The 230,686-nt window shown below is 52.4% G+C and carries 175 protein-coding genes, 27 pseudogenes and 1 riboswitch (2 of these 203 only partly in view); of the genes and pseudogenes, 98 read left to right on the top strand and 104 right to left on the bottom strand.

The genetic code is table 11. The annotated features are described in order from the left end of the window. The 6 genes and pseudogenes from ACQ86O_RS19700 to ACQ86O_RS19675 all read left to right on the top strand — a co-directional run. On the top strand, positions 1-901 hold the 3' portion of the coding sequence (locus ACQ86O_RS19700; RefSeq protein WP_431222513.1) for an arabinose ABC transporter substrate-binding protein. It extends 83 nt beyond the left edge of the window; the window shows 901 of its 984 coding nt (coding positions 84-984); its start codon lies off the left edge, out of view; the stop codon is at positions 899-901. A 59-nt stretch (positions 902-960) separates the two neighbouring features. After that, entirely contained in the window at positions 961-2,484 is a 1,524-nt protein-coding gene (araG, locus tag ACQ86O_RS19695; protein WP_431222512.1) for an L-arabinose ABC transporter ATP-binding protein AraG, read from the top strand. Between the two features lie 26 nt (positions 2,485-2,510). Next, positions 2,511-3,484 (top strand): annotated as a pseudogene (gene araH / locus ACQ86O_RS19690) (L-arabinose ABC transporter permease AraH). A 228-nt stretch (positions 3,485-3,712) separates the two neighbouring features. Further along, positions 3,713-4,629 (top strand): annotated as a pseudogene (gene araC, locus ACQ86O_RS19685) (arabinose operon transcriptional regulator AraC). Positions 4,630-4,790: 161 nt separating this feature from the next. Beyond that, a complete protein-coding gene (locus tag ACQ86O_RS19680; protein ID WP_431222511.1) occupies positions 4,791-5,831 on the top strand; it encodes an oxidoreductase in 1,041 nt (346 codons plus the stop codon). A gap of 76 nt (positions 5,832-5,907) precedes the next feature. Then, the gene (locus ACQ86O_RS19675; protein WP_431222510.1) at positions 5,908-6,909 is read left to right on the top strand and encodes a bile acid:sodium symporter family protein; all 1,002 of its coding nucleotides are present in this window, start codon (positions 5,908-5,910) and stop codon (positions 6,907-6,909) included. Between the two features lie 70 nt (positions 6,910-6,979). Here the strand turns inward: ACQ86O_RS19675 and ACQ86O_RS19670 are convergent, their stop codons facing one another. From ACQ86O_RS19670 to malX, 9 genes and pseudogenes are all read right to left on the bottom strand, one after another. Further along, positions 6,980-8,956, bottom strand: coding sequence for a TonB-dependent receptor domain-containing protein (locus ACQ86O_RS19670; protein ID WP_431222509.1), 1,977 nt, complete (start codon positions 8,954-8,956; stop codon positions 6,980-6,982). Positions 8,957-9,030: 74 nt separating this feature from the next. After that, the gene (modD, locus tag ACQ86O_RS19665) at positions 9,031-9,879 is read right to left on the bottom strand and encodes a ModD protein (protein ID WP_431222508.1); all 849 of its coding nucleotides are present in this window, start codon (positions 9,877-9,879) and stop codon (positions 9,031-9,033) included. Next, entirely contained in the window at positions 9,876-10,688 is an 813-nt protein-coding gene (locus tag ACQ86O_RS19660) for a class I SAM-dependent methyltransferase (RefSeq protein ID WP_431222507.1), read from the bottom strand. Before ACQ86O_RS19660 ends, modD begins: the two co-directional genes overlap by 4 nt. Position 10,689: 1 nt before the next feature. Further along, positions 10,690-11,460, bottom strand: coding sequence for an ABC transporter ATP-binding protein (locus ACQ86O_RS19655; RefSeq protein WP_431222506.1), 771 nt, complete (start codon positions 11,458-11,460; stop codon positions 10,690-10,692). Next, on the bottom strand, positions 11,460-12,449 hold the full coding sequence (locus ACQ86O_RS19650) for a FecCD family ABC transporter permease (protein WP_431222505.1): 990 nt from the start codon (positions 12,447-12,449) through the stop codon (positions 11,460-11,462). The genes ACQ86O_RS19655 and ACQ86O_RS19650 overlap by 1 nt, the downstream gene beginning before the upstream one ends. Beyond that, complete coding sequence (locus tag ACQ86O_RS19645; protein ID WP_431222504.1) at positions 12,446-13,477, bottom strand: ABC transporter substrate-binding protein; 1,032 nt, start codon at positions 13,475-13,477, stop codon at positions 12,446-12,448. The genes ACQ86O_RS19650 and ACQ86O_RS19645 overlap by 4 nt, the downstream gene beginning before the upstream one ends. A 227-nt stretch (positions 13,478-13,704) precedes the next feature. Next, a complete protein-coding gene (add, locus tag ACQ86O_RS19640) occupies positions 13,705-14,703 on the bottom strand; it encodes an adenosine deaminase (protein WP_431222503.1) in 999 nt (332 codons plus the stop codon). Positions 14,704-14,879: 176 nt separating this feature from the next. Further along, a pseudogene (locus tag ACQ86O_RS19635) lies at positions 14,880-16,060 on the bottom strand (MalY/PatB family protein). Between the two features lie 45 nt (positions 16,061-16,105). Beyond that, positions 16,106-17,689 carry a maltose/glucose-specific PTS transporter subunit IIBC gene (gene malX / locus ACQ86O_RS19630; protein ID WP_431222502.1) on the bottom strand — a complete coding sequence of 528 codons (1,584 nt, stop codon included), beginning with the start codon at positions 17,687-17,689 and terminating at the stop codon, positions 16,106-16,108. A gap of 223 nt (positions 17,690-17,912) precedes the next feature. On the opposite strand from malX, the gene ACQ86O_RS19625 reads away from it, so the two are divergent. Then, positions 17,913-18,944, top strand: coding sequence for a Mal regulon transcriptional regulator MalI (locus ACQ86O_RS19625; protein WP_431222501.1), 1,032 nt, complete (start codon positions 17,913-17,915; stop codon positions 18,942-18,944). 323 nt (positions 18,945-19,267) lie between these two features. Then, complete coding sequence (gene ampC, locus ACQ86O_RS19620) at positions 19,268-20,431, top strand: class C beta-lactamase (RefSeq protein ID WP_431222500.1); 1,164 nt, start codon at positions 19,268-19,270, stop codon at positions 20,429-20,431. Positions 20,432-20,476: 45 nt separating this feature from the next. Here the strand turns inward: ampC and ACQ86O_RS19615 are convergent, their stop codons facing one another. Then, entirely contained in the window at positions 20,477-22,027 is a 1,551-nt protein-coding gene (locus ACQ86O_RS19615) for a YdgA family protein (RefSeq protein WP_431222499.1), read from the bottom strand. Between the two features lie 142 nt (positions 22,028-22,169). Beyond that, complete coding sequence (manA, locus tag ACQ86O_RS19610) at positions 22,170-23,348, bottom strand: mannose-6-phosphate isomerase (RefSeq protein WP_431222498.1); 1,179 nt, start codon at positions 23,346-23,348, stop codon at positions 22,170-22,172. Positions 23,349-23,551: 203 nt separating this feature from the next. On the opposite strand from manA, the gene fumC reads away from it, so the two are divergent. From fumC to ACQ86O_RS19585, 5 genes are all read left to right on the top strand, one after another. Then, positions 23,552-24,949 carry a class II fumarate hydratase gene (gene fumC, locus ACQ86O_RS19605; RefSeq protein WP_431222497.1) on the top strand — a complete coding sequence of 466 codons (1,398 nt, stop codon included), beginning with the start codon at positions 23,552-23,554 and terminating at the stop codon, positions 24,947-24,949. 140 nt (positions 24,950-25,089) lie between these two features. Further along, complete coding sequence (locus tag ACQ86O_RS19600; protein ID WP_431222496.1) at positions 25,090-25,776, top strand: helix-turn-helix transcriptional regulator; 687 nt, start codon at positions 25,090-25,092, stop codon at positions 25,774-25,776. 88 nt (positions 25,777-25,864) lie between these two features. After that, entirely contained in the window at positions 25,865-26,245 is a 381-nt protein-coding gene (locus ACQ86O_RS19595) for a VOC family protein (protein ID WP_431222495.1), read from the top strand. Positions 26,246-26,669: 424 nt separating this feature from the next. After that, a complete protein-coding gene (locus tag ACQ86O_RS19590) occupies positions 26,670-27,278 on the top strand; it encodes a hypothetical protein (RefSeq protein ID WP_431222494.1) in 609 nt (202 codons plus the stop codon). A 35-nt stretch (positions 27,279-27,313) separates the two neighbouring features. Next, positions 27,314-27,547 carry a hypothetical protein gene (locus tag ACQ86O_RS19585; RefSeq protein WP_431222493.1) on the top strand — a complete coding sequence of 78 codons (234 nt, stop codon included), beginning with the start codon at positions 27,314-27,316 and terminating at the stop codon, positions 27,545-27,547. A gap of 11 nt (positions 27,548-27,558) precedes the next feature. On the opposite strand, the gene tus is transcribed toward ACQ86O_RS19585, so the two are convergent. Both tus and ACQ86O_RS19575 read right to left on the bottom strand, forming a co-directional pair. Next, a complete protein-coding gene (gene tus / locus ACQ86O_RS19580) occupies positions 27,559-28,488 on the bottom strand; it encodes a DNA replication terminus site-binding protein (protein WP_431222492.1) in 930 nt (309 codons plus the stop codon). Between the two features lie 147 nt (positions 28,489-28,635). Further along, positions 28,636-29,931 carry an MFS transporter gene (locus tag ACQ86O_RS19575; RefSeq protein ID WP_431222491.1) on the bottom strand — a complete coding sequence of 432 codons (1,296 nt, stop codon included), beginning with the start codon at positions 29,929-29,931 and terminating at the stop codon, positions 28,636-28,638. 113 nt (positions 29,932-30,044) lie between these two features. On the opposite strand from ACQ86O_RS19575, the gene ACQ86O_RS19570 reads away from it, so the two are divergent. The 3 genes from ACQ86O_RS19570 to bioD all read left to right on the top strand — a co-directional run bounded on the left by ACQ86O_RS19570 (position 30,045) and on the right by bioD (position 33,163). Then, positions 30,045-30,941, top strand: coding sequence for a LysR substrate-binding domain-containing protein (locus tag ACQ86O_RS19570; protein ID WP_431222490.1), 897 nt, complete (start codon positions 30,045-30,047; stop codon positions 30,939-30,941). Positions 30,942-31,105: 164 nt separating this feature from the next. Then, a complete protein-coding gene (gene mlc, locus ACQ86O_RS19565; RefSeq protein WP_431222489.1) occupies positions 31,106-32,323 on the top strand; it encodes a sugar metabolism global transcriptional regulator Mlc in 1,218 nt (405 codons plus the stop codon). Between the two features lie 168 nt (positions 32,324-32,491). Beyond that, entirely contained in the window at positions 32,492-33,163 is a 672-nt protein-coding gene (gene bioD / locus ACQ86O_RS19560) for a dethiobiotin synthase (protein ID WP_431222488.1), read from the top strand. Here the strand turns inward: bioD and clcB are convergent. Together clcB and ACQ86O_RS19550 are read right to left on the bottom strand one after the other, a co-directional pair. Beyond that, positions 33,160-34,439: pseudogene (clcB, locus tag ACQ86O_RS19555) on the bottom strand (voltage-gated ClC-type chloride channel ClcB). The gene bioD and the pseudogene clcB overlap by 4 nt on opposite strands. A 109-nt stretch (positions 34,440-34,548) precedes the next feature. Beyond that, entirely contained in the window at positions 34,549-35,919 is a 1,371-nt protein-coding gene (locus ACQ86O_RS19550; protein ID WP_431225780.1) for a cytochrome c peroxidase, read from the bottom strand. 381 nt (positions 35,920-36,300) lie between these two features. On the opposite strand from ACQ86O_RS19550, the gene ACQ86O_RS19545 reads away from it, so the two are divergent. Next, entirely contained in the window at positions 36,301-36,540 is a 240-nt protein-coding gene (locus ACQ86O_RS19545) for a hypothetical protein (protein WP_431222487.1), read from the top strand. Next, positions 36,483-37,810, top strand: a pseudogene (locus ACQ86O_RS19540) (MFS transporter). Before ACQ86O_RS19545 ends, ACQ86O_RS19540 begins: the two are co-directional and overlap by 58 nt. A 46-nt stretch (positions 37,811-37,856) precedes the next feature. Here the strand turns inward: ACQ86O_RS19540 and ACQ86O_RS19535 are convergent. Next, on the bottom strand, positions 37,857-38,156 hold the full coding sequence (locus ACQ86O_RS19535; RefSeq protein ID WP_431222486.1) for a DUF1161 domain-containing protein: 300 nt from the start codon (positions 38,154-38,156) through the stop codon (positions 37,857-37,859). 81 nt (positions 38,157-38,237) lie between these two features. Continuing rightward, entirely contained in the window at positions 38,238-38,606 is a 369-nt protein-coding gene (locus ACQ86O_RS19530; protein WP_431222485.1) for a DUF1283 family protein, read from the bottom strand. Positions 38,607-38,786: 180 nt separating this feature from the next. Here ACQ86O_RS19530 and ACQ86O_RS19525 point away from each other — a divergent pair, with 180 nt between their 5' ends. Beyond that, entirely contained in the window at positions 38,787-39,113 is a 327-nt protein-coding gene (locus ACQ86O_RS19525; protein ID WP_431222484.1) for a YnfA family protein, read from the top strand. Between the two features lie 37 nt (positions 39,114-39,150). Here the strand turns inward: ACQ86O_RS19525 and ydfG are convergent, their stop codons facing one another. From ydfG to ACQ86O_RS19500, 5 genes and pseudogenes are all read right to left on the bottom strand, one after another. After that, positions 39,151-39,900 (bottom strand): bifunctional NADP-dependent 3-hydroxy acid dehydrogenase/3-hydroxypropionate dehydrogenase YdfG, encoded by a 750-nt coding sequence (gene ydfG / locus ACQ86O_RS19520; protein ID WP_431222483.1) that lies wholly within the window; start codon positions 39,898-39,900, stop codon positions 39,151-39,153. 55 nt (positions 39,901-39,955) lie between these two features. Then, positions 39,956-40,478, bottom strand: a pseudogene (locus ACQ86O_RS19515) (GNAT family N-acetyltransferase). Positions 40,479-40,577: 99 nt separating this feature from the next. Next, positions 40,578-41,635, bottom strand: a pseudogene (locus ACQ86O_RS19510) (aldo/keto reductase). Between the two features lie 3 nt (positions 41,636-41,638). Then, positions 41,639-41,959: a hypothetical protein gene (locus ACQ86O_RS19505; protein ID WP_431222482.1), complete on the bottom strand. Its 321-nt coding sequence runs from the start codon at positions 41,957-41,959 to the stop codon at positions 41,639-41,641. Between the two features lie 209 nt (positions 41,960-42,168). Then, the gene (locus tag ACQ86O_RS19500; RefSeq protein WP_431222481.1) at positions 42,169-42,810 is read right to left on the bottom strand and encodes an HAD-IA family hydrolase; all 642 of its coding nucleotides are present in this window, start codon (positions 42,808-42,810) and stop codon (positions 42,169-42,171) included. Between the two features lie 161 nt (positions 42,811-42,971). On the opposite strand from ACQ86O_RS19500, the pseudogene dcp reads away from it, so the two are divergent. Together dcp and uilS are read left to right on the top strand one after the other, a co-directional pair. Next, positions 42,972-45,172 (top strand): annotated as a pseudogene (dcp, locus tag ACQ86O_RS19495) (peptidyl-dipeptidase Dcp). Between the two features lie 246 nt (positions 45,173-45,418). Continuing rightward, entirely contained in the window at positions 45,419-46,279 is an 861-nt protein-coding gene (gene uilS, locus ACQ86O_RS19490; protein ID WP_431222480.1) for a UilS family quorum-quenching N-acyl-homoserine lactonase, read from the top strand. 60 nt (positions 46,280-46,339) lie between these two features. Here uilS and nudI read toward each other — a convergent pair whose 3' ends face one another. Further along, positions 46,340-46,768 carry a nucleoside triphosphatase NudI gene (gene nudI / locus ACQ86O_RS19485; RefSeq protein WP_431222479.1) on the bottom strand — a complete coding sequence of 143 codons (429 nt, stop codon included), beginning with the start codon at positions 46,766-46,768 and terminating at the stop codon, positions 46,340-46,342. 187 nt (positions 46,769-46,955) lie between these two features. Here nudI and ACQ86O_RS19480 point away from each other — a divergent pair, with 187 nt between their 5' ends. Continuing rightward, complete coding sequence (locus ACQ86O_RS19480) at positions 46,956-47,504, top strand: hypothetical protein (RefSeq protein WP_431225779.1); 549 nt, start codon at positions 46,956-46,958, stop codon at positions 47,502-47,504. Positions 47,505-47,545: 41 nt separating this feature from the next. Here ACQ86O_RS19480 and ACQ86O_RS19475 read toward each other — a convergent pair whose 3' ends face one another. The 3 genes and pseudogenes from ACQ86O_RS19475 to norR all read right to left on the bottom strand — a co-directional run bounded on the left by ACQ86O_RS19475 (position 47,546) and on the right by norR (position 50,193). Further along, positions 47,546-48,079, bottom strand: a complete 534-nt coding sequence (locus ACQ86O_RS19475) for an SRPBCC family protein (protein WP_431222478.1) — start codon at positions 48,077-48,079, stop codon at positions 47,546-47,548. A gap of 3 nt (positions 48,080-48,082) precedes the next feature. Then, the gene (locus tag ACQ86O_RS19470) at positions 48,083-48,430 is read right to left on the bottom strand and encodes an ArsR/SmtB family transcription factor (RefSeq protein WP_431222477.1); all 348 of its coding nucleotides are present in this window, start codon (positions 48,428-48,430) and stop codon (positions 48,083-48,085) included. A gap of 244 nt (positions 48,431-48,674) precedes the next feature. Next, positions 48,675-50,193: pseudogene (gene norR, locus ACQ86O_RS19465) on the bottom strand (nitric oxide reductase transcriptional regulator NorR). Positions 50,194-50,365: 172 nt separating this feature from the next. Here norR and norV point away from each other — a divergent pair. The 4 genes from norV to ACQ86O_RS19445 all read left to right on the top strand — a co-directional run bounded on the left by norV (position 50,366) and on the right by ACQ86O_RS19445 (position 54,522). Further along, entirely contained in the window at positions 50,366-51,865 is a 1,500-nt protein-coding gene (gene norV / locus ACQ86O_RS19460) for an anaerobic nitric oxide reductase flavorubredoxin (RefSeq protein ID WP_431222476.1), read from the top strand. Next, positions 51,862-52,995 carry an NADH:flavorubredoxin reductase NorW gene (gene norW / locus ACQ86O_RS19455; protein ID WP_431222475.1) on the top strand — a complete coding sequence of 378 codons (1,134 nt, stop codon included), beginning with the start codon at positions 51,862-51,864 and terminating at the stop codon, positions 52,993-52,995. The genes norV and norW overlap by 4 nt, the downstream gene beginning before the upstream one ends. Before the next feature lie 49 nt (positions 52,996-53,044). After that, a complete protein-coding gene (locus ACQ86O_RS19450; RefSeq protein WP_431222474.1) occupies positions 53,045-53,398 on the top strand; it encodes a DUF1971 domain-containing protein in 354 nt (117 codons plus the stop codon). 158 nt (positions 53,399-53,556) lie between these two features. Beyond that, a complete protein-coding gene (locus ACQ86O_RS19445) occupies positions 53,557-54,522 on the top strand; it encodes a DMT family transporter (RefSeq protein WP_431222473.1) in 966 nt (321 codons plus the stop codon). A 33-nt stretch (positions 54,523-54,555) separates the two neighbouring features. Here ACQ86O_RS19445 and fusA read toward each other — a convergent pair whose 3' ends face one another. Beyond that, positions 54,556-56,661, bottom strand: a complete 2,106-nt coding sequence (gene fusA / locus ACQ86O_RS19440) for an elongation factor G (RefSeq protein WP_431222472.1) — start codon at positions 56,659-56,661, stop codon at positions 54,556-54,558. Between the two features lie 518 nt (positions 56,662-57,179). Here fusA and cho point away from each other — a divergent pair. The 3 genes from cho to crcB (ACQ86O_RS19425) all read left to right on the top strand — a co-directional run bounded on the left by cho (position 57,180) and on the right by crcB (ACQ86O_RS19425) (position 59,032). Next, positions 57,180-58,052, top strand: a complete 873-nt coding sequence (gene cho, locus ACQ86O_RS19435) for an excinuclease Cho (RefSeq protein ID WP_431222471.1) — start codon at positions 57,180-57,182, stop codon at positions 58,050-58,052. Between the two features lie 185 nt (positions 58,053-58,237). Further along, positions 58,238-58,621, top strand: coding sequence for a fluoride efflux transporter CrcB (gene crcB / locus ACQ86O_RS19430; RefSeq protein WP_431222470.1), 384 nt, complete (start codon positions 58,238-58,240; stop codon positions 58,619-58,621). A gap of 12 nt (positions 58,622-58,633) precedes the next feature. Next, on the top strand, positions 58,634-59,032 hold the full coding sequence (crcB, locus tag ACQ86O_RS19425) for a fluoride efflux transporter CrcB (RefSeq protein WP_431222469.1): 399 nt from the start codon (positions 58,634-58,636) through the stop codon (positions 59,030-59,032). A gap of 92 nt (positions 59,033-59,124) precedes the next feature. Here crcB (ACQ86O_RS19425) and ACQ86O_RS19420 read toward each other — a convergent pair whose 3' ends face one another. Further along, positions 59,125-59,301, bottom strand: a complete 177-nt coding sequence (locus tag ACQ86O_RS19420; protein ID WP_431222468.1) for a hypothetical protein — start codon at positions 59,299-59,301, stop codon at positions 59,125-59,127. Positions 59,302-59,594: 293 nt separating this feature from the next. Then, a riboswitch (M-box (ykoK) riboswitch) is annotated at positions 59,595-59,767 on the top strand. Positions 59,768-59,840: 73 nt separating this feature from the next. On the opposite strand from ACQ86O_RS19420, the pseudogene ACQ86O_RS19415 reads away from it, so the two are divergent. From ACQ86O_RS19415 to ACQ86O_RS19395, 5 genes and pseudogenes are all read left to right on the top strand, one after another. After that, positions 59,841-60,862 (top strand): annotated as a pseudogene (locus tag ACQ86O_RS19415) (magnesium transporter). Between the two features lie 126 nt (positions 60,863-60,988). Further along, the gene (gene mgtS, locus ACQ86O_RS19410; protein ID WP_142012566.1) at positions 60,989-61,081 is read left to right on the top strand and encodes a protein MgtS; all 93 of its coding nucleotides are present in this window, start codon (positions 60,989-60,991) and stop codon (positions 61,079-61,081) included. 316 nt (positions 61,082-61,397) lie between these two features. After that, the gene (locus ACQ86O_RS19405; protein WP_431222467.1) at positions 61,398-62,762 is read left to right on the top strand and encodes a cation-efflux pump; all 1,365 of its coding nucleotides are present in this window, start codon (positions 61,398-61,400) and stop codon (positions 62,760-62,762) included. A 243-nt stretch (positions 62,763-63,005) separates the two neighbouring features. Continuing rightward, positions 63,006-65,426 carry a DUF3772 domain-containing protein gene (locus ACQ86O_RS19400; protein WP_431222466.1) on the top strand — a complete coding sequence of 807 codons (2,421 nt, stop codon included), beginning with the start codon at positions 63,006-63,008 and terminating at the stop codon, positions 65,424-65,426. A 24-nt stretch (positions 65,427-65,450) separates the two neighbouring features. Beyond that, a pseudogene (locus ACQ86O_RS19395) lies at positions 65,451-66,058 on the top strand (class I SAM-dependent DNA methyltransferase). Positions 66,059-66,112: 54 nt separating this feature from the next. Here ACQ86O_RS19395 and ACQ86O_RS19390 read toward each other — a convergent pair. The 7 genes from ACQ86O_RS19390 to ACQ86O_RS19360 form a co-directional block, all read right to left on the bottom strand. After that, entirely contained in the window at positions 66,113-67,759 is a 1,647-nt protein-coding gene (locus ACQ86O_RS19390) for a UbiD family decarboxylase domain-containing protein (protein WP_431222465.1), read from the bottom strand. Then, on the bottom strand, positions 67,756-69,333 hold the full coding sequence (locus ACQ86O_RS19385) for a GMC oxidoreductase (RefSeq protein WP_431222464.1): 1,578 nt from the start codon (positions 69,331-69,333) through the stop codon (positions 67,756-67,758). The genes ACQ86O_RS19390 and ACQ86O_RS19385 overlap by 4 nt, the downstream gene beginning before the upstream one ends. 69 nt (positions 69,334-69,402) lie before the next feature. Further along, on the bottom strand, positions 69,403-70,281 hold the full coding sequence (locus tag ACQ86O_RS19380; RefSeq protein ID WP_431222463.1) for a hypothetical protein: 879 nt from the start codon (positions 70,279-70,281) through the stop codon (positions 69,403-69,405). Positions 70,282-70,292: 11 nt separating this feature from the next. Next, a complete protein-coding gene (locus ACQ86O_RS19375; protein WP_431222462.1) occupies positions 70,293-71,927 on the bottom strand; it encodes a ferritin-like domain-containing protein in 1,635 nt (544 codons plus the stop codon). Between the two features lies 1 nt (position 71,928). Then, positions 71,929-73,713, bottom strand: coding sequence for a GMC family oxidoreductase (locus tag ACQ86O_RS19370; RefSeq protein WP_431222461.1), 1,785 nt, complete (start codon positions 73,711-73,713; stop codon positions 71,929-71,931). Continuing rightward, a complete protein-coding gene (locus ACQ86O_RS19365) occupies positions 73,700-75,535 on the bottom strand; it encodes a GMC family oxidoreductase (RefSeq protein ID WP_431222460.1) in 1,836 nt (611 codons plus the stop codon). The genes ACQ86O_RS19370 and ACQ86O_RS19365 overlap by 14 nt, the downstream gene beginning before the upstream one ends. Continuing rightward, on the bottom strand, positions 75,532-75,990 hold the full coding sequence (locus ACQ86O_RS19360; protein ID WP_431222459.1) for a sugar dehydrogenase complex small subunit: 459 nt from the start codon (positions 75,988-75,990) through the stop codon (positions 75,532-75,534). The genes ACQ86O_RS19365 and ACQ86O_RS19360 overlap by 4 nt, the downstream gene beginning before the upstream one ends. A gap of 1,168 nt (positions 75,991-77,158) precedes the next feature. On the opposite strand from ACQ86O_RS19360, the gene ACQ86O_RS19355 reads away from it, so the two are divergent. Beyond that, positions 77,159-77,671, top strand: a complete 513-nt coding sequence (locus ACQ86O_RS19355; protein ID WP_431222458.1) for a hypothetical protein — start codon at positions 77,159-77,161, stop codon at positions 77,669-77,671. A 749-nt stretch (positions 77,672-78,420) separates the two neighbouring features. Here the strand turns inward: ACQ86O_RS19355 and ACQ86O_RS19350 are convergent. Beyond that, positions 78,421-78,924: a cupin domain-containing protein gene (locus tag ACQ86O_RS19350; RefSeq protein WP_431222457.1), complete on the bottom strand. Its 504-nt coding sequence runs from the start codon at positions 78,922-78,924 to the stop codon at positions 78,421-78,423. Positions 78,925-79,296: 372 nt separating this feature from the next. Between ACQ86O_RS19350 and katE the strand changes: the two are divergent. The 6 genes and pseudogenes from katE (at position 79,297) to ACQ86O_RS19320 (ending at position 86,750) form a co-directional block, all read left to right on the top strand. Continuing rightward, positions 79,297-81,572: pseudogene (gene katE / locus ACQ86O_RS19345) on the top strand (catalase HPII). Positions 81,573-81,766: 194 nt separating this feature from the next. After that, entirely contained in the window at positions 81,767-82,621 is an 855-nt protein-coding gene (locus ACQ86O_RS19340; RefSeq protein ID WP_431222456.1) for an SDR family oxidoreductase, read from the top strand. Between the two features lie 332 nt (positions 82,622-82,953). Continuing rightward, positions 82,954-84,000 carry a LacI family DNA-binding transcriptional regulator gene (locus tag ACQ86O_RS19335; protein WP_431222455.1) on the top strand — a complete coding sequence of 349 codons (1,047 nt, stop codon included), beginning with the start codon at positions 82,954-82,956 and terminating at the stop codon, positions 83,998-84,000. A 175-nt stretch (positions 84,001-84,175) separates the two neighbouring features. Then, a complete protein-coding gene (locus tag ACQ86O_RS19330) occupies positions 84,176-85,483 on the top strand; it encodes an MFS transporter (RefSeq protein WP_431225778.1) in 1,308 nt (435 codons plus the stop codon). Between the two features lie 35 nt (positions 85,484-85,518). Beyond that, positions 85,519-86,283, top strand: a complete 765-nt coding sequence (locus tag ACQ86O_RS19325; protein WP_431222454.1) for an SDR family NAD(P)-dependent oxidoreductase — start codon at positions 85,519-85,521, stop codon at positions 86,281-86,283. A 50-nt stretch (positions 86,284-86,333) separates the two neighbouring features. Beyond that, the gene (locus ACQ86O_RS19320; protein WP_431222453.1) at positions 86,334-86,750 is read left to right on the top strand and encodes an RbsD/FucU domain-containing protein; all 417 of its coding nucleotides are present in this window, start codon (positions 86,334-86,336) and stop codon (positions 86,748-86,750) included. 170 nt (positions 86,751-86,920) lie between these two features. On the opposite strand, the gene ACQ86O_RS19315 is transcribed toward ACQ86O_RS19320, so the two are convergent. The 6 genes and pseudogenes from ACQ86O_RS19315 to ACQ86O_RS19290 form a co-directional block, all read right to left on the bottom strand. After that, on the bottom strand, positions 86,921-87,127 hold the full coding sequence (locus tag ACQ86O_RS19315) for a hypothetical protein (RefSeq protein WP_431222452.1): 207 nt from the start codon (positions 87,125-87,127) through the stop codon (positions 86,921-86,923). Positions 87,128-87,138: 11 nt separating this feature from the next. Then, positions 87,139-88,236, bottom strand: coding sequence for a ferredoxin reductase family protein (locus ACQ86O_RS19310; RefSeq protein WP_431222451.1), 1,098 nt, complete (start codon positions 88,234-88,236; stop codon positions 87,139-87,141). A gap of 110 nt (positions 88,237-88,346) precedes the next feature. Further along, positions 88,347-89,234 carry a YghX family hydrolase gene (gene yghX, locus ACQ86O_RS19305; RefSeq protein WP_431222450.1) on the bottom strand — a complete coding sequence of 296 codons (888 nt, stop codon included), beginning with the start codon at positions 89,232-89,234 and terminating at the stop codon, positions 88,347-88,349. Positions 89,235-89,586: 352 nt separating this feature from the next. Next, positions 89,587-90,722: pseudogene (locus tag ACQ86O_RS19300) on the bottom strand (HlyD family secretion protein). A 5-nt stretch (positions 90,723-90,727) separates the two neighbouring features. Beyond that, entirely contained in the window at positions 90,728-91,051 is a 324-nt protein-coding gene (locus ACQ86O_RS19295) for a DUF3302 domain-containing protein (RefSeq protein ID WP_431222449.1), read from the bottom strand. Positions 91,052-91,221: 170 nt separating this feature from the next. Continuing rightward, positions 91,222-92,604 carry an MFS transporter gene (locus ACQ86O_RS19290; protein ID WP_431222448.1) on the bottom strand — a complete coding sequence of 461 codons (1,383 nt, stop codon included), beginning with the start codon at positions 92,602-92,604 and terminating at the stop codon, positions 91,222-91,224. Between the two features lie 306 nt (positions 92,605-92,910). On the opposite strand from ACQ86O_RS19290, the gene ACQ86O_RS19285 reads away from it, so the two are divergent. From ACQ86O_RS19285 to ACQ86O_RS19270, 4 genes are all read left to right on the top strand, one after another. Next, positions 92,911-94,272: an MFS transporter gene (locus ACQ86O_RS19285; protein ID WP_431222447.1), complete on the top strand. Its 1,362-nt coding sequence runs from the start codon at positions 92,911-92,913 to the stop codon at positions 94,270-94,272. Positions 94,273-94,289: 17 nt separating this feature from the next. Further along, on the top strand, positions 94,290-96,638 hold the full coding sequence (locus ACQ86O_RS19280; RefSeq protein ID WP_431222446.1) for a beta-glucosidase family protein: 2,349 nt from the start codon (positions 94,290-94,292) through the stop codon (positions 96,636-96,638). Between the two features lie 119 nt (positions 96,639-96,757). After that, positions 96,758-97,807, top strand: coding sequence for an AraC family transcriptional regulator (locus ACQ86O_RS19275; protein WP_431222445.1), 1,050 nt, complete (start codon positions 96,758-96,760; stop codon positions 97,805-97,807). Positions 97,808-97,843: 36 nt separating this feature from the next. After that, on the top strand, positions 97,844-99,412 hold the full coding sequence (locus ACQ86O_RS19270; protein WP_431222444.1) for a Na+/H+ antiporter NhaC family protein: 1,569 nt from the start codon (positions 97,844-97,846) through the stop codon (positions 99,410-99,412). On the opposite strand, the gene ACQ86O_RS19265 is transcribed toward ACQ86O_RS19270, so the two are convergent. Next, positions 99,374-99,811, bottom strand: a complete 438-nt coding sequence (locus ACQ86O_RS19265; protein WP_431225777.1) for an acyltransferase family protein — start codon at positions 99,809-99,811, stop codon at positions 99,374-99,376. The two genes, ACQ86O_RS19270 and ACQ86O_RS19265, sit on opposite strands and share 39 nt — an antisense overlap. Next, a complete protein-coding gene (locus ACQ86O_RS19260) occupies positions 99,708-100,340 on the bottom strand; it encodes a hypothetical protein (RefSeq protein ID WP_431225843.1) in 633 nt (210 codons plus the stop codon). Before ACQ86O_RS19260 ends, ACQ86O_RS19265 begins: the two co-directional genes overlap by 104 nt. A 556-nt stretch (positions 100,341-100,896) precedes the next feature. On the opposite strand from ACQ86O_RS19260, the gene ACQ86O_RS19255 reads away from it, so the two are divergent. Together ACQ86O_RS19255 and ACQ86O_RS19250 are read left to right on the top strand one after the other, a co-directional pair. Next, positions 100,897-102,414 (top strand): amino acid permease, encoded by a 1,518-nt coding sequence (locus tag ACQ86O_RS19255; protein ID WP_431222443.1) that lies wholly within the window; start codon positions 100,897-100,899, stop codon positions 102,412-102,414. Positions 102,415-102,497: 83 nt separating this feature from the next. After that, positions 102,498-103,702: pseudogene (locus ACQ86O_RS19250) on the top strand (arginine deiminase). Positions 103,703-103,736: 34 nt separating this feature from the next. Here ACQ86O_RS19250 and ACQ86O_RS19245 read toward each other — a convergent pair. Further along, positions 103,737-104,705 carry a sensor domain-containing diguanylate cyclase gene (locus tag ACQ86O_RS19245; protein ID WP_431222442.1) on the bottom strand — a complete coding sequence of 323 codons (969 nt, stop codon included), beginning with the start codon at positions 104,703-104,705 and terminating at the stop codon, positions 103,737-103,739. 197 nt (positions 104,706-104,902) lie between these two features. Here ACQ86O_RS19245 and ACQ86O_RS19240 point away from each other — a divergent pair, with 197 nt between their 5' ends. The 4 genes and pseudogenes from ACQ86O_RS19240 (at position 104,903) to ACQ86O_RS19225 (ending at position 111,228) form a co-directional block, all read left to right on the top strand. Further along, the gene (locus tag ACQ86O_RS19240; RefSeq protein WP_431222441.1) at positions 104,903-105,622 is read left to right on the top strand and encodes an SrfA family protein; all 720 of its coding nucleotides are present in this window, start codon (positions 104,903-104,905) and stop codon (positions 105,620-105,622) included. After that, positions 105,550-106,095: an SrfA family protein gene (locus ACQ86O_RS19235; protein ID WP_431225776.1), complete on the top strand. Its 546-nt coding sequence runs from the start codon at positions 105,550-105,552 to the stop codon at positions 106,093-106,095. The genes ACQ86O_RS19240 and ACQ86O_RS19235 overlap by 73 nt, the downstream gene beginning before the upstream one ends. Then, a pseudogene (locus ACQ86O_RS19230) lies at positions 106,095-109,009 on the top strand (virulence factor SrfB). Before ACQ86O_RS19235 ends, ACQ86O_RS19230 begins: the two are co-directional and overlap by 1 nt. Further along, positions 109,006-111,228 (top strand): virulence factor SrfC family protein, encoded by a 2,223-nt coding sequence (locus tag ACQ86O_RS19225; RefSeq protein WP_431222440.1) that lies wholly within the window; start codon positions 109,006-109,008, stop codon positions 111,226-111,228. The pseudogene ACQ86O_RS19230 and the gene ACQ86O_RS19225 overlap by 4 nt, the downstream one beginning before the upstream one ends. A 72-nt stretch (positions 111,229-111,300) precedes the next feature. Here the strand turns inward: ACQ86O_RS19225 and ACQ86O_RS19220 are convergent, their stop codons facing one another. From ACQ86O_RS19220 to acpS, 19 genes and pseudogenes are all read right to left on the bottom strand, one after another. Further along, entirely contained in the window at positions 111,301-111,906 is a 606-nt protein-coding gene (locus ACQ86O_RS19220) for a nitroreductase family protein (protein WP_431222439.1), read from the bottom strand. A 210-nt stretch (positions 111,907-112,116) separates the two neighbouring features. Next, positions 112,117-113,124, bottom strand: coding sequence for a hypothetical protein (locus tag ACQ86O_RS19215; protein ID WP_431222438.1), 1,008 nt, complete (start codon positions 113,122-113,124; stop codon positions 112,117-112,119). Between the two features lie 44 nt (positions 113,125-113,168). Beyond that, a complete protein-coding gene (locus tag ACQ86O_RS19210; protein WP_431222437.1) occupies positions 113,169-114,152 on the bottom strand; it encodes an ACP S-malonyltransferase in 984 nt (327 codons plus the stop codon). Further along, the gene (locus tag ACQ86O_RS19205) at positions 114,127-115,536 is read right to left on the bottom strand and encodes a hypothetical protein (RefSeq protein WP_431222436.1); all 1,410 of its coding nucleotides are present in this window, start codon (positions 115,534-115,536) and stop codon (positions 114,127-114,129) included. Before ACQ86O_RS19205 ends, ACQ86O_RS19210 begins: the two co-directional genes overlap by 26 nt. Further along, a complete protein-coding gene (locus tag ACQ86O_RS19200) occupies positions 115,533-116,363 on the bottom strand; it encodes an outer membrane lipoprotein-sorting protein (protein ID WP_431222435.1) in 831 nt (276 codons plus the stop codon). The genes ACQ86O_RS19205 and ACQ86O_RS19200 overlap by 4 nt, the downstream gene beginning before the upstream one ends. A gap of 24 nt (positions 116,364-116,387) precedes the next feature. After that, on the bottom strand, positions 116,388-117,140 hold the full coding sequence (locus ACQ86O_RS19195) for an SDR family oxidoreductase (protein ID WP_431222434.1): 753 nt from the start codon (positions 117,138-117,140) through the stop codon (positions 116,388-116,390). A gap of 20 nt (positions 117,141-117,160) precedes the next feature. After that, positions 117,161-118,486, bottom strand: coding sequence for an ABC transporter permease (locus tag ACQ86O_RS19190; RefSeq protein WP_431222433.1), 1,326 nt, complete (start codon positions 118,484-118,486; stop codon positions 117,161-117,163). Continuing rightward, complete coding sequence (locus tag ACQ86O_RS19185; RefSeq protein ID WP_431222432.1) at positions 118,483-118,767, bottom strand: hypothetical protein; 285 nt, start codon at positions 118,765-118,767, stop codon at positions 118,483-118,485. Before ACQ86O_RS19185 ends, ACQ86O_RS19190 begins: the two co-directional genes overlap by 4 nt. Next, positions 118,731-119,162: a hypothetical protein gene (locus ACQ86O_RS19180; protein WP_431222431.1), complete on the bottom strand. Its 432-nt coding sequence runs from the start codon at positions 119,160-119,162 to the stop codon at positions 118,731-118,733. Before ACQ86O_RS19180 ends, ACQ86O_RS19185 begins: the two co-directional genes overlap by 37 nt. Further along, positions 119,143-119,850 carry an ABC transporter ATP-binding protein gene (locus ACQ86O_RS19175; protein WP_431225775.1) on the bottom strand — a complete coding sequence of 236 codons (708 nt, stop codon included), beginning with the start codon at positions 119,848-119,850 and terminating at the stop codon, positions 119,143-119,145. Before ACQ86O_RS19175 ends, ACQ86O_RS19180 begins: the two co-directional genes overlap by 20 nt. A 2-nt stretch (positions 119,851-119,852) precedes the next feature. Further along, on the bottom strand, positions 119,853-120,590 hold the full coding sequence (locus ACQ86O_RS19170; protein ID WP_431222430.1) for a hypothetical protein: 738 nt from the start codon (positions 120,588-120,590) through the stop codon (positions 119,853-119,855). Beyond that, on the bottom strand, positions 120,587-121,531 hold the full coding sequence (locus tag ACQ86O_RS19165) for an ATP-binding protein (protein WP_431222429.1): 945 nt from the start codon (positions 121,529-121,531) through the stop codon (positions 120,587-120,589). The genes ACQ86O_RS19170 and ACQ86O_RS19165 overlap by 4 nt, the downstream gene beginning before the upstream one ends. 93 nt (positions 121,532-121,624) lie before the next feature. Further along, positions 121,625-122,860 (bottom strand): beta-ketoacyl synthase N-terminal-like domain-containing protein, encoded by a 1,236-nt coding sequence (locus ACQ86O_RS19160; protein WP_431222428.1) that lies wholly within the window; start codon positions 122,858-122,860, stop codon positions 121,625-121,627. Continuing rightward, positions 122,857-125,414, bottom strand: a pseudogene (locus ACQ86O_RS19155) (beta-ketoacyl synthase N-terminal-like domain-containing protein). Before ACQ86O_RS19155 ends, ACQ86O_RS19160 begins: the two are co-directional and overlap by 4 nt. 69 nt (positions 125,415-125,483) lie before the next feature. Further along, positions 125,484-126,746 carry an aminomethyltransferase family protein gene (locus ACQ86O_RS19150; RefSeq protein ID WP_431222427.1) on the bottom strand — a complete coding sequence of 421 codons (1,263 nt, stop codon included), beginning with the start codon at positions 126,744-126,746 and terminating at the stop codon, positions 125,484-125,486. Further along, positions 126,743-127,075 (bottom strand): acyl carrier protein, encoded by a 333-nt coding sequence (locus tag ACQ86O_RS19145; protein WP_431222426.1) that lies wholly within the window; start codon positions 127,073-127,075, stop codon positions 126,743-126,745. Before ACQ86O_RS19145 ends, ACQ86O_RS19150 begins: the two co-directional genes overlap by 4 nt. Before the next feature lie 17 nt (positions 127,076-127,092). Then, positions 127,093-127,608, bottom strand: coding sequence for a 3-hydroxyacyl-ACP dehydratase FabZ family protein (locus tag ACQ86O_RS19140; RefSeq protein ID WP_431222425.1), 516 nt, complete (start codon positions 127,606-127,608; stop codon positions 127,093-127,095). 91 nt (positions 127,609-127,699) lie between these two features. After that, positions 127,700-128,455 (bottom strand): SDR family oxidoreductase, encoded by a 756-nt coding sequence (locus tag ACQ86O_RS19135; protein ID WP_431222424.1) that lies wholly within the window; start codon positions 128,453-128,455, stop codon positions 127,700-127,702. A gap of 87 nt (positions 128,456-128,542) precedes the next feature. After that, positions 128,543-128,845 (bottom strand): holo-ACP synthase, encoded by a 303-nt coding sequence (gene acpS / locus ACQ86O_RS19130; protein ID WP_431222423.1) that lies wholly within the window; start codon positions 128,843-128,845, stop codon positions 128,543-128,545. A 668-nt stretch (positions 128,846-129,513) separates the two neighbouring features. Here acpS and osmB point away from each other — a divergent pair. Together osmB and ACQ86O_RS19120 are read left to right on the top strand one after the other, a co-directional pair. Continuing rightward, on the top strand, positions 129,514-129,726 hold the full coding sequence (osmB, locus tag ACQ86O_RS19125) for an osmotically-inducible lipoprotein OsmB (protein ID WP_431222422.1): 213 nt from the start codon (positions 129,514-129,516) through the stop codon (positions 129,724-129,726). A 268-nt stretch (positions 129,727-129,994) separates the two neighbouring features. Beyond that, positions 129,995-131,125 (top strand): OmpA family protein, encoded by a 1,131-nt coding sequence (locus tag ACQ86O_RS19120; protein WP_431222421.1) that lies wholly within the window; start codon positions 129,995-129,997, stop codon positions 131,123-131,125. 155 nt (positions 131,126-131,280) lie between these two features. On the opposite strand, the gene ACQ86O_RS19115 is transcribed toward ACQ86O_RS19120, so the two are convergent. Further along, positions 131,281-132,999: a penicillin-binding transpeptidase domain-containing protein gene (locus ACQ86O_RS19115; protein WP_431222420.1), complete on the bottom strand. Its 1,719-nt coding sequence runs from the start codon at positions 132,997-132,999 to the stop codon at positions 131,281-131,283. A 718-nt stretch (positions 133,000-133,717) separates the two neighbouring features. On the opposite strand from ACQ86O_RS19115, the gene ACQ86O_RS19110 reads away from it, so the two are divergent. The 4 genes from ACQ86O_RS19110 (at position 133,718) to ACQ86O_RS19095 (ending at position 142,969) form a co-directional block, all read left to right on the top strand. Continuing rightward, positions 133,718-134,374, top strand: coding sequence for a condensation domain-containing protein (locus ACQ86O_RS19110; RefSeq protein WP_431222419.1), 657 nt, complete (start codon positions 133,718-133,720; stop codon positions 134,372-134,374). After that, on the top strand, positions 134,323-141,645 hold the full coding sequence (locus ACQ86O_RS19105) for an amino acid adenylation domain-containing protein (RefSeq protein ID WP_431225774.1): 7,323 nt from the start codon (positions 134,323-134,325) through the stop codon (positions 141,643-141,645). Before ACQ86O_RS19110 ends, ACQ86O_RS19105 begins: the two co-directional genes overlap by 52 nt. After that, positions 141,569-142,336: an SDR family oxidoreductase gene (locus ACQ86O_RS19100; RefSeq protein WP_431222418.1), complete on the top strand. Its 768-nt coding sequence runs from the start codon at positions 141,569-141,571 to the stop codon at positions 142,334-142,336. Before ACQ86O_RS19105 ends, ACQ86O_RS19100 begins: the two co-directional genes overlap by 77 nt. Positions 142,337-142,687: 351 nt before the next feature. Continuing rightward, positions 142,688-142,969: a YjcB family protein gene (locus ACQ86O_RS19095; RefSeq protein ID WP_431222417.1), complete on the top strand. Its 282-nt coding sequence runs from the start codon at positions 142,688-142,690 to the stop codon at positions 142,967-142,969. 12 nt (positions 142,970-142,981) lie between these two features. Here ACQ86O_RS19095 and ACQ86O_RS19090 read toward each other — a convergent pair whose 3' ends face one another. Continuing rightward, entirely contained in the window at positions 142,982-143,419 is a 438-nt protein-coding gene (locus ACQ86O_RS19090) for a VOC family protein (protein ID WP_431222416.1), read from the bottom strand. Between the two features lie 20 nt (positions 143,420-143,439). After that, positions 143,440-144,309, bottom strand: a complete 870-nt coding sequence (locus ACQ86O_RS19085) for a helix-turn-helix domain-containing protein (protein ID WP_431222415.1) — start codon at positions 144,307-144,309, stop codon at positions 143,440-143,442. A gap of 297 nt (positions 144,310-144,606) precedes the next feature. On the opposite strand from ACQ86O_RS19085, the gene ACQ86O_RS19080 reads away from it, so the two are divergent. The 10 genes and pseudogenes from ACQ86O_RS19080 (at position 144,607) to ACQ86O_RS19035 (ending at position 154,964) form a co-directional block, all read left to right on the top strand. After that, the gene (locus ACQ86O_RS19080) at positions 144,607-145,512 is read left to right on the top strand and encodes a DMT family transporter (RefSeq protein WP_431222414.1); all 906 of its coding nucleotides are present in this window, start codon (positions 144,607-144,609) and stop codon (positions 145,510-145,512) included. 131 nt (positions 145,513-145,643) lie between these two features. Further along, positions 145,644-146,543, top strand: a complete 900-nt coding sequence (locus ACQ86O_RS19075) for a LysR family transcriptional regulator (protein WP_431222413.1) — start codon at positions 145,644-145,646, stop codon at positions 146,541-146,543. Positions 146,544-146,793: 250 nt separating this feature from the next. Then, entirely contained in the window at positions 146,794-147,219 is a 426-nt protein-coding gene (locus tag ACQ86O_RS19070) for an amidohydrolase family protein (RefSeq protein ID WP_431222412.1), read from the top strand. Between the two features lie 5 nt (positions 147,220-147,224). Further along, positions 147,225-147,674, top strand: a complete 450-nt coding sequence (locus ACQ86O_RS19065) for an amidohydrolase family protein (protein ID WP_431222411.1) — start codon at positions 147,225-147,227, stop codon at positions 147,672-147,674. 100 nt (positions 147,675-147,774) lie between these two features. Further along, on the top strand, positions 147,775-149,037 hold the full coding sequence (dctA, locus tag ACQ86O_RS19060; RefSeq protein WP_431222410.1) for a C4-dicarboxylate transporter DctA: 1,263 nt from the start codon (positions 147,775-147,777) through the stop codon (positions 149,035-149,037). 145 nt (positions 149,038-149,182) lie between these two features. Beyond that, positions 149,183-149,862: pseudogene (locus ACQ86O_RS19055) on the top strand (oligogalacturonate-specific porin KdgM family protein). A 380-nt stretch (positions 149,863-150,242) separates the two neighbouring features. Next, on the top strand, positions 150,243-152,624 hold the full coding sequence (locus ACQ86O_RS19050; RefSeq protein WP_431222409.1) for a DMSO/selenate family reductase complex A subunit: 2,382 nt from the start codon (positions 150,243-150,245) through the stop codon (positions 152,622-152,624). Further along, positions 152,621-153,241: a DMSO/selenate family reductase complex B subunit gene (locus tag ACQ86O_RS19045; RefSeq protein WP_431222408.1), complete on the top strand. Its 621-nt coding sequence runs from the start codon at positions 152,621-152,623 to the stop codon at positions 153,239-153,241. The genes ACQ86O_RS19050 and ACQ86O_RS19045 overlap by 4 nt, the downstream gene beginning before the upstream one ends. A 2-nt stretch (positions 153,242-153,243) precedes the next feature. Beyond that, positions 153,244-154,092, top strand: coding sequence for a dimethyl sulfoxide reductase anchor subunit family protein (locus ACQ86O_RS19040; RefSeq protein WP_431222407.1), 849 nt, complete (start codon positions 153,244-153,246; stop codon positions 154,090-154,092). Further along, positions 154,092-154,964: a 4Fe-4S binding protein gene (locus ACQ86O_RS19035; RefSeq protein ID WP_431222406.1), complete on the top strand. Its 873-nt coding sequence runs from the start codon at positions 154,092-154,094 to the stop codon at positions 154,962-154,964. Before ACQ86O_RS19040 ends, ACQ86O_RS19035 begins: the two co-directional genes overlap by 1 nt. 156 nt (positions 154,965-155,120) lie before the next feature. Here the strand turns inward: ACQ86O_RS19035 and ACQ86O_RS19030 are convergent, their stop codons facing one another. The 3 genes from ACQ86O_RS19030 to ACQ86O_RS19020 are packed head-to-tail and all read right to left on the bottom strand — an operon-like array spanning position 155,121 to position 157,149. Then, positions 155,121-155,642, bottom strand: coding sequence for a chromate transporter (locus ACQ86O_RS19030; protein ID WP_431222405.1), 522 nt, complete (start codon positions 155,640-155,642; stop codon positions 155,121-155,123). Continuing rightward, the gene (locus tag ACQ86O_RS19025) at positions 155,639-156,208 is read right to left on the bottom strand and encodes a chromate transporter (RefSeq protein WP_431222404.1); all 570 of its coding nucleotides are present in this window, start codon (positions 156,206-156,208) and stop codon (positions 155,639-155,641) included. Before ACQ86O_RS19025 ends, ACQ86O_RS19030 begins: the two co-directional genes overlap by 4 nt. 17 nt (positions 156,209-156,225) lie before the next feature. Continuing rightward, positions 156,226-157,149: a LysR family transcriptional regulator gene (locus tag ACQ86O_RS19020; RefSeq protein ID WP_431222403.1), complete on the bottom strand. Its 924-nt coding sequence runs from the start codon at positions 157,147-157,149 to the stop codon at positions 156,226-156,228. Positions 157,150-157,451: 302 nt separating this feature from the next. Here ACQ86O_RS19020 and ACQ86O_RS19015 point away from each other — a divergent pair. Then, positions 157,452-158,290, top strand: a pseudogene (locus ACQ86O_RS19015) (PfkB family carbohydrate kinase). A gap of 39 nt (positions 158,291-158,329) precedes the next feature. On the opposite strand, the gene ACQ86O_RS19010 reads toward ACQ86O_RS19015, so the two are convergent. From ACQ86O_RS19010 to ACQ86O_RS19000, 3 genes and pseudogenes are all read right to left on the bottom strand, one after another. Continuing rightward, positions 158,330-159,040: a flagellar brake protein gene (locus ACQ86O_RS19010; protein WP_431222402.1), complete on the bottom strand. Its 711-nt coding sequence runs from the start codon at positions 159,038-159,040 to the stop codon at positions 158,330-158,332. Between the two features lie 75 nt (positions 159,041-159,115). Beyond that, complete coding sequence (locus ACQ86O_RS19005) at positions 159,116-159,898, bottom strand: N-formylglutamate amidohydrolase (RefSeq protein WP_431222401.1); 783 nt, start codon at positions 159,896-159,898, stop codon at positions 159,116-159,118. Positions 159,899-159,975: 77 nt separating this feature from the next. Then, a pseudogene (locus ACQ86O_RS19000) lies at positions 159,976-161,693 on the bottom strand (lysophospholipid acyltransferase family protein). A gap of 497 nt (positions 161,694-162,190) precedes the next feature. Between ACQ86O_RS19000 and ACQ86O_RS18995 the strand changes: the two are divergent. The 5 genes and pseudogenes from ACQ86O_RS18995 (at position 162,191) to ogt (ending at position 166,059) form a co-directional block, all read left to right on the top strand. After that, a complete protein-coding gene (locus ACQ86O_RS18995; protein ID WP_431222400.1) occupies positions 162,191-162,319 on the top strand; it encodes a hypothetical protein in 129 nt (42 codons plus the stop codon). A 145-nt stretch (positions 162,320-162,464) separates the two neighbouring features. Next, positions 162,465-163,624: pseudogene (locus ACQ86O_RS18990) on the top strand (SIS domain-containing protein). Positions 163,625-163,633: 9 nt separating this feature from the next. Beyond that, entirely contained in the window at positions 163,634-164,488 is an 855-nt protein-coding gene (locus tag ACQ86O_RS18985) for a tagatose bisphosphate family class II aldolase (RefSeq protein WP_431222399.1), read from the top strand. 376 nt (positions 164,489-164,864) lie between these two features. After that, positions 164,865-165,179 carry a hypothetical protein gene (locus ACQ86O_RS18980; RefSeq protein ID WP_431222398.1) on the top strand — a complete coding sequence of 105 codons (315 nt, stop codon included), beginning with the start codon at positions 164,865-164,867 and terminating at the stop codon, positions 165,177-165,179. Positions 165,180-165,534: 355 nt separating this feature from the next. Beyond that, positions 165,535-166,059: a methylated-DNA--[protein]-cysteine S-methyltransferase gene (ogt, locus tag ACQ86O_RS18975; protein ID WP_431222397.1), complete on the top strand. Its 525-nt coding sequence runs from the start codon at positions 165,535-165,537 to the stop codon at positions 166,057-166,059. On the opposite strand, the gene ACQ86O_RS18970 is transcribed toward ogt, so the two are convergent. Next, positions 166,056-167,003: a sugar-binding transcriptional regulator gene (locus ACQ86O_RS18970; RefSeq protein WP_431222396.1), complete on the bottom strand. Its 948-nt coding sequence runs from the start codon at positions 167,001-167,003 to the stop codon at positions 166,056-166,058. The genes ogt and ACQ86O_RS18970 overlap by 4 nt on opposite strands. Before the next feature lie 188 nt (positions 167,004-167,191). On the opposite strand from ACQ86O_RS18970, the gene dalD reads away from it, so the two are divergent. The 5 genes from dalD to uspE all read left to right on the top strand — a co-directional run bounded on the left by dalD (position 167,192) and on the right by uspE (position 173,581). After that, positions 167,192-168,577: a D-arabinitol 4-dehydrogenase gene (dalD, locus tag ACQ86O_RS18965; RefSeq protein ID WP_431222395.1), complete on the top strand. Its 1,386-nt coding sequence runs from the start codon at positions 167,192-167,194 to the stop codon at positions 168,575-168,577. A gap of 12 nt (positions 168,578-168,589) precedes the next feature. Beyond that, positions 168,590-170,053 carry a xylulokinase gene (xylB, locus tag ACQ86O_RS18960; RefSeq protein WP_431222394.1) on the top strand — a complete coding sequence of 488 codons (1,464 nt, stop codon included), beginning with the start codon at positions 168,590-168,592 and terminating at the stop codon, positions 170,051-170,053. A 55-nt stretch (positions 170,054-170,108) separates the two neighbouring features. Next, positions 170,109-171,401, top strand: a complete 1,293-nt coding sequence (locus tag ACQ86O_RS18955; protein WP_431222393.1) for an MFS transporter — start codon at positions 170,109-170,111, stop codon at positions 171,399-171,401. Between the two features lie 336 nt (positions 171,402-171,737). Beyond that, positions 171,738-172,502 (top strand): FNR family transcription factor, encoded by a 765-nt coding sequence (locus tag ACQ86O_RS18950; RefSeq protein ID WP_431222392.1) that lies wholly within the window; start codon positions 171,738-171,740, stop codon positions 172,500-172,502. 116 nt (positions 172,503-172,618) lie between these two features. Then, the gene (gene uspE, locus ACQ86O_RS18945; RefSeq protein ID WP_431222391.1) at positions 172,619-173,581 is read left to right on the top strand and encodes a universal stress protein UspE; all 963 of its coding nucleotides are present in this window, start codon (positions 172,619-172,621) and stop codon (positions 173,579-173,581) included. A gap of 65 nt (positions 173,582-173,646) precedes the next feature. Here the strand turns inward: uspE and fabV are convergent, their stop codons facing one another. The 3 genes from fabV to pntA form a co-directional block, all read right to left on the bottom strand. Further along, complete coding sequence (gene fabV, locus ACQ86O_RS18940; protein ID WP_431222390.1) at positions 173,647-174,840, bottom strand: enoyl-ACP reductase FabV; 1,194 nt, start codon at positions 174,838-174,840, stop codon at positions 173,647-173,649. Between the two features lie 301 nt (positions 174,841-175,141). Next, positions 175,142-176,533 (bottom strand): Re/Si-specific NAD(P)(+) transhydrogenase subunit beta, encoded by a 1,392-nt coding sequence (gene pntB, locus ACQ86O_RS18935; protein ID WP_431222389.1) that lies wholly within the window; start codon positions 176,531-176,533, stop codon positions 175,142-175,144. Between the two features lie 13 nt (positions 176,534-176,546). After that, positions 176,547-178,073: a Re/Si-specific NAD(P)(+) transhydrogenase subunit alpha gene (gene pntA / locus ACQ86O_RS18930; RefSeq protein ID WP_431222388.1), complete on the bottom strand. Its 1,527-nt coding sequence runs from the start codon at positions 178,071-178,073 to the stop codon at positions 176,547-176,549. Between the two features lie 529 nt (positions 178,074-178,602). On the opposite strand from pntA, the gene ydgH reads away from it, so the two are divergent. Together ydgH and ACQ86O_RS18920 are read left to right on the top strand one after the other, a co-directional pair. Beyond that, positions 178,603-179,553, top strand: a complete 951-nt coding sequence (ydgH, locus tag ACQ86O_RS18925; RefSeq protein WP_431222387.1) for a DUF1471 family protein YdgH — start codon at positions 178,603-178,605, stop codon at positions 179,551-179,553. A 215-nt stretch (positions 179,554-179,768) separates the two neighbouring features. Then, entirely contained in the window at positions 179,769-181,160 is a 1,392-nt protein-coding gene (locus ACQ86O_RS18920; protein ID WP_431225773.1) for an amino acid permease, read from the top strand. A 29-nt stretch (positions 181,161-181,189) separates the two neighbouring features. Here the strand turns inward: ACQ86O_RS18920 and ACQ86O_RS18915 are convergent, their stop codons facing one another. Further along, the gene (locus tag ACQ86O_RS18915) at positions 181,190-181,606 is read right to left on the bottom strand and encodes a hypothetical protein (protein WP_431222386.1); all 417 of its coding nucleotides are present in this window, start codon (positions 181,604-181,606) and stop codon (positions 181,190-181,192) included. A gap of 169 nt (positions 181,607-181,775) precedes the next feature. Here ACQ86O_RS18915 and folM point away from each other — a divergent pair, with 169 nt between their 5' ends. The 6 genes from folM (at position 181,776) to ACQ86O_RS18885 (ending at position 187,583) form a co-directional block, all read left to right on the top strand. Further along, positions 181,776-182,498: a dihydromonapterin reductase gene (folM, locus tag ACQ86O_RS18910; RefSeq protein WP_431222385.1), complete on the top strand. Its 723-nt coding sequence runs from the start codon at positions 181,776-181,778 to the stop codon at positions 182,496-182,498. Positions 182,499-182,567: 69 nt separating this feature from the next. Next, entirely contained in the window at positions 182,568-183,293 is a 726-nt protein-coding gene (gene rstA, locus ACQ86O_RS18905; protein WP_431222384.1) for a two-component system response regulator RstA, read from the top strand. Next, positions 183,290-184,594 carry a two-component system sensor histidine kinase RstB gene (gene rstB, locus ACQ86O_RS18900; protein WP_431222383.1) on the top strand — a complete coding sequence of 435 codons (1,305 nt, stop codon included), beginning with the start codon at positions 183,290-183,292 and terminating at the stop codon, positions 184,592-184,594. The genes rstA and rstB overlap by 4 nt, the downstream gene beginning before the upstream one ends. A 55-nt stretch (positions 184,595-184,649) precedes the next feature. Further along, positions 184,650-186,146 carry a carboxypeptidase M32 gene (locus ACQ86O_RS18895; RefSeq protein ID WP_431222382.1) on the top strand — a complete coding sequence of 499 codons (1,497 nt, stop codon included), beginning with the start codon at positions 184,650-184,652 and terminating at the stop codon, positions 186,144-186,146. Positions 186,147-186,318: 172 nt separating this feature from the next. Then, positions 186,319-187,119, top strand: a complete 801-nt coding sequence (locus tag ACQ86O_RS18890) for an MBL fold metallo-hydrolase (protein WP_431222381.1) — start codon at positions 186,319-186,321, stop codon at positions 187,117-187,119. Positions 187,120-187,244: 125 nt separating this feature from the next. After that, positions 187,245-187,583 carry a colicin E1 family microcin immunity protein gene (locus ACQ86O_RS18885; protein WP_431222380.1) on the top strand — a complete coding sequence of 113 codons (339 nt, stop codon included), beginning with the start codon at positions 187,245-187,247 and terminating at the stop codon, positions 187,581-187,583. A gap of 11 nt (positions 187,584-187,594) precedes the next feature. Here the strand turns inward: ACQ86O_RS18885 and ACQ86O_RS18880 are convergent, their stop codons facing one another. Beyond that, positions 187,595-189,373, bottom strand: a complete 1,779-nt coding sequence (locus ACQ86O_RS18880; protein ID WP_431222379.1) for a colicin-like pore-forming protein — start codon at positions 189,371-189,373, stop codon at positions 187,595-187,597. Between the two features lie 488 nt (positions 189,374-189,861). On the opposite strand from ACQ86O_RS18880, the gene asr reads away from it, so the two are divergent. Beyond that, positions 189,862-190,158, top strand: coding sequence for an acid resistance repetitive basic protein Asr (gene asr / locus ACQ86O_RS18875; protein WP_431222378.1), 297 nt, complete (start codon positions 189,862-189,864; stop codon positions 190,156-190,158). 295 nt (positions 190,159-190,453) lie between these two features. Then, positions 190,454-191,275, top strand: a complete 822-nt coding sequence (locus tag ACQ86O_RS18870; protein WP_431222377.1) for a trypsin-like serine peptidase — start codon at positions 190,454-190,456, stop codon at positions 191,273-191,275. Here ACQ86O_RS18870 and ACQ86O_RS18865 read toward each other — a convergent pair. The 6 genes and pseudogenes from ACQ86O_RS18865 to hrpA all read right to left on the bottom strand — a co-directional run bounded on the left by ACQ86O_RS18865 (position 191,225) and on the right by hrpA (position 200,137). Continuing rightward, positions 191,225-191,983: a nucleoside/nucleotide kinase family protein gene (locus ACQ86O_RS18865; RefSeq protein ID WP_431222376.1), complete on the bottom strand. Its 759-nt coding sequence runs from the start codon at positions 191,981-191,983 to the stop codon at positions 191,225-191,227. The genes ACQ86O_RS18870 and ACQ86O_RS18865 overlap by 51 nt on opposite strands. Further along, positions 191,961-192,488, bottom strand: a complete 528-nt coding sequence (locus tag ACQ86O_RS18860) for an MltR family transcriptional regulator (protein ID WP_431222375.1) — start codon at positions 192,486-192,488, stop codon at positions 191,961-191,963. Before ACQ86O_RS18860 ends, ACQ86O_RS18865 begins: the two co-directional genes overlap by 23 nt. Before the next feature lie 143 nt (positions 192,489-192,631). Further along, positions 192,632-193,899, bottom strand: a pseudogene (locus ACQ86O_RS18855) (zinc-binding dehydrogenase). Further along, on the bottom strand, positions 193,896-195,290 hold the full coding sequence (locus ACQ86O_RS18850; protein ID WP_431222374.1) for a PTS mannitol transporter subunit IICB: 1,395 nt from the start codon (positions 195,288-195,290) through the stop codon (positions 193,896-193,898). The pseudogene ACQ86O_RS18855 and the gene ACQ86O_RS18850 overlap by 4 nt, the downstream one beginning before the upstream one ends. 26 nt (positions 195,291-195,316) lie before the next feature. Further along, positions 195,317-195,763 carry a PTS sugar transporter subunit IIA gene (locus ACQ86O_RS18845; protein WP_431222373.1) on the bottom strand — a complete coding sequence of 149 codons (447 nt, stop codon included), beginning with the start codon at positions 195,761-195,763 and terminating at the stop codon, positions 195,317-195,319. Positions 195,764-196,250: 487 nt separating this feature from the next. Continuing rightward, positions 196,251-200,137, bottom strand: a pseudogene (gene hrpA / locus ACQ86O_RS18840) (ATP-dependent RNA helicase HrpA). Between the two features lie 422 nt (positions 200,138-200,559). On the opposite strand from hrpA, the gene azoR reads away from it, so the two are divergent. Beyond that, the gene (gene azoR, locus ACQ86O_RS18835; RefSeq protein WP_431222372.1) at positions 200,560-201,165 is read left to right on the top strand and encodes an FMN-dependent NADH-azoreductase; all 606 of its coding nucleotides are present in this window, start codon (positions 200,560-200,562) and stop codon (positions 201,163-201,165) included. Positions 201,166-201,293: 128 nt separating this feature from the next. On the opposite strand, the gene ACQ86O_RS18830 is transcribed toward azoR, so the two are convergent. From ACQ86O_RS18830 to ACQ86O_RS18820, 3 genes and pseudogenes are all read right to left on the bottom strand, one after another. Next, a complete protein-coding gene (locus ACQ86O_RS18830) occupies positions 201,294-201,617 on the bottom strand; it encodes a YdbL family protein (RefSeq protein ID WP_431222371.1) in 324 nt (107 codons plus the stop codon). Positions 201,618-201,625: 8 nt separating this feature from the next. Further along, on the bottom strand, positions 201,626-201,823 hold the full coding sequence (locus ACQ86O_RS18825) for a YnbE family lipoprotein (protein WP_431222370.1): 198 nt from the start codon (positions 201,821-201,823) through the stop codon (positions 201,626-201,628). Then, positions 201,820-204,431 (bottom strand): annotated as a pseudogene (locus ACQ86O_RS18820) (YdbH family protein). The gene ACQ86O_RS18825 and the pseudogene ACQ86O_RS18820 overlap by 4 nt, the downstream one beginning before the upstream one ends. A gap of 277 nt (positions 204,432-204,708) precedes the next feature. On the opposite strand from ACQ86O_RS18820, the gene ACQ86O_RS18815 reads away from it, so the two are divergent. Then, positions 204,709-205,701, top strand: a complete 993-nt coding sequence (locus ACQ86O_RS18815) for a 2-hydroxyacid dehydrogenase (protein ID WP_431222369.1) — start codon at positions 204,709-204,711, stop codon at positions 205,699-205,701. Between the two features lie 67 nt (positions 205,702-205,768). Continuing rightward, positions 205,769-206,206 (top strand): heat shock protein HslJ, encoded by a 438-nt coding sequence (gene hslJ / locus ACQ86O_RS18810; RefSeq protein WP_431222368.1) that lies wholly within the window; start codon positions 205,769-205,771, stop codon positions 206,204-206,206. 48 nt (positions 206,207-206,254) lie between these two features. On the opposite strand, the gene ACQ86O_RS18805 is transcribed toward hslJ, so the two are convergent. Together ACQ86O_RS18805 and ACQ86O_RS18800 are read right to left on the bottom strand one after the other, a co-directional pair. Further along, complete coding sequence (locus ACQ86O_RS18805; RefSeq protein WP_431222367.1) at positions 206,255-206,515, bottom strand: putative hemolysin; 261 nt, start codon at positions 206,513-206,515, stop codon at positions 206,255-206,257. A gap of 555 nt (positions 206,516-207,070) precedes the next feature. Beyond that, on the bottom strand, positions 207,071-207,403 hold the full coding sequence (locus ACQ86O_RS18800) for an SMR family transporter (RefSeq protein ID WP_431222366.1): 333 nt from the start codon (positions 207,401-207,403) through the stop codon (positions 207,071-207,073). 250 nt (positions 207,404-207,653) lie between these two features. On the opposite strand from ACQ86O_RS18800, the gene nifJ reads away from it, so the two are divergent. From nifJ to ACQ86O_RS18785, 3 genes are all read left to right on the top strand, one after another. Then, on the top strand, positions 207,654-211,187 hold the full coding sequence (gene nifJ, locus ACQ86O_RS18795) for a pyruvate:ferredoxin (flavodoxin) oxidoreductase (RefSeq protein ID WP_431222365.1): 3,534 nt from the start codon (positions 207,654-207,656) through the stop codon (positions 211,185-211,187). Positions 211,188-211,321: 134 nt separating this feature from the next. After that, the gene (gene ttcA / locus ACQ86O_RS18790; protein WP_431222364.1) at positions 211,322-212,263 is read left to right on the top strand and encodes a tRNA 2-thiocytidine(32) synthetase TtcA; all 942 of its coding nucleotides are present in this window, start codon (positions 211,322-211,324) and stop codon (positions 212,261-212,263) included. Positions 212,264-212,398: 135 nt separating this feature from the next. Continuing rightward, entirely contained in the window at positions 212,399-212,797 is a 399-nt protein-coding gene (locus ACQ86O_RS18785; RefSeq protein ID WP_431222363.1) for a VOC family protein, read from the top strand. Positions 212,798-213,265: 468 nt separating this feature from the next. Here ACQ86O_RS18785 and zntB read toward each other — a convergent pair whose 3' ends face one another. From zntB to ACQ86O_RS18770, 3 genes are all read right to left on the bottom strand, one after another. Further along, a complete protein-coding gene (zntB, locus tag ACQ86O_RS18780) occupies positions 213,266-214,249 on the bottom strand; it encodes a zinc transporter ZntB (RefSeq protein WP_431222362.1) in 984 nt (327 codons plus the stop codon). 139 nt (positions 214,250-214,388) lie between these two features. After that, complete coding sequence (locus ACQ86O_RS18775) at positions 214,389-216,023, bottom strand: peptide ABC transporter substrate-binding protein (RefSeq protein WP_431222361.1); 1,635 nt, start codon at positions 216,021-216,023, stop codon at positions 214,389-214,391. Positions 216,024-216,183: 160 nt separating this feature from the next. Beyond that, on the bottom strand, positions 216,184-216,534 hold the full coding sequence (locus tag ACQ86O_RS18770; protein ID WP_431222360.1) for a hypothetical protein: 351 nt from the start codon (positions 216,532-216,534) through the stop codon (positions 216,184-216,186). 148 nt (positions 216,535-216,682) lie between these two features. On the opposite strand from ACQ86O_RS18770, the gene mpaA reads away from it, so the two are divergent. Continuing rightward, a complete protein-coding gene (mpaA, locus tag ACQ86O_RS18765; protein ID WP_431222359.1) occupies positions 216,683-217,390 on the top strand; it encodes a murein tripeptide amidase MpaA in 708 nt (235 codons plus the stop codon). A 22-nt stretch (positions 217,391-217,412) separates the two neighbouring features. On the opposite strand, the gene ycjG is transcribed toward mpaA, so the two are convergent. Next, positions 217,413-218,378 (bottom strand): L-Ala-D/L-Glu epimerase, encoded by a 966-nt coding sequence (gene ycjG / locus ACQ86O_RS18760; protein WP_431222358.1) that lies wholly within the window; start codon positions 218,376-218,378, stop codon positions 217,413-217,415. Between the two features lie 187 nt (positions 218,379-218,565). On the opposite strand from ycjG, the gene tpx reads away from it, so the two are divergent. After that, positions 218,566-219,069: a thiol peroxidase gene (gene tpx / locus ACQ86O_RS18755; RefSeq protein WP_431222357.1), complete on the top strand. Its 504-nt coding sequence runs from the start codon at positions 218,566-218,568 to the stop codon at positions 219,067-219,069. Positions 219,070-219,136: 67 nt separating this feature from the next. Here the strand turns inward: tpx and tyrR are convergent. From tyrR to pspA, 9 genes and pseudogenes are all read right to left on the bottom strand, one after another. Continuing rightward, positions 219,137-220,707, bottom strand: a pseudogene (gene tyrR, locus ACQ86O_RS18750) (transcriptional regulator TyrR). A 411-nt stretch (positions 220,708-221,118) separates the two neighbouring features. Continuing rightward, positions 221,119-222,402, bottom strand: coding sequence for an MFS transporter (locus ACQ86O_RS18745; RefSeq protein WP_431222356.1), 1,284 nt, complete (start codon positions 222,400-222,402; stop codon positions 221,119-221,121). Between the two features lie 239 nt (positions 222,403-222,641). Then, positions 222,642-223,822 (bottom strand): annotated as a pseudogene (locus ACQ86O_RS18740) (M20 aminoacylase family protein). A gap of 330 nt (positions 223,823-224,152) precedes the next feature. Continuing rightward, positions 224,153-225,193, bottom strand: a pseudogene (locus tag ACQ86O_RS18735) (TIGR01620 family protein); the annotation flags it as partial. After that, the gene (locus ACQ86O_RS18730; protein WP_431222355.1) at positions 225,190-226,587 is read right to left on the bottom strand and encodes a YcjX family protein; all 1,398 of its coding nucleotides are present in this window, start codon (positions 226,585-226,587) and stop codon (positions 225,190-225,192) included. The pseudogene ACQ86O_RS18735 and the gene ACQ86O_RS18730, both read right to left, overlap by 4 nt. Further along, positions 226,568-226,834 carry a phage shock protein PspD gene (pspD, locus tag ACQ86O_RS18725; protein ID WP_431222354.1) on the bottom strand — a complete coding sequence of 89 codons (267 nt, stop codon included), beginning with the start codon at positions 226,832-226,834 and terminating at the stop codon, positions 226,568-226,570. Before pspD ends, ACQ86O_RS18730 begins: the two co-directional genes overlap by 20 nt. A 92-nt stretch (positions 226,835-226,926) precedes the next feature. After that, positions 226,927-227,274: an envelope stress response membrane protein PspC gene (pspC, locus tag ACQ86O_RS18720; protein ID WP_431225772.1), complete on the bottom strand. Its 348-nt coding sequence runs from the start codon at positions 227,272-227,274 to the stop codon at positions 226,927-226,929. Between the two features lie 101 nt (positions 227,275-227,375). Beyond that, the gene (gene pspB, locus ACQ86O_RS18715; RefSeq protein WP_431222353.1) at positions 227,376-227,603 is read right to left on the bottom strand and encodes an envelope stress response membrane protein PspB; all 228 of its coding nucleotides are present in this window, start codon (positions 227,601-227,603) and stop codon (positions 227,376-227,378) included. Between the two features lie 58 nt (positions 227,604-227,661). Further along, positions 227,662-228,326, bottom strand: a pseudogene (gene pspA, locus ACQ86O_RS18710) (phage shock protein PspA). A gap of 184 nt (positions 228,327-228,510) precedes the next feature. Between pspA and pspF the strand changes: the two are divergent. Continuing rightward, positions 228,511-229,509 carry a phage shock protein operon transcriptional activator gene (pspF, locus tag ACQ86O_RS18705; protein ID WP_431222352.1) on the top strand — a complete coding sequence of 333 codons (999 nt, stop codon included), beginning with the start codon at positions 228,511-228,513 and terminating at the stop codon, positions 229,507-229,509. 6 nt (positions 229,510-229,515) lie between these two features. On the opposite strand, the gene ACQ86O_RS18700 is transcribed toward pspF, so the two are convergent. Further along, a complete protein-coding gene (locus ACQ86O_RS18700; protein WP_431222351.1) occupies positions 229,516-230,409 on the bottom strand; it encodes a LysR family transcriptional regulator in 894 nt (297 codons plus the stop codon). Between the two features lie 88 nt (positions 230,410-230,497). Here ACQ86O_RS18700 and ACQ86O_RS18695 point away from each other — a divergent pair, with 88 nt between their 5' ends. Further along, positions 230,498-230,686: the 5' end (the start) of an NAD(P)H-dependent oxidoreductase gene (locus tag ACQ86O_RS18695; protein WP_431222350.1), read on the top strand. 588 nt of this gene lie beyond the right edge of the window; the window shows 189 of its 777 coding nt (coding positions 1-189); its start codon is at positions 230,498-230,500; its stop codon lies beyond the right edge, outside the window.

The raw sequence follows: 230,686 nt of genomic DNA, 5'->3' as shown, positions 1-230,686 counted from the left end.
GGGCTTTTTAGTTAAACAACCAGAAGAACCCTGGTTCCAGACCGAATGGAAGTTTGCCGATAAGGCTGGGAAAGACCTCGGTTTTGAAGTGATCAAAATTGCAGTACCTGACGGTGAGAAAACCCTGAATGCCATCGACAGCCTGGCGGCCAGCGGGGCCAAAGGCTTTGTTATCTGTACCCCGGATCCCAAACTCGGCTCGGCGATCGTAGCCAAGGCGCGCAGTTACGATCTGAAAGTGATCGCGGTTGACGATCAGTTCGTCAACGCCAAAGGCAAACCAATGGACAGCGTGCCGTTGGTGATGATGGCGGCCACCAAGATTGGCGAGCGCCAAGGCCAGGAACTGTGGAAAGAGATGAACAAGCGCGGTTGGCAAGTGGCTGAGACCGGCGTGATGGCGATCACCTCTGATGAGTTGGATACCGCACGCCGCCGCACTGGCGGCTCAATGGAAGCGCTGAAATCCGCAGGCTTCCCGGAAAAGCAGATTTACAAGGTTCCAACCAAATCCAACGATATTCCTGGGGCGTTCGATGCCGCCAACTCGATGTTGGTACAGCATCCTGAAGTGAAAAACTGGCTGATCGTTGGCATGAACGACAATACCGTGCTGGGCGGCGTACGCGCCACCGAAGGGCAAGGTTTTAAGGCTCCTAGCGTGATCGGCATTGGCATCAACGGCGTTGATGCGGTGAGTGAACTTTCCAAGGCGCAGGCTACCGGCTTCTACGGTTCGCTGCTGCCAAGCCCGGATGTCCATGGCTACAAAAGTATCCAGATGCTGCACGATTGGGTCGAGAAAGGGGTTGAACCGCAGAAATTTACCGAAGTGACTGATGTGGTGCTGATCACCCGCGATAACTTCAAGGTCGAACTGCAGAAAAAAGGCCTGATGTAAGGGTTATGCCGCCTGCATTACGCAGGCGGCTTTTTAACGAACAGCATGAGGAACGCATTATGACTGCCGTTACGCCCTATTTGGCTTTTAAAGGCATCGGTAAAATCTTCCCGGGCGTCAAGGCGCTGGATGATATCAGCTTCACCTGCCAGGCCGGGCAGATCCACGCGTTGATGGGGGAGAATGGGGCGGGGAAATCGACGCTGCTGAAAATCCTCAGCGGCAATTACGCCCCGAGCCAGGGCGAAATTTATCTTCAGGGGCAAGCGGTGCAGTTTGCCAACACCACCGAAGCGTTGGACGCCGGGGTGGCGATTATCTATCAGGAACTGCACCTGGTACCGGAAATGACAGTGGCCGAGAATATCTATCTGGGTCAGTTGCCCACCAGATTCGGGATGGTGGATCGCAAACTGCTGCGTTATGAGGCGGGGTTACAGCTGGAACATCTTGGCCTGGATATCGACCCCGATACGCCGCTGAAATATCTGTCGATTGGCCAGTGGCAAATGGTGGAGATTGCCAAGGCGCTGGCACGCAATGCCAAGGTGATCGCGTTTGATGAACCGACCAGTTCACTGTCGGCCCGTGAAATCGAGCAACTGTTCAGGGTGATCCGCGAGCTGCGCGCCGAAGGGCGGGTGATTTTGTATGTCTCTCACCGCATGGAAGAGATCTTTGCGCTCAGTGACGCCATTACCGTGTTTAAAGATGGCCGCTATGTGCGCACCTTCGACAACATGCAGCAAGTCAACAATGAAGCGCTGGTTCAGGCAATGGTTGGCCGCGATCTTGGCGACGTATACGGCTATCAGCCACGTGAACTGGGGGCGGTGCGGTTGCAGATCGCGCAATTGCAGGCCGCTGGCGTGAAAACCCCTATCAGCCTCAACGTGCGTGCCGGCGAAATTGTCGGTCTGTTTGGCCTGGTCGGGGCCGGGCGTAGTGAATTGATGAAGGGCATTTTTGGTGCAACGCGTGTGGCCGGTGGGCATTTGCTGCTGGATGGCAACGCGCTTGCTATCCGCTCACCGATAGACGCTATCCGCGCAGGCATCATGCTGTGCCCGGAAGACCGCAAGGCAGACGGCATCATCCCGGTGCACTCGGTGCGCGATAACATCAACATCAGCGCACGGCGTAAAAGCATCAAGGCGGGTTGCCTGATTGATAACACCTGGGAAGCCAGCAATGCCGATCACCACATTCGTGCGTTGAATATCAAAACCCCAAGTGCCGAGCAATTGATTATGAACCTCTCGGGCGGTAACCAGCAAAAAGCGATCCTTGGCCGCTGGCTGTCGGAAGAGATGAAAGTGATCCTGCTCGATGAACCGACACGCGGCATCGACGTCGGGGCCAAACATGAAATCTACCATGTGATCTATCAATTGGCGCAGCAGGGCATCGCGGTGCTGTTCGCCTCCAGTGATTTACCCGAAGTGCTGGGGCTGGCGGATCGCATCATCGTGATGCGTGAAGGGGCGATTTCCGGTGAGTTATCCCATGTTGAAGCCACTGAGGAAAAAGCCCTCAGCCTGGCGATGTTAAGTACCCCCGAATACGCTGCGGCGGTGGCCTGATTGTGAAGGAGAAAGAGATGTCGTCCATGACAACCAATTCTGTGAAAAACCGTGGCAGCCTTGGGCTGGCGCGTATCTGGGACAGTTACGGCATGCTGGTGGTGTTCGCAGTGCTGTTTATTGGCTGTGTGCTGTTTGTGCCGAATTTTGGCAGTTTTATCAATATGAAAGGCCTGGGTCTGGCGATCTCCATGTCCGGCATGGTGGCATGCGGCATGCTGTTCTGCCTGGCTTCCGGTGATTTTGACCTTTCGGTTGCTTCGGTCATTGCCTGCGCCGGGGTGACTACCGCAGTGGTGATCAACATGACCGAAAGCCTGTGGATTGGCGTAGCGGCCGGTTTACTGCTCGGTGTGCTTTCTGGCTTGATTAATGGCTTTGTGATCGCCCGCCTGAAGATCAATGCCTTGATCACCACCCTGGCTACCATGCAGATATTCCGTGGCCTGGCTTATATCATTTCTGATGGTAAAGCGGTGGGTATCGAAGATGAGCGTTTCTTTGCCCTGGGTTATGCCAACTGGTTTGGGCTGCCCGCGCCGATCTGGATCACCGTGGCCTGCCTGATCCTGTTTGGCTTCTTGCTGAATAAAACCACCTTTGGCCGTAACACCCTGGCTATTGGCGGCAACGAAGAGGCGGCCCGTCTGGCTGGGGTGCCGGTGGTTCGCACCAAGATCATTATCTTTATCCTTTCCGGGCTGGTGTCCGCCGCTGCTGGCATTATTCTGGCTTCGCGCATGACCAGCGGCCAGCCGATGACCTCTATCGGCTATGAGCTGATTGTCATTTCCGCCTGCGTACTGGGAGGCGTTTCGCTCAAGGGGGCATCGGCAAGATTTCCTATGTTATCGCCGGGATCCTGATCCTGGGGACGGTGGAGAATGCCATGAACCTGCTGAATATTTCGCCGTTCTCACAGTATGTGGTGCGCGGTGTGATCCTGCTGGCGGCGGTGATCTTTGACCGCTACAAGCAGAAAGCGAAGCGCACGGCTTAACGCAATACATCACAGTTTTGAGATTGCGGTGAGCAGCATCCTGCTGGCTTGATAAACTTGATTTAGAGAAATACAGGGATAGATGTACGCAATGCTTGCCGTTTAAGCAATAACATGCCCAATAATTTATCTCTATGCTTGTGGTGACGCCCTCTCCCCTTTGGGCGAGGGGGCAGGAAGGCCTAACTGACAAGTACGAGGCAGATGTAAGACACCTTTGGAGGCCAGATGTATCATCGCATGGTTCAGGAACCCCAACCGAACCCGCTGTTGCCGGGTTACACCTTTAACGCCTACCTGGTTGCCGGGCTGACGCCGATCATGGCGGATGGACCGCTGGATTTCTTTATCGATCGTCCTGGCGGGATGAAGGGCTATATCCTCAATCTGACCATTAAAGGCCAGGGTAAAGTGTTTGATGGTGAGGATACCTTTTACTGTAATCCTGGCGATCTGTTGCTGTTTCCCCCAAGGCGGCGCATTACTATGGCCGATCGCCAGATAGCGACTGCTGGTATCATCGCTGGGTCTATTTCCGCCCGCGCGCTTATTGGGCCGATTGGCTCGAATGGCACAGTAAAACGCATCAGGTGGGCCGCCTGACGCTGCCCAATAATACCTTGCTGCTGGAGTTTGACCGGCTGTTTGCCAACATTGAGCAGACCCAGCGTTCTGGCCGTCGCTTTGCTGAAGAGATGGGGATGAACCTGTTGGAGCGGCTCTTGCTGCGTTCGATGGAAGAAGATCCGCTCAGCCCGCAGAAGATAATGGATCCCCGGGTGATGGAAGCCTGCCAGTTTATTACCGGCAACCTGGCCGGAGAACTGCGTATTGATGAGGTGGCGCGCCATGTTTGCCTTTCGCCTTCGAGGCTGGCGCATCTGTTCCGTGAACAGGTCGGGATCAATATTCTGCGCTGGCGTGAGGATCAACGGGTGATCCGTGCCAAACTGCTGTTGCAGACCACCCAGGAGTCGATAGCCACCATTGGCCGCGTAGTCGGTTATGACGATCAGCTCTATTTCTCGCGGGTGTTCCGCAAGCGAGTTGGTGTCAGCCCGAGTGATTTTCGCCGCCGTAGTCTGGAGATCAACTATCCAGTGAGCAATTTCCATCAACGGGCGCTGGCTGCTGTCTCCAGTTAACCTAAAATTTACTGCTTGTTCCCGCCCGCGTCATGGTGTCAAATCGGATAATTCCAGATCCCACAGCTTCGAGCGGCAGCATTTCAGGGGCGGTTTTTTCGCCCCGATCCACTTGCCTGCCTGACATTCATTTGGATTACCGCCCTGTATGAGGAAACAAGATGACTGAAAAAATCCGTGTTGGTCTGATAGGTTATGGCTACGCCAGCAAGACGTTTCATGCTCCGTTGATTGTAGGAACCCCTGGCATGGAATTGGCCGCCGTTTCCAGCAGCGATGCCGGTAAAGTCCATGCCGATTGGCCTTCGATGACGGTGGTGAGTGATCCGCAGGCGCTGTTTGATGATCCTTCGATCGACCTGATTGTTATTCCTACCCCTAACGATACCCATTTCCCGCTGGCGCAACAGGCGATGGCGGCAGGCAAGCATGTGGTGGTGGATAAACCGTTTACCGTGACGTTGTCACAAGCGCAGCAGTTGCAGCAACAGGCGGATCAGAGCGGGCTGTTGCTTTCGGTGTTCCATAACCGCCGCTGGGACAGCGATTTTCTGACGCTGAAAACGCTGCTAAAAGAGGGAACCTTGGGTGAAGTGGTCTATTTTGAATCCCATTTCGACCGCTTCCGCCCGGAGGTACGCCAGCGCTGGCGCGAACAAGGCGGGGCTGGTAGCGGCATTTGGTACGATCTGGGGCCACATCTGATCGACCAGGCTTTGCAGCTGTTTGGTATGCCGCAAACGCTGTTTGTCGATCTCGGTGAATTGCGCCCAGGCTCGCAATCGGTGGATTATTTCCATGCGGTACTTAATTATGGCCATCACCGCGTGGTGCTGCACGGCACGGTGTTGGCGGCGGCAGAAACTGCGCGCTACATTGTGCATGGTACGCAGGGCAGCTTTATCAAATATGGCCTTGATCCCCAGGAAGACCGACTGAAAGCCGGTGATCGCCTGCCGCAGGCCGATTGGGGTTATGATATGCGTGACGGAGTTGTGACATTGTCACGTGATGGCATCATGGCGGAAAAGCCGTTGTTGACCCTTCCCGGTAATTATCCAGCCTACTATGCAGCCATCCGTGATGCCGTCAACGGTGATGGTGCCAACCCGGTGCCGGCCAGCGAAGCCATCAAGGTGATGGAGATGATCGAACTGGGTATCGAATCAGCCAAACAGCAAAAAGCGCTGCCGGTAGTTTGATTCGACGAGTGGCAACAGGGTTCAGATTTTGCACTGAACCCTTTTTTTACGATTTAATTTCAGGGGATCCTGTTTAATGTCCTGGTTGCAGCGTTTACGCATCGATAAGTTTTTGCTGGTCCTGTTGGTGGTGGTCCTTCTGGCCTCACTTTTCCCCTGTGAAGGCGTCTGGCAGACCTTCTTTGAACATCTGACCACGGCCGCGATTGCCTTACTGTTCTTTATGCATGGGGCCAAGCTCTCCCGCGAGGCAATCGTTGCCGGAATGAGCCACTGGAAGCTGCATCTGGTGGTGTTCCTCAGTACCTTTGCCCTGTTCCCGTTATTGGGGCTGTCGATGAACCTCCTGGTACCTGGCGTGCTGACGCCGACCGTCTACCTGGGCTTTCTCTATCTGTGTGCCTTACCGGCTACGGTTCAGTCGGCAATTGCCTTTACCTCCGCCGCCGGGGGCAATGTGGCGGCGGCGATTTGCAGCGCGTCTGCATCCAGCATCCTAGGGGTGTTTTTGTCACCGTTGCTGGTGGGGGCGTTGATGCATACCCAGGGCGGCAATACTGATGTGCTGCACGCGATTGGCGCCATTATCCTGCAACTGATGGTGCCGTTTGTTATCGGCCATCTGGCGCGGCCGTTGATTGGCAAATGGATCGATCGCCACCGCAAACTGATTAACCTCACCGATCGCTCGTCGATATTGCTGGTGGTGTATACCGCGTTCAGCGCGGCGGTGGTCGAGGGGATTTGGCACACTATTGATGGCTGGTCATTGCTGATGATCCTGGTGATGTCGCTGGTGCTGTTGACGGTGGTGCTGATCGTCAACACCTACGCGGCGCGCTGGCTGGGTTTTAATACCGCAGATGAGATAACCATTGTGTTCTGCGGTTCGAAAAAGAGCCTGGCCAACGGCATTCCAATGGCCAACGTGCTGTTCCCGGCCGCAGCGGTTGGTGCGATGGTGCTGCCGTTAATGATCTTCCACCAGGTGCAATTGATGGTGTGCGCGATACTGGCACAGCGCTACGCACGTAAAACTGCCCAGCAGCGGGAAGCTACCGCGGCCAGGAGAGGTTGAGTCGTTTCAACCAGTTGCTTTCATACGCCAGAAACTGCTTCCCGATTGGCCGGGAAGCAGATGTTAAAGGCTAGTATTTATACTCGATGCCAGTCCAGAAGTTACGGCCTTGTTCCACAAAACCCTCGGAATAAGCATATGCGGTGTCGAACAGGTTATTAACCGAGGCATTGACGCTTAGCCCTTTGACAATCTGATAGTCCGCCCGCAGGTTGGTTACCGCAAATCCCGCCGCCCGTTGGCTGCCGTCCGTGTTGCTGTAGCTTGATGAGCGGGCCTCTTCAGACAGGGTCAGGCTCAATGGTGTCCACGGGGTGTAAGTGATCCAGCCGATAACCGATTGAGTTGGCAGACCGGTGATTTTACCCACTTCCTTGTCCTTTACATCGCTGTGGATCAGGCTGTAGCTGAAGCCGATTCTCACTTCTTCGAAGATCTGCCCTTTGATACCCAGATCGAAACCGGTGTAGTCTACGCGCCCGCTATTACGGTTCTGCACCGTATTGGCATCGATATTTTGTGCCAGAATCGCATCGCTGACGCGGTTATAATAGACGCTCGCTTCGTATCCCCAGTTATCGCTCAGGTAGCCGTTATAAGTTAAATCTATGCTGTGCGCCCGTTCAGCCTTGAGATTGGGGTTCACCAAAGCAACCTGACCATAAGCCGGTCGGGAAGTGGTATAGCGCTCTTTCAGCGTGGGGAAACGGCTGCGATCGGAAAATGACAGGGCGATATCATCACGGTTGTCGAAGTGGTATTTCGCCATTGCCTGCCAGTTGAAAACGCGTTGACTGTTGTCGTCGTAACGGGTGGTGGTGCCATTGTTTTCGTGTTTCATTGCTTCCAGGCTGTCGCGCCAGTCGTAACTGATACCAGCAACAACGTCCCATGCGTCATTAACGGCCCATTGATATTCGCTCGAAAGTGACCAGGTACGGTCTTTATAACGATCGTAGGGCGCATTTTCGGCGCCTTTCTCGCGGTGAACGTCTTCCTTCCAGTGGGCTGCAAAAGCGAGCCGATCCCGCTCACGCATATCGGCGGATAATTGCAGGCCTGCACCATCGGTATAATCATCGTAATGGCTATAGTTGCCTTTGCCTTGCTTGAGATCGCTTAGCGAGTTGTACATAAGCAGGGTATTTTTAAAGGTGTCATGGTAAGCGCGGCTTTTCAGAGTAAATATATCGCCAAACCGGGTGATCCCCTGGTAGTAATAGCTCTCTTTGTCATATTCCGGCCATTGCCAATAGCGAGGCATCTGGCTGCTGTTGCCCATATAGGGTGGATTCTGTTTTTCCCCATCCTGTTTGATATAGGTGAAGGTATATTCGTCATTTTCCCGTGGGGTAAAACCAACTTTCACAATACCGCGTTTGTCATCAGACGCCGAGTTGGTGCGTCGGCCATCTTCGCCAGCGGTAGGGTTGTCAATGCTGTGCGGTAAACCAACAAATCTCTGCTTCAGTTGGCTACCACTGACTTGCAGATAACCGATATCGTTTTTTATTCCCAGTGAAGCATCGGCATCGAAGGCGTTGTCGCTACCACGACTCCACCCTTGCCGGTAACCCAAGCTGGCTTCCAATGGCTCTTTGGGCTTACTGGTTGTCAGGTTGATTGAGCCGCCCATCTGGTTTGGTCCTTGCAGTAATGAGGTATAGCCTTTAGAGACCTCCAGCGAAGACAGGTTGGAGGTCAGGAAACGCCCCAGATCCAGGTTGCCGTCATAAGGAATATAAATTGGCACTCCGTCATAAAACACCGGAACCTGGCGGTTATCAAACCCGCGCACCCGCACCTGCTGTTCATTCCTAGCGCCGGATTTTTGTAACGTTACCCCGGGCACGATGCCTAGTGCCTCAGCTACGTTGCGTTTGTCCAGCTTGTTAACCGTATCTGGCGTGATAATCGTACTGGTATTGGCCACAGGGCTACCCCAAACGGTCATGGTGTTTTCGCTCGCCTGCGTATTCCCTGCGATAAAATTCCCCGTTATAAGAAGGGAGAGTGTGGTGCATAAAGTTGTTTTTTTCATTTTCACTGTTTCCCAGAATCGTTATGTATATATTTATATAGCGATAGTTGTGTCAAAGAGACGCGCCCATTCTGAACGCGTTAATCCGTCGGGATGAGTCTTACTTTGATGTCAGAGGGCGAAGCATGATAAGGCGCGGAAGTGACTAACAGGGCAACGCCGGTACGTGCGTACTCTTCTATCGTATCAAGGTTAATGCCACCCGCTACCGAGAGGCGGCAGCCTGGCGCGATGGTTTCAGCGTAACTTTTCAGGAGGAGAATATCTGGCGCAGAAAACTTGTCCAGTTGCACAATATCCGGCTGTGCCTGTATGGCCAACCTGGCTTCATCCACCGTATCGGCTTCCACGATAATGGCTTTTTCCGGTGCCTGTTGGCGGAGTGTGGTCACCATGCTTTGCCAATCATCGGGGCAGGAACAGAATTTGCGGTGATTGGCAAACAGCAGCAGGGTTTCACTGCAACCGGTGCGGTGGATAATACCGCCAGCGGCAATCACCGCCTGCAGGGCTAACAGATGAGTACCAGGAACGGTCTTTCGGGTGCAGGCAATTTTGCCATTGGGTGAATACTGTTGCAGGATTTGGCGCATACGGTAGAGATAATCAGATACGCCACAACTCCACTCCAGTAAATTCTGTACCGCCTTCCAGCCTTGATGAAGCGCATCCGCACGGCCTTTGGCCGTGAGCAGAACCTGGCCAGCAAGCGCCACATCCCCGTCGTCAAGATATTGTTCAACTTCAAGCCCAAGGCGCATCAGCATGCGCTGCGCAGTATTCTGGCCGCTGACGCATCCTCCGTGACGATGGTGAAAACTCATCACCCCCTGGCGTGATCCAATCCCCAGGGCACGCGTGGTGAGATCGCCGCCCTGGATATCATCCATCAACCATTGATCCAGAAGGCTGTCAGGAATGAAAATCATGCGACCCCCTGGTGCTTATCCCAATAAACCAAGGCCCAGTCGCGGGTTGGCGAGGTCAACTGATGACCAAGCTTTCGCTGCTGAGTGAAGTAATCAAACAGCCGCTGTTGCTCGTCGTCGTTCAGGGTTCCGATCGACCAACTGACGCTTTCGACGAAACGTTCATAAGTATCGATATTTCCCTGGCAGTTAGGGCCACGGATAAAATCGACACGGGCCTGGATCCCCATTTGATACAGGATATTGATTGCATAGATGTAATTCGGGAGCTCAACGACGGGGCGTCCAATAGCCCGCTGCACGGCCACATCGACGAAAGAAGAGCTGACCGTATGAGTGGTGTAGACCCTTAATCGAGCCGCAGCGTTGATTTTTTGCATGGCGCTATGCAGATCGCCAACCAAAGTAGAGCGGGAAGCGACTGCGATATCGCATATCGGCAAGTCATCCCAGCTTTCTTCCCACGCACGGCGTTTAAACGTGACGTTATCAAGCTGCATGGCATGCGCTCGCCTGACGGCCACATCCAGCATGCCGGCGCTATAATCAATACCGTAAACCTGATCCAGCTTATCCGCTACGTTCAGACCCACGGAGCCGGGCCCACAACCGACATCCAGTAAGGTTTTGGCCTCAGAGAAATCTATTTTGGCAATCAATTGGGTCAGATAAGGATCTTGCGGATTGGCGCAGGTCACTGACATTTTCTCGGCCCGTTTATCCCAGTGTTCCGGGGCCTTTTCCGTGCGTTTTGCCAGCGCTAGCTGCTGTTGGTAGAGTGCAGAAAAGTCTATTTCATCTATCAGCATATTATCTCCTTGTTTCAGTCGTTGTTATTCCCAGGTAGGTTTCAATTTCTTGCTCACTGACGTGATAAAGACCAGACAGTGAGGCACTGCTGAGCATCTCTTCTGGTGTTCCCTGTTTAGCGCCTTCCTCTGGGCGAAGCGTGATGACCCGGTCCGCAATGGCTTTGGCATGCATTGGATGATGGGTAGACATCAACAATGTCATGCCCGCAACCTTGAGTTGGCGAATACGATTGAGCAGGGTTATCTGATGACCAAAATCGAGGCTGGCGGCAGGTTCATCCATCACCAGGACCCTCGGTTGTTGTACTAATGCCCGTGCGATCAGCACCAGTTGCCGCTCGCCGCCGCTAAGCGTAGGGAATAAGCGTTGTTCAAGATGAGCAATGCCTAACGTTTCCAGGGTGTCTCGTGCCAACTGGCGGTCCCGTTTCGCCGGGGAGGAAAATAACCCAAGGTGAGCGCTGCGCCCGAGAGTAATCATGTCCAGGACGCTGAAGGCAAAAGGGCCATCGTGAGCCTGAGGGACATAAGCCACTCTTTGCGCCAGCGCTGAGGCAGACCATTGGACAAGAGGCTTGCCGTAGAGCAGGATCTCGCCGGAAATAGCAGGCATCAGCCCAAGCAAGGTTCGCAGCAGCGTAGTTTTACCGCTGCCGTTGACACCCAGCAAGCAACAGATTTCCCCTTGCTGCAACCCGAAACTGATATTTTGCAACACCGGATGTCGATGATATCCCAAAGCCACATTGCTGAAAGACACTATGCTCATCAGCGTCCTCCACGCAGCAATAAGAACAGAAAGAACGGGGCGCCAATCAGTGCGGTCAGAATACCTAAAGGTAATTCAGTGGGAAAAAGGCTGCGAGCCAGGGTATCGGTAAGTAACAGCAGGAGAGCGCCAACCAGCATGCAGGCAGGGAAAAGACGTTGATAATTATCCCCGGTCATCAACCGACAGATATGAGGTACCACCAGACCAATCCAGCCAATGATCCCGGCAACCGAGACGGCGCAGGCAGTAAGCAAAGTTGCGCAGATAATAAACGTGAGGCGCAAGCGCTTGACATTAACGCCCATGGAGCGAACTTCATCATCCGGCAGACTCAACAGATTCATGCGCCAACGAAATAACAGCAGCGGTAGCATTCCCACCAGCAAGGCTGGTGCCGTGCTGTAAAGATCGCCCTGGGTGATGGTCGACAAACCACCTAAAAGCCAGAAAGTGATCGATGGGAGTTGAGTATAGGGATCGGCAAGGATCTTGAAGAGAGAAATCACCGCGCCGCACAGTGTCCCTATCGCGATCCCAACCAGCACCAAGGACAATACGGGATCGTGGCGTTTAGCCATTTGCGCAATCAAATAGGTCAGCGCCATAGCTAACATTCCGCCCATAAAGGCGAAAAACTGAATGATTAGCATCGGCATACCTAACCAAATGGCAACACATGCTCCCATGCCAGCACCAGAGGAAACGCCGAGAATATCCGGCGACACCAATGGGTTGCGGAACATACCCTGATAAGCTGCGCCAGCGGCGGAAAGCGCGGCGCCAATCATTAAGGCGGCCAGGATGCGCGGTAGCCGGATCTGCCAAAATACAATACCGGCGTGAGGATTTGCCAATTTGTTATCTGTTATGGTGAGTAACGCCAGTATGTCGCCAGGCATTAATGGGTATTTGCCCATCATCAGCGCCAATAAGGCTGCAAGCAGGAGACTTACAGCAGAAATACCAAGCTTTATGGTCAGACTCATTGGCCCTCCAACAGCGGTTGGAGTTGTGCTTGAGTTAAATCTGAATGATAAAACAGTTTAAAAAACGTTTGCAGGTCATGGGCCCAACGGGTCTGAATTCGGAGGTCGAAGTGACTCTGTAGTTTGCGCAGGCCCAGCAGACGATTAACACCGGGTGGGGAATCCAGCCAGCCAAAGGGTAATCCCGAGAACAATAACACCTGGTTTTCACGCACGGCTTTCAGGTGATGCCACATCGGGTCCTGAATGATGTGCTGATAGGTTTTGGTATCCTGGGTCAAAATAATGTCTGGCTCCCACAACAGCAGTTGCTCAAATGAAACCAGGGCCAGGCCGTGGCGCTGTGGCTCGCTGGCTACATTGATCAGCCCCAGCAATTCTGCGGCTTCGGTATGCAGCGAACCCTGTAGCCCGGTTTCCAACCCGACGGCTCCGCGAGCGGAATAAAACCGTGGTTTCTTTGAATCTTGCTGGGAGAAGCGCCTGGCATCTTGTAGAAAAAGCTCGGCGAGTTTGGCCTGTTCCTCTGCCCGCTCAGATACGCCAAGCAATTGACCTACCTCGCGCAATTGGCGGGCTGAATCCTGCAGGTTTCCCTCCACCAAAATATACGGGATACCCGTTTGCACCGCCGTTCGTTGAGCCAACGAACGGAAATATTCATCCGCGTTGCCGCAATCAATAATGATGTCAGGATTTAACGCTAATAGTTTCTCCAGCGACAGGGTGCTCGCACGTCCTGAGAGGCGCCCCAGACGGGGCAATCTTTTTAGAGCAGGGGAAAGAAAATCTCCGCCAGTAACCGAAAGATCAAATGATGATAGGCCTGGCAGCATTTCAGGTGCCAGTGCCAGTAACAGGAGATCCGCTGGGGCGCCAGCGCTGAGGACACGAAGTGTTCGCCGCGGGGTGGGCACGTTACCAAACGGGATTATCAGCGCGCTATCTGCCAAGGCAGAAAAGGATAAAGTTGAAAGTACGGGACTGGAGAGCAGATATCCGAGCAACCTACGGCGGGTGAAGTCCATATCAATACCAAATAAAATACCGCTATATATTTAGTTATATAATGAAAGGGTAAAAATGAAGAGTCAAGCCAATGCGGTGGCCTGCATAAAGAGGTGTGATCTGTGTTGCTTTCCTGCGGTCAGGGCGGCACTTGGATAGCTTCAGGATAAAAGAGGGAAATGTTAGGCAATGGCCACGTTTGAAAAGGGCTCGGCGACCCAACGCCACCGAGCCTGGATTGTGCAGATTAACCAAGCACTTTCTGGCGTAATGCCTGCTTTTCCTGCTCGCTGAGGAACGCCATTTTCAGGCCGTTTTCCTGTGCGGTGCGGATTTCTTGCGTTGTCAGCCCGGCCTGTGGAGCCGCCACACAGTATTCGTGTTCAATTTCAATACCCTGAACGGCCGGATCGTCGGTGTTGATCGAGGCCAACACGCCATGGCGCAGGAAGGTGGCCAGCGGATGCTGAGCCAGCGAAGCCACGGTGCTGGTTTGGATATTCGACGTCAGGCAGGATTCGATCCCAATCGCGTGCTGTGCCAGGTAATCCATCAGTGCCGGATCCTCCACAGCCTTAACGCCATGGCCGATACGCTCCGCCCCCAATTCCCGAATCGCCTGCCAGATACTTTCCGGGCCAGCGGCTTCACCGGCATGTACGGTAATGCGCAAACCTGCGTCACGGGCACGGTTGAAATGGCTGAGGAACAACCCACCAGGGAAGCTCAGCTCATCTCCGGCCAAATCCAGTGCGGTGATCCCATCGCGGTGGGCCAGCAAACCCTCCAGCTCTTGCAGGCAGGCCTGTTCACCGAAGGTGCGGCTCATGATACCGATCAGCCGGATATCAATAGCCCAATCGCGGCAGCCTGAGCGGATCCCGTCAATCACCGCCTCGACTACCCCAGCCACCGGCAATTGGTGTTTCATCGCCATATAGTAAGGGGAAAAGCGCAGTTCAGCGTAGTGCAGGCCTGCCTTGGCTGCATCTTCTACGTTTTCATATGCCACGCGGCGGCAGGCTTCCAGATCACCCAATACGGCAACCCCCCAATCCAGCTTTTGCAAAAAGCTCACCAGATCGGGTTCGGTATGGGTGATCTGCACATGTGGACGCAGGGCGGCCAACTCGTTGGCGGGTAGCGTGAGATTAAACTGGCGGCCCAGTTCCAGAATGGTCTGCGCACGGATGTTGCCGTCCAGATGGCGGTGGATATCGGTCAGGGGTAAACGGGAGTCAATCATGATATGCACTCATTATTTTAGTTTGGGTAAAGTGCAGAGCAGTATAAAAACAAATGAATGAAAATAGCCATCGAGTTGCATTAAAAAGTGACTTTGATCACATTAAATTTAGTGGCTGTTTTGAAGGAGGGGGCGGTTGATAGCGGTAACCAGGGGCAGCGCCCCTGGGGGGTAGATTATTCTTCGTCCAGGACGAATTTCAAAGCTGCAATCAACTTATCCATCCCGGCTTCCACTTTACTGCGTGGGCAGCCGACATTCAGGCGCAGAAAACCGCGGCCCTCTTCACCATAGGTAAAGCCTGGCATGATGGCCACTTTCTCACGCTCAATCAGCACTTCCTGCAATTGGTGGTCATCAACAGCCAACGGGCGTAAATCTATCCATGCCAGGTAAGTTGCCTGGGGGGTTGCCAGTTCAGCTGTGGGAAAGCCCGATTAAGCCGTTGCGCCACATAGGTCAGGTTATCTTGCAGGTAGTCTCGCAGTGCATCCAACCAGGGCTCGCCGTGGCGATAGGCGGCAATATGGGCGGCAACTGCCAGCACGGCTGGGGAAGAAAGCCCGTCACGGGCCTTTAACGCCTGAGTATAGCTTTCCCGTGCGCTGGTATCGCTGATAAGGCCGTAAGCACCGGTGAGCGCCGGAATATTGAAGGTTTTAGAGCCGGAGGTCAGCAGCGCCCAAGGGGTGGCCGCCACTTGGCTCCATGGGGTGTGGTGATGTTGACCCCAAACCATATCCATATGGATCTCATCGCTGATCACCTTCACATCATGGCGTTCGCACAGTTCTGCCATGTGCGCCAATTCCTGCTGGCGCCACACCTTGCCGGTTGGGTTATGGGGGCTACACAGCAACAGGATCTTGGTTTGCGGCCGGGCCAGCAGTGCTTCCAGATGGGCCATATCGCATTGCCAGTCGTTATCCACGTTATGCAGTGGGCAGGGCAACAACTGGCGTTGGTTCCCCAGGATCACCTTATAAAATGCGTCATAGGCCGGCGTATGGGCGACCACAAATTCACCGGGTGCCGACCAGATACGCACCAACTGCGCCACCATATAAATCACCGAAGGACCATACACCGCCATTGAGGTGTCGATAGGGGCGTTAAAGCGTTGCTGATACCAATGACGTACCGCGCCGAGAAAATCTTCGTGCTGCCAACGGCTGTAACCCAATACGCCATGTTGCAAGCGTTGTTGCAATGCGTCGAGAATGCACGGGGCGGTAGCGAAATCCATATCGGAGATGGTGAAAGGCAGCAGGTCGGCGCTGCCAAACCGGTCGGCAATGTAGTCCCACTGGGTACACCAGGTTCCATGACGGTCAACCGGGGTAGAAAAATCAAACATGAGAAACTCCGTACAAGGGCGCAGCAGGCTGCGCCCGGGAGGGAATTAGGCGGTAGCTATCAATGAGTCTAATTCATCTTTCACCGATTGTACTTGCGGGCCGATCACCACTTGCAGGTTGTGATCGTTAAGATGAACCACCCCGATGGCCCGGTTGGCTTTCAACACCGCATCGTCCACTTTGCTCATATCGTTTACCGACAGGCGCAGACGGGTAATGCAATTATCCAACGAAATAATATTTTCTTTACCGCCCAGTGCCGCCAGGATAGCTGGCACGTTATAACCGGATTTGCCAATGCTACCCACGGTGGCGCTTTGCGTTGCGGCGGTTTCATTCTCGCGGCCCGGCGTTTTGATGTTAAAGCGCTGGATGGAGAAGCGGAAGATAGCGTAGTAAACGGCAAACCAGATAGCTGCCACCACCGGCACCAGATACCATTTGGTTGCCGTACCGTGCAGGATACCGAAGACCACGAAATCGATGATATTGCCGTCGGTGTTACCGATGGTCACGCCCAGCACGGCCATTATGGTGAAGCCGAGGCCGGTCAGGATCGCGTGGATCAGATACAGGAACGGGGCCACAAACAAGAACAGGAACTCGATCGGCTCCGTTGTGCCGCCAACCACACAGGCCACTACGCCGGAAATCAACAGCCCTTTGATCTTGTGACGGTTCTCGGGTTTGGCACAGTGATACATCGCCAACGCAGCACCCGGCAGGCCGCCAAGGAAGGCTGGCATTTTACCCTGCGACAGGAAGCGGGTAGCGCTTTCAGCAAAGCCGTGGGTGGTTGGGCAGGAGAGCTGAGCCTGGAAAATAGTCAGCGCACCGCTCACCTCGCGGCCACAGACATCCAGCGTACCGCCAGCTTCAGTAAAGCGGATCAAGGCCACGAGAATATGATGCAGGCCGAATGGCAACAGCAGACGTTCGCCGGAACCGAAAATCATGGGTCCGAACACGCCAGCACCATTAATCATGCGGCCCAGGCCGTTAATACCGGCGGCGAACCAAGGCCAGATCAATGGGATCACCAGACCACATAGCCCTAATACTACGGTGGTGACGATCGGCACAAAGCGAGTACCGCCAAAGAACGCCAGCGCATCCGGCAGACGGATGGTGTTGAAGCGTTCATGCAGCAGATAAACGATAATACCGACGATCACCGCACCGAGGATCCCGGTATCAATCGACTGAATACCCAGGATATTCTGGATGTTGTTGGCCTTCAGCGCCAAGGGATCATCGGTTGGCAGGATCCCGGTGGTCGTCAGGTAGAAGTTGGTTGCCAGGTTCAGCACCGCAAAACCGACAAAACCAGAGAAGGCAGCGACGCCTTTGTTTTCGCGGGCCATACCCAGCGGGATGGCGATGGCGAACATCACCGGCAGGAAGCTGAAGGCAAAGGAACCGATCTTGCTCATCCAGGTGAACAGCAGTTGGAAGGCTGGATGACCGATAAAGGGTAGCAGGGTAATAACATCACGGCTGCTCAGTGAACTGCCGATCCCCAGCATGATGCCGCAGAATGAAAGCAAGGCGACGGGCAGCATAAATGTCTTGCCCAAACTCTGGAAAAATTCCCAAAGCGTAATTTTTTGTTTTTTAGACGCTGGCATAACCGACGACTCCTGGAGGAAAAACGTGCAATGTTGTGTGTACCCGATTAGGTAAAAATAAGATAAAACGTTTTACCTAGTAAAAATGCGCCGCTAATCACAATTCCGTGTCGCCATTTACGGCGACAATATTAAAGTCAGTAAATCGTTTTACTGCATAAAGAAATTCGGTATACCATTTGTCATCGGGATGGGGTCATCCCGATATAGTTTTACAGGGGCTATGGCCATCAAAAAGATCACTATTACTGACGTCGCACAATTGGCAGGCGTATCTGTTACCACCGTCTCGCTGGTGCTGAGCGGTAAAGGGCGTATTTCTCCCACCACCATGACCCGTGTGAATCAGGCGATCGAACAGCTTGGCTATGTCCGCAACCGGCAGGCGGCCACGCTGCGCGGGGGAGCGTCGGGTGTGGTGGGGCTGATCCTGCGGGATATCTGCGAGCCGTTTTATGCCGAGATGACTGCCGGGCTAAGCGAAGTGCTGGAAGCCAACGGCAAAGTCTTGTTTCTTACCCAAAGCGGGCGTGATGGCAAAGGACTGATGCGCTGTTTTGATACGCTGCTGGAACATGGCGTGGACGGCATGGTGCTGGCAGGTGGGGTGCGCAGTGCCAACGGCCTGAAAGAAAAGGCCGAAGAGCAGGGCGTTCCGCTGGTTTGTGCCGCTCGCTCCAATGGCTTGGAGGGGGTGGACGTAATAAGGCCGGACAATATGCAGGCGGCAAAAATGGCCACCGAATTCCTGATAAAACGCGGTCATAGCCAGATAGCGTACCTGGGCGGGCAAAGTGATTCCCTGACGCGTGCCGAACGCCTGGGGGGATTTTGTGCCACCCTGGTGCAATACGGGCTGCCGTTTCGTGCCGAATGGATCGTTGAATGCGATTGTCATCAACAAGCGTCAGCAGAAGCTGCCGAGAACCTGCTGCGTAAATACCCGAACATCAGTGCGCTGGTCTGTCATAAAGCGTCGGTGGCGCTGGGGGCTTATTTCGGCATTGTGCGCAGTGGCCGCACCATCGGTTCCGAAGGGATCGACACTTTCCTGGGGCAGCAGGTGGCGCTGATTGGTTTTGGCGATGTGCCGGAAGCCGAGCTCACCGAACCGCCGCTGACTTTTATTTCCAGTTCTGCCCGGGAGGTTGGCCGCAGCGCCGCTTCCCGTTTGCTGCAACGCATTACTGACGATCGGCTGGCGCCCCAAAGTGTGATCCTGCAACCCACGTTGATCAGGCGCGGATCGGCCTGATCTGCTGCCCGCAGGGAAATAGATAAAAATCCTGGGGCCTGGGGAGCAAAGCTTTGCAGAACCTCTTGCCGTTGCCCGCTCTGCAACTCCTGAGCCCTATCTTTTTGCAGCATCTGATGCATGCGGATGCCGCGTCAAAATTATCCCACACCAGGCCGGTAAAGCGATCGTCGGTAAAAGAGTTAACGGATACGCATTCGGCTGGTGGGTCATCGCTGCCAATGTGAAAATATAATCAGTTGCGATGCCGAGGGAATTCTCCCAGACTAGGCAGCGCAAAAACCTGCGTTTATTATTGACCCGCTTATGGAAACCCCCTCACGATGAAAAAAACCGCCATCAATGTACTGGTCTTTACCACCCTTGCTGCCACATCGTTTTATACCTCGGCACAACCCTCCCAACAGGAACAGCAGATTGCGACTCTCGTTAATCAAACCCTGACGCCGCTGATAAAAGAGCAGGGTATTCCCGGCATGTCCGTGGTGGTGTTTTATGATGGGAAACCGCACTTTTTCAACTATGGCGCGGCGGATATTAAAAACCAGCGGCCGGTAACTGAGAACACGCTGTTTGAACTGGGCTCAGTCAGTAAAACCTTTACCGGGGTTGCCGGGGGTTACGCGATGCAAACCGGGATCGTGAACCTCAACGATCCGGTGGCGAATTACGCCCCTGAGCTGACAGGCCCTCAGTGGAAGAACATCAAAATGCTGCATCTGGCGACTTATACTGCCGGGGGCTTACCTCTTCAACTGCCGGATTCGGTCACCGACCCGAAGTCATTGTGGCAGTATTATCAGCAGTGGCAGCCAACGTCGGCTCCAGGAACGATGCGCAACTATTCCAACGCCAGCATCGGTTTATTCGGTGCCCTGGCGGTTAAGAAAAGCCAGTTAACCTTTGAATCCTTTATGGAGAAGAATATTTTCCAGCCGCTCAAACTGACGCACACTTTTATTACCGTTCCCCCATCAATGCAGGCGGATTATGCGTGGGGATATAAGAAGGGTTTACCGATGCGCGTCACGCCGGGTATGTTGGATGCAGAGGCTTACGGGGTAAAATCCACCACCAAAGATATGGCGAAATTTATGCAGGCCAATATCGACCCTGGCCACCTGCCTGCCGACAACAATATCTTACAGCAAGCCATCGCCAATTCTCAGGCGCGCTATTTCCGTGTGGGGAGCTTGTTCCAGGGGTTGGGTTGGGAAATGTATGATTTGCCCATCAACTCACAGGCGGTGATCGCCGCCAGCGGGAATGATATCGCCCTGCAACCCCAGAAGGCCGAGGTTTTGACGCCACCGAGTTTGGCCAAACCGGCAACCTGGGTGCACAAAACCGGCAGTACCAACGGTTTTGGCGCTTATATTGCGTTTATTCCAGAGAAAAAGGTGGGGATCGTGATGCTGGCCAACAAGAACTACCCAAACCCGGTGCGCGTAGCAGCGGCTTATCATATTCTTCAGGCTTTGCCTTGAGAGTGTAGAGAATAGGGCCCAGTATGCCGGGCCCTGATATTGGGGTTATTGAGGCTGAACCGGTTGTTCCAGTGCCGGTGCAGCATCTGGTTGGGCCGGTTCTGGAGCGCTTTCTTCCTCAGCCGGGCCACCCATCAAACCGAACAGGCCAACAAACTCCTGCAGCGACATTTTATTGCCGTTCAGTTCAACCTGATTATCGGCATAACGGAAACTGCTGCTAATCACATCGTCTTTCAACGTAGTCAGTTTGAACATTTGACCCATCGCGGCCAGACCCTGCACTTGTTGCTGGGCCAGTTTCTGCGCTTCTTCCGCGCTGTAACCCTGCAGTTTTGCCGTTTGCATGGTGGTTTCTGTTGCCATCGCCATCGGGATGGTCAGGTTGGCATCCAGCTTTTTAACCGAACGGGCCAACTGCTGGTCTGGTGATTCTGCTGCGCCACCGGCCTTGGCAGGATCCAGTAGATCAACACTCAGCGTGAAAGTACTTTCACCCTTGCTGTTTTTCCAGCTCAGCGGGGCAATGCTGATGGTCGGGTTCCCTTTCAACAACAGCGGCAGGTTCTGTACCAGCATATCTGCTGTTTGCTGCTGATAGGCTTCTGGCGACAGCGTTTCTGCCTGTTGCAGCAGCACCATCGCCTGCTGATTGTAACGATCGGCGAACTCTTTCAGCCCTTTACCGTCCAGATTATCGATTTTCAGCAGCAGTTTACCGGAACCAAAATCATTCCCCTGTACCTTCAACGCCGCCATGGTGTAATCGAGTTGGCCATTAAGGCTGGTGCCTTTCTCCCCGAACTTGCTTGCCAGGTTGAAGCCTTCCAGTAACACGGTGTCTTTGCCATCAACAGCGACCGTCAGTTGTTTAAGCCCCAGCGTTTGCTCACCCAGGCTGAGATCAAATTGGCCTTTGTGGGTATCACCTTTCAGCGTAAGGCCTTGCAGGGTAACTTGCTCCAGTTGGCCGAACTGGTTCGGGCCGCTGATGCTGGTGCTGTCACTGCTGGCGTCCAGCGAGACGGTGCTCATGTCTTTGCCGATATCAGCGGCAATTTTTGCTCCGCTGAATTTCAGCGAAGATTTGTCTTTCTGGTATTCCACCGGGATCACATCGATCGCCGTTGAGGTATCACCGCTATAAGCAATACGTGAATCGGCGGTAAACAGCGATTGGCCTTTGGTTATCTCAAACAGCGTTTTGACTTTCGGCGTGTTTTCCAGCTCGGTATGGACCGAGGCCATGCTTGGGATCAGATTGAGTTTTTTCAACTGGGCCAGCGGGAAGGGGCCGTGATCGACGGTTTCAAGAAACGCGATTTCATCACCCGGCTTGAGCAATGCATCATCGGTAGTGATGCTGCCATCGGCGCGCAATACATAACGGATCTGGCTGCTGAACACGCCACGCTGATAGTTTTCGTAGCTCAGCTTGACCCCACCCTTCGGCAGATAGGTTTTCAGTTGGCTGTTGGCGTTATCAACCATTTCACCCATCCGCTGCTCGATAAGCTTGCCGGTGTACCAGGAAGCCCCGGTCCATGCTGCGCCAAGAACCACAATAACGCTGACAGCGACTAACGATTTTTTCATAGTTCTGTTCATCCTTTCATAAGCCACCTAATCGAAGTAGGTGGATGGGCAAATTGGGCCTGCAAAAAAACGCCCGCGGGCGTTTTTATTGTGAAGGTAACCTAATCATCTTAGCAACTAATTTGCCTGAGTTTACCGATTATTAGGACAAGATATTATAAACACGGGCAATCCGGCCACTGCCGGTTACGTTAACTGGCGACTCAAAGGCGCCGATAAAACAGGATTCGCCCGGCTTTAATGTCACCTGCTGCCCCTGTTTTTGCAGTTTAGCTTCCCCTTCTACGCAAAACACGATGGCAGCGCTGTTTTGCGCCAATGGCTGTGCAACAGGTGAGAGATCGTGCAGCGAGAAAGCAAAATCCTCAACCGGAATAGGGAAAAATAGCTCATTAGCGCGCTTTTCTGGTTGAGTGAGCAAGCCAGAGGCTGGTTGTGGGCGGAACTGAAGATTGGCCAGCAATTCAGGAATATCGATAAATTTTGGCGTCAGACCGGCGCGTAACACGTTGTCGGAATTGGCCATCACCTCCAGCGCCACGCCATTCAGATAGGCATGCGGCGTTTCGGCATACAGGAACATGGCTTCGCCCGGGGCCAGTTTGACCACGTTGAGCAGCAGCGGAGAGAACAACCCGCTGTCGTCTGGATAAAAACCGGCGATAAAGCGAATGCTGTCCCAAGGCTCGCCCTGTTGGTTGTTCAAGGCGGCCTTCAGCACGCCCAGCGCCAGCGCTTTCTGTTCACCGCTCATGCCCAGCAGGCTGGCAAACAGGGTAGCCAGATGAGTTGTGTCGGGTTGTTGCAGGAAGGCGGCGATGTCGTGGTGCGCAGCGGAGATGGGCTGCAACAGAGCAACGATGTCGTTTAATTCACGAAAACCGTTCATTGCCAGGAACGGCGTCAGGGCAAAGACCAATTCAGGCTTGTGATTGGGATCTTTATAATTGCGTTCAGCTGCATCCAGCGGAATACCGGCGGCATTTTCTTTGGCAAAGCCGATTTCGGCTGCAGCCTTGCTTGGGTGAACCTGGATCGACAGCGGTTGATCGGCGCACAGGACTTTAAACAGGAACGGTAACTCGCCAAAACGTTGGGCCACTGCTGCACCCAGTTGCTTAGGCTGGTCTGCATCAATCACCTCGCGCAACGCGTGCAGGTTGCCTGAGGCATCCTCCACTTGTGAGCTGCTTTTCGGGTGCGCGCCCATCCACAGCTCTGCCATTGGTTTGCCCGCCGGGTTGGCGATGCCATACAGCCGGGTTAACGCATCTGCGCTGCCCCAGGCATAGTTTTGGATCGCATTGGTCATTTTTTGCATGATTACGTCCTGCTTTCTCAAGAAAATTGCGCTAAGTAAACAATGTGGAGAAGGCGCATGCAAGCCGAGATATCTAAAAATGCTCTTCGTCCAGAGTGTTAATGCGAATAGTTATTATCTCACTATACTGAGGAGGCACGCCGACGGATTCAATTCGTCGACATTAACTCTTCACTTTTAGGAATTGTGCTAAGGAGACCGTGATGGCAGGCGTTCGTATAGAGAAAGACTCCATGGGCCCGATTGACGTTCCAGCCGACAGGCTTTGGGGAGCGCAGACTCAACGTTCACTGGAGCATTTCCGCATTTCTTCCGAGAAGATGCCCCCGGAGTTGATTCATGCGCTGGCGATGACCAAACGTGCCGCAGCCAGCGTCAATATGGATTTAGGGCTGCTGCCCGCCGACCGGGGCAACGCGATTATCCAGGCTGCCGATGAAGTGCTGGCAGAGCAACATTCTGATGAATTCCCATTGTCGATCTGGCAAACCGGTTCCGGTACCCAGACCAACATGAATATGAACGAAGTGCTGGCCAACCGCGCCAGTGAACTGTTGGGCGGTGAGCGCGGTGAGGGGAGAAAGGTACACCCTAACGATGACGTTAACAAAAGCCAGAGTTCGAACGACGTTTTCCCAACCGCGATGCACGTTGCGGCGGTGATCGCGGTACGCGAGCATCTGATCCCTGAACTTCAAGTGTTGCAAAAGACGCTGCAGGCGAAGGCCGAGGCTTTCCGCGATATTGTCAAAATCGGCCGCACACACCTGCAGGATGCAACGCCCTTAACGCTAGGCCAGGAAATTTCCGGCTGGGCGGTGATGCTGGAGCATAACCTCAAACATATCGAAGCGAGTGTGCCACATATCTGTGAATTGGCACTGGGGGGCACGGCGGTCGGCACCGGGCTGAATACCCATCCAGAATATGCGGTACGGGTTGCAAAAGCCTTGGCCGAGCTGACCGGGCAGCCTTTCATTACCGCCCCAAACAAGTTCGAAGCCTTGGCCACCTGTGATGCGCTGGTTCATGGCCATGGGGCGTTGAAAGGGCTGGCGGCTTCCTTGATGAAGATCGCCAACGACGTGCGCTGGCTGGCTTCTGGCCCACGCTGCGGGATTGGTGAACTGACCATTCCAGAGAATGAACCGGGCAGTTCAATCATGCCGGGTAAGGTCAACCCGACGCAGTGTGAAGCCATGACCATGCTTTGTGCTCAGGTGCTGGGTAACGATGTGGCAGTCAATATTGGCGGTGCCTCCGGTAACTTTGAGCTGAACGTATTCCGCCCGATGGTCATCCATAATTACCTGCAATCCATCCGCCTGCTGGCAGACGGCATGAGCGGTTTCAATGAGCACTGTGCCGTCGGCATTGAGCCAAACCGGGACCGCATCAGCCAGTTGCTGAATGAATCGCTGATGCTGGTTACCGCTCTGAACACCCATATTGGCTATGACAAGGCAGCGGAAATTGCCAAACAGGCGCATAAAGAAGGGCTGACACTGAAGGCTTCTGCGCTGAAACTGGGCTATCTCACCGAACAGCAGTTTGACGAGTGGGTAAGGCCGGAGGATATGGTTGGCAGCATGAAAAAATAATCTCTCTGAAGCTATAAAACGATAGAGGCCGATATTTCAATCGTTGAAGTATCGGCACTCACGTTATGTATAATCCCTGCGGCTATTTTATTTTGGTCTATACCGATTTTATTCATCCACAGCTGTAACGGGAGACATCCATGTCCCGCACTCAACGCCTGCTCGATCTGATGCAGATCCTGCGTCGTCACCGTTACCCGGTCGCCGGGCACACTCTGGCGGATGAACTGGGGATCAGCATGCGCACCTTATACCGCGATATCGCCACCTTGCAGCAGCAGGGGGCGGATATTGCTGGCGAGGTGGGTGTTGGCTATGTTCTCCGGCCGGGTTTTATGTTGCCGCCGCTGATGTTTTCACAACATGAAATAGAAGCGTTGGTATTAGGGATGCGTTGGGTAGAGCGCCGGGGGGACAGCCAACTGACCGGGGCGGCGACCAATGCGTTAGCGAAAATTGCCTCGGTACTGCCCGCCGAGTTACGTGAAGAACTGGATGCCAATACGTTACTGATTGGCCCGGTGCCTACCACCTTTGTGGCCGATGACCTGCTGGTGACGATCCGTGAAGCGATTCGCTATGAACGTAAAGTCCTGGTGGAGTATCGCGATTATGCCGGCAACGGCAGTGAACGTACGTTGTGGCCCTTTGCCATGGGCTATTTCGAACAGGTACAAATCCTGATGGCCTGGTGCGAACTACGCGGTTCGATTCGCCATTTCCGGCTCGATCGCATTGGCCGGTTGACACCCTTGGCGCAACGTTATCCCGGTGGCCGCCGGGCATTGATGAAAACGTGGCGGGAAAGCGAAGGGATTGCCAGCTAGCCGGAATACTGCTGCCAGAAACTGACAGTGGGACGAACTAGACTGATGTTATCAGGAGCCAGCCGGCTCTTATTATGAGGATAACGTTATGTCTACCCCAAGCATGATCATCATTTATGTCGATAACCCGCAAAAAAGCGCTGATTTTTATCGCCAGCTATTAGGCGCCGAACCGGTAGAACACTCACCGACCTTTGCCTTGTTCGTGCTGAACAACGGGTTCAAGCTGGCCATGTGGTCCAGACATACGGTAGAACCGGCCGCCAGGGCAACCGGCGGTGGTGCAGAGATTTGCTTTCTGTGCGAACAGCCGGAACAGGTAGACGCCCTTTATCAGCAATGGCTGGGCAAAGGTTTGACCATCGCTCAGCATCCGGTAGCGATGGACTTTGGCTACACCTTTGTTGCCGAAGACCTGGATGGCCACCGCCTGCGGGTTTATAAGCTTAACGAAGAGTCATCGGTTTAACGCTCACGTCGCCATGCAGGGGCTGCCGGCTGTTGCGCCCCTGCAGATAACCACTCAATAACGCTTAAATTTCACAAGGTTGAAACATTTCCGCCCGGCAAATATTAATAATACTTTGCCCGATAAACCGATCTACTTCCCACCGTATTTGACGGTCTGTTACCACGACCATTGTACATGCCGGGGTGTGAGCGCAGACTTTATCGACGGGTTAAATGGGAGAACGTGAAAGTGGCATTTTACGAATATCAGGAAGAATTCGCAGGCTATAAAGTTGTCGCCTGGGTACCGGGGAAACCGTTAGAAAATCTGCACAACACCGCCTATCGTAGGTCGCCCGCAACGTAATGAGAAAGTCTTCCGGTCACTTGATGCCATTCGCGAAGCAGGTATTCCGATACTGAATATCGACCTGATTTACGGATTGGCGTTTCAAACGCCGCAAAGCTGGCTGTTCACGCTGAAAACCGCGCTGAAATTCGCCCCTGAAGAGCTGTTTCTTTATCCACTCTATGTCAGACCGCTGACCGGTATCGGCTTATCAGGTAAGTCATGGGATGATGAGCGCGCCGAACTTTATCAGCTCGGGCGTGATTATCTGCTGGCGCAGGGCTATGAGCAGATTAGCATGCGGATGTTCCGTCGCGGCAATACCTATCAGCGTGCGTTGGTGGAACTAAGCCATGTTGACCATGTGGAAAAAGTGGTTTTTCAAACCAATCTCAGTTGCCGGTTAGATTTCCTCCAGCAGGCGCAGACGGACAAAATTGCCCTGTGGGTGACTTATCATCCAGACGAGGTGGCGCTGAGCGATTTTATCGGGCAATGCAACTCTCTGATTGACCAGCAGGTGCGCTTTAGCGTTGGGGGGTGGGAAAACCTTCACACTTTGCGGCCATCACCGCATTGCGTGCGGCACTGGCACCAGAAGTCTACCTATGGGTCAATGCCTACCGCAAGGGCTCCAGACTGTATCCCTATACTGGCGAACAGCGCCGTTTTCTCAGCCAGATCGATCCTTTGTTCAGCCTGAATGCGCGCGATTATCCGAGTCGTGGAAAAGCCTGTATGACCGGGGAGCAGGTGATCAGTGTCGACCAGGACGGTGCGATCCAGCGCTGCCATTTTGTCGGCCAGATAATCGGCAATATTTATCAGGCAGATTTCCAGCAGGCGTTAATCAGCCGCCTATGTCCCCGCTCACGTTGTTATTGCCATATCGGCTATGTTCATAGGCCGGAGTTGGCGTTATATCAGGTCTTTCAGGGCGGGATCCTGGAGAGGAACCCTGGCAAGCTTTAGCGGCCGGTGCCTCAGGCGTCGGTATACAGATGCAGACGTTTTACCAGTAGGCGCAAGGGTTTGGCATCCGGCTTGTATTTGTGCTTCACCGCGGTGGCATCGTAATTGAGTAATTCGCCAATTTTTGGCACCTGCGCGCCAAGCTCTTGCTGGCAAAGCGCAATCAACGGCAGCGGGCAGGGGTGTTGCACCTGTTTTTGCTGCTGCTGATACCAGACACGGGCGATCGGTTGCACCTTCACCGGGCGTTTGATTTTCAATACCGCGTTTTGCGGCAAACGGGCAACGTCGTCAATTTCTCGGCTGACCAGTTCGGCCCACTGTTCGCGATTGAATGGCGGCACGGCGCGCCCGGCCTTCAGGCTTTTTTCCAACTGGGCAAGGATATCGTCGCGCTTCACATTCTTGATAATGTGCTTGTTGGCCCAGCCGAAACGCACCGAATCCGGATTGGTCAGCAGGGTAATTGAGCGGTAAGCGCTGAGGGTGATCAAACCATGCAAGTGGGTATGAACAAAATCAAAGCGTTGCTCTGGAGCCAGGCCCGCTTCAACGGTAATGATATGTTCAAGCTCTGCTTTAAGGCGGTTGATCAACGTAATTTGCTGCTTAAGCGCCAGATAGTCTGCCTGCTCAACGGACAGGCAAATCACGCCAGGTAACCGCACCGCCGCTTTGCTGCTGATATGTTGCCGATTATGGTGGATAAACAGCCGTTGATAATGCGCCAGCGCCAAATCGCGTGCCGCCTGGCCCACATGTTGCTCTACGCTGATCTGCTCCACGGCAGTGTGTTCTTTACCTTTTTCTATTTCCGGCAGGCTGAACACCCGCGCAGCCAGTAACCGCAATGGCAGGATTTGCTGGTGGAGTAAAGCCAACGCCTGTTCTAATTCGGTAAAACGCGCATTCATTCGGCAGATTAGATCGTATTTATCCATTTTACCTCTCATTTTAGTTACAACATCCATTGTAGGGTAGAGCAACCAAAGGGGCAACATCAGCCTCGAGACAATCGGAAATATTGAGTGGACCAGGTCTGACAGGGAGGAATAGGCGGCCCTCTGCGGTGCCAAGAGGGCCAGGCGTTAAATGCTGGTCGCTTCCGGCAGCTTTTTCAGCCGATAACCAACCAACAAGGCGATTAACAGCATCAGGCTGATAAAGGCCACCACGCCGCTCCAACCAAAGCTGTGCCAGAACACGCCACCCAGCGTACCGGCAATACTGGAGCCAACGTAATAGCAAAACAGATACAACGAAGAGGCTTGCCCTTTGGCGCGGCGAGCGCGGCGGCCAATCCAACTGCTGGCAACCGAGTGGGCGGCGAAGAAGCCTGTGGTGAACAGCATCATCCCGATAAAGATTATCGTGATTGGCGCCAGGGCGGTGATCAGTACCCCGAACAGCATAATTACAATGGAAACCAGCAGCACCGGCCCCCGACCAAAACGGGAGGTGAGGGCGCCGGCTTTGGGGGAACTGTATGACCCGGTGAGATAAACCACCGACAAAAAGCCAACCACTGCCTGGCTGAGATGGTAAGGGTCGCTGAGCAGGCGATAGCCGATATAGTTAAACAAGGTCACGAAGCTGCCCATCAGCAGAAAGCCCTCGGCAAACAACAGCGGTAACCCTTTGTCATGCCAGTGCAGTTTGAAGTTGACCAACAGCGTATGGGGGCGTAACGAGCTGGCACGAAAATGTTTGGAGGCAGGCAGAATACGCCAGAACATACAGGCGGCAGCCAGCGCAAACACCCCAATCACCGCCAGCGAAATGCGCCACGAGAAGAAATCGGTGAGCACCCCGCTAATCAGGCGCCCGCTCATACCGCCGATGGAGTTGCCGCTGATATACAGCCCCATGGATAAGGCCACGAAACTGGGGTGGATCTCCTCGCTTAAATAGGTCATGCCGACAGCAGCAACACCGCTAAGCGAAAGGCCAATCAGTGCGCGCATCAGCAAAATACCGTGCCAACTGGTCATAAAAGAGCAGATCAACGTGCAGATCGCCGCCAGAAACAAAGCAACTACCATCACCGATTTGCGCCCAATGGCGTCAGATAACGGGCCGGTGAACATCAGGCCAACGGCCAGTAAGCCGGTTGAAAAAGAGAGCGAAAGGCTGCTTTCGGCAGGGGAAATACCAAAGTCCTGGGAAAGTACCGGCAAGATCGGTTGCACACAATAAAGCAGCGCAAAGGTTGCCAGCCCGGCGGAGAATAATGCCAGCGTTACACGCATAAACTGCGGCGTTCCCCGTTCAATATAAGGGAGTTTATTCAGCGTGGAGCGTTTGGTTTTTGACGCAATCGTGGCGTCTTCATTAGCAGGCAGCGTTAACGGCAGACTAGCCGCAGAACGCAAAGGGGTTGTCACAGCATTTCCTTACCGGGCTCGGGAGATAAAAAACTGTCTTACTTCACAAAATGATAGGGAGAGGCCAGTTTTTTGTCTAATATATTAATCATTAAAATTAAGACATTTAAAGTATGAATATAGAACTTAGACATCTACGCTATTTTGTCGCCGTCGCGGAGGAATTGCACTTTGGCAGGGCGGCGGAGCGGTTGCGGATCTCTCAGCCGCCGCTAAGCCAACAGATCCAGGCCCTGGAGGAGATGGTCGGTGCACGTCTGCTGGCAAGGAATAACCGCAATGTCAGCCTCACGCAGGCCGGGGAAATGTTCCTGAAAGAGGCCTATCAGGTGCTGGACCAGGTCAACCGCGCAGCAGAAAAGGCCGCGCGGCTCGAACGGGGTGAGATAGGCGAACTGACAATCGGTTTTACCTCTTCAGCCCCCTTTATCAGTGTCGTTTCCCGCAGTCTGCGCACGTTTCGCCAGTTGTCACCGGACGTGCATATCAAAATGCGCGAGGTTAACACCAAACAACAGCTGGAACCTTTGCTTAATGGCGATCTGGATCTGGGGGTGATGCGTAACACCCGTTTGCCAGATGCGCTCCAGCATCAGTTGTTATTGCGCGAACCTCTGCTCGCCGTGGTACCCAATGGTCATCCGTTAACGCTCAGGGCGGCCGGTACGCTGCGGTTTGCCGATTTGGCGCAGGAACCTTTTGTGTTCTTCTCCAGAGAGGTTGGCACCGCGCTCTACGACGAAATTCTGGCGCTGTTAGCCAATGCCGGGATCGCGCCTTACATTACGCAAGAAGTGGGCGAGGCAATGACGATTATTGGCCTGGTGGCGGCCGGGTTGGGGATTTCTATCTTACCTACCTCATTTGGCCGCGTGAAGATCGACGGCGTGACCTATCTGCCATTAGCCGAGCCAGAGGCAATGACGGAAGTCTGGCTGGTACATCACCGCAACAGGCCGTTGACGGCCGCCGCTAAAACATTGATGGCCCTGATGCTGAAACCCGCGTGATTCAACTGCGACACTGCATAAATAAAAGGCAATTCCCGGCAGAACCACCGGGAATTTGTGCTGTTAATCACATAACGAATCAAATAGTTGACGCTGAATTCCAAAAGCCCCACCATAGCCAGTAGTCTTTATTTAGAAGCGCGAAAAATAGTAGGAGCAGGTTTGTGATTGCGGATGGGCAGCCTGGGCATATTGATCAAATCAAGCAAACAAATGCAGGGGCAGTTTACCGGTTGATAGATCAACTGGGTCCGATTTCGCGTATCGAATTGTCCAAGCGTGCACAACTTGCACCTGCCAGTATTACCAAGATCGTGCGCGAACTGCTTGAAGCGCATCTGGTGAAAGAAACCGAATATCAGGAAATCGGCAGCCGTGGCCGCCCGGCCGTTGGGCTGGTGTTAGATACCGAAGCCTGGCATTACCTCTCCGCACGTATCAACCGTGGCACCATTACTCTGGCGCTGCGCGATCTCAGTAGCAAGATGGTGGTAGAAGAGCTGCTGCCGTTAAAGGCAGAGCATCAGGAACCGCTGTTACAACGCATCGTCAGCGAAATCGACAGCTTCTTTATCCGCCACCAAAGCAAACTGGAACGCTTAACGGCGATCGCTATCACGTTGCCCGGCATGATTGATACTGCTTCTGGCATTGTCCACCGTATGCCGTTTTATGATGTCAACGAGATGGCGCTCGGCCCGGCGCTGGAAAAACTGACCGGTCTGCCAGTTTATCTGCAGCATGATATCTGTGCCTGGACTATGGCGGAGGCGCTGTACGGGGCCTCGCGCGGTAGCATGAATGTTATTCAGGTCGTGATCGATCACAACGTCGGGGCAGGGATTATCACCAACGGGCGCGTGCTGCATGCTGGCAGCCGCAGCGTGGTCGAAATTGGCCATACCCAGGTCGATCCTTATGGCAAACGCTGCTATTGCGGTAACCACGGTTGCCTGGAAACGGTGGCCAGCATCGAGAACATGCTGGAGATTGCCCAGCAGCGACTGGGAGGATCGATGTCCTCAATGCTGCATGGGAAGCCGTTAACCGTAGAATCACTGTGTGATGCGGCTCTGGCAGGGGATCAGTTGGCAAAAGATATTATTCTTGGCGTAGGCCATAGCGTCGGTCGGATTGTTGCCATCATGGTCAATCTGTTCAATCCGGAAAAAATCCTGGTAGGTTCACCGCTGAATCGGGCCGCAGAGATCCTCCATCCGGCAATCGCTTCCTGTATTCGCCAGCAATCTCTGCCTGCGTACAGCGAGCATGTTCAGGTTGAATCTACACAATTTTTCAACCAAGGCACGATGCCAGGAGCCGCGCTGGTAAAAGAGGCGATGTATAACGGCTCGCTGTTGGTGAAATTGCTGCAAGGCTAAAGATTGATGTAAGTTATTCTTATCAGAACTTCTTATTGTTTACCGCAAAAAGATTGAGCTACCTCAAGCTTCCGTTGGCTTTCATCCCCTAGACTTTTCTGCGTCAGGCTACTTTCGCCATTCTTCATGGCGGTCCATTTTTGCGGAGCATTTCAGGGCAATCTATTCATGTTAAAGCGTTTATTTGTTACAGGCACGGATACCGACGTTGGTAAGACCGTGGTTTCCCGCGGATTGTTGCAAGCCTTTGCCGCACAGGGCCGAACGGCGGTGGGATATAAACCCATCGCCTCACGTTGCCAGGAAACCAGCGAAGGCATTCGCAATAAAGACGCTTTGGTTCTGCAGGCATCTTCCTCCATGCCACTGTCATATGAAGAAATTAATCCGATCACCTGCCTGGATGAGGTTTTTCACGCCCATGCCACTCAGGATATAGATTACGGAGCGATGAGCCGCGGGTTACAGCATCTTACGGCCAAGGCCGATACCGTGGTTGTGGAAGGCAGTGGCGGTTGGCGCGTATTGATGAATGACCTGCGCCCTTATGCTGAATGGGTGGTGCAGGAGCAACTGCCAGTGATTCTGGTGGTAGGGATTAAAATGGGTTGTGTCAGTCACGCGCTGCTAACCGCGCAATCAATTCTTAACGATGGCTTACCATTGCTGGGCTGGGTGGCTAACAGAATTAACCCGGGTATGGCCCACTATGCAGAGACAATCGACGCATTGCAGCAACGTATACCGGCACCGTTATTGGGTGAGATCCCCTATCTCCCGCGTGCCGAACAACGTGAGCTGGCGCAATATCTGGATATTTCCAGCCTGATAAACCGCTAGACATTGTGATAAACCGACTGCGGGCGTAACCCGCGTGCGATAGTCGTGGCGATAACGCAAGCCAACAGGATACCGGGTAGCAGGGTATATTCCCCGGTCATCTCAAACACCATCAGGGCTGCCATGATTGGCGCATGTGTGGTGGCAGCCAGCAGCGTCGCCATACCGGTCAGGGCCATCAGGATCGGCACATCAGCGCCCAGTTCCGGCCAGATGCCAAACAGTTGACCTACCAACGATCCCAGCGCAGCCCCTACAAACAATGTCGGGGTGAACACGCCGCCTGGGGCTCCCGAACCGCTACTGGCCAATACTGCCAACAGCTTGCATATCAGAATAGCCCCTACCAGCAAAATACCCGGTGGCGCAGAGAGCAATGATTGCACCACGCTAAAACCATTCCCCCAGACCTCAGGAAACAGCAGTGAGAGCAACCCGACGATCAACCCGCCCAGTGCCAGTTGTAAGGGGGCTTAAGGTTCAGTGAGCGGAATGCCCGGCCGCTGGCTGCCATTGCCCACAGGAATAATGGCCCGCAAACCCCCGCCAATAGCCCCAGCAATGCCATCAACAGATATTGCACCGGCCAGGGGGCGCTGAGCGGTTCCACGATATATAGCGGCGCCTGCCCACCGTTTAACAGGTTGGTCATCAACAATGCGGTAACGGCGGCAATCACTACCGGGCCAAGCGAGGCCAACATCAGGGAACCAAACAGGATCTCCGCGATAAACAGGCTGCCAGCCAGTGGTGCGTGATAGGCACTGGCCATCCCGGCCGCCGCGCCACAAGCTACCCACAGCTTCCATTCGCGAGCATGGGTAAAACGCTGAGCGAATACGGAACCCACCAGTGCAGCAAGCAGTATCATGGCTCCTTCGCGGCCAATGGCGCTGCCGCTGGAAACGACCAACAGCGAGGCCAGGCTTTTCACCAGGCTGGCGCTGACATCCAGCCGCCCGTCTCCGGTTTCAATCGCTTCCATATAATCGGTAGGGGCTCCCGGGCGTTGATGCTGGTAATGCTGGTAAATCCACAGCAATAAACCGGCTGCCAATCCCCCCAATGCGGGTGTTAATGCTCTACGCCAGCCGGGCAGCGCCGCCGCAGCGGCCACCAGGCTGCCACTTTCATGATCCAGTAATAGCCATTCAAGCCCCAGCATGCCCCGGTGGAACAGCCAGACGGCCAATGCAGCAGAAATGCCGAGGAAAATGGCGATAAACAGGCGGCGCAACAGGGCGCGATAGTGGTGCAAATAGACCAATCGTTTCATGCGTCGGCAAATTGTGAGAAAAATGAAAGGTTCAGGTGGGCATTGTGCTTGTCTGCCCACCTGAAAACCAGCGAATCTTTACCGATCCGCTGGCATAGGGGCTAAACAATTAACCTGCAGGTGGGGTGGCAGGCTCGTATTTACCGGTCATGCTTTCCAGCAGTGCGACCAAATCCTTGACGTCGCTTTCTGGCAGTTTGACGCCTACCTGATAGGTCAGCATATCCTTAACCGCTTGATCCAGTGTGGTAACGCTACCGTCATGGAAATAAGGCGCGGTTAAACTGACGTTACGCAGTGTCGGGGTTTTGAAGCGGTGGCGGTCGGCTTCATTTTGGGTGACGTTGTAACGCCCAAGATCGACTTCGGTCGGCGTACCACGCGCAGCCATGTAGTCCGCTTTCAGCCCCATGACTTCATACGATTGACCACCCAGATTAATCCCGGTGTGACAGGTGCCGCATTTGTTTTGCTGGAACAGCTGATAACCGTGCTTTTGTTGTGCAGTCAAAGCATTGTGATCACCTTTCAGGTAGCGGTCAAATGGGCTGTCGGGGGTGATCAACGTTTTTTCAAACTCGGCAATGGCATCGGTGATGTTATCGCCGCTAAAACCGTTGGCATACACGCGCTTGAAGTCGGCCTTCAGTATTGCATCCTGATCCAGTTTCGCGATGATTTCATCCCAGGACTCAGACGCCATTTCGATCGGGTTCATCGGTGGGCCACCGGCCTGTGCCTGTAAATCACCAGCGCGACCATCCCAGAATTGCGCCATGTTGAAGGCGGCATTGAACACCGTTGGTGCGTTGATTGGCCCTTCCTGGTCATTTACCCCAAGCGAAGATACACGACCATCTACGCCACCGGCCCCCAGGTTGTGGCAATGTGCGCAGGAGATGCTGTCGTCTTTAGACAGGCGAGGGTCGTTGAACAGCCGGAATCCCAGAGCCACCTTTTGTGGATCGGTAGGCAGCGAGGCGGGGATCGGCTGCAAAGCCGCGCCACGTAGCGCAGTTGGAGTATCCGCAGTGGTGTAGAACTGTTCGCGTTGTTGGCGGATCCAGCTTAGCAATTCATCGCGATCGCTGTCACTGACGTTACCTGACCAGTGCGCCAGTTTATACAATTGAGGAGGCATATCCTGATTTTGCAAAACCGCCTCCAGCTTGGCCAGATCGACTTGCGGAACGGCGGTTTTCTGTTGTAGAGCGGTTCTGGTGGCATCTATGTTGAAGTGCCGATTGCCGTTGAGAATATCACTTTCCATCAGTTGTTTGGCAATAGGCAGCTTGGCATAGAAAGGAAGATCAGCAGAGTTGGTGTGGCAATAGTCGCAGCCGTAACGGGTTAACAGAGTATCGACCCGGTTATCGGCTACGGCGGGTGCTCGTTGTTGGTCATAATGATAGATATAGCCGACGAACCCCAAATATCCGACGACGGCGGTAACAGCACATCCCAAAATAATTTTTTTAATCATAATCTCGCTCCATTGAGTTTACTTCCAGGTTGCCCTACATCTGAAAAAGCGGATGAAAAAACGGACATTGAGATTGTCATGGCTAGGGGATGGGGAGAACTTGATTGAAATCAATGGCTATCATTGGCATTAACTATCGTTTGAATAGGCTCTGACGATGAGCCTGATGTGGCGTGGCTCTCAGCGCCGCTTCTAAGAAATGACCTATTATTCAATGAACTGGCGTTTTAGCGGCTCAATGTGACGGGGTTGGCATTTTATCGGCGGAATGGCGAGGTAAAAAAATGTTTAAATAATGCTCTCTGACGTGATAAAGCCAAAGAAGCGCTCATGACAAGCCACACAATGGCGCCTGGCTGATATACTCCGTGAAAACAAATGCCTGGAACCCTCGATAAACTGATGACCTCTAACGCTGCTGATGCACCGGTTGCTCACCGTCCCCTGATCCTGATCGCCTGCATGCTGGCGATGTTTATGTCTGCCATTGAGGCCACTATCGTCGCTACGGCCATGCCAACCATTATTGGCGATCTGGGGGCTTTTCGCTGTTGGGATGGGTGTTTTCCGTTTATCTGCTGGCACAGGCCATCACTATTCCGATCTATGGCCGCTTAGCGGATCTGTATGGGCGTAAAAGGATCTTCTTTTTGGCGCTACGCTATTTCTGCTGGGGTCAATTTTGTGTGGTTTCTCACCCAATATGTATTGGCTGATTGGTTTTCGGCTGCTGCAAGGGTTAGGCGCTGGCGCCATCATGCCGACCGCGACCACCATTATCGGCGATGTATATAGCGCCACCGAACGGCCAAAAGTGATGGGCTATATCTCCAGCGTGTGGGGGATTTCGGCCATTATTGGCCCGCTGCTAGGGGCATTTATCGTGCAGCATCTACCTTGGGCATTGGTGTTCTGGGTGAATTTGCCGATTGGTTTGCTGGCGATGTTCTTCTTGGGGCGTTACTTGCCTGCTCGTCAACAGGTTCGCCAACATACGTTGGATCTGGCAGGGACGGCCTGGTTGACGGTATTCGTCACCGCCTTGCTGCTGGCGTTGCTACAGGCAGAAATGCTGGGTTGGTGGGTGATGCCGTTGCTTTTTCTGGCGGCGGTTGCCCTGATGCTGCTGGTTCGCCAGGAGCGCCGAGCTCCTGAGCCGTTGTTCCCCCTTGCCTTGTGGCAAAGCCGGGTGATTGTGGCCGGTAACATCGGCGGTATCGCGATAGGTGCTGCCATGATGGGCATCAGCGCCTTCCTGCCAACCTTTATTCAGGGGGTTAAAGGCGGAACCCCGCTGGAGGCAGGGACCACGTTAGCGTTGATGTCGATTGGCTGGCCGTTGGCCAGCGCGCTGAGTGGGCGTTTGATGCTATTGACTTCTTATCGCACCACGGCATTGCTCGGAGCGCTGTTGCTGGCTGCCGGTGGTTTGATCCTGCTGCTGTTACAACCTGCCGGAGGCTTGTTATGGGGCCGTGTGGCGGCGTTTATGGTGGGAGCGGGGATGGGGCTTTGTAACACCACGTTTTTGGTTTCGGTGCAGAATGCGGCACATTTCAGCATCCGTGGCATTGCTACAGCCTGCACGGTATTTACCAGAATGGTAGGGTCGGCCATCGGCACCGCGATTCTCGGCGCTACGCTTAATATCAATCTGCAACTACGGTTGCCGCAAACGGCCGATCCGTTACAGCAGTTGATGGAGCCAACCGTACGTAATGCCATGCAACCGGACGTATTGGCCGGGTTGACCGCGCAGGTTGCGGCCTCGCTGCATTGGGTCTTTTTGATCTCGGCGTTGATATCGCTGTTTGCGCTGGGCGCGGCGATGCTGATCCCGGCACGGCATCGGCCACAACGTGAAGGGGAAGAGGCGGAGCAGACATAGTTAATATCGAGGAGAAGGGCGCAGCAAGCTGCGCCTGGGAGCAGATTTACTGCGGTGCTTTGGTATCCTGGCTGGTACCCGTTTGCGCCGCGTCACCGCTGTCTTCACCGTTATTCAAACGGGTATAAACAATTTTTTGTGTGTCCTGGCCACAATGACCGACAACCTGCCCACCGGCCTGGTTAGCCTGATCGTTGGGCACGATCTCCAGCTTGAAGCTGGACTCAGGGACGCCGTTGTTCACTATCTTCTGTGCAATATCCGCCTTCACGCTCTCACATGAGGCAAAAGCGGCCAGTGGAGCGGTGGCTAGCAATAATGCACCTACTACAAGCGCTTTTTTCATCATTCAGTCCTTATTATTCGAGAATGAATTTCTTTATCAGGATAGCAGCATCAGGTTGAATAGTTTAACCTTCCTGACCGATTACGGAGTTATCTGACGGCCAGTCTTGCGATCCAGACACTTACGGGTTGAAGGTTCCCAATAGGCATTAACATTGTAGCTGTTATCACAGCGATCCTGGTCGTCAATGGCACGGTCCACCTTGTCAAACTCCTTCTCTACGCGGGTGTTAACCTTGCCACGCAGGGATTTGGTTTCATTCCACTGCTCTTTGCTTTGGCGTGCTTCTTCATTGCTCATTGCCACTCCACCACTACCATCAACGGTGACGCAGGTACTGCCTTGGGTACAGGAGGCAGCGAGCGCAGGAGCTTGCCAGGCACCGGCCAGCATTAACATGGCGACCGGCAGCATCCCGCGCATCAGTCGTTGAAAGGAAAGTGGTTTCATCGTTTCATCCTTATAAATTAGCTTACCCGGTGTCTTTCAAGTTGCACTTGAAATCAATAGGGTATGTATTGCGTCTTACAGCAACACCGGTTGTTGCATCAGGTAAATATATCATCGCGCTCTTGTATTGCACCAGCCTGCAGTCCTGGTTCGTTTAATTTACAGAGAGAAAAGCCAGCAATGCTCAAAACCACCTTACTGTTTTTTGCTACCGCTCTGGCCGAGATCATCGGCTGCTTCTTGCCCTATTTATGGCTAAAGAAAAACGCCAGCGCCTGGTTATTACTGCCAGCCGCTGTCAGTCTGATGCTGTTTGTCTGGTTACTGACCTTGCATCCGGCTGCGAGTGGGCGAGTGTATGCCGCTTACGGCGGGGTTTATGTGGCAACTGCGCTATTGTGGTTGCGTGTAGTGGATGGGGTAAAACTCTCGGCAATGGATTGGCTGGGGGCGGGTGTGGCAATGATTGGGATGCTGATTATTGTCTCTGGATGGCGTACGGCATAAAGAATGGATGGCAGGGTAACCCCTGCCACCAGATACATCAGGACTCGCGGTGGATGCTCAGACCGGCGAAAGACTGGCTGACGGGCATCATTTCCAGCGTATTGATGTTAACGCGGGCGGGTAACGTAGCCACCCAGAATACCGATTCGGCAATGTCTTCCGGCGTCAGGGCATCAACCCCGGCATAGGTTTTATCCACACGGCCATCATCTCCTTTGAAACGCACATTAGAGAATTCGGTACCGCCTACCATGCCCGGTTCAATATCGGTAACGCGCACGCGGGTCCCATGCAGATCGGCACGCAGACCTAGGCTGAACTGTTTCACGAAGGCTTTGGTGGCACCGTAGACATTACCCCCGGCATAGGGCCAGTTGGCGGCGGTAGAACCAATGTTGATCACATGGCCGATATTGCGCTCCACCATCGCTGGCAGTAATGCGCGGGTCATGTTCACCAGCCCTTTGGTATTGGTGTCGATCATGGTTTCCCAATCGTCCGCATTGGCCTTGTGTGCAGGCTCCAGGCCTAACGCCAAACCGGCGTTATTGACCAGGACATCGATATCACGCAGCGCCGCCGGTAACTCATCAATAACTTGTTGAATAGCCGCACGATTACGTACATCCAGGCGCACAATATGCAGTGCTTCGCCCAATTCTTCCTGCAAGGATTCCAGACGTTCGACCCGGCGGCCCGCGGCGATCACCTGGTGGCCTTCATGCACAAACTTACGGGCGATAGCTTCACCAAATCCAGAGGTGGCACCCGTGACAAAAATGATCATGTTACTGTTCCTCAACTGTTTTTTACCCTGTGTGCGCCGTATTATACTCGCATATTTAACCGTTAATAGTCGGTAGGTGGTAAACCACACAGTCGTATTTTATATTTTCGCGACGTCCTTGCACGGTGCCGCCCAGCGATTCGGCAATACGGCGGCTCGGGGTATTCTGCTCGGCGACTGGGTAGATAAAATAGGGGGTGATAGCGCTCGCTTGCCCATCGCACCATGGCCTGCACAATCTCGCGGCCATAACCGTTGCCGTGCAGGCTTTCTTTCACCCAGATACCCAGTTCTGGCGTCTGATTATGCAGATTATGCACGCCAGCCAAGCCAACGAATTGCTTACTGTCACGCAGCCGTGCCACAAAGATGGCTTCTTCACCTTCACGGATCAGCGGCAGCCAGCCTTCCCAGATGTTGGCAAACGCCTCAGGAGACTTCTCTGGTTCAAAAGTTAGAAAACGCGTCAGCGTAGGGGTTATCGCCTGGTAAACATCGTCGGCATCTGCTGCGGTAAAAGGGGCAATCAACAACCGTTCGGTGTTCACGCGGCACTGAGTAAGGTCACTGTAAATCATTATTATTACCTCGCTTTTCAGGCCTAAAAACAGCAAAAATCCGCCCCCGTTAAAATGGGGCGGATCATCGATATTACGTTGATTAGCGCCAGATGCGACTTATTTTTTCGAGAGGTGCGGCTCGATAAGCAAACGATCTGCCGCCGAGAGTCGATCGGGCGCGGTTGAGGCCTGATGCCAGTAAGGGTAAATCAGCGGTGGGCGGCTTACTTCCTCTAAACGTCGCAGTTCCTCTTCATTGAGGATCAGGTTGGCAGCATGCAGGTTGTCTTTAAGCTGCTCACCGTTACGTGCCCCGATAACCACTGAGGTGATCGTTGGCCGAGCCAACAGCCAGGCCAAGGCAATCTGGGCGGCGGAGATACCCCGAGAGTGGGCGATATCAACCAGCACATCGACAATATCAAACAGCTTTTCCCGATCGCGTACCGGTGGTTCCCCCAGTTGGCCAAATGGCGGGTGCCCGCCGGCGTGGGTTGATTGCGGCGATATTTGCCGGAAAGCAGGCCACCAGCCAGCGGGCTCCAGACCAGCACACCAAGCCCTTGATCCTCTGCGATAGGCAGCAGTTCATATTCTGCTTCACGCGCCTGCAAGGTGTAGTGGATTTGCTGGCTGACCGGGCGTACCAACCCAAGCCTTTCAGCGCTGCCCAAATGTTTCATCAGGTGCCAGCCGGAGAAGTTGGACAAACCGGTGTAACGCACTTTGCCGCTGCTCACCAAATGCTCCAACGCGCGTAAGGTTTCTTCCACCGGAGTGATGCCGTCCCACTCATGTAACTGGTAGAGATCAAGGTAGTCGGTATTCAGGCGTTTCAGGCTGGCTTCGCAGGCGCGGATCAGGTGATGGCGTGACAACCCTGCGTCGTTAGGGCCGTTGCCCATAGGGAAGCGAGCCTTGCTGGCCACGAGTACTTCATGGCGTTTGCTGCCCAACGCCTGGCCGAGGATATCTTCCGATTGGCCAGCTGAATAGACATCAGCGGTATCGAACAGGTTAATCCCGGCATCGATACACATGGCGAGCTGATTGCGTGCTTCATTAACATCGGTCGTGCCAGTTTTGGCGAATTTGCCTTGTCCTCCAAAGGTCATGGTGCCCAAACTTAGCACCGAAACCTTCAGGCCGGAATGGCCCAGTTGACGGTATTCCATCGTTTAACTCCTTACCTTGGTTGCCATAGATTTTTCAGACGGCGTCGGGGCGCTTTTCTTCAGGCGGAATTCATCTCCCGCCTCTGCCCTTAGCCTAAAGCTGTCCAGAACCGCCAACAGGGCGATCACGCCGATGACGATAAATGCCAACGGCAAGTCGGCCAGCGGCACGACGTTGTTTTGCTGCGGCAAAAGCGGCGCCAGAGCACCGATGGCAATGCGCAACAGGGGTAACGCAAAATCGTGACGGTGTAACTTTTTATCACAGATCCGCTTGCGGTGTTTAGCGTGGCACACCGCTAACCCCAGGAGCCAGGTTGCCAATAAGATAGCCTAGTGGTACCCGCCAGAAAAACCAGCTCATCGACGGTGCCTGACGGGGCAAAGTAAAAGCGCAGACATAACAGAAATCCTGTTTCAAAAATCGCATCGTCGGCTGGGTTTTTGAGCATAGCGCATCACGAGGAGGTTAAGAAGAGGTTAGGCGGGTGATTATTAGCGAGCACAGGGAAAGTGCCCGCAACGTCATAAAATTACCAGGATAAATGGATTATCCCATCGACAAATTCGGCCTTAAACCCCGTAAGGTCAGCCACGGTTGCCTTGATTTGCTGCGAGGCGATAGGCACGCCTTCACCCACAACGATCACTTGCCCACCCGCGGCAAGGGCCGATTTAACGCCGGACTCCGCATCTTCGAAAATCACGCATTTCTGTACCGGCAGGCCGAAATTGGCCGCCGCCATCAGATAGGGCTCCGGGTGGGGTTTGCCATGCACGATATCTTCTGAGGTGATCATCATTTCCGGGTGTGGAATGCCAGCGCTGTTAACGCTTTGCATCGAGACCTTTTTAGCGCCGGACGTCACAATTGCCCAACACTCGGGCGGCAGTTGCCTCACAAAATCGACGGCACCGCCAATGGCGGAAACCTGGCTCAGTGCCTCGATCGCCAGAGTTTTAACTTCATCAACGCAGTGCTGATTGGCGAAATAAGGTGAAATGAGTTTCAGCGTTTCTTCAATGGTGCGCCCATGGATATTTGCCAGAACATAATCCACGTTCAGATGATGCCTGATTGCCCATTCCGTCCATAGTTTTTCTATACAGGCTGCGGAATCAACCAGAGTGCCGTCCAAATCAAACAGTACTGCTTTGCATGCAATGGCGTTCATAATTCCCTTATGATTTCTGTTGTCTTATTCCCCATAAGAACAGAGAGACAAAGAAAGGTTGTTGACGAATATCAAGTGATTGGACGCCATTTGTTTTTGCTCAAATGGCCAACTGTGCCTAAGCTAGGCTATTCAATAGGACATGGAGGAGTTTGGATTTGATGCGTTTATCTACACTGGTACTGGCGATCGGCGTCGCATTGAGCACGCCAGCGCTGGCAGAAGAGAGCACGTTGCAGTCAGATAACACCGCCGTGCCGAGTGGCCAGATCAAGGAGGCGAATGTGACCGGAGAAGCCAATCAACATAATAATCCGAAGGGTGAAAACCCTTTCTTTTATGCCAGCAGGTTGCCTTTCCAGGCTCCGCCGTTCGATGTAATCAAAGAGAGCGATTATGCGCCGGCCATTGCCGCAGGCATTCAACAGAAACTGATGGAAGTGGAGAAGATCGCCAATAATCCCACAGAGCCAACCTTTGAAAATACGTTTGTGGCGTTAGAAAAGGCCGGGTCACTGCTGACGCGTACCATGAATGTGTTTGGTGCCATGACCTCAGCCAATACCAGCGATGCCTTGCAAAAGCTGGATGAAGAGACTTCCCCAAGCTGGCGGCGTTAAATGATGCCATTATGCTTAACAGCAAACTGTTTGCGCGCATCAAGGCCATTTATGACCAGCGTGATGCCTTGAACCTGGATGCCGAATCCCGCCGATTGGTGGAAGTGATCTACCAGAACTCTGTCCTGGCAGGGGCCAATCTTTCTGAGAAGGATAAAACCCAGTTAAAAGCGCTGAATCAGGAAGCTGCGTCGCTGAGTACCCAGTTCACCAATAAACTGTTGGCGGCCAGCAAAAACGGTGCCCTGGCAATCCGTGAGCAACCCCAGTTGGCAGGGCTTTCGGCAGGGGAATTGGCGGCGGCGGCTCAGGCTGCCAGTGAGCGAAAGCTGGATAAACAGTGGTTATTGGTGTTGCAGAACACCACCCAGCAACCCGATCTGCAAAACCTGAAAGATCGCAACACGCGCCAGGCGTTGTTTGAGGCTTCCATCAACCGTGCAGAGAAAGGTGATGCCAACGATACCCGTCAAACCCTGGCTCGATTGGCGAAAGTACGTGCGGAGCAGGCAAAGCTGTTGGGTTTCCCCAATTATGCTGCCTGGAAGTTGCAGAATCAGATGGCTAAAACCCCGGATGCTGCGCTGGCGTTTATGCGCAATATCGTGCCAGCCGCCACGGCCCGGGCTGAACGCGAAGCCAAAGATATACAGGCGGTTATTGACCAGCAAAACGGCAGTTTCAAGTTGGCCGCCTGGGACTGGCTGTTCTACGCCGAACAGGTGCGTAAAGCCAAGTACGATCTGGATGAATCCCAGATCAAACCTTACTTTGAGCTGAATAACGTGCTGCATAACGGTGTGTTCTACGCCGCTAATCTGTTGTATGGCATCAGTTTTAAAGAGCGCAAGGATCTCCCGATCTACCAGCCAGACGTGCGGGTGTATGAAGTATTTGATAAAGACGGCCAATCTTTGGCGCTGTTCTACACAGATTTCTTTAAGCGTGATAACAAGGGCGGTGGTGCCTGGATGAGCAACTTCGTTGAGCAATCCAAGCTAAACGGCACCAAGCCGGTGATCTATAACGTCGCCAACTTTACCAAACCCGCAGCGGGCCAACCGGCGTTATTGTCTTATGACGATGTGATCACCCTGTTCCACGAGTTTGGCCACGCATTGCATGGAATGTTCGCCGAGCAGGAATATGCAAGCCTTTCAGGCACCAATACCGCACGCGATTTTGTCGAATTCCCGTCACAGTTTAATGAGCACTGGGCCAGCGATCCGCAGGTGTTTGCCCACTTTGCCAAGCATTACCAGACGGGTGACGCCATGCCGAAGGCGTTGGTGGATAAAATCAACAAGGCCGACAAATTCAACAAAGGCTACGCCATGACCGAGCTGTTATCCGCAGCGTTGCTGGATATGCATTGGCACATGCTGGCCGCCGATCAACCCCAGCAGGACGTCGACACATTCGAAACCGCGTCACTGCAGCAGGACAAGATAGACCTCAGCTATGTGCCGCCACGCTATCGTTCAAGCTATTTCCAACATATTTGGGGCAACGGCTATGCCGCCGGTTATTACGCCTATCTGTGGACACAAATGCTGGCGGATGACGCTTTCCAAGGGTTCAGCGAGCACGGTGGGTTGACCGCAGAGAACGGCCAGCGCTTCCGCGATAAGGTACTGTCCCGTGGCAACAGCCAGGATCTCGAAAAACAGTACGTTGACTGGCGTGGGCAGGAGCCGAGTATTGAGCCCATGCTGCTCAATCGTGGGCTGAAAGATCAATAAGGCACTAAAAAAGCGGCCAGGGTAAGGGGAAGACTCCCTTACCCAAGCCTCCGTGAGGTTGCGACGCCATAGGACGAAAAATGGAGTCACTAGAGGGTAAAACCACCGGTCAGCGGGGGCCATGAAGACAATATCTGCGCGGAACAGTTTAACTATATTACTGTTAATGTGGCTTTATTAACTCCCTGAACGGCAGCATTTAATGGTAAGCTCCTGCCTGATTACATGGAAAAACAAGGAGTTTATATGCACATGACCACACATCAGCTGCCCGGCGAGATAGCCGTTACCTTGCGCAAAACTGAACAGAGTGGCGAACTGCCGGTGATAATTCTCTGCCATGGTTTTTGCGGTATTCAGGATATTTTACTGCCGGCATTTGCCGAGGCTTTCGCAAACGCTGGCTATTTGGCGATAACTTTCGACTATCGTGGCTTCGGCGCCAGTGGTGGGGAACGTGGGCGTTTAGTCCCGGCGATGCAGATCGACGATATTCACACTGTGGTCGCTTGGGCGAAAACGCAACCGCATGCAGATAGCCAGCGCATTGGATTGTGGGGGACTTCGTTTGGGGGTTGCCATGTCTTGGGCGCTGCGGCAGGCAATCCGGATGTTAAAGCTGTGGCCAGTCAATTGGCGTTTGCCGATGGTGAAGAGATCGTCACCGGCAAAATGTCAGCCGAAGAGAAGCAGGATTTTATCGCCACACTGAATAAAATGGCGGATAAAAAGCAGGCCACCGGCAAAGAAATGTTGGTTGCTATTACCCGGGTGCTGAATGATCCGGAATCGAAGGCCTTTTTTGAGAATAACAAGGCCAGATATCCGGCGATGGACATCAAGATCCCATTCCTGACCGTGCGTGAAACGCTGCTTTACAAACCGAAGGATAACGCGGCCAAGGTGACATGTCCGGTATTAGTGACGGTGGCCGGGGCGGATTCCGTCAATCCGCCGCAACAGGGTGTGGCATTGTACGAGTCGGTAGGATCTCAGCAGAAAACATTGCATGTGGAAGAGGGGGCCAGGCATTACGATATGTATAGCGGCCCTCATTTTGACAGCATCATTACACGTCAAATCGACTGGTTTAAACGCGTCCTCTAATCACGTTGATGTTTACACCACTGGGCTGATGGTCGTGGCTGCCCAGTGGTGTAACCGATATCAAGCCAGTAATCCCCGCTGTTGCAGCGTTAATCTGGTGGCTTCGTTCAGGTCATAACTGGCCAAATCTTCTTGCTTCACCCAAGCATAATCTTCAAATTCATCGTTAATCGTAACGGCGCGGTTGGCGGCGTGGCAGTCAAAAATCAGGTAAATCATATAGATTTGTTCCTGGCTGCCATCTTCATAGGTTTTCATCCGCACATCGTCGCGAAACGTCCAGGGTTGAATGCGATCCAGCACCAAGGCGCCGCCCAACTCCTCATTGACTTCGCGGCGCAAGGCTTCTTCGATGGTTTCCCCCGGCTCTGTTCCCCCGCCTGAAAGGGCCCACTGACCAGGGAATACCCCTTTGTGGGCAGCCATTTTGCAAAGCAGGTAGGCGTTGTCATTTTCAATCAGCGGGCAAACAATAATACGTTGACGCATAGTCACTCCGTTTTCCAAGGGCATCGGGGCTGAAAAACGCATTATACGTCAGACGGGATCACGAAGTTTTTAATTATTATTTTCTGGGAAGACATTAGAATGGAGACGATATAACAAAATCAGCCAGTTATCTAAGAGGGAGTTTATGAATTATCAGATGGCGCCTTTTTGGTTTTATTCAGGAAAGGTGGTTTTGTTGGTACTGCTGGCGGTGGGATTAGCGTTTTTTGGTATAACGGCCCCCATATTCTATGGCTTGCTGGCCGGATTAGTCATGCCGGTGGTTGTCTCCATGCGTTTGCATCAATTAGCCGAAAAAAGCCTCGTGGTGATCCCGAAGCAACTTACCCATTGGACGGTGTATGTGCAGGGTATTCCGGTGCAGGAAACCCGCAACTCGTTAACTAACCCATGTTTTGCCATTGGCGATCAATTGCAAACCTTCTTCTGGCGGGCATTTTTCCTTAAATTTGTGATACAGGCAGGTGCATTGCTGATGCTGTTGTTGCAGCTATGGCCGTTTAGCGATATTTGGGTCGTCCTGGGAGGTGGCTTGTTGGTTGGCATTTGGCTGTGGGTTAAGTGCGTGGATACCGGGAAAACCCTGGCTTCAGTGAAGAACCAAACCTGGGTGGTGGAAGAGGTGCGTAGCGCAATGGATTCGCTCTGGTATCGGGCCGACTTCAGCAGACAAGGGCAGCGGATAGCTGCCCTGGAAAAGCTGCTGGCGCTTTAAACCGGGCAGGGACGAGAAACCGCTTTCTCATCCCGCCTGATTTACAACTTTGCCCGGTATTCGTCTTCCAGGCGGCTGATTGCCGCCCAGAATGGGCGCGGGGCGCGCTCTTGCAGGTGATCGACCAGCAGATCCAGATGTGCGTGCCAGCCGCTGGCGACGCTGAGCATGGTGTCGCGGTTGGCCAAACGCCGATGGGTGACAGTCAGCAGCACATTGCTCCCTTGTTCGGTCAGCTCAAAAGTGACTTCAGAAGGTCGTTCTTCGCCTTTCTCTGCCCAGGTAAAGCTGAGTACGTGTGGCGGAAGCAGACAGGTGATATGACCGATGTTGGTTATCTCACCCGCACAGGACTTGTATTTCGCTGGCGGTGTTTCATCTTCACCGGCCAGCTCGGCATTGCAAAATAGCAATTCGATCTTGGCTCCTACCTGCATTGGCATCTCGCCTGCGGCCAGCCAACTGGCGCGTTTGTCTGATTCCGTCAGATATGCCCAGACCCGCTCGAGTGGGCCAGGCAATAAGCGCTGGATGCGCAGCGTACCCGTTTCAATGATCATACCGTAATCGTTCATGGTTCACTCCGTAGGAGGATGCGAGTCAGCTTGCCGCAGCGCTTGCTCCAGCACGTCCAGCCGCTCATTCCAGAAATGTTCATAGGTTTGCAGCCATTGCATGGCCTGCGCCATCGGCTCGGGAGCGAGCCGGCAGATATGGTTTCTTCCCTGCACGGTGCGTTGCACCAGCCCGGCTTGCTCCAGTGCTTTGATATGTTTGGACGCACCGGCAAACGACATCTCGAAAGGCGCCGCCAGCTCACCAATACTGTGTTCGCCTTCGGCTAAGGTACGCAAAATGGCTCGTCTTGTAGGATCGGCCAGTGCGTGAAAGATAGCGTCCAGTCGTGAGGAACATAATTTAACCATCTGGTTAAAGATAGAACGACATGGGCAATATTCAACCATTTTGTTGAATATTTTTTAGCTTTGTCACATAAAAAATGGGGATAAGGCAATGTCGCTCGGGGTTATCCGACACCAAAAGAATGATTATTACCGTTTTTTCTCAACGGATCCGGCTGACGCCACCGCGTGCCTGAAGGGATAACCGATGCAAAAACGCCGCAAAGCGCCAGACAATGGATCCGAATTCCAGAGAGATCCTTTAGCCTTATTTTAAGCCAAGACGTTTAGCAAGCCGATGCAAGTTACCGCTGTCGAGGTTCAGTTGACGTGCAGCGGCAGCCCAATTCATTTCACACTCGGCCAGGGTTTTCTGGATCATGCGGCGTTGGAAATGCTGCGTCATGGTAGCGAGATCGGCTTGAAGTAACGGCTCAGACAGGGCATCGTCGGCCACTTCGGCGATGGTCTGAGCAGGTAAATTAAAATGAACCGGCAACAGTTCCAGCTCGGCGGTATTTTGTGTGGCGCGGGCCAAAATAGCCGCTCGATAAAGGGTATGTTCCAGCTCGCGAATATTTCCTGGCCACGCATAGTGTTCCAGCGTCGATAATGCTGCGCCACTAAGGGTTAGCTGTGACAGGGCAAACTTAACCCGGCAACGTTCGCAAAAGAAACCGGCAAGCAGTGCAATATCGCCAATACGCTCGCGTAGGGGGGACGGCTATGGGGAACACGCTCAGTCGGTGATATAAGTCCACACGAAATAGGCCATCAACCACAGCCTGTTTCAGATCGCGATTGGTAGCGGCAAGAATACGGACGTTCACCCGTTTAATCGAATCATCCCCGACGCGTTGAAGATCGCCATATTGAATCACGCGCAGCAGTTTCGCCTGTAATGACAACGAAAGCTCTCCGACTTCATCCAGGAACAGCGTGCCATTATCAGCCAATTCAAATTTGCCAATGCGGTGCTGGATAGCGCCGGTAAATGCCCCTTTAACGTGACCAAACAGTTCGCTTTCTGCGACGTTTTCCGGCAGTGCGGCGCAGTTGAGATACACCAGCGGATTTGAGGCACGTGACGAACCCTGGTGAATGGCGCGTGCGACCAACTCCTTGCCCACTCCTGTTTCACCGGTAATGAGCACGTTGAGGTCGGAGCCGGCGACAATGTCAATTTCCTGCTTTAGCTGCTGCATTAACGGTGAGAGCCCAATCATCTCTTCTGGCTCTCTGGCAGCATTGACTCCAGGTGGTGCCAGCGGTGTCAGTGACTGCTTCTCCAACATTTCAACCAGCAATGCGTTATTCAGCGCGCCAGCCGCCAATGCGCCGATCAGTCGCAGCTCTTCATCGCTGAAGCGATCAAATTGCAGAGGATTCAGACTGTCGAAGGTCAATGCGCCGATCAAATCCTGTTCGGCAAACAGCGGCAGGCCGATGCAGGCGTGAACTTTCAAGTGGTCGTGGCCGGGGATCAGACCGTCATAAGGATCGGGCAGGTCGCTATCTGCGGGAAAACGCACCACGTTGCCGGCCCGGGCAATCGCTTCCAGGCGAGGATGGGCGTCTAGCGCGAAGCGGCGGCCCAGTACGTCTTGCGTCAATCCATCAATGGCTAACGGGCGAAACTGCTGCCCTTCAAAACGCAGCAAAGCAGAGGCGTCACAGCGCAGCAAGTGGCGCAGACTATTGATTAAACGTTGGAAACGATCGCGCTGGCTAAGCCCACTTTGCAGATCGATAGCGATGGCCGCCAGGGAGTGGATGGAGAGTGGCATAATTGTCATTCCGACAGTTGATTGTCATAAAGACAATATTACGCTGATGTCATTTTGACATCAAATTTTTAAAATATGTTTAAAAACAACAAAATAAAAATGGCACGCCCTTTGCTATATAGACGCCATGAGCAACTTTTGAAACGTGATGTTTAACAGTAAGGGCATTAGCATGGCAATCCAGGTAAAAAACAACATCCAATGGGTCGGGCAACGTGATTGGGAAGTACGCGATTTTCATGGCACAGAATACAAAACGCTGAAGGGCAGCAGCTATAACAGCTATTTGATTCGCGAAGAAAAAACGGTGTTGATTGATACGGTGGATCATAAATTCAGCCGTGAGTTCGTGCAGAATCTGGCGGCAGAAATCGATCTTGCCACGCTGGACTACATCATTATCAATCACGCGGAAGAAGACCACGCGGGTGCCTTGACTGAGTTGATGGCGCGCATCCCGCATACGCCAATTTACTGTACCGAAAACGGCATTGACTCCATCAACGGTCACCACCACCACCCCGAATGGAATTTCCATGTGGTACACACCGGAGACAGTCTGGATATCGGTAACGGCAAGCAACTGATTTTTGTCGAAACACCGATGTTGCACTGGCCTGACAGCATGATGACCTACATGACAGGCGATGCGGTGTTATTCAGCAACGACGCGTTTGGTCAACATTATTGCGATGAGCATCTGTTTAACGATGAGGTCGATCAGAATGAGCTATTTGAACAGTGCCAACGCTATTACGCCAATATTCTGACACCGTTCAGCCGGTTGGTGGCGCCAAAAATCAATGAAATCCTTGGGTTCAATCTGCCCGTGGACATGATTGCAACTTCGCACGGCGTGGTGTGGCGCGATAATCCAACCCAAATTGTACAGCGTTATCTGGAGTGGGCGGCGGACTATCAGGAAGATCGCATCACCATTTTCTATGACACGATGTCCAACAATACCCGCATGATGGCAGACGCCATTGCACAGGGCATCAACGAAACCGATCCTCGCGTGGCGGTGAAAATCTTTAATGTGGCACGCCATGATAAAAACGAAATACTTACCCATGTGTTCCGCTCAAAAGGCGTCCTGGTGGGCTCATCGACCATGAATAACGTCATGATGCCAAAGGTTGCCGGCCTGTTGGAGGAAATGACCGGCTTGCGTTTTCGCAACAAGAAAGCGTCGGCGTTCGGCAGCTATGGCTGGAACGGTGGGGCGGTTGATCGTATTCAAACGCGTTTGATGGATTGTGGTTTTGAAACCACGCTGGCGCTAAAGGCTAAATGGCGCCCCGATCTGGATACGGTGGAAATATGCCGTCAACATGGTCGTGAGATCGCCCGCCAATGGGCGTTGACCAGCCCGGTCAACCGCCAGCTGACGGGCGAAACTGTGGTGCAACCGCTGCCGGTAATCGCCGCACAGCCAGCAGGCAAACCGCAGACTCAGCCGATCGCCTGCGGAGCGGGTCAGGCAGACGACAGCCTGGGCCCACGCATGCAGTGCAGCGTTTGCCTGTGGATTTACGATCCGCAAGAGGGTGAGCCGATGCAGGATGTCGCACCCGCTACCGCCTGGCAAGACGTCCCGGAAGACTTCCTGTGTCCGGAATGTTCGATGGGCAAAGACGTGTTCGACCCCATGGCGACGGAGGCTAAATGAAACACGGCATTGTTATCATCGGCTCGGGCTTTGCCGCGCGCCAGTTAGTGAAAAATTTGCGCAAACAGCATGGCGAGGTGCCGATTCGGCTGATTGCCGCAGACAGTTGCGATGAGTACAACAAACCGGAACTGAGCCATGTGATTAGCCAGAACCACTCTGCCGCATCGCTGACGCGGCAAGCCTCGGGCAGCTTTGCCGAACAGTACCAACTGGCGCTGCACCCGAATACGCACATTATCGCCATCGACACGCAGAATAAAACGCTGCACAGCGCGCAGCAACGTTGGCAATACGACAAGCTGGTGCTGGCGGTAGGCGCAACGGCCATCGTGCCGCCAGTGCCAGGCCGCCAACATATGTTGACGCTCAACAGTCAACAAGAATACCGCGAATGTGAAACCACACTGCTGCGAGCGCAGCGGGTGCTGATTCTTGGCGGAGGCCTGATTGGCTGTGAGCTGGCGATGGATATGTGCCGCGCCGGTAAACAGGTCACGGTGGTGGACAAATCATGCAGCCTGCTGTCGGCGTTGATGCCGGCTGAGGCCAGTAGTCGCTTACAGCATCGGTTGCTGCAAATGGGCGTTGAGCTGGTATTCAATCAACAGTTGGCTGCGTTGACGCCGCAGGATGACGGCCTGTTGGTGACACTGAGCAATGATCGCCGTCAGCAGGTGGATGCGGTGATTTCGTCTATCGGTCTGCGACCGAACGTTGCGCTGGCGCAGCAGGCGAATTTGCAGGTGAATCGGGGTATCCAGGTTGACGAACGTTTACAGACCTCCGTTGCGGATGTTTACGCACTGGGCGACTGCGCTGAAATTGATGGCAAGCTGCTGCCATTCCTGCAGCCTATCCAGTTCAGTGCCATGACCCTGGCGAAAAACTTGCTCGGTGCAGACGAAGAGCTGAAGTTGCCTGCGATGCTGGTCAAGGTAAAAACCCCCGATCTGCCGATGCATCTGGCGGGTGAAACCCAACGTACCGATTTGCAATGGACGATAACCACCGAGCCGCAGGGCATGGTTGCCAAAGGTTTCGATCGGCAACAGCAACTGCGCGCGTTTATCGTCAGTGAAGCGCATATGAAACAGGCATTCAGCTTGCTGAAAGCGTTAAATCGTTAACCGAGGCCGCAGAAATGCGGCGTTACCCAGCATTCCGGGAGAGTTAATCATGAGATACCGTATTCCAGCCGATTATAAACATACCCGCTCCACGCCATTCTGGGATCAGAACACGGTTCCCAAGGCGCTGTTAACGCATCACAATACCAAGAAAGGGGTCTATGGGCGGCTTTCGGTGATGCGCGGTGCGGTGAAATACATGGGGTTTAACGCCGAACATGAAGCTATGCCTGAGTGGGAGGTGACTATCTCAGCCGGCCAGTTTGGCGTCAGTCCGCCGGAATATTGGCACCGCATCGAATTATTGACGGCGGACACCTATTTCAATCTGGATTTCTTTGCTGCGCCGGGGAGTGAACGGGAAGAAGAGAGGGGCGCTCAGCGAGTTAACAGCCCGCGCTAAATGCTGGGGTTGTTTGTCAGGGCGCGTGGCGCTGAATGGATGATTCCCTGTTGTCGATTTTAGTGCGAATGTAGAACCCCCGCTCACTAGCGTGAAAATGGTATAAAACTTTCAAATTGCCGCCTATCCTGATGTCACTTGTTCATGATGGAGTCATTATGTTTGTCGGGATGTTATTCGCCTTGGCTGCCGGGTTGATGTGGGGCTTGATTTTTGTTGGCCCACTGTTGGTGCCTGATTATCCGGCAGCGCTGCAATCCACCGGGCGTTATCTGGCTTTTGGGCTGATCGCTATGCCGCTGGCTTGGCTGGATCGTCGGCGATTGCGCCAGTTACTGGCCAAAGACTGGTTGGAGGCACTGAAACTTACCGCAATCGGCAACCTGCTGTATTACCTGTGCCTGGCCAGTGCTATTCAGCGTACTGGCGCACCGGTATCAACCATGATCATTGGTACGTTGCCGGTGGTGATTTCGGTAACCGCCAATCTGTTTTATGGCCATCACGACGGCAGACTTTCCTGGCGCAAACTGGCTCCGGCTTTGCTATTGATAACTTTCGGTCTGGTATTGGTGAATGTGGCGGAACTGCGCGGAAATAGCGGGCCGATCGACGTCTGGCGTTATTCCAGCGGGTTAGCGCTGGCATTAATGGCGGTGGCTTGCTGGACCTGGTTCCCACTGCGTAATGCCCGCTGGCTGCGTGAAAACCCAGGCAAGCGGCCCGCTACCTGGGCAACGGCACAGGGAGTTGTCACCTTGCCGCTGGCGTTGGTGGGGTATCTGTTGGCTTGCGGGCAACTGGCGCTGACCCAGCCGCAGTTCACTCTGCCTTTTGGTCCCAGACCGGAGGTATTCATCCCACTGATGATTACCATCGGTGTACTGTGTTCCTGGTTGGGGGCGATGTGCTGGAATGAGGCGAGCCAACGTTTGCCAACGGTGCTGGTTGGGCCGCTGATTGTGTTCGAGATCCTGGCCGGGTTGGCTTATACCTTTATGCTGCGTCAAGCTTGGCCGCCGTTATTGACGTTTGGCGGTATTGGCTGTTTGATGGCCGGGGTGATTTACGCTATGCGTATCAAACCCAAGCCGGTGATCTTGGCGTTGGATGAGTCGCACTAAAACGGCTACGGGTTTCCCCGTAGCCGCTATCCGTTAACGTTTACTGCGTTGAATAATCTCTTCGGCCACATTGCGTGGCGCTTCTGCATAGTGGCTGAATTCCATGGTGTAAGTTGCGCGACCTTGCGACATCGAACGCAGGGTCGTGGAATAGCCGAACATCTCAGACAGCGGAACCTTGGCATGGATCACTTTACCGCCGCCGCCCGGAATATCCTCCATTCCCTGAACCATACCGCGTCGTGACGAAAGATCGCCCATCACGTTGCCCGCGTAGTCTTCCGGCGTTTCAACTTCTACCGCCATGATTGGCTCCAGGATCACCGGGCTGGCCTGGCGGCAGGCTTCTTTAAAGCCAAAAATGGCCGCCATCCGGAAGGCCTGCTCCGAGGAGTCGACATCGTGGTAAGAGCCATACGTCAGATGTACTTTGACATCCACCATCTGATAACCCGCAAGCACGCCATTATTCAGCGCTTCCAACACGCCTTTTTTCACCGCTGGAATATATTCACCGGGGATCACACCCCCTTTGATCTCATCGAAGAACTCAAAGCCCTTACCGGCCTCATTGGGTTCCACCGTCAGCACCACATGGCCGTACTGACCTTTACCACCGGACTGCCGTACAAATTTTCCTTCAACGTCGGCCACTTTCTGACGAATAGTTTCACGGTAAGAAACCTGTGGCTTACCGGTATTGGTTTCGACGCCAAATTCGCGCCGCATACGGTCGACAATAATCTCCAGGTGCAATTCGCCCATGCCGTAAATAATGGTCTGGCCGGAGTCTTCGTCGGTGCGCACGCGCAGCGAAGGATCTTCCGACGTCAGGCGCTGCAAGGCAATCCCCATCTTCTCCTGATCAGCCTTGGTTTTCGGCTCGATGGCCTGTGCGATAACCGGTTCCGGGAACACCATACGCTCCAGGGTAATAATGGCATTGGGATCGCAAAGCGTATCGCCTGTGGTGACATCTTTCAGGCCCACGCAGGCGGCGATATCCCCAGCATGCAGCTCATCTACCTCTTTGCGGTCGTTGGCATGCATCTGCACGATACGCCCAATGCGCTCTTTTTTACCCTTGATCGGGTTATAGACGCTGTCGCCCTTGGCCAGAATCCCCGAGTAGACGCGGACAAAGGTCAATTGACCCACAAACGGATCGGTCATCAGTTTGAAGGCCAGTGCCGAGAACTTTTCGTTATCGTCCGCCTTGCGCGTAACTATCAGATCCTGTTCGTCATGGCCCTCCATCGGGGGGACGTCCAGCGGTGAAGGCATCAGTTCGATCACCGCATCCAGCATGCGTTGGATACCTTTATTACGAAACGCCGAACCACACAGCATGGGCTGGATCTCACCGGCGATGGTGCGGGTACGCAATCCTTGGACGATCTCGTCATTGGTCAGTTCAACCTGATTGAGATACTTATCCATCAGCGTTTCAGAAGCTTCCGCAGCGGCTTCGATCATCTTGTCGCGCCATTCTTTGGCGCTTGCCTGCATTTCTGCCGGGATCGCTTCAAAGCGGAAGTTCATGCCCTGTGAGGCTTCGTCCCAGAAAATGGCCTGCATACGGATCAGGTCCACCACGCCAGCAAAATGATCCTCTGCACCTATCGGGATCACGACTGGCACCGGGTTGGCTTTCAGGCGTTCGATCATCATATTACGCACGCGGAAAAAGTCTGCGCCAATACGGTCCATTTTGTTAACAAAGGCCAGACGCGGCACCCGGTATTTATTGGCCTGACGCCACACGGTTTCTGATTGTGGTTGCACGCCACCTACCGAGTCATACACCATCACCGCACCGTCCAGCACGCGCATGGAACGCTCCACCTCAATGGTGAAATCCACGTGCCCTGGGGTATCGATGATATTGATCCGGTGCTGGGGATAATTGTGCTCCATTCCGTTCCAGAAACAGGTAGTCGCTGCAGAGGTAATGGTGATGCCGCGCTCTTGCTCTTGCGCCATCCAATCCATGGTTGCAGCGCCGTCGTGGACTTCACCCAGCTTGTGACTGACCCCGGTGTAAAACAGAATCCGCTCGGTCGTCGTAGTCTTGCCGGCATCAATGTGCGCCGAGATGCCGATATTGCGGTAACGTTCGATGGGGGTAGTGCGTGCCATAATCAACCTTTCTTAGCCTTGTGGCGTACGGCTTTAACAGTTAAAAATAATGATATTCCTCAATGGATTATCAGCTAGCCCAAAGCATAATAATGCGTTAGGCATTAGAACAATCCTAGTCGATGGTATTGAATTTATTAACCTATGACTGTGATAGGTCATATAAAAATAAAACATTTTAAATCACAGGGTTAAAACAGACAGGTCATTTTAGGTCATAATTAATCTGCACAATCACCCATTTCTCACGGCATTCGTCATGATTTTTCAGGTGACTTATGCCCTGATAAGCTCGTATTCCTTGCTTTCTTCTGTAGCGGCTCAGCGTGCTGTCTGGCTGTGCGGTCGTTTTATCCATTAAGGACGATGACGGAAAACGATCATGAGGCGCCAGAAAGCCGCGGGAAACGGGCTCCAGGTGAAACACCGGTACCTATTGAGGAACCCGGGGAGTCACCAAAGAGGTCGGGAGAAATCCCGGCAATCCGCTATAAAACAGCAATTATTGGAGTGCCTTCTTGGCCAGACGTTATGCCGCACCACGGCTCGAATTCGAAGCAGAAGCGATTTATCAGTATCCGGAACACCTGCGCCAATGGCTGGAAGGGTTGCCCACGTTACCTGGGGTGTACCAGTTTCATGGTGAAAGCGAAACTATGCCGCTCTACATAGGAAAAAGTGTGAATATCCGCAGCCGGGTACTTTCGCATTTACGCACACCAAACGAAGCCACCCTGTTGCATCAGGCCCGGCGGATAACCTTTACCCGCACCGCCGGAGAAGTGGGTGCCTTGTTGCTGGAAGCTCAATTGATCAAGCAGCAACAGCCTCTGTTCAACAAACGTCTGCGCCGCAACAAGCAGCTTTGCGCATTACAGATTCGCAATAATAAGCCCGAGGTGGTTTACGCTAAAGAGATCGATTTTGCCCGCCAATCGGGCTTATTTGGGCTTTTTGCCAACCGCCGTGCGGCGCTGCAGGCACTCCAAGCCCTCGCAGACCAGCATCAACTCTGTTATGGGCTATTGGGGTTAGAATCATTGAGCCGCGGGCGCCCGTGTTTTAGATCGGCACTGAAACGTTGTGCTGGAGCCTGCTGTGGCAAAGAAAGCCAGGATGCCCATCACCAACGTTTGGTTGCCGCTTTGGAACAAAGCCGGGTGGTATGCTGGCCATGGCGTGGTGCGATTGCTCTGCGAGAACAGGGGGTTGATATGGTCCAATACCATATTATCCACCACTGGCTATGGCTCGGCGCCGTGAGCCATCTGGATCAGGTTCATGAGCTGATAATTGCCGCGCCGTGTTTTGATAGTGATGGTTACAAAATCTTGTGTAAGCCCATTATTTGTGGCGAATATGATATCACTGACTTGAGTGAAAATAGGTGATTGGCAGGGCGGCTCGGTAAATACCCTGCTTAAGATTTCAGACGGTCTCAATACCAAGAGTATGGCTGAGAGTTATATATACTTTCACATTATTTCATTTGCGACACTTCCTACCCGAGAACGTCGATAAATCGCTGCTATAGTTTAGTTCAAACCAATACCGGTCAGCATTGAAAGGTATTCTGATGAACGCAATTGATATTATGTGGGTAGGGTTGGGGGGCGGAATAGGTTCGTTGCTGCGTTGGTGGGCAGGGCTTGCTGTGGCCAAGGCCTATAAAGGGCCATTTCCTCTCGGCACCTTTTTAATCAATATAAGTGGTGCATTTATTATTGGCTATCTCAGCATTTTATTCAGTGTTGATTGGCGCGACCGCTATGGGGATTGGCTCAGTGCCGCGGTATTGACCGGGGTACTTGGCGGGTTTACTACCTTCAGCAGCATGCAGTTGGATGCCGCAAAATTGGCTGATTCGCACCAGCGGCGCGTCGCCGCAGGATATCTGATTGTCTCGGTTGCAGTCGGCTTGGTGGCTGCTGCCTGTGGTGCCTGGTTAGCCAACCCATAAGGGGAGAATAGGATGCTGAATTTTATTATTTTGATCTTTGTTGGCGGCGCTTTTGGCGCAGTGTGCCGCGAGATACTTATGCTGGCAGTGCCCCGCCTGAGTGATGGTTTTCCCGTGGATATCTTCATTGCAAATATCGTTGCCGCCTTTCTTCTTGGCTTGGTCACATCGATGTTCAAACAAAATAGAATTAATCAATACGTACATGTAATGGTTGCAACCGGCATCATGGGAGGGTTATCCACCTTCTCCAGCATGGTGTTCAGCGCTGTGGAAATGATGAAGGATCCTGCCAGCATCCTGATTGCCATCAGTTACCTGATCATCAGCCTGGCTGCCGGCTTTTTGGCGGTCGAACTGGGGCTGGGGTTGGGGGCCAAAGTTAAACCTGGAGTTCAAACTACGCCCTGACCGCGGCGTAGGGTTGTTTTATTTCGACTATAAAAACTGCCTCCAAATAGATATTCGGCAGAAAATTATACAACAATAATTAATTGTGGGGATTATGCTGAGTGTTTGGTCGGAATACAGATTTTCCCGTTAATGATATGGGCATCATGCTGGATCCATTCATTAACTTTACACACGCTGGTTTTATACAATTGCGCGAAGTAGGTTATGTCACCACCATATTGTTTTAAGATAAATTCTTCAACGCTGGTTAATGCACGGTTTTTCATTGGATTACCTTTTCCTTGGCTATTGTCCATGTTTCATCGTAAATTACTAAGAATAATCTAATGCAACTTTATTTTTATTGCTGCATTCTAGCATATTGATCCCAGTGCAGGAATTATATTTTCTTTCCAGGAGTGTAAGGTTAGGTCGCTATTTGATTAGAGTGGCTTAAGGTGAAAAGCCAATTTAAATAAAATAACTTAATACAGATATTTCTTAAATATAGCCTAAACAAGTTGCAGGTTATCAAGCGAAATCTGTTCCGACAGGCCTATAATCACCGGGTAGTAAATTTGCAGTATCTCGTTTGGCGAGGCTCCTATACAAACACAGGTTACTGATCTGACGACATCGAGAGATGCCCAAGGTTAAGACAGGCTTTATCGGATTAAGGTTTAGCCCAAAGTAACTTCTGAATTTTTTTCAGATACGTTGTATAGTGCTAAAACCTGGACGCGGAGATAGGCTGTCTGCACTCCCTCTTTGGTTAACGCCCCTATGCGATTCACTGTTGAAGTTTAAACAGAAATAGGGACTAACAATGATTAAATCACTTCCATATTCACCCGCGCTGGCGATCACCCCGTCGGCAACACACGACGAATCGTCAATTGCCAGCTACATGAGCCCGGATTTCATTACCGTATCCGCCTCCATGACGGTAGACGAAGCGAAAGACTATTTCCTTTCACAACTGCAAACCGATGAAATTCCGACACAATTGTTTATCACCGAAGATGGTTATCGCCTTCGGGGTATGTTGTCGGTAAAGAAACTGCTGCAGTGCCACACAGGCGAAAAGACGTTGGGCTCAATGATGAACCCTACCTATTTTCATGTCTCACCAGATGATGACAGGAACGATGTAGCACATTTATTGGGTAAGGGCGGGTTGGACGTCGTGCCGGTGGTGGCCAATAAAATGCTGGTAGGTGTATTGGGCGAAAGGGAGATTGCCCGCCTGATTGAGGACGAAAATACTGAGGACGCACAACGCCAGGGGCGAGCTTGCCCCTGGATAAGCCTTATCTGGAAACCAGCCCTTGGGCATTGTGGCGCAAACGTGTGGTCTGGTTGTTGCTGCTGTTTGTGGCGGAAGCCTATACCGGTAACGTGATCAAAGCCTTTGAGGAGCAATTGGAAGCGGCTATTGCTCTGGCATTCTTTATCCCATTACTGATAGGGACCGGCGGGAATAGCGGTACGCAAATCACCTCAACCTTGGTGCGTGCGATGGCGTTGGGAGAGGTCAGCCTGCGTAACCTGGGTGCGGTGATCGGTAAGGAGGTAAGCACTTCGTTGCTGATAGCCCTCACCATCGGCTTTGCTGCCTGGGTTCGGGCCTGGATAATGGGCGTCGGTATGGACGTGACGATAGTGGTCAGCCTGACGTTGGTGGCAATCACCATCTGGAGTGCGATCGTTTCCTCTATTATTCCGCTAATGCTGAAAAAGGCGGGTATCGATCCGGCGGTGGTGTCCGCCCCCTTTATTGCCACGCTGATTGATGGCACCGGCCTGATTATTTACTTCAAAATTGCCCAGGCTGTTCTGGGTATTTAAGGCAATGACCGGCTCCTGCCAATGCAGGGGCCGATAACTACGGAGGTATGTCAAAGCAATGGACAACGTTTCGAAAACATTTTTAACCACTGAGGTCGTTATCGATTAGTTTACGAGGATAGAGTTATGGGAAATATGATGATTTTTATGGGTTTCTTGGGTTTTGTCAGTGCGCTGGGGCTGATTGCTGCCTATATGAGCACGAGATGGGATGACTGATGAGCGAAAAAGATCCACCTAGGTTCATCCTCCCCGTAATGACCAAAACCACTGCGGGGAGGATGATATAAACGCAAACAACCGGCGGTGTTAACCGCGTGTGACGAACATGACCGTTTTTATTCTTGGATTTCTTTATGCCGTTTTAATGGTTGCTGTTGGTATTAATGAGATTTTTCTCAATTCAACCGGTAAATCTGAATTCCTTTCCTGTTTGATGCTGACATTTTCCGTCAGCCTGTTGCTCGTCGTTTTTGTCTGGCAATTTTCTGCCAAAATAAATAAATGAGTTTTTACTTAGAACATGGGCAGTGTTATGCAAAATGAAAAGCAAGCCGTGGCTAGAAATTCAATGATTGCCAGTGGGCTATTAGCGTTGGGTAAATTTGTTGCGGGTATCTTTACCGGCAGTATTGGCCTGATTTCTGAAGGGATCCATTCCTTCACCGATTTTATTGCCACCAGCATTACCTGGTGGGCAGTGCGTGTCAGTGACAAACCCGCTGATGACGATCATCATTTTGGCCATGGCAAAGTAGAAAATCTGGCTGCGATGTTTGAGGTGTTGCTTCTGGTGGCTGCTGCCGGTTGGATTATCTATGAGGCAGTCAACAGCCTGATGGGTGAAGCACACCAGATTGTTGCCGCACCGGTGGTGATTGCGGTGTTGCTGATATCGATTGTTATCGATTACTTGCGCGTCAAAGCGTTGAACCGCGTGGCCAAGGCCACCGATAGCGCAGCCCTTGAAGCCGATGCGTTGCATTTCTTCTCCGATATGCTGTCTTCAGGCGTCGTGCTGCTGGGGATGGTCTTCGTTCTGTTTGGCTTTGCCCGTGCAGACGCATTGGCCGCATTGGTCGTGGCCTGTTTTATTCTGTTTGCTGCTTTAAAACTGGGAAAACGCTCGTTTGACTCATTGATTGATACCGCGCCAGCCGGAACACGGGAAGATATCGCTACGTTGCTGCATAATTTCCCCGCAGTCTTGGCGGTGGAAAATATTCGCCTACGCAATGCGGGGGCCACGCTGTTTATTGAAGTGAGTGTCGGGGTATGCCGCACCTTACCGCTCGAGCGGATCACCGCACTCAAGCAAAATATTGCCGCCAGGTTGGTACAGCAATTTGGCAACGCAGAGGTGAGGGTGATTGCCATTCCCCAAGCCAGAAGTGATGAGGATATCGCCACGCGTATTCGCATTCTGGCCGCCAATCATGGCGCAGTGGTGCAAAATCTCTCACTGCAGCAATTATCAGATCATATGGCGATCGGTATGGATCTGCTGGTTCCGGCCAATGCCAGTGTAGAACAGGCGCATGATATTGCCAGCACGGTGGAAGATGCATTACGCCAGGCGTTAGGGGATAACAGCGAGATTGAAACCCACCTGGAGCCTCAAACACCGGATTGGTTAACCAGCCAGGATATCCCCACCGATGAGTTGGCGAAGATCCAACAGGTGCTGACGGTATCTGCTGAACAGGAGGGGCTGGTGCAGGATATACATGATATCCGAGCCCGCGAAACGACGCAGGGCGTGATTGTGAATTTTCATTGTCGGGTGCTGCCTTCCCTGTCGATCTCGGCAGCGCATCAGGCGGTAGACCGTATCGAGCGGCAATTGAGAGTACAATTTCCGGCGATTTCGCGGGTGGTGGGGCACGTTGAACCTTTGTGAGCCGCATGGGGATGAATATACGGGCGCATCTGCTGCTGCGTCAGTACGCCCAATGTTGCTGCAGATCATTTCTGAGCAGGTGCTATGCGTTATTCAAGATTTCTGCCAACCTTCCAGAATGATTACTCTTTTGCACTGAGCCGGTTGTTATTATACTCAGTGCCTATTGTTAATCAGGCGGAGCAATGTTCATTGCTCCGCCTGTTGCGTCTATCGCCAACCCTATTCTGAGCACTTATGGCTATGATGAAGTCATTACAGATTTTCCTGTTCACCTTTTTGCTGTTTGGTTTGCCGCTGGTTCCATTAGCTAATGCAGCCCAGCAGGGCAACCCAGCGGAGCTCAGTCCACAGGACATTGCGACCGCTCTGAAAAACCACCAAAAACAGCTGGATACCATTAAACAGCAGGTTTCCAAAGCTGACACCGATGGCCAGTTGAATAAACTGTTTATCGCCACCCAGGCGCTGGCCGCTGCGACAGAAAAGCTGAGCACAGATCTACAACCAGCCCAAGAGAAGCTGCAGGCACAGTTGGATGTGCTCGGCCCACAGCCGGAGCCGGGGGTAATGACCGAAACTGCCAGCGTGGTGCAACAGCGTAACGCGCTTAATAACGCCAAGAAACAGCTGGATGATGCCGTAAAACGTTCTCACGCGCTCAGAACCGGCGCGACAGATTTGGGGCAGCAAATTACCGATCTGCGCCGCGTGGCATTCAAGTCTCAACTGGCGCTGAATACCGGCAGCATTCTCAGTGCGCAATTCTGGTCACCAGAAACCGATTCGCAGATTGAGGATTTGGCTCGCCTCAATGATTTTAAACAACAATTGCAGCAAACCTGGGATGCCAGTTGGCAGGATGAATGGCGTTACGGAACCTTAGGTCTGTTGATTCTGGCCGTTACCGTCTGGTCACTTGGGCGTTATTTGATTGAGCAGGTTTTTGCCTGGTTTAGCATCCATTATTTACCTGATGGCCGCTTGCGCCGCAGTTTTATGGCGCTGAGTACCGTTCTGATTACGTTGTTGACCACCGCACTGGCGTTGAATCTGCTTCTCTACGCATTTTCCAGGACTCAAGAGCTGAGCTCCCAGATCAAAGATTTTACCGATGGATTTATGCTATTGGGGATTTTCTGCGCGCTGATCGCCGGGTTAGGCAGGGCTTATCTTTCCCTGAGCCGCCCATCATGGCGTCTGGCGCAGATGGATGATGCGATTGCGACAGGTATGCGCTTCTTGACACCATTATTGGCCGGATTAGCCATGGCCTTTGGGGTCGTGGAATTGGTTAATAACGTGATTGGTGCCAGCCTCAGTAGTACGGTATTAGGTAATGGGCTTGCTACCGCGTTAATGGCATTGATCTTGCTGGCGATACCGCTGCGCGCACGGCGTATTCGCCATGATATTGAGCAACAAGGCGTTCTTCTTGAGAAACGTTCATCCATTGCCGGGATAGCGCATATCGTTATTCTGCTGGCAGCCATAGTGATCCTGTTTTCATTGCTGATTGGCTATGTGGCTTTCGCCCGTTTTCTGACCTACCAACTGATTTGGGTTGCGCTGGTCCTGCTGTCGTTCTATTTCATGGTGGCGTTTGCCACTGACTTCTGTGCCGCCATCTTCTCACCACACACGGCCAGCGGCAGGGCGCTGAAGAAATCACTGAATGTCAAAGACCGCCATCTGGAACAACTGACCATTATCTTCACCGCAATTTCCAAATGTTCGTTGCTATTGCTGATGATTGTCGCACTGATCAACGGTTCATTTGGCACCACTACACCCAGTTCTTTACTGCAGAAGATCGTGGCCATTCTTAACGGCGAAGGGCTGAAAAGCCTGAATATTGTGCCGGGTAATCTGTTGAATGCGCTGATTTGCCTGGTGATTGGTATCTATGTTCTGCGGGTGACGCAGCGCTGGTTAAGCCACGAATTACTGCCAAAAACTATCAGCGATATTGGTATCCGTGCTTCATTGGTAACGCTTTTCAGCAATGTCGGTTACGTGTTGCTGATCCTTATCACGCTGGCGACGTTGGGGATCCAGTGGAACAACTTGGCGTGGATCGTCAGTGCGCTTTCGGTCGGTATCGGTTTTGGTCTGCAGGAAATCGTGAAGAACTTTATCTCCGGCCTGATCCTGCTGACTGAGCGCCCGGTTAAAGTCGGAGATATGATTGGTATCAGTGGGGTTGAAGGGGATGTACGGCGCATTAACGTGCGAGCGACAGAAATCCAGCTTAGCGATCGTTCAACCATGATTGTGCCCAACTCACAGTTGATCTCACAAAACGTGCGCAACGCCACCATGGGCAACGCCCAAGGGGTGGTGACCATTGCGTTGACGTTCCCGATCGATATCGATCCCGAGCAGGTACGTAACGTTTTGCTGAGTGCCTACCAGGAGCATGAAGCCATTCTTGAAGCGCCAACTCCGTATGTTCGCTTTAGTCAACTTGGCCCGGATGGGATTATCCTGAGCGTAACCGGGTATGTCGCCAGCCCAAGGATGGTGGGTTCCACCAAAAGTGATCTCCTGTTCAACATCCTCAAACTGCTACGTGCAGAGCGCGTGGATCTTTCTAAACCGAAAGAAGTGGTATTTATGAAGCAGGCAGACCACGTGATCAATGAAGAAGAGCAGTCTTCCTGATGATTCAAGCAGATCGGAGGATTAATGACTCACCCGCTGGCAGATAACATCATTGGCATCTATGAGCGGTACGCCGAGGCTTTTGAGCAGCAACGGTCAACCGCTCTGTTTGAGCAGCCCTGGTTGGACAGGTTCCTGAACTTGCTGCCCGCGAATGGAAATATTCTGGATATTGGTTGCGGTTATGGTATGCCGATCGCTGGCTATTTTGTCGGCCGAGGTTTTCAAGTCACTGGCGTGGATAGCTCAAAACCGATGATCGAACGCTGCCTGCAGCGATTCCCCAGCAGCGCTGGGCGTTGGCAGATATGCGAACCCTGGCGTTGCCGGTCAAGTTTGATGGGTTAATTGCCTGGGACAGTTTTTTTCATCTCACCCGTGAAGATCAGCGTCAAATGTTTGAAATCTTCCGCCAACATGCGAATTGCCGAGCGGCGTTGATGTTTACCAGCGGCCCCAGCAATGGGGAAGCGATTGGGACATTTGAAGGTGAAGCGCTTTATCACGCCAGCCTGGCACCGGCCGAATACCAGCAGTTATTGCAGCAGCAGGGGTTTAGCGTCGTGAAATGGGTGGCAGAAGACGCCGAATGCTGCGGGCGGACCGTTTGGCTGGCTCAGCTTAACGATTAAACCGCTTCATTAAAGCCCATGCCGAGCTTGGCATGGGCCTGACCAAATCAGATCTTAGTTATCAAACCCCCATTCAGACCACTTGCTCTTGATTTTCTCCTGCAGCGGTAGCGGATAATTAGTGGTAAAACTCAAAACCTGCTCCAACGGCTGGTTGACCTGCTGCTGGATCTGCAGGCAGCTGTAAGCCACCAGTCCACCGCGCCCACGCAATTTGGTGGCAACATCCAGGTAAATTTGTAAGCCAGTACCGTCCGAGTCGTACTGCGGATAATGGAACACGCCCTGAACCGGGTTATTGCGCGTCGCCAATGCCCAGGTCACTTTGTTGCTGTCATCAGGGGGAATATCTTCGCCCACGATGATCAGTTTGGCGGTAGTTTTGCCGATATGGTTGGTCCAAAACACCTCGGCAATTTTGTCGATAAAGGCTTTTACCGTCATGCCGGTGATTTTATGCCAGTCATCCCGCACCCGGATCACCAACCAGTGGGAAGAGGCTTCCAGCGGGCTGAAACAGTCGATCACCGGCAGACCGGATTTTTCAAAATAAACCCTGGCAGTGGCGGATAGACAGAAGCAACCGAGCATCAGCGTAGAGTCGATCGGAATACCCGGAATACAGATCGGCAAAATGGCTTCATCACGGAAGGTGATACAGGTAATTTTCGCCAGAGGCTTCAGGCTGGACTGGTTGGAAAGGTAGCCAGGGAACTCGCCAAACGGGCCTTCTGCCACAGACTTGTCGGCGCTGACATAGCCTTCGATGATAATTTCACATTCGGCAGGCACCAACACATCGCAGGTTTCCGCTTTCACCATCTCGATACCGTGGCCAAGGAATGAAGAAGCATAGTTGTATTCATCGTGCCAGGCTGGCGGAGCGGCAGAAAGCAGCATGGTCACCGCCGGGGGGACACCCAGGGCGATCACGAAAGGGCAGTCCTTACCCTGTGCCGTCCACATATTGTAGATCATACCGTTATGCTGGAACGGTAGCCACAGGCCGACAATATTGTTCTTCGAGTAGTGCGGACCATTACCGTGCGCCACGCCAACTGAACTGGCGTGCGGTGGTTTTGGCGTTGGGTTATTTTGTGGGCGAGAACCGGCGATCATCGCCCGGCTGAATGACCAGTTGGTCCAGGCGTCTTTATCTACCGTATAAGCATCCTCCGGCACTGGTTCACCTGGCGGCGTGCGAACCATGATGGCTCCGGCAGTCTGGAAGTAACGGCCACCATCTCCGTCGTGCAGGATAGGCGCCGGGATCTTGGTCATATCGATCTGATCGCCCACCCATTTGTTCTGCTTGCACGGGGCGGTCGCCGGGTCGACCATCACTGGCGGATGCGGTTCCTGACCAATGGCGTCCAGAAAGGCATCCTGGATCTCAAGTAACTGGGCATCGTCTGGTAACCCGAGCATCAGCGCCAAACGTTGCCAGCGTTTGCCCGGTTCACGGCTGACCGTGGGGCCCATTTCCGCCGCACGAAAACCAGGTGCGCCTTTGACTTTGCTAAATAGCGGCATCGGGCTTTCCGTTTCGCAGGCATGGCGCAGAATGGCTCCCATCTCCAGATACCAATCCACCTCATCGGCAATCGCCACGACTTCGCCCTTGCTGGCAAGCAGATCCAGATAGGCTCGATAAGATTTAGGCACTTTTTGGGCATCAATTTTCAGTTTGCGTCGCTTCATTTGCCTTCATCCTGATGTGGGCCACAGAGTTCGTCAGCCAGTGCGAAAGACTGGGCTACGCCGGTCAACGTTGGGTTCCACGAACCGGGCCGTGGGAACAACATGCTGCCCAGGCCATAAACGTTCGGGTAGCGGTGCATCTGGCCATTGATGGCGGTGACCGAACTGACAGGATCGTCACCCATCCACAAGGTGCCCGCTTCGTGAACCAGCCCCTGATTGCGGATATTGTCCGGTGGCGAACTTTCCCAGGTAAAACTGCCGTCCCGGTTGTTGTGCTGATATTCAAGCGGGGCATCGCCAGCGATGGCGTACATCACGTCATAGGTGGTTTTATCCATTGCATCCCAGAATTTACGATCCGTTTCCTTCATCTGGATATACACCTCGGCTTCTCCCTGGGCGTTGGTCGTGACGTAATTCCATGAGTCTGCCGAGCGTTCCCCGAGGAATTCCCCCATGGAATGCAGCATGAACACCACATAGTCTGGATCCTGATAGGTTGCGACGGCTTCCGGGGAAGAGGCGTCTGGCAGGATGCGATACAGCACGTCGTAGCTTTCTGCCGGTTGTGGGTTATGTACCACGCTGATATGGGTATGCATCAGTCGGTTGGTCGTTTTATCAATGCCTGGCAGATAATAGGCTACGGTTTGCAATTGGTTGGTCAGCACCGGCAGGCTACTGGCGGGAATACGGGCGGCCAACCAGGACCGGATATGGCCACATAGATTTTTACCCACCAGTTGATCATCCGGGAAAGAGCGGGTGAGGATAAAACCGGCTTCCAGGGTATTACATGCCAGTATCACCTTGGCATTGCCCACGTTCAGGGAACCCTCTTTGGTCAGGATTTCAGTGACAATGTCACGTTGCGCGATCAATTTCTCCACTTCGGCATTGACAACCACCTTCAGCGAATTCGGATACGCCTGCACATCATTCACCAGAACCGAAACCGGTGAGAACTTGGCCCAGTCCTCTGGCGCGACACCTTGGCCAGTTGCCATCGCCGAGTCGAGCGCGCTCGGGCTTGGCTGCGGTTTGGCTCCGCTGATATTGGCCAATTGTGAAAACAGACGTTCACCCATAAAGCGGTTCAGCGACTGATTGAGGTTGCCGGGGATCTCCAGAGAATAACGCCGCCCCATAAATTCGCCGGTGGGATACCACTGGCTATCAAGGCGATCGATAGCCTGTTCAGGCCAGTCCGGCATTTCGCTGTTATCTGGCTGTGGTGTCCAGGCATTCCAGAACAGGGCACGGCCGCCTACATAGGGGATCTGTGGCATAAAGTTGAGGCTAAGCTTCATGTCGGCGGAGCCATGATACTTCCAGGGCCGGATGCCTACGCTGGTGTTGAGCTTGATATAGGCCGGGGGAATATTTTGGATATGGTCGGGGATCAGATAGTCACCTTTCTCCAGCACCAGGATACGCGCCTGCGGATTATGTTGCAGTACCCGGTGGGCAAAACTGGTGCCATAGGCTCCGCCGCCAATCACGATATAGTCGAAGGATTGCCCCTTGATCTGATCAAATTTTGAAAAGTAGATATTGTCGACTTCACTCATAGTTTGCTCCCGAAATGTGCGATGCGAAGGAAATCATCCCCGCCGCCCCTCAGGCGGCGGGGCAATCGGCTATGGGTAATAAGCCCGGCTTTGAATGGCTGCCGGCGCCGAGTTGAGGGTTTGCACGGCCACAGGTGCGCAGCCACCAATCAACGTCTCCAAATCCTTACGCATTGGATGGTTGCTGGTACCCAGCACCAGTTTCACCGCTTCGCCGTGACCAGCGCCGAGGAAATAGGTATCCATCGCCTGCAGGATGTTCCAGCGGCAACCGATTAGTCTGCCATCGTGGACGCCGTATTCGGTGATCGGCGAGATGTTGCCTGGTATTGATTTGATGCCCAACGTGTTGACAATGCAGGTGAAAATCGCCGTATTGGCATCCTGCGGGTCGTCCACTCGGAAGCCCCAGGTTTCTACCCATTCCGGCTGGTAGACGCTGGAATGGGTTCGTACCGGGTTTTGCGAGGCCAGATTGACCTTGAAGCTGGTCTGGAATTTAGGCTCACCAAACAGCTGTTCACCCGCGGCGATGGCGATAGGCGCATCACAAGGCACCCATACGCGGTGGTTGCCGTACAGCTTGGTTTGATCCCCATCTTGGATAAATTCCTGATAACCGACAGGGGCCAACTGATCTTTGCGATGCTCAGGATAGGCCACAATGTTGAGTTCCAATTCCTGCGTGATCGCCGCGCCACTGCTGCCCCATTGTTCCGGCGGGGTATCGAGGCCGGAAGCAAATTGCCCGGCATACAGCTGGAAGTTAAAGCTGACCATCGCTTTATCGCCAAACAGAGCCGGGCAGAGGCCGGTTCCTTTCAAATAAGGTTCCACGCGGCTCAACGGCACCAGGTAATACACGCCGACGTTGGTTAATGAGGCATAGTAGAACGGCATGGTGAACGGCGTTGGGATGCTGGGTAAATCATTCTGCTGATTAGACATGAGCGTGGTTCCTACTGTTGTGAGGATTGAGGTTTGGCCGAGTGCGGGCAAGCCGCCGGTGCCGGATACGGCGCGGCTTTCAGCGCCGAAAGGATATTCAGTGGGTTGAAATACTGACGCATCAGAGTGATTTGATGCTGTTCATTGAATTGGTAGCGGATCGCCCAGTCGTAGCGATAGGGCACTCGGCCAGATTGGGTCGTGCCCTGTTCGCCGCCGTAGGACATCGCCTGATCGCCGCTGAAGAACGATTTTTCGATACCGGCGCTGCCAAACTTCACCGTATCGCCCAGTAGCGTCCAAAATCGACTGAAACCTTCGTGGCCGTAAAACACGCCCAGATAGGGGCATTCGCTGGGGCCAGAGATATCCCAGATCACGTCGTCAGTCATACAACTGAGCGCCAATTCCAAATTACCGGTTGAGTAGGCTTGCTGTAACCGATCCAGCGTGGCCTCATTGCTGGCAACGCTGGCAACGCTGGCAACGCTGGCAACGCTGGCAACGCTGGCTGTCGGGGCGGCCATCACGGCCTGTTTACCCAGGGTTTTGCGGTTGGCAACGCTGTATTCAAAAGTGGGGGCGCAGTGGAACAGTTCATTGCCCGGGAAAGGGTTGGCGGTGATAGCCCGGAAGTCATTGCGCAGGGCGCACATCGCCACCACGGCCGCCATCAATTTATCGGGTGAACCGGTAAACGCCACCTGCAGGTTACCGAGTAGCTCACAATAACGCTGGTTAAACCTGATGATAGCGTCACGAACTTCCCCCGCAGGGTAGTCACTGACCTTGGCATCGCTATCGATTATTACGCTTTTGTTCCAGGGGATAGGGAATTCGGGGCCGGTGGGACCAGTGGCGACGTTATCGCCTTCCTTGTACAGCTTCTCATTGTATATCTGGCTGAAACGGAAATAGTGGGCCAGCTCATCTTCATCCACGACCCAGATGTTGTTTTCAGTGCCTTCCCCTTGATCGGTAATCAGATCCATGGCGGCCAGCGCGCTTTTGAGGTCGGTTACTTGCAGAACATTGCCGCCACCGCCGTAGTAGAAGGCGTCCGGTGGGATCTGGCGCAGTGGGTCGCCACAGAAAATGGCCTGTTCCCCATGAGCCTCCACTGCTGCCCGCAGCCGTGATTCGACGTAAATATAAAATTCACCGATGGTCATTTTACTGGGGACTTCGTTGACGATGGCTTTAGGGCGGGCATCACTTGGATGCTCGATCACCATTCCCTGGAAGATGCCATTCTTCGAAAAGCCATACAGATGAATTTCAATATCATCAATATCGTAAGGCAGACGTGTCGGGTAGTTTGGCAGAAAGTCCGGCGAGTCCACCTCGGGGGTTCCCCCGATGGCGTTGAGCAGGTTGGCCGTCAGGGTAAAGTGCAGCATTTCTTCTACCACTACCGAACGCAGAGATTCGATAATGCGCCAGTCAACATCGTCATTCAGGGTATAGAGCATCGTCAAATAAGGGGGAATAGTGGCGTGCTCCAGCCGCATGGCGTTCTGCAACAGGTCGCGCAGTTCTTTCAGATCCTGTTGCAGGCTTTTGTCATCGATAAACTTCACATAGCCCAGTTCGGCAAATGAGGTTTCAGCAAGCTGGATTTGCATGGCTTTTGCGGTCATGTTCATATCAATGTTTCCGTCCGAGTATGTGGTCGGCAGTGGCGAAGGTCAGGGCCGTCATGGTCAGCGTGGGGTTTGAGGTGCCCAGCGTTGGCATGCTGCCGCAGCCAATGACGTATAGGTTGGGGTGATCCCAGCTTTGCTGGTGCCGGTTGACTACCGAGTTGTCTGGCTTGGTTCCCATGCGATGGGTTCCTGCCACATGGCCAACGCCAGCCCAGATATAGCCTGCGCCTTGCCAAGTGAAATAGCCGGGGTTGTCGGATTGATAATGGGTGAAATCTTTGATACCCAGTTGGCTGAACAGACTGCTGGCCACTTCACGGCCAAACACCATGCCACTCTGGCTGTAGTCATCCACGTTGTAGTGGATCACCGGGCGGTAGTTGCCCAGCGGATCACGCCAGCGATCGTCGATAGTGACGCGGTTGGCAGCATCCGGCAGTTGCTCGGTCATCATGTCGACACGGATTTGCCGGGGCAGATCCTGGCCAAGCCTCTGGCGTAATGCTTTGCCATACAGCCGCTCGTCATCCACCAGATCCAGCGTACTGTCCACCGGTTCGTTACGCGGCCAGCTCCATCCCCAGTTACCGATCTCCAGCACAAAGGCGGCGCGATCCCGGCGGAATGCACCGCCCCGATAGTTAACCAGCGTTGAGGTCAAGCCTGGGCCCCGGAATGCGCCAATGGCTTCTGGTGCCAATCCCCAAGACAAGATGGCGGGGTGATCCATCAGGTTGCAGCCCAACTCCCCGCTGGACTGGCAGGCTTGTGACGCCAGCAATAACACGGCATTTTCGATGGCATTGGCCGCCAGAATAAACAGCTCGCTTTGCAGCGTGATCGGTACATATTCATGGGTGCTGTCGTTCAGCCACACTTTGCAGTCCAGGGCATTGATATGGCCCGTCTCCGGGTCAATATGCAGGCGCGAAGCAACGGCTTGGATCAGCAAATCGGCATCGGTTTCCACCAGGGTTTTCAACGCGTTGTAACGTGCCTGGATCGGGCAGATCGGGATACAACTTGAATTACCCATACAGCGGTGGCCCACCGCCGGGTTACCCACCGCGCCACGCGGCGTATAACCGCCATTAGGCACGCTGTTTCTGCCCTGTGGTATGGAGCGGATCTGCGCCGTCTCATCAGTGCCGGGTAAGTCCGCCTGTGCCAACCCGGCGATCATCCAGCGATCCAGATAACTCTGCGGGATTTTCTGCATCGGATACTGATAGCCCGGCTCAAAGTGGATGCCGTGATATTGCTGATCCTGCACATCGGCTGAAACCCCGATCTCCCGTTCCGCCCGTTGGTAATACGGCAGTAATTCTTCATACGTCAATGGCCAGTCCACCCCACGATCAAACAGCGTGGCCATGGCAAAATCCTCTGGTAACATTCGCGGGCAACTGCCGAACCAGTGCAATGAAGTGCCGCCAAGCCGACGGGCGTAGTTGCTTTCAAAGGGATAAGGGCCCATCTGCACGAAATACCCTTTGTGTGAGGGTTTACCGGGTGTAATGGGCTCAACATCGGTGACTTCTGGCTGTGGGGCGTTGGGGGAGTCCGGGTAAGGGGAGTTTGGCGTTTTCGCCAGGGCCTCCATAAAGGTTTGCACGTGATCCAGGTGCTGGCCAAAACTGGCATCGCCAGTACCGGCTTCAACAATCAGCACCCGGCGGCCTGCGCGGGTCAACTGTTTGGCCATGATACAACCGGCAAAACCTGAACCGACGATCACCGCGTCATAGCGCTGTGCGGTAGCTTTTTGCCAATCAATCTGTCGCATGGTGCGCTCCATTCAGATCCTGCAGGATATTGTGCGCAGCCCAACAGGTGAGCGCCGACATGGTCAGCGTTGGGTTTGAGGTGCCCATGTTGACCATGTTGCCGCAGCCCACCAGGTACAGATTGCGATGTTCCCAGGTGCGCTGGTCTTTGTTGACCACGGAGTCGTCTGGTGAACGCCCCATGCAATGAGTCCCGGCAAAGTGCCCGGCACCGTTAAAGGTGAGCGTTCTGCCGTCGGGACAAGTGAAAGCACCGGCGTCTTTTTCCGAATATTTTGAATGGTTATGAATATCGGCCTGCTCAAAGATTTTCATCGACATGTCGTAAGCGCTGGCAAAACCGGCACGGGTATAGGGTGACAAATCGTAGTGAATGACCGGGCGATAGTTGCCCAGCACATCTTTGTAATTAGGATCGATAGTGACGCGGTTGTCGTATTCCGGCAGTTGTTCTACCAGGATGCCGAAGCGGAACTGCCGTGAAACACGGTCTTTGAGCTGTTGACGCAATGCCTTGCCGTACAACTGTTCATCATCCACCAGGGTGATTACATCTTTCGAAGGAGCCTGATCTGGCCATAGCCAACCGTCGTTACCCATTTCGAAGCGGTACGGTGCATGGTGTTTGCGGAAACTGCCACCGCGCAAATCTTCAATACCGGACGTTGCCAATGGGCCACGTAGCGGCCAGAGTGGCGTATTTTTTGTCAGCCCCCAGGTGAGCAGTTCCGGGTGATCCATCAGATGGCGCCCAACCAGATCGTTACCTTTACAGGCACCGGAAGCCAGTAACAGCACCGCGTTGGCGACAGCGTGGGCGGCGAGAACATAACGTTTGCCCCTCACCGTATGCAGACTGTGGGAAGGATCATCTGGTTGCCGATAATGCTTGAGCTGAACGCCGGTGATCTCCTTGTTGCCAGGGTCGATCACTAATTGGTAGGCCACGCTCTGTACAATAATATCCAGCTTGTCGTGGTTGGCCGTATCCAGGGTTTTCAGCGCGTTGTATTTGGCCTGGATCGGGCAGATGGGTACGCAACTGGAGTTTCCCATACAGCGGTGACCAACTTTGTTGTTACCCACGGCACCTTTTGGGGTATAGCCCCGGCCTTGATCATAAGCGTTATTGGGCACGCTGTTACGTGAAGCGGGGGTGCCGCGCACTTGCAGGGTATAAAGCTTGCCGTCATCTTTAACCTGCATGCCATCGATCCGGCTGGCTATCTGCTTATCGCTCCAGCTTGCTGGCAGACCGTGCATTGGGTAGACATAGCCAGGCGGGAAGGTGACACCGAGGTAAGACTGCTCCTGGACGTTGGCAGAAACCCCGAGCTCCAGCTCTGCTTTCCGATACCAGGGCTCCAGTTCTTGATAATTGATAGGCCAATCAATACCCACGTTATAAAGTGACCGCAGACTAAAATCTTCCGGCAGCATACGTAGCGAGGTTCCCAGCCAGTGCAGGGTGGTACCACCCAGATAGCGGGTATAGGTTGAACTGAAAGGCAGTGGCCCACATTGGACAAAGTAACCTTTATCGCTGGGCGTTTTGGTGACTTCTGTTTCCAGCGGTTCCGGGGCATTTGGGTTGACCGGGTAGGGAGCATTAGGGATTTTAATGGTGGCGGTGTAATAGGTATTGAGGTAGTCCAGATAGCCCTGGTAATCCATGCCAAGTCCGGTACCTGCCTCTACAATCAGGCAGCGTTTGCCTGCCTGTGTCAGGGTTTTTGCCACAATAGCACCGGAGATCCCACCGCCGACAATCACCACGTCGTAATCGGTTATCTCTGCGTGTTCGGGAGTGATCATATTCATAATTTCACCACTGTGGTGTCGGTAACAGGTGGTTCAGACCAGGCTCCAAAACCTTGTTGCTTGGCCGCCTGGGGATGGGCATGTATCGCATCCCATACCAATCCCTGCTGATAGCTGTTGGCGCTGGGGATCTGCGTCTGGTTCGGGTCATCTGGCGAGTACCATTGGCCCAGATACCACAGCTTGATGATGCTCCGCACCAGCGCGGACAGCTTTTCTGAACCTATAAGGTGGGCCTCAATAAAAGGCTGATGCTGTGAGGTTTCTGCGGGTAGTTCGCTGTAGGTCGAAAGCAACGTCGGGAGGTGTTCTGCCGCGTGAGTTTGCACCCACTCGTAATAAAAGGCTGCCTGGCCAGTACCTAGCAACTCAAAGCGGTCGAAACCGGTTAATAAAGTGGAGAGTTCAATAAATTGTTGTAGTGCCGCATCGGATGCAAGTTGTTCATCGCTCATAATGTGCTACCTGTATAGGAATTTTATTGTGGCAGCCTTTCACTGCCGCCGGGAATAGCCATTAAAACAGGATGCATTAATAGATTTTTTAGATTGCTATGGATTAATTGCGGGTATATTAAGCCCTAAGCCTCCAATAATGTGGACGTTCATGATTTTTTTGTTTTTTAAGCGCGCAGAAACACACGCTATTGTAAAAACAACAACGATGATTTAACTCATTTTTTAACCTGTTGATTTATTGCGATTAGTGCGAATTCTGACGCAAGCATGGCTGCCTATGGCAGGCATAGCTTACGGCGCTTTCGCAAGTGGTTACTTCCCAGGATAATTATAAAAACGTTGAACATTGCTGTGCTAAATAAAATGAAACACACATAGCGAGCTAGCATTGCGCAGGCACGAGGTATCTCATTAAACTAAATACTCATTCCGAATGTCGTTTAGGCTTCCTGACTAAGCTTTATTGTTTTGCTTAATTCTTTGCATTCTTCAGAGTGTACTAAATATGGTATCTGAGACCATATTCCGCAAGCTTAAGCATTAATAAAGTATTTTATTGTATATAAACCGGAGGCTATCAAGATGTTTTGCTGTAACAGGTAGTAGTAAAGGATAATATTCTGATTGTTAATTTTTTTACAGGTAAGACAGGTGGATGCTTCATCTCAATGCATCCGGGTAGAGAAAACCACTACAAGGCTGGGTGGAGGGGGAGGTTAGCATTGAGTCAGCAGCGCTGTAGTTATGGAAAGGATTGGCACAGATCCTTAGTTGGCTTATTATCGCAGATACTGTATTTTGATGTGGCTTGAGATTGCTTAGGCAATGTGCTGCCAATAAATAAGTGGCATACTCATAAGATGATATGACGCTATAAATCTGACAATAATCTATCTTATAGGTGGTTTAGGCTTATTCTCTTAAATAGGGGATCTCCAGAGGCAGGTTATTTACCCCAACGATTATTTTAATCGAAACCAGGCCAATGAGGCATTTGAGCAGGCGTTTAATTGTGCGTTATTGGTATCGTCAAAATGATTGCGGTCAGTTCCGTCTTATTAAGAGTGGTGATGACAGGTTTCTGATATCAAGGAGTGGCCTGTTGAATCTTTTGAGCAGATATTTTAGATTAGTGAGCAAAATACCGAGATAAAAGGTGTCTTAAATGATTGAGTTTGTATATACCATGATGATCAAAACTCCCGTGTGGGCTTATGTGCTTTTCGTTTTTCTGCTGGTTAGAGGGCTTAACGCCCGTAAACCCGCCACTGTTTCTCTCGAAAAACTTGCTATCATCCCGGCCATTTTTCTTCTTTGGGATATTTATGATCTTGTGATCCGCCATCAACTGACCGTTGTCACCATTTTGATGTGGTGTGCCGGACTGATGATCGGGGGGTTAATCGGTTACAAGTTGGTAAACCCGGCACAAATCGAAGTAACCACTAAGCCGCGATCGATCAAGCGGCCAGCTGACTTTTCGGTTTTACCTCTGATGATGATCGCGTTTATGACCAAGTATGTTCTTGCCGTGACCGCCGCGATATCACCAGCTACCTTGCAGCAACCAAGCTACAGTGTTTTTGCGACCGTTTCTGGTGGGTTGTTTGCTGGCGTCTTCGTCGGCAAGTTTCTTCATTATTTGCGTTGTTATTTCTTGGACGTTAACCAGGTTTGAAAAAGAGACTATAAGAGACGTTATTGCCTTTTTTGCCGGAAAAGAAAAAGGGGTCGGATTATAAGAATCGTTGCCGTCAGCACCGTGAATAAATGACAATTCAACTTCTGTTAAGGCTCTCATTTAAGTTCCTTCTTGCGAGAGGTGATATACAAAACAAGCCGCTGTGGTCATCGCTCTTGGATTTAATGAATTTTTGTCCACCGACCGCAAGGCTGGTTATGGATCGGTTTTTGCTGATGGTCACCAGCTTCAACTTGATTTGTGTCAGCACTGTATGGCGGCAGTTCTGGGGGAATGGATGCGTGTCGGGGATAGGAGCAGCTCCTGAGAACTGACTGCTTAGAAGCATTGTTGCATTAGGACAATCATGGGCGCAAAACCTCAGATTTCACGTACCGCCACCTTGGTGCGTATAATGTATATTATGTTAAATTGAATATGAATCACATATGACGGTAAACAACCCCATAATCATCCGCCTCACTCCAATAAATCAATGCGTTAGCAATTTCTGACTTCCCTCTCATCCTCGTTTGTTGGACGTTGTTCAAGAGGCACTTGTCAGAAAATTGGGCTGCTATTCGATACCGTATTCTTTATCGTCCACTAATTTCATGAGTATAAAAAATCTGTTGCGGTAAGTTCACCTTCCGGGATTTTTCCAGGCGATCATTCATCACCTGGTTATCGGCTGACGCTTCGATTCCCAAAGCCAAACGCAACCTGTTGGTCGTGTGTTTTGGGTCTTACTTTAAATCACTCTCCAAACCATAATGAACCGCCAACCAAACTGTTGGCCCGTCAGGATCGGTCCAATCCACACGATGCTGGCATTGTGCAGGAATATTGACAAAGTCACCGGTATTCAAGATTCGAGCCTCAGGTTCATTCTTGAACCGCAAACCTGCGGAGCCCTGCAAAACAACGACCCACTCACTTTGCTGTTGGCAATACCAGAAATCAGGTGGGCTTGATTGCCCGGTAGAAATGATACGTTCAATTTGCACATTGGGCTGGGATAATAATGTCTCGAAGGTCTCTGCTTCCCCCTTCAGCGCAACGTCAGGAAATTGTTTGAACATATTTATCGTCATTCGGTTGTTTGTCCTTAGTAGATGTTTCAAGAATATTAATCCTGAAGAGGCTTGGCTCCATAGTAAGAAATATGTTCGACGGGCACCAGTAAATTTAACATGATTCTGATGGTATTGGATTTTCTCATCCCGGACTGTGTCGTGGTTCGGCGTCATTGACTCTCCGTTTCAGATAAGACTCAAGATAATGTAAAATCTTTATGGCTATAATAAATATTAGGATATATCCAATTTACTAATCCCACTCCTAAGTACGTAGCGTAGCCACCTGTTTTAAAACGGTTTTTCCTCCCTGCTTTTCATTTTTTATTTTGCTTCCCTATTTAACCAAGAAAAATGCCCTTGAAAGGTATCAATATTTTCTGTGTCATTGGCAATTTTCTTTATTCCATTGACTGGTTTAGAAAAACCAACCAAAAAACAGCAACCTGGCCGGATTATTGGCAATGAATATTATCTGGTCTAAGCTTTATCCTATTGGCAATTATTTGCTGGATAATCATTGTGAAATAATATGAGGTGGTATTGATGGTTAACAAAAATAAACAACCAAAGAATCAAGGTGCAACTGACTCACTACCAAAGGAAAATGCAAAGTTATTAAACAATGGTTTGCATCTGAATGACACGGCACCGGCGGATAATTCGCACATACCAGAAAGCAACCCTACTCCTCCAGGTAAACAACCCACTGCGCCGGGTAGTTTGAAAAAACGGGGTACCGCGAGTGAGAAAATCCGCCAACTGGAACATCACCGTAAATATGATGAAAATCAGCCTCTAACCACCAATCAGGGAACCAAGGTTTCTGACGATCAAAACTCCCTAAAACTGGGCGCCAGAGGGCCCACATTACTCGAAGATTTTATAATGCGTGAGAAGATTACGCATTTCGATCATGAACGTATCCCTGAACGTATCGTTCATGCTCGTGGTTCGGCAGCTCACGGCTATTTTGAGCTTTATAAAAGTCTGGCCTCGGTTACGAAGGCAGACTTTTTGCAGCATAAGGGCCAGAAAACGCCTGTCTTTGTCCGTTTCTCTACCGTGCAGGGGTCCCGTGGCTCAGCCGATACGGTACGTGATATTCGCGGATGGGCGACCAAGTTTTATACCGATGAAGGTATTTTTGATTTGGTTGGCAACAACACGCCTGTATTTTTTATTCAGGATGCGCTCAAATTTCCTGATTTTGTTCATGCGGTTAAACCAGAGCCTCACAACGAGATCCCCCAAGGGGCAAGTGCTCACGACAGTTTCTGGGACTATGTATCTTTGCAACCGGAGACGTTACACAACGTCATGTGGGCGATGTCCGATCGTGGGATCCCACGCAGTTATCGGACTATGGAAGGCTTTGGCATTCATACCTTCCGCTTAATCAACGCCCAGGGGAAAGCCACTTTTGTGCGCTTCCATTGGAAACCGGTCGCCGGGAAAGCTTCGCTGTTGTGGGATGAGGCGCAAAAATTATCGGGTAAAGATGCCGATTTCCATCGGCGCGATCTGTGGGAGTCGATTGAGGCCGGTGATTACCCTGAATACCAACTTGGCCTGCAACTGATACCCGAAGAAGATGAGTTTAAATTCGACTTTGATCTTCTGGATGCCACCAAGCTCATCCCGGAAGAGTTGGTGCCAGTGCAGCTTGTGGGAAAAATGGTGTTAAATCGCAATCCCGACAATTTCTTTGCCGAAACTGAGCAGGCTGCGTTTCACCCTGGGCATATTGTCCCTGGCATCGATTTCTCCAACGATCCGCTACTGCAAGGGCGCCTTTTTTCGTATACCGATACGCAAATCAGCCGGCTAGGCGGTCCTAACTTCCATGAGATCCCGATTAACCGCCCAACCTGCCCTTACCACAATCTTCAGCGTGATGGCATGCACCGTATGGAAATTGATACCAACCCGGCTAATTACAGCCCCAATTCCCTCAACAATAACTGGCCCAGAGAAACGCCATCGGCCGCAAGTGGAGGTGGTTTCTCCAGCTATGCCCAACGGATTGACTCCCATAAGGTCCGCGAAAGAAGCCAATCTTTCATTGAATATTACTCACAACCCAGGCTGTTCTGGCTCAGCCAAACGCAGGTGGAGCAAACGCATATTGTCGATGCTTTCTCATTCGAGCTAGGCAAGGTGACCCGCCCTTACATCCGCCAGCGCGTTGTAGAGCAGTTAGCTCATATTGATACCACTCTGGCAGGACAGGTCGCCTCCAACCTTGGAATTACCCTGTCCTCTGAGGTATTGAATACGCCTCCACCCAAACCGGTTAATGGGCTGGAACGCGATCCCAGCCTGAGCCTGTACGCCCAGCCCAGCGGCAACGCTAAAGGCCGTATCGTCGCCGTCCTGCTGGCTGACAATGTTTTGTCTGCAGACCTATTGGCGATACTGGAAGGTCTCAAAAAACGTGGTATTCACGCCAAACTCCTCGCCCAAACCCAGGCCCATATCACAGGAAGCGACGGTTCGGCGATAACGATAGACGCCACCTTCTCCGGCTCGCCATCGATAACGCTTGATGCGGTCATCATCCCTGACGGCGTGGCTGATGCCCTCTTGCGCAGCGGCGAAGCCAAGCATTATCTGTTGGAAGCCTACAAACATTTAAAGGTGATTGGGCTCAGCGGTGATGCGAGTCGTTTAAAAACGCTGTGGCAGGAGGGATCCATCGCCGAAGAAGGGATCATCGAGGCGCCCAGAGTTAAAAAACCATGCTGGAGCAGTTTACCAATGCTTTGGCTGGTCACCGTATTTGGAGTCGCACCGAGAAAGCCGCAGCCGTTCCGGCTTAGGTCGATTATCTGGTTTCCCATCATTGTAAATTCCCGGATAAATCCTTTTATCCGGGGCTATAAATGAGGTTGCCGGTTATTACCCAGGCGTATTCAAGTAAAAATTTTCTGTAACCAATGCCGATATACCTTCTCAACCACAAAAGTAAATCGGCCATTCCCCATACGTGAAGCTAATTCTGAAGGGAGGGATCATGGAACAAACACCACAACCTGCACAGCATCAAGATCGACAACCTGGATTGGAAAGCGATATGGCGCCCAAACCTAAATACGACGATCCGCTTTATCGGCCTGGGGGCAAACTCGCGGGCAAGGTAGCCATTGTCACTGGAGGAGATAGTGGGATTGGCCGGGCTGTGGTCATTGCGTACGTTAAAGAAGGCGCTAAAGTCGTGGTGGTTTATCTGGACGAGGATAATGATGCCAAAGAGACCCAGCAACAGGCCAAAAAATATGGCGGTGATGTACTGTTGCTGAAAGGTGATTTACGTGACAGTGACTTTATCCGTGAAATCATTAATAAAACGGTGGAGAAATTTGGGCACCTGGACATTCTGGTCAATAATGCAGCGGAACAGCATCCGGTTGATGAACCCGAAATGATTACCGAAGAGCAACTGGAAAAAACCTTCCAAACCAATTTCTTCAGCCTGGTTTCGCTCACACTGGCGGCATTAGAATATTTGCCTGCTGAGGGCGCCATCATTAATACTTCATCGGTCACCGCCTATCACGGAAATGAGACCTTGATTGATTATTCTTCCACCAAGGGTGCCATCACGTCATTTACCCGCTCCTTAGCCCTGAAACTTAGCGAACGGCAAATTCGGGTTAACGCTGTAGCCCCCGGCCCCATCTGGACGCCGTTGATCCCTTCTACGTTCAGCGCCGAGAAAGTCGCCAAGTTCGGCCAGAACACTCCCATGAAACGGCCTGGGCAACCTTGTGAACTTGCACCAGCCTATGTTTATCTGGCATGTAATGATTCATCCTATATGACCGGGCAAACGCTACATATCAATGGCGGTATCATTGTAAATGGGTAGTTTCAACTAGGGCCTGGTGAAATTTTTTAGCAGGCCTCCTCAAAACCTATATTTTAAAGCGATAAACACGTTAACTCCGGTTTATAAACCTCAGCTTCATTAATGCCCCCTGGCATATTCCTGTTTGAATCACTCTTTGTTTAGTAAACAACCAACCCTGCTCATGACTGTTTTCACAAAAGCCGTATCTGCCCCTTACGGGTGCTTGCTTGCGGCATTTTTCCCTTATAGATTGCTAAATACCGGCAGGCCAAGACACAGATAAAATGCGTTGGCCTGCGCGTTTTGACGCTAGCGGGTAATAGCCAGCAAACACAAAGGGTATAGAGAAGATGGCAAATATTCGTGATGTTGCTCGGCTGGCTGGAGTTTCCATTAGCAGCGTCTCAAATGTGCTGAATCATCGAATCAGCCAGATGAGCGAAGAGACGCGATCCAGGATAGAACAGGCCATGGTTGAACTCAATTATCAGCCAACCAGAACGATCACGATACCCGAAAACAGGCAAGCCAAAATTATAGGTCTACTGGTGCCGTCTATTGTTAACCCAAGTTTTTCTGCGCTGGCTCATGAAGTCGATCTGGCAGCCAGGGCATACCGTTATCGTGTTTTACTCGGTAATTCTTATCGTCAGGAAGACGAAGAGTGTTCGTTTATCGAAGATATGCAATCACATGGCGTGCGTGGAGTCATTGTGGCAGCAAGTGATATCCGCAAAACTCACTTTGTTCGTGCTGCTGAACAAGGGATGATGATTGTCAGCTACGATAATCGGTTCTCGGAGAGCATAAGTTCTGATACCCGGATATTTGACAGTGTATCAATGGACAACGTAAAAGCGGGGAGCCTGGCCGCTCAGCACCTCATTGAGCGCGGCTGCCAATCTATTGTTTTTGCAACCGAAACAGCACTGACTTTAAGCCGCAGCCATAAGATTGATGGCTTCCTTACCCTGCTGAAAACCCACCGTTTATCGCTGCATGAGCGGATAATCGAAGGCAAAGCCAGCAGTGAGTATGGCGATACGGAAATGTTCGAGTTGGGCATGATCCTGGCAGCCAAAATATGCGCACTATCGCCCCGCCCGGACGGCATCGTGGCCATTAACGACGCGCTGGGTATCGGTTTGATAGTGGGATTGCGTAAGGCCGGCGTGAGCGTTCCGGAAGATATCTCCATCGTTGGCATCGACAATATTTCTTTATCTGGGTTCGCCGAACCCGGTCTGACTTCAGTGATGCCTCCGCTGGCAGAAATGGCTCACGTCATGGTTGAACGCCTGATACGCCGTATCAATAATCCTGGGTTACCCGCTGGTGAGTTTTTATTTCCTCCCACGTTAGTCTGCCGGGAGTCGGTTAAAAGCGGTAAGCATTAATGCCAGGCTCACTATTTAATTAGTATTAAATTTCCACTATCAACGGGAGCTATTAATCACTCTTAGAGCAAGTTGTCATGGGGTTTATTTATCAACAACACTCGCTTATTTGAAACTCGGCTTTCTGGTTATTTGGGTATTTATTATTCCGATGCCACTATTGGAAAAGACTATTATGAACAAAAGAACACCACAGGACATTGAACGCAGCGCAATAAGAAAGCTCACGTTGCATATTGTCCCCTTAATGATTTTATTATACTTTTTAGCTTTCCTTGATCGGAATAATATGGCTTATGCCGCAATGGCTTTGGAAGATAGCCTGGGGTTAACCGCCTCTGCCTTCGGGTTTGCATCGGGCATCTTCTTTATCGGGTATTTCATGTTTGAAATACCCAGTAATGCAGGAACTATTAAGTTTGGCCCACGAGTCTGGTTTGCCCGAATATTAATTACATGGGGGATATTTGCAACCCTGCTCGGTTTTGTCAGAACGCCAACGGAGTTGTATATCTGCCGGTTTATGCTCGGCGTATGTGAAGCTGGCTTCTTTCCTTCCGTTATTTATTATTTTACGGTTTTCTTTCCGGAAAAATACCGAACTAAAATCCTGGGAATGTTTATTATTGTACAACCGCTGTCTAATGCCATCGGCTCCCCTATTTCCGGTTTTATTCTAAATATTGAACCCGGCTGGTTCGGGTTTGAACCCTGGCAGCTATTATTTATTATTGAAGGCGTTCCGCCGATTATCATTGGTATCTTGCTGCCGTTTATCATCAAAAATTCACCAAAAGAAGTCGGGTATCTCGATGTTGAAGAAAAAGCCTGGCTGATGAACAGCACTGACCGCTCTAAATCTGGATCTAAAATAAAACTGGTCGACTTTTTCAACGGTATTAAAAACAAAAAATACCTTCTCTACGCAATGCTCAACTTTGGCATGGTGTGCGGGATCTATGGTTTTGGTATGTGGCTGCCTTCCATCATCACCTCAATTTCCGGTGACAATATATTCAGGGTGAGCCTGCTGGCGCTTATTCCTTATGGCCTGGCTGCCCTGCTGGTTTATCCGTGGAGCCTTTGGGCCAGTAAGACCAAAAAAATCGCCATCTTTGCCGGCATCAGCATGATCGTAGCGGCCTTTGGTCTGATCGGTGCGGTGATCTTCTTTAAATACAACGTGTTTGTCTCTCTTTCTTTTTTATGTATCGCCGCCATCGGGATCTACACCGCTGTTCCACCCTTTTTATCCATGCCTGCCAATATTTCGGCGGGGGCGGCGGCGGCAGCCGGGCTGGCGGTGGTGAGCAGTATTGGCAACATCGGTGGCTTTTTCGCCCCGTTCGTCGTGGGGTTGCTGAACGATATGACTCACAGCAGTACTCCGGGGCTGATCTTCCTGTCTTTATGCTTACTGGTAACCGGCCTGATATGCATTTTCTATTGCGCCAGACAGCATGAAGGGGTCATCAAGCCTTAACAACTTTTCAGAAAATAACCATAGAGGAATAAATTATGGGTAATCTAACGGGTAAAAAAGTATTTATCACCGGGGCCGAACAGGGCATTGGCCGGGCGGCTGCGGAGCAATTAATCAAGGCAGGTTGCGATATTTATATTCATTATCACAGCGGAGAGGAAGGCCCGAAAGCGCTGGTCGAACTGGCGCATTCCCTGGGGCAAAAAGCGGCTTATGGCTACGCTGATTTAATTGCGGAAGAAGAAGTTGAGCATCTTGTCCGCTCAGGAGCTGAATTTCTTGGGGGGATTGATATCCTGATTAATAACGTCGGCGGTATTGTGGGCCGTAAGTGGTTAGGTGAGATCGACCGCCTGTTCTGGCAAACCGTTATCGATGTAAATATGACCACCATGCTCAATGTGACGCAGAGTGTACTGCCGCTGTTAAAAGCGGCGCCGGAGGGAGCCAGTATCGTAAACCTGGCCTCATTGGCCGGCCGCTCCGGTGGCCATTCCGGCTCTCTGGTCTACTCCACGACCAAAGGTGCGGTTCTTACCTGGACACGCTCGCTGGCCGCGGAACTGGGGGAACATGGCATCCGGGTCAATGCAGTGGCTCCTGGGCTTATCCTTGGTACTCGTTTTCATCATCGTCATACCACAAAAGAATCTGCAGAAGAGACTATCCACGCCATTCCATTGGGCAGAGCCGGAACGCCGGAGGATGTTGCACGGGTGATCACCTTCCTTGCGGCGGAATACGATGGTTTTGTCTCCGGTGCCACCATTGATGTCAACGGCGGTATTTATCGCATGTAAATCGGACGCAGACAGCCCTCCTCAGCTGTCTGCACGCTAAGAGAATCAATATGATTAAATCAGACATCATCCATCCTGAATTATTATGCGCGTTGGCAAAATGTGGGCATAAAACCCAAATATTAGTCGCAGACAGCAATTACGCTTTCGTCACCAACGCGCCAAAAGATGCCACGATCATTTATTTGAACCTGGCGCCAGGAACTCTCTGCAGCCCGATTATTCTGGAGAAGATACTGGCTTGTATCAACGTGGAGAAAGCCACCCTGATGGCGTATCCGCCAGACTTTACCAACACAATCGAGCCTGAGTACCGGCAATTGTTGCCAGCAGGCTGCCCCATTGAATTTCTTTCGCGGGAGGATTTTTATATCCAGGTTAAATCAGATCAGACATTACTGGTTATTGCCTCTGGAGAGGTGCGCCGCTTCGCCAATTTGCTCTTGACGGTCGCACCCGTGATATAGGGGCTATAAAAAGATGGCATCGTGATAACGTGGCTATCCTCTGCGTGGGGGGCCCCGCCGCTACGCTTAACCCATGCGCAGGTAAGCAAACAGCAGGGCCAGCAAAATCACAATGACTGTAGTCACAATCGCCAGGCGATCGGCAAAATGACGGCGCATAAAGTTTCTCCTTATGCAAAGTTATAACGCTCAGAATGATACTGGGACATCGGCACATTCAGTTCGTCCAGTGTCTTCTCTATGGCATCCATCATCACGTTCGGCCCACAGATGAAGTACTCATGATCGGCGTACACCGGTGGCAGATGGCGTTTAAACAGATCTGCATTGATAAACCCCCGTTCGCCAGTCCAGTTTTCCGGTGGCTGAGTCAACACATGGACAACGGTCAGGTTGACTCTTTTTCCAGGGCCGCCAGCTCTTCACGAAAGGTAATCGATTCCCAGTCTTTGCTGCCATAAATCAGGATCACGGGTTGGCGATCGCCGCGATCGGCAAGTGTGCGGATCATGCTGATCATCGGGGTGATCCCTACGCCACCAGCAATCAGTACGCGCATATCAGAGTGCTGGCCAAGTGTGAACGCGCCATAAGGGCCATCAAGATACACCCGCTGCCCAACCTGCAGTGAGGCTACGCTGCTGGTGAAATCACCCAGGTTCCGTATAGACATCTCGACGCGGCCATCAGGCGCCTCGGCGCTGGAGGAAAATGAGAATGGATGGCCAGTGATACTGAACGGGCTGCCCCAGACAGTCAGCCAGCCAAACTGGCCCGGAGAAAACCGAAAGCCATCATGCCCTTGCGGTTCCATCACCAGCGTGGTGGTCTCCCCACGCTCCTGGCGAACTTGCGCAATCCGGTAAGGTTTTCTGAGCATAAACAGCGGCTTGACAACGCGTACATACAGCAACAGGCCAAGCCAGAAAACGCTCAGCATAATCCACAAGCCGCGTTTCCAAGGGTCGCCCAGATAGAAGCTCCAGCCCACCATATGCAGGATCCCCGCCACCAGCGCGGTCACTGCCAGGATGATATGGGTGAGGTGCCAGGTTTCATAACGGATTTTCAACTGGACTCGCCAGAGGGCCATGATCACTAGCGCGATCAGTGAATAGGTTGAGAGCGCGGCAAAGCGGGCACGCCACGGAGCTTCGATAAAATTGAGTAGCGCCAGCAGTTCCGGGCGCACGACAAACAGGATGATGGGATGGGCGACGACCAATCCCACGGCGATCAGCGATATCTGGCGGTGAAAATGGTAGATGACGTCTTCGCCCAAGGGTTCGGTCACATAGCGGAAACGAGCGGTTAGGCCGACTTGCAACCCCATCATGGCCAGCCCGGCATAGCCCAAAGCCACCGAAAACTCGGTCCAAAAATCTCGGGCTGGCGGCATTGCCCCCAGAATGAGAGCGAACAACGGAGCAAGAATAAAAAGCAGATAAATCAGGAGCCAACCAGCGCTGCGTAATGGGTAATTCATTGCCTCATCCTGTGCTGAATATACTGATCTCAGTATAATTCAGCATCGGGTATTTGCTATTTGATAGGCAAAGTTAGGCCTTTCCCAGTGGTGCTGGGGTCGATACTGACCTATTTGAGATAACGCTGGAACCAATCGATGGTCCGGTCCCAGGCCAGCTTGGCCGCTGCCTCGTCGTAACGTGGGGTCGAATCATTGTGAAAACCGTGATTCACCCCCGGATAGATATAAGCCTGGTAGTTTTTGTTATTGGCTTTGAGTGCTGCTTCATAAGCGGGCCAACCTTCGTTAATGCGGGTATCCAGTTCGGCATAATGGATTAATAGCGGGGCTTTAATGCGCGGCACGTCCTCTGCTTTGGGCTGCCTGCCATAGAATGGCACGGCGGCGCCTAACTCCGGATAAGCGACGGCCGCCGCATTGGCTACACCGCCACCATAACAAAAACCGGTAATGCCCACCTTGCCGGTGGTAGTTTGGTGTTGCATCAGGAATTCGATGGCGGCGAAGAAATCATTCATCAGCTTTTCGGGGTCAACCTGCTGTTGCAACTCCCTCCCCTTATCATCATTACCTGGGTAGCCACCAACTGAGCTAAGGCCGTCGGGAGCCAACGCCACAAACCCGGCTTTAGCCACACGACGGGCGACATCTTCAATATATGGGTTCAATCCACGGTTTTCATGAACCACAACGACACCGGGAACGGGCTTTGTTGCCTTCGCGGGCAATACCAGATAGCCGCGTACCTCCCCATGACCGTTTGGCGAGGGATAAGTAATATATTGCGCAAAGATGTCTGGATCGGTGAACTCCACCTGTTGCGCCAGGGCATAATCAGGCAGCAGAGATCCGACAAGCGTCGCTACGGCCATGCCACCAACGGCATATCGGGCGGCACGCTCGATAAACTCACGTCTTGAAATGATGCCATGTGCGTAATAATCGTAGAGTTCTAGCAATTCTGGAGGGAAATCCTTTGCGGTGAGACGACTCATTTGTTCCTCCTGCCCTATTCGCCAATAATATGGAGCCGATGCCGCGCACAGCCGTTGGCTTTATGGCAGCAATGAAACAAAAAATAGCATATCTTCCCCTGATTACCCTCATAACTTAAGGTATTGAATCTGTATCAAGTCACCGTTTGTTCCAACTTATTCAGTCTCCTCCTATTGTTCATCGCTAACAGGGTCTGACCTGATGGATGAATACTTTAAAAAGGAGGATCGGATTAAACGGGTGGGAATACCTGGAGTAATGGGACAAATTTATAAATGAACGGCTAAAGCGGCCAATGGAGGTGGCTACCGGGCGTTATCCAGGCGCTCAGCAGCCGTTGAGCCAGATAAATCAGTGGTCCAGGTAAAGATAATGCATCCAACTGGTCATGCGTAACAGCACCTTACGCATCACTGAAACATGGGTAAAGTGATCGGAGTAAACCGCGGCCTGGGCAAAGATGCCGTCTGGCAGTGAGTCAATTTCATTATTTGGCGCAAGTTCAATAACTGCCAGGACACCGTCGGTACCGGGAACAATATTCAGTGATTGCAACGTTCCCTGCGCCTGATAGGTCCCTCCTGGCACCACGGGCAGTATGTTGGTCAGCCTCCCGCTAAACACTTCGCCAGGTAAGGCATTGAAAACGACTTCGGCTTCATCGCCTGATTTAAGCCGCAGCAACGAGTTCTGCCGGAACTGGGCAATAATCTGCCGTTTCTGCTCTGGGATAAAAACCATTACCGGGCGCAAAGGTATTGCCGCAGCAAAGGTCCCAGGGCGGATCAGTACCTGGGTCACATAGCCGTTACTTGGCGCACGTACCACGGTTTGGTCAAGGTTATATTTGGCTTCGCTGAGTTGGGCTCGGAGGCTGACAATTTGAGATTGTTCGCCGTTCATTACGCTGTTTAACTGGCTTTTTATTTGCGACTGTTCGGCGATAGAGGCTTTTACCAACGCATCTTGCGCCAGATAATTTTGCCTGGCGTTGTCAATATCGCTTTCGGAAAACGGGTTTACCTTCGCCTGGCTACCTTTGATATAACGTTGATAATCTTTATATAAGCGATCGCGCTCGGCAATAACACGAGAAGTATTGGCTATAGCCTCATCGAGTTGCCCTTTAAGCACCTGCGTGTTATTAATCGCCGTGACCAAATCGGCCTGAAGCCGGTTAACGCGAGCCTGGTAGCGGGTAGGATCTAATTTAAAAAGCACCTCACCTTTCTTAACTAATGTATTAGTTTTATCAGTTACTTCGCTAACTATCCCCGTCACCTGCGGTGTAATAGGAATAGAAATAACCGCTTTCTGCGCCAGTGACGTATAGGGATGGTTGTAATTCATCAGCAGAATTAACGCGCCAATTAAAAAACACCCCCTAATGCGGCAGTGGGAACCGTCCATTTATTAACCGGGATTTTAAAGATTTTAAATATAGACCAGGCAAAGGCAACATAAGTCAGGATAATGAGTAAATCCATGATGGCTACTCCAACGGGGGCGTTTTAACATCAGACAATTTCAACTCAAGCTCCGCTACACGCTGCTGTAACTGCGTAAACGAGGCTTCCTGACCCTGCATGCCCCAACCCCGCTCTGGGCGGTACAAAGTAGCCCATATCCATAAAAATGGCCAGATGACATGCAAAGTAAATAAACTTACCCAACCCGCAACATGGATTGCATCGGCATGCGGATGATTACGCGCTTTTGCAATGAGATAGGGAATATCATGGAGAATAATAATCCCATAAAAAATAATGAGGAATACAAGGATAAGCACGCCCAGCGCAAAATAATTTAGAAACATAACGGCCTCTGATCTACAGTTCAGGAGTTCATTGGTAAAGATAGTCGCAATTTATTTTCTTTGTAAAAAATGAGTTAAGTTTATGACGCTGGCAACATCAGCGGCTTTTCAGACTGGGGCAGTTAAAAAAAGAACGGTTATTGTAATAGAGGACTGTGGTTTTTATCCTGCTAATCGATAGGTTCGAAAGCGCGTGGCTTTATCCAAACTTGATTTATTAGCGTAATCAGCAAACCCATACCCGCCAGCAGTGCAGCAATCAGATAGGTGATCTGCATGCCTTTGGACGTGTCGGCGGATGCCGAAACCCGTGCAAATAGCGCGCCCATGGCGCAAGCCCCAGTGATAAACCCAAGATTACGCGAAAGGTTGAGCAAACCGGAAACCACGCCACGCCGATCGGCAGGAACAGAGTTAATCACCGCCGTATTGTTGGCCGCCTGGAACAAGGCATAGCCCGCAGTGAGCAGGCAAACCGGCAATACGTAACCCCACACGCCCTGCAGCGATGATATTATCGTTAGTACACCGGCCCCGGCGCTGACCCCCGCCAAGCCTGCGGCAATCATCTTTTGCGCCCCCAAACGATCCACCAGATACCCCGCAGGTATGCCAGCCAACGCCGCCACCAATGGCCCAACCGATAGCGCAAAACCTACCTGCTGCGGCGCCAACCCTAAGGCATGCGAGAGATAGAATGGCCCGACCACCATCGTCGTCATCATGACGGTGGTAACCAGCATATTGCTCAACAGGCGGGTACCCAAGGTGGGTTGGCGCAGCATCGCTATCTGAATCAACGGGAAAGGCGCCCTTTTCTCAATCCACACAAACAACCCGGCCCCGGCTATCGCGCAAAGCAACAAGGTGATATCCAGGGTCTGGCCTTGCATCACGGCAAGTGCATACAGCGCCAGAGACAAACCAAGGACTATCATGCCTTTATGATCAAACCCCGTCTTGTTGGTGTTGCGTTGTGGGCCAGTCATCGGTAGGTAACGATAGATAAACAACAGCGCAATGCCTCCCAAAGGGAGATTGAGAAGGAAGATAGCCTGCCAGCCGAACCCGGCAATCAACGTACCGCCAAGTGTTGGGCCTAGTGCCGTTCCTACCGCAGAAAGCGTGCCAAGCAACCCCATGGTTCGGCCGGTTCTCTCGTTACCTATAGTTTCCCCCACCAACGCCATCGTAATGCTCATCATGACGGCCGCTCCCAATCCCTGCAAGGCGCGGGCTGCTATCAGTAACCCGATGGTGGGCGCGAGAGCACCACAAAGCGAAGCTATGATAAACAGGCCAACGCCGGCCATTAACAACCGCCCTTTGCTAACAATATCCCCTAACCGGCCCACGGCAATGATCGACGTGGTGATGGCCAGCAAATAAGCCAGCACCACCCATTGCACATCTTGAAACGAAGCGCCGAACGCCTGCATCAAGGTAGGTAAACTGACGTTGGTAATGCTGGTTGCCAATGAAGAAAGCAGCGTGGGTATCGCCAGGCTAACCAACTTGCCCCATAAGCTGCCCTGTCTGGTATCGATGTTCATGGTTTACTGACTCCTGAATTAACCTGTCAGTAAGCCTATTGCATTGTCATATAGGGCGGAAGACGCATAAGGTTCAGTTAATAAGTGCACCAAACGCCATGTACCATACCCGTCGTAGCGTGGTTACCTGCACTAACGCGGCTTGAAATTCATTGGATCGGCAGCCTGCTCTGTGAGCCCACTCACAACTTCTTCACAAAGCCGGAACAGAGCAAAAAATGGGAACGGTTTAAACAAAGGCTGGCAAGCCGCAGCTTGCCCCCTCGGTATACTCAGGACGAAGCCAATCTGAATGAGTGAGCAACAATGAAAACAATAGAAATCGCCTCTGACAGTTACGTAAAGGTCAGCGTTCGGGAAAAAATAGGTTATGGATTCGGCGATCTGGCCTCCAACCTGTCATTTGGGTTTGTCTCCCTGTTCTTACTGTTTTTCTACACCAATATTTATGGCATTACCGCGGTTCAGGCGAGTTTGATCTTTGTGATTGCCCGTGTGCTGGATGCGGTATTTAACATTTTTGTCGGTTACTTTATCGATAAAACCCATACCCGCTACGGCAAGCTGCGCCCTTATCTGTTATTTGGCGCGGTGCCGCTGGGGATCTTGACGATCCTGTGCTTCAGCACTTTCGACAGCGACTTCAAGTTTTACTACGCACTGATTTCCTACACTATCTACTGCCTGGCCTACACTGCGGTGAATACCCCCTATTCTGCCATGACCAATATGCTGACTCAGCATGAAGGTTCGCGGGCTTCGCTGTCGGTCTACCGTTTTGTCTTTGCGATTGTCGGTTACCTGATTGTTTCCACCAGCGCTGATTTATTGATTTCACAGTTTACCGACCAGAAAATGGGTTATGTTTTTGCCGTCAGTTGTTTCAGTCTGCTGGCCACTTTCTTCTTTCTGGCCTGCTTTGGTATGACTAAAGAACGGGTCATCAGCTTGCCGGACCAGAAGCCGCCAACGCTGAAAGAGATGATCACCGCAGTGTCCGGTAATCTGCCGTTAATCAACCTCTCGCTCTTCACCGTGTTCTTCTATATCGCCTATACGGTATGGATGGCCATTGCGATTTACTTCATCAAATACTCCCTGGGCGATGAAGCCTTTACCGCCAAATTCTTCGCCATTCAATCTGCGGCCTACGTGGCAGGCACTGTGGTGTCAGAAAAGCTCATCAGCATGATGGGTAAAAAGAAGATGGTGCAACTGGGGTTACTGATCGGGATTGCTGGCGTGATGTTCCAGTATTTCCTGGCGGGTGATAACAGCTACCTGATAATGACCGGCGTTTGTCTGTTCAGCATCACCTTGGGGATGGGATTTGTCGCGATGTGGTCGATGATTGCCGACACCGTAGAGTTTGCCGAATGGAAACATGGCGTGCGCACCGAAGGGGCTATTTACGGCTTCTTTAACTTTATCACCAAGATTGCCATGGCGATTGGCGGCGGCTGCGCCGGAATGATGCTGGACTACTTTGATTACTCTTCCGACCTGATCAGCGTCAACGCGTTAAACGGCATCAATCTGATGATGACCCTGTTCCCTGGCCTGATGTTTGCTCTGGGGATGGTGTTTATTTTCTTCTACACCCTGGATGAGAACACTTACCGCAATATCATCAAAGACATTGAATCGCGCAAGCTCAACGCGCTGTAACACTGCAGGTAATTAAGATGAAAAAAGATTTCCAAGCCATAATTGCGGCCATGACCGCCGAAGAGAAAGTTGCCCTGCTCAGCGGCAGTGGCCTGTGGCGCACGACCAGCTTCCCGCAGCATGGTATAGACGATATCGTCATGACGGATGGCACCTATGGCGTCCGCTACAGCACCAGCCAGATTGAACAAGGGGAAAACTGGAACATTACCGATTTTCTCGCAGTGATTGGTCAAAGTGCCGGCGAGGTAGAGCAGGAACAACAGAAAGGCGGTTCCGAGGCGCTGTTCAGCAAATCCAAACCGGCAACCTGCTTCCCCAATGGTTCCACCCTGGCCTGTAGCTGGGACCGCGAGTTGGTGTACCAAATGGGCGCAGCTCTGGCCGAAGAGTGCCAGGAAATGGGCGTAGGTATTCTGCTCGGGCCTGGCATCAATATTCGCCGCACTCCTTTGGCTGGCCGTGGATATGAGTATTACTCGGAAGATCCGGTCGTCAGTGGTGATATCGCTGCCGCGTTGATCAACGGCCTGCAAGACGGTGGCGTCGGTGCCAGCCTGAAGCATTTTGCCGCCAATAATTCGGAATTTCGGCGGACCGAAATGGATTCGGTAGTTGAGGAACGGGCGCTGCGTGAGATTTACCTCGCCGGTTTCAGACGCGCTATCGATAAATCCAATCCCTGGACGATAATGTCCTCTTATAACCGTCTCAATGGCGTGCAGACCTCGCAAGATCCCTGGTTGCTGACCGAAGTGTTACGTAATGAATGGCAATATGATGGGCTGGTGATGTCGGATTGGTATGGCATCAAGGATCGCCCAGCGTCCTTACTGGCGGGAAACGATCTGGCGATGCCGGAAACCCAACACGACAAGCAGGAACTGTTACAGGCCAACAACCGGGGTGAAATTCCGTCAGATATTATGGATACCGCCTGCCTGCGTATGCTGACCCTGCTCGATAAAGTGCAGCAACACCGTAAACCGGGCACCAAGGCAGATTACCAACAGCACCACCAGTTGGCGCAGCGGCTGGCCGCAGAATCCATTGTTCTGCTAAAAAACGAGGACGATATTCTGCCCTTGCTGCCAGGCAGACAACGTACCGTCGCGGTGCTGGGTAAACCGGCGCAGGAACCGGTGATCCAAGGCTCAGGCTGTGCGACTACCGTGCCTTATATGCTCGATCGCCCACTTGATGAGATTTTTGAGGTTGCTGGCAACGATTTCAATATCGAATATGCCATTGGTACACCGGAAGATAACGTTATTGATGAACAAGCTCAGGCGCAGGCGGTGGAAGTGGCGAAAAAAGCCGACGTTGCCGTGGTGTTCGTCAGTACCGCTATTGGGGAGGACGGTGAAAATGGCGATCGCAAAGATTTGAATATCTTGCCCAGTCACGAAGCATTGATCCGCGCCGTAGCCAGGCAGCAACCTAACCTGGTAGTGGTGCTGGCCAACAGTGATGCGGTGGTGATGCCTTGGCTATCCGACAGCAAGGCCCTGCTGGAAACCTTCTTTGCTGGCCAAGGCATGGGGCGTGCGGTAGCGGATATTCTGTTTGGCCGGGCCAACCCTTGTGGCAAGCTGACGGTGACTGTGCCAAATACGTTGGAAGAGACACCGGCCTGGCTCAGCTACCCAGGAGAAAACCTGCGTCATCATTATAATGAGGGGCTGTTTGTTGGTTATCGCTATTACGACCGGCGCAAGCTCACGCCGCAATTCCCGTTTGGTTTTGGTCTGAGCTATACCACGTTCAGCTATGCCAATCTGACAACATCGGTCGCACAGCTTGAAGACGGTAATGCATTAACCGTCAGTGTTGAGGTCACCAACAGCGGTAAAATGGCCGGTAAAGAAGTGGTTCAGCTCTATATTTCTGCACCGGCTGGCGAACTGGCGCGTGAGGTGCGGGCCTTGAAAGCCTTTGCCAAGGTCTATCTTGAGGTGGGCGAAACCAAAACCCTGAGCATGGTGCTTAACTGGCAGGATTTTGCCTGTTTCCATCCGGGTGTTGCTGATTGGGTGGTGGACGCCGGTGAGTATCAACTGCACATTGCGCGTTCTTCGCGAGATACGGCGCTCAGCACGGTGATTAATCTCTGTGCCACGCCTTATTATCCGCCGCTGCAAGCCGATAACTCGTTACAGCAGCTAATCAACAACCCGCCAGCGTTTGATCGAGTGGTGAAATTACTGGTCAGCAAAAACAGCTTGCCTGAAACTTTGGTAAGGGAAAAACTGATTACGATTGCCCCCGATCTGTTTTGCGGCTTGTTTATCGCCTTGACGGAGTTCCTGGCCATCGATATTACGCGGCAGGAGTTGGCGGCAGCCTTGCAAGGCCCTCAGGGGTAGGTTATCTCTCCTTTTGGGATGAGGGCCGGGGTGAGGGTTTTTGGCATTGTGGCAAAGTGCTCTTCCCTCATCCTAACCCAAGCCAAGGGCACCTATTTCTTAACTGGCGAGGTAAGCCGATGTTTCCTTTTTCAGTCACCCAGCAGCCAAGGCTTAAATCGCAGCGGCAAGCAACCGCGCCGATCCATGCGGGCAGTGGCTATGAACTGATCTCCTTTGATGCTGAAAAACTGAACGTGTTTGCCGCCGAGGTCTATTACTGTGAACCTCATTGGCACTCGGCTCCCGAGTTAATCTGCATCCTGTCAGGGGAGTTTTCCGTTACTCTGGGCCACGCCACCTCGCTGGTTACTGCTGGCAGCATGTTATATATCAACCCGGATGAAATTCACTCGTTAGAGGCCCGCAGCCCGCATAGCCAACTGCTGACGATCCAGTTCGCCCCCAACCTGTTTGATGAAATTCACCCGGCACCGCAGATGGATTATGCCCTGAACGCCAGCCAAGCGGATCGCAGCGTTGATCGGCAGATCAGAAACAGCGTACTGGCCCTGGTGGAACATCTGGTGGATGCCCAACCCTCGTTTACCCGCATAGCCCTGGCTTACCAACTGTTGGGAGCGCTTGCTGCGGCAGGAGAAAACCAGGCGGATCGGCAGCAGATGACCGTCAGAAAGAAAGATCAGCAATGGGTCAAATACGGCATTGAGTATATTAATCAGCATTTTGATGACGAACTCAATCTGACCACCATTGCCGAAAACGCCGGGGCCAGCTATCACCACTTCTCGCGCACCTTCAAGAAGATCAGCGGCTATAACTTTAAAGAATACCTGACCATGATCAGGATTAATAAAGCCAAACAGTTGTTGAAAGACACCAATATTCCCATTACCGACATCAGCTATGCCTGTGGTTTCAGCGGTCATAAGCAACTGATTTTCGCCTTCAACAAATACTGCCGCATGACCCCGACAGAATTCAGAAAGAACTATCTCACCGCCATCAATTCTGCGGCTGAAATGCAAATCATGACCGATTTTCGCTGCCTGCCTCTGGATCAGCAGATCGTCAAACGCCTGCAGAGTTTCAACTCCCCCTCCCATGAAGCCATTTTGCCCAAGGTTCCATTTATTCGCGTAATAATGAAAATAATCATTGCGATATAGCCCCGCCGACTATACTTACCGCAGTAGCTACCACAGGTGTCGCAATTCCGGGATGTGAAATTCGGGCAATCATTTTGTCTTAACTGTCTGTGGAGTGCATATGGCCAATGTTGCAAAACCCCTCGCCCTATAAAAGCCCCCAGCTATCTGGATGCCATCTTCCCGGTATTCACGTTGATCTTGCTGGTTGGTTCTTCCGTGGCTCTGTTTGGCCTTGATGCGGTAAATGGCCCGCTGCAGGTGGCGATCATTCTCAGCACCATGGTCACTGCGGTGATCGTCTTGAAAAACGGCCACAGCTGGGAAGCGGTTTCCGAATCTGGTCGTAAAGGGATCTCCACCGTCTCCGGGGCAATTTTTATTCTTTTTTCCGTTGGGGCATTGATCGGTACCTGGAATATGTCCGGCACCATTCCTACCATGGTGTATTACGGCATTATCATGATCACGCCGAACTGGTTTTATCCCATTGCCTTTCTGGTGTGCGCCGGGGTGTCTTTGAGTATCGGCAGCTCATGGACTACCGCAGGGACACTGGGCGTCGGCCTGGTCGGGTTGGCCAATATGCTTGGCATATCACCGGAAATCACGGCGGGCGCGGTAATTTCTGGCGCTTATGTGGGGGATAAAATTTCACCGCTGTCTGAAAGCACCGTGCTGGCCGCCCAATTAAATGGCGTTGAGCTGTACAAGCATATCCGCACTCAACTCTGGACGACCGTGCCGGCAGCGATCCTCGCCCTGTTCGCGTTTATTCTGTTAGGGCTTAACCAGCACAGCGCTTTTGACTCGACCATCACCAATAATGAGCTGACCCGTTTTAACGAGTTATTCCACATTACGCCGTGGAATCTGTTACCTCTGGTTTTTCTCTTGGTGTTATCGGTGTGCAAGGTTCCAGCATCACTGGCCATCATGTGTTCCGCGATATTAGCGGGTGCCATGACCTCTTTTATGCAACCGCAGGTTATTGACCGTTTTATTGCCGAACCGGATATGGCCACACCGCTGCAGGCTATTAAAGCGGTATGGGTGGCAATGGCGACCGGTTTTCAGGAAAATTCAGGCATTGCACAGATTGACGCCCTGCTTTCCCGTGGCGGGATGGACAGCATGTTACTGACCATCTGGTTGATCATTGGGGCGGTGACGTTTGGCATTATGGTGGATGATTTTGGTTTGCTTAACAAACTGGTGACACCACTATTGTTGCGTGCCAGAACCGTGGGCCGCCTTTTTACCTCCGTGGTGGCCACTGCCATCGGGCTTAACATCGCTGCAGGCGATCAGTATATCGCGCTGCTGCTGCCGACCCGTCTGTACCGGGCCGAATTCGCCAAGCGGGGATTAGCCCCAGAGAACCTTTCCCGTATCGTTTCTGACGCCGGTATTGTCACCTCGCCGCTGATCCCCTGGAACTCTTGCGGTGCTTATATGGCAGCGGTACTGGGGGTTTCAACCATGGCTTACATGCCGTTTGCGGTGTTTAACATTGCTGCGCCGTTGATCACGCTGGCGCTGGGGATAACAGGTTTTAACATTCGCCACATCCCCATTGCCACGGAGTTAAAAGGAAATGATCCTGGCGGTAAACCGGTTCAGTAATAACAGCCGGCAAACCAGGACCGAGGCAATAAACACCAGGACCAGCAAAGTGAACTTTAACGTAGCATCATTGAAGTCATACAGCGTGGTAATAAAATAGAACACGCTGTAGTGAACGATATAGACGCCAACCATCGCCGGGCTGATAAATTCCACAGCCCCGGTGATCAGGCGATTTTTGATATTGATATTGTCAAACAGAATAAACAGCGCCAGGCTCATTGCCAGCAGGTGCAGATGCTCTAAAACAAACCAACCGGCAACGCTGATTTGCGTGTGGGTTGATAAATAGCGTTCATAGAAATACATGGATACCCCGATGGGGATCACCAGGATTTTGGCCGCCAGAAGTACGCTGGCTTTTTTGGTAAACTGGCGGCCAGGAGCCTCCCCTAGCACATGGCCGAAAATGTAATACCCCCCATATCCAGATAAACGAATAACTGGAGATAAACAAGGGATCATCTTTGGCATCCAGCGGGCTGAAAATGTCCAGTACGGCGATAATGGCAACCAACCCAATGAACACCGAAGCGGTTATCTTTAAATGTTGAATGCCTTTAAGGATGATCGGGTAGATCAAATAAATGACCCCCATACTGACCAATATTCCATTCTGTAAAATATAACCTTGCTGAATGTATTGGGTTTTGATCAGGGAAAGAACGATATTCCAAAAAATCATTATCATGATAATGGATTTTATTTTTATGATAATCTCCATCCGGGACAGTTTCTCCACTTCATCCATATAGCCAATAATTATGAAAAACAATGGCTTGGCTATTATTGAAACAAAGTAAAGCACACTCATACTATTGGCATTAAGAAAGCACTCATAGGCACACATCTGGCTGGTTGAGAAGAAGGTTACGGCCGCAAAGCAACTCAAGCTTTTTAAAGCATGTTGGCTGACATTTTGAATCATTGTGCTACCACCCTTCGTCGAGCCAAATGGCATTCAGATTACTGTTTTTTATATAAATAACCTTACTACACTAACCGGGACTCTACAATATGAAATCTTTACGCTTCAGTTGGAGGGGAATGTATTATCATTGAATATTATTATATTTTTAGTGACAGGCTAACGTCGGTTAACTACCCTACTTGTTATTAGGCCACCCTTGCTTTAACACTCGATTTGTTAGTGTATTGAATTAAAACAAAAAAACATCTTCCTGCCTGGTCTCGTGGCCATTAAGATGACACTCCCCCAATCTTCCCCCTCAAAATTCGCGGCATAAAATTTATTTTTACTAAATTAAAGTGTTGTATTTCGAGAAAATTCTTATCCGTGGTTTTTTATTCTAGTTAGCAAGAGTGTTTTGCCACATAAAAAATCAACCGTGCTGATAATGATAACAAAATTTTTTTAACGACAGGAAAAATCCGGGGTTATAGCTATGATCTAATCGTCAGTGTACGGCTAGCGTTATCCTTTAAAAACAAACTTAATTGACTCGGTGTCAGTAAGGAAAACCATGACGAGCTCAACAACGAATAAATTGTCCCTATGGTCGCTCACCGCTTTGGTGGTGGGCTCCATGATAGGTGCCGGGATATTTTCCTTGCCGGCTACCTTTGGACGTGCAACGGGAGGGTTTGGCGCCATCATCGCCTGGTGTATTGCAGGCGGTGGCATGTTAATGCTGGCTTTTGTATTCCAGACTCTGGCTCAACGAAAACCCGACCTCGACTCTGGCGTTTTTATCTATGCCAAAGCCGGGTTTGGTGATTATCTCGGGTTTGCCTCTGCACTCGGGTTCTGGGCTGGGACCTGTATTGGTAACGTTTCTTATTTTGTGTTGATCAAATCCACATTGGGAGCCTTCTTCCCCATCTTTGGTGATGGCAACACCATTCCGGCGGTGCTGGTGGCCTCGGTCATCTTGTGGGGGTTCCATATTCTGGTGCTGCGCGGGGTGAAAAGTGCCGCGACCATCAACACCATTGCCACCATCGCTAAAATCCTGCCGATCATCATCTTTGTCATCGTGCTGATCTTCGCCTTCAAGAGCGACGTGTTCATGCTCAACTTCTGGGGTACGCCAGAGGCAGCCTCATTAGCCAGCGTAGGTGATTTATCCCATCTTAATGATTACGGCTATGTAGGCCATGCGGCAGCCGCCATCGTGCCAACCGCAGAGCCTGAATCGCTGTTCAGTCAGGTGCGCAGCACCATGTTGGTGACGGTATTCGTGTTCCTGGGGATTGAAGGCGCCAGCGTTTATTCCCGCTATGCCAAAGAACGCAGCCACGTAGGGATTGCTACGGTGCTGGGTTTTATCGGGGTGCTGTGCCTGTTAGTGCTGATCACCATGCTCTCTTACGGTGTGCTGCTACGTCCTGATCTGGCCGCGCTGCGCCAACCTTCCATGGCCGGGGTGTTGGAAGCCATCGTCGGGCGCTGGGGGGCTATCTTTATCAGCGTGGGGTTAATCGTTTCGGTATTGGGGGCTTATCTCTCCTGGTCATTGCTGGCGGCAGAAGTGCTGTTTTCCGCCGCGAAGAGCAAGAGTATGCCCAAGGTGTTTGCCACCGAAAACAGCAACGCCGTGCCCTCTTCAGCCGTTTGGCTGACCAACGTCACCATTCAGGTGTTTTTGATCCTGACGCTGTTCAGTGATTACGCTTTCCAACTGGCGCTTGAGTTAACCAGTTCGCTGACGCTGATCCCGTATCTGTTGGTAGGGGCTTATGGGCTGAAACTGGCCTGGACTGGGGAAACCTACGAAACCGATAAAACCGACCACAAAAAGGATCTGATATTCGCCATTATCGCCACCTTCTACGCCCTGCTGATGCTGTACGCCGGGGGTATGAAATATCTGCTGCTCTCCGCCATTATCTATGGCCCAGGTACGCTGTTGTACATTATGGCTAAACGTGAACAGCAGGCAAAACTGTTCACCCCGGCTGAAATGGTGCTCTTTGTAATCGTTATGGTCGCTGCAATTGTTGCAATTTACAGTATTGCAACGGGCGTTATCACAATCTGATCGAGGCAAGTCATTATGTCGACTAAAAAAAGGCACAGACCAAGTTTGGTGTTCATTCTGAAGTAGGGAAATTGCATAAAGTGATGGTGTGCGCCCCTGGCAAGGCGCATAACCGGCTGACACCAAGTAATTGTGATGAGTTGCTGTTTGATGACGTGTTGTGGGTTGAGCGCGCCAAACGTGACCATTTTGACTTTATGACCAAAATGCGTGAACGTGGCGTGGATGTGGTTGAGATGCACAACCTGCTGGCCGAAACCCTGGCATTGCCGGAAGCCAGAAAGTGGATCCTGGATCAACAGATTGTGCCTAATGAAGTGTCGTTGGGGATCCTGAATGAAACCCGCAGCTTCCTTGACGGGTTAACCCCGCGAGTGCTGGCCGAAGTACTGATTGGCGGCCTCTCGACCACCGAACTGGCGAAGGAAGGCTATGCCGATCACGAAGAACTGAAGCTGATCCGCGAAGCGGTGGGCATCACCGAATATCTGCTGCCGCCACTGCCAAACACCTTGTATACCCGTGATACCACCTGCTGGATCTATGGCGGCGTGACGCTTAACCCGCTGTACTGGCCAGCCCGCCATGAAGAAACCATTCTGACAACCGCCATCTACAAATTCCACCCAGACTTTGGCTCTGCCAATGTCAACGTCTGGTGGGGGATCCGACCGTGCACCACGGCACCGCCACGCTGGAAGGCGGTGATGTGATGCCGATTGGCAATAAAACGGTGCTGATCGGTATGAGTGAGCGCACTTCGCACCAGGCGATCACCCAGTTGGCCGCTGCGCTGTTTGCCAACAAGCAATCCGGGGTTGAACGGGTCATGATCGCGGCCATGCCAAAACTGCGTGCTGCCATGCATCTGGATACGGTGTTTACCTTCTGCGATCGTGACGTTGTCACTCTCTATCCGGCAATCGTCGACCAGATCAAAACCTTCTCACTGCGTCCAGATGACGGCCCAACCGGGATGAAACTGAGCCGTGATAAAGGCACCTTTGTAGAAGCGATCGCCGGAGCTTTGAACCTGAAGAAACTGCGGGTAGTGGAAACCGAAGGCAATGATTACGATACCGAACGCCAGCAATGGGACAGCGGCAACAACATGGTCGCGCTGTCTCCAGGAGTGGTACTGGCCTACGATCGCAACACCAAAACCAATACCCAACTGCGTAAAGAAGGCGTTGAGGTGATTGAGATTGTCGGGAGTGAGCTGGGCCGTGGACGCGGCGGCGGCCACTGTATGACCTGCCCGATTATCCGCGATGCCATCGATTACTAACCCTTAACCAGTATGCCGGCCGGATAAAGTTGATTTATCCGGCTTTTTTTGACTTTTTAATCCGGTACATAATGGCATCCCCGGCGGCGAGCAATTCATCCAGCTTATGGGGCGTAGCAGGATCGAACTCGACTATGCCAAAAGAAAATGCCAGTTCGTAAGGGGTGATCTGCGAAGCGTTATGTTCATTCACCCGCACTTGCAGGGCATCAATTTCCTTCTCTGCTTCACTTTTTATCCTGCCACTCATCAGCGCGACAAATTCATCGCCACCCAGACGGGCAATAGCATCAAAACCACCGAAAGTGCGTTTCATCAGTTCGGCAAAGTAGACCAGCGCCCTGTCTCCTTCCCCGTGGCCATAACTGTCGTTAATCATTTTGAATTTATCGAGGTCGATAAACACCAGGCTGGCATTAACCCCTTTCGTTTGACAGTAATGCAGCGTGTGGTTGGCCAGGCAGCTAAAGCCACGCCGGTTGGAGATTTGCGTCAGTTCGTCCGAGGTGGAAGCTTGGAAAGACCTGAGTTCATCCTCGACCATCGAAGCCAGGTCGCGCAATGCGACCGCATCGTCGGCATCAAAACCCCGGGGTTTATCGTCGATCAGGCATAAGGTACCCATTTTAAGCGTATCGGAATAGCTCAGTGGGCAACCGACATAAAAACGGATGTGCGGCGAATCTTTTACCAAAGGGTTATCTGCGAAGCGCTCATCCTCAAGCGTGTCGGGAATGAGCAGGATATCATTCCCGAGGATTGCATGGCCGCAGAGCGAAATATCCCTCGGCGTTTCCTTTGCTCCTTCTAGCCCACAGTTGGATTTAAACCATTGACGGTTTTCGTCAACCAGGCTTACCAGCGCGATCGGCACGCCAAACAGTCTCCTGGCCATGCGTGTCACCCGGTCAAAACGCTCTTCTGGCAGGGTGTCCAACAGATTCAGAGAACGCAGTGCCTGCAAGCGCATTACTTCATTATCAGGCATCTCTGGGGTTTTCATTTCTACGTCTACTCCGATTAAAGTACAAACTAAGTATAGGTCTTGAAAGCAAAACACCGCATTGCAGAATAATCATGTTCGCCAATGCTGGCAATGCGATGCATAAAACAGAGTTCACTTTACCCCCGTTTTCCCTGCTTTAACTGCCGGGGTCGCCACTTAGACTAGCCGTTTAGGTTAAAAGCAGGGTATCTGGCGTGGCAAAACCCTTTTTACGCAGTGGCAGTTTAGATGACGTTCTTACATTGGGCGAGAATGGACAACCCGTCTTTGCCGTAGCGTTGCAATTACGCGAAGCGCTGCATTTGCAGCAGCAACAGGCGGCGGCCGATTGCCTGGCGATCCCGGTCCCCAACGAACAAGGTGACCGTATTGACTGGTACGCGCCCGTTGCTGGTCAGGTGACGTCGTGGCATGCGGCGGATGAGACGGCACGAACCGCCGCTTTACACCAGTTGGAACGTTTTCAGGCCACCGCCCGCGCCATCAGCTTACGTGCCCGTAATAGCGGTAAATCCAGCCAGCAACGCTTTGCCGCCTTGCTGACCAAGGCAATGCAGTTCCCGGATCAAAATGCGGTGTTTTTGGTGGCTGGCAAGCCGGTGCTGACCTGCTGGGGATTTGTGAAAGCAGACGGTAAAACCCGTACCGACCCACTCGATTGCCTGCGCCCACCAGATTACCCTGCCGAACCCACCGCTCTACCAGAGGTTGAGGTTACCCTGGCGCCGGTAGCGCCCGTTGCCGCTCCCGCGCAAATAGCGCCCGTTGTGGAGAAACAACCACGGCGCCCCGGGTGGCCACTGCCTGTCTTAGCCGTTCTGGCTGCGCTGATCGGGGGGTTATCTATTCCCAATCTAAAACTGAATCCCCACCGCCGCCGGAAACCATCGTTGCCCCGGTCAAGCTGGAGGTAAAACCGATGCGCCCTCTGGTGGGTATGCATTTACCATTAAACCCCGCAGAGGTTCTCCCTCCGCCGGTCGTCACCCCTGCCGTAGTCGATAAGCTGGCGCTGACGCTGCCCGCCGAGTCGGTAAGAATCGGCTCCACGGCTTTTCTTAATGGCAAATGGCGAGCCACTCTGGCAGTCGAAGACCCGCTGACCGGTAAATTGCCAAGCCTCGTGTACCAAATCAAAAATGGCAAAGGCACTGCAAGCATCACTCAAGGTGACAAGGTCACTTGCCGGGTAGCCGTCAGCGCCGGATTGATGCAATCCGGTAATCTGGTGATCAACAGCCGCACCAAAGCACGCTGCAGCGACGGTTCCCGCTATCAAATGCCTGAACTGGTGTGCAGGCAAGGTGACGCTGGTGCCGCAGACTGTACCGGGCGTTATGGCAGTGAAACCGTATTCCCTATGACGATTAAGCGCGAGAGTAAATAATGTTGGCGACCACAACGGAATATCCACAGCGCGTCCGGCTGATCCCGAACAGCGGGATCAATTTCTGGACTTTGCCCTGACCCCGGAGCTCGATACCGAACGACCAGGCAAGTTTGTACGCCAGACGGCCAACGGCCCGTTATTGCGCCTGGAATATAATCAGAGCAGGGATAAATACTTCCTGCCGGTGGCTCCAGGGGAACCGCCGGAAATGGTGCGTCCTGAATTCAGTTTTCCATTGGATCAATCGCTGCGTTTGCTGAACCAGCTCTGGCTGCCGTTGCCGTTTTTACGCTTCAACCCGCCCCGCAGTTTCTTGCCGGGCCCGGATAACTGGGCGCGTGTGCGAATCTGCCTGCTGGAACAGCCTGACCCGCAAGGGCATAGCGTGCGGATAACCTTGGCCTTTGATACCAAGGTTTATCCACCGGGGCACGAAAGTGCATCTCTGGCCCCCAGCCAGCAGGACATTGCTACCGGATTGAGCTTCGCGCTGGCGCACCAGAGCCAGGATCTGGGGGATTTTCTGGATGCTACCTGGGTGGACGGCTGGCTGCGGGAGGTATTTACCCAGCAGGCAACGGTTCTGGAGCAGCGTCCGGAACGCAATATCAAAGCCTCACTGCGTGAATTTGAGTATCAAGCCCATTACCTGAATCTGTTGCACCTATTGGCGACACAGTTGGCTATGCCCGAAATCGACCTCGGCGATGATGCGTTGCAGGAACCGGTGTCGGTGGATCTGATCCTGGACGTCGGCAACTCTCACACCTGCGGGGTGCTGGTAGAAGATCACCCAGCGGAGCGCAATGGCCTGAAATACAGCTATGAGCTGCAGATGCGCGATCTCAGCGAGCCGCATTATCTGCACAGCGGGCTGTTTTCCAGCCGCCTGGAGTTCGCTCAGGCCAGGTTTGGCAAGTCGAACTATTCCTTCGAAAGTGGTCGTGATGACGCCTTCCAGTGGCCTTCCATCACCCGCGTAGGTAACGAGGCCTGCCGCCTGGCCCAACAACGGCAGGGGGATAGCGGTTCTACCGGCCTCTCCAGCCCCAGGCGTTATCTTTGGGACGAAGAGAGTTACGCGCCGGGTTGGCGCTTCAACCGTATGGCAGAGCACAGCCAGCTGGAGCCGCCCGCCACCGCCGCTCCGCTGGCACAACTGCTCAATGATGAAGGCCAGCTATTAGACAATTTACTGCCGGAAGAACGGTTACCTGCCTTTTCCGCCCATTACAGCCGCAGCTCGCTGATGGCCCTGATGCTGTCTGAACTTTTGGCCCAGGCGCTGATGCAGATTAACAGCGCAGCACAGCGGTTAGCCATGCGAAACAGCGCGGCACCTCGTCATTTGCGCAATATCATTCTCACCCTGCCTTCTGCCATGCCGGTACCAGAACGTGAAATTTTCCGCCAGCGGATGCATGAGGCGATCGCTTTGGTGTGGAAAGCCCAGTGCTGGCCTGAAGCAGAACGCCCGCTGCCCGTTGTCCAGATGGAGTGGGATGAGGCTACCTGCGGCCAAATGGTCTATCTGTATAACGAAATACAGGTGAACTTTGCCGGTGATGCCGGAGCATTCTTTTGCGCTATGGCTCGGCCTGATAATGCCCCCTTGGCCAACGAACCACAGAGCACCTTGCGGATAGCCTCGGTGGATATTGGCGGAGGCACCACCGATCTGGCTATCACCCAATACAGTCTGGAAGAGACCGCCGGAAATAACACCAAGGTCACGCCCCATCTGCTGTTCCGTGAAGGGTTCAAGGTGGCCGGAGATGACATTCTGCTGGATGTGATCCGCCTGTATGTGCTGCCAGCGCTGGAAGGAGAGATGAAGCGTGCAGGCGTAGCCGAGCCTGCCGTCTTGATGGCCAGCCTGTTTGGCCAGCAAGAGATATCGGCCGTGCAACAACAAGTGACACTGCAACTTTTTATGCCGATCGCCCAGGCGATCCTTGAGCGGTATGAAACCTTTACCCCGCTGCAATCACGCAGTGAGATCGACGCCGAGTTTGCTGAATTGCTGGCACAACCGCCAACCGATAACGTGTTGAAGTCTATCAATGCGCAAGTCCAACGCCAGTTGCCAGCAGAGGCGTTAGCCTTTGACGTCTTGCGGGTGCGGCTGATCCTGCGCCTGAGCCAGTTGCATGCCGATTTTCTCGCCCCACGTATCGCCATCACCCGCAATCTGCGTCTGTTAACGGAAGTGATCGCCATGCATAACTGCGACGTGTTGTTGCTGACTGGCCGCCCTTCACGTTTTCCGGGCATACAAGCCCTGTTCCGCCAACTGCAACCGGTGCCGATCAACCGTATTGTTGCGCTGGATGGTTACCACACCAGCGGTTGGTATCCGTTTAGCCAGCAAGGGCGCATCGGCAACCCAAAATCTACCGCGGCTGTCGGTGCCATGTTATGTCTGTTAGCCCTGGAACTACGGCTGCCAGGGGTGTATTTCAAAGCGGCCGATTTTCGCCCTTATTCCACCGTGCGTTATCTGGGGCGCCTGGGTGAGGATAACCGTCTGCCCAGCAACCAGGTTTATTATGCCGATCTCGATCTGGATACGCCGGACGCCGGTCTGGACAGCAGCATCAGCTTTGCCCTCAACGGCTCAATGTGCCTGGGATTTCGCCAGTTGAATAATGAACACTGGCCAGCCGCCCCGCTGTTTACCTTGACCATTACCGATCCACAACTGGCCCGCAGGCTGGCTGGCGATAACCTGTTGCACGTCAAGCTTGCTCCACTGCCCGAGTCACCGGCTCGATGGCAGATAGCCGCCGCCGAGCTTGAAGATGGCAGCCCGGTGCCCACCGATCAGGTGCAGCTTAAATTGAATACATTAGCCGACAGTGCCTCTGGCGCCACTCATTACTGGATCGATAGCGGGAGCGTTTTTGCATGAAGTCAGCCAGCAAACCTATTTCGCCGGCAATCCAACGCTTGCCGTTACTCAATGCCGGAATTAATCAGGCATTGGGCTGGGTTGAAGACACTCAGCAGCAGACGCCCCGCTTTGCGCTGGAAGCCCAAACGGTCATGCTCAACCTGCGCCGCTGCCGGATCCAGCTCAACCACCTGGCATCTGCCACCGCCAAAAACGGCGCATTGGGCTTTTATGGCCGATCCCCGGCGGCAAAAATGCATTTGATCACCGCGTTGGCTGCCGCCGAACCGGGCTATCTGACTACCGTTTTCGCCGGTAAAACGCTGGATTTCCTTAGCCATATCCGGTCACAACAGGCCGCAGGCGTGGCTATTCGTTTCAGCCACCGCATAACGCCACAGGAAGCAGACTACCCGGTTCAATTGACCTTGCTGACGGAAGCTGAATTAGTGCGCCTGCTGGCGAGGGCCGGTAATGCACCACAGCCAATTGAAAAAGCGCAAATTGGCGAAATCATCGATACATTGGTCAAACTGCGCCAGTCACAGGCGGTAGCGGGTATCAGCGCAGAAGATGTGATCGCCATTTGGGACAGCCTCCGCGCAGAAACAGGCGCTGTGCAACAAACCTGGGACAGCGAATACTGGCCCCAGGCGCTGTCCCTCGCCCCCTATCTGGCCGTTGACGAGCGAGCACGCCTGTTTTCTCCCTTGTGGGGTAATGACCCTGCCTTGATCGAATGCTATCGCCGTCTCGCTTACCGGTTGCAGCAACTGGGCGGTTCGCGGCGCGTTATGGCTCCCCTCACCGTGCTGACGGATGAAATCCAGCAACCTGCCAATGCGCTGCTGGCACTCAATACCTCACAAGAACGGGTCCAGATCAGGTTGCAGAACGGCGACCTGATGCCAATCACCCTGGCCGAGTTGAGTTTGTTGACGGCCGAACTGTTGATCCCGTTGCAGGGCATTCCTGCGCATAGCGGCTTTACGCACATTGATTTGCTCGATTTGCCCGCCTTTGAGGCAGAAAACGCGAGCTTGCCACTGCCAAGCCAACGCCTCCAGCAGGCCAAAAGTCTGGTTTTACTGCAACGCTACACGGAACAACGGGCCATGCAGGCCTTAATCGTCTGCAATGCGGCAACCTGCCGTGAAGAGGCGGCGGCGGTAGGCCCGGCGCTGGATTATTGGGCGCAACAGCATCGCGGAAAAGGCCCAGGACTGATTTGGGCATTTACCCCGCATGACCAACGCTCAACCGCGCAATACGATCAAGCCGTGCAGCGTTATGTAGGCGAGCCTGGCGAGGTTTGGGGAACGCTGTTGGCCAGGGATGAAGACGATATCCGGCGTATGGCCGATTACCTGGCTACTGCGGTGAAGGGCAACCCACGCGAGCAATTATTAGCACAACAGTTCAACCAGCTTGAACAGGATTTACTGGCAAACCGGCTTGGCCGCTGGTTGGAACCGGCAGATAACGATAAAGCGCAAATTGCCAAAGACACGGTAAAGGCACTGCAAGCCCGCACCAGCGTACATGGGGAGTTGCTGGAACATTTGTTACCTGCCCGCCATGCGTTGCAGCAACTTTATTGGCAACAGCAGCAGTTGAAACCAAAAAATGACGATCCGTTGGCGATCGACCTGGATCTGTTTGATGATGAACAGGATCGGCCCTTGTCGGTTGAGGGCAGCGCCAACTTTGTTCTGCAGGTTCAGCGGTTATGGATCACTCAATTGCGTGGTCTGGACAACAATTGTGCATTGCTGAGCCTGTTGGCGGTTGAACCTGCTACGCTGGCAACCTTGGCCGATGAGCTGATTACCGCCAGTTTTCGCCTGGATCTCTGGCAGCGGCTAGGGGTCGCCTTGGCGGAGACTGACCACCAGGCCAACCATCGGAGCAACCTTATTGAGCGCCAGATCGCCAGCACTTTAACGCTGTTGGGGGATTTTATTGCCTGGCTTGGTTTTCAATCCCTGCCCTTGGAACAACGGCCAGAAAGCCGCATCAATCGCGGCCATAAAATCTTCACCAAGCCGACTCAACAGGCAGATGCCCGTTTGACGCAGCTCCCCAGTGAACCGGTGAACAACACTGCGCTCTACATCTATGACTGGCTGGTGGGGTTACATACGTTGATCGGCGAAAATGCCGGTTACGGTGGTGCGCAAACGCTGAATGAACGGCAACGCGCAGAGTTGGGGCGGATTGTTCAGGGGATGCGTTAAGCAGGCATTCAGGCAGAGGGTTAAGCCCTCATCCTTTCCTTTTGGGAGAGGATGAGGGGAAATCAGGCCTGATTAAAAGCGGTCGATCTGCACCACTTCATCCACCGGCAGTTTACCAATACGCGGATAAGGCTGGCTGATGCCAATACCTATCGCCACCATCAAGGCTATCTGGTAGTGCTCCGGCTTGTTGATGATCTTGCCAACGGCGTCAAAATCAAAACCGTCCATCGGGCAGGAGTCATAGCCTTGGGCCTTGGCCGCCAGCATCAGGGTTTGGGCAAAGATACCGCTGCTGCGCATCACTTCATCACGCTGTACCTGCGCTTTACCACGATAATATTGGTCGATAGCCGGATACATATATTGCTGCACCGGTTCTGCCGCTTCACCCCAGATGTTTTTTACCTGCGATTCCCAACTGGACAGGTCACCGCAAAGGACGACCAGCATAGAGGCATCAGTCACCTGGGCTTGGCCCCATGCCGCTTCACGTATCATTTCACGCTGTGCACGATCTTCGATCAACAGCGGGCGCCAGTGTTGCAGGTTAAATGCGCTGGGTGCGTTTTGCAGGGCAATATTGAGTAACGCCTTCTTCTCATCCAACGTCATCACATGTTGTGCATCAAACAGCTTGGTTGCACGGCGTTGTTGAATCGCGTCTAAAGTATTCATGGCTATCCTTATCAAGTCATTGAGCGTCGAGACTATTGTCGCGATTTCACCAGCCTTGTCTATAGCCGTCGCCTGTCGAGCCGCAGCGTTGTTACCTGCACTCACGACCCCGGCCACTGACTTAAGCCAGCGCCAGGGGAATAAGTGAGCCGGGTGCCTCGAGCATAGGCATTGCAATGGGGCTCCGTAGCGCCCCATCCAATACCATGATTAGCGTATGACCTTGGCGTAATTATCGGCATGAACCTTGTAACGCTTGCGCATCTCCAACGCATCACTGAAATTGCTGTAAAGCGTCTGGTAACGTTCCGCGCAATAGACTGCCAGGAGCGGTAACAGTGCGCAGAGATAGAGTGGGATAAAATGCGGGGTTAAGCGTAATGCCTCAAAAATCAGGCAGATTACGATACTCCACACCAGGGTCGCCAATAGCCAGATCAGGCAGCGGCGCAGGCGTGTCAGTTTGCCGGTAAACGACCAGGGCGCAAAAGGTGCGGAATCGGTATTCAGTGCCCCGTTCAGTAACTCGCCAAACACCACATAGCGCCGTGAGCGGCTGGCAAAAGCAAACATAAACAGCATCACCACCCCCATCAGGATCATAAACGCGATAACAAACGCCGGGTCCGCATATCCGGCGGCCAGACTGAACTCGGGTTTACGGGCAATGGGCAGCACCAGAGCAAAGTTGATCAATAGGCTCAGCAGCAGATCTTCAACAACACACCCCGGTAACCGGCGCAAGCGGGGGCGATAGACTTCCGGTTCGCTATGCGTTTTTAATGCCAACAAGATATTGAACGTAATAGATTTATCCAACTGGCGTAACATCAATAGCGGCAAAATCACCACGCCAAGCAGTGCAATCAGGGCATAGCGCCAACTCGGGCCACACAGCCATATCAGGCAACTGAGTAAAATAACCAGGCACAGCGTCAGTAAAGAGGCCCAAAACGGCCGGTACAACACCTTGGTCCAGCCTCCGAGTGTGCGTTGCATATAGCTGGCAATCACCTCCGGGGTTTCAAAAATACGCATCGTATAGATGCTGTACGTCCAATAACCCCGGCCATCGCGCATCATGCTCCAGACGATGGAAAGACAAATTGCGCCCAACCCGGCGATGATCTCTGGCAAAGAGATATCAATGACGTTGCGGATCAACGACGAAGTCAGAATGCCAGAGACCAGCACCACCGGGATCACAGCAGCCCGCATGTATTTTTTGCTGAAAGTACTAAATCTTGGGATCATACTGGGCCTTACCCCGCCTGCTGAATATTGCTGCCAGCGATCTGGTAATAATGCTGGATATGGTAACCCTCGGCGTCTGCATAATGTTCTGCCAACAGGTGGCTGAGGATTTTCTTGTTGCTGATCTCCAGATAGCGGCGATGCCCCATCTGTGCCCAGAGATCCATGCTTTCACGCCAGCGGACGGTGTTGATAAGATGCAACGCCAGATTCTCTTTAATCTGCGCCACGCCATATTCAGCCTGGCCGCTGCTGTTCATGATCACCGGGCAAACCGGTGAAGAGAATGGCAGATCGGCCAGCGCCAGGCGCATCTGCGCCACTCCCTCATTCATCAACGGCGTATGCCAGGCGCCATTGACGCCCAACTTGATGGTATTTACCCCATTGCGCGCCAGATGATTGATCAGGTTTTTGACCGCACTCAATTCACCGCCAACCACCTGCTGCTGGTGCCCGTTATCGCAACAGACGTTCAGCACATCTCCCTGCCCCTGGTTGTCGATCAGTTCGCGCAGGGCGTCATTGGTGTAAGGCTTGACTACATACATTGCCCCTTTGCGCTGTTCAGCCAGGTTCTGCATGATGGTGGCGCGCAACGTAATGGCGCGGAACAGGGTTTCCAAATCCATCACCCCTGCGGCATACAGCGCGGTGTATTCCCCAGCGCTGTGCCCGGCATAGCCGGTTTCCAGCAAAGGTGCGCGTTCACGCAATGAGGTCAACATGGCGGCGTTTACGGTCGTGACGGCCAACTGTTGATAGACGGTTTTAGTCAGGCGTGTCATCGGCCCTTTCTGGCACAACTTGCGCACGTCCAGCCCGGAAACATCACTCGCGCAGTCCCATACTGCCTTGGTCCCAGGGGAGATATCGCAAACATCGCTCCCCATGCCGATCATCGGGGAGCCCTGCCCTGGGAAAATCATCATCCAGCCATCCGCTACGTTAACAGCGGCCCGCGTATTACCAATTGATTCGCATACCTGCATAGATATTTCCTTTTTCGCCGAAGGTGCCAAATTCACTCTCTTTACTGCCAAAACTGGCCGCGACGCCGCTATAAACCTCAATATTGTTTTTGAGAGGCGTACTCAGGTGCAGATTCAGCACGCTACTGCCATCCACCAGGTTGGCCATGCCGGATACCGACCAGTCGATGCTGCCGACCTGTTCTTTATTGGTGCGGGTATAGAGGGTGAGGTAGTGTTTGCCGAGCAAGTTACCAGCACGCCCGGTGTTATCGGTTTCTGCCGCCATCATGCGGGAATATTGCTGATAGCCATTGCGTATCTCCGTAGCTAACGAAGGCGGTAATGGCGGCAATGATTTGGTGTAGCCGCCATTGACGAAGCGGATGGTGTCGAAGTTATCCTGCCATTCGCTGCGGCTGTAACCCTGGCTCTGGCCGTAATATTCCGCACCGTATTCGGTTTGATCGTCGGTGGTGTAACGCAGGCCAACGCCAATGTCCCCTTGCGCACCATTGGAACGTATGTTGTAAGCTTCCTGCTCAGTGCGGAACTGGCGTGTATTACGTGTGGCGGCCGTGTCCAGATGGCGCCAGGTCTGCCCGTGAGACAGCGAGCCCTCAACGCTGAGGATCAGCTTGTCCGTCAGGTTGCCGCTGGTGCCCATCGCCAGCGTTTTCTGGCTGCCGGTCAACAGTGAAAACGTGGGGTTGAAGGCTTTTAAGCCGGTCGCCGTATAGCTGGCGTAATATCTGTCGGTGCTGTTGGTTCGCAAGACTGCATCCCACTCCGAGGCGGCTTCCTGGCGCTGATCGTTACGCTTCAGGCGCGGGAAAGCCGCCAAAGTGTAAGTACCTTCGTTGCGGTACAACGAACTGCTGATACCATAAGCGCCTTCGTCGTAGAAATTACGCCAGCGATCCCCCAGGCCGAATACCCGCACGCTTCGCATATTGCCGCTGACATTGCGCAGCAGGTCAAGCGGCGCCACAGAAAACAGATAGCCGCTGGTTTTGCGTATCTTGCCCAGATCAATATACCAACTTTCACTGGCTGCCCAACTGGCAGTGGCTTCGTTGATGATGCCCACGCCCTGGTGGCGTTTATCCTCCAGGGCTCCCGGCTGATGTGCCTGAAGAGCATATTGCCCGCTGGCCTGCGCCTTGAGGCTGAGAGTATCAGTCAAGGTGCATCGCCCAACGCTGGAAAGGTACAGGTTGGCGATGGTGTTGTTACGAAATGCAGGATCGTCAAACTGCCACAAAGAGTCTGAAGTGTGGGAAGAGATCCCCTCAATACCTGCATAACCGCGTTGGATCAGGCAATCCGCTGCCCAACTGGCACCACTGTAGGTGCCAGCCAGCAACAGTATGCCGGTAAAGTGAAGCCGCTTGGCTGCTATCATCCGTTCAGCCTCAGCAGATATTCTTTCTGGAAGTTACTTTCCGGCAACGATTCCAACCTGACGTTGCTGTAACGCATGGTGGTGTAGTTATCTTTGCGCAGTGCGTCTTCTACCACGATGGTGGTTGGGCGCATCTGCCCCAGCACCTGCTGATAGTCGCGATAATAGGAGCGTTTGATTAACACCCCATCCGCAGAAAGGAAGTCGGCCTGGCGCGGGAACCCGGTGTCTTTTTCCACCAGGTAGCTGATTGCCGGATAAGTCACATAAGGCCAGCGGCGCTGCAACGAAAGCTTGTAACAGACCTTTTCGCCGCAGGCCTCTTCGCCAACCAGCGTGGAGATATAGGAGTAGTCAAAATCTGCCGCTACCACGTCGCCATTGGACACCTGGCCCATCAGGCGCTGTTGGCGCGATATCGGGATCGGGCGTCGCAAATCCGGGGCGTAATACCACATTTTATCCAGATCAGAGAGCAAGGCTTTGCCTTTGTCCCGCGCCGGGGAAACAAAGCGTACCAGCGCCTTGGCGTCCCCTTTTTCCACCTGTTCGGAAGGCTTATAGAAACGCATGGAGACATCCAGCACCTGCTGGTTTTCGGTTATGTCCCGCCCTCCTTTGTGTTCAACCAGCGTCAGTTGATAACGGAAAGGCTGATCGGGAGCCCGCACACGGTCGGCACGGCGGATAATCTCGCGGGCATGCTGATCTTCCTGGGTCAGGCTGTTGAGTTTATCGCGATCCAGCGAGATGGGCGGATGATCTTCTGCATGCGCCAGCCCCGACAGGGCCAGTACGATCAGGTATCCAACTATTTGACGTTTCATCTGTGCAATCCTTGTCTGGGGTGCTTATGGTTCGAGCGTCATGCCAAGATCGGCGGTAAGGATGGCACCACGCATTGCACTTGATTGGTCAGAGACCAGGAATGCGGTGATATTGGCCACCTCCTCCGGTTCTACCAGCCAGCGGCGCGGAGCATCTTCATAACGCTGGAACATTTCTGGCCACAGCTCCTTGAGGAATGGCGCCATATCGGTATTCACCACCCCGGCGCACAGCCCGTTGACGCGGATATTGCGGTCATACAATTCCACTTCCAGATAACGCACCAGATTCTCCAATGCCGATTTGGCCACCCCCAGCGGGTACTTTGGCAATACGCGCTGGCTACCGAGGCTGGAAATCGCACAAATCGTGCCGCCCTGCGTCATCATCGGCACCACTTCCTGCACACAGGCGGTGTTGCCTATCAGGTTGGTGTTGAGCAACAGCTTCCAGTCATTACGCGTCATTTCCATAAAGGGCTTGAACGGTGCGGCAGCGGCATTCAGTACCAGGTGGTCAATGCGTTCGATACCTTCCTGCTTGAGCTTTTTCACCATCTCGCTGATATCGCGCGTCTCGGAGATATCCGCTTTGGCCAATGTCACCTTCACCCGGGTTTCTGCTGCCACAAAACGTTGCAGGTTGGCGGCGCTCTTGCCCTGATCCTTGCGGTAGTTGAGGATCAGGTCATAGCCCTCTTGCGCCAGTTTTTCGGCTATCGCCATCCCAATGCCACGGCCTGCGCCAGTAATCAGTACGGTTTGTCCTTTTGACATCTCTTTTCTCCCTGAGGGTGTTAAACAAAGCGGAAAGCTTCCGCAATAACCAGTTTCGATGCCCGGCGCGCCGGGATAATGGAGGCAATCAGTGCCGTCACCAGTGGCAACGCGCACGAGAACCAGAACAGGTTGATGTCCTGATCCCACATCACGAAGGCCAGATAGCCTTGGGTATATCCAGGCGAAGGCGGCATCGGTATGCCGTTGATATTGATGATGGAGGCGATCAGGATGCCGAAGCTGACGCTCAGCACGGAGCCGATAATGCCAATGATGATCCCTTCCAGCACAAACAGGCGGCCAATGTAAGATTGGTTGAGGCCCAACGCGCGCAACGTGGCGATTTCGCGGGTACGTTCGATAACGTTCATCATCAGGGTGTTACCGATCATAAACACCACGATGACGCTGACTATCGACTTGATAAACAGGAAGATCCCTTCAAACAGATTCACCACCTGATGATAGAAAATCGCCAGCTCATCCCAGGATCGGGCTTCCAGGTTGAGGTGCTTCTCGCTGATAAGCTGATTGATCCGTGCCAGCACCGCTTCGGTCTGTTCGGTGTCCTGCAACATAATGATGATCTTGCTGACATCTTGGGTCTGTAACAGGCGCTGGGCGGTTTGCAGCGGCATCTTGATCGCCGTGTCGTCATACTCTTTGATACCGGACTGGAATACGCCCCGCACCTGTGAAGACATGGCGTTTTGCCCGCCCTGCGGGTTGACCACCAACATATCGACCCAATTGCCGTAGCCCGCAGTTAAGGCATTGGCAATGCCGGAACCGATGGTGATGTCCTGCTGTTCGACACGAGACAGGTCGCTGCCAGAGATGATTTTATCCAGTGACCCCAGCACCAACGAAGTTTGTGGCTCGATCCCCACGCCGGTAAAGAAAGTGGAAGCCCCGGTGTCATACTGGGAAATAATGCCGGTAAATGCCAGTTGCCCGGTAATGGTGGCGATCTTCGGCGCAATCAGCGGATCGGCCAGCAGAATGTTTTTCACATCATCGTAATTATTGATGGTGTACTGCAGCGAGTTGTTGGCACCGCTGGTGAGATACCCTTTCTCGTACAACTGGATATGCCCGAGGTTGGTACGGATGGTTTGCTCACGCAGCGCCCAGAACGAGTAATCGACAAAGCCACCGAAGATAAACACCGCCACGCCACCCAGCGTGATCGCCAACAGGGTGACCCCCGAACGACGACGCTGGCGGAACAGGTTCAGGAAGGTGTAACGGATATCGGTAGGCTTGCGGATCGCGGTCACGATCACCACCAACAAGGCATAAACGATAATGATGTTGGAGATCCAGAACAGGATGTTCATCATAGCTGTACCTCCGCCAGCGGCTGAATAATGGTGCTCAGTTCGGCAGGCGTCCATTCAGGGGCCGAGCCGCTTTGCAGCCCGGCCAGGCGTTTACCCTCTTCGCCCATTTGCGCCAGTTCGGCCCAGGCCTCTTTGGCTTGCGCATCATGTTTGCAACTGGCCATCGCACGCGCAGACATCAGCGTCATCATCGGCTTCAATTCCACCGGCACTGCCGGGCTTTGCTGTAAATAGTTCAGGTCTTTCAGCGCGACGACGCAACGGCCATTGGTCGCGGGCACAAATGCATCCATCCGGGCCCGCAGAAAACGCATCTGCCAGTCGTTTTCCTCGGTTTCTGCCGCTTCATCAATGTAGAAAAACCCAGCTTTGAGGTCTCGGCCGCACGCAGGTAGTTCTTTTTGGCCAGAAAATCCGTTGCCATAAACAACTGGCCATAGCCGTAAAACATCTTGGCCACCCGGTAATCCGGATACTGTCGATACAGCGTCTGTAACTGGTTGGTCGCACTGGTCAATGTACTCATCGGTGCCTGCGCATTGACTGCCAGGATCGCCTGCAAGCGCGGGTTACTTTGTGCTTCCTGCTGTAACTGCGCCAGAGTGGTGGCCTGAGCCAGGCCACTGGCCAGCAATAATAAAGTGACAGCGTAACGCTTAAGCGGTAAGAAAATCATTTTCCAACTCCCCATCCCTGATTTCCAACACCCGTTTGGCCCGATCGCGCAGCGTCAATGAGTGAGTGGAAATAACAAACGTGGTTTTCAGTTCCTGATTCATGGTGAGCAGCAAATCGACGATCTCCTGCCCGGTACGGGTGTCCAGGTTGCCGGTAGGTTCGTCAGCGACGATCAGCCGTGGTCGTTTTACCAGCGCACGGGCGATTGCCACCCGCTGCTGTTGCCCACCGGAAAGCTCACCGGGTGGCCGCTTGTAATGCGCCGCCAGCCCTACTTTTTCAATCATGTCCATCACCTGATCCTGCGCCACGCGGCGGCTGAAACCGTTAAGCATCAGTGGGTAGTAAACGTTGTCGAACACGCTCAGAACCGGCAGCAGGTTAAAGAACTGGAAGACGAAGCCGATAGCGTCGGCACGCAAACGAGCGGTCTGTTTGTCATTAAGCGTCGACAGATCGTTGCCCAGCAGATAGACGTGACCACCGGTGGGATAATCGATACCGGCCATCAGATTAAGCAGCGTGCTTTTGCCACTGCCGGAAGGCCCGCATAACGCGATAAATTCGCCGTCATGAATTTCTGCCGTGATCGCCCCCAGTGCCACAATGGCACCCGGCCCTTTACCGAAACATTTGCTGGCCTGTTGCATCGACACAACGGGCAGCGGTTGTGCTGTCTGTAGCATGGTCATGGTTTTTCCTGATGGTTTGACGGTAAGTTGGAAGCTTCCGGTACCAGCAACAGGCGGTAATTGGCGGAAATTTCATACACCAGATAGCCGTCGCGATTGACCCATGAATGGCGGTTCATCTCTTGGTTATTGCCTGTCGATTCGATCAGGCAAAGATCGTTGAACCGTTCGGCAACGCCCGGTAAGCGCAGGTCGGTGATCCCGACATAGCGGCTGAGGCCGAAAGCGACCTCCCCGCTGATAGGGATTAACATGCGGGCCCGGCGTTGGGTGCCAGTTAGCTGGGCACTGCATGGGATCGGAAAACGCAGCGCGAACAGAGTGAGATCGAATTGGGTTTTATCGATGGTCTTCCGGCTGTTGCCTTGTTTATCAACGATGTTCAGCGTCAGGACTGCACCTTGGGCTGGAAGCTCACCTTGGACCGTGCGGCTCTTACCGTCGTTGTTTTCCTGCAGGGTATAACTCAGGCTGTTATCCAGCCCGTAAATCACTTCATCCTGATATTGATAATGGCGCGTGCTGAACAGAACTTTCCAGGAGAAGGCAATGCTGGCCTGCTGCACATAACGCTTATGCTGCTGGTCCCAACGCTGGGTCACACGGTATTCGCCAATCGGTGTTTCACCTTGCAGAGGCAGGATGTGATACACCGCCCGGTAATCCTTCACCGGCTGGGCTTGCAGCGGCAAGGCTATCAGCGCCACCAACGCCGACAGAAAATACATCTTCATGGTTGCACCTCCGGCACCCAGTTCTCCAGCAGCCAGGCTCCCCCTTCACCATCAAGCACGCTCAGCATGCTATGGCCGGTGATATGACTTTGTTGCAGGTATTGCCAGGCCAACGCCGGATTCATGCAGCCACTGTCGCCATACATCTCACTGAGTGACACACAGGCCAGATTGGCGGGCAGTTGTTCAAAAGCCTGGCGTTGCAAAGCACGCATTGACAGCGCTGGCGGCGCTACGCCTAAAATCGCGTGCGTATCCGTCCCGATATATTCTTTGCAGTGGTCGGCCAGCAGCACCGCCCGTTGATGCAATGAGCCCGGCAGGAGCCGATAGTCGCTCAGATGCAAGGCCACGCCCTGGCCCGGCTGTTTTTTCAAGATCAGACAGCCGACCCGCTCAACGCTGAACTGGCTGTTAGCCGGTGTTTTTCCCCGTTTGGAGGAGGAGAGAAAACGCTGGGTTTCCGAGAAAACCAGCACTGGAAAGCTGCGGAACTGACCACAAATAATGACATTATCGGCCATATTGCTGTTCAGGCAGTCTTGCGCCACCCGCAGAGCGTTCATCAAGCCGTTACGCTCACCACGCAATTTGCAGGTGAAATCCTTGATGCCATAATCCCGTACGATATTTTTGGGTAGAATATCGACGCTCAAGGAATCGCGCCAGCTGTTAACCCCTTCAAAAACAGAAGTTTCTCCCCAGGAATCAACATAAATCAACGCATTGCGCTCATGGCGCAGGCGGAACTCCCCTTTGCTTCCCAACTGGGCCACCGCCTGAGTACAAGCCGCACTCATGCCGTTGAGCCAGTCGCGATAGTTGGCTTTGCGCAACGCCTCTTCCGGCAGCGTTTCACCATCGACACCAAATCGCTTGAACAGCCAGCGGTGGCTGCCCGCCTTGGCGTTGGCCTTCTTGTGCCACCATGCTTCCCACACGTTGTACCAGCTGGGGAAAAACGCTGCATGGGCGCACGTGGCTCCAGCAGTGAAAACCCCACCAGATTGATGGCAGCCGCTGGGACTACTCGTTTAACCGTGTTCATGCGTTGTCTCCTTGCTGGCGGAGATCACCATCGCGATGGCCGAGCCATCGAGCCCGATACCTGATTTGAGGATGTGCTGTTGTTCCAATACCAACGGCGGGCTATCGGCATGAACGTGAATTTGCAGGCTGGTGTCGATCGGATAACGCGTGGTCATCGCCAGCAGGCGGCGCTGCTGTAACGCATCGGCCGCCAACATCAGATCCAGTAAGCCGCAACAGGTCACCATGTAACCGACCTGCCCCTTGTAACTGACCACCGGGATCCCTGATTTGCCCCAGATTTTTTGCAGCGCCATGCCTTCCGCTTTATCACTGGCGATAACACCATTGGCATGAGGAAAGACGCAGGCTATATCTTGCGCCGTGAGTTCTGCATCCTGTAATGCGCGCTCAAGCGTCTGGGCTATGGTGCGAAAATCCGCCGTAAATGAACTGCTGCCCCGCGCACCACTGCTCTGGCAAAACACTGAACTGCTTAAACTGACCGCAGGGGTATAGTGGCGTTGGCTGGCATGCTGCTCACTTTCCATGATCAGCGCCACCGCTCCGTTGGTCGGCAGGATGCAGCTATTATGGCTGCTGAACGGCTGCGAGCCGTCTTCACCCAGCATGTCCTGGCCGCCCAGGAAAATAATGTCCTGCGCCAGGGTTTCCAGCCAGCCAATAACCAAAACCAGATCGGCCTCGTTGGCTGCAATGGCCGACTGAGCCAGATGAACCGCCGCCAAAGAGGAGTTACTGGCACAATAAAGCGAAACGGGTGGCCAACTGAGGTGATAACTTTGCGTCAACTGCTGCGCCAGGCTGTCCTGCTGATAACTGTTGGCGTGCAGCCGTTTGATTTTCGGGAAAAACAGCAGCTCTTCCTGATCGTTACGATCCTGATAGCCGAGGAAATCAGCGATGTTCGGGCGTTCACCGTGGCCGACCAGATAAACCCGAACCCGCTTCCCCTGTAATTGCTCCGGGCTCAGGTTCGCTCCGGCCAGCGCCTGGGCGATCACCGGTTGCAGGCGGGCAAAAACCGAGTCGAAGGGCTTAACATCCGCAGCATAGTGCGGATTACAGCTCAAGCGCAGATCCTGCCACTCGCTTTTGGTGGCAAACCAGGGTTGTGTGCTGACCAGCCGCCCTTCGACCAAGCCGTTAATCAGCGCCGGAAAATCCGGCGCATAGGCACTGGTGACGCCCCAACCACTCAGGACGACATGCTGTTTCACACCATGCTCCTCAGCACCACGGCATAGTGGTTGCCACCTTCCGTTGCGCCGAGCACCAAGGCGTTACGGACGGTTTTCTTCAGCGGTTGCGTCACAAAGGCAATATCATCCGCACAGAAGTCCCTGGTGTAAGGAATCGGCAGAATTTCGCCCCGCTTCATGATCTCGGTGATCACCGCGATGTTGAGGATACCAATGCTGGACTCCACCAGGCCAAACCAGGCGTTGTAGTTGACAAACGGCAGGTTGTGGCGGGCCTCGCCAAAGGCGCTGCGGATGGCGCCGATTTCCACGGCATCACGGGCCGGAGTCCCGTCACTGGTGCCACAGATCAGATCGACCTGTTCCGGCTGGAGACCGGCCTCTTGCAGAGCCTGATGGATGGCGGCCGACATGGTTTGAACTCGGGTAGCCATATCGTCTGGGGCAAAATAGCAGCCGTCGTTGGACTTGCCGTAACCAACAATCTCCGCATGGATATGAGCCCCACGTTCCTGAGCGTGTTGCAGATCTTCAATCAGCAACATCCCCGCCCCTTCACCAGGGATAAAGCCCTTGGCGTTACTGCCGTAGACTTTAAAATCTGCCGGGTCGCGGGTCAGTTGCAGATCGCTGTTCAGCGCTTGCAGGTAGATGGCGAAGGTGCTCATATTTTCATCGGACCCCCCACAATCATCTGCGGCTGCAGATCCTGACGAACCAGTTCGTAGCCATAAGTCAACGCCCCCAGCCCGGCGTTGATACCGGTAGCCAGCGAGGTGTTGTAACCCTTGATCCCTTCAGAAATCGAACAGAAGGTTGAAATAGCGTTCATCAGTGAACCTGGGAATTCCGAGGTACGTACCTTGGTTGGGTCCGGGAACAGGCTTTGCAGGTAACGATCTACCGTGGCTTGTGGCCCTTTGGACATGCCAAGGATCATGCCGAGCGTCTGGCCATCGCGCTTGATTTTGCGCCCGGCATCCGTCATGGCCTGGGTAATCGCCAACAGTGCAAAGGTGCTGATGGTATTAGCCTTGCGCGGGTCGAACCGGCGCAGGGTTTTACGCACGTCCAGATCCAGCACCTGGTGTACCCCGGTCGGCGTATCCAGCTCCTTATCGATATCCAGATTGCCAAAACGGTTCTGAACGTAATCGAGCACTTCGCGGTTGTTCTTCATGGTGTTGAAGATTTCGCGGAAATCCTGGCGGGCCGTGGCGTCCAGCAGCAGGGGATGAAGCTGTGGCAAGAGTTCCTGCGCCCACATTTTTTCCAGGATCTCATGCAGGGTGTGGCCTACCGAGCTGACTGCGCCCATACCGGTGATCGCCACTCGCTTGGGCTGATATTGGCTTGCGGGACTCTGCTCCGGCTTCACGCTGGCGATCACACAACAGTTGTTACCGCCGAAAGCGTAATTGTTCTTCATGAACATTTTGACTTCGCCTTCCTGGAACTCATTGGGAACATAGTTGAGATCGCAGTTTGGACGTGGCGTGCTGAAGTTGAGTGTTGGCAGGATCTTGTTTTCCGGCAGCGTCAGGAAACAGGCGGTCAGTTCAATAATCCCGGCAGAACCGATATTGTGGCCGACATAGGCTTTGGTCGAACTGACTGGAATATCCTTGATATTCGGAAACACTTTCTTCATGGCCAGTGTTTCACAGCGGTCATTGGCTTCGGTACCGGTGCCATGGGCGTTGATATAGTCAATATTCTCTGGCCCGATCGCGGCATTTTGCATGGCGTGGCGCATGACCTGCACCGCACCATCACCGCGCGGATCTGGCGCCGTTTCATGATAGGCATCACAAGAGGTGGCATAAGACACCATTTCGCCATAGATGGTGGCGCCACGGGCGACTGCGTGTTCGTACTCTTCCAGCAACAGTGCACCGGCACCTTCACCAATCGACATACCCGGGGTGCCAGAGAATGGGCTGGAAGGTGTACGCTTCATGGCATGCAAGGCGTAGAAACCGGCAAAAGTTGGCAGGTAGATAGGCTCTGTCCCCACCACCAGAACGGTGGCATTCTTGCCGTTCTGGATCTGATCGTAACCAATGCCCATGGCGTTGGTGCTGGCGGTACAGGCTGTGGCTACCAGCTCAAAACCGCCCTTCAGACCCAGCAAGGAGGAAACAATGGCGCTACAGGAAGCGAAGCTGCCGGAGACCATGGCTTTTTTCAACGAAAAACGTTCCATTCGATGTTCGATCAACGGAATGAAGGCTTCGGTACCGGCAGAGGAAACCCCGATGATCAACCCGGTTTTATCACGCAGTTCACCACGAGGTAATTGCCCTTGAACCAACGCTTCATGGCCGACCTTATAGGCCCACAGTGCAGCGTTATCCAATGAAGCAACGGTTTCGGCGGGCAGGTCTGGCCAACTCAGCGGCTGCAATACCTCAGAAGCGTTCGCATCCTCGAACCATTCGAGGTACTTTTCGCTGGGTTTGATACCGCAGGTTTTGTTCAGCAGAGCCTGTTTGAATTCAGCAACGTTAGTGGCGATGGAAGAGAGGTGACCCATACCGGTGATCACCACTCGTTTGCGAGTGACTGTCATAGTGTCTTCCGTGTCAGCAAACCAGAAATCGAATGTGGGTGCGCCATGTCGCCATGGCGCAGGAGAGCGTTATGCTTTTGGTGCGTTATCTTCGGCCTTGGCCGCTTCTGCGGCGGCAAGTGCTTCTTTTTCCGCCTGCTCTTTTTCTTCCTTCAGCTTTTGCCACTCAAACTGTTGCAGCAGGTCACGCGGACGGGTGCTGTCGATATAGCTGTGTTCTGAAGGGTTGATCAGGAAGCTGTAGTTACGCGCAAAAGGCACCGCTGATGTGGTCACCGCTACCGGGCCATCTGCCGTAATAACCTGGTAAGCATCAATGTCTGCCCAGGCCCAGGCATCCGTCAGGAACAAACGGCCCAGACAGGCTTCCAGATCCGCTGAATAGTCACAAACGATCACTTCACCTACGCAGTTATCTTCGAACATCACCTTGTCGCCACGCTGCGGTATCGATTGCGGTTTACCGGCAATCATCATACCCACGGCGCGGTGAGATACGCCCTGCTCTACACGTTCGCTCAGACTTTCCAGGCCAGTGAAAGCCTCTTTGTCGTAGCGCACGGCCCATTGCATTTGCAACGAAATCGGGCAGCCGGTGTAGGCGTTAAACATGTCAGGTTCCCAGCAAGGGTTTTCCAGACGCACCATGCGTTGGTAGTTCAGGCCACCGGTGCGCATATCGTACTTCTCACCGGCTTCCAGCATCTGTGTCCAAACGTCGGCCAACAGGTCCTGTGGCCCCATCAGCTTGTAGGAGTACTCGCCATGTTTGCCGCTGCGCAGCAGGATCAGGTCATCCTCAACGTGCATATGTTCCTGGAACGGCAGGCCAATCACGTCCATGCCATACACTTCTGCCAGCAGTTCCCAGGCATACGGACCTTCAAAGTGCAACATACCCCACTCTGGCGTCAGTGATTCGATAGATTCAATATCCTCGAATTCCTCTTCATTGCCCGCCAGTTTGAGACGCAGCATCTCGCACAGCGCTTCACCGCTGACCCACTCCGATAACAGCAGAAAACGCTCGTCATCGCAGGCGATATACAGATCGGTGATAATATTGCCCGCGTCATCAAGGATCAGGCTGTACATCGCCTGTTCATCGCGGATCGACGAAACATCGCCAGCGACCAATTGGTTGAGCAATGACCAGGCACTCTCCCCGCTGATGGCCGCGATGCCAAAATGAGAGTAGTCGGACAGCAGAATATGTTGGCGGACCGCTTTGTGTTCTTCTTGCTCCGCGCAATAGCTCAGGGGAATGGCTACGCCGTTACGTTCCCCCATCACTGCCCCGTTCTGCTGATGAATTTCAGTGAGTTTGGTCATTCCTTGTCCGCTCCTGCTGGTGTTGCCGTTTCGTCGTTGGTTTCTTCCCCCTGCTTGGCGATAACAAATGAAGCCAGGGTGTTGACACTGCGCATATAGGAAGGGTCATCGCCCTCTTTAACGCGGATACCAAAGGTTTCGTCAAGCAGGACGATAACCTCGGTGGCATCTACCGAATCCAGCTTTAACCCACTGCCAAACAGCGGCGTGTCATCATCAATCTGTTTGACGCTCTGGTAGAGATTGAGGCGTTCTATCAGGCCTGTTTTGATTTTTTCCAGCACAACCTTGCGCTGTTCAATGGTTTCAATAAGCGCGATGCTACTCATAGCGGCGTTTCTCCCTGTTAATTAATCTGCATACCTTTGCTTTCCGCATTGCTGCGAGCAGTACGGAAATTCACAATACGTCCAACACACACTATGCTGCGGCCTACTCGCGCTTCGACTTCGTAGTGGTGGAAACCATTCACATCGGCGAAAGCCAAACGGCTATTTACTTCAATGGTGTCGCCCGGCGTGACCATGTTCTTGTACTTCACATCCTGGGAGGCCAACACGCCGATAATGCGCTCACGTTCGGCCAGGACACGTTTTGCCCCTTCCGAGGTATGCAGGGCTCGTGATACCTCGTCGAACTTCTTCAGCGGCTGCTGGGTTTCGCGTTCGTGCAGTTGGCAGAAATCATTCAGCAGGCTCAGGTATTCGCTGGACTGTCCAAAGATCTCGGCAATCATCACCCCGGGCATTACCGGGTTATCCGGGAAGTGCCCCGGAATATAGGATTCGTTAAAGGTGACGTGCTTGATGACGGTGATCGATCCCTTTTCACCCGGTGAGAAATCTACGATACGGTCAACCATAAATATCGGAGCTCGCCATGCGCCCATCTTCAAAAGCAAATTGGATGAAACTAAACTCTTGTTATAATTAGCCATGCAACATTCCTGTCGTTTAACGCATCACCAGGCCGCCATCGGCCACCAGAGTCTGACCCACGATATAGCTGGATGCGTCTGAGCTTAAGAAAGCCACCACATTGGCGATCTCGTCAACACGACCAAGACGCTTCAAAGGGATAGCGGACATCACGGTGCGCACAATCTGGCGCGGCACTTTTTTCACCATTCTTGATTCGATCATGCCTGGTGCCACGGCATTGACCCGGATCCCTTTCGCCGCCATTTCATTGGCCAGGGTGCGGGTAAAACCGATAATCCCGGCTTTGGCGGCGCTATAGTTGGTCTGCCCAAAACTGGAAGTCACGCCGGATACTGATGAAATATTGACCACCGTCGAGTTACGTGCGTGGCGCAATAAAGGCAATAACTGTTTGGTCATCGAGAAAGTGCCATACAAATTGACCTTAATAACCTGATCAAACTCTTCATAGGTCATCGCGGAAAATACGTTGTCTTTATATATCCCTGCGTTGTTAACCAGCACATGTATCGCTTTAGCCTGTTTTTCAAGCTGCTCGACCCACTGGGAAACGGCGTCGACATCGGCAATGTCACACTGTTGGATATGTAAATTATCCCCTTGGGGATGTGAGGACTTTAATTTTTCCAGTCCGCTATTATCGTGATGGTAAATAGCGTAGACATTGGCATTCTGCTTAAGATACTTCTCGCAAATAGCCAAGCCAATATCACCACTGGCGCCGGTGATAACGACATTCTTAGCCTCAAGATCGGGATAGTGAGACATAAATATTCCCTTATTTTAATAATTAACCCAATGCCGCAGCGGCAATGGCATGCGACTGACAATGAGAAATACTCAGTGAGGAACTCGTCAGTTTTTTTCTTGCATCAATTTGGCAAATTCACCGCTGAAAGAATAATAAGGGCAACCCAAATCATCATGTCTGATTTCAATGTCATGGAATAGGATCCCCAGACGAAACCCAGTACCTAGCGCCTTCACAGCGGCCTCTTTAGCCGCCCAGAAGCCAGCTACCCGCTCAACGTTTTCTGCCAGATCGCCAAGAGACTCTTGTTCTGCCGGTGTTAACAAGCGTTGCACCAACCTATTACCGCTGCGTGTTAACGCGGTATTTACTCGTGCGATTTCGATAATATCTACACCCAGATTCATCCGTATCGGCTCATTCCATAAATCCATTAGCGCAACTTTGCGCGAAAGCAAAAATAATATGCACATAGCGAAAGCTGCGAGCCACAATTAAATTGCAATAGGATATAGTCTACTTTTCTGACGGAGATGTTATCGCAAAATGTTTAAATTAATCAATAAAGCCCCAGTAAAAAACACCATGAATAAATAAAATAGCACATTCAACTGCTTTTTGATGTAAATTACAGAATTATATTCCAGAAAAATATTATCAGTGGTTGTATCTGTCTTTTTTTATTGGTTAGGTGAAATTAACTTTTGTATAAACATCAGCTTTATTTAGGAATAATCACATGAAGCGAGATCTATTCTTGGTTAATCCGAGAAATAACTTAATTCATAAAAAAGATATATCCGCAAAATGCGGCATTTAACTCAAATTATTAATTTACAGCGTGAATGTATCTACAGGCATACTTACGCTCACGAATAATGATATTCTGTCGCCACGCTGGTGCTGAGCAATAATCAAACAATGAGATTTTTCTATGAGTGCTGCTTGTGTAGGGCGAGTTGCGGATGAACAACCAAAAAATTAAGAATCTTTACCTATCCAATTATTCACCTTGAGAATACATTCATCCCCAGCTTTATCGGAATGTTAATCAGTAATTTTATGGGTAATAAATATGAATCTTAACCGTACCTTTGGCGTAGCCGCTGTGATTATCGCCACCCTTTCTGTGAGCGCCTGTGGACATATGTCCAACCGTGACCGTAACACGGCTATTGGCGCCGGTGTCGGGGCATTGGGCGGAGCCGTGCTGACGGACGGCAGCACGCTTGGAACCTTGGGCGGAGCGGCATTAGGTGGGATCATCGGCCATCAGACCAGCCGCTAACATCAGGCACTAATTTCCTCCGGGGTGAAATTTTCAGATTTTTCGCCCCTTATTGGTTTTTCGCACAACTAACTCTTCGGCGTATCGGGGCATTCTGTTAATCTGCCCCCAATAAATAAATCGCTTAGCCTCGCCGACTGCTCAGACCAAGAAAATCACGAGTCCTTTCCTGTATTATAGGATTTATCCCTATAAATTTCAGACTCTGACAAGTTGAACTGACCATCCTGTGCAGTGCAGAATGCGCGCAGAACAAATGGAGGTTCGGATGGATACCACGGAGAATGTCATTAATTTGTATCAGGGGGCCATCTCCCCTCTGTTACTGGCCACGCTTGAGCAAAAACTGGCAACGGATGGGCAGAAGATCTTACTGTGCCTGGCTGGCATGGGTGCATTGATCCTGCAAAGTACCTGCGACTATCTGCACCGTAATGACAACTCTCATCGTTTCCGTCTGCAAATCCGGCAGGCCCCTATTTTTGAAAGGAACTTTCTGGAAAAGACGTTGAACAAGCCGGCGTCTGCTTTATTGACGATGGTGCTGGATAACCGGCAAAAACATCTGACAAAGCGTTTTGCGGTATTTTATGCGCTAACCCAGGAAGTAGCTGAAAGCCTGTTTTCCATCTCATCTGCGTTAGTGTTCGCGATGTTAGGGCAGTATTTAAACCAACGTGCTCTTCAGTCGCTTTCGCTTAAGGGCTGGCTCGACCAACAGCAACAGATTATTGCCACCGCGCAGCCCTCAGCGGTGCTTACCCAGTTACCAATCCTGATCCCTGCGGATCCTGCGGTTTCCCGTACCGGATCGCTCCCGCCACCAAGGCGCCGTATCTGGCCATGGCTGCTGCTGATATTGTTACTGGCCTCTTTGCTGTTCTCATTGAGTGTCTTCAGCGGGCTGCAACCCAAACCCGATAGCCGTTGGGTTGGCGATCAGGGAGATCTCGCTTATCGCCGTTTAGCGGATGGCAAGCAATTGCATTTGGCGCAACATGGCGTAGAGAATCTGTTAATCAGCTACATTGAGAGCAACGAACGTATCAGTGATAAACGCTGGTTTACGCTTGATCGGCTGCTATTTGCGACCGATAGCACCAACCTGACCCCTGAATCACAGGAGCAGTTGAAGAATATCGTCGATATTCTGCGTGCCTACCCCAATGTGGAAATCCGGCTGGGGGGTTATAACGACAAAACGGGCAATGCGCAGTGGGATCAGCTTTTATCGCAGGATCGTGCCGATGCGGTGCGTATGGCATTGATAAAATACGGTATTAGCGAAGGCCGTGTCAGCGCAGAAGGTTACGGTTCGGCTTATCCTCTGGTGCCCAATGATAGCGAAACCCATCGCGCCAAAAACCGCAGAATCGATCTGCGGGTGATTGAGAAGTAATTGCCTCCGCCTGAGGTCAACTAGAAAACAGAAAACATCTTCGAAAGAGGCTGTTTTTGTGCTGACCCTGCTTCGCTTGCCGCATGGATCACTGGCAATGAATTGATGCTGGGACGTTCAGACCTGCGCCGTTCAAAACAGCGGGTACCCTCTTCTCAACTCTTGGTTTCAGCAACGACCTTCAACGGCTGAGCATCGGGCAGGATATTCATATGCTCAAGCACCTGCGCCATGATTTTGCCAAACACCGGCCCCGCCACTGACCCCCCGAAATGTTTACCTGCTTTAGGGTTATTGACCATCACCACCAGAGCCACCTGCGGATCGCTGGCGGGAGCCACACCGGCGGTATAGTTGATATAACCGCCATCGTATTTGCCATTCGGCCCCATTTTCTCCGCCGTGCCAGTCTTGACCGCCAGCCGGTAGCCTGGCACCGCCGCACTCAGGCCGCTGCCGCCAGGCAAGGCGTCACTCTCCATCATATGCACCACGGTTTTCACCACCTCGGCTGACATGATCTGCTGGCCCAGCACCGGCGGCGTTACTTTGGTGATCGACAGCGGCCGATAGATACCAAAAGAACCGATGGTGGCGTATTCGCGTACCATTTGCAGCGGCGTAACGCGTAAACCATAACCGAAAGAGAATGTGGCACGTTCGATGTCGGCCCAGCGCGCCCGATGTGCTGGCAGGTAACCGCTACTTTCATTGCCGATGCCCAGTTCAGTGGGCCGACCAAGGCCGAAACTGCGGTAGACCGCTGGCAACACCGTGGCTGGCAGCGCCAAGGCAATATGCGAAACGGCAATATCACTGGATTTTTGCAGTACGCCGGTAATGGTCAGTTTTGACCAGTGGCCAACATCTTTGATCAGATGCCCGTTCACCGTATAAGGCGTGGTATCCAGCACGGTATCGGGCCGGATCAACTGATGATCCAAACCCACCATCACTACCACCGGTTTGACCGTGGAGCCAGGCTCAAAGCTGTCGCTGCTACAGACGTTATGGATATCTTTGATCGGGGTATTGGCATAGTTATTCGGATTGAAAGACGGGTAACTGGCCATGCCGAGGATTTCGCCAGTATCTACTTTCACCAGCACCGCACAGCCGGAATCGGCCTGGTTGGCAATTACCCCATCGCGGATCTGGGAGAACAATACGTACTGAATAAATTTATCAATGCTCAGCGTAACATTTGGCGGTGGCACTGGATCGACACTTTTGATCACCCCAATTACCGCACCACTGCCATCTTTCTGATAAACACGCAGGCCATTTTTACCTTGCAGTAGCGAGTTGAAACCCAACTCTATCCCTTCCAGCCCCTGGTTATCCTGCCCGACAATGCCGATCAGGCCTGCCGCATCCTGGCCCATAGGGTAAAAGCGGCTGAAATCCTGTTCGGTGCTGACGCCGGTCAGATGCAATTTGCTGATATAGGCCGCATTGTCATCTTCCACTTTGCGCGCCAGATAGACAAACCGTTTCCTGGGGTTGCTGTGGATCAGCTTTTGAACGTCGCCAAGCGGTATTTTCAGCACGTTAGCCATACTCAGCCAGCGCTCAGTACTGGTATCGGTTTGGCTATCGAGAATATGTTTGGGATCCAACACGATATCTTTGGAAGAGACGCTGACTGCCAGCGCGGCGTCATTGCGATCGGTAATCATTGCACGGTTAGTAGGCACAACCTGAGTGCGGATAGAGCGCTGATCGGCCTGATCGGCTAATTGCTGGTGCTCCATCAATTGCAAGTAGCCCACCCGAAACATCAGCAAGAAAAAGCAAACCAATATCCCGGAACAAATCCACCCAAAACGCACCGTCGAGTAATTCTTACCGCTTTTCTTGTTTGGAGGAGCCACTGTTAACCCTGCGTTTTTATACGGAATATTTATGCATTAAGTCTAACCCTTGGAAGTTTTCTATAAGATTGCAGTTTGTAAGAAAGTAAAAACAGACGCGTTTGATGCCCGATGCTTGCCACTGGTCGCCATAACGCGATGGCTGCCGCAAGGCCTCTCCTTTCCCGTGCAAAGCTCGGGGCAAAGTAGACAATCGGACCTGATAATCATTGGCAATGCTATGGCCACTATGACTATCAACGACGCGGACAATTCCTTCTCTTTGTAGGAGAAGACTAAGATGAGGGGATATTACTGAAACCGAACCCTCCCCCATCGACACATCCAAGATGATTATTTAACCAGCCGAATAGATCACATGAATATTTAATTGGTATATTTAGAATAATATAATGACTCGGTAATTTATTACCGCAACAGGAGAGGAAATATCCGTTTAAGTTGTGTTTAACATACCTGATATAGTATAAACAAAGCATTGCCCAGTATACGGCATTGTAAAAATCAGACAGAAAAATAATATCCACAGAGTTTTATCCTCCGTCAATCTCGCTTATTCTCTGCGTGAATGCAGAGGTTTTTTTATCGTCGAAATTAGTCGTCATTCATATTTTATCAGGTTAAATCCTAAAAATATAAATCAATCATCCAACAGGAACGATAGCCGCTTTATTTAAGCAATGAAATCAAAGTTAGTATTAATTCAATAGGAAAATAAATGGATTTTTTTAATAAAACTTACGAAAAACATCTCTTGTCACCGGTTACGCTAGGGCAAAAAGAAATTTGGTTGATGCAGCAACTCTCCCCTCACCTATCATTCAACATTTCAGAACATGCGGAAATTATTGGTGATTTAAATGTATCTTTATTTGAACAGGCGGTGAATGACGTCATAGCAGAAACGCCTGGATTAAATAGCCGCTTTGCCGTTGTCGAAGGTGATTTATATCAATTTACTGATAACAAAATCCCAGAAGGATTGCATGTAATTGATATTAATGGTAATTTTTCGGAATCGTTTGATTTGGAAGCCTGGGTGCAAAAGGATATCACCACCTTGGCATCCGTTGAAGATGCACAATTGTACAACTTTTCATTGCTTTGTTTGCCAATGAGCAAGTTTATCTTCTATTACCGCTGCCACCATGTCCTCATGGATGGCCGAAGCATGGCTACAATTTCTAAGCGTATCTGTGAACAATATGACTGTTTGATTGCAGGGCAAGTACCCGAAGATAAATTATCACCGAGCTTTGGTTTACAAGCAAAGAATGACATTGATTATCTGCAATCAAAAAGATTCCTGGCAGATGAAGCTTTCTGGGGGAATATAGCCGTAAAGAAACAAGTTCAAATTGGCTATCATTCTTAAGCCACACCGCCAATGATCGTGAAATATTAAAAGAAGAAAAAGAAATTGATGCACATCTTGATTGCAAGATAAGAGATATTTCTGAAAAAAACAAGATTCAGCCTGCTCACTTTTATATTTCCGCTATAGCCATCCATTTTTACACGCTCACAGGGATCGAAAAACTTTCTTTCAGCCTTCCTGTTACTGGGACTGCCGGCGAAGCGCGAGGGGTTGCAGGGATGACCTCCAATATCTTGCCATTAGAAATTAATATCTCGCCCGGTGAGAATATTATCAGTATTGCCCATGCTGTCAGTAAAGAGTTAGCTAAAATATTAAGACATCAACGCTATCGCGGTGAAAATATTCAAAGAAAAAGTAAAAATAACTTCGGTTTTGGCCCCTCTATCAACCTGATGTTATTTAAACGCGGCATTCCCTTCCGGCACTGCAAAACCAGATGGATCAAGGCGAACGGCTCGCAGACTCATGGATTCGCCGTGGTATTGGATGATCAGGGTGATGGCAAAGAATTATCTATTGGCTTTTATGGCAGTGACAAGCGCCACACCCCCGAAGAAATGCTCGATCATCAAGATAGGTTCCACACGATACTCGACCAGCTCGCCAACCATCCGCATCAATCAATAGCGGAACTTGATCGCAAGGTAGCGGCCTTAAGGAGCACCTCTGTTCCGCGGAGTGTGTTTGAAAACATCAGGAATCCGCCCTCTGCCGCCGTGGTTAACTGGGCGGTACAGGATGCCCGGCAAATTACCCATCTTGCTCTGTCATTAACGCCTATGACTGGTCTTCCTCATCCCATAACCCGGCTAAAAATTCTGGTGAACCACAGGCTATATCTGGTTGATCAAATTAATATGCTGCCTGGGAACACCGGCATAACTCCGGGGACGCTGGTTAACATAGATGACCAGAACGATACCTGGCAGGTTTCCACCCTTACCGGGGACATCATTCTTGGCGGCTTCTCGACCCTTGAAGGGACGCCTCTCTCTGCGGCAGCACTGGCAACCCAGGCAAAATTATCAACCGGGGATCGGCTGCCAATATTTACTGAGCAGCAATCTGTGGAACTGTCTGCAGCCTTGGCCCGGTTGACTGCGAATGAGCCCTTTTGGCTAGCGAAGCTCGAACGGTTCAATCCTGTTGATTTCCCCTATGCGATTAACAAAACCCAGGAACCAAGTCGCCTGTTAGCCAGCCCGTGGCAATCAGCTCGTTTTGGTAGTGATAGACAGGAAAGCGGGTTATCCGTCGCAGCGATTTTTACCGCTTATCTGCATCGCCTGTCCGGTGAGCAGAGTTTTCAACTGGGTTATCACGTTAAGCCTGATAATACCGACCTTTGTTCGCAGTTGGCCTCATGCTGGGTTCCGTTGGATGTTACTGATATTCATGGCCAATTAACCTTAAATGAAATCAAAGAAAGTCTGAACGCAGAAATAGCGCTAATAAATCAATCTTATAGCTTTGCTTGCGACACTCAATTACGTTACGGGAACCTGGGAAAAAACGCCAAATTAAAGCATGACAGACCCGCTTATGCTTTAGCCCTGGCTATTTCAGCTGGTGAGATATCTCTTGATGGCGAGCCAGATAGTTCGCTTGAAGGCTTCCCGTTACTGGTATTACAAATCAATGCCGCTAACGGTAATTTCCGGTGGGTTTATAATGCAGCGAATTTGCCAGCAAGCAGGGTCAAGCAGATTAATGATCATGTTTTATGCGGGCTGGAAAAATCTCTTGATGATAGAAACCCTCTCCTTCCTATTGATAAGATTAGTTTTATTGCGAAAGACGAAGAGCGGTTCCTGCTGGAGACATTAAATAACACCGAACAGACTTACCCTGGTCCTCTTTGCATTCACCGTGCCTTTGAACAACAGGTTGAAAAAACGCCTGAGGCTATCGCCGTTTGTCACAATGATGAAGTTTTAACCTATCGTGAGTTTGACCAGATCGCGAACCGCATTGCCCATCATCTGATTGGCTTAGGCGTGAAGGCGGATATGCGTGTGGCTTTATGCATGGATCGCAGTGGCTTACAGATAGCCACGCTGTTTGGTATTTTGAAATCCGGTGGGTGCTATGTTCCGTTGGATCCTGCCTATCCTATCGAACGGCTGAAAGATGTGCTGGAAGATGCGCAACCGTCGGTTCTATTGGTAGATGCTTTAGGTGAAGCGACGCTGGCAGGCAGCGCGCAAGCGGCTACTTATGACGTCACCCGCCTGTTAGACATGAAATTGCCGGACTGCGCACCGCAGTTGAACTCGCTTTCAATCAATCAACTGGCTTATGTCATCTTCACTTCCGGTTCAACCGGCCGCCCAAAAGGCGTGATGGTTGAACACGCGCAGGTGATGAACCTTTATTACTCGCTCAAAGCGGAGGTTTTCCAGCATTACCGCCCACAATCCAAGGTTTGCCTGAATTCCAGCCTGTCATTTGATGCGTCGTTACAAAGCCTGCTCAGCCTGCTTGGGGGCCATCAGTTGCATATCGTGCCTAACGATATCAGGGGGGACGGCGAGCGGCTGGTGCAGTTTATCCACCAAAATGCGATTGATGTGTTTGACTGCACACCTACCCAACTGGAAATGTTATTGCTTTCCGAATTGCCCAACCGGGTGGAACAGTTGATTTTGCTGATCGGTGGCGAAGCCTTGTCAAGCCAGACCTGGCGTCAGCTCTGCGCAATCAGGCACTTCACCGCCTTTAACGTTTACGGCCCGACGGAATGCACGGTTGACGCCACGCTGGCACACATTAGCGGGCAACACCCGCTACCGACCATTGGCCGCCCTCTCGCCAACACGGCGATTTACGTGCTGGATGAGCAGTTAAGGCCGGTGCCTTTCGGCGCGGTAGGCCACATGTACATTAGCGGTGCTGGCGTAGCCCGTGGCTACCTAAACCAACCTGAACTGACCGAGGAGCGCTTCAGCCCCGATCCTTTCCTCAGCAGAAAAACGCGCATGTACCGCACTGGCGATTTAGCCCGTTATCTGGACGATGGCAATCTGGAATATCTGGGGCGCGACGATCAGCAGGTAAAAATCAATGGCTATCGTATTGAGCCAGGTGAGATCGAGGAAAAGCTCCTCAGCCATCCTCAAATTAATGAAGCCGTGGTTATCGCTTATAAAACCCCCGCAGGAGAGAAACAACTGGCCAGTTATCTGGTCATGGCCGAAGGGGCTGAAATAGAGGCTCTGCCCCGCCGCCTGCGCGCATATCTTGGCAACCGACTGCCTGAGTTTATGTTACCTAGCGCCTATGTCTCTATGGCCAGCCTGCCAGTGACACCGAACGGCAAGATTGACCATAAAAGCCTGCCTGCCCCTGATGCTAACGCCTATGTGCATGAATGCTACCAGGCCCCACAGGGAGATACCGAGCAAGAGCTGCACGATATCTGGGCAAATATACTGTGCGTCGAAAAAATTGGCCGTGACGATAACTTCTTTGCCATTGGCGGTGATTCATTGATGGCGATGAAATTACTCAGCACAGTGCAATCCCGCTGGAACGGCAAAATAACCCTGAAAGCGTTTTTTACCGACCCAACGCTGGCACATTTGGCCACCTTGGTTGTGCACAGCAAGAAGCTGGCTACCCGCCAGATTGTCCCTGTAGCCCCAGACAGCCGGCATCCACTGTCCTTCGCCCAGAATCGTCTCTGGTTTATCGAGCAACTGGGTAACCATGACGAGAATTACCAGGTTCCACTGTTGCTGAAAATGCACGGTTCCCTTGACCCCGACCTGCTGCAACGCTGTCTTGACGATTTGATCGAACGCCATGCTTCATTGCGTTCGGTCTTCACTGCTGAAGATGGCATCGGCTATAGCAAACTCCTGCCAACCTGCGGCTGGCCAGCGCTGAAGAAATATGATTTCTCCTCCGAGGCTCGGCCCCAAACCGCCGTAGAAAAGCTCTATCAGCATGAAGTTGCGCATAAGTTTACTATTTCACAAGGCCCGCTGGTGCGCGCTTCGCTGGCAAAAACCGGTGACGATGAACATTATTTATTGCTGATTATTCACCATATCGTCACGGATGGCTGGTCGATGGAGATTATGGCGCGTGAACTGGGAGCCCTTTATAGCGCTTTCCATCAGAAAAAGCCCAACCCGCTGCCGGTTTTAAGGCTGCAATACCCTGATTATGCCCACTGGCAACAGCAAAGGCTGCACGGCGGAGAATGGGAAGAACATGCCCAGTTCTGGTGTGAACAGCTCCGGGGAGCACCAGAGCGGCTCACCCTGCCCACCGATAGTGAACGGCCTGCATTGCAATCCTTCCTGGGGGCTTCGGTGCCGATAGCGCTGGATCTGCAACTCTGTGACCATCTTCGTCTTCTGAGTCAGAAACATAACACGACGCTTTATATGACCTTGATGAGCGCCTGGTCCATCGTCCTGTCTCGCCTTGCCGGGCAGCAAGATTTGGTGGTCGGAACGCCCGTAGCTAACCGTCAGGTGTCGGAGTGCGAAGCCATGGTCGGTTTCTTCGTCAATACCCTGGCCATACGCATTGATTTAACCGATGCACCCACGGTGGCAGAGTTGCTTACGCAGGTGCGGGAATTCACGCTCAACGCTCAGGAGCATCAGGAATTACCTTTCGATCATGTCGTGGAACGGTTACAACCTCACCGCAGTATGGAAAAAACGCCGTTATTCCAGGTGATGTTTGCCTGGGAGAATTTCGATGCGGTGGCTCCTGACATGGTTGGCCTGGATGTGCAAGTGATCGATCCGCAAGTCACCCATGTTAAATTTGATCTGGAGCTGAATCTCGGCCCTCGTAATAATGGCATAGTTGGCTCGCTGAACTACGCCACCGCGCTGTTTGATGAGGAGACGATCGAGCGTCATAAAGAGTATTTGATCGCCGTTCTTGAGGCGATGGTCAGCAATGAAAATCAACCTGTCAGCCAAATTGATTTGGTCGGCGATGCAGAGCGCCACCTTCTATTGCAACAGTGGAATCAAACCGCCAAACCTTATCCGGCCGACTGCTGCATCCATCAGCTGTTTGAACAATATGCAAAGCAGGATCCTGACGCCATTGCGTTGGTCAGCAACACTTGCACCCTGAGTTATGGGGAACTGAATCAATGCGCCAATGCTCTGGCCCATCAGCTGATAGAGCTAGGGGTAAAAGCAGAGGATGTCGTTGCCATTTGCGCCGATCGCAGCCCGGAAATGGTTATCGGCATTCTGGCGGTCCTCAAAGCAGGCGGCGCTTACCTTTCTCTACCGCATGATATTACCCCCGAAAGGCTGAAATTTATGCTTGATGATGCCAAACCGGTGGTTATTCTTGCCGAACAGGCAACGCTGGCGTTGTTCCAGGGCTGCGCTATACCACATCGCTTGCTGCCACAAACTGATGCCGTGGTACCCGTATCGGTAAATCCACGGCCTCAGCTTATGCCGCATAATCTGGCCTATATGATTTATACCTCTGGCTCAACCGGCAACCCAAAAGGCGTTTTGGTAGAGCATGGGAATCTGGTGCAACAGATGGTGACCTGGAGCCAGCAATGGAGTCTGGGTAAGCAGGACAAGGTTTTGCAGTTCTGTAACACCACCTTTGACGTCTCCGTTTCCGAGATATTCTCGGCGTTGACCTCCGGGGCCACCTTGGTGCTGCGCGATGACCAGTGGCTGGCGAGCAGCGCCGATTTCTGGCGGCTTTGCCACCAGTACGGGATCAGCTACCTGGATATCCCTTACCAATTCTGGCGCAAACTCTGCGAGGAAAGCGACGGGCCTCTGCCACCTGCGCTACGCTTGGTCTGCATCAGCGGCGAAGCCGCAGCACCGGAGATGCTTGAACGCTGGCTGAAACGCTACCCAGCCAGGCCTGAGCTGGTCAACTGCTATGGGCCGACGGAAACCACCATTACCGCGACCACCAATTCGCCAACGCTGGGCGGCGATCATAGAGAAGCTATCGGGCGCCCAACGGCCAATATCCGCATCTACCTGTTGAGTCCTGAAGGCCTGGTGGTGCCACGTGGCGTTATTGGCGAAGTATATATCGGCGGGCCGGGGGTCACCCGTGGCTATCTCAACCTGCCGGCGATGACCGAAGAGCGCTTCCTCCCCGATCCTTTCAATTCTGTTAGTGGATCACGGATGTATCGCACCGGCGATCTGGCCAGTTATTGGGCCGATGGTCGGCTGCAGTTCCACGGGCGCAACGATCATCAGGTGAAAATCCGTGGGTTCCGTATCGAGTTAGGCGAAATAGAAACCCAGCTTAACGGCCATTTACAGGTCAAAGAAGCGGCTGTGCTGGCGCAGGATCATAAAGGCAGCAAGCGATTAATCGCTTATATGGTTGCCGCCCCGGGAACGGCAGCGCTGGAACCGATGGCGGTGCGGCAGTATCTGCAAAATCGGCTTCCCGACTATATGATTCCAGCGGCCTATGTCCTGCTGGATAAAATGCCTATCACCGCCAACGGCAAGCTGGATCGCAAGGCGCTGCCAGAACCCAGGGAAAGCGCTTTCCTGTTTCAACCCTACGAAGCACCGGCATCCAGGCTGGAAAGCCTGATTGCCGATATCTGGCAAACCCTGCTCGGGGTCGCTAAGGTTGGCCGCTACGATCACTTCTTTGAACTAGGCGGGCACTCATTACTGGCCGTAAGCGCTGTTAATCTGATTAACCAGGCTAGCGAAGACAAGATCGGCGTCAGTGATATCTTTATCGCGCCCACGGTTAAGCAGTTGGCCCAGCGGTTGAAATCACAGACGCGTACCAGTGAAGTGGTTAATCTGCACCAATACGCTCTATTACCAGCGGATATCCGGCCGTTGCCTGGGGGCCATCAGCCGGGCAAAGCCATTTTGCTTACGGGCGCCACGGGCTTTGTCGGCCGCTTCCTATTGCGGGAATTACTGGATTCCACCCCAGGTAAAATCTACTGCCTGGTGCGTGGCCAGAGCCGGGCCGAGAGTCTACAGCGCCTGAAGAGTATTCTGGAGCAATGGTCCCTGTGGCGTGAGGGAGATGAACAACGCATCATCGTTCTTCATGGGGATATCAAAGCGCCTCAACTTGGGATGGATGAACACACTTACGCCAGTGTAAGTAAAGACGTTGGGGTGATATTCCATTCAGCCGTCAGTATATTTCGATATGGCCTATCAGGCCAATGTAGGCGGTTTGATCGAACTGCTGCGCTTGGCAACTCAGGGAACCCACAAGATCCTGAATTTTGCCTCTACACTCAACGTCTTTAGCCCCATGACTCAAACTGGCCATCGTGTGGTCAACGAAGCCTCTTCTATTCAGGATGAGCGGCACATCACCCGCCAGGGCTATGTCGCCAGCAAATGGGTTGGCGAGGCGATAGTTAATCTGGCGGTTGCCCGTGGCATTGCCTGCAATATTTTCCGCCTGGGGCTGATCACCGCCGACTCCGAGCTTGCTCGTTATGATGAACTGCAAGCTTTTTACCGGTTATTCAAGAGCAGTATCCAAATGGGGATGGCATTTGATGACGCCTATGGAGATATTGAACTCACGCCAGTAGATTTTACTGCCAAGGCTCTGGCACGTTTGGGCTGTATATATAACCCGGAAGAAAATATCTTCCATCTTTCCGCCGCAAGAGGGATCCCAAGGTGTGATTTCATTAAAAAATTAAATGAACATTTGCCGCAACCCATGTCGGTGGTGTCATATCGTCAATGGCTGCAGGAGGCGCGTCGCCGTTATCAGAAAGGGGAGGTTTTACCCATTACCCCACTCATCCAGGACATGATGATGTTAAACGATGAAGAACTGGATAATTTCTACCAGTCTCAGCAGGAGGGTTCCCTGGGTTACGACAGCAGTCATACATTGATAGCTTTGGCAAAAAAGGAAATCACACTGCCAGTTACCCACCACTCCTGGTATCGCTTGTTGGTTGATTCACTGAAAGGATAACCCAGTCTTATGACCAAGCCCTGGCCATTAAGGTCAGGGCTGAGCCGTTTCGAATTAATGCATCATGTCACTAAAAAAACTTTTTTACCCCTATCTTTGAAGAGATATTATTTTTCCAGATCAATAAGCCTTACCGCCAGGGGCTGCGGCGTTTACCATCAGGCTGGGTTTATCAGCCTTAACTGATTTACCCCCGCAGCTCTTGAGCCGCCGATCGGAGCGATGCTATAATGTGACGCAGATCACACCTGTGATCATATTCTCTCCCCTATGCGCTTTCTGCCCCTCTGTCTTATCCCTTGCGGAGTTGAGACGGCCGGATGCGGCTTTTGTAGCAAAGGATCACGTCTGATGAGTACCATAGCCACTGGCTTTATTATGATGCGCTGGGAACTGCTGAGTGCAGTGATGATGTTTCTGGCCAGCCAACTGAATGTTATCTGCCGCAAAGCCAGCCGTAACGGTATGGCGTTTATATTCAGCAGCCTTGGGCTGTTTACCACCTGCTGGTTTGTGATGGGGTTGATGGGGATCTCATTCAGCCAGGAAGGCGTAATGCATTTCTGGTCAGTGACCAAAGACACCTTTGTCGACGTGATGAGCAAAACCCCGACCGCCTTCCCGTTGCCATAAACGCTTTTTGACTTAGCCACGCAGCCAAGGCGTTAACGTAACCCCGACCAGCAATCCTTCCGGGCTCAGCAGGCGGGTGACGCTCTGGCCCCAAGGTTCCTGACGGTTGGCTACCAGCAACTTGTAGCCCTGGTCTTGCAAGGCTTGCGTGGCTTTTGCCATATCCGCGACGTCAAATTCCAGCCAGGCCTGCGGCACGGGTAAATCTTGCGGCCACTGTTCCTGACCAAAACAAGCTTGTGCTGCCTGGGCCAAAGGCCATAACGCAAAGTGTTTCACCCCCTGCAAGGCATCGTGCTCAGTCAGCAGATAATCCTCATTCCCTTCCATTGGCTTGAGCGGCAAACCTAATGCTTGCTGATAAAAGGCCTGACTTTGGCTGGTACTCTGTGTAATGGGGCCGAAACCCGCCACGAATAACACTTCAACACCGCAAAATGGCTGTTCCATATTTTCTTCTCCAGAGGGCATTAGCGGCTTTGTTTCCGCAACTGCAAGGGCGCGCAACCGTAAGCCGCCTTAAAACGGTTGCTGAAATGGCTGGCAGAACTGAAGCCACAATACAGCGCAATTTGCGTTAGCGGCAGCGCCGTGTGGCGCAACAGTTTACCTGCCTGTTGCAAACGCACCTGCATCACATATTGATGCGGCGCCAGGCCGGTGCTGTGTTTAAACATCCGGGCAAAATGGAACTCACTCAATCCGGCCTGCAACGCCAGGCTGCTGAGCAACAGCGGTTGATCAAGATGGTTTTCAATAAACTCCAGCACGCGCTTGAGAACCACCGGCGCCAGTCCGCCACGCACGCTTGGCAGACGCCAATCCAATTGGGTGTAATGCTGGATCAGGTGTGACATCAGCAGCGTCGTAGTGCTGCTCAGTGCCAGTTGGCTCGCGCTGTCTTGCCAGTCGTAGTTAAGCAGAAATTGACGATAAAGCGTGGTGATCTGCTTGTCTTGCGCAAACGCACTGTGCTGCACATTGATCGAGGCCGGGCTGCGATCCCAGGTTTGTTCTGCCAAATGGCGCAGATGTTCATCGGTAAAATAGAGATGCACGAAGGAGAGATTGCTGCGCACATCCCAGGTCGATTCATATTGGCGTGGCATGATGCAAAATCGATCCGGGCCACCCCCGTTTTGCCAGCCACCGGGGACCTTCTGATAACACTCATAGCCATCTGCAATATACAGGCTGAGCGTATGGTGCTCGGCGCTCTCCTGCGTAATGCGATCATGACTGTTGGACCAGGCCGCCAACTGCACGCCAGAACCCAGTTGCACGCTGTTGTGCAACCGGGCTTTGTGTTTGTGCAGTGTTTCAAATGCCAGGTATGACATAGCCGCCCATCCTTTGTAAGAAAGCCGTTTAAGTGTAAAGAGTGATGGCTGCGGATACCAGCCATCGATGGGGCCTTTGGCGAAAAATGCGCAAGAATATGCAAGTGTGAGCAAAGGGCTGCAAGCGCGGTGGCGGTAAAAGGTGAATACTCCGGTTGTGGATGAATATCCTCACCGTCATTAGCGTTGGCTGCTCCAGCGCATCCCTGCGCCCACGGCATTTGTACCTGCTAAACGGCAAAGGAAATAACAACGCGACAACTTCAGTCAGAAGGGTATCAAGGAGTTTATGTTTATATGAATACGCTGTTGTATCTGGCCGTGGTGCTGATTTGGGGCACGACCTGGATTGCGATCACCCTGCAACAACAAGGTTCGGTAGCCATCACGGTGTCCATCAGTTACCGCTTTTTGCTTGCTGCCGCCGTTATGTGGTTGGCGCTGCTGGCCATGCGCCGCCTGCGTACCCTCAGCCTGCAGGATCACCTGTTCTGCGTGCTGCAGGGTTGCTGTGTATTTGGCTTTAATTTTTATTGTTTCTACCATGCAGCCGCCTATATCAACAGTGGTCTGGAATCGGTGATCTTCTCGATGGCCGTGCTGTTCAATGCGGTTAACAGTATGATTTTCTTCCGCCAGCGCCCTAGCCCCAACCTGCTGCCTGCGGCATTGTTAGGAATGGTCGGTATTGTGGCGCTGTTCTGGCAGGATCTGGTGGCCACCCAGATGGCACCAGAATTGCTCAAAGGGATTGGGTTGAGTGCTTTAGGCACCTACGGTTTCTCGCTGGGCAACATGCTCAGCACGGGCCATCAGCGCCGTGGGCTGGATATCCTTTCTACCAATACTTACGCTATGAGCTACGGTGCGCTATTGATGACGGCCATCGCGCTGGCGCAAGGGGCGTCGTTCCAGATCGAATTCACTACGCGTTATTTAGGCTCTCTGTTCTATCTGGCGATATTCGGCTCGGTGATTGCCTTTGCCGCCTATTTCAGCCTGCTGGGGCGTATTGGTGCCGGGGCTGCCGCCTATAGCACCTTGCTGTTCCCCTTGGTGGCCCTGACCATTTCGACCCTTTATGAAGGCTATCAATGGCACCTGAACGGCGTGATTGGCCTGTGCCTGATCCTGCTGGGTAACCTGGTCATGTTTTCTAAACCGGGCCGATTTACCCCGCGCTGGCTGCGGCGGGAAGCGTAAAAAAGTGACATCGTCACTTACTATTGGGCAATATTTCACTGTTGCAGAGACCCGTAAAGGGTTTGAATAAATAATAGAATTCCGTACGATTGGCTTTCTGGCCCATTAATCGACTTCAGAGAGCCCGGCGAATGGATTTAAAAAAATTACACTGCTTTATCCGGGTGGCCGAACAAGGGAGCTTTAGCCAGGCAGCACAAACCCTGGACCAATCGCAATCGGTGATAAGCCGCCAGGTCCGGCAATTGGAACAGGATCTGGGGCAGACGCTGTTGCAGCGTAACGGGCGCGGTGTCACGCTAACCCCCGCTGGGCGGCAACTGATGGAGCACGGTAAGGGGATTTTGCGCCAGGTCGAAATTACCGAACAGGCCCTGCGCAACGGTGATGGCACCTATAAGGGTAAAGTCACTGTGGGTATGCCCCCAACGCTGGGCAAGCTGTTGACCGTAGGGCTGGTAACCGACTTCTTTGCCGAATTCCCCGACTGCTCACTCGCCATTACCGAAAACCTGACTTACTGGATCCAGAAAAGGTTGATTATGGGCGAGTTGGATATTGCACTGCTGTATAACCCGCTCCCCAACAGCAACCTGAAATATCAGCTGCTATGGACCGAGAAACTGTGCCTGATCGTCCCTGATCATTCGCCGATCGCGGCACAAAGCGCAGTCCCGCTAGAGGATCTCAGCCGCTACCCGATTATTATCCCCAACCGGCAACAGATGCTGCGCAACCTGGTGGAGATCGAATGTTCCCGTCACAATGTTACCCTTAACGTGGTGATGGAAATTGACACCGTCTCATCCATGCTCGGATTGGTGGTAAGAGGCTTCGGTTATGCGGTTCTGCCCGCCAACGCACTTGAAGTCGATTATCGCCCCGAGGGGCTGGCGGCTATCCCCATCACTCCGGCGATCCTCAACCGGGTCGTTTTGGCCACCTCGACCCAGCATCAGCTATCCTCGCTGGCGCAAAGAACCCTTGAGCTGCTGCTTCATCAGGATATCATCAGCAAACGCCTGCTCTGAACGCCATTCCCCCCAACTTGAACCCCCATAAATTTCAAGTTGACCGTTCAAGCGCATTCATGCGCCCACGACATGAGTCCATCCCTGTACAGCATCGCCGTTAATCCCCCACCATACCCCTGGCTTTGCCGCTGCCCCTGTTATGCAAAAAATGCAAATCAGCTAGTACGACTTGCACCTTTTTCGCTACTGCCTTCGTTGCTAGCTTAACGAGCATTCCTCGCCAGAGAAGAAACCACAGGAGCAAGCAATGAAAAGCTGTAAAGCCCCAGACCCTCATCCGTTGAAACCGCGCCTGGCCCTGCCGATTGGCGCCTGCGATGCGCATTGCCACGTCTTCGGCCCAGGTGCCCTTTTCCCTTACGGTGCCAACCGTAAATATACCCCTGAGGATGCTCCCTTCGAGCAACTAATGGCATTGCATGACTGGCTGGGAATATCGAGGGCGGTCATCGTGCAGGCCAGTTGCCACGGCACCGATAACAGCGCGATGCTGGACGCCATCGCCCGCAGCCAGGGCCGTTATCTGGGTATTGCCATGGTCAGTGGTGATGAAAGCGATGCCGAGCTGGAACGGTTACATGCCGGTGGCGTGCGTGGCGTAAGGTTCAACTTTGTTCAGCATCTCGGGGGGCGCCCAATCTGCTGCGTTTCTTCTCCGTGTTGCGGCGGGTGAAAGCCTTGGGCTGGCATGTGGTGCTGCATCTTGATGCCCAGGACATCCTTACCTATGCCGAGGTCATCGACAAGATTGACTTGCCCTTCATCATCGATCATATGGGCCGGGTGAAAACCCCTTTGGGCCTGGAGCAGCAGCCTTTCAAGCAGTTATTGCAATTGATGCGGGATAACCCGCTAGCCTGGGTCAAAGTCAGTGGTTCTGAGCGTATCTCGGCCGGGGTCCGGCCATTCAATGACGCGATCCCCTTTGCTCAGACGCTGATTGAGACCGCGCCAGACCGTGTGTTGTGGGGAACTGACTGGCCCCATCCCAATATCAGCAACGATATGCCCAATGACGGCGAACTGGTGAACCTGATGCTCGATTTCTGTCCGGACGAGCGTCTGCGCCATCAGTTACTCGTCGAAAACCCGATCCATCTCTATGGGTTTGCGCCAGCAGAAGCTTAAGCTCAAGTACTGATCATGGCTTTCGTGCCCGATCGGTTTTGGTGGCTCTGGCTCACTCAGGGGGAGCTTCAGAGCCTATTACGATGTGTGGGTGATTAAAATGACAAGTAAACCGTTTTACAAAGAGCTCTATTTTCAGGTAATCGTCGGCATTGTGGTCGGGGTGTCTCTCGGCTATTTTTTCCCGGATCTGGCGGTAAAAATGAAACCGCTCGGCGACGGTTTTATCAAGCTGATTGCCATGATCATCGGCCCGATCATTTTTTGTACCGTCGTCACTGGTATTGCCGGGATGCGCGATATGAAAGAGCTGGGCCGGGTGGGTGGCAAAGCACTGATATACTTTGCCGTGATGTCGATAGTGGCGCTGATTATTGGCCTGTTCGGCGGCCATATTATTCAACCGGGCATCGGCTTTAATATCGACCCGGCCACCCTGGATACCTCAGCATTAAATAAATATACCGAGAGCGCTAAAAGCGTCAATCTGGTTGATTTCCTGATGGGAATTATCCCGACAACCTTCGTAAATGCCTTCTCTTCAGGTAACGTTCTGGCGATCCTGCTGGTGTCTATCCTGTTTGGCTATTCCCTGTCGGCCATCGGCGAAAAGGGCCGCCCGATTTTTCTGTTTGTAGAAAGCGCCTCCAAAGTGTTTTTCCATAACGTTCACCTGATTTCCAAGCTCTCTTCTATCGGCGCATTCGGTGCCATTGCCTATACCATCGGGGCCTACGGGTTGGAATCACTGATCCCGCTGGTCAAAATGGTCTTCGGCTTCTATCTGCTGCTGATTGTCTTTGTGGTCGCCATCTATGGCGCTATTGCCAGCATCTTTCGCTTCAGCCTGTTCGCCTATCTGAAGTTTATTAAAGAAGAGCTGCTGATTATTCTTGGCACCGGCTCTTCCTCGGTGGTATTGCCACACCTGATGGAAAAGCTGGAGCGTATGGGTTGCCCACAACCGGTGGTGGCTCTGGTGGTCCCTTCCGGCTATTCGTTTAACCTGAACGGCACCAACCTGTATATGACAATGGCCATCCTGTTTATTGCCCAGGCAACCAACACGGAACTCTCAATCACCAGCCAGATCGTTCTGATCATGGTCGCCATGCTGACCTCGAAAGGCGCAGCTGGCGTCACCGGCGCCGCGTTTGTGATGTTGACCAGTACCCTTATTGTTCTACCGGTGGTGCCCGTCGCCGGGATGGTGCTGATCCTCGGTATCCACCGTTTTGTCGGTACTGGGTTGGCGATTGTTAATCTGATCGGCAACGGTATTGCAGCCATTGTCGTCTCTGCCTGGGATGGCGTTCTGGATCGGGAGCAAATGCAACAGACGCTTAAACCGCAGCAGGCATAACCGATTGAGCCGATGGGAATATTGCCAGCAGGCAATACCAATTATTAAACATATTTTACAGTTAAAGGCCGCCAACACCAGCGGGAGAGTCTTACCTCAATTATTAGCAACGTCAAACCTATAATAAATATCACAGGGTGAACTTATGAAAACGAATATGATACTTGGCTGTACGCTCCTGGCGGCTGCCTTTTATTCATCGGCAATGACGCTGGACTTTCGTCATGAATATTATGAAGACAGTAAATCTCACCGGGATAGAGTATTAATTTCTCACCGTTTTGCCAATGGGTTAGGATTTTCCGTTGAGGGTAAATTTAAATCCGGTGGTGATTCGGCAGATAAACCGTTTTCCGATATTGTCGACAATGGCAGTGAGTATTCCATCAGCTACCAACATAACCTGTTGGAGCAACTCAGCATTCAACCGGGATTAGAGTTTGAAACAACCGCATCAAAATCGATTTACAAACCCTATCTGCGGGCTCAGTACAACTTTCCCAATGGGGTTTATCTTTCAGGCCGCTATCGCTACGAATATGTCCGGGAGACCACCAGCGGCAAAGAAGATGAACACATCAACCGCGGTGACCTTTGGCTGGGCTATAAGTGGCGTGCTATCACCCTTGAAGCCAACTACGTGTACCGGGAAAGTGACCAGATAAAATACAATAATAAAAAAATGATTATGAATACAATGGCCGCGTAGCCTGGAAGGCGACAACCCATTGGACGCCTTATATGGAGATCGGCAATATCTCAGTTTATCAAAACAAAGACGACCGCCAGGCCCGTTATCGCGTGGGTTTGCAATATTCATTTTAGGCCCTGCGATAGTTTTGCGCTGCATTCTTGATTAATTAGTTTTTCTAAAGCCCCCAGAAGCAGAGTAGGCCATCATTTCTGGGGACTGGAATTATTTTTGTTTAAATATTTTTATAAATCAACGTAACTGCTAATATCAGCCTGTTTTTAAGAAAAAACCCGTTAAATACCTCAATTGTGATTATCCTGTTGCAAATAAGTAGATAAGATATTTATAAAAATCTATTTTAATTTGAAGAAAACTCAATAAATAAGAATGAGACGCTTTATACTGTTAATAACCCCTTTGACTTAATCAAAAATAAGTACATGGCTTGATATTTCGCAAAGAACAGATTGTGCTGCCAACACACACTATTTTTCTTTTGTGAGTAAATATCATGGCTGATAAATATAATAGTGATAATTCATCAGGGATCACCCGCCGTAATTTCGTGAAGGTGAGCAGCGCGCTGGCTGCCGTTCCCTTCGTCGGCGTCAAATTTGTTAATGCCGCCGAAACACCGTCAACAACCGGCGCAGAGGTGCCCTCTTCGCCAGAACGTATCATCCCTACCTGCAGCACCTTTGACTGCGGCGGAAAATGCGATATCCGTGCCCATGTGCAGGAAGGCATGGTCACTCGTGTCACAACGTTGCCGGACGCTGAATTCGATCCCGAGATGCCCATCATGCGTGCTTGTGTGCGTGGCCGGGGTTATCGTAAATTCGTCTATCATCCGGATCGCCTGAAATATCCGATGAAACGCGTTGGCAAGCGTGGCGAAGGCAAGTTTGTCCGTATCAGTTGGGATGAAGCCACGACGCTGATTGCTGACAACCTGAAAAGGATCACCGAAAAGTACGGGCCTGCCGCGCGGTTTGTCCACAACAATACCGCCGTCACCGGCGGAGCGTTTTCCGGCGATAAAATGGCACGCCGTTTACTCAGCCTGACCGGTGGGTACCTTGAGTATTATCACTCCGTCAGTATGGGTAACACCGGGGCTGCAACCCCTTATACCTATGGCTCCGCAGCCAGTGGTAATACCCTGGATACGCTGAGTGATACCCCGTTGGTGATTTTGTGGGGCCATAACCCGACCGAAACCATTTTTGGCCACACCAATCATTACTATCAGCAGATGAAGCAAAACGGTACCCGCTTTATCGTGGTTGATCCCCGCTATTCTGATACCGCTTCTTCACTGGCCGATCAGTGGATCCCACTGCGTCCTTCCACAGACAATGCGCTGATGGACGCGATGATGTACGTCATCATTAGTGAAAACCTCCACGATAAGGCCTTTATCGATCGTTACACCTTAGGTTTTGATGAAAAATCTATGCCTGAGGGCGTGCCGGAGAATGAATCTCTGGTGGCTTACCTGATGGGGGCTAAAGATGGTATCAAGAAAACCCCTGAGTGGGCCGAACCCATCACCCACGTTCCGGCGCAAACCATCCGCCAATTGGCGCGGGATTACGCCACCACCAAGCCTGCTGCATTGATACAGGGTTGGGGCCCGCAGCGACATAACTGCGGTGAACGTACGGCCAGAGGTTCTACCTTGCTGGCAACGCTCACAGGTAATGTGGGTATCAAGGGCGGATGGGCTGGCGGATATGGCGGTATTGGTAACCGTAAATTCACCACTGGCCCAGAAATGCCAGATAACCCGGTGAAAGAAAAAATTTCCATCATGAACTGGGTGCAAGCGGCTGACGATGCCAGCAAGGTTACCCCGGAAGATGGCCTCACTGGCGCTGATAAACTGAACACGAATATTCGTATGGTGTTTTCACTGGCCGGGAATTATATGGCCAACCAAAACCCGGATATCCATCAAGCCGTCAAGGTATTAGAGGATGAGTCTAAAATTGAATTTATTGTTCAAAGCGATCTCTACCTGACACCGAGTGCCAAATATGCCGATCTGTTATTGCCAGAAACCAGCTTTATGGAGCGCTGGAATATCGGGGAAACCTGGGGGACGGCCAACTATCTGATCCTGTCGGAAAAACTGATCGAGCCTGAATTTGAACGCCGTTCTGACTACGACTGGATCCGTGAAGTTGCCCAGAAACTGGGTATCGAAAAAGAGTTCAGCCTGGGGCGCACCGAAAGGGATTGGATCGTCCAGATCTGGGAAAATACCCGCCAGGCAATGCCGGATGAAAACTTGCCGACCTTCGATCAGTTGCTGGTCCAACGCCGTCATCTGTTTAAAGGGAAACCCCATATTGCTTTTGCCGATAATATCCGCGATCCGCAAAATCATCCGTTCCCTACTCCATCAGGAAAAATCGAGATCTTCTCCCAGCGTCTCTACGATAAGCATCATCCCGAGATCCCTGCATTGTCTCACTACGTCCCTGCACATGAAGGGCCGGAAGATAAACTGGCAGAAAAATATCCACTGCAACTGATTACCTGGAAAGGTAAAAACCGGGCTAACTCCACCCAGTATGCCAACCCGTGGTTACAGGAGGCGCAGACCCAGAAGTTGTGGATCAACCCGGCAGATGCCAGCCGCCGGGGTATTGCGCAGGGAGATAGCGTTCGTATCCATAACGATCGTGGCGTTACGCTGATCCCGGCAGAAATTACCCAACGCATTATGCCTGGAGTGGTTGCTCTGCAAGCGGGTGCCTGGTGGCTACCGGATGCCAATGGCGTTGACCATGCCGGTTGCGCCAACGTGCTGAGCTCAGCGCGGATCACCGCGCTGGCAAAAGGCAACTCTCACCAGACCATGCTAGTGGAGGTTGCAAAAGCATGAGTAAATTTATCGATTATGCCCCCGTCAGCGATCGTCAGCTCGGTTTCTATATTGATTCCTCGCGCTGCTCAGGCTGTAAAGCCTGCCAGGTTGCCTGCAAAGACAAGAACAACCTTGAGGTTGGTCGCCGATTCCGCCGTATTTATGAAGTTAAAGGCGGCGGTTTTATCGCATCCGGCCAAGGTGGTGTTTATAACAATGTTTACGCCTATACCCTGTCGATAGCCTGTAACCATTGCCAGGATCCGGTTTGCACGGTGAACTGCCCAACCACGGCGATGCATAAACGCCCTGGGGATGGCATTGTGCGCGTGAATACGGATAAGTGTATCGGTTGCGGTTATTGTGCCTGGTCTTGCCCTTACGGTGCTCCTCAGCTTAATCAGGCCACCGGCCAGATGTCAAAATGCGATTTTTGCATCGATCTTCAGGCGGCAGGAGAGCAGCCCATGTGTGTAGCAACCTGCCCATTAGGTGCCATCAAGTTTGGCCCTATTGATGAACTCCGTGCGAAATATGGCAACGTCAGTGATGTGAAGGGCCTACCTGACTCTTCCATTACGCATCCTAATCTGGTCATTAAACCGCACCTGGGTGCAGAACAGGGGAGCAAATAATCATGCATGAATGGCCACTTGTTATTTTCACCCTGCTGGTTCAAGGCTCGGTTGGCATCACATTATTTGCTACCGTGATCCTGGCTTATGCCAATGACAAACTGGATACCAAGGAAAAATGCCGTTTTGCATTGCCGTTGATGCTGGTTGCTTTCATCGCTGGCGCACTGGGCTTAATGGTATCTACCGCGCATCTGGGCTATCCGCTAAATGCATTTCACGCCTTGCGGCACGTTGAAAGTTCATGGCTGAGCCGGGAAATTATCTTTGCCAGCCTTTATCTGGGGGTCTTGGGTCTGGCGACCTTGGTTGCCCTGTTCACCCAGCGGGTCTGGACCATCCTGTTGCTGATTGCCTCTCTGCTGGGCATCATTGACATCTTCTGTATGAGCGCTATCTATGTGCACTCTTCGGTAGTGACGTGGATGCATTTCAATACCTATTGGATGTTCTACGGTGCTGCATTGGGGTTAGGCGCCATTGCCTGCCTGTGGTCACTGGCTACCCGGCCCGTTCTGCCTGCGCTACAGGTTAAAACGGTCGCTATAACGGCGGTGGTATTGGTTATTGCTGTTACGTTATGCCGCCTGGTGGAACAACCCATTTATGTAGGCTATCTGGCCACTTTTTGGAACAGCGATGTGGCTACCTTCCCTCATCAGCCATTGACGGCGTTTGAACAGTTGAGCCATCTCCGGTTGGCGTCGTGGCTGATGCTGGTTGCTGGCGTAAGCGCTCTGGCACTGTGCTTACGGGCCGATCGCATCAACAAGCAGGTACTGGCGTTGGGAAGCGTATTGGTGGTGGTAGCCGAAGTGTTATTACGGCTCAGCTTCTTCAGTATCAATTAATGAACGTGTTTGCGCTCGATACAAGGTCAGCCCCAGCCGGGGCTGGCCATTCCTGTGTACGCAACCGGGTGCAACAGGCTAGCTGTCAGGCTTGCGTATTGGCCTGCTCGGTTGATGCCGTTACCGTTAGCGATGGTAAGGTCTATTTCGATACCGAGGCTTGCATTGGCTGTGGTGCCTGCCAGTTTGCCTGCCCGACAGGGGCGGTGGACAAACTTACCCTCCCTCGACGCCACTATCGCGATGGTGCGCTGGTCATGCCGTTAAGCGTAGCGGCTCCAGGCGTTGACGAGCTGCTTATGTGGCATGCTGAATATCAGATCCGTGCCGTTGAGCTGCATATGGCTCTCAACCCGGCCTGGGTCATGGCTATTGCCGCACTAAATCTCAAGCTGAAACAACTCAGACAACCCCTGTGGACGATCCTCCCGCCTTCTGTCACCGCCATTGATCATGCCCGACGCCATTGGTTGCAGATCAACAACGACAAAGACAACACCGCGAGCGTTACGCCAGGGCGACGGGTGCGCAGGGCTCATTTTTCTGCAGTGAGTGAATATCAGCTGGCGCTGGATCAAGCCGCGTGTTTTTTATGTGGCGCTTGCGCCAGAGTTTGCCCTGAGGGTGCTATCCAGTTGGCTGGAGAATCGATGACCCTTAATCACTCCCGCTGTACCGGTTGTGGTAGCTGTGAGGACGTCTGTTTTCCTCATGCCATAAAAGTCATACAAAGTGATGAATGCACGCTGACTACGCTTGCTATCCGGGAAATCCCCTGTTCAACCTGCCATCGCCCTTTCTTTGCCTGGACGGCACAGAGCCAGGAATGCCCGATATGCCAACGGCATCACTATGGTATGCGCGAAGCTTGAGCCTTTTTCAGGCTGCGGAAAAACAGCATGGTAATTATCCCTTAACGGATAAAGGGGAGTAGATTTTACTTGCTTGGCTTTCCCCACTTTTAAGGGATAGCCAACTATCTGAGTTAACAATATGCAAGGTAATTCAGGAAAATAAAAACCCAGGGTTCACGTTATCAATAACCCCATCACAGCACCGCCCGCAAGGATCCACAGGGGGTGAAGGCGTTTACTCATGCCCAGTAACGTCGCCAGCAGGATCAATACGGCCAGGCGCCAGTTAGTGGCTGAAGCCTGCGCAATCAACACGCCGCTGGCTGCAACCAAACCCACCGTCACCGGCACCAGCCCGGTTTGCACGATGCGCCGCCACGGCCGGTCTTTGAAACGCCGCCAGGCCCCCATCACCAGGATAGTGACAATGGACGATGGCCCAAACTTGGCAATGGATGATACCAACAACCCGGCCCAGCCAGCCACGTGCCAGCCAATCAGCGGCACGATCATCATATTCGGCCCCGGCGCGGCTTGCGCCATGGCAAACAGGGCGCTGAATTCCTGAGCGGTCATCCATTGATGCACCTCAACCACCTGCCGCTGCATTTCAGGCAGGATGGTAAAACCGCCACCAAAGGCCATCAGGGATAGCTCGGTAAAGATGATCGCCAGCGAGATTAAAACCGCTATCATGAAGGTTTTCTCCAGGCCAGCAGAATACTCAGCGGCGCCAGCACCAGCATGGTGGGCAATAAAGGAAGACGCAGCCAGGCAATGGCTACCAGGGCAATGCCAACAATGATCAGCGCCACCCATTTGCGCCACAGTGGCAGCAGCATTTTCAGTGCGGTAGAGAGCAATAACCCTGCCGCAGCGGCGGCCAATCCGGCAAAAACATGCTGAACATGAGCATCGTTTTGGTAGCGGGCGTAAATCACCCCCAGGCCAACCACGATCGCCGTTGGCGCACAGATCAGCCCCAGCAAGGCACACAATGCCCCTCGCAACCCGCGAAACTCCATGCCAACCGCCACCGAAAGGTTGATAACGTTGCCACCCGGCAGAAACTGGCACAGGCCCAGCAGCTCAGTGAACTGTTCGCTGCTTAACCAGCGCCGTTGCTCAACCAACATGCTACGCGCTAATGGCAACACGCCACCAAAGCCGATCAGGCCAAGCATCAGAAAACCTGTAAACAGTTGGCCATTACTCGGTGGCGTATCGATTTCAGGTTTATTTACCTCGTAAGAATCAGACATTGGGTTCTCACTATTACCTAGATTGTTGACTGGTACTTTTCCCGGCAGACGCTCAGCACCAATTGCCGAAGCCAGCGATGGGCAGGATCCACTTCCGATCGTGGGTGCCACATCTGCGAAACGGTTATTTCCCGGACGGTTACCGGCAGTTCAAACGCGCAGAGCGGGCTTATTGTTCCTGCCCCGTGATGATTGATAAAGAACGAGGCGGGCACCAATGCCACCAAATCTGACGCCTGGGCCACAGCTAACGCAGCGGGAAAGCTTGGCACTATGGCGGCAATCCTTCGTACCAAACCGGCTTCAGCCAAAGCCTCTTCTAACGGTCCACCGCTGCGCCCACGGCGAGAGGTAACAACATGCCCAAAAGAAGCATACTGGCTGGCGGTGACTTCGCGTGTCAAAAGTGGGTGCCCTTTTCTGACAATCCCGATAAACCGATCTCTAAATAGCGTCTGTAAGCGTATTTCCGGCCCCATGTCCCCCAGCACGCCAATTTCCAGATCGGCCAGACCCTCACGCAAATATCTTGAGCTTTTATCAGGTTTTGGCGCAAAACGCAGGCAGACCAACGGGGCAAGGACCGCCGCTGCGGCAATCAGCACAGGGCCAAAAGCCTCAACAAAACCCTCGTTGGCGCGGAGGGTAAACGTGCGGTCCAGGGTTGATAAATCGAGCTGTGACGACGTGGGGCGCAGTATGGCCCTGGCCTCAAAAACCGCCTTTTGCGTGCGTTCACGAACCTGTTCGGCATAAGGCGTCAACACCATATTGCGCCCGGCCCGAACCAGCAAAGGATCGCCAGTAACGGCCCGCAGGCGGCTTAGCGTACGGCTCATTGCCGACGCGCTTAATCCAAGGCGACGCGCAGCACCAGCTACGCTGGCCTCTGCCAGCAGTGCTTCAAGTGCAATCAGTAAATTGAAGTCGGGTTCAGTCATATTTCAATAGTAGCCTGAGCGGAGAAATGGAGGAAGGAGTCTGATACCGGTTGTTAAGCTTAAGCGGTATTGGCGCGGAAGCCATCCAGCAGAAAATCCAGAGCATCTTTTACCGACTGACGATAATGGAGGAGATTTGCCAGTTACTGACTCAATGGTGAAAGGCGGACACTGGCTATTCTGTTAAAAATGATGAATCTACCTCGCTGCAAGCTGTAGCCACGACCAGCGATGAGTTAAACTCCCCTACTACGGCCAATCAGAATGCCGCGCCAAAAGAATAACGAGCAAAGGAAGTTACCATGCAACATGTTTCCAAATTGCAGCCACCCCCATTGATGTGATCACCATCCAGTCACAGGTGATCTACGGTAGCGTAGGTAATGGCATTGCCTATCGTACGCTATTGAAAAAGAACCTGGAGGTGCTGCAGGTGCCGAGCGTGTTGTTCGGTTGCCCACCCTATTACGGCACGCCGCACGGTGGCGTGGTGCCCGAGGAGTGGTTCAGCGGCTTTCTGGAAGATTTGATCGCCCGCGATGTCGTCCACCGTGCACGAGCCGTGGTGGTTGGTTATCTGGGGGACGTCGCACAGGGTCATATTCTGGACTGCTGGCTGCAGCGTGTCATGGCCATTAACCCGGAGATCAGAATTTATATTGATCCGGTTATGGGGGATTACGGCGAAGGAGTCTACGTAGATGAACGCCTGGTGGGCTGTTACCGTTCACCGTTCCTCAATCTGGCCCACGGTGTGACACCAAACGGTTTTGAACTGGAACAGCTGTGTGGGCACGCTTTAACCACCCTGGAACAAACCCGGCATGCCGCGCAGGCGTTACTTAATGGCAATACGCAATGGGTGTTGGTGACCAGTGCTCCAGGGGTAACCACCAGGGCTGATGAAGTGGGTCTGCTGTTGGTTACCGCAGACCAGGTGCAAAGCTTCACCCATGCCAAAATCAACTCGGCGGTGAAAGGTACCGGTGACATGTTCACTGCGCTGCTGATCGGCCATTTATTGCAAGGTGACAAGCTCAGTACGGCAATACCGGCAGCCAGTCATGAAGTGTGTGCCGTGCTGGAAGAAGCGGCGCGCCATGGCTGGCAGGAAATTGGCAGCCTGCGGGCACTGCAATAATCTCAAGCCAGGCGCAGGGGTAACCTGCGCGCTGGTTACTCAGCGTTTTTTCTTTTTATTAAAATCCAGCTCAAAAGCAAACACGGCACTTTGAATTTTACGCTGGGTCAGCATGCCCAAATTAAGGAACCGGCATGACAGACGCGAAAAGTGATGAGTTTCGTCTTCATCAATCTCATGATCGTCATTGATCGCAATGAGCTCCATATTCACTTTAAACTTGCCATAATCCCCTAAATCCAACTGTGCCTTGTTGAATACCAGCCCTGGCTGCATATAGGCGGGGACCGGGCCATCAATACGCAACCCCACGCCACCGGGAGAAAGATCGTGAATACGCAATTGATAACGGGTACCGTCGCTATGCTCCCCGCAACACAAGAACTCACGCCAATAAGGCGTGGTGATGCGCAACTGACGACGGCGCTGGATATAAACCAGTTTTTCCGGCAGGCGTGCAGCATATACCGGTATGTCGTTATGCTCGGTCATTTCCGTCAGCTCGACAGAGAATTCGATTTTCGCATCATGATTTTCAATCACGATATTGAATTTTCCACCGGGTATCGTTTCTGGCGCATCGCAATCAAACACGATGCTATCAGCCCCGACGCTCAATAATTGACTGTTGAATTGATGTTTTTTATTGGCTACGCGCAGCGGCGTTCTTTGTTTATAAATCTCACGCAAAATCGCCAGAACTTCAAAACGCTCCTGCTTGATAAACAATCCGTTATCAATATATTCCACCCGTCACTCCCGGCTTATATCCATCAATACTTACGATTTCCTTACACTTAATCATCACCGCCATCAATACCAAAGTCAAATTTTCCAGCGCTGCCACAGCAAGGGTAACAGCCGCGAAAAACGCGCTGCCCATGCCATTTGGCCTGCCGCATCGCTGATGAGATCCTGGCGGATCTCGATGCCGACATAAGGCAACGCTTGGCGTTCGGCGTGTACCGGCAGCGTGTAATCGGTGGTATCCGTCATGGCGTAAGGTTCGTTGACCCCGACCTGCAAATCCCCTTCTTCACGCAGCAACTCCGCCAGAAGTAAGGCAAATTGCGGGTGGCGATTAAACAGTAACCCTACCTGCCACGGCCGTGCGGTTGCTTTAAATACCGGCGTGAAGCTGTGCATGGCGATCACCGCGCTGGGTTGGCCTTTGGTCTGACGGGTGGCCAGTGTATGGCCGATAGCCTGGTGATAAGGCTGAAAAATTTCCTGCTCGCGGGCTCCGGCCTCGGCCGCGCTGATACCCTGATTACCGGGTATCGGCGTGAGTTCAGAGATCAGTGGGATTGAACTGGCGATCCCCGGTGCGCGGTTGCAATCGATCACCAGGCGTGAGTAATGCTGATGGATCAGTGTCGCATCCAATTGCTGCGCCAATTGGCGTGAAACCGCCAGAGCGCCAATATCCCAGCCGATGTGGCGATCAATTTCCCCGCCAGCCAGGCCGAGACTGCCCAGGCGTTTTGGAATGGCCTGGCCAGCATGATCGCACAATAACAAGAACGGGGATGTCGCCTGCGGGAGTTCAACGGCCACTGCCGCAGGTTCATCGGCAACGAGTAACGTGGGGGTATAAGGATGAAACATGGGGCACTCCGGCGGAAGAAACCGCCAATTCTAGGCGATCCTTACCCCTGCTACCAACGTTCGGCAATAAAATAGCATTAACGGGTCGTGGCCAATTTCTGATGCACCGCAATGTAGCGCTGATAGCGGGCAGGTTTAAGCCGGGTCAAATCCACTAATACCAAGCCGTCGATGCAGTTGTTGAACGCCGGGTCGGTGCCAAAGTCGATAAACTGTACGCCACCCGGTTCGCACAGTTCGGTGTATTGCTTGTATAAAGTCGGGATGGAGCAGCCGATATTACTCAGCAGGCTCTTCAGGCGTGCCAGATCTTCGTGATAGTCATCACCCGCAAACTGGGCCAGCACTTGTGGCAGCGAAGCTGGATAAGGCTGCCGCGATTGGGCCATGACGTGATCGGGGGAGAAATAGAGCCGGTAAAAGGCAATAAGCAGATCGCGCGCCGCTACCGGCAGGCCGCCAGAGATGGAAACCGGGCCGAACAGGTAGCGATATTGCGGGTATTTTGCCAGATAGGCGCCAATGCCCAGCCACAGATAATCCAACCCGCGTTTGCCCCAATAGGTCGGCTGGATAAAGCTGCGGCCCAGTTCAATCCCCTGCGCCAGGATCGGCGCCATGTCCCGATCGTAATGAAACAGGCTGTTGCTGTAGATGCTCTCCAGCCCTTTATTGGCCAACTGCTGTGCCGTGGGGATAAATCGGTAAGCGCCAACGATTTCCATTTCGTCGTCATCCCACAATACCAGGTGATAATAATCGTCGTCGTAGCTGTCCAGATCGCGCCGCCGCCCCGAGCCTTCACCTACGGCGCGGAAGGCAATCTCACGCAAACGGCCAAGTTCACGCAGGATTGGCGTTCGGGCTTCCTCTTGTCTGCGGTAAAGAAAGATGGTTTTACCATCCGGCGTGATACCCAGCCGTTCGCAGGCGGCCAAAGCCTTCTTCAATTCCAGCCGTTCTTCCGGCAAGGCGATAGCAGATTCGCTGATAAATGGCCCTGGCTTACCCTGCCCAAGCAGATACACATGGCGGCGAAAACGCCCGGCCAGCTCATGAGCGGGGGTATGGCAGTCGTGCCAATGGGCAAACGGAATACGCCCCCCGATACGGATCTTGATCCGCCCACCGCGTTGATTAAACATCTCGCGCACCAATAATAAGGTGGATAAGGGGCGATAAACCAGCGAGGTGAAATAGAACAGATTGCTGTTACGGGCGCCGATATGGATCGGCACGATCGGCGCTCGCGCCTTGGCGGCCAAACGCAAAAAACCGGTGTGCCAGTGGCCGTCGCGAATACCTTTGGCGCTCATGCGAGAAACTTCGCCTGCCGGGAAAAGGATCAGTACGCCCTGATTATCCAACTGCGCCTGCATGGCTTCGATTTGCTTGCGGCTGGTGCGATTGCTGACATTATCGACCGGCACAAACAGGTGCCGTAACGGTTCGATATAGTTCAGCACCTGGCTGGCGACCACTTTGACGTCTGGCCGCACGGCGGCCACCGTTCGCAGCAGCAGTAAACCGTCCAGCGAGCCGATGGGATGGTTGGCGACCAGCACCACCGGGCCATGACTGGGAATATTCTCCAGGTCACCATCCACCAGTTCGCAGCTCAGGTTGAAGTAGTCCACCACCTGTTCGATCAGATCCAATCCTTTCAGGTGAGGATAGTCGGCAGCAAACTGTTTGAATTCTTTTTCGCAGAGTAAGGTTCTGAGCAGGCTGCGCTGCCAGGCGGGGGCAAATGGTGCGGGAATGCATCTTGCAGCAAGGTTTCCAAACTAAACATCATGCTATCTCCTGGCCTAGTCGCTGCAAACTTAAGCCAGTGGCATGAACTGAACATGTCAGTTGTGTGACGAATCAATGAAGCCTGGGCATCCTTTCGCCTCAATGCGGGTATTCACCGCTTTGCGTAACCAGGTGCGGCACTGTTACGACATGATTGGCAATAAATAAATATAGAAAGCCTGCCTGCGAATATGATCCCAGACAGCTTTCATCGGTGACGTAATCAATTAGCGCCAGGGAAAAGAATTCTGTCGGATAAATAACGAATTAGCGGTTTTCAATTGGCTTTTATCATGCTTTCGGTCTCTTACCAATCGAAAGCAAGTATTAAAATAACTGATTGAAATAAAAGGTTAAATTTAAATTTTTGATTGCATTGCGGGGTTTCGTTTGCTGTAATTTGCAATGAAAGACTGAAAATAAGCCTGTCAGAACAGCCGTGGCATTAATGCCGTGGCCGGGATCCTCTACGGGAAAATCAGGAGTCACCGATTAATGATCAATACCCTAAAACGCCGGGAATTAATTATCGACCCACTGTGCCGTGAGGGTTCGGTGCGCGTAGCGCAATGGAGTTATCAGGTTGAGAGTTTGGTCACCGACAGCCGTATTCCGGCCAATTAGCTGCATGCGCTGAATCATTTGGCGTGCGTTATTTCCCCTCCCCCATAACCCTTGGCGCTACCAGGTTGGGTATTACGCGACATCAGCATCTGTTTCTTGCTTGAGTTTACCGTATTAACCGCTTTATTTTTAAGGAGTTACTATCATGAAAGGCTATTTTTCTTACGATGCGGGCTGGCTAGAGCAACAGCATGCGCTGCACACTGCACGTGAGATTTGGCAGCAGCCGGACCTGTGGGCTGCCCTGTACCAACAGCTAGCGGAGCAGCAGGCACACAGTGATGCCTTTCTGATCCCGTTGCTGCAGGACCCACGCCTGCAGATTATCCTGTGCGGCGCTGGCAGTTCGGCCTTTGCCGGCCGAGCCCTGGCCCCGTGGCTACGGGAAAAACCGGGCGTGATGTTGCCGCCTACGGCACCACGGATATTGTCGCCAACCCCCGGCAATTTCTCGATCCGGCACGCCCTACGCTGCTGGTTTCTTTCGCCCGCTCCGGTAACAGCCCGGAAAGCGTGGCCTCAGTGGCACTGGCCGATCAACTGCTGCCCAATTGCTACCATCTGATAGCTGTCTGCAACCCGGACAGCCAATTGGCAAACTATGCTCATGGCCGCGAAAACGTCTGTGCCCTGGTGATGCCGCAAGGCTCAAACGACCAAAGTTTTGCCATGACCTCCAGCTTCAGTTGCATGATGCTGACCGCCGCGTTGCTGCTGGGCCCTTATTCTCTTGCAGACGCCAAACAGCCGCTGGCGCAGATGATTGAGCGCTGCCGCGAACTGCGTGAAACGCTGCAATCACCGGTCAAAATGCTGGCAAACAGCGGATTCAGCCGTTACATCGTACTGGGTGGCAGTTGCTTCACTGGTCTGGCAGAAGAGGCTTCCTTAAAAATGCTGGAACTCACTGCCGGGCAGATCGTCACCCGTTATGACTCCCCACTCGGCCTGCGCCACGGCCCTAAATTTATGGTTGATCCGCAAACGCTGGTGCTCATGATGCTGTCCTGCAACCCCTATACCCACCGTTACGATCAGGATCTGTGGGATGAATTGCAACGCGACAGGCTGGCCAGACAGCTGGTTGGATTAGGCAACGGCCCGGCGGAGAAACCCGGCCAATACGACTTGCATCATGCCGAAGATGACGTGTGGCTGCTATTCCCTTACTTGCTGTTCACCCAAATGCTGGCGTTTGAAACCTCGCTGGCCCGTGGCCTGACACCGGATAACCCCTGCCCAACAGGGGAAGTGAACCGCGTGGTAAAAGGCGTGACCATTTACCCTTTCTCTTCTGCGCAGTAAGGAGCCATCATGTATCTGATATCCAACCGCGAGATGCTGTTGAAAGCACAACAACAGGGCTATGCCGTACCCGCATTCAACGTCCACAATCTTGAAACGGTGCAAGTGGTGGCGGAGACTGCCGCTGAACTGCAATCTCCGGTGATTATGGCCGGTACACCGGGTACCCTCAGCTATGCCGGAACCGATTATCTGGTTGGCATCTGCCGTGCGGCAGCCCAGCGTTATGATCTACCGCTGGCGCTACATCTCGATCATCACGAACAGATAGATGATATTGCCGCCAAGGTCAGAAGCGGCATTCGTTCGGTGATGATTGATGGCTCGCACCTGCCTTTTGAACAAAATATCGCCTTGGTGGCTGAGGTGGTTGCATTGTGTCACCGTTATGGTGCCAGCGTTGAGGCCGAACTGGGGCGTTTGGGCGGCCAGGAAGACGACTTGGTGGTCGATAGCGCCGACAGTTTCTATACCGATCCTCAGGCTGCCCGTGAGTTTGTCGCTGCCACCGGTATTGATTCGTTAGCCGTGGCGATCGGTTCCGCCCACGGGCTATATCAAGGGGAGCCTAAACTGGACTTCGCTCGCCTGGAGTTGATCCGCGAGCAGCTTGATATCCCTCTGGTATTGCACGGTGCCTCTGGCATCCCGGAAGCCATGGTCAAACGCGCCATTTCTCTCGGCGTATGCAAGGTTAACGTGGCCACTGAGCTCAAAATTGCTTTTGCCGATGCGGTTAAGAGTTACTTTTCGCAATACCCCGAAGCCAACGACCCTCGCAAATATATCGCGCCAGGTAAATTGGCGATGAAGGAAGTGGTTGCAGAGAAGATCCGTATCTGCGGTAGCGCAGGTAAGTTGTGAGATTAGAGGTTAAAGCTTATTCAATATCTGCAGGCCGCATCAGCCATTTCAGAGAGCGGCCTTTTTAAATTGTCACGCCATTAAAAGTCACCGCAGTTATTATATGCGGAATATGAAAAATAATTGCCATCATACAAAATAAATTACTCGCCATGATCTCATTAATATTACTGCGCTATGATCTAAATCATAGTATTGACAGCACTCTCTATCTACTATTTAATTCAATTAACGAACAGGAGTGATAGTGATTATATATTTCACTTAATGTAATAACGCAGGAAATTAAATCGATTCAGGAAGTACGCTTGTTTTATATGCAGATATTTATTTTTTGTTAATTGGATGCTTTATTTTTCGCTAAAAGGAATAGCTTATGAACCCGATTATTGTGGCACTGACCGTGTTGTTTGCCCTGCCCCTTACTCTCCATGCAAAACAGGCTGTTAGCACTGCACCGCCAACAGGCGGCGTGAGTTTTTCCGGCAAAATCAGCGCTCCAACCTGCACGGTTTCACCCGATAGTAGTGGCCAATATATCTCCACTTGTTATCGGGAAACGGCTCGAAAGACCAATGCGTTTATCCAGATGCCTTTGGATAAAATGACATCAGAATTAATGGTTTCACCCATTCGTGAAATTGTGTTTAACAATCCTTCGTTGCAGCGAATCACATTAATTTATAACTAATCCTAATTGACGGATTTTATTGTCATACAATAAGTAAATTAAAAATTATTTTTGTAATTTTATGCAAATTTTTTGAGGGGTGAATTTATTCGCCCCTCAGTCAATGACCTGCTGCCCACAGCCACAGATTACCCCTATCTGATATTCAATCAGTCAACCCTTTTTACCCATCACACTTCATTGCCTTCGCCAGTTCGCGGCCACGGGCGGCGAAAACTCGGCCGGTTGGAATGTACAGGCTTTGCCCCCATTTTAGGTACCGCGTTCTACTCCTTCATCTCTATGTCCGAAATCCGCCATCGCGGGTTATCTTTTCGTGTAATAATCGATGCATCCAATGCAAGGAGTGAACAACATGCAAACCTTTTTTATTGATCGTATGCCGACGCCGGTCGGCGAACTGGTGTTGATCGGGGACGAACAAGGGCGGATGCGCGCGCTGGATTGGACCGATCATGAAGCTCGCCTGATAAAGCTGCTGAATACCCACTATCGGGGCGACCATTTCACTCTGGTGGAAAAAGCCAATCCAGGCGGACTGACGGAAATTATGCAACGCTACTTTGCCGGAGAGTTGGCGGTGATCGACGACGTACCGATCATGACTGCAGGTACCGAATTCCAACGTACCGTCTGGCAGCAACTGCGCCAGATCCCCTGCGGGGAGATTATCACTTACGGGGAGCTGGCTAAGCGCATCGGCAGGCCAACGGCTTCGCGTGCGGTTGGCATGGCGAATGGGTCTAACCCAATCAGCATCGTAGTTCCCTGCCACCGAGTGATCGGTTCACAGGGGGCACTGACCGGCTACGCTGGCGGCGTGCAGCGTAAACAATGGCTGCTCAAGCACGAAGGCTATCTGCAACGAGATCTGATTTAATCGGCCAATAACGCCAACGCGCTTTCTTCGTCCGTGACCAGGCCGCTGATCCAGCGGCCCAACAACGCAGCGCGAATAGCCAGGTGCTTTTCTACGCCGCCAGCCAGGGCAATCACCGGTTTTTCTGGCTGCTGGCGCAGATTAACGCTGGTTAGCCGCTGATCGAGTTCACTGGCAACCCGGTTCCCCTGGCGGTCAATAAAATGACCCAGCATTTCAGCTACGGCGTTGGCGGCCATCAAGTTGTCGACATCCTCCGCCGAAATAAAGCCATCCTGATGCAATGGGCAGTGGTATGCGACGGTGCCAATGCCAATAAAGGTCACGTCTGCCTGGCTGGCCCTTTCGTTAACCGTTCGATAAATACGGTGGTTGCACCATAAGGTGCGATCCTGTTCGCTATCGGCGAACAGGGGGGCAGGCAAGATAAAATAGCGGCCCTGCGTTTTCTCTGCCATCCACAACGGCACGTCATATCGAGTACAAGAACCATCGGCAGCTATCGCGCCAATCAGTGAAACGCAGCTGTGCTGTGGCCGTTCAAGCTCAGGGAGTTCATCAATTGCCGCCTTGAGGCTTCGGCCAGAACCTACCCCGATAATCAACGGCTGTTCGCTACGGATAAACTGCGCCATTACTTCCGCACCGGCTACCGCTACCGCCCGGTTTATCCCGGCGCTTTCCATACCCTGACTGGGCACTACCTGGCAAAGGCTCAGACCATAACGCTCGCCAAGCCGGGCGGCCAACTCCATGCAACGCCCCACCGGATGGGAAATGTTAACGCTGATCAGACCACTGTCGATGGCCAGCGCCACTAATCGCTGTGCCACCTGTCGCGAAACCCCGAGAGCATCAGCAATTTCATGCTGGGTCTGCCCAGCGACGTAGTACATCCAGGCCGCGCGGGCCGCCTGATCCAATTTTTTGTCGTGTTTAACCATGTGCCATTCTGCCTGCTTTCACCCGTACGCCATTTTACCGGTATTCCTACGCCGTCGCGGTACCTGTTTGCACTTTTGTGAGCTAAAGCCCATTTAAAGGGCAAAAGTTTAATTAGTCTAATGCCAGCAAAGAGCAAATGCCCACAAGAAGGGCCGATGCTCAAATATAACCTTTAACGGAGCGTGTTATGAGCAAACCAGTGAATTCCTCCCACAGTATTTGGCTGCATATTGGCGCCGGTTCCTTTCATCGGGCTCATCAGGCCTGGTATCTGCACCGTCTTCTTGCTGGCGGTGACCATCGCTGGTCAATTGCCCTGGGCAATATCCGCGATGATGCGACCCCGTTGCTTACCACGCTGGCTCAACAGAATGGGCAATATGTACTGGAAACGGTCACACCTCAGGGTGAACGCCAATACGAAACCATTACTTCTATCAGTAAAGTTATCCCCTGGGACAATGAACTGGCCGCGTTGACCGCTCAGGGCGCGCAACCGGAAACCCGCGTTATCTCCTTCACCGTAACCGAAGGCGGCTACTACCTGGATAACCAGTTCAACCTGGATCGGGAAAACGCAGATATTCAGGCCGATCTGCAAGGGGGTTGCCGCACTATTTACGGCACCATTGCCCAGATACTGGCCTACAGAAAGCAGCTTAATGGTGACCCTGTCACGTTATTAAACTGCGACAACCTGCGCCATAACGGCGAACGTTTCCGCCACGGGTTGATGCAGTTCCTGCAACTGCGCCAGGAGAATGCTCTGAGCGCGTGGATAGAGAGCCACACCCGTTGCCCTAACACCATGGTTGATCGTATCACCCCTCGTCCGGCGCCTGATGTGGCCGAGCGCGTTGCCCAGGCCACCGGGTTCCAGGATCGCGCGCCGGTAATGGGCGAAGCCTTTATCCAATGGGTGATCGAAGATGACTTTATCGCCGGTCGCCCTGCCTTGGAGAACGTTGGCGTCGAGATGGTGGAGTCGGTATTGCCCTATGAAGAAGCGAAAATCCGCATCCTCAACGCAAGCCATAGCTGCATTGCCTGGGCGGGTACCCTACTCGGCCAAAGTTATATTCACGAAAGCACCGGCACCCCGGCAATCTGCCAGATGGCTTACAACTACGTGACTCAGGACGTGATCCCTTCCCTGACACCAAGCCCGCTCGATCTGGCCGCTTACCGCGATGTGGTTCTGGAAAGATTCAGTAACCCCTACATTCTCGACACCAACCAGCGCGTAGCCGCCGACGGTTTCTCCAAAATCCCAGGGTTCATCACTCCAACCTTGCAAGAATGCTATCAGCGGGGCCAGGAGCCAGTTGCCACAGCCATGCTGCCAGCCCTGTTCTTCGTCTTTATGCAACGTTGGCATCAAGGCCAACTGCCTTACCAATATCAGGACGGCATCCTGGATGCCCAGGCTGTACACCAGATGTTTAATGCCGTCGATCCGGTGGAGGTGTTTGCGACCGATGAGAAGCTGTTCAGCACGCTGGCCCACAGCGAAGCCTTTACCCAGTTGCTGCGCCAGGCGATCGACAAAGTTAACCGCTGGCTGGCGAAATAACGGGGGTTGATTATGTATTTAGGACTCGATTTAGGCACTTCCGAAATCAAAGCCCTGGTGATTGATGACCACGGATGCGTGGTTGCCAGTGCCGGAGAAACTCTGGAAGTTCAAAGGCCTCACCCCCATTGGGCAGAGCAGGATCCCGCCGATTGGTGGCGGGCGACTCAAACGGTAGTTGCCCGTTTACGGGCAAAAATACCGCAGCAATGGCCACAGATCCGTTCTTTAGGGCTTTCTGGCCAGATGCATGGTGCGGTGCTGCTTAATCGCGATAACCAGGTTTTACGCCCCGCCATCCTGTGGAATGACACCCGCAGTGCCGAACAGTGCAGGCAACTGACGCAAAACGCGCCTGAGCTGCATGAGATTGCAGGCAACCTGGCGATGCCCGGTTTTACCGCACCCAAACTGTTGTGGGTTGCCAAACATGAAGCGGAAATCTTTGCGCAAATCGCCACCGTGCTGCTGCCAAAGGATTTTCTGCGTTGGATGATGAGTGGCGACAAGGTATCCGATATGTCGGACGCCGCAGGCACTCTGTGGCTTGATGTCGCTAAACGGGACTGGTCAGACTCACTGCTTGCGGCCTGCGGTTTGACCCGCGATCACATGCCGCGTCTGGTCGAAGGCAGTGCAGCCTCTGGCCAACTGAAGGGTGATATCGCTCGCGCCTGGGGATTAGGTGACAACATCACTATTGCCGGTGGCGGCGGCGATAATGCTGCCAGCGCGGTAGGCATTGGTGCGGTTAATCCTGGCGATGCCTTTATTTCTCTCGGCACTTCCGGCGTGTTATTCGCGGTTAATGACCGTTTCCGCCCTAATCCGCAATCGGCGGTACATGCTTTTTGCCACGCGCTGCCAGGCCGTTGGCACCAGATGAGCGTCATGCTAACCGCTGCCAGCGCGCTGCGATGGTTCTGCCAACTGGTGGGAAGCAATGAAACCACACTGCTGGCAGAAATAGCCCAAATGAATCAAGCCGAACAGCGGCTGGCACCGGTGTTTCTACCCTATCTTTCCGGCGAACGGACTCCGCATAACGATCCCCTTGCCACTGGCGCTTTCCACGGTCTGACTCACAGCCATCAGCGAGCCGCAATGGGATATGCCGTGCTGGAAGGTGTGGCTTTTGGCATGGCAGATGGCCTTGAGGTGCTCTCACAGGCGGGAACCCGGCTGGAGCAATGCTCACTGATTGGCGGCGGAGCGCGTAGCGAACATTGGGCGCAGTTAATGGCGGATGTACTCAGCCTGCCGGTAGTGACACACCAAGGTGGCGAAGCTGGCGGAGCACTGGGCGCGGCACGTTTGGGCTGGCTGGCTGCGGGCGGAACCGTGCCCCAGGTTTGCCACAAACCCCCTGTCGAACGGCGTTTCCTGCCAGATGGTGAACGCCAGCCGATGCTGGCCGATCGCCTGGCCCTTTACCGTCTGCTCTATCAACAGCAGTTGGCCCTGCATCAGGCATGATCCTGGTGCAATAAATAATAAAAAGCTGTCCCCTACACCTATCCTGGAGTTTGCTATGCAACAACCACATAAACACTGGTTCGGACTGCCGATGAACCTGTTCTGGGGCTACATCGCTATCGCTGTCTTTATGAGTGGCGATGGTTTCGAAATGGCATTTCTGTCTAAACACATCACCGATATGGGGTTTTCGCCAGCGCAATCTGCGTTGGTCTTCACCGTGTACGGCCTGGCAGCGGCGCTGGCAGCCTGGAGTTCCGGCGTTGTTGCCGAAATTATCACCCCACAAAAAGCGATGCGTATCGGCTTTATTCTATGGGTGGTAATGCATGTGATGTTTATGCTGTTTGGCCTGGGGATGCGTAACTACCCGCTGATGCTGCTGTTTTACGGCATTCGTGGCCTGGCCTACCCGTTGTTTATCTATTCATTCGTGATGCTGGTGGTGCAAAACGTTCCTAAACAACAGCTATCTTCCGCCATGGGGTGGTTCTGGGCGATGTATTCCATCGGCATCGGCTGTGTGGGTAGCTATCTGCCAAGCTTTACCATTCCTTTGATCGGGGAAACCGGAACGTTATGGTTTGCTATTGCCTGGGTAGCCGCGGGTGGGCTGATGGCGTTGTTATTGCTGCGTAACGTTGGCCAAGCCAGCCCTAAAGCCGATCTGTCGCCAAAAGAGAAGCTAAAAGAGCTTTCACGCGCGGTAACCATCTTGTTCACCAACCGCAATATCTTCCTCTCCTGTCTGATCCGCATCATTAACACGTTGTCGCTGTTTGGCTTTGCGGTGATCATGCCGATGCTGTTCGTTGGCCGCCTGGGATTCAGCATGTCCGAATGGCTGCAGATATGGGCGGTGTTCTTCTTCGTCACCATTTTCACCAACATTATGTGGGGTATTCTGGGTGAGAAAATTGGCTGGCTGCGTCAGGTGCGCTGGTTTGGCTGCGTCGGCTGTGCCATCTCAAGCCTGGCGTTTTATTATCTGCCAGTTCATTTTGGCCACAACTTTTGGGTAGCATTGGTGCCTGCGGTGATGCTGGGGATCACCGTGGCCGCTTTTGTCCCGATGACGGCGGTGTTCCCAGTGCTGGAACCGAACCATAAAGGCGCGGCAATCTCTATCTATAACCTTTCCGCAGGCCTGAGCAACTTCGTAGCCCCGGCGATTGCCTCAATAGTATTGCCCTTCTTCGATATTGAGGGGGTGGTCTGGGTTTATACCGGGTTATATCTGGTCGCCGCAGTGTTAACGCTGGTCGTTAAAGTCGATCAGCCAGGGCATAACAACGTACCGCGTTATGTTCTGGCCAACGAGGCATTAGCCAAAAACACCGCCCAGTAACTATCAGGCCAACCTGAAATATCAGGTTGGCCTGTTGGGTTTATCGGGAAAACCATCAAGAACCCAGGAAGCTGAATTCGCCAAAAATCATAAGAATTTTATCTAAAAATTTGCGATACATATGGTTTTATTGATTATTTATCATTTTTCAGTTTTCTCTCCTATGAGCCCCCTTCCATAAATAAATCAAGGTACATCAGTGTGCTAGCGATTTTATGACCATTATTTGGTTTAAACTTCACACGAATTGCTCCTGAACTTATTCTTGCTGTACTTATCACCTGCCGCAAAAGATGTTAAAATTGACTCATATCAATTATTGCATGAGCTTAATCTATGATCCCGGAAAAACGCGTGATTCGTCGTATCCAGTCTGGTGGTTGTGCGATCCATTGCCAAGACTGCAGCATCAGCCAACTGTGTATTCCTTTTACGCTGAATACGCATGAGCTGGACCAACTCGACAATATCATCGAAAGGAAAAAGCCAATCCAAAAGGGTCAGACGCTGTTTAAGGCAGGCGACGAACTCAAATCGCTGTATGCGATACGCTCCGGGACCATCAAAAGCTATACCATTACCGAACAGGGTGATGAGCAGATCACAGGTTTCCATCTGGCTGGCGACCTGGTCGGTTTTGACGCCATTGGTGGCCTGAAACATCCAAGCTTTGCCCAAGCGCTCGAAACCTCAATGGTCTGCGAGATCCCGTTTGAAACGCTGGACGATCTCTCCGGTAAAATGCCTAACCTGCGTCAGCAAATCATGCGGCTGATGAGCGGTGAGATCAAAGGCGATCAAGATATGATCCTGCTGCTTTCCAAGAAAAACGCCGAAGAACGCCTGGCTGCGTTTGTGTACAACCTTTCACACCGCTTTGCCGAGCGCGGGTTCTCACCGCGTGAGTTCCGACTGACCATGACACGTGGTGATATCGGTAACTACCTTGGCTTGACGGTTGAGACCATCAGCCGCCTGTTGGGCCGCTTCCAGAAAAGCGAAATTCTCAGCGTAAAAGGCAAGTACATCACCATTGAAAACGTGGATGCATTGGCGCAACTGGCTGGCACACCGCGTATTAGCGTTTCCGTAAACGCTTGATCTCCCACCGGGCCAATAATTTTGGCCCGGTTCCCCTCTGTAGCTGTTCTGTTTTTCAATGTTGGGTTACTCTGTAGTTATATAGACTGTTGATCTACAGCTGTAAGGAGGCCCTAATGGCGAACTATCAGAATCTTCTGGTGGCTATTGACCCTAATCAGGACGATCAACCGGCGTTACGCCGGGCGGTGTACCTGGTCAAACGGAACGGTGGGCGCATCAAGGCCTTCCTTCCTATCTATGACTTCTCTTACGAAATGACCACCCTGCTTTCCCCAGACGAAAGAACGGCGATGCGGCAAGGCGTGATCAGCCAACGCGCAGCGTGGATTAATGAACAATGCCGGTTCTATCTTGAAGACGGCGTTCCCATAGAAATCAAAGTGGTGTGGCATAATCGCCCTTATGAAGCGATTATTCAGGAAGTGTTGAGCGGTAATCACGATCTGCTATTGAAAATGGCCCATCAGCACGACCGGCTGGAGTCGATCATCTTCACCCCTACCGATTGGCATCTGCTACGTAAATGCCCTTGTCCGGTGTGGATGGTTAAAGATCAGCCCTGGCCGGAAGGAGGCAAGGCATTGGTGGCGGTCAACCTTTCCAGTGAAGAACCCTATCATGATCCTCTGAATATCCGGCTGGTGAAAGAAACGCTGGAATTGGCGCAAAACGTCAATCAGACCGAAGTGCATCTGGTCGGCGCTTACCCGGTCACCCCCATCAATATCGCCATCGAACTGCCTGACTTTGACCCCAGCGTTTATAACGACGCTATCCGTGGGCAACATCTGATCGCCATGAAGGCGTTAAGACAAAAATTTCATATCAACGAAGAATTCACCCATGTGGAGAAAGGCTTACCGGAAGAGGTTATTCCCGATTTAGCCGAGCATCTGCAGGCCGGTGTGGTGGTATTAGGCACGCTCGGGCGTACCGGGATTTCCGCTGCCTTTATCGGCAATACCGCAGAACACGTGATCGACCATCTTAAATGTGACCTGTTGGTGCTTAAGCCGGATGATTTCGACTGCCCGATCACGATGGATGAGGATGACGAACACGACGATGATGATTAACAGTGGGATGATTCAATAAACAAAAAGGGCCTCGAGAGGCCCTTTTTTACGTCGGAGGTCAGAACTTAGAGTTCTACCACGTCGAAACGCACATCTGGGTTGACGTCCGCATCATAATCCACTTCTTCCAGGCCAAAACCGAACAGGCGCAGGAACTCCTGCTTATAACCGGTGTAATCGGTCAGTTCGCTCAGGTTTTCAGAGGTGATAGACGGCCACAGATCGCGGCAGGCTTGCTGCACATCGTCACGCAGTTCCCAATCATCCATGCGGATACGGGCATGATCGTCGAGCGGCATATCATCAGCATACAGGCGGGTACGCATCAGGCGGCTGACCTGTTCCATACACCCTTCGTGAATGCCCTTTTCTTTCATGATCTTGAATGCCATGGAGATGTATAACGGCATGACAGGAATAGCGGAAGAAGCCTGGGTGACGACGGATTTCAGCACGGCAACGTGTGCAGTGCCGCCTTTGGCAGCCAGATCGCCACGGATGGCGGTTGCAGCGCGATCCAAATCTTCTTTGGCGCGACCCAGCGTTCCATGCCAGTAGATTGGCCAGGTCAGGTCGGTCCCGATGTAGGAATAAGCCACAGACTTGGCGCCTTCAGCCAGCACGCCAGCGTCTTCCAGCGCAGACATCCACAGTTCCCAATCCTGGCCGCCCATCACGGTGATGGTGTTCTGGATCTCTTCTTCGGTGGCAGGTTCAACCGTAGCGGTAATGATTTGATCTTTATTGGTATCGATCGCGGTGGTGGTGTAAACCTCACCAATTGGCTTCAGTGCAGAACGCACTACTTCGCCGGTTTCCGGCATTTTACGCACCGGAGAAGCGAGTGAATAAACGACCAGATCGATCTGACCCAGATCGGCTTTAATCAGCTCAATGACTTTGGCACGGCATTCGTTGGAGAAGGCATCGCCATTAACACTTTTGGCGTAAAGACCTTCTTCTTTGGCGGCTTTATCAAAGGCGGCAGAATTGTACCAGCCAGCGGTGGCCGGTTTGGTTTCTGTACCCGCTTTCTCGAAGAAAACGCCGATGGTAGCAGCGTCGCTGCCAAAAGCGGTGGCAATACGGGAAGCCAGACCATAACCGGTAGATGCACCGATCACCAGTACACGTTTAGGGCCATTGGCAATCTTGCCCTGCGCTTTGGTGTAGGCAATCTGACGACGAACATTGGCTTCACAACCCACCGGATGAGTGGTGGTGCAGATAAAACCGCGAACCTTAGGTTTGATAATCATATGGGTCTAGGATCCGTTAAAGGGATGAAATCGGGACATAAGATACCTCATTGTGCCCCTTTATTGTGATCTGATGTGTTGAATTGCACAAACATCACACAGAATTTGTTAAATTAAGCACAAATCTCGTCATGGCCATGCTCCTTTGGATGAAAAATACGCCATCTGACGTGCATCACAAAAACGGATCCTTCTGAGATGCACGGTGCCAAATTCAGCAATGGCTTCATCGCAGCCATTAAAAGCTAAAAAAATGCCAGTCACCGAAGTGGCTGGCATTGTGGTTTTTATAACCCTGAGATTACAGAGCGCGCAGTATCGCTTCCACGCTGGCTTTGGCATCGCCAAACAGCATCTGGGTGTTCTCTTTAAAGAATAGCGGGTTCTGCACCCCGGCATAACCGGTATTCATCGAGCGTTTGAACGCGATAACGTTTTGCGCTTTCCACACTTCCAGAACCGGCATACCGGCGATTGGGCTGCGCGGATCTTCCAGCGCTGCCGGGTTCACCGTATCGTTGGCACCAATCACCAGTACGGTATCGGTATCCGGGAAATCTTCGTTGATTTCGTCCATCTCCAGCACCACATCATACGGGACTCTGGCCTCCGCCAGCAGCACGTTCATATGGCCAGGAAGACGACCCGCAACCGGGTGAATACCAAAACGCACCTTGATACCACGCGCACGCAGTTTCTCGGTAATTTCCGCTACTGGGTATTGCGCCTGCGCTACTGCCATGCCGTAGCCTGGGGTGATGATCACCGACGTTGAGTTACGCAGTTGCTCAGCCACTTCTTCCGCCGTGGTTTCGCGGTATTCGCCCATTTCTTCGGCATCACCGGTTGAAGAACCGTCGGTACCAAAGCCACCGGCAATTACGCTGATAAACGAGCGATTCATCGCCTTACACATGATGTAAGACAGGATCGCACCGGAAGAACCGACCAACGCACCGGTTACGATCAGCAGGTCATTGCTCAGCATAAAGCCCGCTGCCGCCGCTGCCCAACCGGAGTAGGAGTTCAGCATTGACACCACTACCGGCATGTCTGCCCCACCAATTGACGCCACCAGATGCCAGCCAAACGCCAGAGCGATCACGGTCATGATCAACAGAGCAAACACTTCCCAGCCAACGCTGCTGGTACGTACAAACAGCACCATCAACAGGAAGGAAACGACCAGCGCCGCCAGGTTCAGCTTATGGCGGTTAGGCAACATCAGCGGCTTGGAGGAGATAATGCCGCGCAGTTTGCCGAAGGCCACGATAGAACCGGTAAAGGTCACCGCACCGATGAAGATGCCAAGGAACACCTCGGTAAGATGGATGTTTTCCATCACCGGTTCCATGGCTACCACACCATGATCCAGGTAGCTGTTGAAACCCACCAACACCGCAGCCAGGCCCACAAAGCTGTGCAACACCGCCACCAGTTCTGGCATTTCGGTCATTTCGACCTTCTTCGCCAGATACACGCCGATAGAGCCACCGATAATCATCGCGATAATGATCCAACCCACGTTACCGGAATCCGGCCCGAGGATAGTGGCGATTAACGCAATCGCCATCCCGGCAACGCCGAACAGGTTGCCCTGCTTGGACGTTTCATGGCGCGAAAGACCGGCCAGGCTGAAAATGAACAAAATAGCGGCAACAATGTATGCAGCTGTAACTAATCCACCAGACATTTTTTGCTACCCCTTAGTTTTTGCGGAACATCTTCAGCATGCGCTGAGTGACGGTGAATCCACCAAAAATGTTGATGCTGGCAATCAGCACGGCGACAAAGGAGAGGAAACTCACCCAGCCACCGTGGCCGATCTGCAACAACGCACCGACCACGATAATCCCTGAGATCGCGTTAGTGACCGACATCAACGGGGTATGCAATGCATGGCTGACGTTCCAAACCACGTAGTAACCCACCACGCAGGCCAGCGCAAACACGGTAAAGTGTGACAAGAACTCTTTCGGTGCCGAGTTGGCAAACCAACCGAACAGGATGATTGCCAAAGCAATCAGGCCATATTTCACCATCGGTGAGGTTGGCTTCTTCTCGATTTTCTCGATCGGCGCAGCTGCTGCCTGCTTCGGCTGAGCAGATACCTGGATTGGTGGTGCAGGCCAGGTGACTTCACCATCACGAACCACGGTGACACCCCGGATCACGGTGTCTTCGAAATCGATATTGATTTCACCGTCTTTTTCTTTCGACAACAGCTTCAGCAAGTTCACCAGGTTGGTGCCGTAAAGCTGGGAAGACTGCGTTGGCAAGCGGCTTGGCAGATCGGTATAACCGATAATCTTCACGCCGTTTTCGGTGAGGGTGACCTGGTCGGCCACGGTCAGTTCGCAGTTACCGCCAGTCTGGGCTGCCAGATCGACAATCACGCTGCCCGGCTTCATTGAAGCCACCATTTCTTTAGTGATCAGCTTCGGTGCCGGTCTGCCCGGGATCAGCGCGGTGGTGACAATAATGTCCACTTCCTCCGCCTGAGCGGCAAACAGCGCCATTTCGGCTTTGATAAAGGCTTCAGACATCACTTTGGCGTAACCATCGCCGCTGCCTGCTTCTTCCTCAAAATCCAGCTCGAGGAATTCGGCGCCCATACTCTGCACTTGCTCTTTTACTTCCGGGCGGGTGTCGAAGGCGCGAACGATCGCCCCCAGACTGCCTGCTGCACCGATAGCTGCCAAGCCAGCAACACCGGCACCAATAATCATGACTTTAGCCGGTGGCACTTTACCCGCAGCCGTGATCTGGCCAGTAAAGAAACGCCCGAATTCGTGCGCGGCTTCAACAATAGCGCGATAGCCTGCGATGTTGGCCATCGAACTCAGTGCATCCAAAGACTGCGCACGCGAAATACGCGGTACGGAATCCATGGCCATGGCGGTTACGTTGCGGGCTGCCAGTTTTGCCATCAATTCTGGATTTTGCGCAGGCCAGATAAAGCTGATTAACGTGCTGCCTTCACGCATTAACGCGATTTCGTCCTCTTGGGGCGCGTTGACCTTCAGGATCAGGTCCGATTGCCAGACATCGGCGGTATCGGTAATTGTCGCACCTGCGGCTTCATACGCAGCATCCTCAAAGCTTGCCAGTTTACCCGCCGCAGTTTCGATCGCGACGGTAAAGCCCAGTTTCAGCAGTTGTTCTACCGTTTTCGGCGTTGCTGCAACACGGGCTTCATTGGCCAACCGTTCTCTTGGTACACCAATACGCATAATGTTCCCTTCTCACCTGTCTTTGATGATGTCTATTATCTTCCTACCCATAGCGATAGCACCGGCCAACAAGATTTTTCCAATCCTGCCTGCAAGCAAATTAAGGTGCTGCCTATAACCTACTGAAAATGTGATCGATGATCCATAATTGCTTACGTTTACCTGTCAGTTTTTACATAAAAACTCACCTAAGGATATGACAAATCGCAAATTTGGATGGAAAAGCTACCCGAGGGGCCTTTTTCAGCACACTATTGTATCAGCCATCTTCTAGGCAACTTCTTACCAGAAGCGGTGACCAGGTTAAAAAGTTATATAATTGTGAATAATTAACATTAATGACATCAAAGGCTTTATTATTGAAACTTATACTGAATTAACCGGGCCACCGGCAGCCCGGTTTTGTCGCATCGCATAACATAAATTGCTGAGACACCTACCAAGATTACATGTAATAATCGGCGGCTGAATTACACATAAACTGTTCAGCACGTTATAAACGTTAATGCGCTAGGCGAAAGGATTTTTTATGAAGCTGAAGACCACGATCATCGCATCAGCCTTGTTATCACTTACTGCGCTGTCTGTGCATGCCGCGCAAGAGTTAACTCCTGAAAAAGCAGCGGCCATCAAGCCGTTTGATCGCATCACGATTACCGGCCGTTTTAATGCCATCAACGAAGCTGCCGATGCGGTATCACGCCGTGCAGACAAACTGGGTGCCGACGCCTTCTATATTCAGGACATCAACAACGGTAACAATGGCGGCAACTGGCGCATCACTGCAGACATCTATCATAAAGATGCACCAGAAGTGAGCAAAGAGACCAAGTACCGCGTTATTAACGGCGTGAAAGAACTGCCGAAGAATGAAGCCTTTATGCTTGAGCCTTACGATACCGTCACCGTCAGTGGTTTCTATCGCAGCCAGCCAGACATCAATGACGCCATCACTAAAGCAGCGCAGAAAAAAGGCGCGGATTCCTTCTTTATCATTCGCCAGGTTGATGCCAACCAAGGCGGGAACCAGTTCATTACTGCCTATATCTATAAAGCCGATGCACCTAAACGCGTAGTACAGAGCCCGGATGCAATCCCTGCCGATTCCGAAGCCGGTAAAGCCATGTTGGCTGCCGGTGGTGCAGAAGCGGCTAAAGTCGAGATCCCGGGCGTGGCTTCTTCGGGCTCACCAAGCCGCGACATTGGTCGTTTCTTCGAGACGCAATCCTCTACCGGCAAACGCTATACCGTAACGCTGCCGGACGGCACCAAGATCCAGGAAGTGAATAACGTGACTGCCGCGCAGATGGTGCCGTTTGATTCCGTGACCTTTACCGGTCACTTCAACAGCATGACCGACGTTTCTACCGAAGTGGCGAAACGTGCAGCAGCCAAAGGCGCCAAGTATTATCACGTTACGCGTCAGTGGCAAAACAAGAGCGGTGGCAACCTCACCGTCAGCGCCGACCTGTTCAAATAAATACCGCATTCGGGTTTACCATCGGGCAGCGATTAGGCTGCCCTTTTTTATTGCCCGGCCAAATCTACCCTGCTGAATAAGTTTTTATCAAACTCGCATAACCAATCATTGCATCTACCGACATCCCTCCGTAGAATTTGCGCCTATTTTTAGGCCTAGGGCCTGCTCGTGCCGGGATTACTCCCACCCTGCGCAGCTTTGTTTCAGGACTCACCATTGGAAAAAAACTTGGTCTTACCGCGTTAACCGCCCTGGTTCTCAGCTCGATGCTGGGGGCTGGCGTGTTCAGCCTGCCGCAGAATATGGCCGAGGTCGCCAGCCCGGCGGCCCTGTTGATTGGCTGGGGGATCACCGGTGTCGGCATACTGTTCCTGGCGTTTGCCATGCTGCTGCTCACCCGTTTACGCCCTGACCTTGATGGTGGCATTTTCACCTACGCCAAAGAAGGGTTTGGCGACCTGGTGGGCTTTTGCTCCGCCTGGGGATATTGGTTGTGTGCGGTGATCGCCAACGTCTCTTATCTGGTGATTGTGTTTGCCGCATTGAGCCTGTTTACCGATCGCAACGGTACGGTTTTTCTCGGTGATGGCAATACCTGGCAGGCGCTGATTGCCGAATCGCTGCTGTTGTGGATCGTGCATGCGCTGGTATTGCGCGGCGTGCAGACGGCGGCAAGCATCAATCTGGTTGCTACGCTCGCCAAACTGATCCCTCTGGGTCTGTTTGCCATTTTGGCGGCAATCGCCTTCAAAATGGATACTTTTACCCTTGATTTCCACGGCGTTGCCCTCGGCACGCCAGTTTGGCAACAGGTTAAGGACACGATGCTGATCACCTTATGGGTGTTTATCGGTGTCGAAGGCGCGGTGGTGGTTTCCGCCAGAGCACGCCAGAAGAAAGATGTTGGCCGCGCCACCATGCTGGCGGTGATCTCTGCCCTGGCGGTTTACCTGGTGATCACTCTGCTCTCCTTGGGGGTGGTTCCGCGCAGCGAACTGGCCGAAATGCGTAACCCTTCAATGGCGGTGCTGATGGTGGATCTGATTGGCCCCTGGGGCGATGTGATTATCGCCACCGGCCTGATCGTTTCGGTTTGTGGGGCCTACCTGAGCTGGACCATTATGGCGGCGGAAGTGCCCTTGCTGGCCGCTCAACACGGTGCTTTCCCCAAAATATTCCGCAAGCAAAACCAGAACCATGCCCCTTCCGCTTCTTTATGGCTCACCAACGGTGCCGTGCAAGTCGCCTTAGTGATTATCTGGCTGACGGGCAGTAACTATAATTCGCTGCTGACCATCGCTTCAGAGATGATCCTGGTACCTTATTTCCTGGTCGGTGCCTTCCTGTTCAAGGTTGCACGTCAACGCCAGGACAAGCGGCTGATCTTTGCCGCTACCGGGGCTTGCCTGTATGGGCTTTGGTTGATTTATGCCTCAGGGTTGATGCATTTGCTGATGTCGGTGCTGCTGTATGCTCCGGGCTTGCTGGTATTTATGTATGCACGCCAAGGGCATGAGGACGTGAAGTTACTTAATCGCCTTGAGAGAGGCACGGTTTTCCTGCTGTTGGCGGCAACCGTGCCAGCTGGCTGGTTTATGCTGCAATAAGAGGTCAATAACCGGGTGGTTTCACCCGGTCAATTTCCCGCCGGCGGTTGGGCGGTAATGGTGATCCTTTCCCCAACCTGCGTAACCACTACCCCATCTGCACACTCTTTTGCAATCGCAGCCAGTTGTTCGGCTTCCAACGGATAGGGAAGCTGGATATCAAACACCGCCAGCTGTTGCTGCATAGCCAGGTCGATCAGGCGGAGAATATTGGTTTCGTCGCTGACCTGGGTTGAAACGACCTGCAGGGCCAACTCTTTCAACTGCTCTTTGCTGGTCTGGGCCCCCGCCGTGTGCGATTTCAATACCATGCCAAAAATAGGCATCACACCATAAATGGCATCAACAAAACGCCATTGCTTCTTGCAGGATGCAGACAAAAAATCCATGTAATCAAAACAGACTCTTTCACTGCGCGCAATGGATGCAAAATGATCGCTGTTCATCCACCTATTCCTCTCTTGGCCAGTGGGTTAACCCGTCGCCTGGTTGCAACTTGAAATTCATGGGCATACACACTTGAAATGGATATTCGATGGGAAGCGTTAACCGCTTTCTGACGTATAATGGCATAATTCCCCTAATGTTTGCCAGCTTGCCCAGGAGCTTTACTCGATGGTATCTCACAACTCGGCCCCGGTGCTGATTACTGGCGGTGCCCGCCGGATTGGACTGGCCCTGGCCAAGTCGTTCTTACAGCGTGGAATTCCCGTCATCATTGCCTATCGGAGTGACTACCCGGCATTGGAAGAATTGAAAGGACTGGGGGCTATTTGCCTGCAAGGCGATTTCTCTGACCATGAAGGTATTTATCGATTCGCCGAGCAGGTAAAGCAGGTCGCGCCAAAGCTGCGGGCAGTGATCCATAACGCCAGCGCCTGGCTGGCGGAGTCCGCCTCTACGCCACCGGAGCAGGTGATGGCCTCAATGTTGCAGATCCATGTTTACACCCCTTACCTGCTAAATCAGCTGTTGGAGTCCTGCCTGCTTGGCCAAGGGTTGGCGGGTGCCGATATTATTCATCTGACCGACTATGTAGTAGAAAAAGGCAGCGACAAACATATTGCCTATGCCGCCAGCAAAGCGGCGCTGGATAATATGACCCGCTCTTTTGCCCGCAAGCTGGCACCGGAAGTCAAGGTTAATGCTATCGCGCCGTCGCTGATTATATTCAACCCCGGTGACAACGAAGAGTATCGCCAGCAGGCGTTGGCCAAGTCATTGATGAAGGTGGCGCCAGGGGAAAGTGAAGTAGTGAATCTGGTGGACTACCTGATGAGCAGCCGCTACGTTACCGGCCGCACCCACGGTGTGGATGGCGGTCGGCCATTACGCTGAATAAAGTGCATGGTGCAACGCTAATTCGCACGCTATGCTGAATGCCGTTTTTCTGATAAACCACTCATTATGACTAAAATTGTTTTTGTGGAAGACGATCCGGAAGTGGGCAAGCTGATTGCCGCCTATCTGGGCAAGCATGATATTGACGTTATTGTCGAACCCCGTGGCGACACGGCACAAGCCTGTATTGAGCGGGAACAACCCGATCTGGTGTTGCTGGATATCATGCTGCCGGGTAAAGATGGCATGACGCTGTGCCGCGACCTGCGCCCGGTCTATCCGGGGCCGATCGTGCTGCTGACCTCTTTAGACAGCGATATGAACCATATTCTTTCGCTGGAAATGGGTGCGCATGACTACATTCTGAAAACTACGCCCCCGGCAGTCTTGCTGGCTCGCTTACGTTTGCATCTGCGCCAACACGGCAATCAAGCGAAAGAAGAACAGACCCAGACCCTCACCCAACACAACGCGCTGAATTTTGGTTTGCTGTGCATTGACCCGGTCAATCGCCAGGTCACGCTGGGCGAAGAAATCATCACCCTTTCCACCTCTGATTTTGATCTGTTGTGGGAGTTGGCAACCCATGCTGGCCAGATTATGGCTCGTGAAGCGCTGCTGCAGAACCTGCGCGGCGTCAGCTATGACGGGATGGATCGCAGTATCGATGTGGCGATCTCACGCCTACGACGCAAGCTGTATGACAATGCACTGGAGCCTTTTCGCATCAAGACGGTGCGCAATAAAGGCTATCTGTTCGCCCCCAACGCCTGGGGCACGGTGCAACAATGAGAAAACTTTTCGTCCAGTTCTTTCTCTTGCTATTCGTCTGTTTTCTGGTGATGGCGATGCTGGTTGGCCTGGTTTACAAGTTTACAGCCGAACGCGCCGGGCGGCAGTCGATGGACGATCTGATGAAAAGCTCGCTGTACCTGATGCGCAGCGAACTGCGGGAGATCCCGCTAAAAGACTGGAACAAAACCATCGCCACACTGGATTTAAACCTGTCGTTCAAGCTGCATATCGAACCGCTCGGTAAACAGAACCTGAGTGAAGACCTCACCAAGCGCTTGCGGCTGGGCGAGATTATCGCGCTGGACGATCGTTACACCTTTATGCAGCGCATTCCCCGCAGCCATTACGTGCTGGTTGTTGGCCCTATCCCCTATCTGTTCTATCTGCACCAGATGAGGATACTGGATCTGGTGCTGCTGATCTTTATCGGCCTGTCGTTGGCACTGCCGGTATTCCTGTGGATGCGCCCACACTGGCAGGATCTGCTGAAACTGGAAAACGCTGCCCAGCGCTTGGGGGCCGGGCATCTCGATGAACGCACGCATTTTGTGCCGACCTCCAGTCTCTACCGGCTTGGCGTGGCCTTCAACCAGATGGCTGACAGCGTTAACACGCTGATCGTCAGTAAAAAACAGTTGATTGACGGCATTGCGCATGAACTGCGCACGCCCTTGGTACGCCTGCGCTACCGATTAGCCATGAGCGATAATCTGACTGAAAGCGAGCAACAGGCATTGAATCGCGATATCGGCCAGTTGGAATCGCTGATCGATGAGCTATTGACCTATGCGCGCCTGGATCGGCCGCAGGTAGCATTGAATATTGAGCCTATCGATCTGCCCGGCTGGCTACAGGATAAGGTGGCCGATATTCAACTCATCCACCCAGAACGTGACATCGAATTAAATATCCCGCATGTCGGTGATTTTGGCGGTGTCGATTTGCGGCTGATGGAGCGTGTGTTAGACAATCTGGTCAATAATGGCCTGCGCTATTGCGAACGGCGTATGCGCGTCGGCCTGTGGTTTGACGGTGATGCCGCATGCTTGCAGGTGGAAGACGATGGCCCTGGTATTCCTCCGGAAGAACGCGAACGGGTGTTCGAACCTTTCGTCCGCCTCGACCCCAGCCGCGATCGCGCAACCGGCGGTTGCGGACTTGGATTGGCGATCGTCCACTCCATCGCCGTAGCCTACCAAGGCCAGGTCTTTGTAGAAGCCAGCTCATTGGGCGGCGCCAGTTTCCGCTTCTGCTGGCCGATTAAACCCCTGTTAGATAACAAAACAGAACCGGCATAACAATCCGGCTCCGTTGGCCTGCAAATATTTCAACGGGTTCACTATGGAGTCCCAAATGACGTCTAAATCATCCCTTACTGCTTACGACCAGCTACGCGCTCTGTTCACCCGCCTGGCCCGCTTTGCTCACCTCTCAGCCATTAGCGGCTGGGATATGCAAACCATGATGCCACCGGGTGGCAATAAGGCGCGCTCAGAAGCGTTGGCGGAATTGAGCGTGTTGCAGCATCAGATCCTGACGGCGCAGAAAACGGGCGAATTGCTCAACCACGCGCAACAAGAGTCACTCGACGAATTTGACCGTGCCAACCTGCTAGAAATGCGCCGTCAGTATGACAATGCCGTGCTGGTGCCAGAAGCGCTGGTCGAAGCCAAATCCCTGGCCGGAGCCCGTTGTGAACATGCCTGGCGCACCCAGCGCCCGGCCAACGACTGGCAAGGCTTTAGCGAGAACCTGCGTCATGTGGTCAAACTGAGCCGTGAAGAAGCCCAGATCCGCGCCCAGGCAGCAGGCGTCAGCCGCTACGATGCGTTACTGAACCTGTATGAACCGGGTATGCGCAGCAGCGATCTGGATCGTATCTTTGGCGATCTGAAAACCTGGCTGCCCGACCTGTTGCAAAAAGTGGTCGCCAAACAGCAGCAAGAGCCATGCCTAATCCCGCAAGGCCCATTCGATGTCGACACCCAGCGTAAGCTGAGCCTGAGCGTGATGAAGCTGCTCGGCTTTGACTTTGACGGTGGCCGGGTTGACGTCAGTGCTCATCCATTCTGCGGCGGCGTGCCGGAAGATGTACGCATCACCACCCGCTACAACGAGAAAGAATTTCTTACTGCCCTGCTCGGCATCGTGCATGAAACCGGTCACGCGCGCTACGAGCAGAATCTGCCGCGTGAGTGGTTGGGCCAACCCATTGCGCAAGCCCGCTCAACGGCGATCCACGAATCACAGAGCCTGTTTTTTGAAATGCAGTTGGCCCGCGGTAGCGACTTCCTGAAAGTCCTGCGGCCTTTGATCGTCAATCAGTTTGGCGAACAACCGGCATTGGCAGAAAGTAACTTTATCCGCCTGAAGCAGCGAGTGAAACCTGGCCTGATCCGCGTCGATGCCGATGAGGTCAGTTACCCTGCCCATGTGATTTTACGCTATGAGATCGAGCGTGCGTTGATCGAGGGCGAGATCGAAGTGGAAGATATTCCGGCGCTGTGGAATGAGAAGATGCACCGCTACCTTGGCCTGGATACCGTAGGCGATTATCGCAACGGCTGTATGCAGGACATTCATTGGACGGACGGTGCCTTTGGTTACTTCCCAACGTATACGCTGGGTGCCATGTATGCCGCTCAACTTTTCGATAGCGCACGCACCGCGATGCCGAAACTGAGCGAAGATATTGCTGCCGGTAATTTGGCCGAGCTATTCCATTGGCTTGGGCAGAATATCTGGCGTCACGCCAGCCGCTATCCAACCGATACGTTGATCGCCAACGCCACCGGTAAGACGCTGGACCCAAGCTATTTCCGCCAGCATCTGGAAAGCCGTTATCTGTAGAAGAGATGCCTAAGATTACGTTCAGTGACGCCCCTCACCCTCTCCCCTGGAGAGGGAACCAGTCCAGCGTCGTTGGCAGCTAATGTGGCACTACGTAGGGGGCGCTGCATGCTGCGCCCGTGTAAAGATTAGGTGCGGGAGCCAATGGTAGCTTTACTATTAAAGAGTCATCATGACCTTAACCATCAATGTGCTACTTGAAAATCGCCGGGCTGCCGGTGCGGATAAAGCGTTAACCATTAAGCCCGGACTGAGCCTACTGGTTCAGGATGGTTCGGACAGCGTGCTGTTTGATACCGGGCCGGACGGCAGCTTTTTGCACAATGCCGCTCGGATGGGGTTCAGCCTCGATAACTTGACCGCTACCGTGCTCTCTCATGGTCATTACGATCACAGCGGTGGCGTCCCGTGGCTACCTGAAAACAGCCGGATAATTTGCCACCCCGGTGTGCAAGACGTACGCTATGCTGCCGTGAATCTTCTAGGTCGCGTAAAGAAAATTAAACGGTTATCACCGCAAGTAGATTACTCGCGCCACACCATGGAGCTGACCCGTTCCCCCGTGCATATCAGTGAGCGTTTCATCTGGTCTGGTGAAATCGAAGCTCCTGCCCCCAAAGCCTACGGCATTATTGAAGATGCCAACTCATCACCTGATTACGTCACCGATGAGGGTGTGCTGATTTATAAGTCCGACCGAGGCCTGATTATCATCACCGGCTGCGGACACCGGGGGGTCATCAACATTGTGCGACACTGCCAGAAGATCACCGGTATCGATAAAATCTACGCGCTGATTGGCGGTTTTCACCTGAGAACGGCCTCACCGCTGCGATTATGGCAAGTGCAGCGTTTTCTCAAGCACATCAAACCCGAAAAAGTCATGGGCTGCCATTGCACCGGCCCTTGGGGGCTGCTGTGGTTGCCGAATACCATTAGCCCGGCGACGGGGGATAAGATCATTCTAGAGTGATCCACTAGCCAGATCAGAATGGTGTAATTCCTGTTTAGTATCCGAACCATTAATGATTGATTAGAACTACAATGGTACACTGCATCAGTAGTGAGTTCGGTGTGAAATACTAAGGAGGAGCAATTATGACATGGGGTTACTATTTAAAAAATATATTTTGGGGAATGTTTTATACCAGCGCAGCATACGGCGCATGGTACAAAAACCCAGAAAGCGAGAGATTAACACTCATCCTCATCCTATCCGTAATTAGCTGTATCCTGGTCCCATTCGCAAAAAAGTTCATTGAAATAATAGCATTGAAATACTCCACCCGAAAATTTTGGCAGCAGGATTTTTTTGTTAGCTCTGTAGGCGGAAGTGTACGAGTGATCTATGATTTATTCTGCCTTGTATTTGCAATATTTTTATCAACCCTTTACTTATTCATGATTATATTTAAAGCTCTAAGGCATAAACCTTAGAGCCATGTATTTTAAATTCCTATTAATTTATTCACCTCTTCCATTAAAGAATCATCTATGAAAGCACTAACCAATGTCATTATTATGGCGAAGCCTAATATTCCTAATGGGGCCCCAAGGATAATACTAAATGCAAAAGCAGTTAGCGCCGTTGCAGCCCTGCCTGCGGCCAAAGATTCCAGTTTAACAAAAACTGGCCGCCAATTATTGCTCTCTAGCGCTTTTTCTATTTCTTTCATGGTGTCATAACCAACGATTGTCCAACCAACATAGTTAAATGCCTTACTAAACTTGGCTAAACTTTTCGCCATCTGATCGCGGTTGAGTGATTCAAGCGCTTTAGCAATCGCCTCACGATCTTTAACACTAAATTTTTTATTTAGCACATCCTTATACTTATTAAAAGCTTTCAGCGCCTCATCTGCATTGCGGATCTGCTTGCCTTTTGCCGCATCCGCCAACTCTTGTGCAATTTTGGCCGACTGCTCACCAAATCTACCAGTTAATTCCGTATAGAAATTAGCCGTGTACTTGACAGCATCCTTAACACGGTCCTGTTCGGTCTTGGCTACTGCCTCTTGTTTAGCTTTGTCGTTAGCCTGTTTCTGGTTCTGCACATCCGCCAGCGTTTTCCGAGCATTATTGAGCGTGTTCTCCGCATTGAGCTTGTCTCTTTTTGCCTGTTCAAGACGGTTTGCCGCGCGTTTGGCCGATTCTCTCGCGGCATTCATCTGGCTTATTGCAGTGTCACGCTCACTAGCCAGTTTTGCGATCAAATCCATCGCACCTTCAAACTCCGCCCACCACGCCTCTTTGCCATAATCAACTTCGGTGTTCCATTTAATAAAATTATCCAGCAGATCACTGTGTCTTTTCCTTTTAGACTCAGCCTGGGCCGCTTTATATTCATAGTCACGGGAAAGTTTTTCAGCACTCGCCTTATCATTGGCGGCTTGATTAATACGACCATTCGCATCGTTTAACGCATTTTGTGCGCTCTGTTCGCTTTGGCGGGCATCATTTTCAGTACGTAGCAAGCCTGCCTCGGTAGTAAGGTCTAGATCTTTAAGCCGATTAACCTCATTTTCTTTTTGACGCTGCTCATTTTCCAGTTGTTCTAACCTGTTTTTTGCCGCATCGATTTCCGTTTGAATATTTTTCACCTGCTCCCGCGCTTTGCCCATTTCCTTTCTGTTTAATGACTGTTGCTCTCTAACCCCCGGGGTGGGCTTCTCTCTCGAATAGAACCAATCTTCATTGTTACGCTTCAAGTATTGTTGTTGCACCCGCCGTTTATTAGCTTCATGACGCAGGACGGTCAGGCGCTCCTTACTGACTTTAAGTTTACTGATGATGGCATTAAGGTTAGCTTTTTCTAATACAGTTTGGTTATCTTTCTTTAACTGACCATTTAGTTCATCAATATCTTTTTGCATTTCCTTAATTTGATTGTCAAGATCGTGGACTTTGTTCGCCGCAAACTCGATAGCCTTATCGGAGTCCTTTCGGAAACTCTCTTTGGCCTCATTACTGAATGGCGTAACATCATCATCCTCAGGATCAAAAGCGCTTATTGGTTTATTGATATCGGAGATCTTCTGGTCCCATAGATGCGTAATGTTACTGATTTCCTTTTGCCTCTCCGGTAAGCGATTACCAGACCAGGCTTCAACCACCATGTTACCATCCGACAGATCAAAACCACGCTGCCAGCCATGGCCATTCCAATAATATCCCATTGAAGTCAGGACATCGCGTTCGTACTGAGTTGTATCTTCATATCGAGCCATAATTAAATTTCCTTTTCAAATAATAGACGGATTTGAGTGATATCAACCGTATGTGAATACAGCCTTATCCACCTTATGGCGTCTCTTTTTATAAGTAAATAATAATGAGTATTATTCTCATTCATATGCGTACCACTACACAAGTTCAGAAATCCAGAGGGTGCTGCATGTGGCAGTCTGCATTGCGAGTTTGCTGGGACATGTCGCGACCTTGGCCTTTAAAAGCTAACGATGTTCCATAGTGCACTTCCCTGCCCAGAGCACCGGTGTCGCATGTTGCTGGTTTGTCCATCTCTAGATGTATGTTGTAACTAATTTAGTGTGCACCAAGCTTTCGTATGACGACAGGAACCCCCGCCCAAGCCACTCGTACATTAGGTTACACGCCGAAACCAATCACTCACGGAAAGTCATCCTCGGTTTGCATAAGATTATTTCAACGGCCCCGCAGTGGGGTTAAACACCAACAGAAATCTGAGGATTTACCCATGAAAAAAGTATTAGCTCTGGTTGTTGCCGCTGCAATGGGCTTGTCATCTATCGCTTTCGCCGCTGAGGCCGCTGCTCCTGCTGCTGCACCTGCACCAGCCGCTACAACCCAAGCCGCACCAGCGAAAACCACCCACATGAAAAAACATCACGCCAAGAAAACAACCGAGCAAAAAGCTCAGGCAGCCAAGAAGCACCACAAAGCCAGCGGTAAAAAAGCCCCGGCCCAGAAAGCTCAGACAGCTAAAAAGCACCACAAAAAAGTAAGCCATAAAGCAGCAACTCCGGCTGCCTGATTGCAAAGTGGCGTGAGGCACCTCACCTGTTCTGGCAAGATTTGTTCAACACCCGGTTCTCCGGGTGTTTTTTCATCGGGGGTTGTCTATGCTGCATCGCTATCTGTTTGAAATTATCCTGGGCACCCTGCTTGTTTGCGGGCTAATCGCCACTTTCTTTTATCTGTAATTTCCTACGGTTCCCTCAGAAAATTATCGAAAAATCAATCACTGACCATCTACACTGTGACCAAATCAGTCTATAGTTAGCATTCAGTGTGTTTATGGAAATCCGTATTTGTCAGGCAAGAAACTTATGCGCATACCCGTTTTGCTGTTTTTGGGCTTATTTCCTTTGGCTTTATCCCTGTCCGTGCACGCTGATAGCCCGATCGACGCGGCGATGGCGGAACAGACCCGTCTGTTTTTTGGCAAGGATGAACGAATTAAAGTCACTGAAACCCACGGTTGGCCATGGCAGGCCATTGGCCAGGTGGAAACCGCCAGTGGCAACCTGTGCACCGCGACGCTGATCTCCCGCCATTTGGCGCTGACTGCCGGGCACTGTGTTCTGGCACCGCCCGGTAATCTGGATAAAGCCGTAGCCCTGCGTTTTATTTCCTCCAGCAAAGGTTGGACCTACCAGACGGAAAATATCGAGACTCTGGTTGATAAAGCATTAGGGCAAAAACTGAAAGCGGACGGTGACGGTTGGATCGTTCCCCCAGCCGCAGCCGCCTATGATTTTGCGTTAATTCGTTTGAAAGATAAGAAACCGCTGGCCATCAAGCCGCTGCCGCTATGGCAAGGTGACAGTAAAGCGTTAACGCAGGCTCTTAAACTGGCAAAACGCCTGATTACCCAGGCCGGGTATCCAGAAGATCACCTTGATGACCTGTACAGCCACCAGAATTGTAAGGTCACAGGCTGGGCGCAACAGGGGGTGTTATCGCATCAGTGCGACACCTTACCGGGTGACAGCGGTTCTCCCCTGTTACTGAAAACCGCTGATGGCTGGCGGCTGATTGCGATTCAAAGCTCCGCACCCGCTGCACAAGATCGCTACCGTGCCGATAACCGAGCTCTTTCAGTTACCGCTATCCGTGACGCCCTGGACGCGCTGGCATCCAGTAAATAACCCTTCTTTGCATCGCAGGCCACCGTTATCCCACATCAGGGGCAAGGTGGCGGGTAAACTGTGATGCAATACTCTTTCAACATTTGGCCCATCGGTCTGCTGGTAAAAAGCATTGGCCTGCTCTGCAGATAACCCGCCGCGTATTTTTCGCTCAACCAATCGCGCCTGCAATTGCTGCGGTGGCGCTTGAATAAACAGCGTCAAATCGCTGAATTTAGCCAGATCCCGCCAACCCGGCTCGTCAAGCAGCAGCCAGTTACCTTCAACAATGACAACCGGGGCCGTCACTTCGATAGCGTTAGGGATGGGATCGTGTAATACGCGATCGTAAGCCGGCCAAAGCGAATGCGATTGGCGCAGTGACGCCAATGCCAATTCCAGTTGCCCACGATCAAACGTTTCCGGCGCCCCCTTCCTGCCTCGAAGCCCATGCGCATCCAGCCAGCGATTAGTATGATGAAAACCGTCCATCGGCAAGGTTTGCAGCACCGGTAATTCTTTATGTTGGGCCGACAAATGCTGCCAGAATGCCGTCAGTGTCGATTTGCCACTGCCGGGCGGGGCTGCAAGGAATACCACTAATCGTTCGTCTTTCTGCCGCTGCTTCTGTGCCAAAAATTGCAACAACGGCAAATGCAATTGTTCAATTTCCTCATCGGCAAAAAAGGACTCAATTATTAACCCATTAACATTCAGCGCTGTCTTCATTGGTCAGTTCCTTTAACAGCGAAGTCACTGCCAGCGTTAATCCGGTCTTGACCATATTGCCGTAACGCTCGGTATTAAAAACCTCAAAACTGGAAAATTTCATCTTTCTTATTGCATTGAAAAGCTGCTCATTTTCCGTAATAGCATTCAGGTTGGAAATAAAATCATAGGTCATTTCGTCATGAAAGCTCAGCGAGCCGTTTTCAGCCTGTAAGTGCTGGCTGAATTGTGAAAGACAAATGATGTCGGCATAAACGGTTTTTTTGATCTTGCCCAACGCATACAGTAGGCGCAGGGAAACATCCATATTATCCAAAGGACCAGATTTCGCCAGCAATGGCTTAACCGCATATTCTTGTATATCAGGATCGTTATTAACGAATACCTGTGGTAAATAGCTCTTGATAGCAGAAAATAAAATTTCATTAGCTTTGTTTAACCAATTGAGCAATTGTTGCTGCTCGTCGAGTTGTTCAATAATTTCATCTTCTGTCAGCGTTTTCATTCGGCCTGCGATACCATTAATGCAAGTGTAATGTCTGGGTTCTGTCATTAATCATAAGGCTTTCTGCGCACAAGTCCCCTTCTTTTTGTTTTATACCGGCCACGATATCACCTTACAGGCGGCCAACGCCGCCTGCGGAGCGGCTATAGCCCTGTTTCTACGCCAAAATGTTGCAACAGGAAACGTTCAGCCTGTTCGTTCCACACACCGTGGCTTTCTGCCACCAGTTGTGCCAGACGGGCATAAAACGGGTCGTGTTCTCCCAGCCGTTGGAAATCGGCAATCGCCGTTAGCGGCATAGTGGCAAAGTTGTAAATCAGCTTTTTGCCGCCGGGAATATTTGGCAAATTGATGATGGTCTCCGGTACTGCATCCAAACCGCCAATATGGGTGATCATCACTGATGGATTAATACGCCCTTCGGCCGTCAGTTGCAGGGCTTCCAGCATGTCACCGGTAGACCCCCCGAAGTTCCCACCACATGGGTGGCAGCATAATGCACATTGTAAAAATTAAACGGAACTTTGAAATTGCTGTCTGTTGGCCCGGCAAAGAAATTCAGACAACCGTCTTCTGCCAGCAAATCATCCCCCAACGCCAGCACCTCCGGCACTGCAGCGTAGACAAACACATCATCAAAACCATGATCTTGTGTAAGTGTACGCAACGATGCCGCAGGATAGGTCAACTGACTGCTGTTGACATAGATCAGCTCGACGCCTTTTTCGAGAGCGACAGCTTCCGGCAGCAGTAATCTGGCCCGTGCCAGACGCTGTTCGTCGATATCGACTACAACCACCCGCGCCGGGCGGATATTGCCATTGATTGCATAATCAATGGCACCAATACCCATTGGCCCGGCGCAGGCTAACAGAGCCACATTGCCGCCGGGTTTGATCCCCATACGATGCTCATAAACATACTGGGTTGTATGGTAATTGGCATGGTAGGCACCGATGATGCAGCACATCGGCTCGGCAAGCGACGCCGCAGCAAAATAGCTTCCTTCATACGGCAGTACACAACCCAACTCCACCGCCTGACGTGGGATGATCATATAGGTGGCATTGCCACCGAAAAACTCATAGCTATAGCCCGCCGAATAGCCACTCGGCAACCCCATTGCCGGTTGCAGCACAAAGCGCTGTCCGGCGTTGAAACGTTGCTGCAGATTGCTACCTACCTCCACAATAATACCTGCGCATTCATGGCCGGTGATTGCCGGATGATCGGCCACATCATCGGGTACGCGCTTGTGGCTGGCCCCCAACTTGGCGGCCTTCCAGGTGGACAGACACACGCTGTCCGAGATCACTTTAACCAGGAGTTCATCTGCACCTAACGCAGGTAATTCAAATTCTCGCAGGCGAACATCGTTTTGGCCATAGATGGCGGCAACCTGAGTTTTCATGCGTTTTCCTTTTCTGACTGTGTTTCCACCAGTTGTTGCAACAGATGATCGAGTTTGCTGTCACCGAGGTAGTTGCTGATCAAGGTTTTGGGTTTATCAGTGACTCGGTCGGCACGGCCTTCCAAGCTGGAGTGGATGACAATCAAATCCGCCTCGGGAGGTATATTTTCAATAGAATAGTGTTTCACGCTGATCGGCAGCCCAAGCTTTTCCAAGCGTTTACGGAAGGTGGTCGCCCCCATTGCGCTGGAACCCATACCGGCATCACAGACGAAAGCAATATGGCGGATTGGCTGAGTTTGCCCTTTACCTGCGGCTTTCAATGCTTTCACCTGTTGTTGCGAGTCGCCAAAGTTATCCTCGGTCACCCGTTGTTTTTCTATTTTCAGAATCAAAGAAGCTATCAGGAATGAAACCAGCGTCCCTGCAGCCACGCCAGCCAAGGTACCCGCAAAACCACCGCGCGGTGTCAGCGCCAGGTATGCGAAGATAGATCCCGGGCTTGGTCCGGCAACCAACCCGGCCCCCATCAGATCAAACACGTAAATCCCCGTCATGCCCCCACCGATCATGGCGATAATCATCAATGGCTTCATCAGGACATAGGGGAAGTAGAGTTCATGGATACCGCCAAGGAAATGAATAATCATTGCCCCAGGAGCCGATTTTTTACTCATACCCTGCCCAAACAGCGAGAAAGCCAATAAGATGCCAAGCCCAGGCCCTGGGTTGGAAGCCACCATAAAGAAAATCGAACGGCCATTCTCAACGGTGTCCTGCATACCGAGCGGATAATAGACTCCCTGATCGATAGCGTTATTGAGGAACAACACTTTCGCCGGTTCGTTGATAATCGATAGCAGCGGCAAATAACCGGTGGCCACCAGCGCTTCGATACCAGCCCGCACCAGTTGGTTGGCCTGCTGCACCGCTGGGCCAATCACCTCATAGGCAAACAGGCACAGGAACATGCCCGCAATCCCCAATGAGAAGTTATTAACCACCATTTCGAATCCAGCCGGGATGCGTTTATCCAATCTGGTATCGATATATTTGATGATCACCCCGCCCAGCGGCCCCATCACCATCGCGCCAATAAACATCGGGATATCGGCACCCACAATCACGCCGATGGTGCCAATCCCGCCCATCACCGCACCACGCTTCTCAGCTATCAGGTAGCCCCCGGTAGAGCCAATCATCAATGGCAACAGGTAAGTGATCATCGGGCCGACCAATTGGCCAAAATGGGCATTTGGCATCCAACCGGTTGGAATAAACAGCGCCGTAATAAAGCCCCACGCAATAAATGCGCCTATATTGGGGATTACCATAGCCGTAAGGAACCCGCCAAAAGCTTGCACTCTGGCGCGCATGGTTTTATTGGCCATTATATTTATCCTTGATTGAGGAAAAATCAGAAGCGCTGAACAATTTCCTTTATTGCTTGTACATGCTGCGCATGAATAAGTTGTTCAATCGCCTGGTCATCACAAAACATTTCACTCAACAACTGAATTGCATTGATATGGCTATCGGCATCTTTGGCCGCCAAACCAATTAGAATCTTTACCTGTGGGTTATCATCATTAAAATAGATCCCTTGAGGCAGCAATGTTAACGATAATGCCGTGCCCAGCGCCCCCTCTTCTGGGCGAGCATGTGGCATTGCCACTTCCGGCGTGAGAATATAATACGCACCATTGTGCTGAGTGCTGTGCTTTATTGCTGTTACATATCGTGGTTCAATAATATTATTGGCCAACAGCGGGGCCATCGAAAAATCAATGGCCTGTAGCCAGTCGTAAACGCCACAGTGAATAGCAAAGGCATTTTCAGGGAAATAGTCCATCAATCCATTCATTATTATTCCTGTTATTTATCTCAAAGGGATTGCACATTGAGATGCAGCTTAAGAGGTAAATAATAGGAACGCAATAATGGCCATTTTTGTGAGATAAATCAGAGTTAGCATGAAAGCAAATGTAATTGGAGATCTACATCACTAATTAATAATAAACATTTATTGTTTTATAAATTGTCAATAGGATAATTGTGATGGTTATCGCAATTATTTATTTTGTAATTAATTTTATTTATGTGACAAAGATCGTATTTGACATCTTGCAGGTACGGATTACTTGAAATTCACACTGCTTTTTCCCTCCCCAGCCATAAATCGTTTAGGCGTCGTCCCGGTACACCGCCAGTGCGCTATCAGGGTTACTCTACTCTCTGCTGATTGCCACAGGATTGGCACTGGCTGGCTGCGGCCAGAACCTGAGCCTGACACTGCTGGCCTGCCGCCTGTTGAGTGTTATCTGCGCAGCAAAACTGCGCAGATAACTGGCTTAAGCCGAGAGTTGTTCGATGGTTTGAAGGATCCGCTTTTCAGAAATCGGATAAGGCGTCCCCAACTGCTGCGCGAACAGGCTGACGCGCAGTTCCTCAATCATCCAGCGTACCGCCTTCACGTCTTCATCCTGTTGGCGTTTTGGCGGCAGCTTGTTCAGCCACTGCTGCCAGGCTTGCTGTACCTGCTCCACCCGTAGCATCTGCGCACGGTCACGGTGTGGATCGATAGACAGTTTTTCTAGCCGCCGTTCGATAGCCTGCAGGTAACGCAAGGTGTCCGGAAGGCGATTCCATCCGTTATTGGTAACAAATCCACGGTAGATCAAACCGCCAAGCTGGTTTTTGATGTCTGACAACGCCAATGCCAACGAGATATCAACGCGGCCCTTAAGGCGCTTGTTAATATTGAATACCGTGGTCAGGATCTGCTCAACCTGCTTGGCAACACCCACCACCGTTTCATTCAGCTCTGCACGCACGCACTCCTGCAGGCGGGCAAAGTTTTCTTCCTGCCAGACCAACCCGCCATGTTCGGCAATCAGTTTATCAATACTGCATGAAATACAGTCGTCGATCAGATCCAGAACCTTGCCATATGGGTTGAAATACAGCCCAAGTTTGGCTTTGTTCGGCAATTTTTCGTGCAGATACTTGATGGGCGATGGGATATTCAGCAACAGCAAACGCCGGGTGCCCTGCCACATGGCCTGCTGTTGTTCCTGTTCGCTGTCAAACAGGCGTATGGCTACGCTGTCTTTTTCATCAACCAACGCGGGATATGCCTTGACGGAGTAACCACCGCGTTTCTGCTCATAAAACTCCGGCAATTTGCCAAAGCTCCAGATATGCAGATTGCTTTGCTCCAATCCATCGTCGGCCACTGCCGACAGGGTTTCCTGCACCTTTTCTTTCAGTTGCCGCTTCAGCGCGGCCAGATCTTTACCCTCACGCAGGGTTTTGTGTTTTTCATCCACCACACGGAAGGTCATTTTAAGATGATCGGGCACCTGATCCCATTGCCAACTTTCACGTGACACCGTCACGCCAGTCATGCGACGTAACTCGCGCTCCAGCGAATCCAACAGTGGCATTTCCATCGGCGTGACACGGCCCAGGAAAGCTTCGGCATAGTTGGGTGCAGGCACAAAACTACGGCGTATCGGTTTTGGCAGCGATTTAATCAATGCGATCACTAATTCACGGCGAATGCCCGGGATCTGCCACTCAAAACCCGCCTCTTCGACCTGATTGAGGATCTGCAAGGGGATATGCACCGTGACGCCATCGGCATCGGTTCCCGGTTCAAACTGGTACGTCAGGCGCAGTTTGAGGTTGCCCTGATGCCAGTAGTTCGGATAATCCAGTGCGCTGACCTTATTGGCCCCATCCTTGATCAACATCTCTTTTTCGAAGTTGAGCAGGTCGGGGTTTTGCTTACCGGCGGTTTTCCACCATTTGTCAAAATGGCGCCCAGAAACTACATCGCCCGGGATGCGCTGATCGTAGAAACCGAACAGCGTTTCGTCGTCGACCAGAATGTCTCGGCGGCGCGATTTATGCTCCAGTTCCTCGACCTCCGCACGCAGCTTGAGGTTAGCAGCAAAAAACGGATGCCGGGTTTGCCAGTCACCTTCAACCAGCGCATGGCGGATAAACAACTCGCGGCACAGCAGAGGATCGAGCGTGCTGTAATTCACCTGGCGAGCGGCAACGATGGCCAGACCAAACAGCGTGACCTTTTCACTGGCCATAACCGCCCCTTGGGATTTCGACCAATGTGGTTCACTGTAATGATGCTTGACCAGATGTTGCGCCATCGGCTCGATCCACTCTGGCTCAATGCGTGCAGCAATACGCCCCCACAGGCGGCTGGTTTCTACCAGTTCGGCCACCATCGCCCATTTAGGGGTTTCTTAAATAGCCCCGAGCCGGGGAAAATTGAAAAGCGAGCATTGCGCGCACCGGTAAACTCCTGCTTATCCGCATCTTTTTGCCCGATATGCGAAAGCAATCCGCTCAGCAAAGCGGTATGCACGCTTCGGTAATCCGAAGGCACGCTGTTGACCGGCAACCCCAACTCTTTCACCACCTGGCGCAATTGGGTGTAAATATCCTGCCATTCCCGCACACGCAGGTAGTTGAGGTAGTCATTGCGGCAAAGGCGGCGGAACTGGCTGGCGGTGTTTTCCTTCTGCTGTTCCTTCAGGTAATCCCACAGGTTCACAAAGGCCATAAAGTCAGAATCTTTATCGGCAAAGCGGCGGTGTTTTTCATCAGAGGCCTGCTGCTTATCCATTGGCCGTTCGCGTGGATCCTGGATCGACAAGGCCGAAGTGATAATCATCAATTCACGCACACTGCCGCTCTTTTGAGCTTCCAAAACCATGCGGGCCAAGCGTGGGTCGATCGGCAACTGTGCCAATTGGCGCCCTTGCGGCGTCAGTTGATAATGGCCGTTATCGGCGGTTTTAATCGCGCCGAGTTCTTCCAGCAGACGCACACCGTCCTGAATATTACGGCTATCCGGCGCTTCAACAAACGGAAACGCCGCAATATCCCCCAGGCCAAGCGATGTCATTTGCAAGATGACCGAGGCCAGATTGGTACGCAAAATTTCCGGGTCAGTAAACTCTGGGCGAGACAGGAAATCCTGCTCCGAGAACAGGCGGATACAGATACCTTCCGAAACACGCCCACAACGGCCTTTACGCTGGTTGGCCGAAGCCTGTGAAACCGGCTCAATCGGCAGACGCTGTACCTTGGTACGGAAGCTGTAGCGGCTGATACGCGCCGTACCTGGATCGATAACGTATTTGATACCCGGCACGGTGAGCGAGGTTTCTGCCACGTTGGTTGCCAACACGATGCGACGGCCGTGATGAGACTGGAACACCCGGTTCTGCTCACTGTTAGACAGGCGAGCATACAATGGCAGCACTTCGGTATGAGGCAGGTTGAGTTTGGTCAGCGCATCAGCGGTATCGCGGATCTCGCGTTCACCGCTCATAAAGATCAGGATGTCACCTGGCCCTTCACGCCCCAGTTCATCAACCGCGTCAAAAATCGCCTGTAATTGATCGCGTTCGGTGTCATCGGCATCATCCACCACTGGCCGGTAACGGACTTCTACCGGATAGGTACGGCCAGAAACCTCAATAATCGGCGCATTATTGAAATGCCGGGAAAAGCGCTGCGGATCGATGGTGGCAGAGGTAATGATCACTTTCAAATCAGGGCGTTTGGGCAGCAACTCCCGCAGATAACCCAGGATAAAGTCAATATTCAGACTACGTTCGTGAGCCTCATCAATGATCAGCGTGTCGTACTGCATCAACAGGCGATCTTGCTGGATCTCGGCCAGCAAAATACCGTCAGTCATCAGTTTGACCAGGGTGTTTTCACTGACCTGATCGTTAAAACGCACTTTGTAACCCACGCTGCCGCCAAGCGGGGTTTCCAACTCATCGGCAATACGGTTGGCCACGGTGCGCGCAGCCAGACGGCGCGGCTGAGTATGGCCGATCAACCCTTTAATACCGCGCCCGAGTTCCAGGCAAATCTTGGGTATCTGGGTCGTTTTCCCAGAGCCGGTTTCGCCCGCAACAATCACCACCTGATGGTCACGGATGGCGTTGAAAATATTCTGCTTCTTCTGGCTGACCGGCAGGTTTTCCGGGTAGATGATCTTCGGGCATGAGGCCGCCCGAGCCTGTGCCTTCTGCAAAGCCTGATTGATGTCATTTTCTATCTCGGCGGCCACGGCCTGCTGAGCATCGGGGTTTTTGACTCTTCGAGCACCCTGCAACCGGCGTTGCAGACGCTGTTGATCACGGAGCATCAAGCCATCCAGTTTGGACGACAATACCGCGAGCGGAGATTTCACGTTCGGTGTTCCTTGTTTCTTCGCTGCTTTAAGAGCTTTCGCCCCTTCTCCCCGAGGGGGAGGAACTGATTAGCAACGGTTTCGAATCGGGTTGTCTGTTTTGACTTAGCGGGACAGAATATCACAAGGTTATTTCTCCCCATAATCCATCCGCTTATAGCCTTCTTACGTGAAGTTGCAGCGTTGTTGGCCGCGAGAGTGAACCCCAGCTACTGGCATAATTCAGCGCCAGGAGATTAATGCTCTTGCCGCCCCGCCGTCCCTCCAATTATTTTGCGTATAGCTCGGGTTTACTTATTCAATAAAATCGAACGAAGATCTCGAAATATTCCGCTATCCCTGTTTGATAAAGATGAATAAAGTGTTGCTCATGCAAGGGGCGAGCAGCCTCGAGGTCACTGTCATAACGAAAGGAATTTTCGATGAGCAAAGTATTGGTTCTTAAATCCAGCATTCTGGCTACCTACTCCCAGTCTAACCAATTGGCCGATTTCTTCGTTGAGCAGTGGGCCAACACTCACAGCAACGATGCCATTACCGTACGCGATCTGGCCGCACAGCCCATCCCGGTGCTGGATGGTGAACTGGTTGGCGCACTGCGCCCTTCAGATACCCCACTGACACCGCGTCAGCAAGAAGCCCTGGCGCTGTCGGATGAGTTGATTGCTGAACTGCAGGCCAATGACACCATCGTTATTGCTGCACCAATGTACAACTTCAATATTCCAACCCAGTTGAAGAACTATTTTGACCTGATTGCCCGTGCTGGCGTCACCTTCCGCTATACCGAAAAAGGTCCGGAAGGCCTGGTGAAAGGTAAGCGTGCCATCATTCTGACCAGCCGTGGCGGTATTCATAAAGGCACCGCAACCGATGTGGTAGAACCTTACCTGCGTCTGTTCCTGGGCTTTATCGGCATCACCGACGTTGAGTTTGTGTTCGCGGAAGGTATTGCCTATGGTCCAGACGTGGCGACCAAGGCACAGGCAGATGCCAAAGCGGCATTGGCGGAAGTGATCGCGGCGTGACTTATATTTCCGGGTGCAGAAAATGCGCCCGGTAAGCCAACAATAAGTAAGACAATCCCTGCAACCCCGTATTACCCGATAAAAATCAATATCTGCATTAACTATTGCGCGCCAGCTGGCGCGCTTTTTTATTTCTTCAACCACTGACCGTTAATACCGCGCACATATTCACCGGCAGGTGCCCTTGTCACCAGCTTTTGGCCCGCCATGCGCGCCACTTCGTCGATGGGTATATGGTTACTGTCAGCCACTTGCTGATACTTTTCTGCGCGCCCGGTATTGATTTTCTTCACCAACTCCTGTGTCTGCGCATCCTGTTTCACCGGGGCGATATAGCCACTCAGCGTTTCGCCTACCCGCCCTTGTTGCTTGGCTTCATCCAGCGTTAGTGCCTGGGCCTGGGTACTGAACAACCAACCAGCGGCAATCAACCACAGATAATGTTTTTTCATCTTGGCTCCTAGAAGAGATCGCTCTGGGTTTTCAGCAGATTTTCAACATCCTTATCCACTTTAATACGGATTTCATGTTCAATTTTGACATTCATATTGATGGTGATTGGATCTTTAGGCGTCGCTACCTCAATGCGCGGTACGCAACCGCTCAGTAAGGCGGCCCCCAGCACGGCTGCCAGCAATGGCCTGGTCGTGATCTTCATTGTTGCTCCCCGGGTTTAGAGAGGGCCTGCTCCAGCCACTCTTGTAAATTGTCGCCAAAGCGCAGGCTGCGCCATAGCTGAAATATGTTTTCTTGATGGCTATAGTTAAGGATAACCTCACGTTTGGCATTTTTCTGCGGATTTACACCGTCGATACGCGCTGTTAGCGTCAGTTCGCCCAGATTGTCGAGATCGACCCTGGCTTTCGAACGGTTGATCTCCATATAGCGCAACCAGTCGATGGCAGCGCCCGTCGCCAGGTTATTGCTGCCAATGGCATCGGCCATATCCTTATCCAATCGCAGCGTCAGCATTCCGGCATTGGCGATCCATCCGTCGCGCACCAGCCATTTTGGATGGTTAAGATAAAGCGGTAATTCACCCTCTACACGGCCCGACATGGCAAACTGTTTCGGATTCAGCACGGTAAACAGCGTGCTGAGATCGATGTTATCCAGCTTGAGCACTGCGGCATCATGCTGGGGCATACGCAATGCTGAAAGGCTGATATGACCCTTAAGAATATCCAGCCCAACGTTACTCAGGGTTAACGGGTTCGCCTCGCTGTAAGGATAGGTGCCTTGCAGATCGGCCGTGATATCCTGCATTTCGAACAGATTAGTGAGTGTCTTGATACGCAGTGTTACCGGGCGCTTGGCCCCAAGTTGCCACAGGTGATCTTTCAACCGGTAAGGCAGTACAAAATCCAGCCCGCTCAGTTCACCATCTTTCAGCCACATCCCCCCATTATTCACTACCCAGTGTCCACCGGCTTCGAAGCCTTGCACTCGCGCCGCAGAGAACGCCGATTGAGCATAAAACTCCCCCTGACGCAGCTTGATATTCAGATCGGGTGGGAGCAGCGGTTGGAACACCGTCAGCGATTGTTTCGGCCACCAGCCCTCACCGCGCAGGCGTTCACCATCCCAGCGACCACGAAGAGCGATAGGCCCAATCGGATCGGCCTGCAAAGCCCCTTTCAACTGGAAACTGTCTGGCCCAGTGCCGCTCAATTGTAAATCCAGCACCGATGGCGGCAAATAACCCCCATCGCTGAAACTGGTTTTATCAGCCACCAGTTGCAAACTCCCCGTAAACTGCGGATTGGCGGCGTTTTTCTGCCAGACGACCGGTTGACTGAGCGTCAGGCGCGGAGCAGATACCCTGATCATGCCGTATTTAAGCTGGTCAAAACCGGTGGAAAGGCGGTCCAGCGTAATGCGGGTATCCTGCCAGCGGCCGCTACCTGCGACATCCCAGGCAGCCTGCAAAGGCGGCAGTTTGCCATTGCCCCAGTAGCGCCACTGCCAATTGCCGTTATCTGGCCAGAAAGTTTGCGCCTGGCCGTCCAGGTGTAATTTGAATCGGCCCCAATAATTGTCGCTGGCACTGACGATCGCCTGCAGGCGGCCAGTGATGCCTTCGGCGGTCACTTTTACCCCGGCCAACGGCAGGCGCGCTTCTTCCAGTTTCATCTCCGCTGCCGGTTTGCCCCAGGCACGCAGCAACGAGCCGGGTTGCAACACCAATGTAGGGTTAAGAATGGTTCCGCTAATAATACCGGGGATGGAAGCAGTGAACGAGAAATCAGCCAGATTGGCCTGACCGGTTAGCTGGAAACCGAGGTTGCTGTTGGTCAGCCCCACGCTACCGGGCCCGAGCGTCAGCACTGCATTACCTTTGCCGTTATGCCCGGCGGTAATCACGTTCAGGCGCGCGTTAATTTGGGTTTCATCAAACCCTTTGCTCCAGCCATGCAGAGCGACGCTAACGCCACCGCTGAGCGGTTGATCAATATAAGGCCAGCGCCATTGCCCTTTCTCGATACTGATTTGCTGCGGCGTGACTTCCCAAGGCAAGGTCGCCAAAGGTTGCTCGCTGCCCTTTTCCGTTAAGGTCAACACGCCTTGCTGCTGTTGCCAGTGTAAATCCAGCAACAGCGGTTTTTCCAGATAAGCGGTCTGCATTTCACCTTGCAGTGCCCCCTGGCTTGGCATGCTGGCCAAATCCACCGGGATGGTAATTTTGCCGGTCAGCTCTACCGGTGCCATGCTGTTGGGAGGGATAATGCTGAGTTTATTGAGCGTCAACTGCTGGTGTGTGTCCAGCACCACCTCAGCGGTAATATTAGCGCCTTGATAATGCAACTGCTGGCCCGTTGCGGAAGACACAAGTTGCAATTTACCGGCATAGGCTTGCCATGGGGTGAGCGTAAAGAGATTAATGTTCAGATCAAAAGGTGGGGTCAGGTTTTGCAGGTGATCCAGCGACAGTGCTGCGCTGTTGGCGTCACCGGCAGGTAATTGTGACAGGCAGGCGGTATCTACATTGACCCGATCGCCATTGAGCAACCAGCGGCCCGAACGATAAGAAAGGCTCAGATGGCTGGCATTGGCAAGCAGGCAACCCTGAGCCTTAACGCTGATCCCATCCAGCTGCAGCCCCCCTGTTGCCAGCGTAATGGGCCTTGTAAAACCAGTTGGCTGCCTTGGGGTAGCCAGGGAGACAGCGCACGAGGCAACCAGCGTGGTAAGGTTTGCCATAATGTGATAACCAACAGGCCGATCGCCGCCACTACCGCTAGGGATACTTTTAATTTCTTTGTCATTAAGCGCTGGTTTTATTCCTGATTAGCAAGATCATCGCCGTCAAATCACCTGGCAATGATGGCACGAAACCCTCGGCAGGTGAAGGTCATGCATTCCCATTGTTAATATAATAGTCATCTTAAGAACAGTATTTTTCTGGCAGGTAAAAATTTCACTAATAGACTGATTTTTCGCTACTAAACCCTGCCGCTTAGAATAAGAATTTTCAGCCTAACCCGTTGTCAAATTTAGAAAATAATGTTAATTTTATCACAAAATCACGCGGGAGAAACCACGATGAAAATGGCGATTTACAGCACCAAACAGTATGACCGTAAGTATCTTGAATTGGTAAATCAGCAGTTTGGTTATGAGCTGGAGTTTTTCGATTTTCTTCTAAGCCCAAAAACCGCTAAAACCGCTATCGGTTGCAAGGCAGTCTGTATTTTCGTTAACGACGACGGTAGCCGCGAGGTTCTGGAAGAGCTGGCAGCGCTGGGGGTAGAAATCCTCGCTCTGCGCTGTGCCGGATTCAATAATGTCGATCTCGATGCTGCCAAAGAGTTGGGCATCAAGGTTGTCCGTGTGCCGGCCTATTCACCAGAAGCCGTGGCAGAACATGCCGTGGGAATGATGATGTGCCTGAACCGCCGTATTCATCGTGCTTATCAGCGTACCCGCGATGCCAACTTCTCTTTGGAAGGGCTGATCGGTTTCAACATGCATAATCGCACCGCCGGGGTGATTGGCACTGGCAAGATAGGCGTGGCGACCATGCGTATCCTGAAAGGTTTTGGCATGAAACTGCTGGCGTACGATCCTTACCCAAGCGAGCAGGCGTTGGAGTTGGGTGCTGAATATGTCAGCCTGAAAACCCTGTATGCCCAGTCTGACGTCATCACCCTGCACTGCCCACTAACACCGGAAAACCATCACCTGTTGAACGCCGACGCTTTCGCGATGATGAAAGACGGGGTGATGATCATCAACACCAGTCGCGGTGCACTGATTGACTCTTCTGCCGCCATCGATGCATTGAAACAACAAAAAATCGGTGCGCTTGGGATGGACGTTTATGAGAATGAGCGCGATCTGTTCTTTGAAGACAAATCTAACGACGTTATTCAAGATGACGTTTTCCGCCGCCTGTCTGCATGCCACAACGTGCTGTTCACCGGGCATCAGGCGTTCCTGACCGAAGAAGCCTTGACCAGCATTTCGCAAACCACGCTGAAGAATATTGAACAGCTTTCTCGTGGTGAGCCCTGCCCAAATCAACTGAATGCCTAATGTTTTGTGGGACGCGTCTGGCGTCCCTTCACGTTGTTTTGATTGGCAACTGATTTCTGGAGCAAAAATGAAAAAATGGATCCCTATTACGTTAGCAGCGGCACTTTTGGCTGGGTGTGGAATGAATCAAACGCCCCCGCAGGGTAAAAACGTGGTGGACAGCGATTTGCTGCACCATAACTTTGTGTTGCAAAACGTGGATGGTTTGGCGGTTAACGCTAAACAAGGCAGCGGCCCCAATATCGAATTCGGCGAGAAAATGCACGTTTCGGGAGCCATGTGTAACCGCTTCTTTGGCCAGGGCCAGTTGGAAAATGGGGTGCTGACGGTGAAAAACCTCGCCTCTACCCGCATGATGTGTGCAGATGCGCAGCTCAACCAGTGGGACCAGACGATCGGCACCCTGCTGGCTAATGGCGCGAAAGTTTCGCTCAACGGCCAGCAACTGACGTTAACCGGCAGCGATCATCAGTTGGTTTATACCCTGAAAGATTGGGTGCAATAAGCCTGATCCACCGGGTCGCTCCAAGATCCATTACGGCCCGGTACGACCTCACCCCGCGTTGGCACAGGCACCACGGCTCAGCGCCGACTCTTCGCACTGTTTGCCATTCGGCATCTGGCACATTCTGAGCGTATCACCATTGAGCTGATGCGCGATGGTGGTTACCCCTCCGGCGCTGGCACAGTTCGCACTGGTGGGTATTGCCCCCATATTGGCACTGTTGGCTAGCTGTGGGGGTTCCTCCTGGTTACTGCTGCAGGCAGACAAAAACAGTACGGCGCCAGCCAGCAGCCATTTTGCTGTGAACATTGTTTATACCTCTGAACCTGATAATGATGCTGTGTAAAATTGCCAATGCTGATAACTCAAGTCGCTCTACCCTATGGACTTCAAGTTGCCGTTAGGCGACCAACTCGTTCATCCCCCTGGCGCTTACTTCAGTCAGTGCCGGGGTTCGAGTGCAGGTAACAACGCCGCAGCTTGAAAAACGACGGATATATGAGTCCGGGCTCGTTTGGTTATCTTTGATGTTTACCCAGCCCGTAGCCTAAAAGCCAGCGGGGCTAACTTATTTAATCTAGCTTGTTAGCTTAATAATGAAAATACGATTGAGCATTAATTTGCCATTTTTTTGACCGGACCGCCCCTTCCATTCAGGTTTACAGGGCAAAATAGGAATTCTGCTCCGTTGAGGCGCCAGTTTGCAGGGTGTACAGCGAGTTGTAGGCTAAGGCAGAGATTAGGATCTATCCAGGGGGAACTTCAGATATTAACTAAATATACCGATGATAATTACTTCGCGTTATTTCTGGAAACTTAACCAGCGTAACCCGATGCTACGCTGGTTTTTACGGCAACGACTAATTAATGCACCGCTGATTTTGACAGCAAATTAATCACCAGCACCCCGGCAACAATTAATCCCATGCCGATCACGGCAGGGAGATCCAATTTCTGCTGATAAATAAATACCGCAGCAATGGAAACCAACACAATGCCCATCCCCGACCAGATGGCATATACAATCCCCAATGGCATGGTTTTCACCACCATCGAAAGCCCCCAAAATGCGATCGCATAGCCCACCACAACCACCAGCGAAGGCCATAGACGGGTAAACCCCTCCGAAGCTTTCAGCATCGTCGTTGCGACCACTTCCGCGACGATTGCCATCGCCAAATACATCAATCCAGTCATTGCTCGGTTCTTCCGTCTGTATAGCGTTTAATCATTATAAAACGCGGAGATTAAATTAACGTTAAATCAGGGCAACGCTTTACCGTTACGCGACAAATAGTAATTATTTCTTAACCAAATATCACGTTACATCTATTTTTTCTTTGCCACACAAACGCGATAAAGCGGATATAAATCCTTCTGTTAGACTTTGGTTATTAATGCAAGAGAGCGACTTTTGCAGTTTTGTGAGCGAAGAAAGGTACTACAGATGATTACTACAGACGGTAATAATGCTGTCGCTTCCGTGGCTTACCGCACTAATGAAGTGATTGCTATTTATCCGATTACCCCAAGTTCAACCATGGCAGAACAGGCTGATGACTGGTCTGGGGACGGCAGAAAAAATATCTGGGGAGACATCCCACGCGTAGTCGAAATGCAGTCCGAAGGCGGTGCCATTGCTACCGTCCACGGGGCGCTGCAAACCGGTGCGCTGTCGACCTCCTTCACCTCTTCGCAGGGATTGCTGCTGATGATCCCAACCTTGTACAAACTGGCCGGTGAGCTCACCCCGTTTGTATTGCACGTTGCCGCTCGTACCGTCGCTACCCACGCCTTATCGATCTTTGGTGATCATTCTGACGTTATGGCCGTGCGCCAGACCGGTTGTGCCATGCTGTGTGCCAGCAATGTGCAGGAGGCGCAAGACTTTGCGCTGATCGCCCAGACGGCCACGCTGAACAGCCGCCTGCCCTTTATCCATTTCTTTGATGGTTTCCGCACTTCTCACGAAATCAATAAAATCGCCCCGTTGAGCGACGAAACGCTGCTGCAAATGATGCCGCAGGACGCCATCGATGCGCACCGCAGCCGAGCCTTATCACCCGATCACCCGGTAATACGAGGCACTTCTGCCAACCCGGACACTTATTTCCAATCGCGGGAAGCCACTAACCCGTGGTACGACAACACCTATCGCCACGTTAGTGACGCGATGGCGAAATTTGCCCGCCTCAGTGGCCGCAGCTACCAGCCGTTTGAGTATTATGGCCATCCTCAGGCCGAACGCGTAGTGATCCTGATGGGCTCGGCCATCGGCACCTGCGAAGAAGTGATCGACCACCTGCTCGCTCTGGGCGAAAAAGTCGGCGTGCTGAAGGTACGCCTCTTCCGCCCGTTTTCTGCCAGGCACTTGATCGCCGCATTGCCGGAGAGTGTGCAAAAAATTGCCGTGCTGGATCGCACCAAAGAGCCGGGCGCACTGGCAGAACCGCTTTATCTGGATGTGATGACCGCGCTGGCGGAAGCCTTCAGCCGTGGTGAACGCGCCACCCTGCCGTTGGTGATCGGTGGGCGCTATGGCTTATCTTCCAAAGAATTTGGCCCTGACTGCGCGTTGGCCGTATTCCATGAACTGACGCTGGACAAACCGCGCCCGCGCTTTACCGTCGGTATTTTTGACGATGTTACCGGCCTTTCTTTACCGTTAAGCGAAAAAACGCTGCCCCAGCGCGCCTCCCTGGAGGCGTTGTTCTACGGGCTTGGCAGCGACGGCACGGTTTCGGCAACCAAAAACAACATTAAAATCATTGGCAACAGCACGCCAATGTACGCTCAAGGCTACTTTGTTTACGACTCTAAAAAGGCCGGTGGCCTGACGGTTTCTCATCTGCGGGTTAGCGAGAAGCCGATCAATTCCGCCTACCTGGTCAGCCGCGCAGATTTCGTTGGCTGCCACCAGTTGCAGTTTATTGACACTTACCAAATGGCGGAACGGTTAAAACCCGGCGGTATTTTCCTGCTCAATACCCCGTATAGCGCGCAAGAGGTCTGGGCACGCCTGCCGCAAGAGGTTCAGGCAACACTGCATCAGCGCCAGGCAAAGTTTTATATTATCAACGCCGCCAAACTGGCACGCGAATGCCACTTGGGTGCCCGTATCAACACCGTTATGCAGATGGCGTTCTTCCATTTGACGCAGATCCTGCCTGGCGATGTGGCTTTGCAGCAGTTGCAGGGAGCCATTGCCCGCAGCTATAGCAGCAAAGGCCAGGAAATTGTCGAACGCAACTGGCAGGCTTTGGGTGCCACGCTGAGTGAGTTGACGGTGATCCCGTTACAACCTATCGACAGCAACAGCCCGATACGTCCACCGGTGGTGTCAGATGCTGCTCCTTATTTTGTTAAAACGGTTACCGCCGTCATGCTGGCCGGATTGGGGGATACCTTGCCGGTTTCTGCTTTCCCACCGGACGGCACCTGGCCGGTAGGTACGACGCAATGGGAAAAACGCAATATCGCCGAACAGGTTCCGATCTGGCGGCCGGATTTGTGTACCCAGTGTAACCACTGCGTCGCCGCCTGCCCGCATTCGGCCATTCGCGCCAAAGTCGTTCAGCCAGAAGCCATGGCAGACGCCCCGGCCACACTGCAATCCCTGGATGTAAAAGCCCGGGATATGCGCGGCCAGAAATACGTACTCCAGGTCGCGCCGGAAGACTGTACCGGCTGCAACCTGTGCGTTGAGGTCTGCCCGGCGAAAGATCGCCAGAACCCGGAAATCAAGGCAATCAATATGGCCTCCCGCCTTGAACATCTGGCGGAAGAAAAGGCCCATTACGATTTCTTCCTGCAACTGCCGGAAATCGATCCCGCCCAGATCGAGCGTATCGATATCCGCACCTCGCAGTTGATCTCTCCGCTGTTTGAATACTCAGGTGCCTGCTCCGGCTGCGGTGAAACCCCTTATATCAAGCTGTTGACCCAGCTTTATGGCGATCGCCTGCTGATTGCCAATGCCACGGGTTGCTCCTCCATTTATGGCGGCAACCTGCCTACCACGCCTTACACCACCAATGCGCAGGGTCGCGGCCCCGCATGGGCAAACTCATTGTTTGAAGATAACGCCGAATTTGGGCTGGGCTTCCGCCTGACGGTGGATCAGCATCGCAACCGGGTATTGCGCCTGCTTGATACGCTGGCACCGCAATTACCGGCCCAGTTAGTCGCAGCATTGCAGGCCGATGAGATGGCTACCGGCCCACGCCGTGAGCAAATCGCGGAGTTGCGCAGCCTGCTGGCCAATGTTCAAAGCAGCGATGCCCGCCAACTTGCCACCGATGCCGATTACCTGGTGGATAAATCCATCTGGCTGATCGGGGGTGACGGCTGGGCCTACGATATCGGCTTTGGTGGTCTGGATCATGTGCTGAGCCTGACGGAGAACGTCAACGTGCTGGTGCTGGATACCCAATGCTATTCCAATACCGGTGGGCAGCAATCCAAAGCCACACCGCTGGGGGCCGTAACCAAGTTTGGTGAACACGGCAAGCGCAAGGCGCGTAAAGATCTTGGCGTCAGTATGATGATGTATGGCCACGTGTACGTTGCACAGATCTCCCTGGGTGCGCAGCTTAATCAGACGGTCAAAGCGATCCAGGAAGCCGAGGCCTACCCTGGCCCTTCCCTGATTATCGCTTACAGCCCTTGTGAAGAGCATGGTTACGATCTGGCACTCAGCCATGACCAGATGAAGCAACTGACGGCAACAGGATTCTGGCCGCTTTATCGCTTTGACCCTCGTCGCACCGAGGAAGGTAAGGCCGCGTTAGCGCTGGACTCCAGGCCGCCAAACAGTGAACTGACGGAAACCTTGAATAAAGAACAGCGTTTCCGCCGCCTCAATACGCAGCAACCCGACGTGGCCGCCGAACTTTACAAGGCCGCAGAAAAGCAGTTGAAGGAGAAATACGATTTCCTCAGCCTGCTGGCAGGCAAGAACGAAAAGGCACCTTCAGAGTAATCCCTCAGGGCGCGACAGGTTCGCGCCCTTTTTCCTTTCCCGGTAGAAAAAAATCGTTTTCGCACGTAAAACGCTCTGGCATTCAGCGCCGCAATCCGTACCATACAGCGCATAGCCGTTATCGATACCCAACAATGCAAGAGAAACTCGTGGTAAACCAAAAAGAGCAGTACAACCTTAACAAATTACAAAAACGCCTGCGCCGTAACGTGGGTCAGGCGATCGCAGACTTCAACATGATTGAAGATGGCGATCGCATCATGGTTTGTCTGTCTGGTGGTAAAGACAGCTACACCATGCTGGAGATCCTGCGTAACCTGCAACAAAGCGCGCCAGTAAAGTTTTCACTGATTGCCGTGAATCTCGATCAGAAACAACCGGGTTTCCCAGAGCATATCCTGCCAGCCTATCTCGAAAACCTGGGCGTGGAATACAAGATTGTTGAAGAAAATACCTACGGTATCGTTAAAGATAAAATCCCGGAAGGTAAAACCACCTGCTCACTGTGTTCACGCCTGCGCCGCGGTATTCTCTATCGTACAGCCACCGAGTTGGGCGCCACAAAAATTGCCCTTGGCCACCACCGTGACGATATTTTGCAGACGCTGTTCCTGAACATGTTCTATGGCGGCAAACTGAAAGGTATGCCACCCAAGTTAATGAGTGACGATGGCAAACATATCGTGATCCGCCCGTTGGCCTATTGCCGCGAGAAAGACATTGAGCGTTTCTCCATTGCCAAAGCATTCCCGATTATCCCGTGCAACCTGTGTGGCTCACAGCCCAATCTGCAGCGCCAGGTGATTGGTGACATGCTGCGCGACTGGGATAAGCGCTACCCAGGCCGTATCGAAACCATGTTCAGCGCCATGCAGGACGTGGTGCCTTCGCATCTTTGTGATACTAACCTGTTTGATTTTAAAGGTATCAACCACGAGAGCGAGGTTGTGAACGGTGGCGATCTGGCCTTCGATCGTGAAGATATTCCTCTGCAGCCTGTAGGCTGGCAACCGGAAGATATCGACGAAAACGGTTCGCCGGCGTATGAGCGGCTGAACGTGCTGGAAATAAAATAATCCCTTCTCCGCCTGCAACCGCAGGCGGTTCTTCCCCGGTTCGGTTTTGATCCTGCTCACAATTAAAGCAAAAAGTACCTGACAGTGAAGAAGCTACCTTGTACTGTTTATTTATACAGTAACCAGGAGACTACGATGAACATTACCCCTTGCCTTTCACATATCTCGTTAGGAACCAACACGTTTGATGCCGCTGCGCAATTTTACGATCGGGTGCTGGATGCATTAGGTTGCCGAAGGGTGATAGAACATCCCGGGGCGATTGGCTATGGCCGTGACTATCCGGAGTTCTGGCTGCAAGTGCCAATAGACGGTAAACCAGCGGAAACTGCTAACGGTGTTCACGTCGGCTTCTTTGCAACCAGTAAGCAGCAGGTTGATGAATTTTATCAGCAGGCACTGGCTGCCGGTGCGCAAGATGAAGGCGCGCCAGGCTCACGGCCACATTACGGCGCGGCTTATTATGGCTGCTTCGTTCGCGATCTGGACGGGCACAAGATTGAAGCCAGTTTCTGGGATGAAAGCGCAGCGTAAAAATCAGCTTGCCAGACTCATACCTTCGCTAATACAAGAAGGTGTCCGGACACTTAAGTTGTTGCTGGGCAGGAGTGTGGTTCTGAAGGGAAACAGATAAAAAAATGCCGGTGTTTAGACCGGCATCGTATGAATCAAATGTGCTATGCAACAATTCTAAGAATAAGAAAGTAAGACAATTATGGAGCGCAACGCCCATCGCTTGACGTTGCATTCACCTGCAAGAGAGAGAATGCCGTACTTCACGTAAACAAATGTTGATGCTGCTCAATATTAATCGCGTTTTCGTCGTTTTTTATACCCGACATCATTAGCGTCGGTCGCGCAAGCGCATCCATGCTCCCTCGGCATGTGTATATCCTTGTGCGCGACAGTTAGCTGGCAGCAGAGCTAATCCCCCTGGCGCTTACCCAGGTAAGTGATTGGGGTTCACTCCCGCCGCCAACAACGCTGCGGCTCAAGTAAACGTTATAACCAGCGGCTACGCCTCAACCACCAGGCAACACCACCCACCAACGCCATCAGCATGAAACAGAACGTAGCAAAAGCCAGCGGGCTGCCACTCCCCGGAATGCCCCCCAAGTTGACACCAAACAGCCCGGTCAGGAAAGTCGTTGGCAGAAACACCATTGCCATCAGCGACATGGTATAAGTGCGGCGGTTCATGGCATCAGCCATTACGGTGGTAATTTCATCAGCCAGGATCGCGGTACGGGCAATGTTGCCATCCAGGTCATCCAACCCACGTCCTAATCGATCGGCGATGTCCTGCATGCGGCGGCGATCGTCATCGTTCATCCATGGTAAACGCTCGCTGGCCAGACGTGAGAACACATCACGCTGCGGTGCCATATAACGGCGCAACACAATCAATTGCTTACGAATTAGTGCCAACTGCCCACGCTCGGGGATCTGTTGTTCCAGCAGAGCATCTTCCAAATCGATAATCTTGTCGTGCAGATCTTCAATAAACTCGCTGGTGTGATCGGTCAGGGCATCGGTTATCTCTACCAGCCAGTTACCGCTGTTGGTTGGGCCACGCCCATGTTGCAGCTCATCGACTACCTCATCGATGGAATAAACCTTGCGATGCCGGGTGGAAATAATCAGCTTATCGGTGATGTATACGCGAAAGGTCACCAACTGGTCGGGCCTGGAGTCGGTATTGAAGTTAATGCCGCGCAAGGTGATCATCGTTCCGTCACCTAACCGGTTGACACGCGGCCTGGTGCTCTCCCCAGAGAGCGCTTCTCTTACCGAGTCTGGCAGCAGCGGCGTCGTTGCCAACCATTCGGCACTCGCCGGATGGGCATAGTCCAGGTGCAACCAACAAGGCTCTTCGCCGGTGATCTTGTCGTCAGAATCTATCGGCGTGGTTCCGCCCTTGCCGTCGAGTTGATACGCATAAACTGCGTCGGGGACCTGCAGCTCACGCCCCTCAATGACATCCATTCCTTACCCTCTTTGTGTTGTCGTTAAGCCAGAGTCTAGCGCTATTGCCTCAGGGAGCAAAGGGACCATGCCCGAGCCCGCTCTAAAAGTAAAAACCCCTGCATTTGCAGGGGCTCGAAAGGCTACGGAAATCTGAACATCAATGTTTGAGAATATACATTTGCTGGCTGTAGGCCACGTCTTCCGGATTGGTGATCGGGTAGCCTTTCACCCAAGGCTTGATCAGGCGGCCATTGGTGTACTGATAAATAGGCGCTATCGGTGCCTCTGCAGCGATCATCTGCTCCGCCTTGTTGTAATCGGCAGTCAACGCAGCTGGGTTAGTTTCACGGCTAGCCTCTTCCAGCAGACGATCGTATTCCGGGCTTTTGAATTTGGCGATATTGCCACTGTGTGCGGAGGTCAGCAGCGACAGGAAAGTCGAGGCTTCATTGTAATCACCAACCCAGGAGGCGCGTACCACGTCGAAATTGCCGGTGTTACGGCTATCGATATAGGTTTTCCATTCCTGATTCTGTAGTTTTACATCAACCCCCAGCGTTTTCTTCCACATTGAGGCCACGGCGATAGCAATCTTTTGATGGCTCTCCGAGGTGTTGTACAGCAAGGTCAGTTTCAGTGGTTTGTTCGGACCATAACCTGCCGCCTGCATCAGTGCTTTGGCCTGCGCATCCAGCTCTTCCTGCGGCTGTTGTTGGAGTAGACTGGTCTGCGGCTTGAACCCAGCGGTAACATCCGGCGTGAAGTGATAGGCTGGTTTTTCGCCGGTCCCCAGCACTTTCTCGGCAATGATTTTGCGATCGATGGCATAGGATAATGCCTTGCGTACCCGCACATCGTTGGTTGGCGCACGCTGGGTGTTGAACGCATAGTAATAGGTACCGAGCTGGTCCGGGGTATAAACCTGATCCGGGATATCTTTTAGCAGCTTCTGGTACATGTTTTTCGGGAAGGATTCGGTGATATCAATATCACCCGCCTGATAGCGCTTGGTGGCGTTGGATTCCTGGTTAATCGGCACGAAGGTGACTTTAGTCAGCACGGTATGAGCGTGATCCCAATAATGCTCGTTCGGTACCAGCACCAGTTTCTCGTTTACCACCCGATCCTGCAGTTTGAATGCACCGTTGCCAACCAGATTGCCGACTTTGGTCCAGTCTTTACCATATTTCTCAATCGTAGCCTGTGGCGCAGGGAACAGGCTGAAATTCGCGGTGAGACTGACAAAATAAGGTACTGGTTTATTCAACTGCACCTTCAGCGTATGGTCATCTACCGCCACGACACCGAGCTTATCGGCAGGCAATTTACCCGCGATAATTTCTTCGGCATTCTGGATCCCAGCTAGCTGGGCAAACCAGGCAAAGGGAGACTGGCTTTTCGGGTCAACCAGCCGCTGCCAACTGTAAAGGAAGTCTTTCGCCGTGACAGGGTCACCGTTTGACCAGCGTGCATCTTTGCGTAAGGTGAAAATATAGGTTTGGTTGTCATTGGTTTGCCAGCGAGTGGCAACGCCCGGGATCACTTTGCCCTGCGCGTCCTGGTTCACCAACCCTTCAAACAGATCGCGCGCCACCTGTGCTTCTGGCAGGCCTACGGCTTTGATCGGATCAAGAGAGGCAGGCTCATCTTTGATATGACGGACAATCTCTTGTTTGTCCGCCAGCGCGGTACCTGGGGGAACCTGGGCTGCCATTGCGTTGCCGATAACTGCGCCAATTGCCGCAGCGCATAGCGCCAACCGAAAATACTGCTGAACTTTGTTTTTCGCCATTGTTGATATACCCCAGTTAACCGTCTGAATTTTTTATCATATAGCACAAGAATCCCCTCACCTATAGCCAGAGGGTAACAAGAATATAAAAACTGGGTCTCAGGCAACAAAAAGCCCGCATTGCATTATCTGCAAAGCGGGCCGATTCAATCAGAAAAGATCAATCGTAGAGGTGGATACTGTCGATCTGATAGCTGAATTCTTCGCCTTCTTCTTCGTCGAAGATAGTAAAGAAGCCTTTTTCTTCCAGAGGCTTGAGCTGAATATCGGTTTTTTGCAGTTGACGAGAGTCGATGTCGTCATAGCCATAATCCAGATAAAACAGCCCTTTCTGGTGATCAACATGCAGGGTAAACGGATAGTTGGATTCATCCCCACGCCCATCGTCGTTTTTCACCACGCCAAACCATTCACCCTGGCGGATCTGGTTTTCTGCATCCACGCCGCACAGTAACGTGATGGTGTCTTTTTCGTTTTCGCTGTAACGCGCAACTATTCTGGCAACTGGCATGTTAAATCCTCTTTATGGTTAACTTCTGGCGATAGTATAACAACAGGCGTCGTTTAATTCGCGCAAGACACTGGGAAAGTTCAGTTAAAGCGTAATACACTGAATCAAATAACAATCGCTACTTACCTTGCCATAAAGGGACAACAGCATGATCCAACACCGACCGCGCAGTGAGCGCGGCCAACTGGCCGTTGCAGGCGAAAACTACGGTAAATCGTTACTGGGTGCTCCGTTGCTCTACTTCCCGGCGGCCATCAACAGCCCGGAAACTGGATTGGTTATTGCCGGCACCCATGGAGATGAAAATGCTGCCGTAGTGACGCTGTCTTGTGCGTTGCGCAGCATTGCCCCCAACCAGTTGCGCCACCATGTGATCCTGGCGGTCAATCCCGATGGTTGCCAGCTTGGCTTGCGCTCCAATGCCAACGGCGTCGATCTGAACCGTAATTTCCCGGCGGCCAACTGGCGCTCTGGCGATACAGTTTATCGCTGGAACAGTGCCGCAGAAGCCCGTGATGTGCGGTTGTCTACCGGCGGCAGGCCTGGATCTGAACCAGAAACCCAAGCGCTCTGCCACCTGATCCATCGCCTGAAACCGCATTGGGTGGTTTCATTCCATGAACCCCTGTCCTGTATTGAGGATCCGGATAGCACCCGGTTAGGCGTTTGGCTGGCACACAAGTTTGCTCTGCCACTGGTAACCAGCGTGGGTTATGAAACCCCAGGCTCCTTCGGCAGTTGGTGTGCGGATTTATCTTTGCCGTGTATCACCGCCGAGTTCCCACCCATCTCTGCTGATACCGCCAGTGAAACCTACCTGGCAGCCATGATGGCATTGCTGACCTACTCTGATTAACGCCACAAGCCAACGTGCGGTGCTAAAGCTCGATAGCGCCGCACTCAAAAGCGAGACCGGGTTCCACATCTTTTGCCAGCCAGGTTGGGCCATCAAGATCAACAAAGCGGGCACCTGGCACCAAAGGCAGCGCTGCGGCAATGGCTCGGGAAGTACATAGCATGCAACCGAGCATGATATCGAAGCCCAGAGCACGAGCCTGAACGGCCAGTCTCAATCCCTCCGTCAGTCCACCGGTTTTATCCAGCTTGATATTAACCATCTGATAACGACCCATCAATTGCGCCAGATCGTCACGGGTGTGGCAGCTTTCATCAGCACAAATCGGCAACGGATGGATAAAATGCTCTAGCGCGCTATCTTCGGCGGCTGGCAAAGGCTGTTCCAGCATGGCGATGCCTAAATCTGCCAGTAACTGGCAACGTGCCGCCAACCCTTCTCCTTGCCAGGATTCATTGGCGTCGACGATTAACGTCATCTGCGGCACCGCTGCACGGATCGCCACCAGTCTTTCGCTGATCAAATGGTTGTCGAGTTTGATTTTCAGTAAAGTCGCGCCCTGCTGTTCCAGTTCTCTGGCTGCAAATGCCATCGCTTCGGGCGTGCCGATACTGACGGTTTGCGCCATCACCACACGCTGCGGCGCGACAGCGCCGCTTAGCTGCCACAGATCTTGCCCGGTCAGGCTGCATTCCAGATCCCATAAAGCCGAATCGACCGCATTGCGCGCGGCCCCCGCAGGCATCAGTTGCAATAAATCCTGCCGGCTAGCCCCTTGAGTTATCGCTTGCGATACCCCGGCAAGCTGCTCCATCACCGAGGTTTCACTCTCGCCATAATGTGGATAAGGCGTACATTCGCCAACACCGCGTTTGCCCTGTTGTTCGATTTCCACCACCACCACTTTAGCTTGTGTACGGCTACCGCGAGCAATCACAAAGGCGGTATGCAGCGGCCAGGCTTCAGGGTAAAAACGCATGCTTCTCATAACGGCTCCTGAATGAAAAAAGCGCATAAAGTCAGTTCACTGCGCAAGGGTATCTCAATATATACAGTAATTTAGCAAACTTTATATATCCAAGTTGCCGTTGTTGACTTAAACTGGGTCAAGGGTGTAAACCTAGTGTTAATCAGGTTTAAATCTTTGTATAAACTTCGTTGAAAGGAACCGAGCAATGACTCAGACCGTACATTTTCAAGGCAACCCTGTCACTGTAGCAGGCAAATTGCCCCAGCAGGGCGAGCAGGCAAAAAGCTTTACTCTGGTTGCCAAAGACCTGTCAGACGTCGCACTGAGCAGCTTCGTGGGTAAACGCAAAGTCCTGAATATTTTCCCCAGTATTGATACCGGCGTATGTGCCGCATCTGTGCGCAAATTCAACCAGTTGGCAAGCGGCCTGGATAACACGGTTGTGCTGTGTATCTCTTCCGACCTGCCATTCGCCCAGTCTCGCTTCTGCGGTGCAGAAGGCCTGAGCAACGTGGTAACGCTGTCAACCCTGCGCGGTGGCGAGTTCAAGCAAGCTTATGGCGTAGAGATCGCCGAAGGCCCGCTGGCGGGTCTGACAGCCCGTGCGGTGGTCGTTCTTGATGGCCAGGACAAGGTGCTGTATAGCGAGTTGGTGAACGAAATCACCACCGAACCAGACTACGACGCTGCGCTAGCCGCCTTGAAATAAGTCTTTGGATGTTAAAAAGCCCGGTTTTTACAACCGGGCTTTTTTATGCCTGCGAGGTAAAGAATGCTTACTCTTCACCTTCTTCTGAAGATTTACGGTTACTCAACCCGTATTCACGCAGCTTGTTAGCAATCGCCGTATGGGAAACCCCCAGACGTTTAGCCAGTTTGCGGGTACTTGGATAGGTGCGGTAAAGACGGGTCAGCACCGAGCGTTCAAAACGCTTACTGATGTCATCCAGCGAACCTTCCATCACCTCATCCCCCAACGAAATTTCCACCTCAAAATCAGGCAGAACAATATCTTGTGGGCGCAACTCGTAGCCATCGGTTTGGGTCAGCGCACGGTAGATGGCATTTTTCAGTTGGCGCACATTACCCGGCCAACCATATTTGCTGAGGAAACTGTTAAGATCGCTCGCCAACTTTGGCCTTGCCACACCTTGTTCATCGGCAAAGCGAGCCACAAACAGTTCGGTCAGCGGCATGATATCCTGCGGGCGTTCCCGCAATGGCGGGATCGTGATGGTCAACACGTTCAGACGGTAATAGAGATCTTCGCGGAATTCGCCACGCTGTACCAGCTCGGTCAGGTTTTTCTGAGTCGCACAAATCACCCGCACGTCCACATGCACCTCATGCTCTTCCCCAACCCGGCGGAATGTGCCGTCGTTGAGGAAACGCAGCAGCTTGGTTTGCATGCGTGGAGACATCTCACCAATTTCATCAAGCAATACCGAGCCGCCGTTGGCCTGCTCGAAGAAGCCTTTTTGCCTTCCAGCGCATTCGGGTAGGCGCCAGGCGCATGGCCGAACAGTTCACTCTCAACCACATCGTCCGGCAAAGCGGCACAGTTCAACGCCAGGAATGGCTGTTTACCGCGTGGGCTGCGCAGGTGGCAGGCTCGGGCCAGAATATCTTTGCCGGTACCGGTATCACCCACGATCAGCAGCGGCGCATCCAGCATCGCCAATTTGCGTGCCTGCTCCAGAACATGGCGCATTTTCGGGCTAACGGCGACAATATGACCAAACTCGGTGTCATCATTCACCGAAAGGTTCTGTAACTGGCGGCCCATACGCGCCGTGGATTTGAGCATGACCACGGCCCCCACGGCCGCATTCTGCTGCTGCTCGTTCTCCAGATAAATTGGCGTGATGTCCATCAGGAAATCTTGGCTGCGGATCACAACGCGCTCGGCATGCGGCGCGGCGTTCTCGCTCTCCAGCCAACGGCCAAAGTTATAGCCCCCAATCAGTTGGGCCACCGTTTGGTTGCGGATTTTGTCTTCGCTAAAATTGAACAGCGTCTGTGCTGCCGGGTTGGCCAACTCCACCTTGCCTTTCATATCGATGGAGAATACCGGCTCCGGCATTGACTCCAACAGCGCACGCAGTGCGCGATGCTCACGCTCGGAAGGCATAAAGCTGACGGTGCGTACATCGGTCACACCGCTGATCCGCCGGATTTCTGCCATCAGGGCGCGAAAGGTATCAAAATCCAGTTGGGAAAAATTCAGGTAAATACGGCCGATAGGATCTATTTCTATGCCACGCAAATCGATGCTGCGCGACACCAATAGATCGAGTAATTCTCGAGTGAGACCGAGACGGTCTTCGCAAAATACTTCCAAACGCATCAGTATTGGCCTTATCTCTGCAGGTGCGGGGATGACTGATGATGATACTCTCTCACCCCGGACGGAAGAAGCTATCTGTCAGTAAAAGTTGACAGAGCTCTGATTTATCACGGTCATTGGTGATTTTAAACGCAACCAAATAACACCATCGGCGTCATTTTAGCTTATTTTTAGTGAGTTATCATATCTATCGAGATATTCTTAGATAAATATAATGCTATTGCAGGAAGATCATCTTTCGTCAATTCGCGGTTACAAAGTATGATAGAAAGCAGGCTAACGGATCAACTCGCCCCAACCTTACTCCCGAAACAAAGCGGATCGCTGGCCTTGAGGGCCAGCATCACGACGGGAAGGAGGCGTTTACCCATTGAGCGGGGTTTCCTTCTTACCTGGAGTTGTAACGTTAGCTTAATTCAAAGGCCCCTTGCTGGTCTCTTTGATATACCTGAAGGCAAAAAGGGAAACGGCACAGCCTATAGCCACATACCATGCAGGAGCCGTCGCGTTGCCGGTTATCTGAATTAAATAAGTGGCTATCGACAACGAAAACCCGCCAAAGATACCCACGGCAACGCTGTAGACCAAAGATAACCCAGTGGTTCTTACCCGACGCGGGAATATCTCGGGGAGTATAGTGATCGAAGGGGATGCACCAATAATATTTACCGTGCTCAGGACCAGGATAACGGCAAATAACATCGGGACTGTAGGGAAGGCATTCAATAGATAAAACGCCGGATAAATTAACACTATTATCGCGATCCTCGCCCCTCCAATCAGGCGGATCCTGCCAATTTTATCCGACCACATGCCCGCGAGCGGGCCACCAACCAAGGTAATTAAACCTGCAATAGCACCAATCAGCATGCTGTAACTGGTATCCAGCTTTAAAATACCGATCGCGTAATTAGGAAGGTAAAACATGATAATCATATGGGGAATGGTGCCCCCCACGGTCAGTAAAATACCTGCCAAGGTTTCTTTATAATAGGTTGTCACCACCTCGAATAAAGGTACTTTGCTGATGCTGTTCGAATTCTCTTGCAAAGTATGGGTGGCCGTTTCTTCTAGTTTCAAACGAATATATAAACCGATAGGCGTAATAATGACACCAAACAGGAACGGAATACGCCATCCCCAATGTTCTAAACTTGTTGTTGGCATGGTGTTAACCAGAACCACCAACGTCATGGCAGCAAATACGTTGCCCGCTCCCTGGCTCGCAATCTGCCAGCCGCCGTAAAACCCGCGATTATGCGGTTTGGCGTATTCTACTAGCAAAGTCGTTGAAGCCCCCAACTCACCACCGGCAGAAAAACCCTGTATCAATCTGGCCAGGGTAATAATCATCGGCGCAGCAATGCCCAGGCTTTCATAAGAAGGAGTGATGCCAATAGTCATGGTACTGAGACCCATCAATGAAAAAGTCAGTGCCATGGCCGGTTTACGCCCTTTTTTATCCGCATAATGCCCAATCACCAGCGCCCCAATAGGCCTGACTAGATATCCCATGCCAAAAATCAGGAACGTCATGGTCATACTCACCAAGGGATCAGAAGCAGGGAAATAAGCCTTTGCAATGTAAGTTGCAAAAAATGCGTAGAGCACCAAATCAAAAAACTCTAATCCGTTTCCTAACGTTGTTGCCACAATAGCTTTTACTGGAGATCTTTTTTCCTTAACGATATCCATAACCCGTCCTTTTAAGAAGAAATGCTTGTATACCCTGTGGATTTCAAATTAGCCACTCAAGCGCATCCAGGCGCCGCGACATTAGTACAGCCAGGCGCCTGCAATTTGAAAGACGACGGGTATATTCGATGTTATTTATTCTGCTCAGACCCATTTATGGGTCTGGCCTTGTCAGCGTTTATTTGTTATTGGCTGAAATACTCCATCCCAAATGGACAGGATTAATCATCTGACACTGGTTACCTTAAAAAACCCTGGGCCAAGGCACACCAATAAGCAATCCCGCGCGTAATAATGGCATCATTAAAGTCGTATCCCGGATTATGTACCATACAGCTTTGCTCTCCGTTGCCGTTACCCAATAATAAGTAACTGCCCGAACACTTTTGCAGCATAAAGGCAAAGTCTTCACTGCCCATTAGCGGCTCTGGTATATCAATAACCCACTCGTGATGATTTTCGCCAAATAATGTTAGCGCCGTCTGTTTGGCAAATTGGGTCATTTCATGGTGGTTGACTAAAACGGGGTAAGAATGAACATAATCAATCGTTACTTTGGCATCAAATGCGCTGGCCTGAGCGGTGACGACCGTTCTGATACGCTCTTCCAGTAGCGCTCTTATTGCAGGATCCAGAGCGCGCACAGAGAGTTTTAATACCGCAGAATCAGCAATAACATTGTTGGCAATGCCCCCCTGAAATGACCCGACGGTTATCACTCCAGACTCTTGCGCACCCAGATTACGCGAAATAATCGTCTGTAATGCCATCACAATGCTGGAACCGACCACTACCGCATCCACGGTTCCTTTGGGTATCGCCCCATGCCCCCTTTGCCATGAATTGTGATCGTAACCGTGTCGCTGGATGCCATAAAGGCACCTTCACCGAACACAAACTGCCCCTCAGGGAACCCTGGCATATTGTGCATGGCAAAAATGGCATCGCAGGGAAATTGTTCGAATAATCCGTCGTCTATCATCTTCTGCGCACCCGCCAACCCTTCTTCGGCTGGTTGAAAAATCACATGCAAAGTGCCATTAAAGGATGCGTTTTCCGCAAGATAGTGGGCTGCCCCTAGTAACATGGCGGTGTGACCATCATGTCCGCAGGCGTGCATAACGCCCTCATGCACGCTGCTATATGGCAGGTGGGTATTTTCGACAATCGGCAGGGCATCCATATCCGCTCTGATGCCTAACGAACGGTTGCTGTCTCCCCTCTTCAACGTACCTACAACGCCTGTGATGCCAAGCCCTCGTGTGACCTGATAGCCCCACTCCTCAAGTTTGGTTGCAACCAGGCTCGCCGTTTGCTGCTCTTGGTAACCCAATTCCGGGTGCTGATGAATATGTCGACGGAGGATTTTGCTTTCATCGGCATACATTCTGAAGTTATCCAGGTTTAGCTTATCGAACATCGTATTCATTGCCTCCCGTCCATAGAATTGTAAAGTCATTAACCCATCAGCCCACTTGAAACCAACGGGATATGCCAGATATCAAAATCGAATATACCCTCTTCGTTGTTGGCGCAAGTATCATTTTTCGTGATCCCTTCCACACAAAATACTTTTAATTAACTTTTTATTAACAATATTGCAATGGGATCTTAGGCAGGATATTCAGTAAAGCGGTCATCAGAAAGTGAAGTGGCCCAGATTCAGACCGCTTGGCAGAACAACGATGCTGGCAGGCAGCAACTGCGCCACCAGGGCGCAGCGTGAAGTGCTATTTGGCTTTGCTTTCGCTTTTTTCATGGTGTCTTTCAACTGGCCGATTAGCTGACCACGGAAATCCCCTAATTTCGGCTTATCGCCGTCCAGCCACGGCAGCGGGCGGCACAGTTCCATGGCTTTGATACCCAAACGTGCGGTCAGCAGGCCTGCCCCAATCCCCTGAGCAGCTCGAGCAGACAGCCGCGCAGCAATATCCTGCGACATCCAATCCATGCCCACTTCCCGCACCAACTCGGAGGCCCCGGCAAAGGCAATATTCAGCAACACCAATTTGAACAGACGGATACGGCTGAAATATCCCAACTCAATACCATACAGGGCCGCAATACGGTTAATCAGGCGAATATTACGCCAGGCGATGAACGCCATATCCACCAGGGCCAGCGGGCTGACGGCGATCATCAACGTCGACTCGGCCGCAGAGCGGCTGATTTCACGGCGCGCCTGGTTGTCCAGCACTGGCTGCACTAATTTGGCATACAGAGCGACTACTTCACGATCATTCTGGGTTTCATGTAATGACGCTTGCCAGCGCTGTAAGGCAGGATGGCCTTGATCCAACCCGGCCTGGCGTGCCAGCTTTTCACAAAACTCCCGCCCCTTGCCCAACCCATGGCTACGTATTAATTCACGGGCTTCATCGCGCTCCTGCGCACGTTGGCGCAGACGATATAAACGCCGCCATTCTCCCACCACCGAGCCGATACCCGCGAAAACAATCAACCCACCAGCCACTCCGCCGCCCAGCGCGATCCAATCCTGTTGCACCCAGGAGGTATGTACCCACTGGATCCCTTGCGCCACTACGCTGACGCCAAAAAGTACCAGCCCGACGTTGACCATTTTGCGCCACAGACTGCGTTTGGGTTTCAGGGCAGCGTTGATGATCCCTTCGGCGCGCCCCTCCTCTTCTTCCTGCTCCCGTTCAGGGGCTGCAGGATAAAACTTCTCGGCCTGCAATTCATCGAAGGTCAACCCACCCCGCAGCACCGGCTCTTGGGGCGGTTGCAACGGCTCTTCAAAGTCGATACGCGGTTTTAACGGCTCGCTCATCGTAATTTGTCTCCCAATAAAAACTCCATCACCGCATCCAGACGGATATGGGGTAACGGACTGTCAACGTTCATCAATCGCGGGCGGAATTGGTCAAAATGGAACCCTTGCTGCTGCCAGAATGCCGGGCCAGGCAAACGGGCTGGCACTTCCCCTGGGAATACGGTCAACGGTGTTCCATCGTCCAGGCGGTTACCTTTCAAAGCCGGGATACGTTGCCCCTGGTGATCGACAATCCCGCTCTCCGTTGCCTGTACCGAGGCCAACCCGACACAATCCATGCTGATGCCTTCAAATGCGGCATTTTGCCAGGCTTCCTGCACCAGTTGCTGTAACAGCGAAACCAGATTGGCATGCTGATCGGCGGTAATATGGTCCGCCTTGGTTGCTGCAAACATCAGTTTGTCGATGGTGGGCGAGAACAGCCGGCGGAACAGTGTCCGTTTGCCATAGTGGAAACTCTGCATCAGTTGCGTCAACGCCAGGCGCATATCATTGAATGCCTGTGGCCCACTGTTGAGCGGCTGCAGGCAATCTACCAGCACAATCTGGCGATCGAAGCGGACGAAATGCTCTTTATAAAAGGCTTTGACGATCGACTGGCAGTAATAATTGAAGCGGGCGTGCAGCATACCGATATTGCTGTGCTTGTCTGCCTGCGCGAGCCGGGATTCCCCAAGCGCATCCACATTCGGCCACGGGAAAAACTGCAGCGCAGGCGCGCCAGCCATATCACCAGGCAGCACAAAGCGCCCGGGCTGAATAAAGTGCAACCCTTCTGCCTTGCAGCGCAGCAGGTAATCGGTGTAAGCCTGGGCGATAGCGGCCAGTTTGTTTTCATCCGCTGGAGCCAGAGGATCGAGTTCTTTACACAAAGCCAGCCAAGGTGCTGCCCACTTGGCACGATCGCCCTGTAACAACCCGGCCATCTGACGTGACCAGGCCAGGTAATCCTGCTCCAGCATCGGAAGATCCAGCAACCATTCACCGGGATAATCGACAATCTCCAGATACAGCGTGGAGGTTTCTTTAAAATGTCGCAGCAGGGAATCATTGGAGCGGTAACGCAATGCCAGGCGGATTTCGCTGACGCCACGTGTTGGGGTTGGCCAGCTTGGCGGCGTACCATAAAGCTGCGCCAAGCCTTCATCGTAGGTGAAACGCTGGATCCCGAGATCGCGCTGTGGAATACGCTTCACGCCCAGCAGGCGCTCTTCCCGCACCGGCGAAAACAGCGGCATGCGCGCGCCGCTGTGGACATGAAGCAACTGATTAACGAAGGCGGTGATAAATGCCGTCTTACCGCTACGGCTCAGGCCGGTTACCGCCAGGCGCAAATGGCGATCCATCCCACGGTTGACCAGCGAAGTTAACTCATTTTGCAGTCGTTTCATTATTCTCCTTGGCATAACGCCCGAAAGCCTTGTTCAGCCCTTTGCGGAACAAGGGTTCCAGCAACAGTGCCAAGACAAGACGAAGCGGTTTGCGGCTGACGGTTTTCAGCAACCACGAAGTTGCCCCCGCCGGGCCATAACTCATTAACGCTATGATGATGACTTTAGACAATGTCTTCAACAATGCACCTGCTTTTGGTTTCAACGAAGCGGTTTTTGGGGCATTCAGCGCATAGGATTTAGTCATGATTGATGCCCTCTGGCAATAGAATGAGGAGGAAACGGCAGATGCAATACCTGACCTGCGCTATGCGCAGGCCGATGTATATTCAAAAGCGGTTACAGCTTGCGAAAACGGCTCTGTACGCCGAAGGTGTCGGACGTCACGTAGCGCTCAACCTGACGCAATTGCTGCTCTCCACTGCCCAGTTCGTACTCCAGTTGATCAAGTAACTGGCGCGGCGTGGGTTGGTGTTCATCCTGATAACGGCTGGCTGGGGCTTCGTCCAGCACGAAAACCAGCGCGATATAGGCAATAACCGTGAAGAAAAACAGCCCAAAGAACAACGACAGCACGGCAATCACCCGAATCAGACGCACCGGCACGTCAAAATAGTGGGCAAGCCCGGCACAAACGCCTTTCACCATGCCTTCTTCAGGAACGCGGTACAGCTTTTTATTGCCCAGCGTGTTGCCCTTATATGAACGGCATCTGCCACTGCTCCCGGCGCTGTAGTAAGAACGATCTTTATGATCGCCAAACTTTCCTCTGTCCTGGCTCTTTCTCATTACGACTGCCTCCAATTCGGATGTTCCGCATCAAGAATATCTTCCAGCGCCTTAATACGGTCACGCATACGGGTGGCTTCTTCTGCCAGTTGCGTCAGGCGCTGCATTTCATGATGGCTCAGTTGGATGCCGTTCTGTTGCCGATTGCTGTAATGCAGCCAAAGCCAAATCGGTGCGACAAACAACGCAAAGATTGTCAACGGGATGGCAAGTAATAGCGCACTCATTTTAATTCCTTCTTTTTTGGCCGTAGTTTGGCGGCCACGCTGGGTGGCCGCTTGAGCATTATTCCGGGCGGTTCATCTTGGCTTTCAGTGCCGCCAGTTGCTCGCTGATGGCATCATCTGCTTTCAGTTCGGCAAATTCCTGATCCAGGCTTTTTTCTTACCGATGCTCACGCTCTCCGCTTCGGCTTCCATGTGATCAATCCGGCGCTCGAACTGTTCAAAACGCGCCATGGCTTCATCCAGTTTACCGCTGTCCAGTTGGCGGCGCACATCCCGAGATGAAGAGGCTGCCTGATGACGCAGGGTTAATGCCTGCTGGCGCGCGCGCGTTTCGGTCAGTTTGTTTTCCAGCTCGCCAATTTCACTCTTCATACGCGCCAGCGTTTCTTCTACCGTTGCCACTTCCTGGCTCAGCGTAGTGATTAAATCAGCCACTTTTTGCTTTTCAATCAAGGCTGCACGAGCCAGATCTTCTTTATCTTTACGCAGTGCCAGTTCGGCTTTGTCCTGCCAATCATTGATCTGGATTTCACCCTGTTCAATACGGCGTAGCAACTGCTTTTTCTCTGCCAGTGCACGCGCCGAGGTGGAGCGTACTTCTACCAGTGTGTCTTCCATTTCCTGGATCATCAAACGCACCAGCTTTTGCGGGTCTTCTGCTTTATCCAGCAGAGTGTTGATGTTGGCGTTCACGATGTCGGCAAAACGAGAAAAAATACCCATAATTCAATTCCTCTTGGTTCTGATGGCGTCTGAAGCGCCGCGTTAAGTCATACTGCTTGCCGTAATACTTTATCAAGAAGCGTGCCAACTTTTACTTTGTTGAAATACAAGGATTATTTATTTTTGACTCTGTTGACGCATGCTGTAGAGTGAGTATTTTCACCAAACATTGGCGAATTTAATCATGAGCGAACCTTTAGAGAACCTGTTGGGCGAGGCAAACGCCTTTGTTGAAGTACTGGAGCAAGTCTCACAACTGGCAAAACTCAACAAGCCAGTGTTGGTGATTGGTGAGCGTGGTACCGGCAAGGAACTGATAGCACACCGTTTGCACTATCTTTCCAACCGTTGGCAAGGGCCATTTGTTTCCCTCAACTGCGCGGCACTCAATGAAAACCTGCTGGATTCTGAACTGTTCGGCCATGAAGCCGGTGCATTTACCGGGGCACAGAAACGCCACCTTGGGCGTTTTGAACGTGCGGATGGCGGAACCTTGTTTCTCGATGAGTTGGCAACCGCGCCGATGCTGGTGCAGGAAAAGCTGCTGCGGGTGATTGAATACGGTCATCTCGAACGAGTGGGCGGCAGCCAGCCGTTGCAAGTGGATGTGCGGTTGGTGTGCGCCACCAATGACGATTTACCTGCGTTAGCCGCTGCCGGTGAATTCCGTGCCGATCTGCTGGATCGCCTGGCATTCGACGTGGTGCAATTACCCCCGCTACGTCAACGCCAGCAGGACATCATGTTGCTGGCGGAGCATTTCGCCATTCAGATGTGCCGCGAACTTTCATTACCGCTGTTCCCCGGATTCAGTGAACATGCACGCGCCACGTTATTGGGCTATCGCTGGCCGGGAAACGTGCGTGAATTAAAAAACGTGGTGGAGCGATCCGTTTACCGCCACGGTTCAGGCCAGAACCAGCTCGACGAGATCATCATTAACCCCTTTGCTCAGCGCTCAGAAGCACCTGAGGAGGCACCCGCGCAGGCCAGCGATTTACCGGCGCTCCCCCTGGATTTGAAAAACTGGCAGCATCAGCAAGAGAAAGCACTGCTGGAAATAGCATTAAAACAGGGGCGATTTAATCAGCGTAAGGCGGCAGAACTGCTGGGGCTGACCTACCATCAACTGCGTGGCATGCTGAAGAAACACGCGCTGCTGCAAGGCACCGAGCAAGAGTAACGCCCCTTATACCGACTGGGTAATCAGTTCGCGCAACCACCGATGAGCGGGATCGCGATGAGATCGCTCATCCCACAGCATCGCCAGCTCGTAACCCGGTATCCCGACCGGCGGTTCGGCAATCTGCAGTTCCGGGCTGCCGAGAGCCAGGCGTTCTGGTAGCATCGCAACCAGATCCGTCTTGGCGATAACCGACTTCACAAACAGGAAATGGGGCACTGAAAGCACGACCTGACGTGATAGCCCCGCCTGCTCCAGAGTTTCATCGGTGATCCCACTGAATCCCCCGCCGTTAGGTGAAACGACCACGTGTTCCAGTTGGCTAAATTGCGCCAGCGTCGGTCGCGGCTTCAATGTCGGGTGGTCGATACGGCCAACCAAAACGTACTTTTCCTGGAATAACACCCGCTGACGCATCCCTGGCGGAGCGCAATCCTGGGTGTGAAAAGCAAGATCTATTTCCCCTAGTTCCGCCTGTTTGGCTATCCGAGTCGGCGCCAATTCAAACACCGCCAATCGGCTATTGGGGGCCGCCTGACGAAGCTGCGCCAATGCAGGCAAAACCACCGTTGATTCCCCATAGTCAGAAGCCGCAACGCGCCAGATATTATTGGCAGTGGCTGGATCAAAATAGCTGACGGGTGCAATGGTGTGCTCAAGCACTTCCAGAGCCCGGCGCAGGGGTTCGCGTAACTCCTCCGCCCTGGCCGTGGGTCGCATCCCTCTTGGCCCAGGTAATAATAGTGGATCGTCGAAATACTCTCTCAATTTGGCCAGATGAACGCTCACCGAAGGTTGAGATAGCGACAACCGCTGTGCGGCACGCGTCACATTATACTCCGTGAGTAACACGTCCAACGTCACCAGCAGATTGAGATCCAATCTTCCGAAATTATTCATTTCTATACCTGCAATTATTTAAATCAATTTTAACTATACCTGTCAGCAAACTACTCTGTTCTCCACCTTTCAGCAATGGAACTCAATCATGAATATTCTGCTTGTCTATGCTCACCCAGAAGCCCAATCGCTTAATGGATCGTTAAAATCGTTTGCCGTCAAACATCTGGAGGCTGCCGGACATCAGGTACAGGTTTCAGACTTGTACGCCATGAAGTGGAAGGCCGCTCTGGATGGCGATGACCGTACCGATCGCCAGGCCGAGGCCCGCTTCAAT

It is taken from the genome of Serratia sp. L9, from assembly GCF_050632285.1.
Classification (GTDB): Bacteria; Pseudomonadota; Gammaproteobacteria; order Enterobacterales; family Enterobacteriaceae; genus Chania.
Note: the sequence above shows the minus strand (reverse complement) of the source record. Positions and strands in the feature narration are given on the sequence as shown.

What these genes read in the sequence shown, in the direction of transcription:
- ACQ86O_RS19365 (WP_431222460.1), bottom strand. Translation starts at nt 75,535, where the DNA reads ATGAATATGATCACTCCCGAACACGCAGAGATAACCGATTACGACGTG.
- ACQ86O_RS19190 (WP_431222433.1), bottom strand. Translation starts at nt 118,486, where the DNA reads ATGATGAACATCCTGTTCTGGATCTCCAACATCATTATCGTTTATGCC.
- folM (WP_431222385.1), top strand. Translation starts at nt 181,776, where the DNA reads ATGGTATCTCACAACTCGGCCCCGGTGCTGATTACTGGCGGTGCCCGC.
- ACQ86O_RS19525 (WP_431222484.1), top strand. Translation starts at nt 38,787, where the DNA reads ATGCTCAAAACCACCTTACTGTTTTTTGCTACCGCTCTGGCCGAGATC.
- ACQ86O_RS19030 (WP_431222405.1), bottom strand. Translation starts at nt 155,642, where the DNA reads ATGATAGCGGTTTTAATCTCGCTGGCGATCATCTTTACCGAGCTATCC.
- ACQ86O_RS19680 (WP_431222511.1), top strand. Translation starts at nt 4,791, where the DNA reads ATGACTGAAAAAATCCGTGTTGGTCTGATAGGTTATGGCTACGCCAGC.
- ACQ86O_RS19600 (WP_431222496.1), top strand. Translation starts at nt 25,090, where the DNA reads ATGTCCCGCACTCAACGCCTGCTCGATCTGATGCAGATCCTGCGTCGT.
- ACQ86O_RS19295 (WP_431222449.1), bottom strand. Translation starts at nt 91,051, where the DNA reads ATGTTTCTAAATTATTTTGCGCTGGGCGTGCTTATCCTTGTATTCCTC.
- ydgH (WP_431222387.1), top strand. Translation starts at nt 178,603, where the DNA reads ATGAAGCTGAAGACCACGATCATCGCATCAGCCTTGTTATCACTTACT.
- ACQ86O_RS18985 (WP_431222399.1), top strand. Translation starts at nt 163,634, where the DNA reads ATGTATCTGATATCCAACCGCGAGATGCTGTTGAAAGCACAACAACAG.
- osmB (WP_431222422.1), top strand. Translation starts at nt 129,514, where the DNA reads ATGAATCTTAACCGTACCTTTGGCGTAGCCGCTGTGATTATCGCCACC.
- ACQ86O_RS19650 (WP_431222505.1), bottom strand. Translation starts at nt 12,449, where the DNA reads ATGAGTCTGACCATAAAGCTTGGTATTTCTGCTGTAAGTCTCCTGCTT.
- ACQ86O_RS19200 (WP_431222435.1), bottom strand. Translation starts at nt 116,363, where the DNA reads ATGAAACGTCAAATAGTTGGATACCTGATCGTACTGGCCCTGTCGGGG.
- ACQ86O_RS19080 (WP_431222414.1), top strand. Translation starts at nt 144,607, where the DNA reads ATGAATACGCTGTTGTATCTGGCCGTGGTGCTGATTTGGGGCACGACC.
- manA (WP_431222498.1), bottom strand. Translation starts at nt 23,348, where the DNA reads ATGCAAAAAATGACCAATGCGATCCAAAACTATGCCTGGGGCAGCGCA.
- ACQ86O_RS19500 (WP_431222481.1), bottom strand. Translation starts at nt 42,810, where the DNA reads ATGAACGCCATTGCATGCAAAGCAGTACTGTTTGATTTGGACGGCACT.
- add (WP_431222503.1), bottom strand. Translation starts at nt 14,703, where the DNA reads ATGATTGACTCCCGTTTACCCCTGACCGATATCCACCGCCATCTGGAC.
- ACQ86O_RS19140 (WP_431222425.1), bottom strand. Translation starts at nt 127,608, where the DNA reads ATGGTTGACCGTATCGTAGATTTCTCACCGGGTGAAAAGGGATCGATC.
- ACQ86O_RS19545 (WP_431222487.1), top strand. Translation starts at nt 36,301, where the DNA reads ATGCCTGGAACCCTCGATAAACTGATGACCTCTAACGCTGCTGATGCA.
- ACQ86O_RS18995 (WP_431222400.1), top strand. Translation starts at nt 162,191, where the DNA reads ATGATCAATACCCTAAAACGCCGGGAATTAATTATCGACCCACTGTGC.
- ACQ86O_RS19535 (WP_431222486.1), bottom strand. Translation starts at nt 38,156, where the DNA reads ATGAAAAAAGCGCTTGTAGTAGGTGCATTATTGCTAGCCACCGCTCCA.
- ACQ86O_RS19655 (WP_431222506.1), bottom strand. Translation starts at nt 11,460, where the DNA reads ATGAGCATAGTGTCTTTCAGCAATGTGGCTTTGGGATATCATCGACAT.
- ACQ86O_RS19070 (WP_431222412.1), top strand. Translation starts at nt 146,794, where the DNA reads ATGAAAAGCTGTAAAGCCCCAGACCCTCATCCGTTGAAACCGCGCCTG.
- ACQ86O_RS19660 (WP_431222507.1), bottom strand. Translation starts at nt 10,688, where the DNA reads ATGCTGATAGATGAAATAGACTTTTCTGCACTCTACCAACAGCAGCTA.
- ACQ86O_RS19645 (WP_431222504.1), bottom strand. Translation starts at nt 13,477, where the DNA reads ATGGACTTCACCCGCCGTAGGTTGCTCGGATATCTGCTCTCCAGTCCC.
- ACQ86O_RS19050 (WP_431222409.1), top strand. Translation starts at nt 150,243, where the DNA reads ATGGCTGATAAATATAATAGTGATAATTCATCAGGGATCACCCGCCGT.
- ttcA (WP_431222364.1), top strand. Translation starts at nt 211,322, where the DNA reads ATGCAAGAGAAACTCGTGGTAAACCAAAAAGAGCAGTACAACCTTAAC.
- norW (WP_431222475.1), top strand. Translation starts at nt 51,862, where the DNA reads ATGAAACACGGCATTGTTATCATCGGCTCGGGCTTTGCCGCGCGCCAG.
- ACQ86O_RS19120 (WP_431222421.1), top strand. Translation starts at nt 129,995, where the DNA reads ATGGATACCACGGAGAATGTCATTAATTTGTATCAGGGGGCCATCTCC.
- ACQ86O_RS19225 (WP_431222440.1), top strand. Translation starts at nt 109,006, where the DNA reads ATGAAGTCAGCCAGCAAACCTATTTCGCCGGCAATCCAACGCTTGCCG.
- ACQ86O_RS18775 (WP_431222361.1), bottom strand. Translation starts at nt 216,023, where the DNA reads ATGGCGAAAAACAAAGTTCAGCAGTATTTTCGGTTGGCGCTATGCGCT.
- ACQ86O_RS19615 (WP_431222499.1), bottom strand. Translation starts at nt 22,027, where the DNA reads ATGAAAAAATCGTTAGTCGCTGTCAGCGTTATTGTGGTTCTTGGCGCA.
- ACQ86O_RS19340 (WP_431222456.1), top strand. Translation starts at nt 81,767, where the DNA reads ATGGAACAAACACCACAACCTGCACAGCATCAAGATCGACAACCTGGA.
- ACQ86O_RS18805 (WP_431222367.1), bottom strand. Translation starts at nt 206,515, where the DNA reads ATGTTCACAGCAAAATGGCTGCTGGCTGGCGCCGTACTGTTTTTGTCT.
- ACQ86O_RS18895 (WP_431222382.1), top strand. Translation starts at nt 184,650, where the DNA reads ATGACGTCTAAATCATCCCTTACTGCTTACGACCAGCTACGCGCTCTG.
- zntB (WP_431222362.1), bottom strand. Translation starts at nt 214,249, where the DNA reads ATGGATGTCATTGAGGGGCGTGAGCTGCAGGTCCCCGACGCAGTTTAT.
- ACQ86O_RS19380 (WP_431222463.1), bottom strand. Translation starts at nt 70,281, where the DNA reads ATGTCTAATCAGCAGAATGATTTACCCAGCATCCCAACGCCGTTCACC.
- ACQ86O_RS18785 (WP_431222363.1), top strand. Translation starts at nt 212,399, where the DNA reads ATGAACATTACCCCTTGCCTTTCACATATCTCGTTAGGAACCAACACG.
- ACQ86O_RS19180 (WP_431222431.1), bottom strand. Translation starts at nt 119,162, where the DNA reads ATGATTTTCTTACCGCTTAAGCGTTACGCTGTCACTTTATTATTGCTG.
- tus (WP_431222492.1), bottom strand. Translation starts at nt 28,488, where the DNA reads ATGGATAAATACGATCTAATCTGCCGAATGAATGCGCGTTTTACCGAA.
- ACQ86O_RS19320 (WP_431222453.1), top strand. Translation starts at nt 86,334, where the DNA reads ATGATTAAATCAGACATCATCCATCCTGAATTATTATGCGCGTTGGCA.
- ACQ86O_RS18915 (WP_431222386.1), bottom strand. Translation starts at nt 181,606, where the DNA reads ATGAACAGCGATCATTTTGCATCCATTGCGCGCAGTGAAAGAGTCTGT.
- pspF (WP_431222352.1), top strand. Translation starts at nt 228,511, where the DNA reads ATGAGCGAACCTTTAGAGAACCTGTTGGGCGAGGCAAACGCCTTTGTT.
- ACQ86O_RS18885 (WP_431222380.1), top strand. Translation starts at nt 187,245, where the DNA reads ATGACATGGGGTTACTATTTAAAAAATATATTTTGGGGAATGTTTTAT.
- ACQ86O_RS19210 (WP_431222437.1), bottom strand. Translation starts at nt 114,152, where the DNA reads ATGCAGGTATGCGAATCAATTGGTAATACGCGGGCCGCTGTTAACGTA.
- ACQ86O_RS18950 (WP_431222392.1), top strand. Translation starts at nt 171,738, where the DNA reads ATGATCCCGGAAAAACGCGTGATTCGTCGTATCCAGTCTGGTGGTTGT.
- ACQ86O_RS18770 (WP_431222360.1), bottom strand. Translation starts at nt 216,534, where the DNA reads ATGCCAGTTGCCAGAATAGTTGCGCGTTACAGCGAAAACGAAAAAGAC.
- ACQ86O_RS18815 (WP_431222369.1), top strand. Translation starts at nt 204,709, where the DNA reads ATGAAAATGGCGATTTACAGCACCAAACAGTATGACCGTAAGTATCTT.
- ACQ86O_RS18980 (WP_431222398.1), top strand. Translation starts at nt 164,865, where the DNA reads ATGAACCCGATTATTGTGGCACTGACCGTGTTGTTTGCCCTGCCCCTT.
- ACQ86O_RS18880 (WP_431222379.1), bottom strand. Translation starts at nt 189,373, where the DNA reads ATGGCTCGATATGAAGATACAACTCAGTACGAACGCGATGTCCTGACT.
- mgtS (WP_142012566.1), top strand. Translation starts at nt 60,989, where the DNA reads ATGGGAAATATGATGATTTTTATGGGTTTCTTGGGTTTTGTCAGTGCG.
- ACQ86O_RS19170 (WP_431222430.1), bottom strand. Translation starts at nt 120,590, where the DNA reads ATGAAGATGTATTTTCTGTCGGCGTTGGTGGCGCTGATAGCCTTGCCG.
- ACQ86O_RS18890 (WP_431222381.1), top strand. Translation starts at nt 186,319, where the DNA reads ATGACCTTAACCATCAATGTGCTACTTGAAAATCGCCGGGCTGCCGGT.
- uilS (WP_431222480.1), top strand. Translation starts at nt 45,419, where the DNA reads ATGCACATGACCACACATCAGCTGCCCGGCGAGATAGCCGTTACCTTG.
- fumC (WP_431222497.1), top strand. Translation starts at nt 23,552, where the DNA reads ATGGCAGGCGTTCGTATAGAGAAAGACTCCATGGGCCCGATTGACGTT.
- azoR (WP_431222372.1), top strand. Translation starts at nt 200,560, where the DNA reads ATGAGCAAAGTATTGGTTCTTAAATCCAGCATTCTGGCTACCTACTCC.
- pntB (WP_431222389.1), bottom strand. Translation starts at nt 176,533, where the DNA reads ATGTCTGGTGGATTAGTTACAGCTGCATACATTGTTGCCGCTATTTTG.
- ACQ86O_RS18730 (WP_431222355.1), bottom strand. Translation starts at nt 226,587, where the DNA reads ATGAAACGACTGCAAAATGAGTTAACTTCGCTGGTCAACCGTGGGATG.
- ACQ86O_RS19625 (WP_431222501.1), top strand. Translation starts at nt 17,913, where the DNA reads ATGGCCATCAAAAAGATCACTATTACTGACGTCGCACAATTGGCAGGC.
- ACQ86O_RS18970 (WP_431222396.1), bottom strand. Translation starts at nt 167,003, where the DNA reads ATGGTTAAACACGACAAAAAATTGGATCAGGCGGCCCGCGCGGCCTGG.
- ACQ86O_RS19275 (WP_431222445.1), top strand. Translation starts at nt 96,758, where the DNA reads ATGTTTCCTTTTTCAGTCACCCAGCAGCCAAGGCTTAAATCGCAGCGG.
- norV (WP_431222476.1), top strand. Translation starts at nt 50,366, where the DNA reads ATGGCAATCCAGGTAAAAAACAACATCCAATGGGTCGGGCAACGTGAT.
- ACQ86O_RS19675 (WP_431222510.1), top strand. Translation starts at nt 5,908, where the DNA reads ATGTCCTGGTTGCAGCGTTTACGCATCGATAAGTTTTTGCTGGTCCTG.
- nudI (WP_431222479.1), bottom strand. Translation starts at nt 46,768, where the DNA reads ATGCGTCAACGTATTATTGTTTGCCCGCTGATTGAAAATGACAACGCC.
- asr (WP_431222378.1), top strand. Translation starts at nt 189,862, where the DNA reads ATGAAAAAAGTATTAGCTCTGGTTGTTGCCGCTGCAATGGGCTTGTCA.
- ACQ86O_RS19280 (WP_431222446.1), top strand. Translation starts at nt 94,290, where the DNA reads ATGAAAAAAGATTTCCAAGCCATAATTGCGGCCATGACCGCCGAAGAG.
- ACQ86O_RS19330 (WP_431225778.1), top strand. Translation starts at nt 84,176, where the DNA reads ATGAACAAAAGAACACCACAGGACATTGAACGCAGCGCAATAAGAAAG.
- xylB (WP_431222394.1), top strand. Translation starts at nt 168,590, where the DNA reads ATGTATTTAGGACTCGATTTAGGCACTTCCGAAATCAAAGCCCTGGTG.
- ACQ86O_RS19075 (WP_431222413.1), top strand. Translation starts at nt 145,644, where the DNA reads ATGGATTTAAAAAAATTACACTGCTTTATCCGGGTGGCCGAACAAGGG.
- ACQ86O_RS19040 (WP_431222407.1), top strand. Translation starts at nt 153,244, where the DNA reads ATGCATGAATGGCCACTTGTTATTTTCACCCTGCTGGTTCAAGGCTCG.
- ACQ86O_RS19530 (WP_431222485.1), bottom strand. Translation starts at nt 38,606, where the DNA reads ATGAAACCACTTTCCTTTCAACGACTGATGCGCGGGATGCTGCCGGTC.
- ACQ86O_RS19195 (WP_431222434.1), bottom strand. Translation starts at nt 117,140, where the DNA reads ATGTCAAAAGGACAAACCGTACTGATTACTGGCGCAGGCCGTGGCATT.
- ACQ86O_RS19045 (WP_431222408.1), top strand. Translation starts at nt 152,621, where the DNA reads ATGAGTAAATTTATCGATTATGCCCCCGTCAGCGATCGTCAGCTCGGT.
- ACQ86O_RS19595 (WP_431222495.1), top strand. Translation starts at nt 25,865, where the DNA reads ATGTCTACCCCAAGCATGATCATCATTTATGTCGATAACCCGCAAAAA.
- ycjG (WP_431222358.1), bottom strand. Translation starts at nt 218,378, where the DNA reads ATGAGAAGCATGCGTTTTTACCCTGAAGCCTGGCCGCTGCATACCGCC.
- ACQ86O_RS18850 (WP_431222374.1), bottom strand. Translation starts at nt 195,290, where the DNA reads ATGGCCAATAAAACCATGCGCGCCAGAGTGCAAGCTTTTGGCGGGTTC.
- ydfG (WP_431222483.1), bottom strand. Translation starts at nt 39,900, where the DNA reads ATGATCATTTTTGTCACGGGTGCCACCTCTGGATTTGGTGAAGCTATC.
- nifJ (WP_431222365.1), top strand. Translation starts at nt 207,654, where the DNA reads ATGATTACTACAGACGGTAATAATGCTGTCGCTTCCGTGGCTTACCGC.
- ACQ86O_RS19355 (WP_431222458.1), top strand. Translation starts at nt 77,159, where the DNA reads ATGATTGAGTTTGTATATACCATGATGATCAAAACTCCCGTGTGGGCT.
- ACQ86O_RS19400 (WP_431222466.1), top strand. Translation starts at nt 63,006, where the DNA reads ATGATGAAGTCATTACAGATTTTCCTGTTCACCTTTTTGCTGTTTGGT.
- ACQ86O_RS19290 (WP_431222448.1), bottom strand. Translation starts at nt 92,604, where the DNA reads ATGAACATCGATACCAGACAGGGCAGCTTATGGGGCAAGTTGGTTAGC.
- ACQ86O_RS19285 (WP_431222447.1), top strand. Translation starts at nt 92,911, where the DNA reads ATGAAAACAATAGAAATCGCCTCTGACAGTTACGTAAAGGTCAGCGTT.
- ACQ86O_RS18700 (WP_431222351.1), bottom strand. Translation starts at nt 230,409, where the DNA reads ATGAATAATTTCGGAAGATTGGATCTCAATCTGCTGGTGACGTTGGAC.
- fusA (WP_431222472.1), bottom strand. Translation starts at nt 56,661, where the DNA reads ATGGCACGCACTACCCCCATCGAACGTTACCGCAATATCGGCATCTCG.
- ACQ86O_RS19245 (WP_431222442.1), bottom strand. Translation starts at nt 104,705, where the DNA reads ATGAAAACCCCAGAGATGCCTGATAATGAAGTAATGCGCTTGCAGGCA.
- ACQ86O_RS19390 (WP_431222465.1), bottom strand. Translation starts at nt 67,759, where the DNA reads ATGAAGCGACGCAAACTGAAAATTGATGCCCAAAAAGTGCCTAAATCT.
- pspD (WP_431222354.1), bottom strand. Translation starts at nt 226,834, where the DNA reads ATGACTAAATCCTATGCGCTGAATGCCCCAAAAACCGCTTCGTTGAAA.
- acpS (WP_431222423.1), bottom strand. Translation starts at nt 128,845, where the DNA reads ATGAATCTGGGTGTAGATATTATCGAAATCGCACGAGTAAATACCGCG.
- ACQ86O_RS19370 (WP_431222461.1), bottom strand. Translation starts at nt 73,713, where the DNA reads ATGCGACAGATTGATTGGCAAAAAGCTACCGCACAGCGCTATGACGCG.
- dctA (WP_431222410.1), top strand. Translation starts at nt 147,775, where the DNA reads ATGACAAGTAAACCGTTTTACAAAGAGCTCTATTTTCAGGTAATCGTC.
- ACQ86O_RS19085 (WP_431222415.1), bottom strand. Translation starts at nt 144,309, where the DNA reads ATGTCATACCTGGCATTTGAAACACTGCACAAACACAAAGCCCGGTTG.
- pspB (WP_431222353.1), bottom strand. Translation starts at nt 227,603, where the DNA reads ATGAGTGCGCTATTACTTGCCATCCCGTTGACAATCTTTGCGTTGTTT.
- ACQ86O_RS19135 (WP_431222424.1), bottom strand. Translation starts at nt 128,455, where the DNA reads ATGTCTCACTATCCCGATCTTGAGGCTAAGAATGTCGTTATCACCGGC.
- ACQ86O_RS18845 (WP_431222373.1), bottom strand. Translation starts at nt 195,763, where the DNA reads ATGAATGGATTGATGGACTATTTCCCTGAAAATGCCTTTGCTATTCAC.
- rstB (WP_431222383.1), top strand. Translation starts at nt 183,290, where the DNA reads ATGAGAAAACTTTTCGTCCAGTTCTTTCTCTTGCTATTCGTCTGTTTT.
- ACQ86O_RS19150 (WP_431222427.1), bottom strand. Translation starts at nt 126,746, where the DNA reads ATGACCAAACTCACTGAAATTCATCAGCAGAACGGGGCAGTGATGGGG.
- crcB (WP_431222469.1), top strand. Translation starts at nt 58,634, where the DNA reads ATGCTGAATTTTATTATTTTGATCTTTGTTGGCGGCGCTTTTGGCGCA.
- ogt (WP_431222397.1), top strand. Translation starts at nt 165,535, where the DNA reads ATGCAAACCTTTTTTATTGATCGTATGCCGACGCCGGTCGGCGAACTG.
- uspE (WP_431222391.1), top strand. Translation starts at nt 172,619, where the DNA reads ATGGCGAACTATCAGAATCTTCTGGTGGCTATTGACCCTAATCAGGAC.
- tpx (WP_431222357.1), top strand. Translation starts at nt 218,566, where the DNA reads ATGACTCAGACCGTACATTTTCAAGGCAACCCTGTCACTGTAGCAGGC.
- ACQ86O_RS18825 (WP_431222370.1), bottom strand. Translation starts at nt 201,823, where the DNA reads ATGAAGATCACGACCAGGCCATTGCTGGCAGCCGTGCTGGGGGCCGCC.
- araG (WP_431222512.1), top strand. Translation starts at nt 961, where the DNA reads ATGACTGCCGTTACGCCCTATTTGGCTTTTAAAGGCATCGGTAAAATC.
- ACQ86O_RS18955 (WP_431222393.1), top strand. Translation starts at nt 170,109, where the DNA reads ATGCAACAACCACATAAACACTGGTTCGGACTGCCGATGAACCTGTTC.
- ACQ86O_RS19025 (WP_431222404.1), bottom strand. Translation starts at nt 156,208, where the DNA reads ATGTCTGATTCTTACGAGGTAAATAAACCTGAAATCGATACGCCACCG.
- ACQ86O_RS19220 (WP_431222439.1), bottom strand. Translation starts at nt 111,906, where the DNA reads ATGAATACTTTAGACGCGATTCAACAACGCCGTGCAACCAAGCTGTTT.
- ACQ86O_RS19475 (WP_431222478.1), bottom strand. Translation starts at nt 48,079, where the DNA reads ATGAACGATTACGGTATGATCATTGAAACGGGTACGCTGCGCATCCAG.
- ACQ86O_RS19310 (WP_431222451.1), bottom strand. Translation starts at nt 88,236, where the DNA reads ATGAATTACCCATTACGCAGCGCTGGTTGGCTCCTGATTTATCTGCTT.
- fabV (WP_431222390.1), bottom strand. Translation starts at nt 174,840, where the DNA reads ATGATTATCAAACCTAAGGTTCGCGGTTTTATCTGCACCACCACTCAT.
- ACQ86O_RS19585 (WP_431222493.1), top strand. Translation starts at nt 27,314, where the DNA reads ATGACCGGGGAGCAGGTGATCAGTGTCGACCAGGACGGTGCGATCCAG.
- ACQ86O_RS18745 (WP_431222356.1), bottom strand. Translation starts at nt 222,402, where the DNA reads ATGGATATCGTTAAGGAAAAAAGATCTCCAGTAAAAGCTATTGTGGCA.
- mpaA (WP_431222359.1), top strand. Translation starts at nt 216,683, where the DNA reads ATGATCCAACACCGACCGCGCAGTGAGCGCGGCCAACTGGCCGTTGCA.
- dalD (WP_431222395.1), top strand. Translation starts at nt 167,192, where the DNA reads ATGAGCAAACCAGTGAATTCCTCCCACAGTATTTGGCTGCATATTGGC.
- ACQ86O_RS19420 (WP_431222468.1), bottom strand. Translation starts at nt 59,301, where the DNA reads ATGAAAAACCGTGCATTAACCAGCGTTGAAGAATTTATCTTAAAACAA.
- ACQ86O_RS18860 (WP_431222375.1), bottom strand. Translation starts at nt 192,488, where the DNA reads ATGAAAACGCTGACAGAAGATGAAATTATTGAACAACTCGACGAGCAG.
- ACQ86O_RS19450 (WP_431222474.1), top strand. Translation starts at nt 53,045, where the DNA reads ATGAGATACCGTATTCCAGCCGATTATAAACATACCCGCTCCACGCCA.
- ACQ86O_RS19405 (WP_431222467.1), top strand. Translation starts at nt 61,398, where the DNA reads ATGCAAAATGAAAAGCAAGCCGTGGCTAGAAATTCAATGATTGCCAGT.
- malX (WP_431222502.1), bottom strand. Translation starts at nt 17,689, where the DNA reads ATGCCAGCGTCTAAAAAACAAAAAATTACGCTTTGGGAATTTTTCCAG.
- ACQ86O_RS19110 (WP_431222419.1), top strand. Translation starts at nt 133,718, where the DNA reads ATGGATTTTTTTAATAAAACTTACGAAAAACATCTCTTGTCACCGGTT.
- ACQ86O_RS19215 (WP_431222438.1), bottom strand. Translation starts at nt 113,124, where the DNA reads ATGCGGGCTGCTGTGATCCCGGTGGTGCTGGTCTCTGGCATTCTGACT.
- ACQ86O_RS19445 (WP_431222473.1), top strand. Translation starts at nt 53,557, where the DNA reads ATGTTTGTCGGGATGTTATTCGCCTTGGCTGCCGGGTTGATGTGGGGC.
- ACQ86O_RS19005 (WP_431222401.1), bottom strand. Translation starts at nt 159,898, where the DNA reads ATGTTTCATCCTTATACCCCCACGTTACTCGTTGCCGATGAACCTGCG.
- bioD (WP_431222488.1), top strand. Translation starts at nt 32,492, where the DNA reads ATGTTAAAGCGTTTATTTGTTACAGGCACGGATACCGACGTTGGTAAG.
- ACQ86O_RS19175 (WP_431225775.1), bottom strand. Translation starts at nt 119,850, where the DNA reads ATGCTACAGACAGCACAACCGCTGCCCGTTGTGTCGATGCAACAGGCC.
- pntA (WP_431222388.1), bottom strand. Translation starts at nt 178,073, where the DNA reads ATGCGTATTGGTGTACCAAGAGAACGGTTGGCCAATGAAGCCCGTGTT.
- yghX (WP_431222450.1), bottom strand. Translation starts at nt 89,234, where the DNA reads ATGAGTCGTCTCACCGCAAAGGATTTCCCTCCAGAATTGCTAGAACTC.
- ACQ86O_RS18800 (WP_431222366.1), bottom strand. Translation starts at nt 207,403, where the DNA reads ATGACTGGATTGATGTATTTGGCGATGGCAATCGTCGCGGAAGTGGTC.
- ACQ86O_RS19335 (WP_431222455.1), top strand. Translation starts at nt 82,954, where the DNA reads ATGGCAAATATTCGTGATGTTGCTCGGCTGGCTGGAGTTTCCATTAGC.
- ACQ86O_RS18865 (WP_431222376.1), bottom strand. Translation starts at nt 191,983, where the DNA reads ATGAAGACAGCGCTGAATGTTAATGGGTTAATAATTGAGTCCTTTTTT.
- modD (WP_431222508.1), bottom strand. Translation starts at nt 9,879, where the DNA reads ATGATTTTCATTCCTGACAGCCTTCTGGATCAATGGTTGATGGATGAT.
- ACQ86O_RS18830 (WP_431222371.1), bottom strand. Translation starts at nt 201,617, where the DNA reads ATGAAAAAACATTATCTGTGGTTGATTGCCGCTGGTTGGTTGTTCAGT.
- ACQ86O_RS19470 (WP_431222477.1), bottom strand. Translation starts at nt 48,430, where the DNA reads ATGGTTAAATTATGTTCCTCACGACTGGACGCTATCTTTCACGCACTG.
- ACQ86O_RS19325 (WP_431222454.1), top strand. Translation starts at nt 85,519, where the DNA reads ATGGGTAATCTAACGGGTAAAAAAGTATTTATCACCGGGGCCGAACAG.
- crcB (WP_431222470.1), top strand. Translation starts at nt 58,238, where the DNA reads ATGAACGCAATTGATATTATGTGGGTAGGGTTGGGGGGCGGAATAGGT.
- ACQ86O_RS19020 (WP_431222403.1), bottom strand. Translation starts at nt 157,149, where the DNA reads ATGACTGAACCCGACTTCAATTTACTGATTGCACTTGAAGCACTGCTG.
- ACQ86O_RS19260 (WP_431225843.1), bottom strand. Translation starts at nt 100,340, where the DNA reads ATGATTCAAAATGTCAGCCAACATGCTTTAAAAAGCTTGAGTTGCTTT.
- rstA (WP_431222384.1), top strand. Translation starts at nt 182,568, where the DNA reads ATGACTAAAATTGTTTTTGTGGAAGACGATCCGGAAGTGGGCAAGCTG.
- ACQ86O_RS19350 (WP_431222457.1), bottom strand. Translation starts at nt 78,924, where the DNA reads ATGACGCCGAACCACGACACAGTCCGGGATGAGAAAATCCAATACCAT.
- ACQ86O_RS19375 (WP_431222462.1), bottom strand. Translation starts at nt 71,927, where the DNA reads ATGAACATGACCGCAAAAGCCATGCAAATCCAGCTTGCTGAAACCTCA.
- hslJ (WP_431222368.1), top strand. Translation starts at nt 205,769, where the DNA reads ATGAAAAAATGGATCCCTATTACGTTAGCAGCGGCACTTTTGGCTGGG.
- ACQ86O_RS19090 (WP_431222416.1), bottom strand. Translation starts at nt 143,419, where the DNA reads ATGGAACAGCCATTTTGCGGTGTTGAAGTGTTATTCGTGGCGGGTTTC.
- ACQ86O_RS19385 (WP_431222464.1), bottom strand. Translation starts at nt 69,333, where the DNA reads ATGAGTGAAGTCGACAATATCTACTTTTCAAAATTTGATCAGATCAAG.
- ampC (WP_431222500.1), top strand. Translation starts at nt 19,268, where the DNA reads ATGAAAAAAACCGCCATCAATGTACTGGTCTTTACCACCCTTGCTGCC.
- ACQ86O_RS19145 (WP_431222426.1), bottom strand. Translation starts at nt 127,075, where the DNA reads ATGAGTAGCATCGCGCTTATTGAAACCATTGAACAGCGCAAGGTTGTG.
- ACQ86O_RS19205 (WP_431222436.1), bottom strand. Translation starts at nt 115,536, where the DNA reads ATGATAGCAGCCAAGCGGCTTCACTTTACCGGCATACTGTTGCTGGCT.
- ACQ86O_RS18870 (WP_431222377.1), top strand. Translation starts at nt 190,454, where the DNA reads ATGCGCATACCCGTTTTGCTGTTTTTGGGCTTATTTCCTTTGGCTTTA.
- ACQ86O_RS19095 (WP_431222417.1), top strand. Translation starts at nt 142,688, where the DNA reads ATGAGTACCATAGCCACTGGCTTTATTATGATGCGCTGGGAACTGCTG.
- ACQ86O_RS19570 (WP_431222490.1), top strand. Translation starts at nt 30,045, where the DNA reads ATGAATATAGAACTTAGACATCTACGCTATTTTGTCGCCGTCGCGGAG.
- ACQ86O_RS19035 (WP_431222406.1), top strand. Translation starts at nt 154,092, where the DNA reads ATGAACGTGTTTGCGCTCGATACAAGGTCAGCCCCAGCCGGGGCTGGC.
- ACQ86O_RS19255 (WP_431222443.1), top strand. Translation starts at nt 100,897, where the DNA reads ATGACGAGCTCAACAACGAATAAATTGTCCCTATGGTCGCTCACCGCT.
- ACQ86O_RS19360 (WP_431222459.1), bottom strand. Translation starts at nt 75,990, where the DNA reads ATGAGCGATGAACAACTTGCATCCGATGCGGCACTACAACAATTTATT.